The 230,686-nt window shown below is 46.1% G+C and carries 208 protein-coding genes, 2 tRNA genes, 3 rRNA genes, 1 pseudogene, 1 CRISPR repeat array and 4 riboswitches (1 of these 219 cut by a window edge); of the genes and pseudogenes, 174 read left to right on the forward strand and 40 right to left on the reverse strand.

Annotated features, from left to right (window positions below; translation table 11 throughout):
• From B0H94_RS05140 to nagA, 3 genes are all read left to right on the forward strand, one after another.
• A 23S ribosomal RNA gene (locus tag B0H94_RS05140) occupies window positions 1–199 on the forward strand; the annotation flags it as partial.
• Window positions 200–282: 83 nt separating this feature from the next.
• Window positions 283–399: ribosomal RNA gene (gene rrf / locus B0H94_RS05145) — 5S ribosomal RNA — on the forward strand.
• 93 nt (window positions 400–492) lie between these two features.
• Window positions 493–1,668: an N-acetylglucosamine-6-phosphate deacetylase gene (gene nagA / locus B0H94_RS05150; RefSeq protein ID WP_106588192.1), complete on the forward strand. Its 1,176-nt coding sequence runs from the start codon at window positions 493–495 to the stop codon at window positions 1,666–1,668.
• A 165-nt stretch (window positions 1,669–1,833) separates the two neighbouring features.
• Here the strand turns inward: nagA and B0H94_RS05155 are convergent, their stop codons facing one another.
• Window positions 1,834–2,847, reverse strand: a complete 1,014-nt coding sequence (locus B0H94_RS05155; protein WP_106588193.1) for a zinc-binding alcohol dehydrogenase family protein — start codon at window positions 2,845–2,847, stop codon at window positions 1,834–1,836.
• A gap of 199 nt (window positions 2,848–3,046) precedes the next feature.
• On the opposite strand from B0H94_RS05155, the gene B0H94_RS05160 reads away from it, so the two are divergent.
• The 3 genes from B0H94_RS05160 (at window position 3,047) to B0H94_RS05170 (ending at window position 7,231) form a co-directional block, all read left to right on the forward strand.
• On the forward strand, window positions 3,047–4,813 hold the full coding sequence (locus B0H94_RS05160) for a methyl-accepting chemotaxis protein (RefSeq protein WP_181315273.1): 1,767 nt from the start codon (window positions 3,047–3,049) through the stop codon (window positions 4,811–4,813).
• A 170-nt stretch (window positions 4,814–4,983) separates the two neighbouring features.
• The gene (locus B0H94_RS05165; protein WP_106588195.1) at window positions 4,984–5,514 is read left to right on the forward strand and encodes a hypothetical protein; all 531 of its coding nucleotides are present in this window, start codon (window positions 4,984–4,986) and stop codon (window positions 5,512–5,514) included.
• 79 nt (window positions 5,515–5,593) lie between these two features.
• Window positions 5,594–7,231, forward strand: coding sequence for a diguanylate cyclase (locus B0H94_RS05170; RefSeq protein ID WP_106588196.1), 1,638 nt, complete (start codon window positions 5,594–5,596; stop codon window positions 7,229–7,231).
• Window positions 7,232–7,296: 65 nt separating this feature from the next.
• Here the strand turns inward: B0H94_RS05170 and B0H94_RS05175 are convergent, their stop codons facing one another.
• The 10 genes from B0H94_RS05175 to B0H94_RS15130 form a co-directional block, all read right to left on the reverse strand.
• A complete protein-coding gene (locus B0H94_RS05175) occupies window positions 7,297–7,605 on the reverse strand; it encodes a phage portal family protein (protein WP_106588197.1) in 309 nt (102 codons plus the stop codon).
• A 60-nt stretch (window positions 7,606–7,665) separates the two neighbouring features.
• On the reverse strand, window positions 7,666–8,454 hold the full coding sequence (locus B0H94_RS05180; protein ID WP_106588198.1) for an energy-coupling factor transporter transmembrane component T family protein: 789 nt from the start codon (window positions 8,452–8,454) through the stop codon (window positions 7,666–7,668).
• The gene (locus B0H94_RS05185; protein ID WP_106588199.1) at window positions 8,439–9,311 is read right to left on the reverse strand and encodes an ATP-binding cassette domain-containing protein; all 873 of its coding nucleotides are present in this window, start codon (window positions 9,309–9,311) and stop codon (window positions 8,439–8,441) included. The genes B0H94_RS05180 and B0H94_RS05185 overlap by 16 nt, the downstream gene beginning before the upstream one ends.
• Window positions 9,287–10,093 (reverse strand): ATP-binding cassette domain-containing protein, encoded by an 807-nt coding sequence (locus B0H94_RS05190; protein WP_181315274.1) that lies wholly within the window; start codon window positions 10,091–10,093, stop codon window positions 9,287–9,289. Before B0H94_RS05190 ends, B0H94_RS05185 begins: the two co-directional genes overlap by 25 nt.
• Window positions 10,086–10,508 (reverse strand): MaoC/PaaZ C-terminal domain-containing protein, encoded by a 423-nt coding sequence (locus B0H94_RS05195; protein WP_181315275.1) that lies wholly within the window; start codon window positions 10,506–10,508, stop codon window positions 10,086–10,088. Before B0H94_RS05195 ends, B0H94_RS05190 begins: the two co-directional genes overlap by 8 nt.
• A gap of 13 nt (window positions 10,509–10,521) precedes the next feature.
• On the reverse strand, window positions 10,522–10,959 hold the full coding sequence (locus B0H94_RS05200) for an FAS1-like dehydratase domain-containing protein (RefSeq protein ID WP_106588202.1): 438 nt from the start codon (window positions 10,957–10,959) through the stop codon (window positions 10,522–10,524).
• Window positions 10,956–12,125, reverse strand: coding sequence for a thiolase family protein (locus tag B0H94_RS05205; RefSeq protein ID WP_106588203.1), 1,170 nt, complete (start codon window positions 12,123–12,125; stop codon window positions 10,956–10,958). Before B0H94_RS05205 ends, B0H94_RS05200 begins: the two co-directional genes overlap by 4 nt.
• A complete protein-coding gene (locus tag B0H94_RS05210) occupies window positions 12,118–13,608 on the reverse strand; it encodes an AMP-binding protein (RefSeq protein WP_181315276.1) in 1,491 nt (496 codons plus the stop codon). The genes B0H94_RS05205 and B0H94_RS05210 overlap by 8 nt, the downstream gene beginning before the upstream one ends.
• Window positions 13,609–13,632: 24 nt before the next feature.
• Window positions 13,633–14,211, reverse strand: coding sequence for a biotin transporter BioY (locus B0H94_RS05215; RefSeq protein ID WP_106588205.1), 579 nt, complete (start codon window positions 14,209–14,211; stop codon window positions 13,633–13,635).
• Between the two features lie 908 nt (window positions 14,212–15,119).
• A complete protein-coding gene (locus B0H94_RS15130; protein WP_181315277.1) occupies window positions 15,120–15,275 on the reverse strand; it encodes a hypothetical protein in 156 nt (51 codons plus the stop codon).
• 193 nt (window positions 15,276–15,468) lie between these two features.
• On the opposite strand from B0H94_RS15130, the gene B0H94_RS05220 reads away from it, so the two are divergent.
• Entirely contained in the window at window positions 15,469–16,446 is a 978-nt protein-coding gene (locus B0H94_RS05220; protein ID WP_106588206.1) for a hypothetical protein, read from the forward strand.
• A gap of 439 nt (window positions 16,447–16,885) precedes the next feature.
• Window positions 16,886–17,842: an L-lactate dehydrogenase gene (locus tag B0H94_RS05225; RefSeq protein ID WP_106588207.1), complete on the forward strand. Its 957-nt coding sequence runs from the start codon at window positions 16,886–16,888 to the stop codon at window positions 17,840–17,842.
• Window positions 17,843–17,925: 83 nt separating this feature from the next.
• Here the strand turns inward: B0H94_RS05225 and B0H94_RS05230 are convergent, their stop codons facing one another.
• Together B0H94_RS05230 and B0H94_RS05235 are read right to left on the reverse strand one after the other, a co-directional pair.
• On the reverse strand, window positions 17,926–18,783 hold the full coding sequence (locus tag B0H94_RS05230) for an STAS domain-containing protein (protein ID WP_106588208.1): 858 nt from the start codon (window positions 18,781–18,783) through the stop codon (window positions 17,926–17,928).
• 363 nt (window positions 18,784–19,146) lie between these two features.
• A complete protein-coding gene (locus B0H94_RS05235) occupies window positions 19,147–19,527 on the reverse strand; it encodes a MauE/DoxX family redox-associated membrane protein (protein ID WP_106588209.1) in 381 nt (126 codons plus the stop codon).
• A 256-nt stretch (window positions 19,528–19,783) separates the two neighbouring features.
• Between B0H94_RS05235 and B0H94_RS05240 the strand changes: the two genes are divergently transcribed.
• From B0H94_RS05240 to B0H94_RS05260, 5 genes are read left to right on the forward strand one after another with little or no spacing between them, the layout of a single operon-like run.
• Window positions 19,784–21,562 carry an L-lactate permease gene (locus tag B0H94_RS05240; RefSeq protein WP_106588210.1) on the forward strand — a complete coding sequence of 593 codons (1,779 nt, stop codon included), beginning with the start codon at window positions 19,784–19,786 and terminating at the stop codon, window positions 21,560–21,562.
• 12 nt (window positions 21,563–21,574) lie between these two features.
• Window positions 21,575–22,318 (forward strand): (Fe-S)-binding protein, encoded by a 744-nt coding sequence (locus tag B0H94_RS05245; RefSeq protein ID WP_106588211.1) that lies wholly within the window; start codon window positions 21,575–21,577, stop codon window positions 22,316–22,318.
• The gene (locus B0H94_RS05250) at window positions 22,308–23,732 is read left to right on the forward strand and encodes a LutB/LldF family L-lactate oxidation iron-sulfur protein (RefSeq protein ID WP_106588212.1); all 1,425 of its coding nucleotides are present in this window, start codon (window positions 22,308–22,310) and stop codon (window positions 23,730–23,732) included. The genes B0H94_RS05245 and B0H94_RS05250 overlap by 11 nt, the downstream gene beginning before the upstream one ends.
• Before the next feature lie 4 nt (window positions 23,733–23,736).
• The gene (locus B0H94_RS05255; protein WP_106588213.1) at window positions 23,737–24,429 is read left to right on the forward strand and encodes a LutC/YkgG family protein; all 693 of its coding nucleotides are present in this window, start codon (window positions 23,737–23,739) and stop codon (window positions 24,427–24,429) included.
• A gap of 45 nt (window positions 24,430–24,474) precedes the next feature.
• Window positions 24,475–25,179 carry a FadR/GntR family transcriptional regulator gene (locus B0H94_RS05260; RefSeq protein WP_106588214.1) on the forward strand — a complete coding sequence of 235 codons (705 nt, stop codon included), beginning with the start codon at window positions 24,475–24,477 and terminating at the stop codon, window positions 25,177–25,179.
• Between the two features lie 52 nt (window positions 25,180–25,231).
• Here the strand turns inward: B0H94_RS05260 and B0H94_RS05265 are convergent, their stop codons facing one another.
• Window positions 25,232–26,275: a YVTN family beta-propeller repeat protein gene (locus tag B0H94_RS05265; protein ID WP_106588215.1), complete on the reverse strand. Its 1,044-nt coding sequence runs from the start codon at window positions 26,273–26,275 to the stop codon at window positions 25,232–25,234.
• Window positions 26,276–26,531: 256 nt separating this feature from the next.
• On the opposite strand from B0H94_RS05265, the gene B0H94_RS05270 reads away from it, so the two are divergent.
• The 30 genes from B0H94_RS05270 to B0H94_RS05415 all read left to right on the forward strand — a co-directional run bounded on the left by B0H94_RS05270 (window position 26,532) and on the right by B0H94_RS05415 (window position 57,916).
• Window positions 26,532–27,545, forward strand: a complete 1,014-nt coding sequence (locus B0H94_RS05270; protein ID WP_106588216.1) for a sulfurtransferase — start codon at window positions 26,532–26,534, stop codon at window positions 27,543–27,545.
• A 15-nt stretch (window positions 27,546–27,560) separates the two neighbouring features.
• Complete coding sequence (locus tag B0H94_RS05275) at window positions 27,561–27,932, forward strand: rhodanese-like domain-containing protein (RefSeq protein WP_106588217.1); 372 nt, start codon at window positions 27,561–27,563, stop codon at window positions 27,930–27,932.
• A 55-nt stretch (window positions 27,933–27,987) separates the two neighbouring features.
• The gene (locus B0H94_RS05280) at window positions 27,988–28,248 is read left to right on the forward strand and encodes a sulfurtransferase TusA family protein (protein WP_106588218.1); all 261 of its coding nucleotides are present in this window, start codon (window positions 27,988–27,990) and stop codon (window positions 28,246–28,248) included.
• Window positions 28,249–28,616: 368 nt separating this feature from the next.
• Entirely contained in the window at window positions 28,617–29,726 is a 1,110-nt protein-coding gene (locus tag B0H94_RS05285) for a YeeE/YedE family protein (protein WP_106588219.1), read from the forward strand.
• A gap of 349 nt (window positions 29,727–30,075) precedes the next feature.
• Window positions 30,076–31,386 (forward strand): ABC transporter substrate-binding protein, encoded by a 1,311-nt coding sequence (locus B0H94_RS05290; RefSeq protein ID WP_106588220.1) that lies wholly within the window; start codon window positions 30,076–30,078, stop codon window positions 31,384–31,386.
• Between the two features lie 92 nt (window positions 31,387–31,478).
• The gene (locus tag B0H94_RS05295) at window positions 31,479–32,354 is read left to right on the forward strand and encodes a carbohydrate ABC transporter permease (RefSeq protein ID WP_106588221.1); all 876 of its coding nucleotides are present in this window, start codon (window positions 31,479–31,481) and stop codon (window positions 32,352–32,354) included.
• A gap of 27 nt (window positions 32,355–32,381) precedes the next feature.
• Window positions 32,382–33,191: a carbohydrate ABC transporter permease gene (locus B0H94_RS05300; protein WP_345789031.1), complete on the forward strand. Its 810-nt coding sequence runs from the start codon at window positions 32,382–32,384 to the stop codon at window positions 33,189–33,191.
• A 93-nt stretch (window positions 33,192–33,284) separates the two neighbouring features.
• Window positions 33,285–33,980 carry a DUF4867 family protein gene (locus B0H94_RS05305; protein ID WP_106588222.1) on the forward strand — a complete coding sequence of 232 codons (696 nt, stop codon included), beginning with the start codon at window positions 33,285–33,287 and terminating at the stop codon, window positions 33,978–33,980.
• Window positions 33,977–36,031, forward strand: a complete 2,055-nt coding sequence (locus B0H94_RS05310) for an alpha-glucosidase (RefSeq protein ID WP_106588223.1) — start codon at window positions 33,977–33,979, stop codon at window positions 36,029–36,031. The genes B0H94_RS05305 and B0H94_RS05310 overlap by 4 nt, the downstream gene beginning before the upstream one ends.
• Window positions 36,032–36,058: 27 nt before the next feature.
• On the forward strand, window positions 36,059–37,402 hold the full coding sequence (gene sftI, locus B0H94_RS05315; protein ID WP_106588224.1) for a sulfoquinovose isomerase: 1,344 nt from the start codon (window positions 36,059–36,061) through the stop codon (window positions 37,400–37,402).
• Between the two features lie 14 nt (window positions 37,403–37,416).
• On the forward strand, window positions 37,417–38,583 hold the full coding sequence (locus B0H94_RS05320) for a diphosphate--fructose-6-phosphate 1-phosphotransferase (protein ID WP_106588225.1): 1,167 nt from the start codon (window positions 37,417–37,419) through the stop codon (window positions 38,581–38,583).
• A complete protein-coding gene (locus B0H94_RS05325) occupies window positions 38,564–39,298 on the forward strand; it encodes a GntR family transcriptional regulator (protein WP_106588226.1) in 735 nt (244 codons plus the stop codon). Before B0H94_RS05320 ends, B0H94_RS05325 begins: the two co-directional genes overlap by 20 nt.
• A gap of 19 nt (window positions 39,299–39,317) precedes the next feature.
• Window positions 39,318–40,226: a class II fructose-bisphosphate aldolase gene (locus tag B0H94_RS05330; RefSeq protein ID WP_106588227.1), complete on the forward strand. Its 909-nt coding sequence runs from the start codon at window positions 39,318–39,320 to the stop codon at window positions 40,224–40,226.
• Window positions 40,227–41,663, forward strand: coding sequence for an aldehyde dehydrogenase family protein (locus B0H94_RS05335; RefSeq protein WP_106588228.1), 1,437 nt, complete (start codon window positions 40,227–40,229; stop codon window positions 41,661–41,663).
• A gap of 751 nt (window positions 41,664–42,414) precedes the next feature.
• Window positions 42,415–43,452, forward strand: a complete 1,038-nt coding sequence (locus B0H94_RS05340) for a tripartite tricarboxylate transporter substrate binding protein (protein WP_106588229.1) — start codon at window positions 42,415–42,417, stop codon at window positions 43,450–43,452.
• A gap of 232 nt (window positions 43,453–43,684) precedes the next feature.
• Window positions 43,685–43,996 carry a UxaA family hydrolase gene (locus tag B0H94_RS05345; RefSeq protein ID WP_106588230.1) on the forward strand — a complete coding sequence of 104 codons (312 nt, stop codon included), beginning with the start codon at window positions 43,685–43,687 and terminating at the stop codon, window positions 43,994–43,996.
• Entirely contained in the window at window positions 43,996–45,165 is a 1,170-nt protein-coding gene (locus B0H94_RS05350; RefSeq protein ID WP_106588231.1) for a UxaA family hydrolase, read from the forward strand. Before B0H94_RS05345 ends, B0H94_RS05350 begins: the two co-directional genes overlap by 1 nt.
• 140 nt (window positions 45,166–45,305) lie before the next feature.
• Entirely contained in the window at window positions 45,306–46,250 is a 945-nt protein-coding gene (locus tag B0H94_RS05355; RefSeq protein ID WP_106588408.1) for a hydroxyacid dehydrogenase, read from the forward strand.
• 37 nt (window positions 46,251–46,287) lie between these two features.
• Window positions 46,288–47,007 (forward strand): succinate dehydrogenase/fumarate reductase iron-sulfur subunit, encoded by a 720-nt coding sequence (locus B0H94_RS05360; RefSeq protein ID WP_106588232.1) that lies wholly within the window; start codon window positions 46,288–46,290, stop codon window positions 47,005–47,007.
• A 16-nt stretch (window positions 47,008–47,023) separates the two neighbouring features.
• The gene (locus B0H94_RS05365) at window positions 47,024–47,386 is read left to right on the forward strand and encodes a succinate dehydrogenase/fumarate reductase transmembrane subunit (RefSeq protein WP_106588233.1); all 363 of its coding nucleotides are present in this window, start codon (window positions 47,024–47,026) and stop codon (window positions 47,384–47,386) included.
• A 21-nt stretch (window positions 47,387–47,407) separates the two neighbouring features.
• Window positions 47,408–49,135, forward strand: a complete 1,728-nt coding sequence (locus tag B0H94_RS05370; protein WP_106588234.1) for an FAD-binding protein — start codon at window positions 47,408–47,410, stop codon at window positions 49,133–49,135.
• Between the two features lie 81 nt (window positions 49,136–49,216).
• Complete coding sequence (locus tag B0H94_RS05375; protein ID WP_106588235.1) at window positions 49,217–50,131, forward strand: fumarate hydratase; 915 nt, start codon at window positions 49,217–49,219, stop codon at window positions 50,129–50,131.
• Window positions 50,132–50,143: 12 nt separating this feature from the next.
• Window positions 50,144–50,743 (forward strand): fumarate hydratase C-terminal domain-containing protein, encoded by a 600-nt coding sequence (locus tag B0H94_RS05380; RefSeq protein WP_245893910.1) that lies wholly within the window; start codon window positions 50,144–50,146, stop codon window positions 50,741–50,743.
• Between the two features lie 43 nt (window positions 50,744–50,786).
• Entirely contained in the window at window positions 50,787–51,551 is a 765-nt protein-coding gene (locus B0H94_RS05385) for a sulfite exporter TauE/SafE family protein (RefSeq protein WP_106588237.1), read from the forward strand.
• Between the two features lie 131 nt (window positions 51,552–51,682).
• Window positions 51,683–52,405, forward strand: a complete 723-nt coding sequence (locus B0H94_RS05390) for a FadR/GntR family transcriptional regulator (protein ID WP_181315278.1) — start codon at window positions 51,683–51,685, stop codon at window positions 52,403–52,405.
• Window positions 52,406–52,419: 14 nt separating this feature from the next.
• Window positions 52,420–53,454 carry an Ldh family oxidoreductase gene (locus B0H94_RS05395; protein ID WP_106588239.1) on the forward strand — a complete coding sequence of 345 codons (1,035 nt, stop codon included), beginning with the start codon at window positions 52,420–52,422 and terminating at the stop codon, window positions 53,452–53,454.
• Between the two features lie 31 nt (window positions 53,455–53,485).
• A complete protein-coding gene (locus tag B0H94_RS05400; RefSeq protein ID WP_106588240.1) occupies window positions 53,486–54,991 on the forward strand; it encodes a tripartite tricarboxylate transporter permease in 1,506 nt (501 codons plus the stop codon).
• Between the two features lie 34 nt (window positions 54,992–55,025).
• The gene (locus B0H94_RS05405; protein ID WP_106588241.1) at window positions 55,026–55,526 is read left to right on the forward strand and encodes a tripartite tricarboxylate transporter TctB family protein; all 501 of its coding nucleotides are present in this window, start codon (window positions 55,026–55,028) and stop codon (window positions 55,524–55,526) included.
• A gap of 216 nt (window positions 55,527–55,742) precedes the next feature.
• Window positions 55,743–56,882: a YeiH family protein gene (locus tag B0H94_RS05410; RefSeq protein ID WP_245893911.1), complete on the forward strand. Its 1,140-nt coding sequence runs from the start codon at window positions 55,743–55,745 to the stop codon at window positions 56,880–56,882.
• Window positions 56,883–57,016: 134 nt separating this feature from the next.
• Window positions 57,017–57,916, forward strand: a complete 900-nt coding sequence (locus B0H94_RS05415) for a selenium metabolism-associated LysR family transcriptional regulator (protein WP_106588242.1) — start codon at window positions 57,017–57,019, stop codon at window positions 57,914–57,916.
• A gap of 26 nt (window positions 57,917–57,942) precedes the next feature.
• Here the strand turns inward: B0H94_RS05415 and B0H94_RS05420 are convergent, their stop codons facing one another.
• On the reverse strand, window positions 57,943–58,182 hold the full coding sequence (locus tag B0H94_RS05420; RefSeq protein WP_106588243.1) for a hypothetical protein: 240 nt from the start codon (window positions 58,180–58,182) through the stop codon (window positions 57,943–57,945).
• A 133-nt stretch (window positions 58,183–58,315) separates the two neighbouring features.
• Here B0H94_RS05420 and B0H94_RS05425 point away from each other — a divergent pair, with 133 nt between their 5' ends.
• From B0H94_RS05425 to tsaD, 25 genes are all read left to right on the forward strand, one after another.
• On the forward strand, window positions 58,316–58,858 hold the full coding sequence (locus B0H94_RS05425; protein WP_106588244.1) for a cob(I)yrinic acid a,c-diamide adenosyltransferase: 543 nt from the start codon (window positions 58,316–58,318) through the stop codon (window positions 58,856–58,858).
• Window positions 58,859–60,229, forward strand: a complete 1,371-nt coding sequence (locus B0H94_RS05430; protein WP_106588245.1) for a cobyrinic acid a,c-diamide synthase CobB — start codon at window positions 58,859–58,861, stop codon at window positions 60,227–60,229.
• Entirely contained in the window at window positions 60,216–61,709 is a 1,494-nt protein-coding gene (locus B0H94_RS05435) for a cobyric acid synthase (RefSeq protein WP_106588246.1), read from the forward strand. Before B0H94_RS05430 ends, B0H94_RS05435 begins: the two co-directional genes overlap by 14 nt.
• Window positions 61,710–61,723: 14 nt before the next feature.
• The gene (gene cobT, locus B0H94_RS05440) at window positions 61,724–62,761 is read left to right on the forward strand and encodes a nicotinate-nucleotide--dimethylbenzimidazole phosphoribosyltransferase (RefSeq protein WP_106588247.1); all 1,038 of its coding nucleotides are present in this window, start codon (window positions 61,724–61,726) and stop codon (window positions 62,759–62,761) included.
• 49 nt (window positions 62,762–62,810) lie between these two features.
• Window positions 62,811–63,005, forward strand: a riboswitch (cobalamin riboswitch).
• 152 nt (window positions 63,006–63,157) lie between these two features.
• Window positions 63,158–64,216: an ABC transporter substrate-binding protein gene (locus B0H94_RS05445; RefSeq protein WP_106588248.1), complete on the forward strand. Its 1,059-nt coding sequence runs from the start codon at window positions 63,158–63,160 to the stop codon at window positions 64,214–64,216.
• Window positions 64,179–65,249: a FecCD family ABC transporter permease gene (locus B0H94_RS05450; protein WP_427909929.1), complete on the forward strand. Its 1,071-nt coding sequence runs from the start codon at window positions 64,179–64,181 to the stop codon at window positions 65,247–65,249. The genes B0H94_RS05445 and B0H94_RS05450 overlap by 38 nt, the downstream gene beginning before the upstream one ends.
• Window positions 65,246–66,721 (forward strand): adenosylcobinamide amidohydrolase, encoded by a 1,476-nt coding sequence (locus B0H94_RS05455; RefSeq protein WP_106588249.1) that lies wholly within the window; start codon window positions 65,246–65,248, stop codon window positions 66,719–66,721. The genes B0H94_RS05450 and B0H94_RS05455 overlap by 4 nt, the downstream gene beginning before the upstream one ends.
• On the forward strand, window positions 66,721–67,686 hold the full coding sequence (gene cbiB, locus B0H94_RS05460) for an adenosylcobinamide-phosphate synthase CbiB (RefSeq protein ID WP_106588250.1): 966 nt from the start codon (window positions 66,721–66,723) through the stop codon (window positions 67,684–67,686). The genes B0H94_RS05455 and cbiB overlap by 1 nt, the downstream gene beginning before the upstream one ends.
• Window positions 67,687–67,699: 13 nt before the next feature.
• Window positions 67,700–68,782: a threonine-phosphate decarboxylase CobD gene (cobD, locus tag B0H94_RS05465; protein ID WP_106588251.1), complete on the forward strand. Its 1,083-nt coding sequence runs from the start codon at window positions 67,700–67,702 to the stop codon at window positions 68,780–68,782.
• Window positions 68,776–69,300 (forward strand): bifunctional adenosylcobinamide kinase/adenosylcobinamide-phosphate guanylyltransferase, encoded by a 525-nt coding sequence (locus B0H94_RS05470; protein ID WP_106588252.1) that lies wholly within the window; start codon window positions 68,776–68,778, stop codon window positions 69,298–69,300. Before cobD ends, B0H94_RS05470 begins: the two co-directional genes overlap by 7 nt.
• A 13-nt stretch (window positions 69,301–69,313) precedes the next feature.
• Entirely contained in the window at window positions 69,314–70,075 is a 762-nt protein-coding gene (gene cobS / locus B0H94_RS05475) for an adenosylcobinamide-GDP ribazoletransferase (RefSeq protein WP_106588253.1), read from the forward strand.
• The gene (locus B0H94_RS05480) at window positions 70,027–70,653 is read left to right on the forward strand and encodes a histidine phosphatase family protein (RefSeq protein ID WP_106588254.1); all 627 of its coding nucleotides are present in this window, start codon (window positions 70,027–70,029) and stop codon (window positions 70,651–70,653) included. The genes cobS and B0H94_RS05480 overlap by 49 nt, the downstream gene beginning before the upstream one ends.
• On the forward strand, window positions 70,596–71,000 hold the full coding sequence (locus tag B0H94_RS05485) for a bifunctional adenosylcobinamide kinase/adenosylcobinamide-phosphate guanylyltransferase (protein WP_181315279.1): 405 nt from the start codon (window positions 70,596–70,598) through the stop codon (window positions 70,998–71,000). The genes B0H94_RS05480 and B0H94_RS05485 overlap by 58 nt, the downstream gene beginning before the upstream one ends.
• A 172-nt stretch (window positions 71,001–71,172) precedes the next feature.
• Window positions 71,173–72,906: a carbon starvation CstA family protein gene (locus tag B0H94_RS05490; RefSeq protein ID WP_106588256.1), complete on the forward strand. Its 1,734-nt coding sequence runs from the start codon at window positions 71,173–71,175 to the stop codon at window positions 72,904–72,906.
• Between the two features lie 21 nt (window positions 72,907–72,927).
• Window positions 72,928–73,197, forward strand: a complete 270-nt coding sequence (locus tag B0H94_RS05495; RefSeq protein WP_245893912.1) for a cory-CC-star protein — start codon at window positions 72,928–72,930, stop codon at window positions 73,195–73,197.
• 13 nt (window positions 73,198–73,210) lie between these two features.
• Entirely contained in the window at window positions 73,211–74,143 is a 933-nt protein-coding gene (locus tag B0H94_RS05500) for an ArsA family ATPase (RefSeq protein WP_245893913.1), read from the forward strand.
• Between the two features lie 1,109 nt (window positions 74,144–75,252).
• Entirely contained in the window at window positions 75,253–75,585 is a 333-nt protein-coding gene (locus B0H94_RS05505; protein WP_106588257.1) for a hypothetical protein, read from the forward strand.
• 90 nt (window positions 75,586–75,675) lie between these two features.
• On the forward strand, window positions 75,676–76,812 hold the full coding sequence (locus B0H94_RS05510) for a trans-sulfuration enzyme family protein (RefSeq protein ID WP_106588258.1): 1,137 nt from the start codon (window positions 75,676–75,678) through the stop codon (window positions 76,810–76,812).
• 120 nt (window positions 76,813–76,932) lie between these two features.
• A 5S ribosomal RNA gene (gene rrf, locus B0H94_RS05515) occupies window positions 76,933–77,049 on the forward strand.
• An 11-nt stretch (window positions 77,050–77,060) separates the two neighbouring features.
• A tRNA-Met gene (locus B0H94_RS05520) sits at window positions 77,061–77,137 on the forward strand.
• Window positions 77,138–77,264: 127 nt separating this feature from the next.
• Window positions 77,265–78,278 carry a thiamine-phosphate kinase gene (gene thiL, locus B0H94_RS05525; protein ID WP_106588259.1) on the forward strand — a complete coding sequence of 338 codons (1,014 nt, stop codon included), beginning with the start codon at window positions 77,265–77,267 and terminating at the stop codon, window positions 78,276–78,278.
• Window positions 78,279–78,755, forward strand: coding sequence for a tRNA (adenosine(37)-N6)-threonylcarbamoyltransferase complex ATPase subunit type 1 TsaE (tsaE, locus tag B0H94_RS05530; protein ID WP_106588260.1), 477 nt, complete (start codon window positions 78,279–78,281; stop codon window positions 78,753–78,755).
• Complete coding sequence (gene tsaB / locus B0H94_RS05535; protein WP_106588261.1) at window positions 78,736–79,446, forward strand: tRNA (adenosine(37)-N6)-threonylcarbamoyltransferase complex dimerization subunit type 1 TsaB; 711 nt, start codon at window positions 78,736–78,738, stop codon at window positions 79,444–79,446. The genes tsaE and tsaB overlap by 20 nt, the downstream gene beginning before the upstream one ends.
• Window positions 79,439–79,906 (forward strand): ribosomal protein S18-alanine N-acetyltransferase, encoded by a 468-nt coding sequence (rimI, locus tag B0H94_RS05540; RefSeq protein WP_106588262.1) that lies wholly within the window; start codon window positions 79,439–79,441, stop codon window positions 79,904–79,906. The genes tsaB and rimI overlap by 8 nt, the downstream gene beginning before the upstream one ends.
• A gap of 2 nt (window positions 79,907–79,908) precedes the next feature.
• Window positions 79,909–80,922, forward strand: a complete 1,014-nt coding sequence (gene tsaD / locus B0H94_RS05545) for a tRNA (adenosine(37)-N6)-threonylcarbamoyltransferase complex transferase subunit TsaD (RefSeq protein WP_106588263.1) — start codon at window positions 79,909–79,911, stop codon at window positions 80,920–80,922.
• 910 nt (window positions 80,923–81,832) lie between these two features.
• Here tsaD and B0H94_RS05550 read toward each other — a convergent pair.
• Complete coding sequence (locus tag B0H94_RS05550; RefSeq protein ID WP_106588264.1) at window positions 81,833–83,770, reverse strand: ABC-F family ATP-binding cassette domain-containing protein; 1,938 nt, start codon at window positions 83,768–83,770, stop codon at window positions 81,833–81,835.
• 238 nt (window positions 83,771–84,008) lie between these two features.
• Between B0H94_RS05550 and B0H94_RS05555 the strand changes: the two genes are divergently transcribed.
• The 6 genes from B0H94_RS05555 (at window position 84,009) to B0H94_RS05580 (ending at window position 89,099) form a co-directional block, all read left to right on the forward strand.
• Window positions 84,009–84,644 (forward strand): redox-sensing transcriptional repressor Rex, encoded by a 636-nt coding sequence (locus B0H94_RS05555; RefSeq protein ID WP_106588413.1) that lies wholly within the window; start codon window positions 84,009–84,011, stop codon window positions 84,642–84,644.
• Between the two features lie 46 nt (window positions 84,645–84,690).
• Window positions 84,691–84,885, forward strand: coding sequence for a twin-arginine translocase TatA/TatE family subunit (gene tatA, locus B0H94_RS05560; protein ID WP_181315280.1), 195 nt, complete (start codon window positions 84,691–84,693; stop codon window positions 84,883–84,885).
• Between the two features lie 19 nt (window positions 84,886–84,904).
• On the forward strand, window positions 84,905–85,687 hold the full coding sequence (tatC, locus tag B0H94_RS05565) for a twin-arginine translocase subunit TatC (RefSeq protein WP_106588266.1): 783 nt from the start codon (window positions 84,905–84,907) through the stop codon (window positions 85,685–85,687).
• Window positions 85,688–85,818: 131 nt separating this feature from the next.
• Window positions 85,819–87,252: an MDR family MFS transporter gene (locus B0H94_RS05570; protein ID WP_106588267.1), complete on the forward strand. Its 1,434-nt coding sequence runs from the start codon at window positions 85,819–85,821 to the stop codon at window positions 87,250–87,252.
• A 143-nt stretch (window positions 87,253–87,395) separates the two neighbouring features.
• Complete coding sequence (locus B0H94_RS05575) at window positions 87,396–88,853, forward strand: catalase (protein WP_106588268.1); 1,458 nt, start codon at window positions 87,396–87,398, stop codon at window positions 88,851–88,853.
• 75 nt (window positions 88,854–88,928) lie between these two features.
• A complete protein-coding gene (locus B0H94_RS05580) occupies window positions 88,929–89,099 on the forward strand; it encodes a hypothetical protein (protein WP_106588269.1) in 171 nt (56 codons plus the stop codon).
• Here the strand turns inward: B0H94_RS05580 and B0H94_RS05585 are convergent.
• A complete protein-coding gene (locus tag B0H94_RS05585; RefSeq protein WP_106588270.1) occupies window positions 89,087–89,287 on the reverse strand; it encodes a YdiK family protein in 201 nt (66 codons plus the stop codon). The two genes, B0H94_RS05580 and B0H94_RS05585, sit on opposite strands and share 13 nt — an antisense overlap.
• Window positions 89,284–89,985 (reverse strand): CPBP family intramembrane glutamic endopeptidase, encoded by a 702-nt coding sequence (locus B0H94_RS05590; RefSeq protein WP_106588271.1) that lies wholly within the window; start codon window positions 89,983–89,985, stop codon window positions 89,284–89,286. The genes B0H94_RS05585 and B0H94_RS05590 overlap by 4 nt, the downstream gene beginning before the upstream one ends.
• Window positions 89,986–90,328: 343 nt before the next feature.
• Between B0H94_RS05590 and groES the strand changes: the two genes are divergently transcribed.
• The 6 genes from groES to B0H94_RS05620 all read left to right on the forward strand — a co-directional run bounded on the left by groES (window position 90,329) and on the right by B0H94_RS05620 (window position 97,249).
• Window positions 90,329–90,613, forward strand: coding sequence for a co-chaperone GroES (gene groES, locus B0H94_RS05595; RefSeq protein WP_106588272.1), 285 nt, complete (start codon window positions 90,329–90,331; stop codon window positions 90,611–90,613).
• A 52-nt stretch (window positions 90,614–90,665) separates the two neighbouring features.
• Window positions 90,666–92,312, forward strand: coding sequence for a chaperonin GroEL (gene groL / locus B0H94_RS05600; RefSeq protein ID WP_106588273.1), 1,647 nt, complete (start codon window positions 90,666–90,668; stop codon window positions 92,310–92,312).
• 311 nt (window positions 92,313–92,623) lie between these two features.
• Window positions 92,624–92,890, forward strand: coding sequence for a transposase (locus B0H94_RS15510; protein WP_146139926.1), 267 nt, complete (start codon window positions 92,624–92,626; stop codon window positions 92,888–92,890).
• 393 nt (window positions 92,891–93,283) lie between these two features.
• On the forward strand, window positions 93,284–94,318 hold the full coding sequence (locus B0H94_RS15360; RefSeq protein ID WP_245893914.1) for an Ltp family lipoprotein: 1,035 nt from the start codon (window positions 93,284–93,286) through the stop codon (window positions 94,316–94,318).
• A 661-nt stretch (window positions 94,319–94,979) separates the two neighbouring features.
• A complete protein-coding gene (locus B0H94_RS05615; RefSeq protein ID WP_427909930.1) occupies window positions 94,980–96,266 on the forward strand; it encodes an NRAMP family divalent metal transporter in 1,287 nt (428 codons plus the stop codon).
• Between the two features lie 29 nt (window positions 96,267–96,295).
• On the forward strand, window positions 96,296–97,249 hold the full coding sequence (locus B0H94_RS05620; RefSeq protein ID WP_106588275.1) for a flavin monoamine oxidase family protein: 954 nt from the start codon (window positions 96,296–96,298) through the stop codon (window positions 97,247–97,249).
• A gap of 192 nt (window positions 97,250–97,441) precedes the next feature.
• On the opposite strand, the gene B0H94_RS05625 is transcribed toward B0H94_RS05620, so the two are convergent.
• From B0H94_RS05625 to B0H94_RS05650, 5 genes are all read right to left on the reverse strand, one after another.
• Window positions 97,442–98,173 carry a MurR/RpiR family transcriptional regulator gene (locus B0H94_RS05625; protein WP_181315281.1) on the reverse strand — a complete coding sequence of 244 codons (732 nt, stop codon included), beginning with the start codon at window positions 98,171–98,173 and terminating at the stop codon, window positions 97,442–97,444.
• 43 nt (window positions 98,174–98,216) lie between these two features.
• A complete protein-coding gene (locus tag B0H94_RS05630; protein ID WP_106588277.1) occupies window positions 98,217–99,665 on the reverse strand; it encodes an FGGY-family carbohydrate kinase in 1,449 nt (482 codons plus the stop codon).
• Between the two features lie 106 nt (window positions 99,666–99,771).
• Window positions 99,772–101,247 carry an FAD-binding oxidoreductase gene (locus B0H94_RS05635; protein ID WP_106588278.1) on the reverse strand — a complete coding sequence of 492 codons (1,476 nt, stop codon included), beginning with the start codon at window positions 101,245–101,247 and terminating at the stop codon, window positions 99,772–99,774.
• Between the two features lie 150 nt (window positions 101,248–101,397).
• Window positions 101,398–102,192 (reverse strand): SDR family NAD(P)-dependent oxidoreductase, encoded by a 795-nt coding sequence (locus B0H94_RS05640; RefSeq protein WP_106588279.1) that lies wholly within the window; start codon window positions 102,190–102,192, stop codon window positions 101,398–101,400.
• Window positions 102,193–102,364: 172 nt separating this feature from the next.
• Complete coding sequence (locus B0H94_RS05650) at window positions 102,365–102,934, reverse strand: glycerol-3-phosphate responsive antiterminator (RefSeq protein ID WP_106588281.1); 570 nt, start codon at window positions 102,932–102,934, stop codon at window positions 102,365–102,367.
• 313 nt (window positions 102,935–103,247) lie between these two features.
• Here B0H94_RS05650 and B0H94_RS05655 point away from each other — a divergent pair, with 313 nt between their 5' ends.
• From B0H94_RS05655 to B0H94_RS05690, 8 genes are all read left to right on the forward strand, one after another.
• Window positions 103,248–103,898: an ABC transporter permease gene (locus B0H94_RS05655; protein ID WP_245893915.1), complete on the forward strand. Its 651-nt coding sequence runs from the start codon at window positions 103,248–103,250 to the stop codon at window positions 103,896–103,898.
• 15 nt (window positions 103,899–103,913) lie between these two features.
• Window positions 103,914–104,876, forward strand: a complete 963-nt coding sequence (locus B0H94_RS05660) for an ABC transporter ATP-binding protein (protein WP_106588282.1) — start codon at window positions 103,914–103,916, stop codon at window positions 104,874–104,876.
• Between the two features lie 13 nt (window positions 104,877–104,889).
• The gene (locus tag B0H94_RS05665; RefSeq protein WP_106588283.1) at window positions 104,890–105,639 is read left to right on the forward strand and encodes an ABC transporter permease; all 750 of its coding nucleotides are present in this window, start codon (window positions 104,890–104,892) and stop codon (window positions 105,637–105,639) included.
• 26 nt (window positions 105,640–105,665) lie between these two features.
• Window positions 105,666–106,565 carry an ABC transporter substrate-binding protein gene (locus B0H94_RS05670; protein WP_245893916.1) on the forward strand — a complete coding sequence of 300 codons (900 nt, stop codon included), beginning with the start codon at window positions 105,666–105,668 and terminating at the stop codon, window positions 106,563–106,565.
• 249 nt (window positions 106,566–106,814) lie between these two features.
• Window positions 106,815–107,525: a GntR family transcriptional regulator gene (locus tag B0H94_RS05675; RefSeq protein WP_181315282.1), complete on the forward strand. Its 711-nt coding sequence runs from the start codon at window positions 106,815–106,817 to the stop codon at window positions 107,523–107,525.
• 104 nt (window positions 107,526–107,629) lie between these two features.
• Window positions 107,630–108,844, forward strand: a complete 1,215-nt coding sequence (locus B0H94_RS05680; protein WP_245893917.1) for a M24 family metallopeptidase — start codon at window positions 107,630–107,632, stop codon at window positions 108,842–108,844.
• 187 nt (window positions 108,845–109,031) lie between these two features.
• Window positions 109,032–109,937, forward strand: coding sequence for a glycine betaine ABC transporter substrate-binding protein (locus tag B0H94_RS05685; protein WP_106588285.1), 906 nt, complete (start codon window positions 109,032–109,034; stop codon window positions 109,935–109,937).
• A 179-nt stretch (window positions 109,938–110,116) separates the two neighbouring features.
• Window positions 110,117–110,884, forward strand: a complete 768-nt coding sequence (locus B0H94_RS05690) for a YheC/YheD family protein (protein ID WP_181315283.1) — start codon at window positions 110,117–110,119, stop codon at window positions 110,882–110,884.
• A gap of 123 nt (window positions 110,885–111,007) precedes the next feature.
• Here the strand turns inward: B0H94_RS05690 and B0H94_RS05695 are convergent, their stop codons facing one another.
• The 3 genes and pseudogenes from B0H94_RS05695 to B0H94_RS05705 form a co-directional block, all read right to left on the reverse strand.
• A complete protein-coding gene (locus tag B0H94_RS05695) occupies window positions 111,008–111,379 on the reverse strand; it encodes a hypothetical protein (protein ID WP_106588287.1) in 372 nt (123 codons plus the stop codon).
• Window positions 111,380–111,552: 173 nt separating this feature from the next.
• Complete coding sequence (locus tag B0H94_RS05700; RefSeq protein WP_106588288.1) at window positions 111,553–113,211, reverse strand: GGDEF domain-containing protein; 1,659 nt, start codon at window positions 113,209–113,211, stop codon at window positions 111,553–111,555.
• A gap of 224 nt (window positions 113,212–113,435) precedes the next feature.
• Window positions 113,436–113,837: pseudogene (locus tag B0H94_RS05705) on the reverse strand (DUF4352 domain-containing protein); the annotation flags it as partial.
• Between the two features lie 440 nt (window positions 113,838–114,277).
• On the opposite strand from B0H94_RS05705, the gene B0H94_RS05710 reads away from it, so the two are divergent.
• The 14 genes from B0H94_RS05710 (at window position 114,278) to B0H94_RS05775 (ending at window position 129,259) form a co-directional block, all read left to right on the forward strand.
• On the forward strand, window positions 114,278–114,655 hold the full coding sequence (locus B0H94_RS05710; RefSeq protein WP_106588290.1) for a GntR family transcriptional regulator: 378 nt from the start codon (window positions 114,278–114,280) through the stop codon (window positions 114,653–114,655).
• Window positions 114,652–115,533: an ATP-binding cassette domain-containing protein gene (locus B0H94_RS05715; protein ID WP_106588291.1), complete on the forward strand. Its 882-nt coding sequence runs from the start codon at window positions 114,652–114,654 to the stop codon at window positions 115,531–115,533. The genes B0H94_RS05710 and B0H94_RS05715 overlap by 4 nt, the downstream gene beginning before the upstream one ends.
• Complete coding sequence (locus tag B0H94_RS05720) at window positions 115,526–116,266, forward strand: hypothetical protein (RefSeq protein ID WP_106588292.1); 741 nt, start codon at window positions 115,526–115,528, stop codon at window positions 116,264–116,266. Before B0H94_RS05715 ends, B0H94_RS05720 begins: the two co-directional genes overlap by 8 nt.
• A gap of 965 nt (window positions 116,267–117,231) precedes the next feature.
• A complete protein-coding gene (cas9, locus tag B0H94_RS05725) occupies window positions 117,232–120,345 on the forward strand; it encodes a type II CRISPR RNA-guided endonuclease Cas9 (protein WP_106588293.1) in 3,114 nt (1,037 codons plus the stop codon).
• Window positions 120,346–120,358: 13 nt separating this feature from the next.
• Window positions 120,359–121,267: a type II CRISPR-associated endonuclease Cas1 gene (gene cas1 / locus B0H94_RS05730; RefSeq protein ID WP_106588294.1), complete on the forward strand. Its 909-nt coding sequence runs from the start codon at window positions 120,359–120,361 to the stop codon at window positions 121,265–121,267.
• Between the two features lie 4 nt (window positions 121,268–121,271).
• A complete protein-coding gene (gene cas2, locus B0H94_RS05735; RefSeq protein WP_106588295.1) occupies window positions 121,272–121,580 on the forward strand; it encodes a CRISPR-associated endonuclease Cas2 in 309 nt (102 codons plus the stop codon).
• 118 nt (window positions 121,581–121,698) lie between these two features.
• A complete protein-coding gene (locus B0H94_RS05740) occupies window positions 121,699–122,610 on the forward strand; it encodes a hypothetical protein (RefSeq protein WP_106588296.1) in 912 nt (303 codons plus the stop codon).
• Window positions 122,611–122,613: 3 nt separating this feature from the next.
• Window positions 122,614–124,231: direct repeats of the CRISPR family, unit length 36 nt; unit sequence GCATTGGTACTCTGCATTTTTAAGTGGATATGAGAT.
• A gap of 133 nt (window positions 124,232–124,364) precedes the next feature.
• Window positions 124,365–124,997: a hypothetical protein gene (locus B0H94_RS05745; RefSeq protein ID WP_181315284.1), complete on the forward strand. Its 633-nt coding sequence runs from the start codon at window positions 124,365–124,367 to the stop codon at window positions 124,995–124,997.
• 257 nt (window positions 124,998–125,254) lie between these two features.
• Window positions 125,255–125,506, forward strand: coding sequence for a hypothetical protein (locus B0H94_RS05750; RefSeq protein WP_146139928.1), 252 nt, complete (start codon window positions 125,255–125,257; stop codon window positions 125,504–125,506).
• A gap of 170 nt (window positions 125,507–125,676) precedes the next feature.
• Window positions 125,677–126,141: an NUDIX hydrolase gene (locus B0H94_RS05755; protein WP_106588299.1), complete on the forward strand. Its 465-nt coding sequence runs from the start codon at window positions 125,677–125,679 to the stop codon at window positions 126,139–126,141.
• 16 nt (window positions 126,142–126,157) lie between these two features.
• The gene (gene rapZ / locus B0H94_RS05760; protein WP_282432530.1) at window positions 126,158–127,060 is read left to right on the forward strand and encodes an RNase adapter RapZ; all 903 of its coding nucleotides are present in this window, start codon (window positions 126,158–126,160) and stop codon (window positions 127,058–127,060) included.
• The gene (locus B0H94_RS05765; RefSeq protein WP_106588301.1) at window positions 127,047–127,994 is read left to right on the forward strand and encodes a gluconeogenesis factor YvcK family protein; all 948 of its coding nucleotides are present in this window, start codon (window positions 127,047–127,049) and stop codon (window positions 127,992–127,994) included. The genes rapZ and B0H94_RS05765 overlap by 14 nt, the downstream gene beginning before the upstream one ends.
• 32 nt (window positions 127,995–128,026) lie before the next feature.
• Complete coding sequence (gene whiA / locus B0H94_RS05770) at window positions 128,027–128,980, forward strand: DNA-binding protein WhiA (RefSeq protein WP_106588302.1); 954 nt, start codon at window positions 128,027–128,029, stop codon at window positions 128,978–128,980.
• A gap of 21 nt (window positions 128,981–129,001) precedes the next feature.
• Window positions 129,002–129,259, forward strand: a complete 258-nt coding sequence (locus tag B0H94_RS05775) for an HPr family phosphocarrier protein (protein ID WP_106588303.1) — start codon at window positions 129,002–129,004, stop codon at window positions 129,257–129,259.
• Between the two features lie 222 nt (window positions 129,260–129,481).
• On the opposite strand, the gene clpP is transcribed toward B0H94_RS05775, so the two are convergent.
• Window positions 129,482–130,060: an ATP-dependent Clp endopeptidase proteolytic subunit ClpP gene (gene clpP, locus B0H94_RS05780; RefSeq protein ID WP_106588419.1), complete on the reverse strand. Its 579-nt coding sequence runs from the start codon at window positions 130,058–130,060 to the stop codon at window positions 129,482–129,484.
• A gap of 478 nt (window positions 130,061–130,538) precedes the next feature.
• Between clpP and rpoN the strand changes: the two genes are divergently transcribed.
• The 24 genes from rpoN to B0H94_RS05910 all read left to right on the forward strand — a co-directional run bounded on the left by rpoN (window position 130,539) and on the right by B0H94_RS05910 (window position 162,931).
• Window positions 130,539–131,897 (forward strand): RNA polymerase factor sigma-54, encoded by a 1,359-nt coding sequence (gene rpoN / locus B0H94_RS05785; RefSeq protein ID WP_245893918.1) that lies wholly within the window; start codon window positions 130,539–130,541, stop codon window positions 131,895–131,897.
• Between the two features lie 689 nt (window positions 131,898–132,586).
• On the forward strand, window positions 132,587–133,624 hold the full coding sequence (locus B0H94_RS05795; RefSeq protein ID WP_106588421.1) for a sugar-binding transcriptional regulator: 1,038 nt from the start codon (window positions 132,587–132,589) through the stop codon (window positions 133,622–133,624).
• Between the two features lie 71 nt (window positions 133,625–133,695).
• Window positions 133,696–134,703, forward strand: coding sequence for a type I glyceraldehyde-3-phosphate dehydrogenase (gene gap / locus B0H94_RS05800; protein WP_106588305.1), 1,008 nt, complete (start codon window positions 133,696–133,698; stop codon window positions 134,701–134,703).
• Between the two features lie 110 nt (window positions 134,704–134,813).
• Window positions 134,814–136,001 (forward strand): phosphoglycerate kinase, encoded by a 1,188-nt coding sequence (locus B0H94_RS05805; RefSeq protein ID WP_106588306.1) that lies wholly within the window; start codon window positions 134,814–134,816, stop codon window positions 135,999–136,001.
• 26 nt (window positions 136,002–136,027) lie between these two features.
• Window positions 136,028–136,786, forward strand: a complete 759-nt coding sequence (tpiA, locus tag B0H94_RS05810; protein WP_106588307.1) for a triose-phosphate isomerase — start codon at window positions 136,028–136,030, stop codon at window positions 136,784–136,786.
• Window positions 136,783–138,318, forward strand: a complete 1,536-nt coding sequence (gene gpmI / locus B0H94_RS05815) for a 2,3-bisphosphoglycerate-independent phosphoglycerate mutase (protein ID WP_106588308.1) — start codon at window positions 136,783–136,785, stop codon at window positions 138,316–138,318. Before tpiA ends, gpmI begins: the two co-directional genes overlap by 4 nt.
• Window positions 138,319–138,336: 18 nt before the next feature.
• Window positions 138,337–139,620, forward strand: coding sequence for a phosphopyruvate hydratase (gene eno / locus B0H94_RS05820; protein WP_106588309.1), 1,284 nt, complete (start codon window positions 138,337–138,339; stop codon window positions 139,618–139,620).
• Window positions 139,621–140,248: 628 nt separating this feature from the next.
• Window positions 140,249–140,923 carry a GntR family transcriptional regulator gene (locus B0H94_RS05825; RefSeq protein WP_181315285.1) on the forward strand — a complete coding sequence of 225 codons (675 nt, stop codon included), beginning with the start codon at window positions 140,249–140,251 and terminating at the stop codon, window positions 140,921–140,923.
• A gap of 2 nt (window positions 140,924–140,925) precedes the next feature.
• Entirely contained in the window at window positions 140,926–141,954 is a 1,029-nt protein-coding gene (locus tag B0H94_RS05830; protein ID WP_106588311.1) for a DctP family TRAP transporter solute-binding subunit, read from the forward strand.
• 84 nt (window positions 141,955–142,038) lie between these two features.
• Window positions 142,039–142,524 (forward strand): TRAP transporter small permease, encoded by a 486-nt coding sequence (locus tag B0H94_RS05835; protein ID WP_106588312.1) that lies wholly within the window; start codon window positions 142,039–142,041, stop codon window positions 142,522–142,524.
• An 11-nt stretch (window positions 142,525–142,535) separates the two neighbouring features.
• Window positions 142,536–143,816 (forward strand): TRAP transporter large permease, encoded by a 1,281-nt coding sequence (locus B0H94_RS05840; protein WP_106588313.1) that lies wholly within the window; start codon window positions 142,536–142,538, stop codon window positions 143,814–143,816.
• 12 nt (window positions 143,817–143,828) lie between these two features.
• Window positions 143,829–144,785, forward strand: a complete 957-nt coding sequence (locus B0H94_RS05845) for a D-2-hydroxyacid dehydrogenase (RefSeq protein ID WP_106588314.1) — start codon at window positions 143,829–143,831, stop codon at window positions 144,783–144,785.
• Between the two features lie 28 nt (window positions 144,786–144,813).
• Window positions 144,814–146,499, forward strand: coding sequence for a M20/M25/M40 family metallo-hydrolase (locus B0H94_RS05850; RefSeq protein ID WP_106588422.1), 1,686 nt, complete (start codon window positions 144,814–144,816; stop codon window positions 146,497–146,499).
• Between the two features lie 12 nt (window positions 146,500–146,511).
• Window positions 146,512–147,792, forward strand: coding sequence for an aspartate aminotransferase family protein (locus tag B0H94_RS05855; RefSeq protein WP_106588315.1), 1,281 nt, complete (start codon window positions 146,512–146,514; stop codon window positions 147,790–147,792).
• A 17-nt stretch (window positions 147,793–147,809) separates the two neighbouring features.
• The gene (locus B0H94_RS05860; RefSeq protein ID WP_106588316.1) at window positions 147,810–149,237 is read left to right on the forward strand and encodes an NAD-dependent succinate-semialdehyde dehydrogenase; all 1,428 of its coding nucleotides are present in this window, start codon (window positions 147,810–147,812) and stop codon (window positions 149,235–149,237) included.
• Window positions 149,238–149,622: 385 nt separating this feature from the next.
• On the forward strand, window positions 149,623–149,973 hold the full coding sequence (locus B0H94_RS05865) for a hypothetical protein (RefSeq protein ID WP_106588317.1): 351 nt from the start codon (window positions 149,623–149,625) through the stop codon (window positions 149,971–149,973).
• Between the two features lie 308 nt (window positions 149,974–150,281).
• Window positions 150,282–150,671, forward strand: a complete 390-nt coding sequence (locus B0H94_RS05870) for a (deoxy)nucleoside triphosphate pyrophosphohydrolase (protein WP_106588318.1) — start codon at window positions 150,282–150,284, stop codon at window positions 150,669–150,671.
• 12 nt (window positions 150,672–150,683) lie between these two features.
• Entirely contained in the window at window positions 150,684–153,569 is a 2,886-nt protein-coding gene (locus B0H94_RS05875) for a DEAD/DEAH box helicase (RefSeq protein WP_106588319.1), read from the forward strand.
• 23 nt (window positions 153,570–153,592) lie between these two features.
• Window positions 153,593–154,303, forward strand: coding sequence for a YqjF family protein (locus tag B0H94_RS05880; RefSeq protein ID WP_106588320.1), 711 nt, complete (start codon window positions 153,593–153,595; stop codon window positions 154,301–154,303).
• A gap of 735 nt (window positions 154,304–155,038) precedes the next feature.
• Window positions 155,039–155,998 carry an AAA family ATPase gene (locus B0H94_RS05890; RefSeq protein WP_106588322.1) on the forward strand — a complete coding sequence of 320 codons (960 nt, stop codon included), beginning with the start codon at window positions 155,039–155,041 and terminating at the stop codon, window positions 155,996–155,998.
• A gap of 2 nt (window positions 155,999–156,000) precedes the next feature.
• Window positions 156,001–157,185, forward strand: coding sequence for a DUF58 domain-containing protein (locus B0H94_RS05895; protein ID WP_106588323.1), 1,185 nt, complete (start codon window positions 156,001–156,003; stop codon window positions 157,183–157,185).
• A gap of 19 nt (window positions 157,186–157,204) precedes the next feature.
• Window positions 157,205–159,334: a DUF4129 domain-containing transglutaminase family protein gene (locus B0H94_RS05900; protein WP_181315286.1), complete on the forward strand. Its 2,130-nt coding sequence runs from the start codon at window positions 157,205–157,207 to the stop codon at window positions 159,332–159,334.
• 34 nt (window positions 159,335–159,368) lie between these two features.
• Window positions 159,369–159,468, forward strand: a riboswitch (purine riboswitch).
• A gap of 284 nt (window positions 159,469–159,752) precedes the next feature.
• A complete protein-coding gene (guaA, locus tag B0H94_RS05905) occupies window positions 159,753–161,291 on the forward strand; it encodes a glutamine-hydrolyzing GMP synthase (RefSeq protein ID WP_106588325.1) in 1,539 nt (512 codons plus the stop codon).
• Between the two features lie 106 nt (window positions 161,292–161,397).
• Window positions 161,398–161,496: riboswitch (purine riboswitch) on the forward strand.
• A gap of 121 nt (window positions 161,497–161,617) precedes the next feature.
• A complete protein-coding gene (locus tag B0H94_RS05910; protein WP_106588326.1) occupies window positions 161,618–162,931 on the forward strand; it encodes an NCS2 family permease in 1,314 nt (437 codons plus the stop codon).
• A 109-nt stretch (window positions 162,932–163,040) separates the two neighbouring features.
• Here B0H94_RS05910 and B0H94_RS05915 read toward each other — a convergent pair whose 3' ends face one another.
• Window positions 163,041–164,843: a methyl-accepting chemotaxis protein gene (locus B0H94_RS05915; protein WP_106588327.1), complete on the reverse strand. Its 1,803-nt coding sequence runs from the start codon at window positions 164,841–164,843 to the stop codon at window positions 163,041–163,043.
• Window positions 164,844–165,626: 783 nt separating this feature from the next.
• Here B0H94_RS05915 and B0H94_RS05920 point away from each other — a divergent pair.
• From B0H94_RS05920 to B0H94_RS05990, 15 genes are all read left to right on the forward strand, one after another.
• Window positions 165,627–165,702, forward strand: a tRNA-Ala gene (locus B0H94_RS05920).
• Between the two features lie 149 nt (window positions 165,703–165,851).
• Window positions 165,852–166,262 carry an aspartate 1-decarboxylase gene (gene panD, locus B0H94_RS05925; RefSeq protein ID WP_106588328.1) on the forward strand — a complete coding sequence of 137 codons (411 nt, stop codon included), beginning with the start codon at window positions 165,852–165,854 and terminating at the stop codon, window positions 166,260–166,262.
• A 112-nt stretch (window positions 166,263–166,374) separates the two neighbouring features.
• Window positions 166,375–166,575, forward strand: coding sequence for a YqaE/Pmp3 family membrane protein (locus B0H94_RS05930; RefSeq protein WP_146139929.1), 201 nt, complete (start codon window positions 166,375–166,377; stop codon window positions 166,573–166,575).
• An 82-nt stretch (window positions 166,576–166,657) separates the two neighbouring features.
• The gene (locus B0H94_RS05935; RefSeq protein ID WP_106588329.1) at window positions 166,658–167,857 is read left to right on the forward strand and encodes an MFS transporter; all 1,200 of its coding nucleotides are present in this window, start codon (window positions 166,658–166,660) and stop codon (window positions 167,855–167,857) included.
• Window positions 167,858–167,998: 141 nt separating this feature from the next.
• Window positions 167,999–169,621, forward strand: coding sequence for an ATP-binding protein (locus tag B0H94_RS05940; protein WP_106588424.1), 1,623 nt, complete (start codon window positions 167,999–168,001; stop codon window positions 169,619–169,621).
• Window positions 169,599–170,333 carry a response regulator gene (locus B0H94_RS05945; RefSeq protein WP_106588330.1) on the forward strand — a complete coding sequence of 245 codons (735 nt, stop codon included), beginning with the start codon at window positions 169,599–169,601 and terminating at the stop codon, window positions 170,331–170,333. The genes B0H94_RS05940 and B0H94_RS05945 overlap by 23 nt, the downstream gene beginning before the upstream one ends.
• Window positions 170,330–171,388, forward strand: a complete 1,059-nt coding sequence (locus tag B0H94_RS05950; RefSeq protein ID WP_106588331.1) for a DctP family TRAP transporter solute-binding subunit — start codon at window positions 170,330–170,332, stop codon at window positions 171,386–171,388. The genes B0H94_RS05945 and B0H94_RS05950 overlap by 4 nt, the downstream gene beginning before the upstream one ends.
• A 379-nt stretch (window positions 171,389–171,767) precedes the next feature.
• Window positions 171,768–172,847, forward strand: a complete 1,080-nt coding sequence (locus tag B0H94_RS05955; protein WP_106588332.1) for a TAXI family TRAP transporter solute-binding subunit — start codon at window positions 171,768–171,770, stop codon at window positions 172,845–172,847.
• A 148-nt stretch (window positions 172,848–172,995) separates the two neighbouring features.
• Window positions 172,996–174,978, forward strand: coding sequence for a TRAP transporter permease (locus B0H94_RS05960; protein WP_245893919.1), 1,983 nt, complete (start codon window positions 172,996–172,998; stop codon window positions 174,976–174,978).
• Between the two features lie 289 nt (window positions 174,979–175,267).
• Complete coding sequence (queC, locus tag B0H94_RS05965) at window positions 175,268–175,930, forward strand: 7-cyano-7-deazaguanine synthase QueC (RefSeq protein WP_106588334.1); 663 nt, start codon at window positions 175,268–175,270, stop codon at window positions 175,928–175,930.
• Window positions 175,930–176,367, forward strand: a complete 438-nt coding sequence (queD, locus tag B0H94_RS05970; protein WP_106588335.1) for a 6-carboxytetrahydropterin synthase QueD — start codon at window positions 175,930–175,932, stop codon at window positions 176,365–176,367. The genes queC and queD overlap by 1 nt, the downstream gene beginning before the upstream one ends.
• The gene (gene queE / locus B0H94_RS05975) at window positions 176,367–177,086 is read left to right on the forward strand and encodes a 7-carboxy-7-deazaguanine synthase QueE (protein WP_106588336.1); all 720 of its coding nucleotides are present in this window, start codon (window positions 176,367–176,369) and stop codon (window positions 177,084–177,086) included. The genes queD and queE overlap by 1 nt, the downstream gene beginning before the upstream one ends.
• A 17-nt stretch (window positions 177,087–177,103) precedes the next feature.
• Window positions 177,104–177,601 (forward strand): preQ(1) synthase, encoded by a 498-nt coding sequence (queF, locus tag B0H94_RS05980; RefSeq protein WP_106588337.1) that lies wholly within the window; start codon window positions 177,104–177,106, stop codon window positions 177,599–177,601.
• A gap of 1,004 nt (window positions 177,602–178,605) precedes the next feature.
• Complete coding sequence (gene brnQ, locus B0H94_RS05985) at window positions 178,606–179,928, forward strand: branched-chain amino acid transport system II carrier protein (protein ID WP_106588338.1); 1,323 nt, start codon at window positions 178,606–178,608, stop codon at window positions 179,926–179,928.
• Between the two features lie 289 nt (window positions 179,929–180,217).
• Window positions 180,218–180,766, forward strand: a complete 549-nt coding sequence (locus B0H94_RS05990; RefSeq protein WP_106588339.1) for a 3-dehydroquinate synthase II domain-containing protein — start codon at window positions 180,218–180,220, stop codon at window positions 180,764–180,766.
• A 387-nt stretch (window positions 180,767–181,153) separates the two neighbouring features.
• On the opposite strand, the gene B0H94_RS05995 is transcribed toward B0H94_RS05990, so the two are convergent.
• A complete protein-coding gene (locus B0H94_RS05995; protein ID WP_106588340.1) occupies window positions 181,154–182,050 on the reverse strand; it encodes a YitT family protein in 897 nt (298 codons plus the stop codon).
• A 203-nt stretch (window positions 182,051–182,253) separates the two neighbouring features.
• Here B0H94_RS05995 and B0H94_RS06000 point away from each other — a divergent pair, with 203 nt between their 5' ends.
• The 4 genes from B0H94_RS06000 to B0H94_RS06015 all read left to right on the forward strand — a co-directional run bounded on the left by B0H94_RS06000 (window position 182,254) and on the right by B0H94_RS06015 (window position 185,544).
• Window positions 182,254–183,246, forward strand: a complete 993-nt coding sequence (locus B0H94_RS06000; protein ID WP_106588341.1) for an NADPH:quinone oxidoreductase family protein — start codon at window positions 182,254–182,256, stop codon at window positions 183,244–183,246.
• Between the two features lie 166 nt (window positions 183,247–183,412).
• Window positions 183,413–183,856, forward strand: coding sequence for an ATP-binding protein (locus B0H94_RS06005; RefSeq protein WP_106588342.1), 444 nt, complete (start codon window positions 183,413–183,415; stop codon window positions 183,854–183,856).
• Window positions 183,857–183,875: 19 nt separating this feature from the next.
• Window positions 183,876–185,207: a methyl-accepting chemotaxis protein gene (locus B0H94_RS06010; protein ID WP_181315287.1), complete on the forward strand. Its 1,332-nt coding sequence runs from the start codon at window positions 183,876–183,878 to the stop codon at window positions 185,205–185,207.
• 25 nt (window positions 185,208–185,232) lie between these two features.
• Window positions 185,233–185,544 (forward strand): STAS domain-containing protein, encoded by a 312-nt coding sequence (locus tag B0H94_RS06015; RefSeq protein ID WP_106588344.1) that lies wholly within the window; start codon window positions 185,233–185,235, stop codon window positions 185,542–185,544.
• 40 nt (window positions 185,545–185,584) lie between these two features.
• Here the strand turns inward: B0H94_RS06015 and B0H94_RS06020 are convergent, their stop codons facing one another.
• The 3 genes from B0H94_RS06020 to B0H94_RS06030 form a co-directional block, all read right to left on the reverse strand.
• Window positions 185,585–186,313, reverse strand: coding sequence for a DUF3270 family protein (locus B0H94_RS06020; protein ID WP_106588345.1), 729 nt, complete (start codon window positions 186,311–186,313; stop codon window positions 185,585–185,587).
• 715 nt (window positions 186,314–187,028) lie between these two features.
• Window positions 187,029–188,612 (reverse strand): S-layer homology domain-containing protein, encoded by a 1,584-nt coding sequence (locus tag B0H94_RS06025; protein WP_181315288.1) that lies wholly within the window; start codon window positions 188,610–188,612, stop codon window positions 187,029–187,031.
• An 85-nt stretch (window positions 188,613–188,697) separates the two neighbouring features.
• Window positions 188,698–189,564 carry a patatin-like phospholipase family protein gene (locus B0H94_RS06030; protein WP_106588347.1) on the reverse strand — a complete coding sequence of 289 codons (867 nt, stop codon included), beginning with the start codon at window positions 189,562–189,564 and terminating at the stop codon, window positions 188,698–188,700.
• Window positions 189,565–189,796: 232 nt separating this feature from the next.
• Between B0H94_RS06030 and B0H94_RS06035 the strand changes: the two genes are divergently transcribed.
• Complete coding sequence (locus B0H94_RS06035) at window positions 189,797–190,855, forward strand: type III polyketide synthase (RefSeq protein WP_106588348.1); 1,059 nt, start codon at window positions 189,797–189,799, stop codon at window positions 190,853–190,855.
• Window positions 190,856–190,861: 6 nt separating this feature from the next.
• Entirely contained in the window at window positions 190,862–191,386 is a 525-nt protein-coding gene (locus B0H94_RS06040) for an isoprenylcysteine carboxyl methyltransferase family protein (RefSeq protein ID WP_106588349.1), read from the forward strand.
• Here the strand turns inward: B0H94_RS06040 and B0H94_RS06045 are convergent.
• On the reverse strand, window positions 191,376–192,269 hold the full coding sequence (locus tag B0H94_RS06045; RefSeq protein ID WP_106588350.1) for an ABC transporter substrate-binding protein: 894 nt from the start codon (window positions 192,267–192,269) through the stop codon (window positions 191,376–191,378). The two genes, B0H94_RS06040 and B0H94_RS06045, sit on opposite strands and share 11 nt — an antisense overlap.
• A gap of 308 nt (window positions 192,270–192,577) precedes the next feature.
• Here B0H94_RS06045 and B0H94_RS06050 point away from each other — a divergent pair, with 308 nt between their 5' ends.
• From B0H94_RS06050 to purD, 14 genes are all read left to right on the forward strand, one after another.
• Window positions 192,578–193,117, forward strand: coding sequence for a DUF2179 domain-containing protein (locus B0H94_RS06050; RefSeq protein WP_106588351.1), 540 nt, complete (start codon window positions 192,578–192,580; stop codon window positions 193,115–193,117).
• Complete coding sequence (locus B0H94_RS06055; protein ID WP_106588352.1) at window positions 193,117–193,347, forward strand: NETI motif-containing protein; 231 nt, start codon at window positions 193,117–193,119, stop codon at window positions 193,345–193,347. Before B0H94_RS06050 ends, B0H94_RS06055 begins: the two co-directional genes overlap by 1 nt.
• Window positions 193,348–193,436: 89 nt before the next feature.
• Window positions 193,437–193,538, forward strand: a riboswitch (purine riboswitch).
• A 140-nt stretch (window positions 193,539–193,678) separates the two neighbouring features.
• On the forward strand, window positions 193,679–194,167 hold the full coding sequence (purE, locus tag B0H94_RS06060; protein ID WP_106588425.1) for a 5-(carboxyamino)imidazole ribonucleotide mutase: 489 nt from the start codon (window positions 193,679–193,681) through the stop codon (window positions 194,165–194,167).
• On the forward strand, window positions 194,164–195,270 hold the full coding sequence (purK, locus tag B0H94_RS06065) for a 5-(carboxyamino)imidazole ribonucleotide synthase (protein ID WP_106588353.1): 1,107 nt from the start codon (window positions 194,164–194,166) through the stop codon (window positions 195,268–195,270). The genes purE and purK overlap by 4 nt, the downstream gene beginning before the upstream one ends.
• A 15-nt stretch (window positions 195,271–195,285) precedes the next feature.
• The gene (gene purB / locus B0H94_RS06070) at window positions 195,286–196,581 is read left to right on the forward strand and encodes an adenylosuccinate lyase (RefSeq protein ID WP_106588354.1); all 1,296 of its coding nucleotides are present in this window, start codon (window positions 195,286–195,288) and stop codon (window positions 196,579–196,581) included.
• Between the two features lie 102 nt (window positions 196,582–196,683).
• The gene (gene purC, locus B0H94_RS06075) at window positions 196,684–197,388 is read left to right on the forward strand and encodes a phosphoribosylaminoimidazolesuccinocarboxamide synthase (protein ID WP_106588355.1); all 705 of its coding nucleotides are present in this window, start codon (window positions 196,684–196,686) and stop codon (window positions 197,386–197,388) included.
• Between the two features lie 3 nt (window positions 197,389–197,391).
• On the forward strand, window positions 197,392–197,643 hold the full coding sequence (gene purS / locus B0H94_RS06080; protein WP_106588356.1) for a phosphoribosylformylglycinamidine synthase subunit PurS: 252 nt from the start codon (window positions 197,392–197,394) through the stop codon (window positions 197,641–197,643).
• On the forward strand, window positions 197,640–198,320 hold the full coding sequence (gene purQ / locus B0H94_RS06085; protein WP_106588357.1) for a phosphoribosylformylglycinamidine synthase subunit PurQ: 681 nt from the start codon (window positions 197,640–197,642) through the stop codon (window positions 198,318–198,320). The genes purS and purQ overlap by 4 nt, the downstream gene beginning before the upstream one ends.
• Window positions 198,304–200,526: a phosphoribosylformylglycinamidine synthase subunit PurL gene (gene purL / locus B0H94_RS06090; protein ID WP_106588358.1), complete on the forward strand. Its 2,223-nt coding sequence runs from the start codon at window positions 198,304–198,306 to the stop codon at window positions 200,524–200,526. Before purQ ends, purL begins: the two co-directional genes overlap by 17 nt.
• Entirely contained in the window at window positions 200,502–201,920 is a 1,419-nt protein-coding gene (gene purF / locus B0H94_RS06095; RefSeq protein WP_106588426.1) for an amidophosphoribosyltransferase, read from the forward strand. The genes purL and purF overlap by 25 nt, the downstream gene beginning before the upstream one ends.
• Before the next feature lie 462 nt (window positions 201,921–202,382).
• Window positions 202,383–203,423, forward strand: coding sequence for a phosphoribosylformylglycinamidine cyclo-ligase (purM, locus tag B0H94_RS06105; RefSeq protein WP_106588360.1), 1,041 nt, complete (start codon window positions 202,383–202,385; stop codon window positions 203,421–203,423).
• Complete coding sequence (purN, locus tag B0H94_RS06110) at window positions 203,420–204,007, forward strand: phosphoribosylglycinamide formyltransferase (protein WP_106588361.1); 588 nt, start codon at window positions 203,420–203,422, stop codon at window positions 204,005–204,007. Before purM ends, purN begins: the two co-directional genes overlap by 4 nt.
• Entirely contained in the window at window positions 204,004–205,542 is a 1,539-nt protein-coding gene (purH, locus tag B0H94_RS06115; protein ID WP_106588362.1) for a bifunctional phosphoribosylaminoimidazolecarboxamide formyltransferase/IMP cyclohydrolase, read from the forward strand. Before purN ends, purH begins: the two co-directional genes overlap by 4 nt.
• 14 nt (window positions 205,543–205,556) lie before the next feature.
• Window positions 205,557–206,834: a phosphoribosylamine--glycine ligase gene (gene purD, locus B0H94_RS06120; RefSeq protein WP_106588363.1), complete on the forward strand. Its 1,278-nt coding sequence runs from the start codon at window positions 205,557–205,559 to the stop codon at window positions 206,832–206,834.
• On the opposite strand, the gene B0H94_RS15450 is transcribed toward purD, so the two are convergent.
• Window positions 206,794–206,904: an EYxxD motif small membrane protein gene (locus B0H94_RS15450; RefSeq protein ID WP_345789033.1), complete on the reverse strand. Its 111-nt coding sequence runs from the start codon at window positions 206,902–206,904 to the stop codon at window positions 206,794–206,796. The two genes, purD and B0H94_RS15450, sit on opposite strands and share 41 nt — an antisense overlap.
• A gap of 163 nt (window positions 206,905–207,067) precedes the next feature.
• Complete coding sequence (locus B0H94_RS06125; RefSeq protein ID WP_106588364.1) at window positions 207,068–207,325, reverse strand: YgaP family membrane protein; 258 nt, start codon at window positions 207,323–207,325, stop codon at window positions 207,068–207,070.
• 160 nt (window positions 207,326–207,485) lie between these two features.
• On the opposite strand from B0H94_RS06125, the gene B0H94_RS06130 reads away from it, so the two are divergent.
• From B0H94_RS06130 to B0H94_RS06140, 3 genes are read left to right on the forward strand one after another with little or no spacing between them, the layout of a single operon-like run.
• Window positions 207,486–209,228 (forward strand): adenine deaminase C-terminal domain-containing protein, encoded by a 1,743-nt coding sequence (locus tag B0H94_RS06130; protein WP_106588365.1) that lies wholly within the window; start codon window positions 207,486–207,488, stop codon window positions 209,226–209,228.
• Between the two features lie 40 nt (window positions 209,229–209,268).
• Window positions 209,269–210,345 carry a DUF3048 domain-containing protein gene (locus B0H94_RS06135; RefSeq protein WP_106588366.1) on the forward strand — a complete coding sequence of 359 codons (1,077 nt, stop codon included), beginning with the start codon at window positions 209,269–209,271 and terminating at the stop codon, window positions 210,343–210,345.
• A gap of 32 nt (window positions 210,346–210,377) precedes the next feature.
• Window positions 210,378–210,689 carry a YerC/YecD family TrpR-related protein gene (locus B0H94_RS06140; protein WP_106588367.1) on the forward strand — a complete coding sequence of 104 codons (312 nt, stop codon included), beginning with the start codon at window positions 210,378–210,380 and terminating at the stop codon, window positions 210,687–210,689.
• Window positions 210,690–210,736: 47 nt separating this feature from the next.
• Here B0H94_RS06140 and B0H94_RS06145 read toward each other — a convergent pair whose 3' ends face one another.
• Both B0H94_RS06145 and ade read right to left on the reverse strand, forming a co-directional pair.
• Window positions 210,737–211,228 carry a hypothetical protein gene (locus B0H94_RS06145; protein WP_106588368.1) on the reverse strand — a complete coding sequence of 164 codons (492 nt, stop codon included), beginning with the start codon at window positions 211,226–211,228 and terminating at the stop codon, window positions 210,737–210,739.
• Window positions 211,229–211,384: 156 nt separating this feature from the next.
• Window positions 211,385–213,142 carry an adenine deaminase gene (gene ade / locus B0H94_RS06150; RefSeq protein WP_106588369.1) on the reverse strand — a complete coding sequence of 586 codons (1,758 nt, stop codon included), beginning with the start codon at window positions 213,140–213,142 and terminating at the stop codon, window positions 211,385–211,387.
• A 222-nt stretch (window positions 213,143–213,364) separates the two neighbouring features.
• On the opposite strand from ade, the gene pcrB reads away from it, so the two are divergent.
• The 7 genes from pcrB (at window position 213,365) to gatB (ending at window position 222,933) form a co-directional block, all read left to right on the forward strand.
• Window positions 213,365–214,057 carry a heptaprenylglyceryl phosphate synthase gene (pcrB, locus tag B0H94_RS06155; protein ID WP_106588427.1) on the forward strand — a complete coding sequence of 231 codons (693 nt, stop codon included), beginning with the start codon at window positions 213,365–213,367 and terminating at the stop codon, window positions 214,055–214,057.
• Window positions 214,058–214,177: 120 nt separating this feature from the next.
• Entirely contained in the window at window positions 214,178–216,373 is a 2,196-nt protein-coding gene (gene pcrA / locus B0H94_RS06160; RefSeq protein ID WP_106588428.1) for a DNA helicase PcrA, read from the forward strand.
• Between the two features lie 18 nt (window positions 216,374–216,391).
• Complete coding sequence (ligA, locus tag B0H94_RS06165) at window positions 216,392–218,389, forward strand: NAD-dependent DNA ligase LigA (RefSeq protein WP_106588370.1); 1,998 nt, start codon at window positions 216,392–216,394, stop codon at window positions 218,387–218,389.
• A gap of 37 nt (window positions 218,390–218,426) precedes the next feature.
• Complete coding sequence (locus B0H94_RS06170) at window positions 218,427–219,626, forward strand: CamS family sex pheromone protein (RefSeq protein ID WP_106588371.1); 1,200 nt, start codon at window positions 218,427–218,429, stop codon at window positions 219,624–219,626.
• Between the two features lie 102 nt (window positions 219,627–219,728).
• Window positions 219,729–220,013 (forward strand): Asp-tRNA(Asn)/Glu-tRNA(Gln) amidotransferase subunit GatC, encoded by a 285-nt coding sequence (gene gatC / locus B0H94_RS06175; RefSeq protein WP_106588372.1) that lies wholly within the window; start codon window positions 219,729–219,731, stop codon window positions 220,011–220,013.
• A 13-nt stretch (window positions 220,014–220,026) separates the two neighbouring features.
• Window positions 220,027–221,484 (forward strand): Asp-tRNA(Asn)/Glu-tRNA(Gln) amidotransferase subunit GatA, encoded by a 1,458-nt coding sequence (gatA, locus tag B0H94_RS06180; RefSeq protein ID WP_106588373.1) that lies wholly within the window; start codon window positions 220,027–220,029, stop codon window positions 221,482–221,484.
• A gap of 15 nt (window positions 221,485–221,499) precedes the next feature.
• Window positions 221,500–222,933, forward strand: coding sequence for an Asp-tRNA(Asn)/Glu-tRNA(Gln) amidotransferase subunit GatB (gatB, locus tag B0H94_RS06185; RefSeq protein WP_106588374.1), 1,434 nt, complete (start codon window positions 221,500–221,502; stop codon window positions 222,931–222,933).
• 633 nt (window positions 222,934–223,566) lie between these two features.
• On the opposite strand, the gene pepF is transcribed toward gatB, so the two are convergent.
• Entirely contained in the window at window positions 223,567–225,384 is a 1,818-nt protein-coding gene (gene pepF, locus B0H94_RS06190) for an oligoendopeptidase F (RefSeq protein ID WP_106588375.1), read from the reverse strand.
• A gap of 266 nt (window positions 225,385–225,650) precedes the next feature.
• Between pepF and B0H94_RS06195 the strand changes: the two genes are divergently transcribed.
• Together B0H94_RS06195 and B0H94_RS06200 are read left to right on the forward strand one after the other, a co-directional pair.
• Window positions 225,651–227,093 carry an MDR family MFS transporter gene (locus B0H94_RS06195; RefSeq protein ID WP_106588376.1) on the forward strand — a complete coding sequence of 481 codons (1,443 nt, stop codon included), beginning with the start codon at window positions 225,651–225,653 and terminating at the stop codon, window positions 227,091–227,093.
• A 55-nt stretch (window positions 227,094–227,148) separates the two neighbouring features.
• Window positions 227,149–228,696 (forward strand): FAD-dependent oxidoreductase, encoded by a 1,548-nt coding sequence (locus tag B0H94_RS06200; protein WP_106588377.1) that lies wholly within the window; start codon window positions 227,149–227,151, stop codon window positions 228,694–228,696.
• On the opposite strand, the gene B0H94_RS06205 is transcribed toward B0H94_RS06200, so the two are convergent.
• Both B0H94_RS06205 and B0H94_RS06210 read right to left on the reverse strand, forming a co-directional pair.
• A complete protein-coding gene (locus B0H94_RS06205; protein WP_106588378.1) occupies window positions 228,679–229,755 on the reverse strand; it encodes an NAD(P)H-dependent flavin oxidoreductase in 1,077 nt (358 codons plus the stop codon). The two genes, B0H94_RS06200 and B0H94_RS06205, sit on opposite strands and share 18 nt — an antisense overlap.
• 86 nt (window positions 229,756–229,841) lie before the next feature.
• Window positions 229,842–230,195, reverse strand: a complete 354-nt coding sequence (locus B0H94_RS06210) for a YuzC family spore coat inner layer protein (RefSeq protein ID WP_106588379.1) — start codon at window positions 230,193–230,195, stop codon at window positions 229,842–229,844.
• Between the two features lie 140 nt (window positions 230,196–230,335).
• On the opposite strand from B0H94_RS06210, the gene B0H94_RS06215 reads away from it, so the two are divergent.
• Window positions 230,336–230,686: the beginning of a class I SAM-dependent rRNA methyltransferase gene (locus B0H94_RS06215; RefSeq protein ID WP_427909932.1), read on the forward strand. Its footprint extends 852 nt past the window's final position; the window shows 351 of its 1,203 coding nt (coding positions 1–351); its start codon is at window positions 230,336–230,338; the stop codon falls past the right edge of the window.

Genomic DNA, 230,686 nt, shown 5'->3' on the forward strand with positions numbered 1-230,686 from the left:
GCCAGGAGCATCGCTGGGTAGCTACGTGCGGCCGGGATAAGTGCTGAAAGCATCTAAGCATGAAGCCCCCCTCGAGATGAAATTTCCCATCACGTTAAGTGAGTAAGATCCCTCGAAGATGACGAGGTTGATAGGTCGGAAGTGGACGTGTGGTGACACATGGAGCTGACCGATACTAATCGATCGAGGGCTTATCCTATAGACACATTTATGAACCAAGACGCAGATCATTGTGGAAGCAGTTGTCGGTTATCCAGTTTTGAGCGAACGACGCTCAATCAGCTTGGTGATGACGGCGAAGAGGTCACACCCGTTCCCATGCCGAACACGGAAGTTAAGTTCTTCAGCGCCGATGGTAATGAAGGGGCAACCCTTTGTGAGCGTAGGACGTCGCCAAGCAGACCAGCCCTCCGGCTATACAGCCGGAGGGCTTTTTTATATTGTGCTATAGTAGTGAGTAAATGTTGTTTGATCAGCAGAAGGAGGCTTTTCATGGGTCGGTTAATACTTCGAGGTGGACGGATTGTTACAGGTGACGAAGATATCAGTCATGGATATGTTGTGGTAAAAGATGAAAAAATTTCTGCTGTTTATTCAGGCTCTCCTTCTTCAGAGGCTGATGAGATGATTAATCTTACGCCTGGATCAATCGTCATCCCCGGCATGATTGATACACATCTTCACGGAAGCGACGGCTTCGATGTGATGGATGGCACAATTGCAGCTGTACGCAGCATAGCTCGTTCACTTCCGAAAGAAGGAACAACCTCGTTTTTACCGACAACATTAACCGGATCAACTGAATCGTTAGTGCAAGCACTTCATGCCTCAGCAAATGTTTGTGAAGCGCCAGAAAACGGGGAAGCAGAAGCGCTTGGTATTCATTTAGAAGGGCCGTTTATCGAGCCTTTAAAACGGGGGGCACAACCTGAATCAGCAATACAGAAGCCTGATGTTGAATTGTATCAACGATTGAGCGACGCATCAAAACAGTGGATAAAAATAATGACATTAGCTCCTGAGTTGGACAAGGACCAGCAACTATTAAAAGCACTAAATCACGCTGGCGTAACAGTTTCAGCGGGGCATACAAATGCAAACTATCGTGAAATGGCATCACTTTTATCAACATATGTTCATCAAGTAACGCATATGTACAATGCGATGAGCGGTTTGGAACACCGAACACCAGGAGCTGCCGCTGCTGTACTTGCGCATGGAAAAGCTGCTATGGAGATCATACCAGATGGGGTTCATGTTCATTCGGACATGCTTCATTTTACTTGGAAATTGGCAGGTGCAGATCGCTTAATTGCCGTAACAGATGCGATTCGTTTGAAAGGGGTCAATCAAACTTTTGGTGAGCTTGGCGGACAACCTGTGACGCTGGATGGTGGCGGTTGTTATTTAAGTGATGGAACACTTGCCGGTAGTGTGTTGACGATGGACCGAGCATTAAATAATCTTTTAGCGTTTACAGGATGTAGTTTACTTGAAGCAGTAAAGATGACGGCCGTAAATCCGGCTGTGGCAGCTAAAGCAACAAATCGAAAAGGTACAATCACACCTGGAAAAGATGCGGATATTGTAGTTTTAACACAAGACTTAGAAGTTGCGGCTACGTTTGTTCGGGGGGAGCTTGTGTACGAAAAAACACCGTTAAAGTAAAGAAAACAGCAAACAAAGAAGACGCCTGCGGTACCTTACCTGCAGGCGTCTTCGTTTTTAATAAAAAGGTGTGAAAATCAAGGTGCCTTTGATTAAATATCTGGTCCGTGTTTGGTTTCACGCGTATAGATCCCTAAGCTGCCAATCCTGGTAAGTCAGGCGCTCTTAAGTTTTTTGCGAAATGACAAGCTTTCCAATCATGCCTCCACCTTCTAGCTTGGCGTGTGCTTGTTTCAATGTCTCTGCATCCAATGGTGCCCAGTTTTCGGTCATGCTTGTCGTCAGTTTACCTTCATCAACGAATTGAGCAGCCTTTTTAAGAATCTCATGTTGCCTGCTCATTGTCTCGGTTTGAAAGGCTGGGCGGGTGAACATAAACTCCCATGCAAATGTGGCGCTTTTTGCCATCAAGTCTGTTAAGTTTAAAGGTTGTTCCACACCAACGACCGAACAGATTGCGCCTTCCGGAGCGATACAGTTTACAAGGTTATCCCAATGTTCAGCTGTGTCGCTCAAACAGAATATATAAGGGACATCGCTAAAACCGAGTTCTTCAAGTTGAGGCTGAAGCGGATGTTTATGATTAATGATATGGTCGGCCCCGCGCTGAATGCACCAGTCATTCGTCTCTTCACGTGAAGCAGTAGCAATGACAGTGAGCCCTGTCTGCTTCGCTAGCGGGATCGCAACAGAGCCAACCCCCCCGGCGCCGCCAATAATTAAAATGGCTTTACCGGCATCTTTGTCTTCGTGAATACCGAGACGCTCATACATAGCTTCCCAGGCAGTTAATGTTGTTAATGGGAGAGCGGCACTTTCTTCATGGGTTAAAGTATTTGGCTTTTTTGCTACAATGCGTTCGTCTACGAGTTGATACGGTGCATTTGATCCCTGTCTAGTGAAATCGCCGGCATAATAAACTTTATCCCCAGGAGAGAACATGGTTACATCACTACCGACAGATTCAACGACGCCGGAAGCGTCATATCCTAAAATCGCAAATTCGCCGTTGTCTTCTTTACGGTGACCGCGCATTTTTGTATCGACAGGGTTGACTGATACGGCTTCAACACGAACTAGAATATCCCGTCCCTCTGCGTTAGGTTGATCTACGACTTCCTCTACGAGGCTGTTAACCGCTTCAATCGGCTGGCTGCGATAAGTACCAACTGCTTTCATATTATGCTCCTCCTTTAATGATTAATGACATAAATTTGCTATACCCTTCGTTTCCCCTTATGAAAACAAAGGATACTAACTTTAGTTAGGTATATTGTTTTATTTTAATCTAAAACCTAAGAATTACCCTTATTCTTACATTATTAAACATGTTATGATACACCCAATTAAAGTAACAACAAATGGAGGAGGATATTCGTTGGAACAGCGCAGACTCACACGTATGACAATTGGTAAAAAAGTTGCGCTATTTGCATTATGTCTTTTAGTGATCCCGAGTGCAATCATCGGGTGGGCTGGTTATCAAACAGCTTCAAGTGAATTAGATGAATCAGGCGAAGTTATGCTTGAAAACAGTGTGAATCAAGTTCTTCAAATGATTGAATCTTTAGATGAACAAGTTGAAGAAGGAAACATATCACAGGAAGAGGCAGAAGAAGAGGTTAAAGAACATATTCTTGGTGAAATGCGAGAGGATGGCACACGTCCAATTACTGATGAAGTAGATTTAGGTGAGCACGGCTATTTTATTGTTTATGATGAGGAAGGTTTAGAAGTGGCTCACCCTGAGCTTGAAGGTGAAAATGTCTGGGATGTGCAGGATGAAGATGGCCGGTATTTTGTGCAGGATCAAATAGAAATGGCGCAGGCGGGTGGTGGATTTGACTACTACGACTGGGCGCTGCCAGGATATGAAGACGAAGAAAATCCTCCAACAGAAACAAAAATCGCTTATGCAGATTATGATGAAAACTGGGGGTGGATTGTGACCGCAAGTTCGTATATGTCGGATTATAATAGTGGCGCAAATACGTTGTTAACCATTATGGCAGCGACAATTGGAGTGGCACTGCTTTTTGGCGGCGTAGCTGTTTACTTCTTTGCCCGCCATTTATCACGTCCGGTTCGCCAGCTTGAAGCTCACATGGAGCAGGTAGCGACAGGCGATTTAGCAACAGATGGACCGGAAATTAAAAATAAAGATGAGCTGCAGTCTTTCACACAGTCCTTTGATCAAATGACCGATCAATTAAGGGCGCTTGTGGACCGTGTCAAAAGTTACGGTGAACAGCTGGCATCTTCATCAGAAGAGTTGTCTGCAAGTGCAGAAGAAAGTACAAGTGCGATGGAAGAACTCGCTAAAAACTCTGAGCAGTTTGCTGATAAAACGAAAGAAAACGCAGAAGGCATTGAGCAGGTGGCAGGGAAAGTTCATGCGCAAGCGGAAGCTGTAACCACTTCAGCTGAAGAAACAGAAAAAGCACGTGAACTTGCAAAGGAAACACAAGCCCATTCAGAATCAGGGACGGCCAAGCTTCAAGAGGCACAAAGTCAAATGAAGGATTTAACAGACTCCGTCGCTTCAACAGAACAAAAGATTCATCGTTTAAAAGATCGTTCAGGTGAAGTGAGTCAAATTACCGGTTTGATCACAGATATATCGGAGCAGACGAATTTACTCGCTTTAAACGCAGCTATCGAAGCTGCTCGTGCAGGTGAATCAGGTAAAGGTTTTGCAGTCGTTGCGGCTGAAGTGAGAAAGTTGGCCGAGCAGTCTGGTCAGTCTGCGCAAAAAATTCAAGACTTAGTTACAGCCATGCATCGTGATGTTGAAGAGGCTGCAACGGCGATGCAGGCATCAGCTGCAAAAGTAAAAGAAAGCACTGAGCAAAATACGGAAGTGACTGAAAGCTTTGCGACGATTCATAATTATGGCCGCGATGTTCGCGAGGCACTTGATGGAATCTCAAACACGTTACAGAACCTTAGCAGCGATGCAGAAGAAATCACAAACTCTCTGCACACGTTCCAGCAGTCGGTACGGCAGGGCACGGAGCTAAGTGATCAATACTCTGCGACAAGTGAAGAACAGACTGCCTCGATGGAGGATATCTCCAATGCGTCAGAATCTTTAGCAGAGCTTGCGGAAGATATGCAGGAGACATTGAAGCGGTTTAAAACGTGACATCACATAAAAAGCAGCGGAGCATAGAGCTTCGCTGCTTTTTATGGATACGTGTCATAATAAGTGGGTGAAAATTCAATAAAATGTTAAATTTATATAACGAATAATATGGATAATGTTGTAAAATAGAAAGGTAGGTTATTAAATTGCATTTATGAAGGTGGTTAAACATGTTACAACATCGATCACTATTGCTTATGATCAGCTCAATTGCATTACTTTACATACTTGCTTCATGCCAGTCACGGAATGAATTGATTGAGTCGGTTAGCTCTTCTCATTTAGCTGAAGAACATTTGCATGGTGTCACACCTGGTATGGTTATCGAAGAGGTACAAGAGATTAGTAGTCTGGCTGATTTCCGGCCAGGTCCTGATGTGAGTGAGCAACCATCATCGGACGGAAAAGTTTATATTAATGAGCGTTTAACGCTTCACACCCAAGCAGACGATCAACGAATTAAGGAGGTCGTAACGCAAGCGGAGCGCTCAAACCCGGTAGCAAGTAGTGAAGGCATTCATATCGGTGATACTTTTAATGACGTGCGGAAAGTTTATGGTGAAAGTTGCTTTACATATATGCATGATGAGACCAACAGGCGTGAAATCGGATATATCGACAGGGAGCATAAACTTCAACTCTCGTTTTTCGCAACAGATGGTGAGCTTGTTGATAAGATTCGATTGAGAAAATATTCGTAGGACTTTGTTTTCGTCATTTGTACAAGTTCGTTATAATAAAGTAGGATATGTACAAATTTGAAGCAAAGGAGTGGCCGGGATGAATGAGATACAAAGCCAGCGCGTTATAGATTATATCCATCATAAACTCCGAGAGTGGAACGGCCGCTCTGCAATTCGAGCTTGCGAATTACAGGATTTTTTAAATAAAGTTGCAAACGAAGCGGAAGAAATAGACGATGCTGAGTTGCTGCAACGTGTACATGATTACTCAAACACGCTATCAAAACAAGGTGCATCGATATACCCAAGCGAGCAGTGGCGTTCTATAATCAAAGAGCTGCTGCCGCTTGTAGAGGGAGAAACGTTAACGAATATTCCAGCAGAACCTTTGACAGGGGATGCCTTAGAAGCGATCAAACCGGCGAGCGAGACATCATTTATTTTAATTATTAATCACGATGTAGATTACTTAACAGAGAAAAAAGCAATCTTTGAACAAGAAGGCTACCAAGTGGTTGCAGCGGCAACGGCTGAACAAGGTCGAACCTTATTTGATAATGTTCAGCCCTCGCTTGTATTTATAGATCAAGACCTGCCTGGAGAAGATGGATTTCAAGTTTTGCGTTCCCTGCGTTTAGCTGCTGAAAAATTAAACGTTCCTTTAATTATGGTCGCAAATACGTTAACTGAAGAGAATCAAATTGCGGCTTACGAAGCTGGGGCATTTGATATTTTAGCGAAGCGAATATCCTCAAAGCTGCTTCGAACAATCGCTGCAAATCGCCTTGCGCATAAAGAAGCCACTGATCGTGAAGTGCTCGTGGATAGTTTAACCGGTGCGTATAACCGGCGTCACCTTGAAGCTGTGCTTGAGGAACGAGGAAGACTTTTTGCAAGTGACGGCATCCCGTTTACCCTTGCTCTTTTGGATGTTGACCATTTTAAGCCGGTAAATGACCAGTATGGCCACCACATCGGTGATGAAGTGCTGCGCGAACTCGTTCGTATGCTGCGGCAGAAATTCAGGGCGGCTGATGAGGTGTTTCGTTACGGTGGCGAAGAGTTTGCCGTTGTGTTCCCAGGCTTAGCAACCGAGAAAGCTCGCCAGTTCGTTGAAGAAGTTCGTGAAGCGTTTGCAGCTAAAGCTTTTTACGCAAGAGACGGACAAGCGTTTCAAGTCACATTTTCTGCCGGGATTAAAGGTACGTCCGCAGCGCATGATTACCCGGCGTTGCTGCTGGAAAAAGCCGATAAAGCTCTGTATGAAGCAAAAAGGTGTGGTCGGAACAATGTGCGGGTGTATGATCCGGCATCAAATTTTCAACCGCCGGCAACGGTTTTAAATATCCTTGTTGTTGATGATGACCGCTTTATGCGCCGGCTGCTTACCCGCTATTTTGAAACATGGGAGCCGGGGGGTTCGTTTGATGTTAAGTTTCAAACATATGAAAGTGGTGTCGAGCTTTTAAATACATCTTGGTATGAAGCCGGGGAAAAATACGTTATTTTACTTGATGGTGTCATGCCGGTGATCGATGGTTTTCAAGTGCTTGAGGAAGTTCGGTCAAGTCATCCATCAGAAGATATCATTATTATGATGCTGACCGGCCGGCAGCGTGAAGAAGATATTGTACATGCGCTGAAAAGCGGAGCAGATGATTATATGGTGAAGCCTTTCCGTGTAGAAGAAGTGGCTGCCCGTGTGTTCCGTTTGGCAGAGCGTGTATTTGGTTAAGTGAATATAGCGACGCTCTTTGTTTCCTCATGGAATAACAAAGAGCGTTTTTGTTATATCAACAATCACTTTAAAGCATCATTTTCTGCTTTCTTGTCCTTTTTTTGCGGTTTAACGCCACGTACTTGTAAGTGCTCGAACGGTCCAAATCCGGTGGTATGAAAGTGAATCGTCTCTTTTGGGATTAGGTCTTTTTGAATATAACAGGTGATACCATCCTGCTCGAATGCCCGGTAAAAGGTGAAGTCAGGTGGAGGAGAACAAGAGATTGTTACATCCCAGGGTGTATAAGGATCAAGTGTTACGATCCCTCCATTATTCATAATGAAGCTTTTGGCATGGCGGTCAACCTTTAGTGTGCATTTATCAGTCATACAATGCCTCCTTAAAGTAGGTTGCAAGCATTGTATGACGCGGATTGTCCGCTCATGTATTTAAAGTAGCACAAGCATTGCAGATACAGCCCCGAAAATGGTGAAGGCACCGTAATCCAGCTGCTTGTATACGAACTGGCGGCTACGCGTTCGCTTTGCACCAGGCTGATAACCGCGGGCTTCCAACGCATCAGTTAATCGCCCCGCACGCTGCACAGCAGAAGTTAAAAGCGGCAGCATAATCGGGATGTAGCTTTTTAAACGTTTCCAAGGATTTTTTTGTTGAAACGAAACACCTCTTGCTTTTTGAGCCTCCATAATTTTTTCAGCTTCGAGCAGTAAAGTTGGAATAAACCGGAGCGTAAGCGAAGCCATAAATGCGAACTGTTCAATGGGCAGCTTGAACCGCTGCAACGGACTCAGCAGTTGTTCCAAGCCTTGTGTAACTTCAAGAGGCTTGGTTGTTAACGTTAAAATCGAAGCAATTGTAACAAGTAATATGATCCGAACAACCATTTCAACAGCATTTATGATGCCTTCAGGATAAACAGAAAGCCATCCAAAACTGAATAGTGGCGTTGTCCCTGGTGTTACGATGGCGTGTGCAAGCGCGAGAAAGCTTAAGATAATAATCATTGGACGCAGACTGCGCAAAAACGTCTTAAATGGGATCCGTGCAATGTAGAGCATTGCTGCAGTTACGACAGCAGCAGCAGCGTAGCCAAGGGCAGTATCAATCCAGAGGATCGCAAACATTAAAACGAAAATACTAATAAGCTTCGCCCTTGGGTCAAGAAGGTGAATGACAGAGCTTCCTCGGATGTATTGGCCGATTAAAACACTTCCCATACAGCTTCCTCCCTTACCACTTTGCCAATAGCTGCTGCGACGGCTGTTTCACTCAGTCCATCTGCCTCAATGTTTTGCTCGAAATGTTTTTCAAGCTGATGTAAAAGTTGAGCTGTACGCGGCAGATTTAAGTTAGATGCTGCTGCGATGTGGGCTTCATTCATAAATAATTGGTACGGGGTTGTATGCGCAAGCATGTGCCCCTCTTTTAACACAACCATTTCTTCAGCGTACGCTGCAGCTTGGTTCATATCATGTGTAATCCAAATGATCGTAGCTCCGGTTTCTTTCCTCCACGATTCAAGCATATCTAAAAGCTCTATTTGCCCCAATGGATCCAGGCCGGCTGTTGGCTCGTCAAGAATAAGCATCCTCGGCTGGAGCATAAGTACCCCTGCAATCGCAGCTCGTCTTTTTTCGCCGCCGCTTAATTGAAACGGGGCCCTGGAGAGGATTTCCGGGGTCAGACCAACTTGAGTAAGAACTTCGCTTTGTCTTTCTTCGATCCATGTTTTAGAAAAACCGAAAAGTTTCGGGCCAAAGGCAAGGTCTTTTGCTATAGTTGCTTCGAAAAGTTGGTGCTCTGGTTGTTGAAATACAAAGCCAATATCTTGCCGAATCGCTGTCCCCCGGTTGTCTCCCAGCGTCTCACCGCCCCATGTGATGACACCGGTATTTGGTGTTAGCAGCCCTTTTAAAAGCCGGACAAGGGTGGATTTACCTGACCCTGTATGGCCGCATACCGCAAGCCACTTACCATCTTGAATATGCAGATCCAGCGGTGCGAGTGCTTGAGCTGCGGGATCTTCATGTAGTGATTTAAATTGGTAGCTTAAGTTCTCGGTCGTAAGTGGCACAACGCATCTACCAACCTTTCTTCTGAAAAGTAAGTTTCTTGTAACGGGACTTCTTCTGCTTTCAAAGCTTCAAGCATTCGAACATGGAAAGGCGGGACAAGTTCAAGCTCTTGAAGAAATGCTGTGTTGTGCAGCAAGGGAGCAGGTGCCCCATCGTAAGCAAGCTCACCGTGTTGAAACGCAAGCAGCCGCTCCGCGTGCAAAGCCTCTTCCATATCATGTGTCACATTCAACACCGTCGTCCCTTGGTGATGCAGTTGATGCATAAGGGCTTGTACTTCTTCGCGTCCAGTCGGATCGAGCATGGATGTGGCTTCATCAAAAATGAACAAATCCGGTTTCATTGCAAGAACTGAAGCAATCGCCGCTCGTTGCTTCTGCCCGCCGGAGAGTTCAAACGGCTCCTTCATTTCAAAACCTTCGAGGCGCACTGCTTGAAGCACATCTTCTACAATGGCAGGCATGTCCGCCGGGGCGGTCCGCTGATTTTCGAGACTGAATAAAATTTCATCTTCTACGGTTGAAGCGACCATTTGATCTTCTGGATTTTGAAAAACTAGGCCAACCCCGCTTTTACCTGCTTTCACAGGGTTGCCAAAGAGTTGTACAGAACCAGCGTCTGGCTGCAACAGACCGGATAATAGCTTTGTTATAGTTGATTTTCCGCTGCCGTTTCCGCCGACAATGGCAGTAAACTCGCCAGGTTGAATAGAGAAGGTGACATCACGGATTGCCGTCATGCCACCAGGATATTGAAAGCTGACTTGTTGGACGTTAAGCATGCCAATCATCTCCTTGGCTGAGTCTAATCGAACCGGCGGGTGTTTGTAAGTCAACCTTGCCACGTATAACTGTTTCGCCTTCCACCTCGTTGAGCACATAAGTGCAGGTGACACCTTGAGTAGTCTGCTGGATCTTAATAGAAAGCTCTAGATCGCAACCGGTGTATACTGGGGATTGAAAGCTGCAGGAGGATGCCGTCACAAATGGCGGAGGCGTAAATAAGCCGCTAATCTCATTTTCTACAGTTGCGGCAGCGAACATCCCGTGGACGACCACACCTTGAAAACCGGCATCTAGCGCAGCGGCATGATCTGTATGGATGAGGCTGTGATCTCCAGAGATATGTGCATAAGTTTGGACATCCTCCTGTGTAAAGGCTGGTATTATTTTTATAAGTTCAGTTCGGCTGCTCACAACGAAAATTCTCCTAACGATTATAAGGTGCATCATGATAATGTAGAAACGTACTGTAAATCGTAAGCAGCAGCGCCTGAGTCTTTTGGCAGTGTGCCGTTGTGCGTTGCGTAATCCAGGTTTGACCGCGGCGCTCTCTTACTTTATTAAGTTCAACACTGCACGAAAGCTTGAGACCGGCAGTAATTGGTGTATTTACTGTAACTTCTTCTTTTAAATGCAGGATCGTACCACTCATCCCGTTGAACCAAGGCAGGTCAGCCTGCTGCCATATTTTCGAATGAAACCCGGGCGGTGCTAAAATATTATGATACCCGGCGGCCCGGGCTTTTACCACATCTGTATGTACACCGATGTGCCTTGCAGTCACAGCGGCCATTTCAGTAATAACTTTTTGGTTGACATCAAATGTGAATGTTGGAGAAGTCATGCCTTCTTTTAACTTTGTCATTCAGCATCACCGTTTGTCTCAAATGTAAATAAGCCTGCGGTGCCCAGCCCGCCGCCAATGCCAAGTGCAGCAAGCACCTTGTCTCCTGTTTTTCCGCCGCGCTGTAAATCTGCAAGCAGTCGTGTAATTAAAACAGCACCGGAAGCTCCGTACGGATGCCCAAAAGCAATCGCGCCCCCGTGTTGATTGACGACTGCTACAGGAATCTCAAGTTCCTGCAAAGAGGCGAGTACTTGCGATGCAAATGCTTCGTTAAATTCGACACGTGCTAAGTCCTCGGGGTGCCATCCGTTTTGCGCAAACAACTTTTGAACTGCAGGCACAGGTCCAACGCCAAGGAGTTTAGGATCAACGCCGGCTGAAGCAGCGTCCACAAAGGTAAGCCAGGATGTGAATCCCCGTTTTTCAGCTTCTGCTTTGGACATGACCAATGCAGCAGCAGCGCCGTCATTGATCGCGCATGCGTTGCCAGCAGTAACCGTTCCGCCTTCCCGAAAGGCTGGTGGCATGCGTTGAAGCAGCCGCCGGCTTATATTTGGGCGCGGTCCTTCGTCAGTTTCAGCTGAAGTGCCTGGAATTAAAACAAGTTCACTTTCAAACACGCCGTTTTCTTGAGCGGCTGCTGCGCGGTGGTGACTTCTTACCGACCAGCTATCCTGAGCTTCTCGTGAAATTTGGTAAGCTTCGGCGACATTTTCAGCAGCCACGCCCATCTCTGGATCCCCCGTAGATTCTGGTGCAAAAGCTGCCCGACTGTAAAAGTTCGGCGGGGTGTCGTATAAAGAGCCAGGCTTTTCAATCCGCCACGGGGCACGACTTGTACTTTCAAGCCCGCCGGCAAGATAAATTGAGCCGGCACCTGCTTGTACATGCCGCAGCGCTGTAATGACCGCTTCCAGCCCTGAGCCGCACTGCCGGTCAACTGTTACGCCAGGAACATGAGCTGGAAGGCCAGCGGTGAGCACCGTTTTGCGTGCAATGTTACCACCGGGACCGACGGCATTACCTAGCATGACTTCATCAATTTCTTCACCATTGACGCCGGCTTCACGGCAGAGCTTTTGCAGTACTGGTGCGGCCAGATGTTCGGGCTCAATGTGTTTGTATATTCCGCCGGCAAGCCCAATCGGCGTTCGTTTGGCAAGGACGATGACGGCTTCATTCATGAAGAGGCGCCTCCTTAGGTTGAAGTTCGCTTCGTGCGACTTTGCCGCTTGGTGTATAAGGAAGTTCAGTGACTGATTCAAGCTGATGCGGTACTTTGTAGTCGGAAAGGTAGGTGCGGCAGTGCGTTTTTAGCTGCTGCAAGGTTAACGGTTCATCGTGCCACATAACATAAGCGCAAATCCGTTCCCCGCGAAATGAATCTTCAAAGTGTGTAACAACAGCTTCAGTGACTTCCGGTAGAAGTTTAAGTACCGTCTCAACTTCCTCCGGATACACATTTAAACCGCCGCTGACAATCATGTTTTCCGCCCGTCCGGCAATGGTTAAAAACCCTTCATGATTAAGTCGTGCATACTCTGACATTTTCACCCAGCCATCTAAGCACACTTGATTTGTCGCTTCATCATCTCCGTAATATCCGGAAAAAACGAGCGGACTTTTTACATGAAGCCTTCCGGTTTGACCGACAGACAGTTCACTCCCATCATCATCTCTTATTGAGATATGAACGCGTTCAAACGGCCGGCCGACAGTTTCAGGATGTGCTTGGCGACCAGCAGGTGTTAAAAGTGAAACAAAACTTGCTTCTGAAGATCCGTAAAACTCAAAAATATCGGTTTCTGGAAATAGGTGTTCTGCTTGTTGCTTAGAAGCTTCAGTCCATTTTGCTCCGGAGCAGATGATGGCTTTAGGAGCCCGGATGTTTTCACGAGTCCGATCCGCCTTATTCAGAACAGACTGCGTTAAAGTAGGGACGAGAAAAAGGACTGTACTTGCATGTCTTTTTAAAGCGTTAAGAACATTGCCGGGCTGAAACTTTGGCAAAAGCTCCACTGTAGCTCCGAGAATCAAGGCATGAACGAGCGCGTATAAATTCAACGAATGAGAGAGCGGGCCCGGAACAATGATGGTATCTTCACCAGTTAAGCCGAGTTCGGGGTTGGAAACAAAGAAGCTCTCAATCCAAGAACGGTGCGTCCGCATATAACCTTTCGGGTGTCCAGTGGTGCCAGAGGTGAAGCCGATCAGCAATGTTTGGTGCTGATTCGAGAGTAATATCGGGTTGGTTGACTGTTCCGAGATCCAGGTTTGAAAGCTTGCATGATCACCCGTTGTTAAAATTTGTGGGCTTACAGCTGATGTCTCCGGCAATGTGATGTGCCCGGGTTGATCAGTAAGAATAACCGCCGGTTGCGTACGCTGCAGGACATCTTCGGTTTCATGAGGACGCCAAGCAGGGTCCATAATTACAGGGATGCTACCGGCCCGGAGAGCACCAAAAAACATTTGAATCCAGGCGGAGTGATTAGCAGCGTGCAAGGCCGTATGTTGACCAGCTGCTCCGGCAGCAGCTAAGCCGCGGGCTGACTGATTGGCACTGTCATTCAGCTCGGCATATGTGAGCTTCGTTGAGCCTATCACCACTGCCGTTTTATTCGGAGATGTTTGCGCATGGACAGCAAGTTGGTCAGCGATGTTCATCTTCATATCTCCTTGAAGCAACAGTTAGGCCGCCTCTGCTGTTTGATTTTTTGGTTCGTGTTTACGTTCGTTAATCGGGCTTAGGCTTTTTACCTGCATGATAAGAATAGCAGCTGCGGCCGCTTTTAAGGAATCACCGATCAAGAAGCTAGTAGTTCCCAATAAGGTAACTGTCAATGGAACACCGGTAATCCAGGATTGATAAGTAGCACCGATCAGATAAATGAGCAGCATGCCAATAACAACATTAATGAAAAACAATTTAAGTGTCGTTAAGGAATTCCACATACGTTCCACCGCCCATCCGATGAACATTGCGATAATCGGCCAGCTTAAAAAGAATCCGCCGGTCGGTGAAGCGATGACGCCAAGCCCACCACGGCCGCCTGCAAGAAGCGGGGCGCCAGCGGCAACGAGGAGAACGAAGAGACCCATACTGATACCGCCTAATTTCATGCCAAGAAAACCACCGGCAAGCATAACACCGAGGGTTTGTGCGGTGATTGGCACCGGTGTAATTGGTGTAGGAATTGGTGGCATTAAGCCGAGTACAGCAACGAGGGCTGCAAATAAAGCTGCGAGAACCATACCTTTTGTGTTCATATGTAGACCCCTTTCCCTGATTGTAAACTTTTATTTTTTAAGTGTTTACATTGTTAAGATAGAGAATATAAGAGAAAGAGAAAATTGTCAATTTAATTTTGTGAAACCATAAGCTTAACCAATAATAAAGCTCCCACCTATAGGATAGATGGGAGCTTTGCGGCGGACGCTTACACCCCGAGGGCACAAGGGCGACATCGGTTTGACCTACGCTGAGGCTTGATCTCACTGTGTCTTCTTAGCCCCAGGCACGACCTCAACTTTCTCGGCAGAAAGTCACTGCCTGCGGGATTTTCGGCTTGCGCTGTTCCTGGTGGCGTCGCCGCCAATGCTTGGCAGCCTTTCCTTATTTAGATGGCCATGAATTGTAGAAATGTTTTTTTATCAACCGATATCTACATGAATGCATTTCAACACTTGTCATAAGAGGATAAAAACTGAACAATGAACGTAACCAACCCTACCGACGGACGCTTTCCCGAGGTCTTAGCTTCAGCTAGCTTGTTCGATTTAATTTCCAATCGAACAAGTGGATCTTCAACCTGCGCTTTATCCTCTGGGAGTCACCGTCTTTCGTTTCGGTTACTTTTCAATTTACAAATCACAATCATTTCCAATGGATGTGGTTCGTTTTGATCACTCATGAAGCGTCATTATGAAATTCATTCAGGTAAAATTCGAAAATCGTAAGTTCATGCTTTTAAAAAAGGGAAAGTGTTGTTAACCCATCAAGGCGACTGTAACACGGTCATCTTAAAAAGAGAGACCCCTAGCGGATGAATCGTCCCACATTATAACGATTCGTCTTTGTATTTTGTTTTTACGCACAGTTCTCTTAGATACCACTGGGAAGTGCAGCAGTCGAAGACCTCGCAATAAAGCTCCCACCTATAGGATAGATGGGAGCTTTATTGTGAGGTTTCTTGTTCTAAATATGCTAAGATCTCGCGCAAGGCTAATCGCTCGCCCAAGTAAACATATTCTCCTGTTGTATCGATGCTTTCCATGGCTTCGAGAAATTCAAGGCGTGCACTGATATATTCAAGCAGGTCTTGTTGATTCATGGGGCATCGCTCCTTTATATAATCTGTCATGGGCGAAGAATAGGTGCGAGATACTGGTCTATTGAGGGAGACACTCCTACCATTCCCGCAAGTAATCTTTCCTAATCATTTGATTTACAAGGATTTCACTATAGACATAAAGGGTATATGTTGTAAGGTTGCCGCTGTAACTTAGCTGAAAGGTGGGATATAAGTGCCTTATTTTCGTTTTATTATCATCGTATCTTCAAAAACATTAAGTAAAATTTTTCAAATGGCGACAGCGACCTTTTTTGGGCGGATGCCTTCAAAAGATGATTCAAAAATCAGCATGGCCGGACTTTTATCGCTTTATTGGGTGTTTATCGGTGGTTCTGTCATCTTTCCAGAAGCTGCCGATATTTTTATACCATTTCTTCCTGAAGATGAAACCATTATTTTCATCGCGTCTTTATCATTGTTCTTACTCCTTCCGCTAGTCGTTGGTTACATTACGAGCCGGGTAGAAAATCAAAGGCATCGATCGACGTTTGTGCAGATGATGAAAGGCTACCCTTATACGTTTTTAGTCGGATTTCTTGTTATTGGGTTAGTCATCATTGTTCCGATTATTAAATTTCCGCAAATCATAAAGTTAAGATCTTTAAAGCATATGGCTGTGATGGTAAAGAAGGGACAGTATGACGAAGCGCTTAAGGCGGTTAAAGCTACGTTGAATGAATACAATATTGACTTTCATGTGCAAGACCCGCCCGGATATCTTTGGTGGCCATTTGTCATTTTAACGTGGGTGCAGGCAAGTATTTTCAACCGGCAAATGGCGAAACGGATGAAGATATTAAAAGGCGAATTGAACGGAGAGACAGTGGAAATTATTTTACATGCTACTGATTTATCAATTATTGGATCGGAAAAAGAAGTTATGCAGGTGATGGGCATGCTTGCTGAAGGGATTGATGAACATTACTTATATTTCTCTTGGGATGACTCTTCACAAAAAGTTGAGGATCAAATTTATCATTGGCAGCAGCAGCTTGCCGATGGTGAAACGATTCCTGTTGAAGATATAGAGTCTGTGCTGCAGGAGCTAAGAACCCTTCCGCTTTCGATGGACGAATGGAATGCGATCCGCCGGCAGTTGTACAGAGTAGAACGGGATAATTATAAAAACAAATGTGTTGAACCGCTTTAAAGTTAGGTGCGATTGTATTTCATCTAAGCATACCTTGTAAGGTTATTGAGAAATTTGTAACAGAATCACACCAACAATAATAACAAAGATTGAACTTATTTTGCGCTTGGGATCCTGTTTCATTAAAAAAATAGGATCCTAAGCGTTGTTGTTGCAGAAAGAGATGCACCAGAGCAGGTTGCATGAACTACCAAAACCTCAATATATATTCAACGCTGGAGGTTAAAAAGTGGCCGCGGTGAATACCCAAATACCCGGTAGCATGTACTGATATCCTCGGGAAAACTTCGCCAGGATGTTTTCGATTTATAACATTTAAGCATGCCCATGCATTTCAGATAATTGTGTTTGAATGTTCAAAAATTCAATGTTTGTAACGAGCTTATTAAGGTTATAATATTTTGTGAATAATTTCACAAAAACAGAGGGGGATTTTAACATGGATTGGAACAAGACGACACGAGTGGTAGTGATTGGTGCAGGCTTTGTCGGCTCAAGTTACGCTTTTGCGATGCTTAATCAAGGCGTGGCAGATGAAATTGTCTTAATTGATCTTGATCGTGAGCGTGCTGAAGGTGATGCAATGGATTTAAACCATGGTTTACCGTTTACGGAAACGGCGCGCATCTGGCAGGGAGATTATGCAGATTGTGAAAGTGCCGATATTGTTGTAATTACAGCTGGTGCAAATCAAGAGCCTGGCGAAACACGTATGGATCTGGCTGGGAAAAACGCAAAAGTATTTCAATCGATTGTTCAACAGGTGACAGATCATAATTTCGGTGGCTTATTTCTTGTTGCAACGAATCCAGTGGATGTACTTACATATGCTACTTGGAAGTATTCAGGATTTCCGAGTCACCGGGTCATCGGGTCAGGAACAATCTTGGATACAGCACGTTTTCGTTATTTACTTGGCGAGTATTTTAACGTTGATGCACGTAACGTTCATGCTCACATTATGGGAGAACACGGAGATACAGAACTACCTGTCTGGAGCCATGCAGATATTGGTGGTCGTCCGGTCCGGGATTATGTGAACGATAGAGAAAATGCCGACGTGTCTGATTTAGATGATATTTTTGTGAATGTCCGTGATGCAGCGTATCATGTTATTCAACGTAAAGGCGCGACGTATTACGGTATTGCCATGAGCCTTGTCAGGTTGACCCGGGCAATGCTGCGGGATGAAAATGCCGTGTTGACGATTTCAGCTTACCTTGATGGTGAATACGGAGAGCAAGATATTTATACAGGGGTTCCGGCAGTGGTAAATGCAAGCGGTGTACGTGAAGTGATTGAGTTAGACTTAGATGAGACAGAAAAAGAACAGTTCCGGGCTTCAAATGAAGTGATCCGCACGGCCAACCAAACCATCTTTCCTGATGAAGAGTGATTTAAGGGAGCAGATACAGCTAGCATGTGAAATGAAGATGGAGCTGCCGATTAACTGGCAGCTCCATTTGTTTTTACAAAAGGTTAGTGTGATGTAGATAAAGTAAGGCCGATATGTTTTAAGGCTGCTTCCAAGTCACTTTTTATCGGGATGTTCAAGTTCAGGAGTTCTTCGTTTTGCACCTGCTGTTTTGCAACATCAGGCCGCAGTCCAGTAAGAATTGGGTGCACACCCATAACCTGCAACGCGCGAAACAAGTTGAAAATATCGGTCGGGAAAGTTTCATCAAGCAGCATAAGTCCGGATAAATCGACGATAAAATAGCTTGTTTTATATTCTGAACTATAATGCAGCACATTTTGAATAATTTTATCTGTACGTTCTTCATCGACAATCCCTTGAATTGTTAGTGCGGCAACGCCGGAAGTAATCGGGATAATTGGAACGTTTAAAAAGTTCATATTGTATTTCGTTCGATCGAGTTCGATAAGGTAACTTAAAACATCGGCCATGGTCTGCATAAAGCTGATGTCTTCGTCTGTAAAATGTTTTTCTTCTTGGTCGATTGCGGATAACGTACCAAATTGGCTGCCGTCCGTCTCTCGTAATGTTACCCCGAGAAACCCTTTAGGGAGAAGCTCCTTTGTGATATCCAAATGTTTTGCTTGATGATGTTCACTTAAATTCATTGTGCTAAGAAAGTGATTGTCACTGTTGTGAATTAACCTGCAGTAAGACGCATCATATGTACGTTGATATCCGTTCGTGAAAATAGGAACTCCTGGGCTGTATGTGCTTAAAATGGTCATATCTTTAGGCGTGCATTGCGTTACATAAACCGTCTGTACACCTAAGCGTTCAATTAACGAAGAAAAAATACGTTCAGCAGCACTCCGCAAGGTAGAGAACGCTGCAGAGTCAATAAAAGATGTATGTGACAAAATGGATCAGCTCCTTTAACTAAGAGGGGAAATCTACTTAAAAAATCCCTCGTGACTTTATTGTAAGATTTTAAGGTGGTTATGTACAACGAAGAAGTACTTAAGCTTTGTCTTTTTAGCAAATTAGGTATAAAAAAACACGTGAGTTAAATTTAGTATTAAGAGAGTCAAATCCATAATGACTTTTTATGAATGATAAAACGAACAATATACATTGGAAATGATTGCAGCACGCTGGATTCAGATTCAACTTTGAAGCTGTGCTGTGGCCGAACAGTTTTTACATACGAAACCCCTGGATGAGGATTTTTAATTTTTCCACGAACCAGGGGCATTTTTTAGTGTCATTTGTAAGTAGAAAGCTTACTGTAGCTTCACTTGGTATGCTAATCGGTGGTGCTTTTTAAGAGCAAGCATACAAGAGACAATCGCTAAAATCCATGGCAGTCCTTCCACGTTGGTAAAAACGCTATCTGTTAACGGTAAAATAAAAACGTTTAAAATTGCAAGAAGCGCGCTGATGATAGCTGCAGTGCGTACAAAGACGCCGAAAAGCATGACGAGCGCGACAAGCATCTCGGCAATCGGTGTGGCAAACGCAATAGGTTCAGGGAAAGCTGAAGCTGCTAAACTATCGCGGAAACTTGTGATATCGAGCAGTTTTTCCATACTAATCGCAAATAAGAGCACCCCTGCACCAAAGCGCAGCAAAATAAAGAAAATATCTCCAAGCAGTTTAAACATGCTGAATTAACTCCTTTCAACTTATATATGATTACGAACATCTTCTTCATTATAGGTAGAAAGATATAAAAGGCGCAATTAGAAAAGTTTTAAGATTTTTCGACATATACAGGCCTGTGTGGAAAACTGTCATACAATGTAATATTTTTCTTAGTATTATTGAAAACGTTAACAAACATTGCTATGATGTAACCACTTACATAGTCATCAGATGACCTAATGAGTTCAGTGTGATAGGTTTAAAGGAGTGGAATGAATGAGTACGGGTTTGTTGTCTTTGTTAGCGATTGTGCCGATCTTAACTGTGTTATTTTTTCTCGTGCTGTTACGATGGCCGGCGAAAAAAGCGATGCCGGTTGCTTTCCTAGTCACGGTAGGTATTGCGTATTTTGCATGGGGCGTCCCGGTGAATCAGATTGCTGGAGCAAGTATGGAAGGGGTAGCGACAGCGCTTGAGGTTTTATTTATCGTGTTTGGTGCCATTTTATTGTTAAACACTTTGAAAGAAAGTGGCGCGATACATACAATTCGCCAAGGCTTTATGGACATTTCCCCGGACCGGCGTATCCAAGTTATTATTATTTGCTGGTTATTTGGTGCTTTTATCGAAGGGGCTTCAGGCTGGGGAACGCCGGCTGCAATTATCGCCCCACTGCTTGTGGCGATTGGTTTCCCGGCAATGGGTGCAGTAATGACAGCGTTAATCATTCAGTCTGCACCGGTATCATATGGAGCGGTCGGTACACCGATTTTAATTGGGGTTGAGTCCGGGCTTGGAGGATCAGCCGCTGTAGAGCAAGTCGCAGCTTCTCTTGGGATGACAATTGATCAGTACGTTCGTATGATTGGCGGTGAAGTTGCAATTTTCAACGGAATCATAGGACTTTTAATGCCACTGTTTATGGTTACGATGTTAACTTTTTTCTTTGGACCGAACCGTTCAATGAAAGAAGGTCTGGCAGTTTGGAAGTTTGCTTTATTTGCCGGCGTATCCTTTGCGGTGCCGTTCGCGCTTGTAGCGAATCTGCTTGGTCCAGAGTTTCCGGCGATGTTTGGAGGTTTGATTGGTCTTGCTATTGTCGTGCCGGCCGCGAAAAAGGGCTTTCTTGTGCCGAAAAAGACTTGGGATTTCGCACCATCATCTTCATGGGATCCAGCTTGGACTGGCACATTAAATGTCGAGCCTAAACGTAACTTAGCTCCAATGGCACCATTAAAAGCATGGATGCCTTATATTGTCGTTGCCGTACTTTTAGTGCTTACGCGATTACAGACGCTGCCGTTTGGTACCTGGCTGGAATCAGTTGTTATTGAGGTTGAAAACATTTTTGGAAGCGCGATTACTATCGAGAGCACACCGCTCTTTTTACCTGGGTTTATTCTACTGGTTGTTTCTGTCTTGTCATTTCTATTTTATAAAATGGCAGGCGAAGCTTACATGAATGCGTGGAAGGAGTCCGGCCGGACGATTTTAGCAGCGTCTCCGGCGCTTATGTTTGCAGTGCCAATGGTGCAGGTATTTATTAACTCAGATATTAACAGTACCGGATTTGAAAGCATGCCGCTTGTGCTGGCAGAAACAGCATCGAGTGCAGCAGGTGAGCACTGGCCGGCTGTTGCTCCGGTGATTGGTGCGCTTGGTGCATTTGTGGCCGGGAGTAATACCATTAGTAATATGATGTTTTCATTGTTTCAATTTGGCACAGCACAAAATGTTGGAATCACGCCATCAACGACAGTTGCGCTGCAGGCGGCAGGTGGCGCTGCCGGTAATATGATATGTGTGCACAATGTAGTGGCAGCTTCAGCAGCGGCAGGACTGGTCGGCAGAGAAGGTGAGTTAATCCGGAAGCTATTGATCCCAACGGTTTATTATTTAATATTTGCTGGCGGCTTAGGTTATATATTTATTCACGGTTTCGGCATGAATATCGGTGTTGCGATGGTTGGTTTGATTGTTGGTTTGTACTTGTTTGCTGTGTATCACGGACAGCAGCAGCTGAAAGCAGAACAGCAGCTACCCCGTTCTGCATAAGGAGGAAATTGAATGAAAGTATCATTATTTATCACATGTTTAGGTGACACGTTTTTCCCTGAGGTCGGTAAAGATGTTGTGGAGCTGCTTGAGCGGCACGGTTGTGAAATTGATTTTCCTAAAAAGCAGACGTGCTGCGGACAGCCGGCGTTTAACAGCGGGTATCATACAGAGACAAAAAAAGCAGCGAAGCATATGATTGAGACATTTGCGCACGCATCTTACGTCGTAGCCCCGTCTGGTTCTTGTGCGGCGATGTTAAAAGAGTATCCGCACCTGCTGAAAGACGAGCCGAAGTGGCTCGAGCGCGCTGAAGCGCTGGCACATAAAACGTATGAGCTGACACAGTTTTTATACCGCGTGCTAGGTGTCACAAATACAGGTGCTGTTTTAACAAAAAAAGCGACGTATCATATGTCTTGCCACATGACGCGGCTGCTCGGCGAGACTGAAGCACCGTATAAACTGCTTGAAAGTGTGGAGGGTCTTGAACTGAAAGAGCTGCCGAACAAACAAGACTGCTGCGGCTTTGGCGGTACGTTTGCGGTGAAGATGACGTCGATTTCTGAGCAGATGGTTGATGAAAAAGTAGCGCATGTTGAGTCAACAGAAGCTGAAGTGTTGATCGGTGCAGACAGTGGCTGTTTAATGAATATCGGCGGGCGGATTGACCGAACCGGAAAGCCGGTCGAAGTGATGCACATTGCCCAGGTGTTAAACGCAGGTGCTGGAGGTGAAGAGCGTCATGTCGATTAAAATTGGAGCGGAATCATTTGATGAGAGGGTGCAGGAAGGTTTAAGCGATACGCACATGCGCGAAACGGTCCGTGGTGCCCAGGAGCGCCTTCATACGAACAAAGCGAAAGCTGAAGAAGAGCTTGGCGATTGGGAGGACTGGCGTACGCTTTCAGAGGAGATCCGGGCACATACATTGGAAAATCTTGATTATTATTTAGAGCAGCTCGCTGAAAACGTTGTGAAAAACGGTGGTCACGTTTATTTTGCAGAAACACCGGAAGAAGCGAATGCTTATGTGCAAAAGGTTGCTGCAGATAAAGAAGCAAAAAAAGTGATTAAATCAAAATCAATGGTGACAGAAGAGGTCGGTATGAACGAAGCGCTTGAATCCCAAGGGTGTGAAGTGATTGAGTCCGACTTAGGTGAATATATTCTGCAGATTGATGATCACGACCCGCCGTCACACATTGTAGCGCCAGCGCTGCACAAAAATAAAGAACAGATCCGAGAGACGTTTGCTGAACGAAAAGGATACGAAAATTCGGCAGATCCAAATGAACTCACCCAGTTTGCCCGTGAACAGCTGCGCGAAGAGTTTTTAGAAGCAGATATCGGGGTTACAGGTGTAAACTTTGCCGTGGCTGAATCCGGCTCCATGTCCCTTGTAACGAATGAAGGTAACGCCCGGCTTGCAACAACGATTCCAAATACGCAGATTTCTGTGATGGGCATGGAAAGGGTTGTACCGACGTGGGAAGAGCTCGATGTGATGGTGAACATGCTCTGCCGCAGCGCAGTCGGACAGCGGTTGACAAGTTATATTACAGGGCTGACCGGTCCGCGCGAAGCTGAAGATTTAGATGGTCCGGAAGAGTTTCACTTAGTCATTGTAGATAACGGTCGTTCTAACATTTTAGGGACGGCGTTTCAGTCAGCACTGCACTGTATCCGCTGTGCGGCCTGCATTAATGTTTGTCCAGTATACCGGCATGTCGGCGGTCATTCGTATGGCTCAATTTATCCCGGCCCGATCGGGGCGGTACTTACCCCCCTTTTAGAAGGCTATGATGATCATAAAGACTTGCCGTACGCATCAAGCTTGTGCGCTGCCTGCACAGATGCATGTCCGGTGAAGATTCCGCTGCATGGACACTTAATTGAGCACCGTAAAATTATAGCTGAAGAAGAAAAGAAAACATCGATCGGTGAAACGTATGCAATGAAGGGTTTCGGTTTGGCGGCGAGCTCGCCGGGGTTATTTCATATGGCAACGAAAACAGCGCCTTTCATGCTTGCGCCGTTCACAAAAGACGGAGCAATTAACGGCGGTCCCGGACCGATGAGCGGATGGACAGAAATTCGAAGTATGCCTTCGCCTGCAAAAGAACGGTTCCGCGATTGGTTTCAAGCCCGCAAGAAAGGGGACAGCTGAATACATGATGCAAAATAAAGAGAAGTTTTTAAATAACATTGCCTCGAATCTGGGGCGCGAGCGCCGCACAAACGGGGTGGAGCGGCCGAAGTATTCAAAACAGCCACAGTGGGATGTGCTAGCTGATGCTTCGACCGATGATCTAGTCGAAGTGTTAAAGAAGCAGTGCTTAAAGATTCACACAGATGTGAAAGAGACAACCCTAGAAGAACTGCCGGAGGTCCTTGATGAGGTGCTTGCCATGTATGAGGCTGAAAAAGCATCAGTATGGGACGATGATCGGTTTGAACGATTCGGTTTATCATCGTTTATCGCTCGCCCCGGCGTGTCGATCTGGGGAGAGTCCCCGGCAGACGAAGACATCCGCATTAGCGAGCAGGCGGATGTGGGGATTACGTTTGCCGATTACACATTAGCTGAGTCCGGCACCGTTGTTTTGTTAAACGGTGGCGGCAAAGGGCAGTCGGTCAGCCTGTTACCGACATATTATATCGGGTTAATCCCTTTAAGTACGATTGTGCCTCGTATGACACAGGTCACAACGAAAATTCATGAAATGGCACAGGCCGGTGAACGGGTGCCAAGTTGTATTAACTTTATCTCTGGCCCGAGCAATAGTGCCGACATTGAATTGAATCTAGTTGTAGGCGTACACGGGCCGGTACGGGCTTGTTATATTTTGATTGATGATCGTTGATTCGTGGTATAATGCTGGGGAATGATACAAGAAGGAGCCCGAGTTATGACCTTTGAACAGGTGGAATCGCGCAAGATATCTGAAATTGTGCGTGAACGAATTGAACATATGATTCAGCAAGGGGACTTGCAACCAGGGGAGAAGCTGGATTCAGTCGCAAAGCTTGCCGAACAATTTCAAGTAAGTCGTTCTGCGGTACGTGAGGCATTAAGCGCCATGCGGGCGGTTGGCCTTGTGACGATTAAGCAGGGGGAAGGAACTTTCGTTAATCAATACGATTTTTCGCAAATGTTTGATCCGGTCAAAGCAGAGCGAATCATTTCCAAGAAAGAAATGCTTGAGTTGTTTGAGATCCGAAAAATTATGGAAGTCGGAGCTGCTGAACTTGCCGCCGAGAAACGAACTAGTGACCATTTAACGATGTTAAAATCAGCATTAGATGACATGAAAAGAGCCTCGCCTAAAGATAATATCGGCGAGGCTGCAGATGTAGCTTTTCACTTAGCAATTGCTAACGCGGCAGGTAATCAAATCATGATTGATATGATGGATCAACTTTCTGATACACTACGGAAAACAATGTTCGAGTCCCGGCGCATCTGGTTGTTTTCAGAAGAACAGACGCTTGAAAGGCTGTATCAAGAACATTTTAATTTATATGAAGCTATAAAAGCAGGCGAGGCAGACGAAGCGCGCAACGCGATGCTTGAGCACTTATCCAATGTTGAAGCGGCACTTGTAAAAGCATGATGAAAAAAGCCCGTTACGACCTCACCGTAACGGGCTTTTTAAAAAGTTGAATTTAGCAGCTGCCGCCGGCGCCGGGCAGCGCTTTAATATCGATGCCGTGCGGTTCTTCACCGACTTCAATCCGTTCCTCTTCCTCTAAGTCGTCAAGGTTAATGACGCTTACTTCTCCGCTGTCACGCAGGGTGACATAAGCGCGGAACTCTTCGCGGTTGAAAGCAACGTGACGGGCACCAGCCTGGTCTTCAATCGTTTCAATCACTTCGCCGCTTTCCGGGTCAAAGATGTGTACTGTGTCGCTTTCCATACTCGTTACAACACCAGCTTCCCCATCTTCAGTTACAGCGATATCAGTTGCACCTTCATCCACCTCAATCTCTTCAAGAAGCTCGCCGCTTTCGCTGTCAAACTGCTGTACGAGCCCTGCATCGCTTGCAGCGACGAAAACGGTATCTTCAAATGGCTCAACGACCCGCGGTGTTCCTCCGGTTTCAGCTGTTTCCTCAACTTCATTACTTTCAGCGTCTACAATGTGCAGCTCGTCATTTTCGTGATCAGTAACATAAAGCAGGTCACCTTCGAGTGCAACATAATTTGCGCTTGCCCCTTCACCTAAATCAATCTGCTCTGTGACTTCCTCTTCGTTAGCATCAATGATGTCTACGTACCGGTCATTGACAGTAGCAACATAAAGTGTGCTGTTATCTTCAGCAAGGGCCAGTCCGTGCGGGGATGGACCTACTTCAATTTCAGCGGTGGCTTCTAATCCTTGGGTATCAAGAATCACGATCGTGCTGTCGTCTTGATTAGCTACAAATGCTTCACGCATCGTACTTGAGAAAGCAACATTGGTCGGAGTATTTCCTGTTTCAATTGACCCAACAACTTCGCTTGTAGGGATATCAATAATGGAGATTTCATTATCAGCTTCGCTAGGTACATAAAATTGGACGGCGTCTAGTGCACCTGCATCTGTTTCGTTTTCTGAAGCTTCTTCACTTGGGGCTTCGTCTACATCTTGTTCTTCAGACTCTCCGCTCTCCATCGCGCAAGCGTTTAAAAAAACGAAAGAAGAGATGAGTAACATATACTTTTTCATCGGTGGTCCTCCTGTTAGTTTAATTTTGATGTAACAAAAACATAGTGAACGAATAGGATTTATAAACGAATCATCTTATATAATGATTATATGCTTCAAAAAGCGGTTTGAATCCCTTGTTTTCAGTCTTTAATTACATCGTAATTTCTTGATACAACTATACAATAAAAAAAACTCTTTTTAAACCCTTGTATATTCATAGGGATTATAATATTATAGGGTTACACATTCAGAGAGCAGAGGAGAGGACGCACCGATGAAATCATTTAAAAGAACAGCGATGATCATGGCAGCAGGAGCTTTGTTTTTAAGTGCTTGCGGTGAAGAAGAAGTAGATGAAGCCCAGGGAGAAGAGGCGGCAGATGCTGACACAGCAGAGGAAAATGATGATGAAGAAGCAGACGGCGGCGAGTCGGAAGTTTCATCTTATCCAAATGAAGATCTTTTAGTAGATACAGATTGGGTTGAAGATCATCTTGAAGATGACGATGTCGTTTTTGTCGATATGCGTGATGAAGGCTTTGAAGGCGGCCATATCCCAGGCGCTGTAAATATCACATGGCAGGAATTAAATGATATGGATCACGGCGTTGATGGATTTATTCTAGGACCTGATGAATATGAAGAAAAAATTGAGGAACTCGGAATCAGCGATGATACAACCGTTATAGCTTACGGCGACGGAACCGGGACCGGGCCGGCACGTTTATTTTACGGCCTTGATTATTACGGTCACGACGATGTTCGCATCTTAAACGGTGGGTTTAACGCGTGGAACAGCGAAGGCAGAGAGCTTTCAAGCGAACCGGCGGAACCAGAAGCAGGCAGCTTTACAGCTGAGGCCGATGAAAGTACAACGGTAGATCTGGATTATGTTGAAGCGTCAATTGATGATGAAGACTCTGTGCTGCTAGATGTTCGCTCAGAAGAAGAATACGCAGGTGAAGATGTACGGACGGAGCGCGGCGGCCATATTCCAGGTGCTGTTAACCTGCCTTGGGGTGAAACGCTCGAGGACGGGGATATTGAATATTTGAAAGAAGCGGAAGAACTTAAAGCATTATTTGAAGATCACGGCGTAACGCCGGAAGAAGAGGAAATTATCGTTTACTGCCAGACAAATGTGCGCGCAGCTCACACGTATTATGTACTAAACTTGTTAGGGTTTGACAATGTTGTAGCGTATGAAGGCTCTTGGTCTGAATGGGGCAATAACCCTGATGTACCGATTGACAATCCTTCTGGTGACGATGAAGAAGACGAGGAGTAAAGGAGTTATTTAAAAATGTCATTTGAACTTGAGGGTGTTGAACAACTATCGAACGAAGAAGTTCATAGCTTATATGAAGAAAGTGACCGCGGTACCATCTTTATCGATGTTCGCGAACTTGAAGAATATACTGAAGCTCATATTCCTGGTATTCCGCTCATTCCCATGGGTGAGATGATCGACATTGCCGGTGAGTTAAAGTCAGATGAGCGCTATGTTCTCGTTTGTCGGAGTGGCCGGCGTAGTCACGAGGTTGCGAAGTTTTTAAAAGGCCAGGGCATTAAAAATGTAGCGAACTACGAAGGCGGCATGCTTGAGTGGCCGGGTCCGAGAGCGCAAGGTGAAGAATTTATTGTAGAGAATGTCAGCGAATTATATAAATCGTAAAATGCGATCAGCTTGATGCAAGAAATAAAACCAATGATATAAGGAGGCGGCTTTCATGGCTTTAAAAGAAGAAGAACTACAAGCTTTAGAACCTGATCACGTGGTGGACGGTATCGGAGAAGTCTGCCCGCATACGTTAAACCTGGCGCTTGAAGCTTTGAAAAAAGCAAAAGCTGGGGAGATTGTCGTGGAAGTAACAGACCACTCGATTGCGACAAAAACAATTCCGGCAGCTGTGAAAATGCGAAAGAATGCTGAACACCTTGGTACGATCAACGAAGGAAACGAATACAGAGTGTATTTGAAAAAGTTGTAATACCAATCTGGAGTAACGGGCCGCCGTGAATAAACGTGAATCATCGCGTTGCTGCACGGCGGCTTTTGATTTAAATAGGTGAGAAACCCATGAATCAAGGAGTAGAAGGGCGCAGCCTAATGCATAAGCGGGGGGATAAACCGCCTTCGGGTAAGAGTTGATTTTATTCAATCAAGTCAATTTCATTATGACGCTTCTTAAGCGAACAAACGAACAATATATATTGGAAGTGATTGATGATCCGTAAATTTTGAAGTGACCGTCTGAAATGAAGGTTATGCTCATTGTTCGGTTTTTATCCTCTTATGACGAATTATGAAATTCATTTAATCAACAAGAAAGCACACAAAAGAAGCAGGTGAATCAGGATGTTTACACTGGAAATGTTTATACTGGCTGCGGCCTTTGGTTTAACTTATGGATTTTTATTACAAAAAGCCGATTTCTGTTTCGTTGCTTCTGTACGAGATTTTATCAGTGTAGGAGACAGTCGAACCGGAAAAGGTGTGCTCGTCTTAATGGCCACAGCGCTAATTGGCTGGGGGTTCGTTTTAACGTTTGGATTTGCATCGATCGATGAACTATGGACCGTACCGTTTGGGTTGTCGAATTTAATTGGCGGATTATTATTTGGTATTGGTATGACCATTGCCGGCAGCTGTGCTTCAGGTGCGCTTTATCGCTCCGGGATGGGCTATGTTCATTTTTGGATTGTGATTGCCTGCATGATTGCAGGGAATCTATTATTCTCCTTTATTTACGACCCTTGGGCGATCGATTACTATTTTGAACCTTTAACAATGGGGGATGGATACAGTCTCTTTGAAACAAATCTGCCGTTTCTTGTCCTCCCGCTAATTCTCGTTGGCATTATGTTGCTTATTACAATTCGCCGCTTCGGTGTGAAAGGCTTCTTTGCTGGCGTCAAAGATTCATTAACGGATTGGAGTAAAAATCCATTTACGCAGCAGCATTGGGATGTGCGTTTTTGCGCGTTTCTTATGGGAATTACAGCGACTGTGCAGTTTGCGGTGTTTTCGAACATCAGCATTACCGGACCAGAAACGCGAATCGGCGGGGTATTATACGGTGCATTGTTCGGCGAGGATGCAGTATACAATAACATGTATCTAAACGAGATGTTTGCTGGTTATCCGGCGCTCGGTCTAGGTCCGGAGGAGACGTTAGTCATCTTCGTCTTAGTCGGAGCGACAATTTCATCACTTCTAAGCAAGAGCTTTAAAATCCGTTTTCCAAAAGCAAAGCGTCTTCCTTATGCGGTCGGTGGCGGTCTCCTGATGGGAATCTCCTCCCGGATGGCCCCAGGTTGTAACATCGCAAACGTTGTGGCTGGCGTCGGCGGCTTATCTGTAGCAAGCTTTATCGTTATTATTGGTATGGCGCTTGGCGTATTTATCGCAACGGCTTATATTTTCAAAATGCCGCTGCTTTTATTCCACAAATTTGATGATGAATAAGAGGAGCTGAAGGTGTGCATGCGTTTTGGTGCACACCTTTTTTATTGTAGGTGGAGGAACTTAATACCAGTGGTTTGACACGGCACAAAAACCTTCGTAAATATGGAGGGCGGAATTTGTCGAAATCCGATAAAAGAATTTTCTAAAAAATATTGCTTTTCAGATTCGTGTGTATTATAGTACATACAAAGGTTGTTATCTATAAATAAACGTAATGATGTTTATTTTTTTCGAGGAAAATGAAAGCGCTTTTTTGTTAAAAAGTGTAGGACCGGACACGAACTCTCTTTTCTCTTTAAAGGTACCTACCTTTTTATAAAAGTAATTATCTATTTAAGGGGGAAGTTGTATGAAAAAGTTCCGTTGGGGCCGCTGGGTGATTGGGGGATCTCTTATTGTCGGTTTGACAGCTTGTGCAGGCGATGATCCGCCGGCCGAGCAAGCTTCAGGTGATGATGGTGGTAATGGCGATGAGGCGTCAGAGGAAGCAGAAAATGGTGGAGAGTCAACAGAAATCAGCTTCATTCACTGGCGGGGTGAAGATGCAGACGTATTTGATGACATTATTGATCAGTTCGAAGACGAGAACCCTGACATATCTGTGAACATGAATATTTACCCGTCAGAAGAATACCAATCCAACGCACAGCAGATGCTTCGCGACGGATCAATCGGTGATGTGTTTACGTCATTCCCAGGATCGCAGTTTGAAGCCATTCAAGGTGCAGGATTTTTTGAGGACATATCAGATGAAGATTTTGTAGACAACTTTGACGAGGGATCAGTTGATGTCGGTCAAGGTGAAGATGGTACACAGTATGCCTTGCCTTATCAGTTAGTTTTTAACATGCCGGTTTATAACAAAGGGATGTTTGAAGACCTCGACATTGATGTTCCGCAGAGCTGGGATGAGTTTCATGAAATGGGTGAAACCCTTTTAGAAAATGATATTACTCCAATTGCATTTCCAGGTGGGGACATTGGACCAAACCAGTTCATGAACTCTATGATGATGAACAATGCCCCGGACGAAGACGTTTTTGGTCAAGTTGAAGCTGGTGAAGAAACTCTCCCTGGCGGCTGGTGGGAAGAGACCTTGGAGCATTTCCAAGAGCTTCAGGAAAATAACTTCTTCCAGGACAATGCTTTAGGTACACAGGAAGAAGCAGCAATTTCGATGGTGGCAAATGAAGAGGCAGCCATGCTTGCGACAGGTTCTTATCACATGGCTTCACTTAAAGGGTATAACGAGGACCTTGATCTTGATTTGATGGCACCAATTACTGTTGATGAAGACGAAGCACAGTTTGAAGGCATCCATACAGCAACGTTTATGCTGGCAGTAAACGCCAACTCTGAAGTGCAGGAAGAAGCAAAAACCTTTATTGATTTCTTAAGTCAACCGGATGTGGCAAGCCAGTATGCGAATGAAACGGGGCAGCATTTAACGGTAGATGGAGTGGATTATGAATCTGAAGAACTGCAAGAAACATCTTACTGGATTGATGAAATGAACACGCGTTTTCAGCCACGCTTTTTAATCACAAACTCTCAAGTTGAAAATGCGGTACTCGCTTCAATTGAAAACGTACTTGATGGTGAATCGCCGGAGGCAGCAGCTGAACAAGCACAAACAATCATTGACGAGAACATCGATTAAATTAATGGAAAGCGGGAGGGATGACCTCCCGTTCCCTCCATTGTTTTTGAAGCGGCAGGCCGTCGTAATCACTACCGCAAAGGACTGATCTTATGAAAGTCTCAAAATCTATCTACTTATTTTTTATACCGGGCCTGATTCTATACTCGATCTTCTTTTTATACCCGACTTTAAGTGCGTTTTTCTACTCTTTCACAAACTGGGATGGAATTAGCGACGCCTTTAACTTTATAGGTTTTGATAACTACGTACGTGCATTCACAGGCGATACAATCTTTTTAACAGCGGTTGAGAATAACTTGAAATTCATGTTGTTTGTCGTTATTTTCCAAACGTTGTTCGCGCTTGTATTTGCGATCTTTTTAGTGAAAAACACAAAACTGAATGTCTTTTGGCGGGCCTTGTTTTTCTTTCCGACTATTTTATCTTCAGTTTCCGTTGCGTTTATCTGGATGTTTATGTACGACGCAAATATCGGGTTAATTAATACAGTGTTTGGCGCTGTCGGCCTCGGATTCTTGCAGCAGAACTGGATCGGAGACACGAGTATTGCAATTTACTCACTTGCGTTCACCCAAGTATGGTTCCACGCTGGACAAATGCTTATCATTTTCGTTGCCGGTCTTCATTCCATTCCGGAAGACTTGTACGAAGTAGCAAAAATCGAAGGTGCAACAAAGTGGCAGACATTCCGAAAAGTCACCTGGCCGCTTTTGGCACCGTCGGCAACGATCGTTATTGCTTATACAACAATTCAGTCCTTTAAAGCATTCGATCTTGTTTTTGCTATGACGCGCGGAGGCCCGAACTATTCAACAGAGATTATTGCAACTTACATTTACGAAATCGCGTTTCGAAACTACAACTTTGGTTATGCATCAGCCATTTCAGTCATTTTCATGTTCATCATTGCGCTGATTACATTTCTTCAGTTTAAAGCGCTTCGGTCCAATCGCGTATCGTATTAAACGGAACTGGAAAAGGAGGACGAACTTGTGGGACGCCGGATTGCAATCGGAATTTACGCTGTACTCATTTTACTGCCGTTGACGATGGTTCTTTTAACATCCGTCAAAACATTAGAGCAAACGTTTAATAATCCGCTCGGTATACCAATCGATGAAGGACTGACCTTTGCAAACTACGTAAATATTTTTAGAGAAGAAACGATGTTTGGCTACTTCATTAACAGTTCAGTCGTTACATTGAGCTCGGTATCATTAACGCTGCTGCTATCCTGCATGATTGCCTACGGCATTGTCCGGCTTGGTAATTGGCTGGGGAACATCCTGTTTGTCTTATTTACACTCGGGATGATGGTGCCGGCGCAGGTGAGCATGGTGCCACTGTACGACTTGATATTAACTTTAGGACTTACAAACAGTCTGCTCGGTTTAATCCTCGTTAATATCGCGGTTACGATGCCGGTGGCAGTATTCATATTAACCGGTTTTATGAAGACTCTGCCTAAAGAGTTGTTTGAAGCTTCAACAATAGATGGTGCGACGAACTGGACGACATTTGTCCGCATCGTCATCCCATTGTCGCTCCCGTCCATATCAGCAACAGCCATCTTTTTGTTCGTTATGCACTGGAACGATTTGTTGTACCCGCTCCTGTTTGTTACGGACAACGCTTATAAAACACTGCCGCTGGCGCTTCTTGATTTCCAAGGGCAGTATGAAACAAATTATCCGATGCTTTTTACAGGCGTTATTATTGCCTCCCTCCCGATGGTGCTTGCCTACGTCCTGTTGCAGCGATACTTCGTTGCCGGTATGACCGCAGGTTCTGTCAAAGGGTAAATCAGTTTTTGCGGCCCGGCCTGCCGCTTAAATACCGGTACTTTTTTGAAAGTGCCGGTCTACATAATTAAAAAGAGGAAGGGCGGACAAAAGATGTATGATTTCGTTCAACAACAAAATCCGCATTTAAATATTCGTCATGTACATGACGAGGCCTTTCAGACATACGGCGTTGTACGAGAGACATCACTTTTACACAACCTTCCGGAGGTTGCGATGGAAATGCCGATTCCGGAAAGCGGGAATCATTACGAAGCTTCAGTAGCAAGCTTGGAAGGTGGTCCGTGGCTTGAAGAAATGAAATACGCGCACTTCGGAGGTATGCCGATCCAAATCGGTTACTGTAATGGCTGGAATGATCGGTTAAACGGTCTTGAGTATCATAAAGGCAGCGAGCTCAATTATATGCTTACAGATGCTGTGTTGTTTTTAAGCGACCTTCGAAACAAAACTGAAGAAGGCGTTTCTGTGGAGCACATCACGCCTTTTTTCATACCGCAGGGGACTTTCATTGAGCTTTATCAAACGACGCTGCATTTAGCGCCGTGCCGGGTGACCGCCGAACCGTTTCGTACTATTGTAATACTTCCGCTTGGGACGAACACACCGCTTCCAAATTCATTTAGTAAAGAAGGGGAAAGCAAGTGGCTGCTTGAGGTGAACAAATGGGTGCTTGCTCATCCTGATAATGAGCGTATGCTAAGTCGCGGCGCCCGCCCAGGCATTAGCGGACCTAACTTACAAGTAGATCCAGTCAACATATCACCTGAAAAGGGGAGGATCCAATGACATCCGCATGGAAAAATCGTGTGCAGTTCAATGAAAGTAGTGGAGGGGAGCTTGAACTTTGGTTTGATGAACGTCTTATCCTCAAACATGAGTCGTCTTCGCCAATGATCTATCTCGGCGTGGGGCACGAGTCGGTCGAGATGTACCGGGGCAACTTTGATATTGAAGATTACCTTGAAGAACGTGTTGCGCTGCGACACATTGAATGGGAGGAAACTGCAGAAAGTGTAAATCTCCATTTAAAACCTTACGCTGGATCTTCATTTACTTTACAAGCTTCAATTCAATTGTATAACGACCAACTTCGTATCGATTTCACCCCGTCTGAACCTGTATACAATCGGTTTTGGCTGCGTGTTTCAGCATCGGAAGAAGAAGCGGTTTATGGATGCGGGGAACAGCTTTCCTACTTTAATATGCGTGGTCAGAACTTTCCACTTTGGACGTCAGAGCCTGGTGTAGGTCGTAATAAATCTACTTATACCACCTTTTTAGCTGACGTAAAGGACCGCGCGGGAGGAGATTACTATAATACAAACTATCCTCAACCGACATTTATCTCTACCGAAAAATATATTTGTCATGTGGCGACAACAGCTTATGCCGAATTCAACTTTAAAAATCAAGCATGGCATGAGCTGCAAGCTTGGGAGATTCCTGAAGCAGTATGGTTTGAAACAGGTGAATCCTATAAAGATTTAACAGAACGGGTAACAGAGCACTTCGGCAGGCCGCCGGAGCTGCCGGACTGGACTTACGAAGGCATCTGGCTCGGTGTGCAAGGTGGAACAGATCAAGTGCAGCACAAGTTGGACCGGGCCCGTCAAAAAGGACTAAAGGTAGGGGCGCTCTGGTGTCAAGATTGGCAGGGGAAACGTGTAACATCTTTTGGCAAGCGGTTGATGTGGAATTGGAAGTGGAATCCAGAAATGTATCCGGGGCTTGATGAGAAAGTTAAGGAATGGAAAAGCGAAGGTGTTCGGTTTTTAGGCTATATTAATCCGTACGTCGCAATTGATGGTGATTTGTATGAAGAAGCAAGCCAAAAAGGTTATGTAGCTTTAACAGCAGATGGCCATGATTATATCGTTGATTTTGGTGAGTTTTACTGCGGCGTTGTTGATTTCACAAATCCAGCGGCTTATGAATGGTACAAATCCGTTATTAAAGACGAAATGATCGATTTCGGAATGGACGGCTGGATGGCTGACTTTGGAGAGTATCTGCCGAGTGATGTCCATCTTTATAACGGCGAATCTGCGATGATTATGCATAATGCCTGGCCGGCGATCTGGGCGAAGGTGAATCACGATGCCGTTAAGGAAGCGGGGCGCTGGGGAGATATTGTGTACTTTATGCGCGCAGGGTTCACCGGCATTCAAGGGACTTGCCCGCTGCTCTGGGCAGGGGATCAAAGCGTTAACTGGAGCATGGATGACGGCTTAGCTTCAGTCATTCCAGGGGCCCTTTCAGCTGGTATGAGTGGCTGCGGGCTGCACCATAGCGATATTGGTGGGTATACGAGCCTGCACGGAAATAAACGTCCAAAGGAACTGCTTTTACGCTGGTTGGACATGGCGGTGTTTACGCCGGTCATTCGTACGCATGAAGGCAACCGTCCGGATGATTGTTTTCAGTTTGACGATGATGAAGAAAGCCTTGAGCACTTTGTTGATATGACCAACATTTACACAGCGCTTGCCCCTTATACAAAAGCCGTTGTTCAAGAAACAGCTGAGCGGGGGATCCCGGCACAGCGCCCGTTATTTATGGAGTATGAAGCTGATGAAGTTGCTTATCAATTACAGTATGAATATATGTATGGCCCGGATTTACTCGTCGCACCGGTCCATGATGAAAACGTGCAGGACTGGACGGTTTATCTTCCAGAAGACAAATGGGTGCACTTATGGACAGGTAAAGCATATGAAGGGGCCGGCGAAGTCACTGTCGAAGCCCCGATAGGCCAGCCGCCTGTTTTTTACCGGGCGGAGTCGGCATATGCTTCACTGTTTGCATCCTTACCTAAACAAAAAGTCTATTCGTCATAATTATTTTAATGAAAGGTTGTTGCTGTCATGAAAGAACCTGCCGTACTATACATTCCTGTCGGTCGTAAAACTTTTGATATGGAGGCGGCTGAAGCTTACTGGGAGGAGACGAAAGTGTTGTTACAAGAAGAGTGTCCACGGCTGGTGCAGCCAGAGGGCATTCTGACTTCTCCAGAAGAACTTGAAACATTCCTGAAGTCGGTCGCCGAAGAAATTGGGCTGATCATTTATCAAAGTGTCACGTTTGCTGATGGAGAGTTTATTTATACAATCACCCAGCATTCACAAGCACCTGTGCTCGTTTGGTCTGTACGCGAGCCGAGTATTAATGGCCGGCTCCGCTTGAATTCATTAACAGGAGGTAACAGCACAAGTCATGTCCTGCAAACAGCGCGGCACCCTTACAGCTTCGTTTTCGGTAATCCTGAAGAAGCTCACGTCCGTAAAACGATTCGAAAAACAGCCGGGGTACAAAACGTTATTGCTAAGCTTAAGCAGTTAAATGTCGGTGTGATCGGGGAGCATCAACCAGGGTTTTATTTCTCAGGTACAGATGAGGCTTATCTTCAAGAGGAGCTTGGCGTAAATGTAGAGCATATTGATTTACAGGCGGCATTTGATGCGAGTAAAGAGTTGACTGAGCCGGAGTATGCGCCATTGATTGAAGAAGCTGATCAGCATGTCATCGGGTTAAAGAGGGATGATCATACGGTGCAGCGTTTTGCGCAGTTCTCCTCTCACGTGCGCAGTCTTGTGCAAGATAAAGATATTCATGCGCTTGCGATCCGCTGTTGGCCGGAGTTTTTCAACGAACTTGGCGCTGCTGCCTGCTCAACGCTTTCGCACTTTACAGAACAAGGCACCGTATCTGCTTGTGAATCGGATATTCACGGCTCGGTATCTATGTTTATTCTGCAGGAAATCAGTGGCGGAAGCGCACCGTATTTAGGGGATATGGTTCATGTGAATGAAGCAAGCAATTCAGTTGTGTTTTGGCACTGCGGGGCAGGCGCCTATTCACTTGCCCACCCTTCACAAGGTGCAGTTCCTGGTGTGCACCCGAACCGCAAGCTCGGTTTTGCGATGGATTTTGGCCTGAAGCCTGGTAAAGTGACCATGTTCCGCCTCGGCTACACCCCGGACGGGTTCCGGTTGTTAATTATGCGCGGCGAAGCGCTTGATACCCCGAAACGTTTTCAAGGAACATCAGTTGAAGTTGCACTTGAAACAGACGTCACAGATACCGTACAGACATTAATGGAAGCAGGGTATGAACCGCACTACGGCCTTGTGTATGAAGATGTTGTCGATGAACTCATCGAGCTTGGACGCCAGCTGGATCTACCGACGGATGTGTTGACGCACGGATAGGGGGGAGCGCGCGTATGGGAAAGATTGCAATAGGGCAGGCCGGCGGGCCGACTGCCGTATTTAACAGCAGCCTTGCCGGTTTTATCGAAGACGTCGAGGAAGAAGTCTACTTCGTTTTCGGTGGCTATGAAGGTTTAGTGATGAATCATATAAAAAAAGCTTCCCCTGATGATTTAGCGCGTGTGCAAGCCGCCCGGGGCGTACCGGGGGCAATGCTCGGTTCGGGCAGGTATCCGTTTGATGAAAATGGGATAAACGAGGCATTAAAGCATTTAAAGCAGCATGGTATCGATACGCTCGTATTTGCCGGAGGCGATGGTACGATGGCGGCGTTGCAAAGGTTAGAAGAAACGGCGGCTGATGAAGGAGCGCCTTTAAACGTCATCGGTATTCCAAAAACCGTCGATAACGATCTTGGCGCAACGGACCATGCACCTGGATTTGGGAGTGCTGCACGGTTTGTAGCAAGTACAGTTCGGGACGTGAGCCGGGACTTGCAGGCGATGAAAAACTTTGAGCAGGTGCGTGTACTTGAAACGATGGGCAGAAATGCCGGCTGGCTGGCTCAAGCAAGCCTGCATGCCGGCAGGTGGCCGCAAGATGGTCCGCAGTACATCGGTGTTCCGGAACGAGCAATGCATTTAGGTGATGTACTTGCAGCTGTGGAACGCGGACTGCAGTCGTTTGGAACGGCTACAGTTGTTGTTAGTGAAGGGGCGGCATTTCAAAGTGGAGAGCAGGTAGAGCGGTCACATGTGAACGGGCGGGTCGTTCTTGGAGGGATCTCTTCACTGGTGAAAGAGAAGATTGAACAGCACCTTGGTGTTACTGCGCGGGCAGAGCTTCTTGGGATGCAGCAAAGAAGTGCATCAAGTTTGATTTCACAACAAGATGAGCGGGAAGCTTACGACGCCGGACGCTTGGCAGCGCAGTGGGCACAAGAAGGTTTGAGCGGACAGATGGTAGCATTAGAGCGCCGGGAATCGGGAACATACCATGTAGATTTGGTTCCGAAAGCGCTTACGGATGTTGTGAACGCCGGCGAACGGAAACTTCCTGAAGCTTTCATTGAGGAACCTGAACAATACCGGCGCTGGCTGACGCCAATCATTGGCGGTCCTCTGTCGGATTATCCAGCGCCGCTCAAAAGGAGCGAGGGGAATGTTATCCACAAAAATTGATCCAAACCGTGGCCCGGCACTGTATTTACAGGTGAAAGACGTACTTATTGAAAACATCCAGCAAGGTGACTGGGAAGAAAATGAATTGATTCCGACAGAGCAGGAACTTATTAAAACGTTTGACGTTAGCCGCACAACCATTCGTCAAGCGATTAATATTCTTGTACAGGAAGGCATGCTTGAAAAGCGGCAGGGGCATGGCACTGTTGTAAAACCGAAAAAGTTAATTGGCAGCCTGGGTCGGTTAAAAGGCTTTGCAGAAGAAGTTGTTGAAAAAGGTAAGACACCGCGGTCAAAGCTGCTGAGGGCTGAGTTTAAATACGACCTTTATTATGAAAAAGATGCATTAAATACAGGTGAAGATGAACCGATTCTCCTGCTTGAACGGATCCGTTTTGCAGATGATACGCCGGTGGCGCTTGAACGTACGTGCTGGCCACAGGAGGTAGGAGAAGTTTTGATGGCCCACGACTTAAATGAAGCACGCTATTATGAACTGCTTGAAGATGCAAATATCTTATTGAAAAATGCTTCAGAAAAAATCCGAGCCATCAATGCCACGATTGATGAGGCAGATGCTCTAGGGATCCGTCCCGGGGAAGCACTGTTAGAAATGACAAGATTAAGCTTTGGCATGAACGGGGCGCCAATTGAATTCACAAAAACAAAATACCGCAGTGATCAATACCATTATGATATTGAACTGCACCGGTAAAGCTTAAGGAGGACAACTGATGCCATTTGTAAGCGGAAAAGATTTACTTAATCACGCATTTGAAAACGGATATGGTGTAGGCGCTTTTAGTGCGCATAATGCAGAAACCGTCCAAGGAATTATCCAAGCAGCAGAGGAAGAACAAGCGCCGATTATGATTCAAGTCGGTCAGAAGGTAATTAACACTTTAGGCATGAAACCTATGAAACAATTAATAGAATACTATGCACGTGAAGCGACCATCCCAATTGCCATTCATTTAGATCACAGCCGCCAGTTCGAGCAGACGATGGAGGCTGTCCAGCTTGGTTTTCAGTCAGTGATGTATGATGGATCCGCGAAATCATTTGAAGAGAATGCCGGTACGACAGCGGATGTGGTGAAAATCGCTAAGGCACTTGGCATTGGTGCTGAAGGTGAGATTGGAAAGATTGGTGGTACTGAAGATGACATTACAGTTGATGAAAAAGACGCGATGATTACATCAACCGAAGAAGCTGTTGCTTTTGTTGAAGCAACCGGCATCGATTATATTGCCGTATCAATCGGCACAGCCCATGGCATTTATCAAAAGCCGCCTGAGCTCCAGTTTGACCGGATTGAAGAAATCGCAAAAGCAGTAAAGCGTCCTGTTGTGATGCATGGAGGTTCTGATGTTCCGGATGAAGATGTTCGCCGGGCCATCTCACTCGGGATTGCAAAAATTAATGTAGATACAGAACTGCGGGCGGCTTTTACTCAAGGAGTACAAGCGTTTTATGAAGCATCACCTGATAATTACGTGCTCGCGGATTCGCTCGGCCGCGGACGTGAGGAAATGGTAAAGAAAGTGAAAGAAAAGATTCACGTGTTTTATAGCAATGGAAAGGCGCCATTAGTGTTAAATGATTTAAACCGAGACCTTGAAACTGTGAAAGGAGAGGTATAAATGAGCGTTACTGAACAAACGACATATGGCTTGTTTATTAATGGAGCATGGGACCATTCAGGAGAGAAGAAAGAAGTGTTAAACAAATACACGCAAAAGCCGATTGGAGAAGTCGTCAGTGGAAACGGTGAGGCAGTCTCAAAAGCTGTCGCAGCAGCGAAGTCAGCGCAGCAGGAGAAGGTGTCTCCATACGAAAGGTACGAAGTTTTGATGAAAGCAGCAGCAGAACTCCGGAGTCGCACTGAAGAGCTTGCTGTTGTGCTTGCTGAAGAAGTCGGAAAGCCGATCAACGAATCCCGCGGTGAAGTAGGGCGTGCCGCTTTAACGCTTGAAGTATCTGCTGAAGAAGCAAAGCGGATCGAAGGTGAAACGGTTGCAGTAGAAGCAGCTCCTGGGTCTGAAGACCGCCGGGCATACACAAAGCGTGTTCCAGTTGGTGTAATTGCAGCGATCACACCGTTTAATGTGCCGTTGAACCTTGTGTGTCATAAAGTAGGACCGGCTCTTGCTGCAGGAAACAGTGTAGTACTTAAACCGGCAGAAGCAACGCCGATCAGTGCGCTTAAGCTTGCAGAAATCTTTCAAAACGCAGGGCTTCCAGCCGGTAGACTAAATGTTGTAACCGGCCGGGGCAGTGTTCTTGGAGATGCACTTCTTGCAGAAAAAGATATTCATTTGTTTACTTTTACCGGAAGTCCAAATGTCGGGCGCTACTTAAAGCAGAATGCCGGGTTGCGTGATGTGGCTTTAGAGCTGGGTAACAACTCAGCAACGATGATACATCACGACACAGATGTAGCCAAAGCAGCAGCTGCCACAGCTCAAAAAAGCTTTAACAACGCCGGGCAGGTATGCATCTCAGTTCAGCGTGTTTATGTACACGAATCGATTTATGATACATTTTTACAAGAAATGAAGCGGACGACAGAGCAATTAAATGTAGGTGATCCAAAGGATGAAGCCACATCCGTTGGTCCAATGATTGCTGAGACTGAAGCAAAGCGGATTGAAAGCTGGGTTGAAGAAGCAAAAGAAGCAGGCGCTGTTGTACAGACAGGTGGGTGGCGTGATGGGGCGGTTTACGCACCAACAATTTTAACGAATGTGCACGATGACATGAAAGTCTGCAGGGAAGAAACCTTTGGCCCGGTCGTTGCAGTCGATACGTATCAAACCGCAGATGAAGCGATTGCGCGGATCAATGATTCAGATTACGGATTACAAGCGGGTGTATTTACGAATGACTTTGCACTCATCCATCAAGCCACAGAAGAAATTGAGGTGGGTGGGGTCATCATTAATGACACACCAGGATACCGGGTGGATCACATGCCGTACGGCGGTGTAAAAGAAAGCGGCACAGGCAAAGAGGGTCCGAAATATGCCATTCGTGAAATGACAGAAGAGCGCCTGATTGTTATGAAGCCTCAACCTTAAAATAAAAAAGCACCTCCAATGTGCGAAAAGCGCACTGGAGGTGCTTTTATAAAACGTTTACGTTAACGGACCAAGGACTATTCAACAGTGTAGAAGTTCTTATCGTAGGATTTCTTTTGTTGAAGTGCTTTGTTTACAGAACGCACAATGCCTAAGATAAAACGCATCAATTATACCCTTCTTTCCGCTTCTCTCCGAATTTTATCTGCAAAAGCTATTATGACTGTCTGAAAAAGGTTTCGCAAAGTGCGCTGCAAAGGAACAAACGCCACATATGCGCAGGAAAGCGCATACAACATGGGGTACATAGCTACAGACGTAAAATTGCTTGAAGTTCTTCCGCCTTAAATGATTCAGAATATTGATTTAATAAGGTTTGTAGCTCGCTGAATACGACGTCTTTCGGTGAAAGAATCCTTTGCGAAAGGAACAAGTTTGACGTTGGTCCTTGTATATGCGTATTAACCTTCTCGAACGTCTTTTCTTATCGTGTTTCACAAATTCCTTCATTCTGCAATATTTCATTATGCGAAAGCGAAAGTTCTTAATAGCAATAAGGTAAAATTTTGTAAAATCCGCAAACAGCTGTTGTATCAGTCGGAATATTATTCATTAGAAATTGCTATAATCGTTATCAAAACTATTAATAACCTAATATTCTAAAAATTATTGAAATTCAATTGACTAGCGTGAGCGACAAACGTAAGATGTAAACAAGCAAGAAAAACATATCTTTTGAGGGGGGAAGAGGATGTCGAAATTTTTGAAAACGGTTACTTTTGTAGGTGCGATGTCACTTATAGCTGCTTGTGGAGATGATACCGGAGGAGAAAGTGCTGATGGTGAGGAAAACGGAGAAGACGCTGCAGCTAATTATCCGGAAGAAAACGTTACGATGATTGTACCATTCTCCGCAGGTGGAACAACGGATGTCAACGCTCGATTAATTGAAGATCACTGGTCTAATCATTTTGATACGAATTTAGTCATTGAATACCGAGAAGGTGCCGGCGGTGAAGTCGGTTTTACAGCCTTAGGGGATGCTGATGCTGACGGTTACACCATTGGTAATATTAACGTCCCGCACATTTATTTGCAGCCGGAAGGACGAGATACTGACTTCGATCTCGATAGTTTTGCGTATACATCTCGCCTGGTATCCGATCCACAACTACTTGCAGTTCACGAAGACAGTGAATTTGAAACCTTGGATGACTTTATGGATGCGCTTGAAGAAGACCCTGGCAGTCAAACGGTAGGGATTGTAGGTACATTAACCGGCGACCATATTACAACACTTCAATTTATGGATGAAACAGGGCTTGAAGTGAATGAAAGTCCGTTCCCGGGGGCATCGGATGTGGTGTCAAACTTACTTGGCGGACATATCGATGCGATGATGGGTAATTTAGGTGACGTTATTACAGAGCAGGATTCGATCAGGGTGCTTGGTATTGCCACAGAAGAACGACACGACTGGCTGCCGGATGCGCCAACATTTGAGGAGCAGGGGGTTGATCTTGTTGCAGCCATCGACCGTGGCGTAGCTTTCCCAGAGGGCACACCTGATGAAATTGTAGAAACGGTACAAGATGCCATTGAGGAAATTTCGAATGACCCGGATTATGAACAGTCGATGGAGGATGCAGGACTGCCAAATGAATTCCTTCCTGGTGATGAGTGGGAAGAGCAGATCCGTGATGAAGCCGATGATGCAAGAGACCTGCTTGAACGCTTTGAAGACGAAGTCGAAGAAGCTGAAGAAGCTGAAGAAGAACTTGCTGACTAGAGAGTATTCGTAAAGGTTTCATTGTAAGGTGAAACCTTTACGCGAACTCTTCATAATAAGGCTGATCATTAAAACGAATAAGACAAATTAAAAAATTCCGAAAAATCAGTTGACTTTGTTCTGCTGACAGTGGAATAATAGGTTTAAGACGTAAGAGGTATTACCTCTTACGTCACACCACAAACCATTGATGCTGAGTCTTGATGAACATTAACAAGGGAGGTTTAATTGTATGAGTAAAGATGTATATGTAATTAATCCTGATGATAACACCGGCACAGTGATTAAAGCTGATGTAACGAAAGGAACAGAGCTCGAAATCGGCGGCGGGGAAAAGGTCAAGGTGCTGCAGGACATTCCTTACGGTCATAAGATCGCTGTAAAAGACATTTCCACTGGAGATACAATTTTAAAGTATGGCTTAAGTATAGGTTCGGCTATCGAAGATATACCGGTCGGCGACCATATTCATGTTCATAATATTGAAAGTAACCGCGGCCGTGGCGATCGATTTGCAGAAGAACAAGAAGGAGGCAATGCGTAATGGATCAATTTCAAGGTTATGTACGCCCGGATGGCAGTGTAGGGATTCGAAATACTTTACTTATTCTTTCTGGAACCATTTATGCCAACTCCACCGCAGAACGAATTGCAGATAGTATTGAAGGTGCTGTAGCCATCAGCCACCCGCTTGGCCGCTGCCAGGTGCGACCGGATTTACGTACAACATTTAACACACTTGTAGGCACAGGCCGCAACCCAAACGTCGGCGGAGTAATTGTAATCGATCATTTCCGAGAAGAAGGTTGTACAGCTGAAGATATCGCTCATGAAATTGAAAAAACCGGAAAGCCGGTTGAAATTGTAAATATCCGCTTCTCAAACGGTGCGATTGAAGCTACAGCAGAAGGCTTGCGCAAAGCGATGAACATGAAGCGCAAACTGTCTAAACAAACGCGTGAGCCTGTAGATGTATCCAAACTTTTATTCGGATTAAACTGTGGAACATCGGATACGACTTCCGGTCTTGGCTCAAACCCGGCCTTAGGGCATTGCTCAGACCGTATCGTTGATCAAGGCGGGCGCTCGATTCTTGCTGAGGTAACAGAGCTGATGGGAGCTGAAGAACACATTCTGGATCGCGCCGTAACAAAAGAAGCCGGAGAAGAAATTGTTGCTGCTATTGATGAATTTGAACAGCGTGCACTTTCCAGCGGTGAAGATATTCGTGGGTCACAACCGACTGGCGACAATATTATGGGCGGTTTGAGCAGTATTGAAGAAAAGTCGCTCGGTGCCTATCAAAAGAGCGGTTCTGCTCCGATTAATGGTTTAATTGATTACAGTGAAGAGCCGGCTGAAGATTCTGGGTTGTATATTATGTACACACCAGGACACGGAAGCGAATCGATTACAGGCATTGCTGCAGCAGGTGCACAACTACTTGTATTCAGCACCGGCGGAGGTCACGTTATTAACCACCCAATTATGCCGACGATCCGCATTACAAGTAATACGAATTCTTTTCAAGCGATGCAGGATACGATGGAGCTTGACCTTAGTGAGATCTTCACGAATGACCTCAGCTTAAAGGACGCAGGCGATCAGATTTATAATGAAGTGTTGGAAACATGTAACGGGAAGCAGACAAAGTCTGAAATTTTAAAAGAACATACAGGCTTTGCGATTCACCGTACAGGTGTCAGCATTTAATTAAATAACAACGTCATAATATGAGATTGCTTTTGTCGACATACTCCGCATTTTTCTAAAGACATTCAAACGTTGAGTGTAAAATATGAAAAGTGGTCTGAAGTATGTTGGCAAAAGCAGTTTTTATGGAGGAGCTACGTATGAAAATCGTCATTACTGAATTAAATTGGCCTCAAGGTATCGAAAATTTAAAGTCGTTCGCGGAAGTGACTTACGATCCGGAATTGTGGAAAAATCGCGACGATCTGCTCTCCAAAGTAGCGGATGCTGACGCTGTCATTGTTAGAAACCAAACGAAAGTTGATCAAGAGCTGCTCGCTCATGCCCCGCGGTTAAAAGTGATCGGACGTTTAGGGGTGGGACTGGATAATATCGATCTTGAAGCTGCGAGAAATGCAGAAATTCCTGTAATTACAGCCAAAAATGCAAATGCAATCTCTGTTGCAGAATATGTATTAAGTACGATGCTTATCAAATCAAGGAACTTTTTTGACGTGACAGCTTCAGTAAAGCAGGGAGAATGGAAGCGCCGGGACTACACCGGAGAAGAGATTTACGGGAAAACGCTCGGGTTTATCGGCATGGGAGAGATAGGTGCCCGGCTTGCTACACGCGCAAAAGCATTGGGCATGAATCTGCTTGGTTATGATCCTTTTGTTGCTCCTTTTGATTATCCATTTCAAGAGATTGGTATTCAAGAAAGCAATTTTGAAAGCGTTTTATCGAATAGCGACTTTATTACGATTCATGTGCCGTTCAACAAGCATACAAAAGATTTAATAAGTGCTGAACAGCTGACGAAAATGAAGCCTGGATCCGTACTCATCAACACATCGCGTGGCGGTATTGTAAATGAGGAAGATTTATACACGCATTTAAAAACCAACAGTGACTGCTTTGCAGTATTAGATGTATTTGCTGAAGAGCCGCCGCCGCAGAACCATTCTTTATTTGAACTTGATAATGTCTTTTTAACCCCTCATGTTTCTGGTTTAACTGAACAGTCTCAAGAACGAACTTCGGTCATGGTGAGTGAAGAAGTACAAAAAGAGCTTGAAGGGATAAGGTCCTTGTGCAGGGTGTAAGGGTTGCTGCTTAGGTAAATAGAAAGGAGCGTTCTTTATGGAGAAGGTTCAAGTCTCTGTAATGAGGTATGAGCCGGAAACAGATGAATCCCCTTATTACGAGACTTTTGAAATACAACCGAAGAAGAACATGACGGTACTCGATACTCTCTTTCTGATCGTTGAAGACCAGGATGCTTCGCTATCGTTTCGGTGCGCCTGCCGTTTAGGAATGTGTGGCACGTGCGGAATGATGATTAATGGCCGGGGGAGACTTTCCTGCCGTACGAAAGTCGAAGCATTAGGAAGTGAAATTAAAGTAGAACCAATGCGAAACTTTCCTGTAATTAAAGACATAGCTGTAGATATGGAACCATTTTTTGATAGCTGGCAGAAGGTTCAACCTTATTTCGTACCTAAAGAAGATACAGATGAATTCAGCATCATTCCACATGATGACAAAGCACGACAGGTAATTGATAAAAACACGGACTGTATCACTTGTGGCCTTTGTTACCAATCATGTGATGTCGTTTCGATGCGAGATGGCGAGTTTCTTGGTCCGGCAGCTTTAACACGTGCACATAATTTAATTGCTGATGAACGAGACGGTGCAACACATGAACGTCTTGAAAAAGTGACTGGGTCAGAAGGAGCTTTTGAATGTCACTCATTCGGTGCTTGTATGGAAGTTTGTCCAAAAGGCATTAATCCTATGGAAAGTATTCAAAAAATTAAAACAAAAAAATTGAAAAAGACATTAGGATTAAAAATATGAAGTGAGGGGACGTCGGATGGAGAATGTTTCTTATCAAGAAGCCGAGCCGGAAGTGAAGCAGCGTCCATTTGTAGGTTATATCGCATGGCTTATCCAGCGGATCACAGCAGTAATATTACTTGTACTTATTCCTTTAAAAATTTACAGCGGCTACGCGCTTGTCGGTGATCTTCCCGGTGGACAGATGATTACGGGTTTGCACGTCAATGTATTTTTAGATTCGCTATTACTCTTCGCGGTGATTTTTCATGCTTTATACGGCCTGCGGGTGATTTTAATTGATTTTGGGATTGTGAAAGACAACCGAAGCGTGTTTACGGTGCTTACGATTCTTGGGTCATTGTTATTTGTCGCTAGTTTTGTTGTCGTTGTCACCTAAAGTGAAGGGGAGGGTGGGACGTTGGAAGAAATCCAAACAGATATATTAATTTTAGGTAGCGGCGGTGCCGGTTTGTTTGCTGCTCACCATGCGATCGACACTAAACCAGATTTGGATATTATCGTTGCTGCTAAAGGTATGATTGGTAAAAGTGGATGTACGCGCATGGTGCAGGGTGGCTACAATGTTGTGTTGCACCCGGACGACTCTGTTGAAAAACATTTTTATGACACGATTAAAGGCGGCGGAGCCATTAATAACCAGAAGATGGCCTGGACCCTTGTTAACGATGCGCCGGACCGGATTCGTGAGCTTGAAACAAAGATGGGTGTTTTCTTCGACCGCAATAAAGACGGTACCGTTCACCAAAAGCCATTTGCCGGTCAGTCATTCGATCGGACGGTGCATAAAGGTGACTTAACTGGGATTGAAATCATTTCTCGGATGCGCGATCAACTGTATGCAAAGCCGAATGTCAAAGCATGGGATGAAGTGCGGGCGGTCGAATTACTGCTTGATGAAACAGGCCGGACAGCCGGCTGTCTAATGCTTTGCATGGGTACAGGTGAGTTTATCGTCGTTCGGGCGCAGGCGGTCATTGTCGGTACTGGTGGTGCAGCAACGATGTATAAAATTGCCACTCCGAGCCTTGAAAAAGCAGGAGACGGCATGGCGATGTGTTACCGGGCTGGAACAGCGTTTCTTGATATGGAAATGATGCAGTTTCACCCGACAGGTCTTTTGGCAGAAAACTCACGTTTGAACGGCGGTGTTTTAGAAGAAGGACTTCGCGGGGCCGGGGGTTATCTCATGAATGCTGATGGGGAGCGTTTTATGGAGAAATATGACCCAGAAAGGCTGGAGCGTTCAACAAGGGACCGGGTCTCAAGAGCGGCATACATGGAAATTATGGAAGGCCGGGGTACAACGCTTGAAGGCGTTTATGTTGATGTCTCCCACCTGGGTAAAGAAAACGTACGCGCACAGTTTCCGGGTATGGTTGAACGTTGCCAAGATGTCGGGAAAGACTTAAGTGTGGAACCGGTTGAAATTTCACCAGCGGCACATTTTCAAATGGGTGGTGTGCATGTAGATGAAAATAACCGCTCAAGCATTGAGGGTCTCTTTGTAGCCGGAGAAGATGCCGGCGGGGTGCACGGAGCTAATCGCTTAGGCGGAAACGGGGTTTGTGATTCTACCGTCTTCGGCGCAAGAGCTGGGCGTGCGGCTGCGGAAGTGGTTACCCCGGGCGGGGAACCTGCAGCGTATTCTTTAAGTGAGGTGCATGCACACATTGAAGCTGCTACTGCGCCACTTGAACGTGAGGAAGGTGAAAATCCTTTTTATATCCGCAATGATTTAAAGCAGTTAATGTGGGAGAAGGTAGGTCTTGTTCGGAATGAAAAAGCGCTAACTGAAGCTGTTGAAGAACTTCAAACCTTGGAGGATCGTGTCAATCGTGTGAAAGTTGGCGGTGGTCGAAAATATAATGTGTCGTGGCAGGAATATTTAAATGTAAGAAACTTAGTGTCCGTTGCAAAAATGGTTGCAGAGAGTGCGTTGCTTCGAACAGAGAGCCGGGGATCTCATTACCGTGAGGACTTTCCGGCAAGTGATGATGAACGCTGGCTGCAGAATGTCTTTGTTCAACAAGGTAAAGAAGCTTGGGCAGAGCCGGTTGAGCCTACACATATCAGTTTCGAAGATGTGTCAGGTCATAAAATTGAACGTCCGGCCGGGGTGAAATAACAGCTGCTCTATGGTTTATGAATAAGCGTGCTTCAAGAGAGATGATGCTAAAACAGTGTTTAAAAGAAAGGAGTTTAATTTATGGAAGCCTCTTTAAATTCGGCTGAGGTGTGGGAAGCAGATGAACAGTTTTATAAGCATGTAGAGGAAGCTTGTAAAACTTTATACATTGAATCATTAAAGGACCTGCCACCTGATGTACGTGAAGCACTGGAAAAAGCTTATGAAAATGAAGAGCTCGAAAGCGGAAAAGACATCCTTTCAACGTTAATTAAAACTGTATCTACAGCAGATGATGAAAGTCTCTTAATCTGTCAGGATACAGGGATTCCGGTGTACTTTGTAAAGATCGGGAGCAACGTACGCTTCAACGGTGTTGCTCTTGAAGAAGCCATTAGAAGCGGCACAAAACGGGCAACGCTGGAGCATCCACTACGGAGCAGCATCGTAAATACATTAAGCAGAGAAAATCATGGTACATCTACAGGAAAGCAAGTGCCTGTGATCCATTACGAGTTTGTCCCGGGGAACGAAGTAGAGCTTTTGATCGTGCCAAAAGGGTCCGGTTCAGAAAATATGAGCTATATGAAAATGTTAACGCCGGCAGAAGGGCTTAAAGGCATTAAAAAGTACGTTCTTGAATGCGTTTTTGAATCAGGCGCTAATCCGTGCCCGCCAACAATTGTAGGTATCGGCCTCGGTGGTTCGGCGGATAAATGTGCTGCGCTCGCTAAAAAAGCAGCGGCTCGTGAGGTTGCTTCACCCAGTCCAGATCCAGAAGTGCGGAAACTTGAAGAAGAGCTTTATGAAAAAATTAATGAATTAGGCATCGGCGCCCATGGTTTAGGAGGAAATACAACAGCACTTGCTGTACAGATTGAGACAGCAGATACCCATATGACGATGAACCCGGTTGCGGTTAACTTAATGTGCTGGCCGGCGCGCCGGATGCGGGCCGTGTTTCAGTGTAATGAAGCGCCGGAAATTAAGTATTAAAAAGGGGGGATGATGTTGGCGCATTACCGATTGAAAGCACCGCTTACAAATGAAGACATTGACCAGCTCCGAGCCGGTGACACAGTCGTTTTAGATGGTGTAATCTTTGGCGTACGGGATGCAAATCTCATCCGGCTGTTTGATAAAGGGGTGGAGCTCCCGGAAGATTTAATCCCACAGCTTGAAGGGGGGATTGCCCTGCATACGGCACCGGGGGTGAAACAGCTAGAAGACGGAAGTTATGAAAAGGTGAGTATCGGTACAACGACAAGTTACCGGATGGATCGTTTCACGCGTGGTTTAATGAACCAGTACGGGGTAAAAGCAATCGTCGGTAAGGGTGGACTGCTTGAGGAAGGTTGTCAGGCACTATTAGACGAAAACGGGTGTTACTTTACGATTCTAGGAGGATCTGCAGCCCTTGAGACGACCCAGGTGAAAGAGATTGAAGGTGTTTGGTGGGAAGATTTAATGCCTGAAGCGATCTGGAAGTTTCAAGTCGAAGATTTTGGGCCTTTAATCGTCTCGATTGATGCGCACGGCGGCAACAAATATAAAGATGTGAAAGATGAGGCAAAGAAAAACTTAGATGCAATGATTGAGAATCTGTAACTGCTGGTTACGCACTACGGTTACGGTAAATGAGGCGTTTATGATGGCCGTGGTTATGTTTTTAATCGGTCTTGCCAGTGGTGTGATTACAGGGATGCTTTCTGTTGGTGGTGGTGTAATTCTCGTATTTTTCTTAATGATGATTCCACCGCTGATCATTCAAACGGAGTTTCCTATGCAGACCATTGCCGGTTATTCGATTATGCAGGCGTTTTTTGCCACTTTGTCAGGCGCTGTATTTTACTTTAAAGAGAGGCTGATCGACCGGACGATGGTGATTTTTCTCGGGATCCCTTCATTTTTCGGGGGAATGGGCGGGGTCGCTGTCGCACATAACTTAAGTGATGAGTTTCTTCGATGGTTTTTCGCCTTTATGGCGTTAAGTGCAGCGTTAATGATGTTGATTCCTCAAAAAGATAAAGAAGAGGCAGTTTATAAAAATAGAAAATTGGTACTGGCATTCAGTACACTCATAGGAGTTTTTATAGGTGTTGCCGGCGGCATGCTCGGAATCGCCGCAGGATTTCTGTTTGTGCCGGCAATGATATATTTGTTTAAGATACCGATTAAAAAAGCGATAGGAACAAGTTTAGTGGCCTGCTTTCTGCTGGCAGCCGGGAGCTTTTTAATGAAGCTGACGACAGATGCAATCTCACTACAGTTAGGTATTATGCTTGTCGCCGGCGGTATCTTAGGGGCACAGGTTGGGGGCCGCGTTAACAGAGCATTTTCTCCGTTGTTATTAAAACGTGTTACCGCAGCTGCGATTTTAATCATTAGTTTAACGGTGGTATACGATTTGTTTTAATTATTTTCTGCCTTGTGTTGTCTGAATTTTCTTTGTTTTATCTCTTAAGCTTTGAGAGGGGGGGAACATTGTGAAAATGTTATCCTTAAGGTTCACCACGTTTGATTACGGTTTTTGAGGAGGATATCCTTTTGTTTAAACAAGTAAACGAAACGAAAAGCAGTCACTCACATAAAGTTGTAGAACATATCCAGGATTTAATCATTAATGACATTTTAAAACCGAACGAAAAACTGCCGGCAGAGCGCGATCTTGCGATGAAAATGAATGTCAGTCGCCCGACAATTCGCGAAGCGTATAAAATTTTATCGGCTCTTGGATTTATAAAAATAAAGCACGGACAAGGGGTATACGTACAAGAGCAGGAAAGCCGTATGGAGGTTTTTGCTGGCACATTATTTAAAAGCGACAACCAAATGACCGAACTTTTTGAGATTCGACGTACGATTGAACCAGAAGCTGCGGCTTGGGCTACAGAGCGTGCATCTGATGGAGAATTAACAAAGTTGTATCAACAGATGGAAGGCTACTACAGTGAAGTGAATCACATAAGTGGAACAGAAAGCATCTCAGTTTATGAACAAGCGGATCACGAATTTCATACTTTTATAGCTGAATGTGCCCGAAATACTGTTTATCGAAGCATCTTGAGCAACTTGATTCTTCTGCTTAAAAAAGGTCGGACAAAAGCACTGCTCATTCCGGGACGGCCGCTGCAATCTATGGAGGAGCACTTAAAGATTGCCCGTGCCATGTTAAACCGCGACCCGGACATGGCGAGACAATACATGCTCGAACATCTGGATAGTGTTGAAAACACGATTTTGACAGAAACAGATTACGAGGAGAACTAGGAGTTGATGAACAAATGTATTTACCACTAGAAGAAGCAAAGTCGATCACAAAGGATGTATTGCAGGCGGCAGGCTGTCCGGAGCGTGATGCGGATATTGCTGCAGACGTGTTAATCGATGCCAACCTCCACGGTGTCAATACGCATGGAATCTCACGGCTTGCCATTTATACGAAACGATTACTTGAAGGACGTATTAATCCGAATCCGCAAATTCAAGTTGAGCAAAAAGGCGGTGTTCTCCTGGTTGATGGCGACAATGGCCTCGGTCAAGTTGTAACTTATAAAGCTATGGAAGAGGCGATCGCTCGTGTGAAAGAACAGGGGATTGTTTCTGTAGGTATTAAAAACAGCAACCACTTCGGTCATGCATTTTATTATTGTAACCACGTGGCAGCGCACGATGCCTTTTGCATGATGACAACGAACTCTCCGAAAGGCATTCCGCCGTGGGGTGGCAAAGAGGCGTATTTCGGGACAAACCCGATCGGCTTTGGTTTTCCGGCAAGCCGCCTTCCGGTCGTTGTGGATATGTCTTCAAGTTTAGTCGCACGGGGCAACATCATTTTAGCTGCGAAAAATAATGAAAGTATTCCGGAAGACTGGGCAATTGATTCGGACGGAAAGGCCACGACCGATCCTAACGAGGCTCTAAAGGGATCAGTCCTTCCATTTGGCGGCGCGAAAGGGTATGCCCTTGCGCTCTCGCTCGAAGTCATGGCCGGGGTTTTATCAGGGGCTGCCTTTGGACCGCATGTAAATAACATTTATGCTGATGATGCGGACAAAGCAAATGTTGGTCATTTTATGATCGTTTCAGACATTGCCCATTATATGAACAAAGAGTCATATTACGAACGCATTGATCAAATGATTGAAGAAGTAAAAAATGTAGCCACAGCGGATGGGTATGATGAAATCAGCATCCCAGGAGAGCGTAAAAAGGTGAAAGCAGAACAGACAGAAAGCCAAGGCGTGTATGTGTCGCCAGAAGTTCAACAAGAATTAAATGAGCTTACAACGGAGCTTCTAGGCGAAGCGAGAGTATAAGCATCGATTCATCCTGAAAGGAGGGGCGGCTATGGGAGAGGATATCCTCACAGGTTTACTTACAAGTTTACAGCCGGGAAACCTGATTATTATGGCACTAGCGGTCATTGGGGGCATTATTGTCGGTTCACTACCAGGTTTGTCAGCTACAATGGGCGTTGCTCTTTTAGTTCCGCTGACGTTTGGAATGGATCCAGCGACCGGTCTTTTAATGCTCGGGGCATTGTATACCGCAGCGATGTTTGGCGGGGCGAACTCTGCAATCCTGTTGAACACACCAGGGACACCTGCAAACGTTGCGACGACATTTGACGGCTATCCGATGACCCAGAAAGGCCAGGCAATTAAGGCTTTAGTTACAGCTTTGACAGCATCGGTTGTCGGCGGGATCATTGGAACATTGTTTCTTTTGTTCTTATCACAAGGCTTAGCGGAGTTTGCTTTAAGATTTGGTCCGCCGGAAAACTTCTGGTTAGCAGTATTTGGCTTAACCATCATCGGAAGCTTGGCGGGAAATTCAATTTTAAAAGGGATGATCGGCGGAACAATTGGTTTGCTTCTCGCACTCGTCGGTATTGACCCAGTATCTGGGCAGGAGCGCTTTACTTTTGGGGTCGGTGATTTAAACCAAGGGATTGAGTTGATCCCGGCGATGATCGGATTCTTTACAATTCCACAGATGATCCATTTAATTGAGTCCAATAATAAATACGTATCAAAAGTTGATGATAAAAAAGGGATGTACAAAGAAGCCTTTATTGGTGTCTTTAAACGGCCGATTACATTGACGCGCAGCTCTTTGATCGGCACATTTGTCGGTATGCTGCCAGGTGCAGGCGGTAATGTAGCGTCATTTGTTGCTTACAATGAAACAAAGCGCTTTTCCAAAAACCCGAAAGAACTTGGACAAGGCAGTGAGTACGGGGTTGTAACAAGTGAATCAGCAAACAATGCAACTGTAAGCTCATCGTTAATACCGCTTTTAACGCTAGGGATTCCAGGTAGTCCGGTAGCGGCTGTGCTTTTAGGGGGACTGTTAATTCACGGCCTCCGTCCTGGTGCAGAGTTGTTCCAGGCTTCAGGTGACATTGCTTATACGTTTATTGTCGGCTTAATTGTTGCTAATATTCTGCTTCTTATTATTGGTCTTGTCGGCACCCGCTTTTTTGTAAAGGCTTTGAATGTACCGATCAGTTACTTGGTTCCGGTGATTACAGTGTTTGCAGTTATGGGTTCTTACGCAATCCGCAACAGCTTCGTTGATGTATATATTATGCTTGCCTGCGGGATTGTCGGTTACTTTTTGATTAAGGGAGGGATCCATGTAGCACCTATCGTTCTTGGTTTAATTCTAGGGGTGATTGCCGAGCAGGGATTTGTGTCCTCTGTTATTCAATCCCAAGCTGAAGGGAACCTTGCTTCACTCTTTTTCACGAGACCAATTACGCTTACATTGATTGTGCTCACGGTCCTCTCAATATTTACTCCAATCTGGGTGGCACGTCAGCAGCGCAAAGCTGAAGGCAAGGACGACTGAAGAAACTTTATGTTGAATTAAGGGGGGACAGCTGATGCTCATGCGGGAACAGTGGCGTGATGTCATGATTTCTATTACTTTGCTTGTGGTTGCAGGCTTGTTTTATATATGGAGCCTGGACTTAACAAGCCCATCAGATATTTTTCCAAGGCTTGTGATCGCCCTGCTGCTCACTTTCTCTATCAGTCTATTATTTAAAAGTATTTTCGTCCGAAGAGCTTATGTGAAAGAAAGAGCTTTTGAAGGTAAAGAAGAAGAAACGGAAGAAATTGAGGGTGAAGGTGAAAAGGTTACGATTCGCAAGTGGGCAGGGATTATTGCGTTGATTGCTTTTGTATATTTGATTCCTGTCATCGGCTTTTACACCGTAAGCTTTATCTTTATGGGTGTGTTTATTTGGTACCTTGATGGGTTGAAAACAGGGATATTTAACGTGCTGCGTCCGCTAATTACTGCCGGAGGTGCCTTGATTTTTATCTACTTTGTCTTTGATGACTTTCTCAACATCCCAGTGCCAGAAGGTATTCTCTTTTAACGGGGATGGCAAGTTACCGATTTCGCTCGTTTACGAAAGTCTAAGCTGTAATCGGTTGATTCATTAAGCACCTCTCCAATGTGGAGGGGTGTTTTTTGTTTCGTGCGTTCATAGAAAATCGTGATAAGGCCTTAAGAACATCTCAATCACCACGCTTGTGCCTCTTCCTTTAAAATAAAAGATAGATCGTTAACGTTAACGGAGGGAGGAAGTGGCGTGAAAACTTATATAAATAAATTAGGTGAGATTCTCCCTGGCGTCATTCTTTGTACAGTTGTTATGGTCGGATCGATGTTTATTGCTGATTGGCTTGGGGCTTTTGTTAATCAGCTCCAGGGACTGCCTCCGGAAAGCAGCAGCCCGATTTCATCCATATTTATTGCGATTATCGCCGGGTTGATGATCAGAAACTTAATTGGTTTAAGCGGTTCGTTTATGGCTGGTGTGTCATTTTCGGTGAAAGTTATCTTAAAAATCGGAATTATCTTACTTGGGGTTCGTTTAAGTTTCATTGACGTTGTCACATTAGGTGCCTGGGGCATTCCAATTATCCTCATTTGTGTCGTTACCGGGATCTTCGCCACGCTATGGGTTACCGCCCGGCTGCAGCAGTCTTACCGGCTGGGGACTTTAACTGCCGTTGGTACTGGCATTTGCGGCGTAACAGCGATTGTTGGTACAGCACCAGGAATTAAAGCCAATGATGAAGAAATTGCTTACGCCGTTGGCAACATCACCATTTTCGGTATCCTGGCTATGTTTTTATATCCGTATATGGCACATTTAATCTTTCAAGATGACCCTGTACGTGCTGGCTTGTTTTTAGGGACTTCTATTCATGAAACAGCACAGGTGGCCGGGGGCGCATTGATTTATGAACAAATGTTTCAATCAACAGAAGTTGTCGATGTCGCAACGATTTCAAAGCTTACACGAAATACGTTATTAGTGGCCGTTGTGCCGATCATGTCTTACTTGTACTTAAAGAAAGGTCAAGCAAGCAATGAAGGAAACTTGCAAGTGAAAAAGTGGTATCAATTGATTCCTTTGTTTGTTGTTGGATTTTTGCTGATGGCAGGTGTTCGTACCATTGGTGATGCAGGCGTAACAGAGCAGGGACAAGCGCTCGGCTTATTTTCACCGGAAAACTGGGAGGCGCTTACAAGCAGCTTGAACACCCTCGGGTCCACATATTTACTTGGGATTGCGATGGCCGCGGTAGGCCTTTCAACCAATTTAAAAATGTTTAAAGATTTAGGTGCTAAGCCATTTTATATCGGTATGGTTGCGGCTGTCACGGTCACAATTGTCAGTATCGCTATGGTTATGCTTTTAGGTGGATTAATTGAATATTAGAATATGTTAAGCCCGGAAGCGCTTACATTTATGATACAAAGTGCTCCCGGGTATTTTTGTTTTAAAAAGCTTTAAGTAAACTAGCCGTTTTTCGTGGCTTGGTGGTAAGATAAAAATAAAAGGCAGGTGTCATCATGAACAATGACCAGCTCCAAGCGTTCACCCAAGTAGCACGGACGAAAAGTTTTTCAGAGGCGGGCCGGGCGTTGTTTGTCTCTCAGCCTACGATCACTTCGCAAATTAAATCGTTGGAAGAAGAGCTGGGGGCGCCTTTATTTCATCGGACAAAAAAATTTGTGCAGATCACACCAGCCGGGGAGAAATTTCTTACATATGCCCAGCAGATGCTGGATTTACAGATGCAGGCGAAAAATGAAATCGGGGCTTTAAATGGTGAGCTGCAAGGTACACTTGCAGTTGCAAGCAGTTTAACAATCGGTGAGAGCATTCTGCCTGCACTCCTTCACGATTTTAAAAAGGCTCATCCTTACATTAACTTAAAAACCGAAATTACAAACAGTCAGCATATTGTTGAGATGATCCAACGTGGTGAATTTGAAATTGGTTTGATAGAGGCTGATTTACAAGTGCCGGATTTACAATCAGAAGCTTTTATGTCTGATGAACTTGTTTTATTTGCAGCACCTCATGTTTTAAAAGACTCAGAAGCAGAGCTTGATTTAGAAACATTAAAGGAAATTCCACTTGTTATGCGCGAAGAAGGTTCGGGGACCCGCTCTGTGTTTGAATCCCGGCTTGAAGCGCACGGGTGGACGAAGCAGGATTTAAATATTGAGTTGGAGCTTGGCAGCACAGAATCGGTCAAAGCAGCTGTCGAAGCAGGCATGGGGGCGGCCATTTTATCTAAGAGTGCCGTTCGTAAAGAGCTTGAGCTGGGGTTAATTCAAACGTACCGGATCAAAGATTTGAATTTGAAACGAAACTTTTATATTGTACGCAAAAAAGATCGGGCGCTGCAGCTCGTATCTGAAATGTTTTATAAAACAATAATGGCTGGAAAGTTTAGTGAGTGATGCTAAACCTTCCAGCCTACATGTAATTAAATATCGTAATGATGATGTTCGTATTTATCAGCTATTGAGGGATCTGGGTTTGTTGCGGCAAACAACCAGCCGGCGAAAAGTCCGAAAGACCCGCCGATCAAAATCGATACAATCAAGCCGTTAATGATTGTTGAGGCAGGGGCAGATAACCACATTAAGAGGGGTAAAGTTAATGTCATCATAATCAGCGTAAAGCTGCCACTAAACCAAAACGCATATTTTAACTGTTTCTCCATTCAAGCATCGTCCTTTCGAGTGAAGTTAAGTCTCAGGCGTCAGGACAAAAATTCAACACTGTTCAATCATTACCCGCTTTGATATTATTTAAAACAATTTCACATATTTCAAAAGTTTAAAGGAGGTATTAAGGTGAAAAAAGGAACGCGCGGATTAACACTTGTCTACACAGGTGATGGTAAAGGGAAAACAACAGCGGCAGTTGGTCTGGCGATGCGGGCTGTAGGTCAGGAAATGAATGTATGTATGCTTCAGTTTATTAAGTCACCTACAAGAAATTACGGGGAGCAGCGATCACTAGAAACACTTGGTGTTAAAGTTGAGCAGCTCGGGATTGGTTTTACTTGGACAAAAACACCTGAAGAACACCGGGAAGCTTTACACGCGGCCTGGCCGAAGGCAAAAGAAGCAGTCATGAGCGGGGTATACGATGTTGTGATTTTAGATGAACTGAACAATGCGCTTGCCATTCAGAAATTTCCGATAGACGATGTACTACCGCTTGCTGAAGTGAAAGAGATGATTCGAAACAAGCCGTCACATGTGCATCTTGTGATTACCGGGCGCTCGGCTCATTCAGAAATCAAAGAGCTCGCAGACTTAGTTTCCATTATTGAACCGGAAAAGCATTATTACGATGAAGGCATTCCCGCTGTTCAAGGGGTTGAATACTAAATGTGGGCTCGTTTAGTTATTGCCGGCACTGGAAGCGGGGCAGGTAAGACGACAGCGGCAGTCGGGCTCATGGCTGCCTTTAAGCAGGCAGGTTTTAAAGTCCAAGGGTTTAAGTGTGGTCCTGACTATATTGATCCATCTTATTATCAAGCAGTCACAGAACGGCCGGCGCGCAATTTAGACAGTTGGATGATGACAACGGATGTAATGAATGAAGTTCTTAGGCGCGGAAGTCGTGGCGCCGATATATCAATTATCGAAGGTGTTATGGGCTTTTTTGATGGCAAAAGCCCAACTTCAGATGAAGGAAGTACCGCAGATATTAGCCGCAAAACAAAAAGCCCGGTGCTTTTAGTCATTGATGCCGGCGGTGTTGCAAGAAGTGCAGCGGCAATGGTGAAAGGATTTCAAGCGATGGCACCGGATATCAATATTTGCGGGGTGGTTGCAAATCAAGTAGGAAGTACCCGTCACTTTGAGTTAATCCAAGAAGCTGTGAGTCAGGAGTGCGGGATTCCGGTTGTTGGCTACTTAACGAAAAATGAAGAGTTGAAGATGCCGGAGCGCCATTTAGGGCTCGTGCCGTCAGTAGAGCGTGGTGATTTGAATTCATTTTTCGCTAAGCTCGGAGACCAGGCAGCTGAAGGACTAGAACTTGAGCACATTCAGAAGTTGGCAGAAGCTCCACCGGTGCCAGGCGAATGTCCAAGCATCTTTAAGCCTGCCCCGCCGCGAAATTTGCGGATCGCAGTTGCTCGCGATGCGGCGTTCAACTTTTATTACGAAGAAAATTTCGAATTACTCGAGGCTTTCGGTGCGGAAGTTGTAACGTTCTCGCCGCTTGCAGATGAAGCTGTGCCTCCGGAGACGGACGGACTTTACTTCGGCGGGGGCTTTCCAGAAGTGTTTGCCGAAACGTTATCAGAAAATGACGTCAGCCGTGCGTCCATCCAGACCTCGATTCAATACGGTATGCCGGTCCTTGCCGAATGCGGCGGGTTTATGTATTTATGCCGAAGTTTAACAACCCTTGAGGGGCAGACGTATCCGATGCTTGACGTTATTCCGGGACATACGCGGATGCATGACCGGCTCCAAGCGATTGGTTATCGGAACGTCACCTTCAATCATCCGTTTTTTTCAGATGAGATAGAGGCTAAAGGACATGAATTTCATTATTCCTCGTTCACGCCTGCAAGAGAGATAGAGCCTGCTTTTTATACCTCGGGAATGAGCGGAGAACAGGCAGAAGGGTGTGCCCGTGGCAGTGTTACGGCAGGCTATACGCACCTTCATTTTGCTTCATCCCCAGCGTTTGTGGAATCTTGGCTGAACGCATGTGAAAGGGTGAAACTGAATGCGGAAAGCTAGGCCGCTCATGATTCAAGGCACTCACTCCGATGCCGGCAAAAGTGTCATTGTTACAGCGCTCTGCCGCATTTTCGCTGAAGATGGCTGGCATACGGCGCCGTTTAAATCACAAAATATGGCGCTCAACTCATATGTGACAGCTGCAGGCGAGGAGATCGGCCGGGCGCAGGGGGTTCAGGCAGAAGCGGCAGGCATTGAGCCGACGACGGACATGAATCCTATTTTACTCAAGCCAACCGGCGGCACAGGCGCACAAGTTGTGCTGCACGGCAAACCTTATGAAAATATGAGTGCCGGCAGCTACCGGAAGGATTTTTTTGAAACAGGGCTTGAAGTCATCCACAATGCTTATAATCGCCTTGCAGAAAGCTATGATGCTGTCGTCATAGAAGGTGCCGGCAGCCCGGCAGAAATTAATTTAAACGATCGTGAGCTCGTCAACATGCGCGTCGCAAATATTGCCCGTGCCCCGGTAATTTTAGTCGGTGATATTGAAAAAGGCGGCGTGTTTGCCAGTCTTGTTGGAACGCTTCAACTACTTGAGGCACAAGACCGCGCTAAAGTTAAAGGTGTAATGATAAATAAATTCCGTGGTGATGTTTCACTCCTTGAGCCTGGCATTGATTGGTTTGAAGCATATACAGGTATACCGGTGCTTGGCATCATCCCTTATGAAGATTTGACGGTTGAAGCCGAAGACTCTGTGGCGCTTGACCGTTATACAAGTGCGGCTAACGAAACGAAAGAACTTGATATTGCCGTGATCCGCCATCCGCATCTTGCAAATTTCACTGATATTGATCCTTTTTTTGAAGAACCGGATTGTCATGTGCGTATGGTCCAGCACCCTGAAGAGCTAGGGATACCTGATATGTTGTTGATCCCTGGGAGTAAAAGCACTTTGCATGATTTAGCTGTTATGAAAGAAGCCGGCTTATTTGCTGCGATTGGTCGTTTGAAAGCATGCGGCACCCGGATTGTTGGTATTTGCGGCGGTTATCAAATGCTTGGGCTTGAGCTTTTAGATGAACAACAGCTTGAGTCAAAGGTTGCAACCTCTGCGGGGCTTGGTCTGCTCCCGATCTCAACTACGATTGCCGAAGATAAAACAACCATTCGTACGACGGGAAACTTAACGTTTAAAGGCAGTGAGCATGAAGTTTCAGGCTATGAGATTCATATGGGTGTGACAAAACATACAAGCGAGACTGATGCACTGTTGGAGACAACTTCAGGACAAGATGGCGCCAAAGATCAGGCAGAGCAGGTGATTGGTACGTATTTACACGGTTTATTTCATAATGATGCTTTTCGTGAGTACTTCTTAAATGACATTCGCGAAACAAAGGGGTTAGCCCCCATTTATGGTCGCTCGTCATATCAAGCCAGACGCGAATCCGGGTTTGATCAAGCAGCAGACCTTGTGCGCCGCAACTGCCGGATGGATGCGATATATGCACTCATGGATGAAGAAAAATGAAGGAGGTGCGCTGAATGGTTGATTCAATCCGTTCGATCCCTTCGCGCAATACGGAAGCTGGTGAACAAACACGCAGGCGGCTTGATGAGTTAACGAAACCACCGGGGAGTCTCGGGGAACTGGAAAACATCGCGATTGAACTTGCAGAGATGACCGGAGAGCCAAGTTATCAGCCCGGTCCGCCGGCGATTCTTGTGTTTGCAGCGGATCACGGTCTAGCCGCTGCCGGAGTGTCTGCCTATCCGCAAGTTGTCACGAAGCAGATGGTTCAAAATTTTGCAGCCGGCGGTGCTGCGATTAATATACTAGCAAAGCAAATTGGCGCCCAGTTGACGATTACAGATGTCGGTTTAACTGAACCGGTAGACAATCATCAAGTGTCAAACCAGCGTGTCGCTTTCGGCACAAAAAACCCGCTTGAATCACCGGCAATGAGTGAAGCAGAAGCTTCAGCTGCAATTCAATCCGGCCTAACAGCGGTTGATGACGCAGTTCAAGCAGGTGCAAAAAGTATTATTCCTGGAGAAATGGGAATCGGAAACACGGCCAGCGCTAGTTTAATGCTTGCAGCCTTATCTGAACTTCCGGTTGCGCAGCTTGTTGGTCCGGGAACAGGTTTGGATCATTCAGGCGTGAAGAAAAAGCGGGAAGTACTTGAAGAAGTCATGCGTGTTCGCAGGCCGCAAGCATATGCACCATTTCAAGCCCTACAGGAAGTGGGAGGGTTTGAAATCGCAGCGATGAGCGGTGCAGTTATTGCAGCTGCTTCGCACCGGGTTCCTATTCTGCTTGACGGGTTTATTAGCACTGTTGCAGCATTAACCGCTGTGCGACTGCAACCGGAAGTTCGCGAATATTTGATTGCTGGTCACCGTTCGTGTGAGCCTGGCCATGAAGCAGCGCTAGAAGCTCTAAGGCTTACGCCGCTTCTCGATCTTCGCCTTCGATTAGGTGAAGGGACTGGGGCTGCGCTTGCCTACCCGGTGATCGCTTCAGCTGCTGAGCTCTGCCGGGGTATGGCCACGTTTACAGAAGCTGGTGTGGAAAAATAGATTTACACACTGTGCACAGTTAACTATAATTGGTTTAGATAACATCGAACATAGCGTCAAGCAAACAGGTCACTTGGGAGTCAGCTTTCAAGGTTAAAAGGGAAGTCCGGTGAAAATCCGGCGCGGTCCCGCCACTGTAAGCGTTCAAGCTAACAGCATAATACCACTGCCTTTGAAAAGGTGGGAAGGTGCTGTCAGCTGTAAAAGCGTAAGTCAGGAGACCTGCCTGTTTGTTCTATTAAACATCTTCGAGGAAAAGCATGTTTAATGCAGCGGACTGCTACGTATGTACTTAAGAGACTGAAGAGTACAACGGAGGATGATCGTGCATTAAGCGCTTCTCATACGAGGGATGGCGCTTTTTTTGTGTTCGAAAAACATAGGGGGAAGATCGATATGAAACGAATGAACAAACGACAAGGTATGATTTTATCTACAGGGCTCGCTTGTGCTGTCGCGCTCACAGCTTGCGGTGGAGCGGAAGAAAACGATGTGGCACAGGATGTAGAAGAAGGCGGGGAAGCGGCTGACGAAGATATCGATGAGGAAGAAGCCGGTGATGAAGGCGACGAGGATGAAGCAGCCGAAGACGATGAAGCCGAGGACGAGGTTGAAGATGGGGAATTTCCGGTAACGGTAGAAGATTACACAGGTGAAGAGGTCACCATCGATGAAGCGCCGGAAGAGATTGTTTCCTTACAGGCAAGTTTCACAGAAACATTATTTGAAATCGGCGCGGGTGACAATATTGTTGGTGTAACCGATTTCTGCGACTACCCGGAAGAAGCCGAAGATATTGATACTGTCGGAGGACAGGAAATTGATGAAGAGTTAATCATGTCAAAGAGCCCGGATGTATTGTTTGCAACGAGCTACCATTATGAAAGCCATGAAGGGACGCTGGAGCAGTTTGAAGAAGCGGGTACAGATGTTGTTGTGATTGACGATGAAACTTCGTTTGATGGTGTGTATGACAAAATTGAACTGATGGGTACAGCTGCAGGTGAACTAGAAAATGCTGAAGCAACGATTGAAGATATGCAAGCGCAGTTCGAGGCGATCAGTGAGCAGGCTGAAGAAGTAGAAGAGGAGAAAAAGGTATGGGTGGAAGTCGCCCCGGCCCCTGAGATCTTCACGACCGGAACAAACACGTTCATGCATGAAATGCTTGAGACGATCAACGCTGAAAATGCAGCTGAAGATTTAGAAGGCTGGGCTTCTGTGACAGAAGAAGAAGCGGTTGAGCGTCAACCGGATGTTATTATTACAACTTATCATGCCGATGACCTCTTTGGAGAAGTGGCAGATCGTGAAGGGTGGGAGAATGTTCCTGCGATTGAAAATGAACGGGTACATCAAGTAGAGGAAAATACGGTCGTCCGCCCAGGGCCCCGCTTAGCTGAAGGAGTGGAAACACTTGCTGAGCAAGTTTATCCGGATGTCTTCGCGGACTAAAATACTTTCTTTTTACGCAGCAGCTCTGCTTTTTACCATCGGCGCTGCTTTAACAGGGTTAATGATCAGCAGTGTCGTCATCCCGATACCGACCATTGTGCATATTCTTTTTGAAAAATCACTAGGGCTCGGTTGGCTTCAGAATGTGGAAGACAACACGTTTTCAATCATTTGGGGTATCCGCCTCCCACGGGTGCTGCTTGCCCTTTGTGTCGGCGCTTCGCTCGCACTCGCCGGGGCTGCTTTTCAAGGCCTGTTACGAAACCCGCTTGCGGATCCTTATACGCTTGGGGTTTCCTCCGGCGCTGCACTTGGTGCAGTCATAGTGATCTTTTTCAATTTTACGATTGTAGGACTAGGTGATTTCACACTACCGGTTGTCGCAATTGCTGCAGGGATGGGGACGCTGTTACTCGTGTTTGGTCTTGTGCAGCTGAGCAGCCGGAGCCTTGCAATTGAAACCATTATTCTTGCCGGCATTATTGTGAGTGCATTTATCGGTGCAATCATTTCATTGATTATCGCTTTAAGTGATCAAAATTCAATGACACAAATTATTTATTGGCTGTACGGCAGTGTCGGAATGCGGGGCTGGAGCTATGTGCAGTTAATGCTGCCGTTTATGGCAGTTGGTGCATTGTTATTAATTACGCATTACAGAGAATTGAATGCCCTTGCCTTAGGTGAAGATGCCGCAGATCATATCGGTGTTAATGTGAAGCGAGGTAAAGTTTTCATTTTAGTAGGCGCCTCGCTCTTAACCGGTGCGGCTGTAGCTGCTGCCGGGTCAATTGGTTTTGTCGGGCTTGTGATTCCACATCTTGTCCGGTTATTAACCGGACCGGATCACCGCCACGTATTACCGGTATCAATGGTCGTTGGCGGAGGATTTCTCGTCCTTGCCGATGTATTGTCACGTACGATTATTGCGCCACAGGAGCTTCCGATCGGCGTTGTCACTGCATTAATTGGTGCACCGGTATTTGCGCTTCTGCTCGTGCGGGAGCGGTTAGGAAGGAGCGTACGTCCATGATCGAAGTACAACAGCTTTCCGGTGGTTACCCGGATACGCCTGTCATTCAAAACTTTAATGTGTCCTTGGAGCGCGGCGAATTTTTTGCGATGCTCGGACCTAACGGCAGCGGAAAAACCACATTATTCCACTTGTTAAGCGGACGTCTCTCGAAAACTTCAGGTGAGGTATTGATTGCTGGTACGCCTTTAGAAAAGATGCGTAAACTCGATAAAGCAAAGAAAATGGCGGTCTTATCCCAGGAAGTACAGGTTTCGTTTGACTACACTGTGGAAGAAGTCGTCCGGCTTGGACGTTACCCGCATCAAAACGGTTTTTTGAAATTGTTATCAGCTGAGGATCAACGGGTGATTGATGAGGTGCTGAATTTAACGCGCACCGAACAGTTCCGTAACACCCGCTTTCGTATGATCAGCGGTGGTGAAAAGCAGCGGGTGCTTTTAGCTAAAGCGCTCGCTCAGGAACCGGAAATTTTACTGCTTGATGAGCCGACAAATCATTTAGATATTAAGCATACATTTGAACTGCTCGATTTGCTGAAAACGTGGCAGGTTGAACGGGGCGTTACAGTGTTTGCGATTCTACATGATTTAAACGTAGCCTCACTTTATGCCGACCGGGTTGCACTGCTTCATGAAGGTCGTTTTCAAGATGTGGGCTCTGTCGACGTTCTTCGTGATGAAGAGCAGCTGCAGCATGTTTATGAAGTAAACGTGCGCACCCAGCCCCATCCGGATGTAGCAAAACCCCAGCTGTTAATGGTGCCAAAGCCTGAGGATGCACCTCTTGAACCGGATGACTTCCGCCGGCAATATAGCATTGAACAAACCACTGGACACGTCCATGTTACTTTTAATGCCCCGGTAAGGGCAGCGAGCAGCAGTGTGACCGGTGCCGGGATTGATTGGCTGAAGCATTTTTGCAACTTCCATGTTGAAAAGCATTACAACAGTGAATCTCCGGCGGAAGATGTGGAAATGTGGATGAATGAGCTTGATATACCTCCTGCGCAAGCAGCAGGTATGATGACAGCGGTGCGGACAGAAGATGCTGTGTTTGTAGAAGATGAGCGTCATGGCATTCGTCTTTTGGCGGCTGTGACCGCCGGTGTTGGAAACGCTGTGGATATTACCGCCCAGGATACGAACGTGGAGAACTTTGAGGTGGGTACTATCAACATGATGCTGTTTCTTGATGCGCATTTAACCGATGGAGCGCTCATCAACGGGATCGCTTCCATGACAGAAGCGAAGACAAAGGCGCTTCACGACCAAGGTGTAAAAGACGGCGCGACCCAAACCACGGCAACGGGCACTTCGACAGACAGCGTACTGCTTGCGGCCACCCAGCGCGGTGAAGCGACACCGTATGCTGGATCTGGCACAGCGGTAGGCCGTGCGATTGGTGAGGTTGTGTATGAAGCCGTTTGTGAAGCACTGAAGAAATATGATGAACGGGAAGGCCGCGCCTAATGCTTGAGCACGCGTGGTTTTCCCTTATTTTTTATACCATTATTGGAGCTGTCGCACTTGAGCTGATATTAGGTGATCCAAAGCGGATTCCACACCCTGTTATTATGATGGGTAAAGTTATTCAACGATTGGAACGCAGCTTGAACAGCGGGCGCCGACGGTGTTTGAAAGGTTGTGCGCTCGCGCTCATTGTACCTTTAGGGGCAGCGGTTGTTGCCATTATCGTTTTACTCGCAGCTTATTGGGTTCATCCGCTGTTGTTTCTATTCTGTCATATGTACTTTGTTTGGACGACAATCGCGATTCGTGGTTTGCAAACGGCAGCGCTTCACGTATATGCACCGCTTCGTGAAGGAGATTTGTTAACAGCGAGGGAGCGGCTTAGCTGGATTGTCGGTCGTGACACGGACGGCTTAAATGAAGGAGAGATTGCACGCGGGACCGTTGAGACGGTAGCAGAAAACACATCGGATGGGATTACAGCGCCGTTATTTTGGGCTGCGGTAGGTGGAGCGCCGCTTGCATTTGCTTATCGGGCGGTTAATACGCTTGATTCGATGGTCGGTTATCCGAATGAACGGTATCAAGCGTTCGGCTGGGCCTCTGCCCGGCTTGATGACGCTGTGAACTGGCTGCCGGCCCGGCTGACAGCTTTTACGATGTGGATCTCCTCGTGGGTCATACCAGGAAGCAGGCGGATCCTGGCGTTACGAATTACGCTGCGGGATGCACCGAAGCACCCGAGCCCAAATGGCGGCTGGGGTGAAGCGATGGTTGCGGGACTCCTTGGTGTTCAGCTTGGCGGAGTGAACATGTATGAAGGTGAAGTTTCCCACCGGGCTCTTCTTGGAGAAGCGTCGCGGCCGCTTGCAGCTGCAGACATCCGGCGAACAGTTTGGTATATGCACGGCGGCTGGGTTGTTTTTACGGCAGTTGTGCTCGTTATATTTATTTGGCTAAGTTAAAGGAGGAACTGCGATGGAATGGCCGGAACATGGAGGACAGCCGGAAAGTGTCCGGCAGCAGCTTGCCCCGGCGGCGGAGACGGTGTATGATTTTAGCGCTAATTTAAACCCACTTGGACCCCCGGCCTGGCTTCATAGTGCGGTGCATGCCGAATTAAGCAGTATTAACGTTTACCCAGAGCCGTCGTACGAAGCGGCGCGTCAGGCGTTAGCCGAAATGATGGGCGTCAAGCTCGAGGAAGTGCTGCTTACAAATGGCGGGGCAGAAGCGATTTTTCTTGCTGCTCGCTTGTTTGCCGGTGGGAGCGCTCTTATCGTGCAGCCTACGTTTTCAGAGTATGAACAGGCGTGCCGGCATTACGGTGTTGGCGTCAGACACATTAATATGAAAGAATTCGACAGCTGGAGCCTGCCGCTAACGGAAATCCGTGCTCACATCATAGAGACAGATGTTGTTTTTCTCTGCCGGCCGAATAATCCGACGGGAACACTCGCAGCTCAAAGCGAGATGATGGAGTTACTCATCGCTGCAGAAGCGTCGGAAACGACTGTTGTTGTAGACGAAGCGTTTATCGATTTTTTATCTGAATCAGATTCGCTTGTTTCTTGGATCTATACACATCCATCGCTTATTGTTCTACGTTCGCTCACGAAAGTGTTTACTGTTCCCGGCCTACGTATTGGCGGAGTGGCAGCTGCCCCGGTAATGATTGAAAAATTAGCCGCAGGGCAGATGCCTTGGAGTGTAAATGCATTGGCAAGCAAGATCACCCCGGCATTGTGTGCAGATGAAGCATTTCTTGGACGTACCAAGGCATGGTTACAAGCTGAGCTCCCGCGCATGAAAAGGGAACTTGAGGCGCTTCATTTCAATGTTTCTCCGTCTGTGGTGAACTTTTATCTCCTCCAAGATAAACTTGCACCTCAAGGGACAGATGAGCTGCTCACATTTTTATTTCAATCCGGCATTGCTGCAAGGCATACGCATACATTTCCAGGGCTGAACGGCTCTCACATCCGTTTTGCGCTACGTTCGCTGGAAGAAAATGATGAACTACTCCGTGTGCTGCACGCGTGGAGGAGAAAACAATGCTGATTTTTGTTTCCGGCGGGGCGAGATCAGGTAAAAATCGTTACGCAGAAGATTTGGCCGCGCAGCTTGCACAAAAAAAGTGTGTCTATTATTATGCGGCGTCAATCGCGTATGATGATGAGATGGATGAACGAATCGCCCGTCATCAAGCAGAGCGGCCGGCATCATGGCAGACGCGTGAAGCGCCGTTTGAGCCGGAGGCCGTATTACATGAGGCGGAACCTGGAGATGTCGTTTTGTTTGATTGTTTAACGACGTGGCTTGCGCGCATGATGTTTATGTGCAACCGCATGCCGGATGAACTAGAACATGAACTTAACGAGTGGCTTAAGGTGACTGAAGCAAGAGGCTTAACGTTGATCATTATTTCTAATGACGTAAATGAAGAGGTGCCCCCGCATGACCGACGGACGAAGCAGTACATACATACGTTACAGCTTCTGCACCGCAAGCTAACAAGTGAAGCTGATCGTGCTGTTCAAATGATTGCAGGGCTTCCACTCGAATGGAAAGCACAATGAAGGAGGGGGTTTTGTGAAACAAGCCGTTTACGGTGGGGTGCTCGCCTTTCAATTTTTATCGCGGCTTCCGATCCCTATTCAAGTTCCATGGAACGAAAAAACGATGCGTTGGGCGCTGCGCAGTTATGCTTTTGTCGGCATCGTTTTCGGGTTGATACTGAGCGGTCTTGCGCTCCTTTTACTCCCGGTACTGCCTTTGCCGCTGTTAGCACTGCTTCTATTAACGGTGTGGGTTTGGTTGAGTGGTGGTCTTCATTTAGACGGCTTAGCGGATGTGGCGGATGCCGCCGGTTCAAATGGTAGCTTTGAAACGAAACAACGCATTTTAAAAGATCCAAATACCGGGGCTTACGGTGTGATTGTGCTGTTGTTCCTATTTGCTTGGAAAGGCGGCCTTCTCTATGCACTACTCTTAGAAGGAAGTGCCGGCCTATTGGCGTTAACGTTGCTGCCGGCGCTCGCCCGGTGGCAGGCAGTCATCTTACTGCATGCGATGCCGCCGCTTTCCTCATCAGGGCTTGCGCATATGTGGCAGTCTCATACAACGCGCGGAGATGCGTTTATCGCCGGTTGGCCGGTGGTTTTAGCATTCATATTGATGTTTGAATACGTTTGGCTTGTGGCCGCAGGTGCCCTCTTCCTTCTATTGTTAGGGCGCTGGGCTTTGAAAAAGTTTGGCGGTGTAAATGGCGATATCACAGGAGCAGCAATTGAAGGAGGCGAATTATGGGGACTCGCAATTGTGTGGATCTATATCTCATTCGTCACGGTGTAACTGCATGGAACTTAGAAAAGCGGTATCTCGGCTGGTCCGATCAGCCGCTTGATCCGGCGGCTGATCAAGCACTAACGCGTTTAGCGGATGAGCTTGTTTTCACCTCGTTTACCGAAGTGTACACAAGTGGGATGAAGCGTACGAATGAAACGCTTCGTAAAGTGGCACCGCAGCCGTTTATAGAAGACTTGAGACTGCGTGAACTGCACTTCGGCGGCTTTGAAGGTTTTACATACGATGAATTAAAAGAAGACAATCGCTACCGTCGGTGGGTTGATGATCCATGCGAGGAGACACCGCCGGCTGGGGAGTCATGGATAGATTTTGTACGTCGTGTGGATGAGTTTGTGGATGAGCGGCTTGTTCAGGCAGGTGGAGAAAAACTGTTAATTGTTGCACACGGCGGGGTTATCCGGAGAGTTGTAAGCCGTTTTTCAGAGGATCATGGTTTTTGGGACACCAAGATCCCGGCCGGCGAAGGTTTAGCGATGAGGTTAGAAGCAGAGGAAGGAGGATGGCGATGCAGCTCGTTGTGGGCGGTGCCTGGTCAGGAAAACGTAACATCGCCGCATCTTTAGCGGAAGCTGACGGCATCTGGCTTCATGCTGAAGAAGATCAGTTGAACGCAAAAGAACAAAAGACAATGATTGTGGATGGCTGGGACGTGTGGGTTCAAGCAAGAATTGCCTGCGGTAGCACGCCAGAACAGGTGCGCCTGCAATTTCGAGAAAAACTGAAGGAATTGAAAGCAATTAAGAGCCGGCAGGTGATTTTAATCATGGAAGAGGCCGGCCGGGGCATCGTGCCGCTTGAACAAGCGGACCGGTTTTTTCGTGATGCAAACGGATGGATGGCTCAAGATGCCGCGCATGAGGCAGAAGAAGTCCATCACGTATGGCACGGGCTGTGTCGGCAGCTGAAATAGTCAACCTTTTACTCCAAATTGAAAGCGCTTTAGTACATTCCTCCTAATTTTGGAATGGCAATACTGAATTGCTCGAAAATTCCATAACTTATGTATATAATGGATTGGAAACGATTAGGGAGTAAGTCTCAATCGTGATTATTTACATACATAGTGGAGGAGGCAATCGCTTATGAACGGCTTAGTTTTGGCATTAGTAGGGATGCTTGTTTTCTTTTTAGGCTACCGTTATTACTCAAAACTTGTGGCTGAACGGATCTACCGCTTAGATCCAGACGCTGTAACGCCTGCGCATCAATTTCGTGACGGCGTTGATTTTGTACCGACGAATAAGTTTGTGCTTTGGGGCCACCATTTCACATCGGTGGCAGGAGCAGCGCCGATTGTCGGGCCGGCAATGGCAGTCTATTGGGGCTGGCTCCCGGCCTTTTTATGGGTTGTTTTAGGTACAGTGTTTGCAGCCGGGGTTCACGACTTCGGGGCTTTAGTTTTGTCGGCTAGAAATAAAGGTCAGTCGATTGGTACGTTAGCCAACCGGTTAATTGGTCGGCGGGCAAAACTTTTGTTTTTATTTATTATTTTAATTTTAGTGTTGATGGTTAATGCAGTATTTGCCTGGGTGATTTCCAACTTATTTATCACTTTCCCATCAAGTGTTGTCGCCGTATTTATGCAGATTCCGCTTGCGATCTGGATCGGGTATAAGGTGCACCGGCGGAGTAAGAATATGCTTTTACCGTCGCTTGCTGCACTACTTGTGATGTATGCCAGTGCAGTGCTTGCCAGTAACATCCCGGCGCTGCAGATTGATTTAGTCAGCTATTACGGCGGTGAAGGCAATGTTACACCACTTGGTTTAGATGCGACATCACTTGCCTTTTTAACGTGGATTGTCGTTTTAATGATTTATGTATATATCGCTTCAACGCTGCCGGTATGGAAGCTTTTGCAGCCGCGGGATTATATTAACTCGCACCAACTTGTTGTTGGTTTAGCGATATTGTATCTCGGTCTATTGTTTACAACACCGGAAGTTACTGCTCCGGCGACCCGTGATGTCAGCGATGTCTCCTGGTTTCCAATCTTGTTTATTACCATTGCGTGCGGAGCGATTTCCGGGTTCCACGGTTTAGTGGCTTCCGGTACGACCTCCAAACAATTAAACAATGAAAAGGATGCGCGTTTTGTAGGGTATTTTGGTGCTGTAGGTGAAGGGACACTTGCCTTAATTACAATCATTGCGGTTGTCACAGCTTTCTCGACACAGGACGAATTTTTAACAGCTTACTCTGATTATGCCGTTGCGAATGCTGACGGTTTAACCCACTTTGTTGGAGGCGCTGCTGAGCTTGCCGGCGGCTTAATGATTCCGCCTGGGGTAGCGGAAACAATTGTTGCTGTCATCGTCGTCAGCTTTGCAGCAACGACCCTTGATACAGCAGTACGGCTCATGCGTTATATCATCTCTGAAATCGGTCAGGAATATAAGTTTCCAAGCTTAACGAAAAAGCATGTAGCTACAGGTATTGCTGTCGGTTCGAGTACAGCACTTGTATTAATGCCAGGGGACGACCGGGGACTTGGAGCAGGTGGTTATCTCTTATGGCCGTTGTTCGGCACAAGTAATCAGCTTTTAGCCGGTATCACTCTCTTATTAATTACAATTTATTTGCGGGCGAAGGGACGTAATTTCCTCGTTTCCTTTATCCCTATGGTATTCTTGCTTTGTATGACGCTTTGGGCGATGGTCACCCAAGTCGTGTTTGAATGGTCAATGTTTGGTGAAAATCCAGATATCCTCTTGTTTGCGCTTGGTTCAATCATTATGGTATTTGCCGTCTGGATTTTACTTGAAGCGGTAGCTGTATTCCGTAAAGACCGGCACGGCATTGATGTTGATGAATAAATCTGCAAAGGAGAAGCGTAAATGACACCTCCGATGAAAGATCACCTGATGAAGTTAATCGACTATTACGACCGGGTGATCCGGCTCCAGCATGATGCTGAAATTAAACGTGAGCTCCGGGATGAAGAAGATGTATTTCTGCTGCTCTGCTTTTCGGAACTTCTCGGCGTACCGAACCCAGTCTCGTATTACACACTGGAGCTGTATCCGGAGATGATCGAACGTTTCCATGAATGGCATTTGCGGATGGGGATGGAGAAATCCCCCCTTGATGGAATTCGTTGTTGTTGAAATGAGGGTTAATGTGAAGTCGATAAAGGAACGTATTGTATTTTTTGGCGGTAAAGGTGGTGTGGGGAAATCCTCCACCGCCTCCGCCTACGCATTAAAACAAGCGGCAGATGGACGTCGGACACTGCTCGTTTCCACAGATCCTGCTCATAACTTGGGCGACTTATTCGAGCGAAAGTTAAGCGGCGGTGCTGCTAAGTTAACCGACAACTTATGGGGGATGGAGATTGATCCGGAAGAAGAGTCAAAACGCTATATTGAGAAAGTAAAGTCGAACTTATCCGGATTGGTAAAGTCTCACTTAACCGATGAAGTTAACCGGCAGATGGAGATGGCACGGGTTTCGCCAGGGGCTGATGAAGCAGCGCTTTTTGACCGGATTGTTGAGCTCGTATTAGAAGAAGGCAAGGATTATGACTTACTTGTGTTTGATACGGCTCCGACCGGTCACACGTTACGCTTATTGTCGCTGCCGGAAATGATGGAAGCGTGGGTGGATGGCATGCTGCAGAAGCGGCAGAGTATTAACGATTCCCACGCTCGTTGGTTAAATGATGGTGAACCGGTGGAAGATCCAATTTACCGGGTGTTAATGGAACGTAAAGATAAGTTTTCTGCTGCACGAAAAGAGTTGCTCGACCCTGAAATCACCCGGTATCATTACGTACTTGTGCCAGAAAAACTCCCAATCGCAGAAACTGAACGGGCTGTAGCGTTGTTAAAGCAGACGAATTTGACGGTTGATAAAATTGTGGTAAACAAATGTCTGCCAGAAGCCGCTGATGATAGCAGTTTCTTTCAAAACCGCCGCAGCCAGGAAAAAGAATATCTTGATATCATTCAAAACCGTTTCTTATCCCAAACCTTGGTCTATTTACCGATGTTAGATCAAGACGTTCGATCGATTGGTGACTTAGAAAAGCTGTCAAAAGCATTTTCAAATTAAAGCAGACATGACAGGTTCTCCGATGAACTCGGAGAACCTGTCATGTTGTCGACAACGTAAACAACCTATCATTCACGCGCAGCTTACTGCTACGAGCCGCGGCTGCCCTACAAAACCGAAAAATCATGAACGTGACCAACACTACCGACGGACGCTTTCCCGTGAAAAAAACACTCATTGCAAGGGCTTCGACTGCTGCTTTTCCTAGTGGGTTTAAGAAAGCTGTGCGTAAATACAATATGGGAACGTTTCGTGCGCAAAGGCAATCTTACTTGAAGGTGCCTGCGTTACTGTCGTATTGAGGTTTAACAACGCCCTATCTTCGTAAAAAGACTGAACTTAAGACTTTCAAGTTTTCATATATGTGAGTCAATTTCATCATGACGTTTCATGAGCAATAAAACGAACAATATCCATTCGAAATGATTGATGATCCACAAAATTTAAAAGTAACCAAAACGAAAGACGGCGACTCCCAGAGGATCAAGCGCAGCCTGAAGATCCACTTGTTCGAAAGGTTTTTATTCGAACAAGTTAGCTGAAGGCAAGCCCTCGGGAAAGCGTCCGTCTGAAGTAAAGGTTACGTTCATTGTTCGATTTTATCCTCTTATGACAAGTGTTGAGATTTATTCATGTAGATATTGCTTCATCAAAAAATCTCTACCATTTATGACCATTAAATTACGCAAGGTTTACGAGCACCAGCAGCGACGCCTGCGCAGAACAACGAGAGAGAAAATCCTGCAGGTAGTGATCTACTGCCGAGGAAATGGAGGAGGTAAAAGAGGCTAAGAAGACACGGTGAGGTCAAGCGTCAGCGCAGATCAAACCGGTGTCGCCTTTGTGACCTCCGGGTGCAAACGTCCGCCGAAGTGCGCAGTCAACGAAAGTTTGTCTGCACGCTGAAAGCAGGTTCTCCGAGTTCAATGGAGAACCTGCTTTTTGTATTTCAAAGCTGAAAAACATCCCGACTCCTGCAGGTTATCTATAACTTAGTTGCACAAATCACTTATTTTTTGACAATTATCCCATTTTTATTCCACGTTCCTTCTTTATTCGTCTAGTGTTAAAATAAAAGTAAAACACGCACGGCGAAGGAGGAAACTTTTTTGCAAAAAGAGAAAAGAGAGCTGTTGGAGCAGATTCAAATATTTGAGGATTTATTGGCAGAGGTTCCGGATGACCCATCCCGTTTAAATGATTTCGTCAAGCAGTATAGGATTTTACTGCGTCTGCAGCCGAAAAACTATACCGTTCCGTTAATTGAACTCACGTCTTTATTGAAAGAAGAGAAACCGCTGATCTTTCGGGCGATGCGTTCGTACAGCCGCAGTGTTATGGCGGTGCAGGCTCCGTTAGAAACAACCATTTCAAAAGAGCGGGCAGAAGCCCGGCTTGAAAAATTCAAGGCTGAACTTTCCCCAAAAGAACCGGGCGTATAAGCGAGTGTGACTTCATTTCATAACCTTCGTTTGTTCGTGATACAATAAGAGGGCTGATGATCGATGAGATGAGGAGAGGAGAGAAAAGACGTGACACCATCTTTTGATACAAGTATTATTCATGGAAGAGAACCTAAAGCTAAGCAGGGGAGTAAATCACAACCGATTTATCAAACCTCGGCTTACAGTTTTACAAGCCTTGAAGATATGGAAGGTTTTTTTCAACAGGAACACGACTACTTATATACACGGTACGGTAATCCAAATACAGACGAATTGGGCGAATTAACAGCCGCAGCTGAGGGTATGCCGGCTGGGGCATCTGCTTCTTCCGGCATGTCTGCAATTTTAGCGGGCGTACTTGCAACCGTTTCGCCGGGAGAGCATTTGGTTGCGCCTGAAGATGTCTACGGCGGTACGTTTCAAATGTTAGAAAATCACCTTCAGGCGTGGGGCATCGAAGTTACTTTCGTTTCTTTTGATACGCCAGGGGCACTTGAGGCTGCAATTCAGCCAAATACAGCAATGGTTTATGCAGAATCGGTTACAAATCCGCTTTTACGTGTCGAGGATTTGTCGTACTTAAATGAAATTAAACAAAAGCACAACTTATATTTGTTCGTTGATAACACATTTGCAACACCTTACTTTTTAAAGCCGGCTGAAGCAGGGGCGGATCTTGTTGTACATAGTGCTACGAAATACTTGGGTGGTCACAGCGATGTTACTGCAGGTGTGCTCGCTGGGACAGCACCATTAATTGCCGAGGCGAAGGCGAAGATTATTCAGCTTGGTTTGAACTTAAGCCCATTTGAAGCTTGGCTTGCAGTGCGCGGTGTGAAAACGCTAAGTGTACGGATGGCACGGCAGGCTGAAAACGCTGCGAGGCTGACAGAGGCGCTCAATAAGACAGACATTAACGCAGTGTATTATCCACAGGAGCTCTCGTCGCACGGTAACGGGGCTGTCGTTACGATTGATCTTGGCGCAAATTATGATGTGTCCCGCTTTTTCAGTTCGCTCGACTGGGTGAAAATTGTTGCAACCCTGGCCGGTGTTGAAACGACGGTTTCTTATCCGCTTGGAACATCGCACCGGAGTGTTCCGGAAGATCTCCGCAGCCGTTTAGGCATTAATGCGCAGGTTGTGCGGATCTCTGTTGGTTTAGAAGATGCGGAAGATATCATCGCAGTTTTTCAACAAGCGCTTAAAGCCAGCACAATTTAACGAAGGCTTTCTGAAAAAAACTTTAAAGAATTTTTAGCAGGGGGGGTTGCGTTTTATGCCACCTCCTGATATTATAATTGATGTGACGTTAAGGCACTTCACAAAACAAACTTAATACAGCTTGGTGGTGATGGCGAAGAGGCCACACCCGTTCCCATGCCGAACACGGAAGTTAAGCTCTTCAGCGCCGATGGTAATGAAGGGGCAACCCTTTGTGAGCGTAGGACGCCGCCAAGCTGTACCCATACCGCGGGGTGGAGCAGTCAGGAAGCTCGTCGGGCTCATAACCCGGAGGTCGAAGGTTCGAATCCTTCCCCCGCAACCAATGTACATAAAGGAATTTCCACCGACGAAACAATGCCTTAATTGTTTCGTCTTTTTCGTGTCTAAAAGACCGTGTTTCGTTTGACATAAAATCAATAAGCGAACATATAAAAGAGAGGTTTTGTCTTGTGGAAGATGAATTTGCATGGCTCGACCGAGTCTCACCTCGTCGATTTTTCCAGCCGAATGTCACAGAAGGAATCGGCGATGATGCGGCGATCTATCAAACGTCACCTAAATTTGAAGATATTTTATGTGTCGATACACTCGTTGAAGGCATTCATTTTGCCAGGGAAACGATGTTACCGACTGATATCGGTTACAAGGCACTTGCGGTTAACATTAGTGACGTAGCAGCGATGGGTGGTTCTCCGTTATATTACATCGTTTCGGCAGCGGTACCGGCAACTTGGACAGAAGATGATTTAATTATGATTTACCGCGGGATGCGGGAGCTTGGCGATTCGTATGAAATGGATCTGCTTGGCGGCGATACGGTTTCTACGGACGGCCCGCTCGTTTTGAGTGTGACCGTTGTCGGCCGGACAGAAAAGGGGAAGTATTTAACGCGTCGTGACGCTGAAGCAGGGGATGTGCTTGTCATTACCGGCCCGCTTGGCGGCTCTGCAGCCGGCTTACATTTGTTGTGGAATCAAGGTGAGCTTGACTTTGAAGATGAAGCAAATCGTACGTTATTACAATATCATCAGCGTCCTGATCCACAAGTCATTGCAGGTCGCATGTTTGCTCACGAAACGAGCCGGGCGGCGGTCAATGATATTAGCGACGGCCTTGCAAGTGAAGCTTGGGAAATTGCTGAAGCAAGCGAAGTTTCACTTCACATTGACCAGGATGTGCTCCCGCTCGCAGCGAAATGGCATCCGCAGTTTTCTGATGAACAAGCACTTCAGCATGCGCTGTTTGGCGGTGAAGATTTTCAGCTTTTAGCAGCACTCCCTGCTGATGAATGGCCGGCGCTTGAGAAACAGCTGCAGACTGAAGGCATTCCGGCTTTAAAAATCGGCACGGTACAAGCAGGCGATCCTGCTGTGACACTTCACGCAGAAGGTGAACAAGTTCCGCTGTTAAAGAAAGGTTACAACCACTTTTCGGCCGAAAATCAACGGAAGGGGTCGGAGTAAATGGCATCGTTTGTAACGGCAACGGCTTCAGAAACAGAAACGATTAACTTCGGTGAAATTCTCGCCTCTTATGTGGGCCCTGGCATGGTATTTACACTTTCAGGTGATTTAGGTGCAGGTAAAACCCATTTTACAAAAGGGATCGGCCGCGGACTTGGTGTAAAACAAACGGTAAACAGCCCGACGTTTACGATTATTAAAGAATATGAAGGCACACTGCCGTTGCATCATATGGATGTTTACCGGCTTGAAGAGGATAGCGCCGAAGAACTCGGTCTTGATGAGTACTTTTTCGGCGAAGGGCTAGTTGTTATTGAATGGGCCGAGCGTGTGCAAGATCAGCTGCCAAAAGAATATCTTGCCATTGATATTGAACGGATCAATGAAGTTGAACGCCGGATCACGCTGACGCCAAAAGGACAGCGCTACACTGAATTATGCGAGGAGCTGCATCAAGATGAACGTACTAGCAATTGATACAGCAACGTATGCTTCCGGAGCGGCTTTGCTCCAGGATGGGATCGTGCGGAGCGAAAAAGTAACATTTTTAAAGAAAAATCATTCGATCCGGGTGATGCCGGCAGTAGATCATGTCCTTTCAGAAGCAGATGTGACGCCGGCAGATCTCGATCACATTATTGTAGGAGAAGGTCCTGGTTCTTATACCGGGGTGCGGATCGGTGTAACAACGGCGAAGTCGCTCGCCTGGGCGTTGGACATTCCGGCAACAGGCGTGTCGAGTTTAGAAGTGCTTGCTGAACGCGGTGGCATGTTCCACGGTCGGATTTTTAGTTTTTTTGATGCCCGGCGCGGCCAGGTGTACGGTGGCGTCTATGAACGGGATGCTGCCGGCGGCTTAAAGCAAGTGCAGCCCGATGCATTAAAACTGATGACCGACTTTACAGCTGAACTTGCTGAAGCAGAAGGAGAGATCCTCTGTTTAAGTCCCGACCTTGCCCAGCATGAAGATGTACTTAAAGAAACCCTCGCGCACCGGGCTGTATTTGGCCGACTTCAGGACATGTATCCGCATCCGGCGGATGTTCTTGCCGTCGGGATGAGAAAAGAAGCTGCTCAAAGTGTTCACGCACTGGCGCCAAATTACGGCCAGCTCGCTGAGGCTGAGAAAAAACGGGTGGAAGCTGAAAAAGGCGGCCGGCATGGCTGAGCTACAGGTGAATATCCGGCCGATGGAGGAAACGGACCTTGATGCGGTGCTTAAAGTTGAGCGTGATGCTTTTCAATCACCGTGGCAGCGCGAAACTTTTCAAAAAGAACTGAACGAAAATCACTTTGCTCATTATTTAGTTGCAGAAACAAACGAAGAGGTGATCGGCTACTGTGGGGTGTGGGTCGTTTTAGATGATGCCCATATTACCAACATTGCAATCTTATCATCGATGCGCGGCGCAAAGGTCGGAGCCGCACTGCTTGCAAAGAGCTTAACGATGGCAAAAACGTACGGTGCACGCCAGCTTAGTCTGGAGTGCCGCGTTTCTAATCAAGCGGCCCAGGCACTGTACAAGAAGTTCGGCTTTGTTGAAGGTGGTCTGCGTAAAAATTACTACCGGGATAATCATGAAGATGCGCTCGTCATGTGGCGCAAACTTGACGATTGGGATGAATAAAGATGAGTGAAACATCAACTTTAATTTTAGCAATTGAAACAAGCTGTGATGAAACAGCCGCCGCTGTTATTGAAAACGGCCGGTATGTTCGCGCCAATGCAGTAGCCTCACAAATCGAGACCCATAAACTGTATGGAGGTGTCGTCCCGGAAATCGCCTCGCGTCAGCACGTTGAACAGATGACGATCGTGATGGAGAAAGCGATGCGTGAAGCCGGCGTCACTTTTCAAGATTTAACAGCCGTCGCTGTAACAGAAGGCCCGGGTCTTGTTGGGGCACTGCTTGTTGGGGTAAACGCGGCAAAAGCCGTTGCCTATGCGCACAGCCTCCCGCTCGTACCGGTGCATCATCTTGCCGGTCACATTTATGCGAACCGTCTCGTGCATGACGTAAAATATCCACTCCTTTCCTTAATCGTCTCTGGCGGACACACAGAGCTTGTGTATATGCCGGAAGAAGGTGTGTATGAATTAATTGGCGAGACGCGCGATGATGCAGTTGGAGAAGCGTACGATAAAGTGGCGCGCACCCTTGGTCTTCCTTATCCAGGCGGACCAGCTGTTGATCAGCTGGCACAAACAGGAGAGGCGTCGCTTGAGTTCCCGCGTGCCTGGTTGGAAGAGGGGAGTTATGACTTCAGTTTCAGCGGTTTAAAGTCTTCGGTGTTAAATACGCTGCACAACGCAACGCAGCGCAATGTAGAACTGGCTCGTGAGGATGTGGCATGCAGTTTTCAAGCAAGCGTCGTTGATGTACTCGTTACAAAAACCGCAGCAGCTGCAAAAGCTTACGATGTGGAACAAGTACTTCTTGCCGGTGGTGTTGCTGCGAATCAAACATTGCGCGAAGCCATGGAAACGAAAATGGCTGCTGAAGGCCGGCAACTGCTTGTACCGCCGCTCTGGCTCTGTACAGATAACGCAGCGATGATCGGGGCTGCGGCAGATGTGGCTTACCGCAGCGGTGCACGCGCCGACCTTGATTTAAACGCCAAGCCGGGCCTTGCTTTGAAGTAGTTTAGTTAAGGTACAGAACATAACTTTTAAAAAGCCGCTGTAAGGCGGCTTTTTTCGGCTTATAGACAGACTTTTTCAACTTCCTCGGCAGACAACCAGTGCCTACGGGATTTTCTCACTCGCTGTCCTGCTTAGGCATCGCCGCCGGTGCTCGTCAGCCTTGCATGATTTGAAGGACATGAATGGTACAAGCAATATCTACATGAATCAGCTTCATTATGATGCTTTATGAACGATCAAGCGAACCATATACATTGGAAATAAGCGATGATTCTTAAATTAAAACGTGACCGAAACGTAAGACGGCGACTCCCAGAGGATTAAGCGCAGGCTGAAGATCCACTTGTTCGAATCGTTCTCATTCGAACAAGTTAGCTGAAGCCAAGCCCTCGGGAAAGCGCCTGTCTGAAGTGAAGGTTACGTTCATGATTCGGTTTTTATTATCTTAAGTTAGCCCGCGGAGCTCGGAGCAGTAAGTTGTGCGTGTATCTTAGGTGTTATACTTTATCGACATTCTCTGAGCTGCTGTGAGGCGGCTCTTTTTTCGTCGAATTATCCCCATAAAAAGTTATACACATGATTGTGAACAATGTGAGTAAGTGATGAAATAGCTGAAATTACAGCAGCAATATTGTTAACAGATAATCTGTGCATAAGTCATTGTTTTTGTGAACAAATCTGCTTTTCCCTTGTAAACAGGCATTATAACTGTGGATAAACCTGTGGATTGTGTGTATAAATGAAGACGTTTCCACAAATGGTAATGTTGGAGCTATGTTGATCTACGCTTAAGCTGTAGCTCATTTAATTTATATTGCTAAAAAGTGCAATCCGTTTACCACCGTCATACAAAAAAGCTAACAAGCATCGACATCGATACTTGTCAGCCTTCATTTGCCTCGCTCTATTTTTACGTCTGTAACGCTTCCCACGTCTCCATCGTTTCTTCAAGCTTCGCGCGTTTTTGATCAATGTCATCCTGGATTTTTTGTGCTTCTTCGTAATCTTCATAAACGGCTGGATCATACAAAGATGCTTCAAGCGTTTCGATTTCTTGTTCAAGCTTTTCGATATCTGCCTCTGATTGTTCAATTTGTCGGAGTCGTTTGCGTTCTTCACGCTTTGCTTCTTTATCATCAAGAAAAGCCTGCTTATTCGCAGATGGGTGATCCTCACTCACACCGCCGGATGCAGCTTGTTCCTCCGCCTGCAGGGCAGCGATTTCTGCTTCTTCTTCTTTTTTCATCCGATAATAATCATAGTCGCCGATGTATTCTTTCAACCCTTCTTCAGGGGTGAGCTCAAGGATCCGTGTCGCCATGCGGTTTAAAAAGTACCGGTCGTGAGAGACAAACAACATTGTTCCAGGAAACTCGGAAAGTGCTGCTTCAAGCACTTCTTTACTATCAAGGTCCAAATGGTTCGTCGGCTCATCAAAAATTAACAGGTTCGCTTTTTGCATCATTAATTTTGCAAGCGACAACCGGGCCCGCTCACCGCCGCTTAAATCAGCCACCTGCTTTAACACGTCCTCACCGCTGAATAAAAAATTGCCGAGGACGGTGCGGATGTCTTTTTCAAGGGTGGTCGGATGATCCTGCCACAACTCTTCTAAGACGGTGTTTTTTTCGTTAAGCTCGGACTGCTGCTGTTCGTAATATCCGGGCGTTACTTTACTGCCGTAGGTGACACTGCCTTGTTCAGGCGTAAGCCGCTGCATCAACAGCTTTAACAACGTCGTCTTCCCGGCACCGTTTGGCCCGAGCAGGGCAACACGCTCCTGCCGCTTCATATGCACCTCGACATTATCAAACAACGGTGTTTGTTCGTATCCGAACGTGAGATTTTCAGCTTTTAAAACTTCGCGTCCGCTTTCTCTTTCAATATGAAATGAGAACTTCGCAGATTTTTCATCACCATCCGGGCGGTCGATTTTATCCATTTTCTCAAGTTGTTTGCGGCGGGATTGGGCGCGTTTGGAGGTTGAATCACGGACGATATTTTTTTGAATGAAATCTTCAAGTTTGGCAATCTCTCCTTGCTGCTTTTCAAAAGCTTTCATCTCCTGCTCGTAGCGCCGGGCTTTTTCTTCAAGGTAAAACGAGTAGTTTCCTTTATACTCGTGGATTTGTGAGCGGGTCACTTCGTACGTTTTATTTACAATCTTGTCGAGGAAATAGCGGTCGTGCGAAACGATTAAAAGGGCGCCGTCATAACCCGATAAGTATTGTTCGAGCCATGTGAGGGTTTCAATGTCCAAATGGTTTGTTGGCTCGTCTAAAATGAGCAGGTCCGGCCGGGCAAGAAGAAGCTTAGCAAGAGCGAGCCGGGTTTTCTGACCGCCGCTCAATGTAGAGACGAGCGTGTCTTCGCTGAAGTTTGCGAAATTCAAGCCGTTTAAGATGCTTCTAATATTGGCTTCGTATTGATAGCCGCCCTGCTTTTCAAAGTCGTGCTGTTTTTCATCGTAGAGCTGCATCACTTTCTCATAAGCTGTTTTATCGTCATAGACTGCAGGGTCAGCCATTTTCATTTCCAGGTCCCGGATTTCTTGCTCCATCGTCCGTAAGTGTTCAACAACTGCAAGCATTTCATCAAAGATGGTCCGCTTTGAGGTTAAGTCTGTTTCCTGGGCGAGGTAGCCGAGCTTTTTTTCTTTCGGCATTGTAATTTGTCCGCTGTCTTGCTGCAGTTCACCGGCAATAATTTTAAGTAACGTTGATTTGCCGGCACCGTTACGACCGACGAGGGCGACCCGTTCGTTTTCTTTAATTTCAAGCTTGGCATCTTGAAGAATGGTTTCAACGCCAAATGATTTTGTTATATTAACGCATTGTAGCGCGATCATGAGAATCATCCTTATGAATAAAGTATCGTTCGTTTCTTTCTAGTGTATCGTATTTTTTGCAGGGGGTAAAAGTCATGATCCAGGCAGTACGGGCTGTGTAATGAAGTATTTCATTGTATTGTGAACGAATGAACAACTTTTTGCATATCTCTATCTTTTGCGCCGTTCATTCATGTAAAATAAGGGAGGCGGTTTTAAGTTACGCCCATCTGAATGATGGAGGAGGCATGTTATGAAAATTGAGCAGCAACAAATACCGCATGCCACTGCAAAACGTCTCCCGATGTATTATCGGTTTCTTGAAAATCTATATGCCTCAGGTAAAGAACGCGTATCATCAACAGAGTTGAGTGAAGCAGTGAAAGTAGACTCGGCAACGATCCGCCGCGATTTTTCCTACTTTGGGGCGCTTGGGAAAAAAGGGTATGGTTACAATGTCTTGTATCTACTCTCATTTTTCCGTAAAGCCTTAGATCAGGATGAACTTACGAAAGTGGTACTGATTGGTGTCGGGAACTTAGGTACAGCTTTATTAAAATACAACTTCACAAAAAACAACAACATTATGATTACAAGCGCGTTTGATACAGATGAAGCTATGGTCGGTGAAGAAATCGGTGGTGTGGAAGTCTTTCACCTTGATGAATTAAAAGAGCGGCTCGATGACTCGGTAAGTGCAGCGATTCTTGCCGTGCCGGTACAGGCAGCACAGTCCGTGGCAGATCTGTTAGCTGAAACGAATACACGGGGGATTTTAAATTTCACCCCGGAGCGGCTTGATGTACCAGACGATATGCGGGTGCACCATATTGATTTATCGGTGGAGCTTCAATCGCTGATTTACTTTTTAAAGCATGACCATGAAACGAACTAAAGCTTCAACCATATAGCTTACCGATTCCTGAATGGGGGTGAGATCGATGTCCTTCGGTGCAGGGAGCATTGCGTTAATTTTAATTGCGGCGCTTCTATTGTTTGGTCCGAAAAAGCTGCCGGAACTCGGCCGTGCTGCTGGTAATACGCTGCGCGAATTCCGGAGTGCAACAAAAGGGCTTGCTGATGACGACGATAACGATCGTGACAAGAAAAATGAGAAACAGGATCGAGATCAATAACGAATAGGATGAACAAATGATGCAGCAAAAGAACATGTCTTTTGTGGAGCATTTCGGAGAACTGCGCAAGCGGCTCATGATTATTGCGTTCTTTTTAGTGGCTGGTATGGGGCTTGGCTTTTTTATCGCGCCCAACGTAATCAGCTACTTGCAGAACATTCCGCCGGCGCAGGATTTTCCGATGAACGCTTTCCATTTAACAGATCCTTTGAAAGTGTATATGAACTTTGCCTTCTTTACCGGTGTGGTTATCACGTTTCCGGTAATTATGTATCAACTCTGGGGTTTTATCAGCCCGGGGTTAATGGAGAAAGAACGTAAAGTCACCTTATCGTATATTCCAGTGTCTGTCGTGCTCTTTCTCGGAGGTCTTGCTTTTTCCTTTTATATTTTATTTCCTTATGTCATTGAATTTCTCGGCAACCTGGCTGACCGTTTAAATATTACCGAGCAGTACGGGATTAATGAGTACTTTGCGTTTTTGTTCCAGTTGACGATTCCGTTTGGTTTCTTATTCCAGCTCCCGGTTGTTGTCATGTTTTTGACGCGGCTTGGGATCGTTACGCCGACGTTTTTATCACAAATTCGAAAGTACGCGTATTTTGTTCTACTCATTATTGCCGGTTTCATTACCCCGCCGGAAATTGTGTCGCACTTAATGGTGACACTTCCGATGTTTTTGTTATATGAACTAAGTATTACCGTGTCACGTTTTGCTCACAAGCGGATGCTCAAAGCTGAAGCAGAGCGGCAGCGTGAACTTGTAGAACAAGAGCAGTCCAACCGCCGCGATGACAAATAGCAGCCTGCGTAAAGCGCTCCGCGTTTTACGCAGGCTTTTTCAATGTAAAAATGTAACGGACAAACGAAATGAAGACGTGATATAGTTAAATGAAGAAATATCGTTAAAGATTGATTTAAAGAGGCGGAATTATGAAAAGAATACCAGGAAAGTGGTTAGTTGTCGTCTCTTTGTTATTAGGGACGTTTACTTTAATTTTAAATAACAGCATGTTAAATCCGGCCGTGCCGCATTTAATGGAGGTCTTTGATGCAGATGCTGTTGCAACCGGCTGGGTTATCACCATTTTTATGGTGAGTATGGGTATGACGATGCCTGTGACCGGCTTTTTAGGTGATAAATTCGGCAAAAAGCGGCTTTACTTAATCGGTTTAAGCTTATTTGTACTCGGTTCGCTGCTTGGGAGTTTCGCATGGGATTTAAGCTCGCTCATTATGTTCCGAGCCTTGCAGGGAATTGGCGGCGGGATCATGATGCCACTGTCGATGGCGTTAATTTTTGCAGCTTTCCCTCGGAATGAGCGGGGCCTTGCAACAGGGACGTGGGGGGTCGCCGCTATGGTCGCTCCGACAATCGGCCCTACGCTCGGCGGCACCATTATTGAATTGGCGAGCTGGCCGTGGCTCTTTTTAATTAATGTGCCGTTCGGATTGGTGGCGCTTTTTGTCGCCTGGTATTACTTAAAAGAAGTAGAAACTGACCGGTCGCTGCAGTTTGACCGTTACGGCTTTATCTTTGTAACCCTCGGTGTCGGAGCGATTTTGTTTGCGCTCGGTAACATTTCAGAATTTGAACATTTAACAGATATGACAAACTTAGGTTTAATTGCTTTCGGGGTAGTCGCACTTTATGTATTTGTCCGGATTGAAAACCAAGTTGCGCACCCGCTTCTTGATTTATCGATTTTAAAGATTGGCGCTTACGCACTAAGCATTTGGGTGACTGCCTTATCATCGATCGGGTTGTTTGCCGGCATCTTTTTAGTGCCGCTCCTCGTGCAGAATGTTTACGGTTATGATGCGATTATGACCGGTCTCGTGTTTGTACCGTCTGCGTTGTTGACCGGTGTATTTATGTCCATCGGCGGCCGCCTCCTTGATGCTGGTTACGCACCGCAGCTGCTTGCTGCCGGGATGACAGTCGCGGCCGGAGGCACGATAGCGATGGGCTTTTTCACCATTGAGACTGCTATTTACTGGGTGTTTATCTTAATGGGGATCCGCGGCATGGGGATGGGCTGCTTTAGTATGCCGGCAACGACTGCCGGGATGAATGCGATTCCCGAGGCGGTCATTTCGCGAGGGTCGGCGATGAACAATGTGTTCCGTCAAATGTTTTCAGCACTAGGCATTGTGTTTGTCTCGATTTATTTTGAAGTGCGCCGTGCGCAGTTGTTTGCCGGTAATGGCGGTGAGATGCAGGAAGCAAGCCTGCAGGCGATTAACGAAGCATTTATCATTATCGGATTGTTGACGCTGTTTTCAGTGCCGACAGGTTTTATGCTGGGCCGGAAAGCGAAACAGAGCGAGCAGGAGAAACAACAGGAAGAGGAAGCAGAAAATTAACGATGCAAAAGCAGCTTGAGCCGGGTGCGCTCGGCTGTTTTTTTGTCGCAGGTTTGAATTGGAAGTCGAAACGGGTACAACACTTTAGACTACTTTTTGGCGTTTCTTGAATAGAGCGGTAACGCCGGGCGAGGAGGAAATATATGCGACGTTTAACGTCAAATCAAGGTGTACCTGTCGGGGATAATCAAAATTCACGTTCTGCTGGCTCTGATGGCCCGCTTTTACTTGAGGATTATCACCTGCTTGAAAAGCTGGCTCACTTTGACCGGGAGCGGATCCCGGAGCGGGTTGTACACGCCCGCGGCGCTGGAGCACATGGTGTATTTAAAGTGAAAAACTCGATGAAGCGTTATACATCTGCTGCATTTTTAGGAGAAGAAGGAAAAGAAACGCCGGTTTTCACGCGTTTTTCTACAGTGATTCATGGTGCACATTCACCGGAGACATTGCGCGATCCACGCGGGTTTTCCGTAAAATTTTATACAGAAGAAGGTAACTACGATTTTGTCGGTAACAACCTGCCTGTCTTCTTTATCCGCGACACGATTAAGTTTCCGGATGTGATCCACTCCTTAAAACCGGATCCACGTACAAATGTGCAGGATCCAAACCGTTACTGGGACTTTATGGCGAACTCCCCGGAGTCGACGAACATGCTGCTGCACTTGTTTACCGATGAAGGGATCCCAGCTTCTTACCGTCATATGCGGGGCTCAAGCGTTCACGCGTTCCGCTGGGTGAATGAGCACGGCAATTCCGTTTATGTGAAAAAGCGCTGGGTACCAAAAGAAGGTATGAAAAACTTATCGGTTGAAGACGCGGCAGAAATTCAAGGGAAAGATTTCAACCATGCAACGGTTGATCTTTATCAAGCGATTGAAGAGGGTAATTATCCGGAATGGGATCTTTACGTGCAGATTCTTGACCCGGCAGACATGGATAACTTTGATTTCCACCCGCTTGACGCGACAAAAGACTGGCTTGAAGAGGATATCCCATACACTTTTGTTGGAACAATGACGTTAAATAAAAATCCTGATGATGTGTTTGCAGAGACGGAGCAGGTCAGCTTTAACCCTGGCGTTACTGTTCCGGGCATTCACCCGTCGGAAGATAAGCTGCTGCAGGGTCGTATCTTCTCTTACTCAGATACGCAGCGTTACCGCGTCGGCACGAACTATTTGCAGCTTCCGATCAACTGTCCATTTGCTAAAGTGGAAACGAACCAGCGTAACGGCTACATGACTTACAATCAAGATACAAATCCGGTCAACTATGAGCCAAACGGCTACAGTCCGGAAGACGAACCAAAAGAAGATCCAAATTATAAAGAAGTGTTTTATCCCGTTTCCGGACAAGCCGGCCAGCAGGCGATTGAAAAGAAAGATGAATTCGGACAAGCTGGCCGGATCTGGCGCACGTATGATCAAGAAACGAAAGATCAAGTGATTAAAAACATCGGAAGCGATTTACAAGGTATCGATCAGTACACGGCAATGCTTGCCATCTGTAACTTCTACCGGGCGGATGAAAACCTCGGGCAGCAGCTTGCAGAAAAAGCAGGCATTGATATCAGCCCGTATGTCGGCCAGATGTAAACTGTTTCGGTTACAAAATGCAAGGGCCCTCACATCGAGTGGGGGTCTTTTTAACGATAAACATAGGCGGGCGAAGTGCGCGAAGACTGTGATGAAGTGCGCGAAGACTGTGACGAGGTGCGCGAAGACTGTGACGAGGTGCGCGAAGACTGTGATGAAGTGCGAGAAACCAATAGCGGAAGTACGAAAAAGATCCGATCATCATATTACGATGACCGGATCTGTTCTTTTGTTTACTGGTTTTGATTCTGTTTCTCTGCTTTTTTCGCTTGAAACGCGCGAAAAACAATGGCAAAGTCAATCGCTGCAACAGCTGCAAACATGATACTCCATACGTCCCAGCCGCCTGCGCTCACACTTTCAATCGCTAGAAACAAAAACAGCATGCCAAGTGCCGTATAAATCCATATGGTCGCCGTGTGCGACATTTTCATCGTAAAACGCCTCCTATCAAGTGAACAATGAACTGAAGTTCTTCTTCAAAGTCTGCAAACTGCGGTCCAAGCGCCGCAAACAAATTCATAATTACGTGGGCAATGATCGGAACGAGAATCCGGTTTGTTTTCACATACAAATACGCAAAAACGAAGCCGACCGCTAAGTAAACGAGCAGGTTTTCAAGATCCACGTGCACAATCGAGAAGATGAACGAGCTGATTAACGCCGCCCAGAAAAAGTTCATCCGCTTATACAATGAGCCGAACAGCACTTTCCGAAAGACGATTTCTTCAAGGATCGGACCGATCACGACCACAACCATAATAAAGATCGGGAAAGATTCAATAAACTGCAGAATCTGCTCTGTATTTTCAGAGCCAGGTTCGATTCCTAAAAGTGAAGATTGAATGAAAACGGCGGTGGCTTGGGCGAACATTGCTAAGAAAAAACCTGCAATGATCCAAAAAGTCACCGGACCTGGGCCGGCCTTTTCAATTCTCGGTTGTTCGTGGCGCTCGGGTAGTAAAAGCACCCCAATAATGATGAGCGCGATGATAAAGCTGATGATGTTCCACCAAACAACAGCTTGACTTAAATCAAATCCGAGAATAGCAACAAGCGCCGGCATTCCAATAAAACCGGATAAATGCATCGCAATATACGTAATTAAAATGATCCAGTATCGACGAACCAAAAGTGTGCGGCCCCCTCTTAATTGCATATAGGACATCAGTTGATAAACCATTGGCATTGTACCACAATATGCACATTCCGGTCTGTTATCAGCTTTTTTTCAATTTTTGTTCAAATATTTTCAGGTTAAATTTAAGCTCCATAGGGAATAGACTTCCTTGTGCGGTGAAAATTGAAAATAAAATGAGTTAAGGGCTTGCAAAACGAAGCTGAACCTTTTATTATTATAATTGGCGTTAGCACTCGTTGAACTTAAGTGCTAACAATCGACAAAACCGCTAATGGCTTGTCGGCTCGTAAAATGCACAGCTGGCAGCCGCAATACTTAAAGGAGGGTGTTTTAGATGATTAAGCCTCTAGGAGATCGCGTAGTGATCGAACAAGTAGAGCAGGAAGAAAAAACGGCAAGCGGGATTGTGCTGCCGGACTCTGCCAAGGAGAAGCCGCAGGAAGGCAGCGTAGTAGCTGTAGGAACCGGCCGCCTGACAGACAACGGTGAGCGTGTTGCGCTTGAAGTTAGCGAAGGCGACAAAGTGGTTTACTCTAAGTTTGCCGGCACAGAGATTGAGTACGACGGGAAGCAGTATCTCATTCTCCGCGAAAGCGACCTGCTTGCAGTTATTGGCTAATCCAATCACCTGAACGCATAAAAATGAATCGATTCTTTAGGAGGTTGAAAGCATGGCAAAAGATATTAAGTTTAGTGAAGAAGCACGCCGTTCCCTCATGCGCGGTGTTGATGAACTTGCAAACGCGGTAAAAGTAACGCTTGGACCAAAGGGACGTAACGTTGTTCTTGAGAAGAAGTTCGGTTCTCCGCTGATCACAAACGATGGTGTGACGATTGCAAAAGAAATCGAACTTGAAGACAACTACGAGAACATGGGTGCACAGCTCGTTTCCGAAGTTGCAAGCAAAACGAATGACATTGCTGGTGACGGTACAACGACGGCAACTGTTCTTGCACAAGCAATGATTCAAGAAGGCTTGAAAAACGTAACATCCGGCGCGAACCCAATGGGCATCCGCAGAGGTATTGAGCAAGCAACGGAACTTGCCGTTGATGAGCTTGCGAAAATCTCCAAGCCGATCGAAGGTCGCGAGTCGATTACACAAGTTGCTTCAATCTCTGCTGCTGATAACGAAGTTGGTCAGATCATTGCTGAAGCGATGGAGCGTGTAGGTAACGACGGTGTTATCACGGTTGAAGAGTCCAAAGGCTTTAACACTGAGCTTGAAGTCGTTGAAGGTATGCAGTTTGACCGCGGCTATGCTTCTCCTTACATGGTGACAGACTCTGACAAGATGGAAGCGGAACTTGATAACCCGTACATCTTGATCACAGATAAGAAGATCACCAACATTCAAGAAGTTCTGCCGCTCTTGGAGCAGGTTGTCCAGCAGAACCGCCCAATCTTGATCGTTGCAGAAGACGTTGAAGGTGAAGCACTTGCAACGCTCGTTGTGAACAAACTGCGCGGTACATTTAACGCGGTTGCTGTAAAAGCACCAGGCTTTGGCGATCGTCGTAAAGCGATGCTTGAAGATCTTGCTATCCTTACCGGCGGCCAGGTGATCACAGAAGATCTCGGTCACGACTTGAAGACGGCAACGATTGATATGCTTGGCCATGCCAACAAGATTGTTGTAACGAAAGACAACACAACTGTTGTTGAAGGCTCCGGCGACCCGGCGCAGATCTCCAACCGTGTAAATCAGTTGAAAGCACAAATCGAAGAAAGCACATCCGACTTTGACCGCGAAAAGCTGCAGGAGCGCCTTGCGAAGCTTGCCGGCGGCGTTGCAGTTGTGAAAGTAGGTGCAGCGTCTGAAACAGAAATGAAGGAGAAGAAACTCCGCATTGAAGACGCACTTAACTCCACACGTGCAGCTGTAGAAGAAGGCATTGTTGCCGGTGGCGGTACGTCGCTTCTTAACATTTACAAAGCGGTGAAAGACCTAGAAGAACAAGTTGAAGGTGACGAAGCAACAGGTATAAGCATTCTCCTTCGTTCCCTTGAAGAGCCAGTACGTCAAATCGCGCACAACGCAGGCCTTGAAGGTTCCGTTATTGTTGAGCGCTTGAAAGGCGAACCTGCTGGCCGTGGCTTTGACGCAGCAACAGGCGACTGGACCGACATGATGGATGCAGGTATCGTTGACCCAACGAAGGTAACGCGCTCTGCACTGCAGCACGCTGCATCTGTATCTGCAATGTTCCTCACAACCGAAGCTGTAATCGCCGACCTGCCGGAAGAAAACGACGGCGGCGGTGCGCCTGACATGGGCGGCATGGGCGGTATGGGAGGCATGGGAGGCATGATGTAATCATGCGCCCGGCTTCCTGAATCGAGCAGCAACTGCTTGATTCCCCGCTGGTGCTTTAAAAAACTTCCCTCATTACGATGGGGGAAGTTTTTTTGTATGTAAGGGGATTTTTTAAGGCGACGCTTTTGTTTCAAAGAAGAGTGTGTGGAGTTAAATAAAATAAGAATAGATCAAGAGGAGAAGGGGGATGAGCAATATAAGTTCGATTTTACCATTAAGTTAAACTTAAGGGATAAAACAAATTTTCACAACAATAATGACAAAAATGGTGAAAGTTGCTAAATTATAAGAAGAAATTTTTTAAGGAAATCATGATAAGTTTTTATCTCTTGTACGGTGGAAGCCTATACCTTCAACCCAGGAGTGTTCCTTTCGCCGCTATCGATGACTTTTCCCTGCGCCGGCGCTTTTCTTACAGAACGATCTTGATTGATCTTGAAACCCGCGTGTCTTTTGATCTATTCGAAGGAAGAACAGAAGATGTGGTGCGCCGTCGTCTTGAGAAGCTCCCGAACCTCAAAGTGATTTCCCTGGACGGGGCAAAAGCTTATGCTTCAGCGGCTTCAAACCTTCCATGACACGTTGTGCAGGTCATGGTAAACGTGAGGCATACTTTAACTGCCATCACTGCGGCAAGCACTATACATCATACGTAGCAGATAAACGGGGAAGGAAGTGGCAACGGTAACTGGGGGCTGAAAAGAGCGTGTCACAGCAGCTGACACTAAGTCCAAGATTATCGGCACGTATGCAAAAACTGAAGACCAGTCTGTATGATGTAACTCCACACTTTTGAAGACCGGTACGTTAGATCCGTTGTAAAGTCATGAAGCACGTTGTTGAAAAAGAAGCGGGGAGTTCAACTTACTGAGAGTATTAACATGGAAGCTAAGGTTACATTCACTGCCTTTTGTTTGTATAATACTAAGGGAATCTATGATAATCTATAAATTTATGGGGGGGATAATTTCATGGAGAAACTAAAAGAAATGTCACAGAAAGCCTGGGCGCCATTTGTACTGGTACTACTCATCGCGCCACTGTTCGCTTTTAATATAACGCCGTTTGCAGGAGTGGTTATTGCAGGGTTCGGTCTTTATCTACTATGGAAGCATGAGCACTTTGCAAAGGCAGGGAGAATTGCTACTACTGGAGCGTTATCCTTTATCGCACTGATCGGGTTCGTCGCCGCCGCAGAATCAGGCGGCGATGAGGTAGCCGAGGAAGAAGCGGAAGAAGAATCTGCTACTGAAGCTGATGAAGAAGAAGCTTCTGAAGAAGACGCGACCGAGGAAGAAGCTACGGAGGTAGAAGAATCGGAAGCTGAAGAACCGGAGTCGAAAGAATACAGGGTTGATCCTTCTGTTGAGTTTGGGGATGACTCCGTGGTAATTACGATTGAGACGGACGTTCCTGACGGGATTGAGTTTGCCTACGAAGTTGAGCATGTGGAAGACTTTGACCACTGGGAAGAAGGCGAATTGGTAATCGAAGACAGCCAGACTTCTGTTGAAGTGGATATCACTGATTATCCGGGCGGAGAAATCCTGGTATGGATCGGCCTGTCCGGTGCTACAAGCGATGAGGACTTGGTTAAGGAAGCGTTTGGTGACTGGCAGGGATCGGAAGTGTCCGGAGACCTGTCAGAGGATGAATCCGGGATGCTTTACACGTATGAAGAAACTTTCCAAAGGGAAGTGGAAGCTGAAGAAGAAATGACGCTTTCACAGGAAAACGCAATAGGATCAGCAGAAGACTATCTTGCCTTTTCCGCTTTTTCTAAAGAAGGGCTTATAGATCAACTAGAATATGAAGGATTCAGTAATGAGGACGCAACATTCGCCGTTGAATATATTGACGTGGACTGGTACGAACAGGCAGTTAAGAGCGGCGAGGCTTATCTGGATTACTCGAATTTCTCCAGAAGCGGCTTAATAGACCAACTGGAATATGAGGGTTTTACAAACAGTCAGGCAACACACGCAGTAGATGAAATCGGACTATAAAAAACACACGAGGAAGTAAATTTATCGTAATGCTGAACAACTCGGGTCTGCTGGTTAATGAAATCGGCTCCTATGAGGCAAGTGGCACGCAACAGTTCGACACTGGTGGTATTTTTTGTTCAATGTTGAAGCTGACGGTGATTGGACTATTGAAGTGAAAGATTATAATAAATATGCAATAAAGACGACACCAGCAAGTTTGTGGTGTCGTCTTTTTGAGTAATTTGTGTCCATAAAGGTGACCGAACCACTTATAACTTGTTTGCAACGATTATAATATTAATATTAAGAAAACCTAATTCAACACGGTTTTAAAATTTATTTAAAGCCATTGTAGTGAGTTAGGCATGGGTGGCATGATGTAATCATGCCACGACCCTGCCCTTGATATCAACGCATTTTCGGAGCGTTAGCCTTCCGATTGCGAACATGTTAAATGTAAAAGTAGAGGTCCCTCATAAGTGGATTGAACTTATGGGGGATCTCTTTATTTATCTATTGGTAACGTTTTGGGCTTTTCTGAAGGTTAGGATCTGTGCGAACAAGAATCTTTGACTTCGCAGAATGGAAAGACATTAATATAGATGCGGTATCCAAGTGTTTTGCACAACTTATGACATAAAGTCGTTTTTTTGTTTATGATCCCAGGTGTTGTGCTAAAATGTTTGACGTGCGTTTCATTACATCATCTAACCATAAACATGGTTTTAAAGATCGGGGGAGGTTGAACGTGGCAGAAAATGATTTACAAACGAAAACGTATACGTCAAAGCAGCGACTAAGTGTTCTGATGGGAGCAGCATTTTTAATGGCTACTTCCGCAATTGGACCGGGTTTTCTCACCCAAACTGCAGTTTTCACTGAAGAACTGCTCGCAAGCTTTGCTTTTGTCATTTTAGTTTCAATTATTTTAGATATTGGCGCCCAATTAAACATTTGGCGGATTATTGCCGTAGCCCGTATGAAAGGACAAGATATTGCCAATCAAGTCTTTCCCGGCCTCGGTTACGTCGTGGCTTTTTTCATTGTACTCGGCGGATTGGCATTTAATATTGGTAATGTTGCCGGCGGCGGTCTTGGTGTAAATGCGTTATTTGGATTTGATACTCGAATTGGCGCAGTTTTAACTGGTATCATTTGCATTGGAATATTTATGTCGAAAGAAGCAGGCGTGGCGATGGATAAAATTGTCCGCTATCTCGGTGCAATGATGATTTTATTAACGGCTTATGTGATGGTGGTTAGTAACCCTCCTTATGCACAGGCAGCTATAGAGACAGTGGCACCAATCGAGCTCGACCTTTATGCTATTATAACTGTCGTTGGCGGAACGGTCGGCGGTTATATTACCTTTGCAGGCGGTCATCGTTTACTTGATGCAGGCATTACCGGTAAGGAAAACCTGCGCTATGTTACGAACACATCCATCATGGGGATTATTGTAGCTTCGATTATGCGTGCGATTCTTTTCCTGGCCATTTTAGGTGTGGTTTATGCCGGTTTTAATTTGAATCCAGATAACCCGACGGCTTCTGTCTTTTACTTCGCTGCAGGGGATGTTGGTCTTCGGTTATTTGGTTTAGTGCTCTGGGCAGCTGGTATTACGTCAGTGGTTGGGGCTGCTTATACTTCCGTGACATTCTTGTCGACATTTCATCACAGCATTGAGCGCAACCGGCGTTATTGGACGATAGGTTTTATTATCTTTTCGACTGGGGTATTTGCCTTAATTGGTGAACCAGTTCTTCTTCTCGTCTTAGCAGGTGCTTTTAACGGTCTGATTTTACCGTTAACGCTGGGATCAATTTTACTAGCCGCGCACAAAACGAAGATTGTAGGAGATTACAAACATCCGATCTGGCTCACGATTTTTGGTGCCATCGTTGTTTTACTAATGGCGTATTTTGGCGTTTATACATTAATCACAAGCATTCCGGATTTAATTTAAGAAAACAGAAAAAGTGGCTGTGGTATTTTATGACCGCAGCCGCTTTAACATTTAGAGAATTGATTAATGTAGAGCCTGATCTTGTCAGCGCTGCAGGCATTCAGTCAATTGATGAACGCTATCCATCTGAAAAAGATGATACCCCCCACCAAATCAACGGTCCTTTAAAAGAGCTGGCCCGGTTGATGGAGCATTCTCTTCCGGAGCGCATCCACTACGGCGAGCCGGTTCATAAGATTGATACAGATCAAGATAAGGTGAAGGTTGTGACGAGTGAAAGAACGTGGACAGCAGATGGTGTAATTGCAGCAATTCCTCCGGCTGTGGCAGCAAACATCACTTTGTCGAAAGACTTGGATGCACACTTTCGCGAAGCGCTTGAAAGTTATATCAATGGTGCAATCATAAAGATCACTTGGGACTATACTGCACCCTTTTGGGAAAAGGCCATAGGTAATGAAAAAACGCAGGCGGTTCGTGAAGTCATTTACACAGATCCAGAAGGGGTTACTGTGACGGATGCTTCAGCCCGTGGGAACAACAACCGGCTCACAATGTTTATCGGTGCAGGTAAAGCTGTGGAACTTAATCGCCATTCGGAAGAAGAAATCATGGAACAAGCAGCGTCCTGGTTGACTGAAGCGTTCGGGCGAGAGGCAGCGCAATATAAAAGTTGCAATCTGACAAGGTGGGTGGAAGAGCCTTGGTGCGGCGGTGGTTATGGTGCTGCGATCCGATACGGAGGTAACATTCATTCTCCTGCACATCTTCACGAGCCATACAACAGGGTGATGTTTAGCTCAAGTGAACTATCGGAAACATTTCCCCATTTTATGGAGGGAGCGCTCCGAGCTGGGAGAAGTGCAGCAGGAAAAATGATTGCCCACCTGACTGGGTTTAAGATCTTTCTCTTTCAAAGTACAAACCGTCCCGGTGCTTGCCCTAATCCAACGTGGAGAACCGTTCCATCATTTATTTTTTGATGATTCTCACGACACCAGTTTCCAAACACCAATTCCACACTTTTAAGCGAAGGTCCCCCGATAACATTCAGGCAGCTCAAACCACCTCTGTGTATTACGACCGCACAGCGGTTTAAATGTTCCGGTGACAGAAATAGGGGGATGGTTAAAAACAAGCTGAAATTCAGTTAGGCTTCGAAGATCAGCGTGGTTTTAACCCGTTACCGTTGTATCATGATTCTTCTGCTGCTGAAGTCGGGAGATAACCTCCTCCATAAAGATAAAGAAGATGGTACGTGTTTTTTCGAATGCCTGCAGGTCTGGGTCCTGAGGAAAGGACGAAAGCTGAAAAATGTAGTCTGCACTGCTGTCTCGTGTATTGAGTGGCTCCTCTAACACAAGCGTAACTTGCCCACCACGATCCTGCACTTTTTTGATCAGCGGTTCAAAAGAGGTAAAGGTGCCGGTGACAGAAAAAATAACCAAAAGCGTATCTGCTCCTACAAGCTGGTTGGCGTAGTCTTCGTGATGGGTGACGAGAATATTTTTTTCCGTCACCGTCTGAAGTTTATAGCTGAAGTATTCCGCTGCAATATGAGAAGGGCCGAGCCCGAAAAGGATCACCTTTGGAAATTGGTGAAAGATGGATACAAAGTCAGCTGCAGGTGCAGGGTCGTAATGTTCTAAAAACTGAAGAAGACGTCTAATTTCGCTGGAAGGCTGCTTTTTTGGCACCTCTTCCTGTCCGCTGAAATAACGCTTGTACTGTTTAAAGCTTTCAAAGCCGAGTTTACGTACGAGCTTGGATATCTTCGAAGGAGAGACCCCGCATACTTCTGCTGCTTTCACGATCGTCAGCGCTTCCTGCTCCCGTACGATGGCGGTCAGCGTCTCGTGCGTTGTTTTTTCCAACTCGGTTAAATGGTCTGTTCGTAAAGTTAGCATAGCATCGGGCCTCACTTTCGTATAATTATGTGCCGCCACACTGTTATTGCGGCGGTGTTTCATGGAAAAGTCTATGAGAGCGCTTTAAGATCTCATCTGTATGAGAGCGCACGTGTTTGACCACTGTCTCATTTAAGTCTGTGTAAAACTTATGATGCCCGCTATTTGGGGAGAAAACGGCATCATCACGGATCATAGACTGCTGAGCCTCAGTAAATGAGTTGTAAAAACCGAGCTGTACGCAGGCACTAACGGCGGCACCAAGGCAGGCACTGCTGCTCCCTTTACGGCGTCTCGCCGGGAGCCCGAATACATCAGAAAGAATTTGCATCATCACATCGCTTTTCGCTCCGCCACCGGTAATGATAAGTTGCTCCAGGGTTCCATCGATTTCATTAAGCATTATATCAATATTATTTTTCATGTCGAAGGCAATGGCCTCGAGAATTGAGCGATACATATGATAGGCTGTATGCCGTTCGTCAAAGCCAATGATTAAGCCTTTTCGGTACGGCTGTTCAGGGCTTGAAAGCCAGTCGAGAATGGTGATTAACCCTTCGCTTCCGGCCGGAATTTCCGCTGCTTGGTCGTTTAGGAAGTCTTCTTCTGTCTTGTCAAAGGCAGCTGCTTGTGTGGTCAGTTCCTTTCCGATCAGCTTTTTAAACCAGCTCACCGTCCACATGCCGCGACGTATGCCGGTTGATTCGTAAACATAGCGGTAAGGTACCGCAGCAAGCGTTGGAAAGAAGTGAGCTGCGCTTTCCCAGTCCTTGGTTTGATACAACATGGCAGAAATAAATGTGCCAAGAGAAATCATTGCGGTTGTTTCGCTGTCTACACCGCTGCCGAGTACTTCCACCGCTTTATCATTGGCAGTTGCCACGACAGGAATGTTTTCATTAAGGCCGAATTCTTTGGCGAGTTCGTCCTTTATACTGCCAAGTGCCTCACCTGGTTTCACCAAATCAAACAACATCTCGCGTGTCACACCGTTTGCTTTAAGTACCTCATCATCTGTGCTCCAGTCAAGTGTAGTGCGGTCAAGGGGCCAGAACACTTCATAGTTCGCAGCAGTATCCTTTTTTTCTCCAGTAAGTTTCCATCCGAGATAGCCGGAGGTGCTTGTCACGTAGGCTACGCTGTCATCTTCATGCTGATAGGGAGCAGCGAGGCGTTCGTCCATCCAACTGATCACAGGCTGCGCGAGCGAACCATCTTTACGCAGGAGTACACGGCAGCTGCGGATTGTACATAAACCGATGGCTTTAATGGCATCTCTGTCGCCGGAAAAATCATCGAGACACCGGTGGACGGCTTGTTTCAAACTGTCCCACAGATCGTCGTCCGGATGTATGACAGTACCGGGAGCCGGTGTATGTGGCTCTCTTAGCGGACATGAACCGAAAGCCGCTTCATTCCCCTCTGTATCAAAGATTACCACTTTTGTGCTCTGTGAACCGCTGTCGATCCCCAACACATATGCTGCACTCATCATTATCCATCCTTTCTTGCCAGTGAAACAAGCCGGTCATTGGCAGGTTGCCATCATGACCGGCTTGTTTTATAGAGAGCTGTCTCTGCAGGGGGGGGGGCGCTCTTTAATCACGGATATATTTTTTGATCTCCATTTCCTGTGGAAAGATTGTACCGTGGTTCATGATCCCCTTCGGGTCAAATACTTGTTTGAGGCCCTCGAGCATATAGTAGGCAGATCCGTGCTCTTCCTTTGTCCACTCGGAGCGGTACTTGCCGATACCGTGGTGGTGGCACATCGAACCCCCGCACTTGAGCGTTTCCTCAATAATAATTTCATGGATCGGATGGTGGTACGTGAGCATTTCTTCTTCCGGACGGCAGTTAATTTCGTAATTGTAAACGAAGTACATATTGGTACCATTCAGGTAGCTGTGGGAAGAGTGACCGCCGAGCATGGTCAAGTCCTCGTAGTGTTCAAATTCATTTTGAATGCGTTCCATTACGTTATGGTAGATTTTAATAATGTTTTCCCAGTCTGCAGATACTTCTGTCGTAAAGCCGTCGTGGGTGTTACGTTCTGCCATATCACGGAATTCTTTTTCAATACGGCTCTGATCCCAGTTTAGGTTGTTAAACCACGTTTCGATCAAGTTGGAGTCTACCTGTTCAACAATACTGGATTCAAACTTGTTTACAGCTTCCCCCACAGCGTGGTTGGTGGCTTCGACGAGCCCTTTTGGCCCTTCGTTCATGAAAATCAGCACGCATTGGTTTTTATAAAAATGGCTGAAATGCTGCTTTGCATCATCTGGAGAGTACAGGCGGGCAACCGACGGCTTGTAGCCGTTGACCATCACCTCACGCAGTACTTTGATACCTGCATCCATATCTTCGATGAGGTATCCGTAAAAGGCGTGATTTTCCGGGTGAAATTTGAAGATTTTCACTGTAACTTCTGTGATGTAGCAGAGAGCCCCTTCGTTGCCGATGGCGATATGACGAATATCCGGACCACCGGAACGTCGTGGTACGTTTTTGATGCGGGAAATATGTCCGTCTGGAAACGCGCATTCCAAACCAATAACCATATCTTCAATAGCGCCGTAGAGTGTAGAAAACTGGCCGATGCTGCGTGTAGAGACGAGGCCGCCCATTTGCGCAACCGGCTTAGACTGCGGCGAATGTCCGGTGGTATAACCAAGTTCGCGAAGCTTATCCTCAAGTTGCTGCAGTGGCACTCCGGCCTGAACGGTGGCCTGCATGTTGTACGTGTCAATTTTAATGATATCGTCCATTCGTGAGCCGTCAATGACGAGTGTTTTATCTTTCCAGTTTTCCAACCCACCTTCTGTAGCTGTTTTTCCGCTGCGGGGAATTACATTGATGCCATGCTCATTGCAGTAGGAAAGTAGTGAAGAGACCTCCTGTGAAGAAGACGGATAGACGATGGCTATCGGTGCCGGCACGTCCAGGACATTCTTTACTTTCGCATATTTTTTATAACGGTCTGCTGAGGCATCATAGAGCTCTTCGTGGTCTGTTGTAATGCACTCTTCACTTACAATGGTTTTCAAATCCTGTATGGTATCAATGTGCATCGAGAAAATCTCTCCTTTTTTATGTTTTGAATATATTCATCAGCCGGTTATGAATGCTGCTACAAATAAATTTGCCCGTACTAGAAAACTTGTGTCTTCCCGGATTTTTTCAGCGGAAGAAATACCGTTTATTAGTTAGGTGATAATTGGCTAACGTACTAAGTATCCGCCATCGACGGTGATCAATGTACCGTTAACGTAGTTGGACGCATCAGACGCTAAGTAAACTACAGTACCCATCAAGTCAATAATCTGTCCCCAGCGACCGGCCGGAACATGATCAAGTATGCGCGAATTAGATGCTTCGTCTTCCCGCGTGGCTTTTGTAACATCCGTTGCGAAATAGCCGGGAGCAATGCCGTTAACTTGAATATTAAACTGGGCCAGCTCATCGCAGTATGCCTTTGTAAATCCGGCGAGTCCATGCTTTGTGGCGGCATAGGCCGGTGACCACCGTCCACCGAGAAAAGAAAAGAGGGAACATGTGTTAATAATTTTCCCGCTTCGTTTTTCGATCATATGTTTAGCAGCTTCGCTTGCGAGCTCAAACGGCGCAGTTAAATTGATGGAGACCATTTTATCCCACTGCAGCCGTGTATATTTGGTGACATCCTTTTCATTGATGCCGATACCTGCGTTATTCATCAAAATATCGAGTTGGCCGAAAGTGGCGAGGCACTCATCAACGACCTCCCGGCAGACACCATCTTGAGTGATATCTGCTGTCTTCACGTGACAGCGCACACCTTCTGCTTCGATCAGTTCCTTTGTCCCCCCTGCATCATCTTCTAAGGTGACGATGAAAATATCGGCGCCCGCTTTAGCGAGTGCTAACGCAAATCCTTGTCCAAGTCCGGAATTCCCCCCCGTGACGATGGCAGTTTTACCGTCTAACCGGAAAAACTGCATATTGAAACTCGTAATTTCTTGTTCGAACTCGTTCATTTAGCTCCTCCTCTCCGGCGTTTGTTTAGCAACATCTTAATATGGACCTGCAAGGAAAACAAGTCTTTTTCGGAAATTTTTCTTCTTAATCGTAATTTGAATAAACTCAAAAGAAAATTTTCCTTCATGATTATAAAAAAAGCAAATGTTTTTCTATTACGTTTTAAGCGACTTACAACTCCCATACTTCGGTGTTGGTTGACGAGACGCCAAGTGCTCCTTTACTAAGGGCTGCCACAACGTCTTCTTTGTCACAAACAAGACCACTTGCGAGTATCGGGGTATCAACTTTCTCTTTTACCCAGCCGATCGTTTTCGTCATACCACCAGGGCAGATTTCAATAAAGTCAGGTTCTGAATGAGCAATTTGCTTATCGATGTTGTGATAAGACATGGAGTCCATCAGGAAAAAGCGGTGAATTGTGATGAATCCATACTTTCTTGCTAGTTTGACCATTTGTGCTTTTGTGCTGATGATTCCGTCCGCCTGCGTCATTTTCTGAAGGTATTCCAGCACGGTTTCTTTTGAAGATGCCCCTTCCATCAAATCAACATGAACAAAAGCTTTTTTTCCTGCAGCTTTGATCCGGTCGACATAATCCGTTACGTTCATCAAGGTTGATTTTAAAATAAATACGGCTGCACAATCGGATTTTAGCGCTTGCTTTAGTGCCTCTTCGTCTTTAATGCCGGCAATCACAGGATTAAATTCGAGATTATTAATAAATGTAGTAGAACCCATATGTTTTTCGCCACCTTTAACATCCATTTTATCTCATTTTAGACGTGTCGAGGCGATAACTCAAGGTAGAGGGTTCTCAGCAAAGGCTGAGGCGCAAAAAATCGTCAATTTATGCGTAGAGGCGTCATAGAGCGATTTTACTTCAAGACACGAATGAATTATGATGAAAAATGTTACTAGAGTAGAGAGGAAAGTAACACTAACATAGGTTTAGTGTGTGTCTTTCCTCTCTTTTTTTGTACCCAAACAAGTCACGCCGCCGAACTGGCGACGCTGGCGGTGTAGAAAATCTATTTAGAAAGGAGTGAGTAGGTTGGGGGATTTTTTGTCGTATCTCGGTCGTAACTATGCAGATATTTTCTCTTATACGATTGAACACATACAGCTTCTCGGTGTTAGCTTGACGCTCGCGATTCTTATCGGGGTCCCGCTTGGCATTTATTTAACTACAAATGAACAGTTGGCTGCGACAGTGCTGCAGGCAGCATCTATCATTTTAACCATCCCGAGCATTGCACTGTTCGGTGTGATGATTCCTATTTTGTCGTTAGTCGGCCAAGGAATCGGGTTCCTTCCAGCGGTGATCGCTCTAATTCTTTATTCGCAGCTGCCGATCATCCGCAATACTTATACAGCCATCAATAATGTGGATCCAAACATCCGTGACGCAGCAAATGGGCTTGGCATGACAACGATGCAGCGGCTTTTAAAAGTAGAAATACCAAACGGCATGCCGCTAATTATGGCAGGCATCCGGACAGCAACAGTATTAAGCATTGGTATCGGGGCAATCGCGGCTTTTATTGGCTCCGGAGGCCTAGGGGTCCTGATTGATATGGGGATTTCCAGAGGGAATCAAAATATGATTATTGCTGGTGCATTGGCGATTTCAATTCTTGCTATTGCCGCTGATTTTGGACTTAAGAAAATACAAATGAAGTTTTCACCAAAAGAAATTCAATAAAACAGGAGGAGTGCCATGATTGAGTTTACGAACGTGTCGAAAACCTACCCAGGTGGTGTGAAGGCAATTGACGATATCAGTCTCTCAATCGGACACGGAGAATTCGTCGTTCTTCTAGGTCCTTCCGGTTGCGGTAAAACCACCTTGCTCCGTATGGTTAACCAACTTGAGGAACTGACCGAGGGTGAGATCGCTGTTGAAGGCAGCAGTATTCATGACCTGAACAAAATTGATATGAGACGTAACATCGGATACGTCATACAAAGCAACGGCTTGTTCCCGAATATGACGATTGAGGACAACGTTATGGTTGTACCAGCAATGCTTGGCTGGTCTAAAGAAAAAAAGAAAGAGCGATTTGAGTATTTGATGAATCTAATCGGAATGCCGCCAGAAACCTATCGTAAGAACTTCCCGCACGAATTATCAGGTGGACAGCAGCAGCGGATTGGTGTGGCCCGAGCGCTTGCGGCAGATCCACCGGTTATGCTGATGGATGAACCCTTCGGTGCGCTCGATCCGATTATCCGTGCCCGGATCCAAGAAGAGTTTCTAGATATTCAGCGCACGTTGAAAAAAACGATTCTATTTGTCAGCCACGACATCGATGAGGCGATAAAATTAGCGGATAGAATCGTGCTTCTTAAAGACGGAAAGTTGCAGCAGTTTGACCGTCCGGAAGAACTTTTAAATCGACCGGCCAACGAGTTCGTTTCCGAGTTTGTAGGAGAGGACAGTGTATTGAAAAGTCTAAGCTTATACCAAGTGCAAGACATGAAGGCAAAGCTTACATTGCCGGAAGCATCAGATGGGCTGGATGGGACCGTATTCAAGCATGGGGACTCTCTTCGTTACGTTCTTTCCCACTTGCTCCATCCCACACCTAAGCCGGTTTACTTTGAGCGGCAAGAAGGCGGTCTCGCCGGTCCGATAAGTGTCGCTCACATTGAAGCTTTCGTCCGTGAGATGACGGCATGAAGGAGGGATGGTAATGAATTCGAAAGCAGTGATCGCTTGGATCGTAAAAATCGCTTTCTGGGTGGTCATCATCGCCTTTTTCTGGTGGACGATCTCCAACAATATGTATGCGCAGATTTTAGAAAACCCAGAACAGTTCGCCGGTTTACTAGGACGCCACCTGCAGATCGTGTTAATCTCATCTTCTCTTGCGCTGCTTACAGCGGTACCGGCGGGAATTTTGTTAACCCGGCCAAAGTTCAAAAAATATGAGTGGATTTTTGTTAATACAGCAAACCTTGGTCAAACCATCCCAAGCATTGCAATATTGGCGTTAGCGATGGGTTTTCTTGGTATAGGTATACAGGCAGCTATTTTAGCGCTTTATGTTTACTCACTTTTGCCAATTTTGCAAAATACAATAGCCGGGTTGAAATCAGTTGACCCCGCTGCCAAAGATGCAGCGGCAGGCATGGGAATGACACCGACTCAGATACTATTTAAAATCGAACTTCCGATGGCGGCAAGCTCGATGATTGCAGGAATCCGCACAGCTATTGTTTTAAATATTGGAACAACAGCACTTGCCTATCTCATCGGCGGAGGGGGCTTGGGCGTTTGGATTTTCACTGGCATTCAACTGTTTGATAATACGTACCTTATATCCGGCGCAGTACCGGTGACGATTCTTGCGATTACAGTAGACCAATTATTCAGGGTAATGCAGCTTTTCCTCGTGCCTAAAGGTATTCGAAAAGCACAAAAAGCAGCTGCGGCTACTTAAAACTATAACTTAGGAGGATTATACTTATGAAAAAGAAAATGATTGGATTAACTGCAGCACTTGGAGGTGCCGTTATGCTTTCTGCATGCGGTGGAGAAGAGAAAGAAGTGACAGTAGGTGCCAAAAACTTTACCGAGCAGTTTATACTCGCGAAAATGGCAGAAATCATGTTGGAAGATAACGACTTTCAAGTGGATATGGTCGACAATATGGGCTCCACTGCGCTGCGACAGGCTTTGGAATCAGGAGAAGTTGAACTAACGTGGGAATACACAGGAACTGGCTTGATTACTTATAACGGTGAAGATCCGATCGCAGATGGTGAGGAAGCATTTGAAGCGATCAGCGACATCGATGCCGATCAAGGTATCACGTGGGCAAACATGTCTGACATTGATAATGCATATACCATCATGATGCGTGAAGCTGACGGCGAGGAAAAGGGTATTTCATCTATCTCTGATCTAGCGGAATATATCAATGATAATCCTGGGGAGATGACGTTTGCTACTGATGCAGAATTCGGTAACCGTGGTGATGGACTGCCAGGGGTTGAAGAAACTTATGGGTTTGAATTTGGAAGTGATCAAGTTAACGAAATGAGCTATGGATTGAACTACGAAGCGCTTGCTAACGAAGAAGTTAGTTCAGCAATGGGACATGCGACCGACAGCCGGATTGAAGAATATGATCTATTTAATCTCGAAGACGATCAACAATTCTTTCCTTCCTATCACGCAGCACTTTCTATGAGAACCGAAGTGTATGAAGAGTACCCTGAGATCGAAGAGATTTTACAGCCACTCTCTGAAGAACTTGATACAGAGACAATGATGGGGTTGAACTATCAAGTGGATATTGAAGACGAAAGCGTTGATGAAGTAGCGAGAACGTATCTGGAGGAGAACGGATTTTTAAGTGAATAGTAAGGAGGTTTCCTATAATAAAGGATTAGTCGAGAGCATTTCACAAGTTTTTCTAACCTTGTGAAATGCTTTTTTTACTTCGCGCAGGTGAATGTATCGCTCACAAAAAATTGCAGGCGATGTTAGTTGTATATTAAGGCAGGCTAGGGGCTCAAGGTTGATTCATCTACTGCCGGCTGCTGGTAAGTCATCGATACCTTCTTTAGAATGAAGAAAGGAAGCGTGCGTAAAAACAAAGGAGGGTCCAAGGTGTCGGACGAACAAAGAAAGTTACCGTTGTATCTTCAAATCAAAAATAAAATGGTGAACAACATTAAAGAAGGGGCATGGAAGCCGGGAGAGGCGATCCCTTCTGAAAATCGATTAATTGAGCAATACAACGTAAGCCGCACAACCATCCGGCAGTCGATCCGAGAGCTGGTGCAGGATGGTGTTTTAGAAACAAGGCGCGGAACGCCGACGCGTGTGCGCCAAACCCCCAAGGAGGAGGAAGGAAACCCCGGCGTGGTCCATCACGAACTTGGCGAAGAGCTGTCAGTTCAAGTGTTGCGCTCGGATCAATGCGCGGATCGTTATTACGCCAAGGGTGAGTTAATGCTTGATGACATAGATGAAGTGTTCTTTTTCGAACGTGTACGGATGGCAGATGCCAGACCGATTGCGTATCAACAATTATTTCTGCCGAAGCCGGTGGGTGAAAAAGTAAAAGATGACGCAGCAAAGATGTTCGATATCTTCCCAGCGCTTGGGATGCATGATGTGCATTATAAAAATATAAAAGAGACCGTTTCTGCTTCAAATGCGACGCAGTATGAAGCAGATATATTAGGTTTAATTCCAGGAGAGGCGTTAGTGGATATTGAGAGAACGACGTTAGGAATTGATGGAATCCCGATCGAATACAGCCGGACAAAGTATATAACAAGCGCATTTAACTACCGGATTGAAATCGGAAGATAAACTTTTGTGGCGAATCTTGTTGCGATAACTGATTAACTTGTTGTAACATGTAAACAAGTTAAATATAACTGAATGCAGACATATGCAAACAGGAGGAAGAAAACGTGAGTAAATTAACAAGTATTCGTCACGACAAAACGCAAATTGACCTTGTACGTATGCGTCAATACCGGTTGAGCCGTGTGCGTGAACAGCTAAAAGCAAAAGGGTATGGAGGTATTGTCATCTTTGATCCTGTCAACTTGCGCTATGCAACAGGCAGTCGAAACATGCAGGTGTTTATGCTGCGTAATCCAGGCCGTTATGTTTTTATTCCTACAGAAGGACCGATCACGTTATTTGATTTTCCAAACTGTGAACACTTATCTGAAGGAATTGAAACCATTGATGAGGTAAGAGAAGCAACGACCCTGTCTTATGTTGCCTCTGGTGACAACCTTTATGATAATGCCAAAGCTTGGGCCGAAGAGATTGCTGACTTATTCAAACAGCATGGCGGTGACAGCAATAAACTAGCCATTGATTATGTGCCATCGGTAGGTGCTATTGAGCTTTCCAAATTAGGCGTAGAGATTGTAGATGGGCAAGAACCGATCGAGCACGCCCGCAGTATTAAAAATGATCAAGAAATCGAAGCGATGAAAATCTCAGTTCGGACAGCAGAAGAAGGTATGATCCGTATGCAGCAGGCGTTAGAACCTGGGATTACAGAAAATGAGCTATGGTCCCATCTGCATCAAACGAATATTGCACAAGGCGGAGATTACGTTGAAACGAGACTGCTCAGTTCCGGCCACCGGACGAATCCTTGGTTTCAAGAATGCAGCGACAAAGTGATCAACGAGGGAGAACTTGTTGCCTTTGATACCGATATGAACGGTCCGTTCGGCTACTTTACTGACATCAGCCGTACCTTTTATTGCGGGGAAAGTGAGCCGACAGATGAACAAAAACGTCTATATCAAACTGCGTATGAGCAGATTCAATACAACATTGAGCTGCTGAAACCAGGGATGACTTTCCGAGAATATGCAATGAAGAGTTGGCAGATCCCGGATGAATTCTTTCCAAACCGTTACTTCACAGTTGCACACGGGACAGGCTTAAGCGGTGAGTATCCTTACATTGTTTATCCACAGGACTTTGAAGAAAAAGGGTATGACGGTGTGATCCAACCGAACATGGTGCTGTCAGTGGAGAGTTATATCGGTTCGCCAGGCGGCAAAGAAGGCGTGAAGCTTGAAGAACAGCTGCTTGTTACTGAAGATGGCGTTGACAACTTCTCGGACTTTCCGTTTGAAAGAAAGCTGATGAAATAAAAACAACCAACAAGGAAATAAAAGTGAGACATTTATAGAGAAGTACAAGAATGATCATAGGCAGACAGGGCAAAATATTGCGTATGTACAGATTGAGCCGGTGTCACCTTGTATCATGATCATAACGTACGCCTTCTCAACAGCCCCAGTAAAAATATTATTGATTCATTCATACGGAGGTTAAAGCATGAAAGCATGGAAAAAAACAACCGCAACATCAGTATTGGTAGGCACGTTAATTTTAGCCGGATGCGGGGATGCAGACGGTGATGAGTCAAATGGTGACAATGGCGGGACTGAAGATGCTGCTGAAAGTGGCGGCTCAGTAGAAATTGGCTATAACAACTGGGCCGAAAATATTGCTGTAACGAACATGTGGGCCATTCTTTTGGAAGAAGAAGGCTATGATGTTGAGATGAGCAATATGGAGAAAGCACCTTTGTTTGCCGGCGTTGCTTCAGGAGATATTGATATTGGCATGGAAGTGTGGCTTCCGACAACGGACCAGCACCACGTTGATGAGTACGGTGATGATTTTGATGTACAGGGTGAATGGTATGAAGGAACAGTGCTTGGCTTAGCGGTACCTGAGTACATGGAAGATGTTAATTCCATTGAGGATTTAAATGATTATGCTGAAGAATTTGATGAAACGATTATGGGCATTGAGCCAGGCTCCTCACTTGTTGAAACGACCGAAGAAGTGCAGGAAGCTTACGATTTAGATTTAGAATTACAAACTTCGTCTGAACAAGCGATGATTTCAGAGCTCGACAGTGCGTACAGCAGCGAAGAGCCGATTGTTGTCACGATGTGGAGCCCGCACTGGGTGCTTTCGGAATACGATATTAAATATTTAGAAGACCCGGAAAATGTGTACGGCGATGGCGATGATATCGTTTATATTTCCCGTGATGGCTTTGAAGAAGAATATGAAGAAGTGGTCCAGTATTTGAACAATATGCATTTTGACGACGAGACGCTTGGTGCATTAATGGCTGAAATTAATGAAACTGATGATGCCCAGGAAGGTGCCCAGGCCTGGATTGATGACAACCGGGAGCTTGTTGATGAATGGCTGGAGATTGAGTAATTTTTGCAAGCTTAAATTGAATGAAACGAACAACGCCATCAACCCGATAAAAAGGGTGATACGGAGGGGCTGTCCAAAAAGGGCAGTCTTTTTTATTTAGGTTTCTTTTTCAGGGCAGTAACCTACGCATGATCGTTCGGTCAAAATATAATAGTTAAGAGGTGAAAGGGGGAGGTGTCTTGGCGAATATATCATCAAGTAAATGGGATAAGTATCTTGCATTTCAAACTGACGTTCACTTTCACTCGTACTTGCCGGAGACGAAGTTGTGTACACAAGTTAATTTCAATAAAATGATGAAAGAATATAACTCCGTCGTGATCAAACCTTCGAAAGGAAGGTTGGGTAAAGGTGTTATGAAAGTCACCCTGGTAGGTGAGGACGATTTCCATATCGAGTACTTAAACCATACAGTGAAAAAAACAGGGGTTGAAGCAGCCTACCGTTATATTGCCGAGCACCAGGAGAAGCCTTGTATTGTTCAAGAGTGGATCCCCCTGGCTAAAATCGATAACGCCATGTTTGATTTAAGGGTTATGGTGCAAAGGAAGAAAAAATCAAACAAGTGGAAAGTGACTGGTGTAGCTGCAAGGGTAACATATCCGCAATCGATCATTACAAATGCAGCTGTAAAAATCATTCCTTTACAGGAGGCTTTAAATCAAGCGGAATTTTCTGCCGAAGTGAACCGCTCTGCGATAATAAACGAAGTTTACACACTTGGGTTAAAAGCTGCAGCACACTTACAGGATTTTTACCCAAAAAAGAGAGCCTTTGGCTTGGATGTCGCAATTGATCACTCCGGAAGCGTCTGGATCATTGAAGCGAATCTGAAACCGATGATAAATATTTTTGAAAGAATGGGAGATAAGCAAGTTAACGCAGTTATTAAGGAATATAAGAATAGCGGCAGGAAAAGAAGATTTAAGGGTGATGATTTTAAATAGGATGGGTCTTAGCTTGATGATGTATCGTCGAGTAATCGGTTATAGGCTGAAAAAGCAGCAAGTTGACTTTAACGATCTGTCAACTTGCTGCTTTTAGTAATAACTATAGTCCTTGAGAGAGTTTTAAGAAAGTGGGCATCCTAAAGTGTTCAGCTGATCAAACAGCTCACCTTGTGCTGTTCTTGTTGCTTGACCGCCATCCCAAGCAACTTGAAATTGAGTTATAACTTCTTGTGGGGTGAGTTGAAAGTTAATATCAGGGTGAGATGCGTTTAAAAGTGCAGCGACCGACTGGCGGATTAAATTATTTGTGTTTGGAGGCGTTCCACCACCAGGAAGGTTGACTGATACAAATAACGTACTGCTTGGTTCAGAGGCAATTCGACCAAAGATTGTATTAAACAAATCATCGGGATCGTAGTCTGTTTCTTCCCAGTGCGATAGGTTGTCAATTCCTCCCCAAAATCCTATAGAACATCCTTGAAGTGCACCCATACTTTCCCTCCTTTCTGCGTTCGATGTGATATTTTATTCTTGAAGCGTAAGTGAACTATAAGCAGACATCACAAAATTCATAAAAACAGGCGCTCGATTCATTAGAGGGAACTTGCACAGCGTTATAAAAAAGCTTTCCCTACCGATTTTGATAGAGAAAGCTCTTATTTGTTTTACGCTTCAGCCTTGTGCTTGCGTTTCGCTTTATCGGTATACATCGCTTGGTCAGCGCGGTGCATCCAATCCCCTGGTTGTGTACCGGTTTCTCGGTTAAGGACAGCGGTGCCGATGGATACTTCGAGCTTGTAAGGAAGGTTGGTTCCTGCGGCGTCAAGCTGCGATTCAAATTGTTCGACGAGCTGGTGATACAACGTTTCGTCATCTGTTGTAAGCAGCACCGCAAATTCATCCCCTCCAAGACGGTAACAGCGGCCGTAAACACCAAAAACGGCTTGGATGTTCGAGAATGTCAGCTGAATGATTTCGTCTCCATTGCAGTGTCCATAAATATCGTTAATCTTTTTTAAATCGTTTAAGTCAAAGTAGATTAAACGCCGGTAAGGAGGCAACTGATCTGGGGCAAAGCACCGGTTGGTATCCCGATCAAAGGCCAGTCGGTTCCAGCCTTGAACAAGCGGATCTTTGAATGCAAGCTCTTTATAAATCCCGGCTTCGTAACTATGGCGTATGCGGGTAAGCAGGTTTTTCAGTCCAATCCCGGCGAGCAGGGTGATCATCATAAAGAAGCCAACACGTACATAACTGGTCGCAAACAACGGATCTTCTGCAAAAAACATAAAAATTTCAATCCAGGAAAAAAAGGTTAAAACACCAATTGCAGCTAAAAAGAACTTTGCGGCTTGACTTTTCTTTTGGAAGACTTCTTTTACAACATAATAAAGTATGATGACGCTTGCAGTAATAACAAAAAACAAGGTGAGCGTTACAGATTGAAAAAAGTCTCTGATTCCAAAAAGCTGCAAAAGTAAAACGAAGAAAAATTGGGCTAGAAATAAATAAGATAAAAAAGTCATGAAAGCTTTTCTTTGCGTTAAAACGATGTCGCGGGCATAAAGGATCATTGGTATAGGAATTAAAGGAACCATCAAGTAACCAAGTCCGCCGATAAGAAACTGGCTGTCGGTAAAAAACTGAAGCATCCGTGATTCAGCTATAAACCAAAGAGATAAAATAATAGATAACAGGCCGAGATAAAGCAGTTCTGCCGGCTGTAACTTTCGGAATACAAAATAAACAGCGGTAAAAATGAAACCAAGCAGTAAAACACTTACAGCATAAAGAAAATTGAAAAGATAAGATTGGATCACGTGCATCTGCAGGCTGCCAGATGATCCGGTATAAATTGGATTCACCGTACCCGACATTTCTGGATAAGGTGATGAAAAATGCAGTTCGAGCAATTGACCGTCCGACCCTGCCGGGAGTTCAACGAGCCCCCAGCGGCTTGCAAGCGGCAGGTTTAACCCGTGCGCATCATCACCTTCGTGCCCTTGATAAATCAACTCGCCATCGAGGAAAACGTTGCCTTCTTGTAAAGACGAGCGGAACAAAATGGAACGCGGCTGTTCAAAATCAGATGAAAGACTTCTCGATAATGTCATCGTCTCATTCGGTTGAACCGGAAGTTTTGTTGGCATTTCAGTTAAGTTTCCTGTCGTATCAGGCGTTGAATAAGACCAACCTTCATCAAACAACGTTGCGTTGGGTGTAGAAAACTTCATGCCGGCTCCAGAAAGAAAGATTGTGCCGAAGATGAGAACGAGAATAATAATGAAAGATATACTTAGCGTACGAAAAAGTGAACCTTGCATGAAGCAACTCTCCCGCTTATGAGAATATATGTCTAGTACATATAACCTAAAAAAGATTTTTCAAACGCTTAATTGCAAATGTTGTCGAATTTGTTGTAAATAACGTATGCTTTTTAAAGCGCTTGAAGAAAAGAATCCAAAAATCTTCGGCGGCATTTTCCGAGCCTGACATATAAAAGCCCTCCCGCCAATTTTAAATAAGTCTAGGCGGAAGGGTTTTTTACTTAGTTCAAGTTAATTCTTACTTCGTCTGCTGACCAAAAGGATGGTTCAAAAATGAGTTCAAGCTCGGGGTCATCAACGGGGGCTTCAAAAGGAATCGTTCCAGTAACTGTACCTCCAGGGGCCAATTCACCGCTGCTTAACGACGTATCAGAGTCAACCGTTGTAAAGGTTTGATCTGTAATGTTGCCTTGACTGTTTTGTATGCTGAAGTGAAAAGGGTTATAAGATATTGTGTCTTCACCTTCATTGTTCATTGTCACTTCAACAATGACAAACTCATCACCTTCGCTTGGGTTGTCGAAATCATTGCCTTGAGAAAACTCCACATTCTCAACAATCAAGCTGTAGTCGTTATGCTCAACAACATCACCGACCGTAAAAGTTTCTTCTTCAAGTGAGTCTTCACTAGATGCTTCTTGGCTGTCGGCTTCAGCTTCATCGGCTTCTTCATTTTCCTCGTTATCATTTTCGTTTGTGCCTTCTTCGGCGTTGTTCGTGCTTTCCGATTCTTCAGCTTAAGTATCGCTGGCGACGTCGTCTTCTCCACCACCTGTAAATAATGCAACAATCACACCCAAGGCAATAAAAGCGACAAAAACCGTCAAGCAGCCTTTAAAAAACTTTCCCATCTTCGTCTACCTCCTTAAATATGATAAATACTACTAATAATTTACTACAATATAGTTCTTAAATCTACAAACTAATGGACTTATTTAGCTAGTTCTTAGGACCTTTATATATGAAGTTGAAGAACACGAATTCACTTGACGAAAATAAAGCACCCCTATATACTTATATACATAACTATATAGGTATATAGCAGAAGGTGGTGTGAAACTGCGTGGATGCATCCTTTGATGACCAAAAGCCGATTTTTATTCAAATCAAAGAGAAAATTGAAGATCAAATTGTTAATGGATATTTGCAGGAAGATGAAAAGATCCCGTCAACAACGCAGATGGTCGACTTTTATAAAGTGAATCATTTAACGATCTCAAAAGGGATGAACTTACTTGCAGATGAAGGCGTGATTTATAAGAAGCGGGGTGTGGGGATGTTTGTTGCCGAAGGTGCGCAAAGGAAGGTGAAGCAGCAAAGAAAAGCTTCATTTGCTGATGATTACGTGCGGCCAATGATGCAGGAAGCCGAAAAGCTGGGGCTTTCAGAAGATGAAGTGAATCACTTAATTCAGCAGGTGAGAAGGGGCGATAGAGGATGAATACAAAAGTTGACGTGCGCGATGTCTCATTAAATTACCGAAAAATGAATGTAATTGATCAAGTCTCATTTACGATGGAGACCGGTAAAACATACGGGCTGATCGGCCGTAACGGAGCAGGCAAAACGACACTATTGTCTCTGCTTACTGGCTTTCGCCTTCCGGATGCCGGAGATATACAAGTTAATGGAGAACCGTTGTTTGAAAACCGAATGATGATGCCAAAAGTGAACTTGATTTATCCTGCTGATTACGCTGATGAAAGTGACAATGCAAAGTCTTACTTTGAAACGGCTGAAAAGTACCGGCCGCACTTTGACCGCGCCTATGCAGAAGAACTGGCAGAGAAGTTTGGGTTTCCGGTGAAAAAGCCGATTAACAAGCTTTCTACAGGTATGCAGTCAGCATTCAACGCTACGCTCGGGCTGGCTGCGCGTACAGAAGTTACACTGTTTGATGAAGTATATAACGGGATGGATGCACCGACGCGGGAAGCGTTTTATCAAGAATTTGTCCGCGAGCAGGAGCGGCACCCGCGAATCATGGTGCTATCTACCCATCTTGTTTCCGAAATGGATTATTTATTTGATCATGTTTTCATGCTCCACAATCAAAAGTTGATTGCTGATGCACCGACAGATGAGCTGCAAAGCCGGGCCTTCACAGTGACCGGTGGGCAGGCGCTTGTCGATGAAGTGACAAAGCAGATGGCCGTCATTCACGAAGAGGAGCTGGGCGGTATGAAAAGAGCCGTGATTTATGATGCAAACAATGATGTAAAACAAAAAGAAGCCGCAGAAGCTGGCCTTGGTATTGGTGCGGTTACGCTTCAAGACTTGTTTATTTATTTAACCGGGGGAGGAAATGGTCATGAGTGACGGCTTTAGCGCTGTGAAAAGTATTACTAGCGACTTATTTAAGATTCAGATGAAATGGACGTTAAGTTTTTTTAGCGTCGTGCTCGTCGTATTTCTACTATTAGATGCTTCTTGGTTTTTCACTCGGCAGGCACCAGATGTAACACTTGCGGCTTTTATCTTTGAGCCAAGTAAAATTTATATGTTGGTCATCGGCATTGTGCCGTGGTTCGCTTACTTCACGTATTTTATTAGTCACGGGGTGACGAGAAAAGATTATTTTGCCGGCACTGCAATTTCAGCAGCCCTGCTTGCTGTTGGATTAATGGGACTTACCTTTGCCGTGTCTGGACTGATTCATATGATAGAACCGATCACCGGGTATGCACCGATCGGTACAGAACAAAGCTTGGCGTTAATCTCTAGCCACCCAGCTGCACAGCTAACGGGAACGATGATCGTATTATTCCTTTATTATCTTGCCGGCTGGATTGTCGCGATTGGATTTTACCGGTTCCATATTTCAGGAGGGTTCGCCTCAATTGCGATAGTGATTATTCTTCTTTCAATCACAGATGCGATCTGGGCGCAGGGCAACGTGATCGTGATCGATTGGTTCCGTCATATCCAGCCGTTGATTGATACAGCGGCTTTGCCGTTTACTGTACTGGTTGGGTTAAGCTTGATTCTTGCCGGCGCCGCGCTCACCGCGCTTTGGCTTAGCACCCGGCGTACACCAGTGAAAATGGGGTAGGGAAAATGTGCCTGGATATGAGCTTATAGTAAGTAAGGGGCTGACTATGGATAGGGTGTACTTGTATAGCGGAAGTCTTACAAAGCTGCAGTTAAGACTTAACAAAAATTATAATACGAATTTCTGAAAGTTGATGATTTATAGGTGCTTCTGATAAGTGCAATCCTATATCTTGAGATGATGCTTCAATATTCTCTCATCGCGATATTGATATTTATATAACGAATATTTATCATAAAATTTCAGATTGTAAACAAACCTTTTAAAAAACAAAGTCTGACATCGCTTTTCGGCGGACGCTTGCCTCGGGTACGGCCTCAACTTCCTCGGCAGTAAATCGTTGCCTGCGGGATTTTCGACTCGTACTGTTCCCGTAGGCGTCGCCGCCGATGCTTGTCAGCTTTGCACTAATTTATGGTCACGAATTGTAGAGATACTTTTTATCAATTGATATCTACATATTAACGAAGATATGGTGTTGTTAACCCGTCAAGACAATTACAAGTGGTCATCTTTAAAAGTTAGTCTTTTCGCGCATAATGATTCCTATTTGTGGTTTTGTTTCGACGCACAGCTCTTTTAGTCACCACTGGAAGAGCAGCAGTTAAAGACCGCGCAATCAGTGGTTTTCTCACTAGGGGCATTAAACTAGGTATGCGAGCAATAAAGTTGTGCGTGAATTTTAGGTTGGGTATTTTGTCGATAGTTTTAAAGTTTATCAGAAAAATTTCCTGTTTTCATTGACAAAAGAAAGTGTTTTTGTATAAAATAAGGGTATCTCATCGCAACCGACGGGTTGTGTATCCACTAAAAACTGCAGGATCTACCAAAGCAAGGGCTTTGTCCCGGATTTGATCTTGTAGGATCTAAAGAGAGGTCACTTTTGTGGCCTCTTTTTTTTACACAAACAAGGAAATTTCATACATAAAAAAGAGTTATCTTACCTACATGGAGGAGGCGCGAATATGACGCAATATACGTTCGGTTTAGATGTAGGAATCGCTTCGGTTGGCTTTGGTGTCATTGATGAAAATATGAATGTAGTAGAAGCAGGCGTAAGGTTGTTTCCAGAAGCTGATGCTAATGAGAATGAAGGCCGCAGAATTAAGCGCGGAGCTCGTAGGTTACAGCGCAGGAGAAAGCACCGGCAAGAAAGACTGAATTACTTACTAAAAAACTACAACTTTCCAGTAGATAATCCATCAGAGAAAAACCCTTATGAATTACGTGTGAAAGGTTTGTCTGAGCAGTTAACAGAAAGTGAGCTCATTGCTGCGCTGCAACATTTAATTAAGCGCCGTGGCGTGCATAATGTGGATGCAGATGACGGCAAGGAAGATCATGATGAGTCTTCACTTTCAACAAAAGATCAAATTAAACAAAACGAACGGTTGTTAGAAGACAAGCATGTATGTGAAGTACAGCTTGAACGTCTTCAAGCGAATGGGGAGGTGCGCGGGCACCGGAATCGTTTCCATACGAAGGATTATGTACGTGAAGCAGAACAACTTATGCAGACACAGCAGAATTATCACCAAAAAATTGATCATTCGTTCATACAAACATTGATTCAACTGTTAGAGCAGCGCCGGGCATACTATGAAGGTCCTGGGTTTGGGAGTGAGTACGGTTGGAATCAAGATACAGAGCTGTGGTTTGAAAAAATGATGGGTACATGCACATATTTTCCGGAAGAAACGCGCGCGGTGAAAAATTCATACTCAGCAGAACTATTTAACGTGTTGAATGACTTAAACAACTTAACATTAACACGTAGTGAGGAAACTAGGGTTACTGAAGATGAGAAAGAAGATCTTATTCAGTATGTTTTTCTCGCAAGTGGAAAACCTACGTTAAAAAAAATAGCGAAACGCTTGGGGATCCGTGAAGAAGACATTAGAGGATACCGTGTTGACCGAAGTGGTAAGCCAGAGTTTAACATGATGGAGTTTTCTCAAAGAATCCAAAAAGTCGAACCGTATTTGTTAAAAGAGTCGGTGGAATGTTTGGATCAAATTGCAGAGATTCTTACAGTCTGGCAAGACTATGATAATAAATTAGCAAAGCTACAAGCGCTAGAATTGAAATACCCAGAAACTGTTCTTAACAAGTTAGCAGAATTAAACTTTACCGGAACTCACGCATTAAGCTTGAAAGCAATACATTACCTGCTTCCAGATTTATGGGGGACGAACAAAAATCAGATGGAGTTATTTTCAGATTATGGGCTTCAGCCGAAAAAAGTCCAACTGCACGGAATGAAACAGATTCCGCATGAATATATTCATGATTTAATCATTTCACCGGTGGTTAAGCGATCGTTCATTCAATCCATCCGTATAATAAATGCATTGCGTAAAAAGTATGGAGAGCCGGAGGAAATTGTAATTGAGCTTGCGCGTGAAAAAAATAGTGACGACCAAAAGCAGTTTTTGCGTAAACTGCAAAAAGAAAATGAAGCAGTGAACAAACAAGTCCGCGAAAAACTTGATGAAATGGGAGTTGAAGCTAAGAAAGGCATGTTTGAAAAGCTTCGCCTCTGGCATTATCAAGATGGTCACTGCATGTATTCACTTAAAGAAATTCCAATTGAAGACTTAGTGAATAATCATACTCGATACGAAGTAGATCATATTATTCCCAGGTCCGTATCCTTCGATGATTCCCAAGCCAATAAAGTGTTAGTACACACAGGTGAGAATCAGAAAAAAGGTAACCAAACTCCTTTTCAATATATGAAGTCAGGGCGGAGTGCGATCACTTATGAAGCGTTCAAAACGCATGTACTTCAACTTGCGAAATCAAAAGAGAAAGTGTCGAAAAAGAAAAAGGAATATTTGTTAGAAGAGCGTGATATTACAAAATATGACGTGCAAAAGGAATTTATTAATCGTAATTTAGTCGATACGCGTTATGCGACACGTGAAATCATGAATTTACTTCAAGCTTATTTTAAAGAAAATGAAACGGATGTCAAAGTGAAATCTATTAATGGCTCGGTCACAAACTACTTGCGGAAGTTGTGGAGTTTAAATAAAGACCGTGATATAGATTATAAACATCATGCTGAAGATGCGCTAGTCGCGGCTATGGCAGGTTATTTACTTGAAAACCATAATAACTTTCAAGAGCAGGCGGCGATGATGAAAGAAGAGAAAAAAGTAGATATGGAAACGGGCGAGGTATTAAATGAAGGTGAATTTGCAGCTTCATTTACGGAGAAGATGGAAAAAGTAAAGCAGATTAGAGAGTTTCCTAACTATAAATATTCCCATCGTATTGATCAGAAGCCAAATCGGCAGTTGATGAATGATACGCTTTATTCTACGCGCAAAGTTGAGGGTGAAGAATACGTGATCGGAAAGGTTGCCGATTTATACAATCCCGATAATGAGAAGGTTAAGAAACAGTTTGATAAAAACCCGGAATCGTTTTTAATGTACACACATGATCCTAAGACTTTTGAAAAGCTGAAAGTGGTCATGGAACAGTATAAAGAGTTCAAAAACCCGCTTGCTGCGTACCACCAGGAAAAGGAAACTATGCTTACAAAGTACAGCAAGAAAGGAAACGGCCCGCCGGTTAAATCTCTCAAGTATTATCAAAAAAAATTAGGTGACTATAAAGATTTATCACACAAATTTGACTCTAAAGACAAGCGGATTGTTGCGTTATCAATAAAACCCTTTCGCTTAGATATGTATTACGAAGGTGGAAGGTATAAATTTATTACTATTCGTTACGATGACTTACAGGAAACAGAAGATGGTTATGTAATTGATAGGACAGATTATAGTGAAAAGTTAAATGCGAAACAAATTGAGAGTGATTCAAACTTCTTGTTCAGCTTATATAAAAACGACATCTTTCAAATGGATGGACAATGGTACAGATTTATAGGCGTAAATAATGATGGAACCAACCGAATTGAGGTTGACCTTATACAGAAAAAGTCTGAAAAACGGCTGCTTCCAACGATAGGGAAGAAAATCAATTTAATCGAAAAGTATCATCGAAATGTACTAGGTGATCAGTTCGGAGCATCTAACGAAAAGTTGAAATTTAAGTACGACAAATAACTGGGAGGTTTGTATGTCCTGGAGGGTGGTTCATGTTACGAATATTGACCAATTGTCATTGCACTTGGATAACTTACAAGTAAAACGAGGGGACGAGGAATTGAAAATTCCTTTAAGTGATATTTTTTCTTTAATTATTGAGGATTTAACATGTAAGTTGACAAGCCGGTTAATCGTTGAGCTTTCTAAGCATAATATTCTTGTGATTTTATGCGGTCAAGACCACCTTCCGGAGGCACAGATTATCCCTGTCTCTGGCCACTTTGGGCAGCATAAGCGAATGTTACAGCAGTTAAACTGGTCTGAAGATAACCAGCAGGTTTTGTGGCAAAAAATTATTAGGCAGAAAATCTATAACCAATCACGTGTGATGGAGCGAAGCCACATTGAACAAGCCCGGGTGAACCGATTGTTTAATTTGATGACTGAAGTAGAAGACTGGGACATTCACAATGCCGAAGCGCAAGCGGCTAAAATTTACTTTAATTCATTTTTTGATGAAACATATCATCGAGGGGACCGTGACCGCATTGAAAACGCAGCGTTGAATTATGGCTATGCTGTACTGCACGCGGCGATCGGACGAACAATTGTTGCAAAAGGTTTGTTACCAAATGTTGGGGTGTTTCATCGTGGTGAGAGAAATCCGTTTAACTTAGCTTCGGATTTAATTGAACCGCTGCGGCCAGTGATTGACGCTTATGTATTAGAAAGCCCACCTGAGGATTATTTGACGAAAGAATATCGAGTGAAATTGATTAACTTGCTGCATGCGACGGTATTAATTGGCGGAAAAAAGCAGACGGTGATTAGAGCTATTGATATGTTTATTAGTTCACTAATCAACTACTTTGATGCGAATGGAGATGAGAATTTGTTAAAACTGCCAAGCGCAGAAAAAATGGTTGTTCATGAGTTATAGGTTTATGCGGGTATTTATTATGTTTGATTTACCAGTAGAAACGAAGGAACAAGTCCGAACGTATACAAAGTTTCGTAAAAGATTAATTCAAGATGGCTTTTTAATGATGCAGTACTCCATTTATATTAAATCTTGTATAAACCAAGACGCTGCTAACCAAACGGTTGCCAAAGTGAAAGGATATTTGCCGAAGCATGGACATGTACGTGCGATGGTAATTACAGAAAAGCAGTATGAAAAGATGATGATTCTTGTGGGTGAGGAAGATAAAAATATTGAGCTTCTTGGTGATAATCGCACTATTGAGTTTTGATAGCCTTAAGGAGGTGATGAACATGGCATGAAAAATTAATTACTATGATAAGGAAATTGACCTCAACATTCAAAGTTATACTTCGATATTAGATAACTACACATTTAATGAAGTACAGATGCTTAATATACTGTCTGACTACTTTCAGCCTCGATCAAAAATTAAAGATGAGGTTCGTGTCATTGATACGCTCAACAACGATGATACAGTAGATTATCACGATTTTCATTTTTTTCAATTTTCAAATGTGAAGTTATTAGAGGAAATTAATCTTGGTGCGAAGTCTTTATTGAAACAAAGCTTAAAAGAAGATTTGTTAAATGGACTTGAGTTTAATGGTTATGTTCAGACGATGAACAGTTTATTAAATGATATGGTCCAGATCATTGATTCAGAGCTCCCACTATATGCAAAGCAGCTGGATGCAGATGCTATTATTAAATTGTTGGGTGTGGATTTTGAACTATCGGAAGATAATAGCTATGACTTCGTATCAAAACAGTTATTAGCTATTTTCCCTGTTTTAAAAACCGCGATAAAAAAACAGGCTAAGAAAACACCGGTCCTTGTGTATCATTACCCTGAAAACTTGCTAAGTCCCCGCGAGCAGGTAGCCTTTAAAGCTGAGCTTGACGCATGTGCTGCAGAAATGAAAATCATTGTATTGACTAAATCTCGGTATTTTTTAGCGGACGAGGTTCATGGAAATAATGTAATCGCAAACGGAAAGCAAGTAATTACCCATAGTTTTCTTGAAAGTCTGAGGTGGCATGCACCTTTAGATTATGGAAAAGACGAATTAGAGGAGGCGTTAACAAAGTTACTCAAGGCTTATGCGATGAACTTAGAAACTGTGCCTGTTATATCCAACTATGAAATCGCTGATATTCATGTTTTTCGTGATGTGGATATATATGTATTGGTATATTTACTAGCAGAATTGCAGTTTAAGTTTAAGCTCGACCTTGACTATGACAGGATTTCTGCACCAATATCAAAGTATGTACAACGTTATGAAAAGTTTTCATAGCAGGCATTGGTACTCTGCATTTTTAAGTGGATATGAGATACGTCGGTGTCGATAGTTTCGTCTTCTTCTGCATTGGTACTCTGCATTTTTAAGTGGATATGAGATAAAGGCAGGCGGTTATATGACGAATAATTAGCATTGGTACTCTGCATTTTTAAGTGGATATGAGATTTACTGTTTTTCATTGCCTGCTCGTGCTGTGCATTGGTACTCTGCATTTTTAAGTGGATATGAGATGTCGAAGGCAAGCACGTCAAACGCCGAGATGCATTGGTACTCTGCATTTTTAAGTGGATATGAGATTGCGACGCAGAAAACGCGGTAGATGAGCCGGCATTGGTACTCTGCATTTTTAAGTGGATATGAGATTCTTACTATATTTTTAGTGAGATTGTTTTCGCATTGGTACTCTGCATTTTTAAGTGGATATGAGATGATACAGGAGTGGTAATATGATGGTTTTTAGCATTGGTACTCTGCATTTTTAAGTGGATATGAGATTAGAGTAGTCTTCACCTGCATCTAGCTGTTGCATTGGTACTCTGCATTTTTAAGTGGATATGAGATCTCGATTTCCGGCGTGCGCCAGTAAGGGTTGCATTGGTACTCTGCATTTTTAAGTGGATATGAGATCACTGTAGGCCGTAACAGGACACAAACTCGCATTGGTACTCTGCATTTTTAAGTGGATATGAGATGTCAGCGGCCGGAGACTTCGTTGTTCGGTGGCATTGGTACTCTGCATTTTTAAGTGGATATGAGATCATCCACTTGCAAGCCGTGATCTTCCTGCAGCATTGGTACTCTGCATTTTTAAGTGGATATGAGATAAGGTGATAGTATGATTCGAATAACATTACGCATTGGTACTCTGCATTTTTAAGTGGATATGAGATTGAACGCTCAATTCATCATCCCAGCTTGATGCATTGGTACTCTGCATTTTTAAGTGGATATGAGATGCCGGCATGAAGGTGCAACAGATGAATGGCGCATTGGTACTCTGCATTTTTAAGTGGATATGAGATCTCGCCTGCGCTCGGGCTTCCGCCCGAATGGCATTGGTACTCTGCATTTTTAAGTGGATATGAGATAAAACGCGGAGAATTTGCGGAGAAAACGCGGCATTGGTACTCTGCATTTTTAAGTGGATATGAGATTCGTACTCCGCAGCAGACGTTAACGAAAGCGCATTGGTACTCTGCATTTTTAAGTGGATATGAGATCCGCGGTTGATAAGCCGCTCGAATTGTACTGCATTGGTACTCTGCATTTTTAAGTGGATATGAGATCGAATACGTTGCTGACCTATCGCAAAATACGCATTGGTACTCTGCATTTTTAAGTGGATATGAGATCAACTTAGAGTTTAGACGCATCACGGATGGCATTGGTACTCTGCATTTTTAAGTGGATATGAGATTAAAACCATTACGCAACGCCGTACCTGCCCGCATTGGTACTCTGCATTTTTAAGTGGATATGAGATATGATTGAGTGTGCCGGGTAAACGTAGCACGCATTGGTACTCTGCATTTTTAAGTGGATATGAGATGTTACTACGCACGTAAAGCCGGTATCAATCGCATTGGTACTCTGCATTTTTAAGTGGATATGAGATGAGATGCCTCTGGCTGGAAATTTGTTTTAAGTGAACATGAGATTTTCCGTGAAGAATTGTTACACTTAATTTGATAAACTGTTTCATAATTAAATGATTAGCTTGAGGTTATTGCTGTTAGAGGTGAGAAAGGTTGAACAGGTATATAAAAGTGGGTTTATGGATGTTAAGTTCTATGGTGATGGCTTGCATATTTTTCGTAGCATTTCTTTTTATAAACGGTGATTTGAAAATTGTGAGTCCGGACTCTGGCGATGAAACTTCCTCCGCTAACGCAGAAGTGGTAGAAACCAATGTAACTGAAAAAGATTTAAGTACACCACTAGAGGATGAAGTCTCTACAAATGACGAGACTAGTTTGCTTGAAGAACCCGGAACAACGCAAATGACTGAAAAAGGTGAAGTTGATCAAGAAGCAAATCAAAATTTCATAGATGTAGTCGTGAGGCTAACACCTGAAATTAGAGAGGCTTACGAAAATGTTAACCAAGCAATTGAAAACAATAATGAAGTCGTAGCCTCTTTAGAAAAGTTGGAGCGGTCTGCAAATCAATTCAAAAATAAAGTAGAATCTAATCCACCATCTTATCAAAACGAGCAATATGCTGAAGATGTATGGGGAGATGCTGAGCGTATTCGTTCTAAATCAAATATGTTAAAAATGCAATATAACTATATTGAAGATGACATTGACATGTATAACAATCTCCACATTGAAGTCGACAATTTGGAGTTTGCGGCTGAAGAACTGGAGAGTATCTATTAGAGAAATCAGTACCTTTTGAATGTTGCTCTGCTTTTTTCGTTTGAGCGTAAACCTTCTTTTTATTCTAGCTTTATTAAAAGTACGCAGATAAATTTACATATTTTCGTTTCAAGTATTTCTACTATTGTAAGTGACAGCTGTTAACAAAAACATCCCCTTATATGCTTTATCACGAAACGGTGTAAGACGACTTTTCGGAAATGACATTCGAGTTAATTTGTGGCAAAATTAAAATAAGTCGAATCGTGGGGATTGGGGTGGATAGCATCAGCCGGATCAAGTGTCATCTTTTAGCGACAGTTGGACGTATGGCGTGGGTGGTTATGCTCGTGATGCTGTTTTACCAAACGGTGCAGGATGGTCGGATTATGGATATTACCCGCTACATTAAGCCGGTGGATGGGCTGCTGTTGTTTACGATTGCTGCCGGCCTTTGGATGGATGTCTTTTTCACGAAGAAAGAGCGGCGGCTGAAAGATGAAGAGATGTTTGGGGTTTCGCGCCGGTAATGCGCCGGCGCTTAGATTTGTTACAATCACCAGCCCGGCGGGTGTCCCCCCGGGCGCTGTCGCCTTACCCTGGCGCTTTTGCCGGGGCCTTTTAATTTCAGCGCTTGATGCATTGTTCCATGGGTATGTTCGGTGTATACTTGAGTGGTGAATGTAATGAGGTGATGGAGATGCAGCGAGTGACAAATTGTATCCTGGTGCCGGGGGATGAGGCGCTTGTGTTACAGAAGCCGAGGCGCGGCTGGTTTGTGGCGCCTGGTGGTAAGATGGAGCCTGGGGAGTCGGTACGCGATAGTGTTGTGCGCGAGTACCGGGAGGAAACGGGGTTTCATGTGCATGATCCGAGGCTTCGGGGTGTGTTTACGGTTGTGATTCAAGAGCAGGGTGAGACGGTTTCGGAGTGGATGATGTTTACGTTTGTGGCATCTCAATATACAGGGACGCAGCTGGCTGAGTCGCCGGAGGGTGAGCTCGCATGGAAGCCGACTGCAGAGATCGAGACGCTCCCGATGGCGCCAGGGGATCGTTTTATTTTTGAGCATATGTTTCACCGCCCGGGGCAGTTGTTTGGTACATTTTACTACACACCGGATTTTCAGCTCATTGACTACCATTTAACGGCTGAAGTGGAGTGAGCCGTATCAAAGGAGGGTGCTTATGGCGCCGAATGATCATATTCATTTAGTGATTATCACCGGGATGTCGGGCGCTGGTAAGACGGTGGCGATGCAGAGTTTTGAGGATTTAGGGTATTTTTGTGTCGACAATCTGCCGCCGGCGTTAATTCCGAAGTTTATTGAGCTTGTGGATAATTCAGGCGGGGGTATGGATAAAATTGCGCTCGTGATGGATTTGCGCGGCCGGGAGTTTTTTGACCAGCTGCTTGATGCGACGGCGCTTGCGGATGCGCATAAGCATGTGAGTACGCACGTGTTGTTTTTGGATGCGGCTGATGAGAAACTGGTACAGCGTTATAAAGAAACGCGTCGCTCGCACCCGCTTGCTTCGGGAGGGCTGCCGCTTGAAGGGATTAAACAAGAGCGGGAGATGCTTGAGGAGCTGAAAGGGAAAGCGCGTACCCAGATTGATACGACGGATCTTGCCCCGCGTGAGCTTCGTGAAGAGATTATTGCGGAGTTTTCGGCACCGAAAGAGGAGATTTTCACGGTAAATGTTTTGTCCTTCGGCTTTAAACACGGGATGCCGATTGATGCAGATCTCGTGTTTGATGTGAGATTTCTGCCGAATCCGCACTATATTGATGCGATGCGTCCGAAAACGGGTCTTGATGAAGAGGTTTCTACGTATGTGATGAAGTGGCCGGAGACGAAAGAGTTTTACAGTAAGTTGACGGATATGCTCGAGTTTATGCTGCCGCAATACCGCCGTGAAGGGAAGTCGCAGCTTATAATTGCGATCGGCTGCACTGGTGGCAAGCACCGGTCGGTCACGTTGACGGAGAAGCTTGCGGCGCATTTTCAGCAGGAATATAATGTGCAGACGACCCACCGGGATCTGCCGGCGGAAATGAGGAAAAACGGTGAGCGGACCTAAGATTGTTGTGATTGGCGGCGGTACCGGGTTATCGGTGCTTTTGCGGGGGATGAAAACATTTCCGGTCGATTTGACTGCGATTGTCACCGTGGCAGATGACGGTGGAAGCTCCGGCCGGCTGCGTAAAGAGCTGCAGATCCCGCCGCCAGGTGATGTGCGCAACGTGCTGGTGGCGCTTGCGGAAGTGGAGCCGCTCGTTGAACGGATGTTTCAGCACCGGTTTGAGGCAGGGACGGGATTAAACGGTCACAGCCTCGGCAATTTGCTGCTCGCAGGGATGACGTCCATTACTGGTGATTTTGCCCGGGGGATCAGCGAGTTGAGTGCTGTGCTGAACGTGCGCGGGCAGGTGCTTCCTTCGGCGAATCAAAGCGTCGATTTAGTAGCGACTTTTACAGATGGTACGAAAGTGTACGGGGAGTCCAACATTCCAAAGGCAGGCGGTAAAATTCAGCATGTTGCGCTGGATACGACTGAAGTGACAGCGCTGCCGGATACGTTAAAGGCGATTCGTGAGGCAGATATTATTCTGCTTGGGCCCGGCAGTTTGTATACGAGTGTGCTGCCAAACCTGCTTGTACCGGGGATTGCTGAAGAAATTGCTGCGGCTGAAGCGAAGAAAGTTTACATCTGCAATGTGATGACCCAGCAGGGAGAGACCGATGACTATACAGCGTTTCAGCATTATGAAGGGTTGAAACGTCATATTGGTGAAAAGCTTGTGGATACAGTGCTTGTAAATAACGCACCGATCCAGACTGAGCTTGTTAAAAAGTATGCAGAAGAGGCGGCAGCGCCGGTGGCATGCGATTTGGAGCCTTTCGCCCGGGCAGGGGTGGAAGTCATCCAGGATCGGTTTATTACAGAAGAAGGCGGGGTCGTGCGCCACGATGCGGAGAAAGTGACGCGGACGCTTTTAAATATGCAAGGTTAGAATTTTGAACGTGAAGAAAGCGGTGAAGGCGAATGTCCTCATTTGCGGCGATGACAAAAAAAGAACTGACACAAATTGAGCCTGAAGATTGCTGTGCCCGTGCCGAACTTGCTGCCCTCATCCGGATGAATGGCAGTCTGGCACTTGGGAGCGGCGGTATGGCTCTTGATGTAAGCACGGAGAATGCGGCGATCGCCCGGCGCATTTATACGTTGATTAAACGGTGCTTCGAAGGTGTTGGTGTTGAATTAATTGTGCGTAAGAAAATGCGCTTGAAAAAAAATAATGTATATATTGTTCGGATTGCGCAGGAAGGAAAGCGTTTACTGTCGAACTTAGGCATTATGGATGATACGTATTTGTTCACCCGGACGATCGGTAAAGATATTGTGCCTGAAACGTGCTGCAAACGGGCGTATTTACGGGGGGCTTTTCTTGCCGGCGGTTCGATTAATCACCCAGAGACGTCCTCGTATCATTTAGAAGTGTTCTCGCTGTATGAGGAGCACAACAAGTCGCTCGTTGATCTTGTGCAGGAGTTTGAGATTGAACCGAAAGTACTGGAGCGCAAAAAAGGGTTTATCATTTATATTAAAGAGAGTGAACGTATCTCTGAGTTTTTAAATGTGATCGGCGCGCATCAAGCCCTTCTCTATTTTGAGGATGTTCGGATTAAAAAAGATATGCGCAATTCGGTGAATCGGTTAGTGAATTGTGAAACAGCCAACTTAAACAAAACGGTCGGGGCAGCGATCCGTCAGGTGGAAAATATTCAGCTTGTGGATAACATGATCGGGTTGGATCAGCTCCCGGACCGGGTGAGAGAAGTGGCAGAACTCAGGGTGAAACATCAAGATGTGACGCTCAAGGAGCTTGGTGAAATGGTGCCAAGTGGTAAAGTGAGTAAATCCGGAGTCAACCACCGACTGCGCAAAGTAAATGAACTCGCAGAAAAGCTTCGTAACGGTGATCCGGTAGAAACATAATCCAGCAGGAGGTGGCGGGCGATGGAAGAAGTAACAGCAGAAGTTAAACTAAAGACCGGATTGCAGGCGCGTCCGGCCGCGCTATTCGTGCAGGAAGCAAATAAGTTTCACGCAGATGTCCACATCGAAAAAGATGGCAGCCGGGCTAACGCAAAAAGCATCATGGGTATCATGAGCCTTGCGATCCGCACCGGCACATCAGTCAAAATTCTGACTGAAGGCAGCGACGAAACCGAAGCCGCACAAGCGCTGAAAAACTTCGTCGAAACAGAAGATTAATTGAAAAAAGCTGTCCGCCGCGGGCAGCTTTTTTATGTGCAGCTTCCTTGAGTGGCTGCACGACCGCTCGCTGGCGGAGTTGGACTGCACGCTGGAGGCGATGGACCGCTCGCTCACGTAAAAACCATAAGGATGAGCCGGCATCCGCCGGCTTCCGTCCACAAAAAACCCCGCTGTGGCGTAGTGTGCGCCGCAGCGGGGTTTCATTCATCAATATAAAGCTTACGTTTCGAGCACGTGGTCGACGAGGCCGTATTCTTTAGCTTCGCTTGCGCTCATGAAGTGGTCGCGGTCTGTGTCGCGCTCAATCACTTCATACGGCTGACCCGTACGCTCAGAGAGGATGCGGTTTAGCTTCTCGCGCATTTCAATGATGCGTTTTGCATGAATTTCAATATCAGAAGCTTGACCCTGCGTACCCCCAAGCGGCTGGTGGATCATCACTTCACTGTTTGGCAGCGCATAACGCTTACCATCTGCACCCGCAGAAAGCAGGAAAGCACCCATGGATGCGGCCATGCCAACACAAATTGTGGATACTTTTGGAGAGATGTGCTGCATCGTATCATAAATCGCCATGCCGGCTGTAATCGAGCCGCCCGGGCTGTTAATGTATAACGATATGTCTTTTTCCGGATCTTCTGCCGCCAAAAACAGCAGCTGCGCAACAACGGTATTCGCCACGTTATCATCAATACCGGAGCCGAGCATGATAATGCGATCCTTCAACAAACGCGAGTAAATGTCATACGCGCGCTCCCCGCGGTTCGTCTGTTCAATAACTGTAGGAATTAATTGCATAAGTATGTCTCCTCCTTTAATCTCGAAAGCTTCAATTTCAAAGCTCAGCACAAACGTGCCGCCTAGAATTGCTGACATCATCATAACTTAAAAGGTCAATGATGGTCAAATAAAAAGGCTGTCGCTCTTAAGCTTCCCATCGCAAATTACTTTCTACATATTAACCGTAAAACCCTTTCGTCAAACATAACGAAGGTAGCGGCATGTTTTTTGATCATGTATAATAAACCAAACAACACTTCTGCTGAAAATGAAAGCCGCCTACTTCAGACTTTTTGCGTGTCGTCCGGATCAAAATTATCAAGGCGCCAGTCTCAAAGCAGACGACATCAAAGGGGCCGGCAGCGCTGTAACCAACAAAAGCTCCAAAAAAACGGCTGAATTTATTTAAAAATTCAATTTAGATAGATGTAAGACGTGCCTATTTTGCGTATAACATAAAAAGAAACCGCTTTCACTACTGGAGGTGACTGTACAGATGATGCATATGGATATGTCCCTTGTGCAGCAGCAGACGATGAAGCTCGTCATGACCCAGGAGCTTCGGCAGGCAATTTCATTACTGCAATATTCAACACTCGAATTGAATGAATATATTGAAGAGCTCGCCCTGGAGAATCCGCTGCTTGATGTTGAGCGCGGCACAGGGGAAGAAACGGTGACCGCGTTTCATTCGCCGGTCATGTGGCAGGATGGAGACACATATCAAGAGCAGGAAGATCAAGAAGAATCCTCTCCGTTTGACCGGGTGCGGGCACGCGGTTTATGCATTGCAGAAGATGTAGTGGATCAAATCCGGATGCAGCACAGCGATCCACACACCCGGACGGTTCTCATCTATCTTGCGCGTCACCTTGGCGATGATGGCTACTTGTATATTGATCTAGAAGAGGCAAAAGCCGCTTTAGCGCTCACAGACGAAACCCTCGAGCAGTTCATTTTAGAGCTGCAGGCGTGCGAGCCGGCAGGTGTCGGTGCCCGCTCCTTAAGTGAATGCCTTGCCCGCCAGCTGGAGCGGCAGGAAAGCCCGCACCCGCTTGCGCTGCAGCTTGTGCGCCATTATTTAAACGATGTCGCTGAACGCCGTTACAAGCAGCTTGCGAAAAAGCTGGATGTGCGGGTGCAGGATATTCAAGAAGCCCATGATGTGATTAAGCAGCTCGAGCCGCGCCCGGGCGTGAATTTTGATGACGGCGCGGCAGCGTATGTGCTTCCGGATGTGCATGTCGAAAAAGCGAAAGGGGAGTACCATGTCACCCTTCATGACGGGACCCTCCCTAAAATTCGGATGAACCGCCAGTACCGTCACTTGCTTGAAGGCAGCACAGAAGGCAGCAGTGAAGCTTATGAGTATGCGAAAAAGAAGTATCAACAACTGACATGGTTGTTAAAGAGCATCGATCAGCGCCAGCAGACGCTTTACAATGTAACGTGTGCGATTGTTGAGGCGCAAAAAGATTTCTTTGAACACGGCCCTGGTTATTTAAAACCGTTAACTTTAAAGCAGATTGCTGAAGAGGCTGAAGTTCATGAATCCACCGTGTCACGGGCGACAACGCAGAAATACGTCCAGACGCCGCGCGGCTTGTTTGAATTGAAGGACTTTTTCACCTCAAAAGTTGATACAGCCGGCGCAGAAACTTCAGCCAACGCTGTGAAATCTCATATTCAAACGATTGTGGATAACGAGAATAAACAAAAACCTTTGTCTGACCAAAAAATTGTGGATATGTTGAAAAGTGAGCATGAAATCGAAGTCTCCCGCCGCGCGATCGCCAAGTACCGCGACGAACTTTTCATCCCATCCTCATCGAAGCGAAAACGTTACGAAGCATAATCAATGAGCGCGCTGCAGCCTTTGCCGGCTGCGGCGCGCTCATTTTTTGTGCGAGAGAGAGGGGAGCGCTCCGAGTTTGGTAGATCGCGCTCCATTTTTGGGGTTGCGAGCTCCATATTCGGAGGTGCGAGCTCCATATTCGGGTGATCGGGTTCCAACTCGGTTGGCCGCGCTCCATTTTTGGGGGTGCGAGCTCCATATTCGGGTGATCGGGTTCCAACTCGGTTGGCCGCGCTCCATATTGGGGGATGCGAGCTCCATATTCGGTTGATCAGGTTCCAACTCGGTTGATCCAGCTCCATATTTGGAGGTGCGAGCTCCATATTCGGGTGATCGGGTTCCAACTCGGCTGGCCGCGCTCCATATTTGGAGGTGCGAGCTCCATATTCGGTTGACCGGATTCCAACTCGGTTGGCCGCGCTCCATATTTGGAGGTGCGAGCTCTGAGGACGGCCGACTCCCTTTCACTTCTTTCTCGATTTTTAAATAGGCGTATGTAAACAAGCTCTCGGGAAAAGATAGAACAGTGGTGGGTGAAGGTGAGTGTGCAGCTGAAATATTTTGTGTAGAAATTTGTTGAGAAGTTTTCGGTTTATTGTTAGGATATGAATGTACGATATTTACTTACAACGTTACCGGGACGGAAAAAGTCTATGCGGGACAAAAACGTTCCCGGAAAAGGTGATAACATGCGCGAATGGGTGGAATGGCAGAAAAAGCTTGTGCCTGAAGCGCTTGATACAATGGGGCGGCGCTACCGCATTCTGCAGTACGTCCGGGTGATGCAGCCGATTGGCCGGCGCACTTTGGCGCAGCACTTGCAGTTTACTGAACGCGTGCTCCGCAATGAAGTTTCGTTCCTTAAAAATCAAGGGCTGCTTCACATCAGCACTTCCGGTATGGAGTTAACGGATGAAGCTTATGACTTGCTCGATGAACTTGAAGAGAGTATGAAAGCAGCCTTTGGATTGTCTGCTTTAGAGCAGAAGCTGGCTGATAAACTGCAGATTCCGGAAGTGATTGTGCTCGCTGATGACAGTGATGAACAAAGCTGGGTGAAGCGTGAGCTCGGCCGGGCCTGCATTGATATTATGGGCAGCCGGCTTGCACCGGGTGATGTAGTCGCGGTTGCTGGTGGAACGACGCTCGCTTCTATTGCTGAAATGATGGTGCCTAACGATGTGTTCAGTTCGATCACCTTCGTTCCGGCACGCGGCGGTCTCGGCGAGGATGTTGAGATTCAGTCGAACACAATCGTTTCGCAAATGGCCAAGCGGGCGCGGGCGAACTACCGGCTGCTGCACGTACCGGATCAATTGAGTGAGGAAACCCGCGATTCTCTGCAGCTAGAGCCCGGCATTAAAGAGCTGCTCGAGTTGATCCGCCGGCCGCGCATGGTTGTGCACGGCATCGGTGAGGCAGAGACGATGGCGCTTCGCCGGCGGACAGAGGAAACAGCGGTTGATGAGCTGAAAAAACAGGAAGCTGTAGCTGAAGCCTTTGGTTACTACTTTGATAAAGACGGGCGGATTGTTCATAAAGAACAGACCACCGGACTGCAGCTTGATGATTTAACGGAAGAACAAACGGTGATTACCGTTGCCGGCGGGGCTTCGAAAGCTGAAGCGATCGCAGCTTACATGAGATACCGGCCGAGTGATTTATTGATTACTGATGAAGGTGCGGCGCAGGCGGTATTAAACTACGCGTCGGCTGGAAGTTTTTAAGCTCGGTGGACTTGCTTCTTTTTAGAAGCAGACTATAGATGATTGATTACCTTAAAGGAGGATGTTGTGAAATGGCAACAAAAGTAGGAATTAACGGTTTTGGACGTATTGGACGCCTTGTATTTCGCGCAGCACTTGAAAACGAAAATGTAGAAGTAGTAGCAGTCAACGATTTGACTGACGCAGAGATGCTCGCTCACCTGCTCCGTTATGACACGGTACATGGCGGCTTGGATCAGTCTGTTGAAGTAAACGGTGAAAACCTTGTTGTCGGCGGTAAAGAGATCCGTGTTACTGCTGAAAAAGACCCGGCACAAATCGGCTGGAATGATGTAGATGTAGATATCGTTGTTGAAGCAACAGGCCGCTTTGCAAACCGTGCAGACGCAGCACAGCACATCGAAGGCGGTGCGAAGAAAGTTGTCATTTCCGCACCGGCGAAAAATGTTGACGCAACGTTCGTTATGGGCGTTAACGACAGTGACTACGACCCGGCAGCCCACGATGTTGTTTCCAACGCATCCTGCACAACAAACTGCTTGGCACCACTTGTTAAAGCGCTCCACGACAACTTCGGCTTGAAGCGTGGCTTTATGACAACGGTTCACTCTTACACGAACGACCAGCAGATTCTTGACCTGCCGCACAAAGACTACCGTCGTGCACGTGCAGCTGCTGAAAACATCATCCCGACAACAACAGGTGCGGCTGAAGCTGTAGCTCTTGTACTTCCTGAACTTGAAGGCAAGCTTAACGGTGGCGCAATGCGTGTTCCAACGCCAAACGTATCCTTGGTTGACCTCGTTGCTGAACTCGACAAAGACGTTACAGTAGAAGAAGTTAACGCAGCGCTTAAAGAAGCATCTGAAGGCGAGCTTAACGGTGTACTCGGCTACACTGAAGAAGAGCTTGTATCCACAGACTACAATGGTGATACGCACTCCTCCACAGTAGACGCTGCTTCTACAATGGTCATGGAAGGTAACATGGTTAAAGCAATCTCCTGGTACGATAACGAGTACGGTTATTCCAACCGCGTTGTTGACCTTGTTGAGCACATTGCAAACCAAGGCGTATAAAATTTTATAAAACGAAAGAGAGGGAGGAGAGAAAAAGTGTTTTCTTCCTCCCTTTTTCACGGGTAATATGTTGTTGGAGGATATGATTTAACGCGAAGGAGGCGCTCCGAATGAATAAACAAACGGTGCACGATCTTGACTTAAAAGGAAAAACGGTATTTTGCCGTGTGGACTTTAACGTGCCGATGTCAGAAGGTACAGTGAATGATGACACGCGTATCCGCGCTGCTGTACCGACAATCCGCCACTTAACAGATGCAGGCGCAAAGGTGATTCTTGCAAGCCATCTCGGCCGTCCAAAAGGTGAGGCGCATGATGAGCTTCGTCTCGGTCCTGTAGGTGTCCGTCTCGGCGAAATCATGGGCAAAGACGTAAAAAAAGTGGATGAAGTTGTCGGTGATCAAGTAACGCAGGCGGCGAACAGCCTAATTGAAGGCGAGATTCTCCTGCTTGAAAATGTCCGCTTTGAAGCAGGCGAAGAGAAAAATGATGCTTCTCTTGCAAGAGCTTTCGCTGAACTTGCTGACGTTTATGTGAATGACGCATTCGGCGCGGCGCACCGGGCGCACGCATCCACTGAAGGCATCGCGCATCACTTGCCGTCTGCTGCTGGTTTGTTGATGGAAAAAGAATTAGATGTGCTCGGCCAGGCGCTTGCAGATCCGGAGCGTCCGTTTACCGCAATTATTGGTGGTGCGAAAGTAAAAGACAAGATCGGTGTAATCGATCACCTGCTTGATAAAGTAGATCACCTTATCATCGGCGGCGGTCTCGCTTACACGTTCGTGAAAGCACAAGGTTATGAAATCGGTCAATCGCTGCTTGAAGAAGATAAAATTGAGGTTGCAAAAGAATACATGGAAAAAGCAAAAGCAAACGGCGTTTCCTTCCACATGCCGCAGGACGTCATTGTAGCTGATGACTTCGGTCGCGATGTAAACACGAAAACTGTGGATATCGACAGCATTCCGGCAGATTGGGAAGCGATGGATATTGGTCCAAAAACCCGTGAAGCTTACGAAAAAATCATTAATGACTCCAAGCTTGTGATTTGGAACGGGCCGATGGGTGTCTTTGAATTTGAACTGTTTGCCGGCGGCACCCGCCACGTTGCTGAATCCCTCGGCAGCGCATCTGAGACGTACTCTGTGATTGGCGGCGGCGATTCTGCAGCAGCAGTTGAAAAGTTCGGTCTGGCTGAAAAAATGAGCCACGTTTCCACCGGTGGCGGTGCTTCCCTTGAGTTTATGGAAGGCCGTGAGCTTCCAGGTGTCAGCATTTTAAGCGAAAAGCAGTAAAAAATATTTTGACGAGGTGAAAACCGATGCGCAAACCATTTATCGCAGGAAACTGGAAAATGAACAAAACGCATGAAGAAGCGCTTGCTTTTGTTAAGGAAGTGAACGGCCAGCTCCCTTCACACGACCAAGTTGAAACAGCTGTATGTGCGCCGGCATTGTTTCTTAAAGATATGATTGATGCAGCTGAAGGTTCCGACCTTCAAATCGGTGCACAAACCATGCACTTTGAAGAGAACGGCGCTTTTACTGGCGAGATCAGCCCGCTTGCGCTTGCGGATCTCGGCGTGAGTGCAGCGGTCATTGGGCACTCCGAGCGCCGTGACATGTTTAACGAAACAGACGAAACAGTAAATCATAAAAACCACGCGGCGTTCACACATGGCATCACCCCGATTGTCTGCGTTGGCGAAACGCTTGAAGAGCGCGACAAAAACGAAACAGAAACGGTGGTTAGCCGCCAAGTGGAAGAAGGCTTAAAAGAGCTGTCCGAAGAGCAGGCAAAGCAGGTTGTTATTGCGTATGAGCCGGTATGGGCGATCGGTACAGGCAAATCTTCAACAGCAGCAGATGCAAACGAAACTTGCGGTTTCATCCGCAGCGTGCTTGCAAAACAGTTCTCTGAAGAAGCAGCTGAAGCTGTGCGCATCCAGTACGGCGGCAGTGTTAAGCCGGAAAACATTGCTGAATATATGGCGCAGCCACACATCGACGGGGCTCTTGTTGGTGGTGCAAGCTTGAAGCCGGATGACTTTGTGAAACTTGCGGAGGCGGGTAAGCAATGAGTCGTTCCCCGGTAGCGCTTATGATTTTAGACGGCTGGGCGATGCGTGAAGAAACGTTCGGTAACGCAGTCGCTCAAGCCGAGACCCCGAATTTTGACCGCCTGCTTAAGACATTTCCAAACACGCAGTTAACCGCGTGCGGGAACGCGGTCGGTCTTCCGGAAGGGCAGATGGGCAATTCCGAAGTCGGCCACTTAAACATCGGTGCCGGCCGGATTGTATATCAAAACTTAAGTTTAATTAACAAAGGTATTGAAGAAGAAACATTTTTTGCGAACGAAGCATTTTTACAGGCTTTACAGCACGCTGAAACGCACGGCAGCGCCCTGCACATTTACGGCTTGTTGAGCGATGGCGGGGTGCACAGCCATATTCAACACTTGTTTGGTCTATTAGAGCTTGCCCGCCGCAAAAATATTGAAGATGTGTACGTACATGGTTTCCTTGACGGCCGCGATGTCGGTCCGGTGACGGCGAAAACGTATATTAAGCAGCTGCAGGATAAAATGGTTGAGTTAAACACGGGCCAGATTGCAACTTTACACGGGCGTTATTATGCGATGGACCGGGATAACCGCTGGGAGCGGGTCGAGAAATCGTACCGCGCGCTTGTGTACGGTGAAGGCAATAACTTTCAAGATGCGATCGAAGCGGTGGATGCTTCTTATCAGCAGGAAGTTTATGATGAATTCGTCGAGCCTTGTGTGCTGACAGATGAGCACCAGGCGCCGGTAGCTACTGTAAGCGACAACGATGCTGTCATCTTCTTTAACTTCCGGCCGGACCGGGCGATTCAGCTTTCCCGCGTGTTTACCGACAATAACTTTGATGGTTTTGACCGGGGAGAAGCGTTTCCGTCAAACTTGATGTATGTCACGATGACCAATTATAGTGAAACTGTTAACGGTGAGGTTGCATATCCGCCGATGGATCTGCCAAATACGATGGGCGAAGTCGTCGCAAACGCTGGTAAAACCCAGCTGCGCATTGCAGAAACAGAAAAGTTCCCACACGTGACATTCTTTTTCAACGGTGGCCGGGAACAAGAGTACAGCGGTGAGAACCGGATCTTAATCGACTCGCCAAAGGTGCCGACGTATGATCAGCAGCCGGAGATGAGTGCTTACAAAGTGACAGAAGCCCTCTTAAAGGAAATTGCTGAAGATAAGCATGACGCGATTGTGCTTAACTTTGCCAATCCTGATATGGTGGGGCACTCCGGCGATCTAGAGGCGACGAAGAAAGCCGTTGAAGTTGTTGATGAATGTCTCGGCCGCATTTTAGATGCGCTGCACGAAAAAGGCGGCTATGCGGTAGTTACAGCGGATCACGGTAACGCTGATGAAGTGACAGATGAAAACAATGAGCCGATGACGGCACATACGACGTATCCGGTGCCGGCGATTGTTACGAAGCCGGGTGTAACTTTGCGTGAAGGCGGTATGCTTGCAGATTTAGCCCCGACGGTGCTTGATTTAATGCAGGTGGACCAGCCGGCGGAGATGACCGGTCGTTCGTTAATTCAAAACTAGAAAAAGGAGCGATTTTTCATGAGCATGATTGCAGAAGTTTATGCCCGCGAAGTCCTGGACTCCCGCGGTAATCCGACAGTTGAAGTTGAAGTTATTACAGAAGAGGGCGTCATGGGCCGCGCGCTTGTACCAAGCGGCGCTTCCACAGGTGAACACGAAGCTGTAGAACTGCGCGATGGCGGCGACCGTTACAAAGGTAAAGGCGTATTGCAAGCTGTAGATAACGTCAACGAAGAAATCGCAGCTGAAATTGTAGGTGTCGAAGTGTCTGATCAGACAGGTATCGACCAAATGCTGATTGACCTTGATGGCACGCCGAACAAAGCTAGCCTCGGCGCGAATGCGATCCTCGGTGTCTCTATGGCAGCGGCGTACGCAGCAGCAGAAGAGCAGGGTAAAGAGCTTTACGAATATCTCGGCGGCTTTAACGCAAAAACATTGCCTGTACCGATGATGAACATCTTAAACGGCGGCGAGCACGCAGACAACAGTGTTGACCTGCAGGAGTTTATGATCATGCCGGTCGGTGCAGAAAGCTTTAAAGAAGGCCTTCGCACAGGCGCAGAAATCTTCCACACATTGAAGAAGGTGCTCGGTGAAAAAGGCTATGCTACAGGTGTAGGTGACGAAGGTGGATTCGCACCGGACTTGAAGTCTAACGAAGAAGCGCTCACAACTATTATCGAAGCGATTGAAAAAGCAGGCTACAAGCCGGGTGAAGAAGTTGTACTCGCTATGGATGCTGCAGCTTCTGAAGTTTACGAAGACGGCAAGTACAACTTGAAAGGCGAAGGCGTTGTTAAAACAGCAGACGAAATGATCGAATTCTACACGAACCTTGTAGAAAAGTATCCGATCGTTTCCATTGAAGACGGCCTTGATGAAAACGACTGGGAAGGTTGGCGCAAGCTGACTGAAGCCATCGGCGACAAAGTTCAGCTCGTCGGTGACGACTTGTTCGTAACCAACACTGAAAAGCTTAGCCGCGGCATTGAAGAAGGTGTAGGTAACTCGATCCTCATCAAAGTGAACCAGATCGGTACACTCACTGAAACCTTTGATGCCATTGAAATGGCGAAGCGCGCCGGCTACACAGCTGTCATCTCCCACCGTTCCGGTGAAACAGAAGACGCGACCATTGCAGACATTGCCGTTGCAACGAACGCAGGTCAAATCAAAACCGGTGCACCATCCCGCACCGATCGTGTTGCGAAGTACAACCAGCTGCTCCGCATCGAAGACCAAGTGCAGGGCACCGGCGTCTACGAAGGCCGCAACGCATTTTACAACTTGAACAAGTAAGCCAAAAAAACCGCTCCCGCATAGGGGGCGGTTTTTTGTGTCTTTGGTAGGGGTCTGACCCCTGCCAATTTAATAAATTCGAAATCTTCATCTCCTCCTTCTTGATCGAATCGTTCAACAAGCAGCTGAAATTATATCTACCGGAAGGAGGAGATCTCGTCTAAAAGCTCGGTTAAACGCATTCTTTTCATCCAGTTTGAGTCATATAATGAGTAGGTGTCCATGCGGTTTCACCAAAGTTTTGATTTATTACTAAAATTTCTTTGTGAAGTTTACTAACATTTTTATCGTGCAAAAATTTTAAGACAGGTAATATTAAGACATCGAAATAATGATTGAAGTCAAAACAAAAAGTTCAGATTAATTTGACAACACGAAGGAAAGCGATTACAATTAACGTCAACATCGATTTAACGTATCGATTATTTTTTAAGACAAATCAGTATACTGTATACAATTGATGTGAAGACTTGTTACTCAGTCCGAACACGAAAAACTTCACACTTAATTTGCTGAAATTTCATTATATTACAAACTGTATACAGTATTCAATTATTGTGGTTTAGCGACTTTCTTTTACGAGCGTTCACCTAAATAACTGTCACACAAATATAAAGGGGGGTTGATGGTGCGAAAAATTTATCGAGCGGAATCATTAACAGAACAAGCCTATCGTTTGATTAAAGATTCGATTATTAATACAGAAGTAGAACCGATGGAAGAATTAGCTGAAGAGAAAATAGCAGGTGAACTAGGGATCAGCCGTACACCAATACGTGAAGCATTAAAGCAACTTGCCTTTGAGGGTTTGGTGGAGCTGAGAAAAGGTACAAAAGCGCGTGTCAGCTCAGTTTCACCGGAAGAAGCGTTAGATTATCAATTACTTCGTGAGCAGTTAGAGGCGATGGCTGCAAAGTACGCAGCAAAGCATGCCACAGAAAACGATGTAGCTCACTTGAAAGATGTCACTAATAAACAACATGATTCTATTAAGGATGGTGATTTTCATCGGTTTATTGACTTAGATTACGAGTTTCATCACTACATCGCTGTTTTATCTCAAAACAAAAAGCTTCAGGAATTCACAGAGAACTTAAATAGTCAGGTGCAAAGGTTTCTTATCTTGACGCAAACATTGACAGAAAGTGTGACACAAGCAGTTAACGAACATTTAGCGATCATTGAAGCTATTGAAAGCCATGATGGAAGTTTAGCGGAGGTACAAATGAAAACTCATATAGAGCGTGTAACAAAACGAATTTTTGGGAGCGTACATTTTGAAGACAACGAGGAGGAGAAATGACTATGAAAAAACTAGCATTTGGTGCAATGACGATGGCGGTAATGGGGACCCTAGCGGCTTGCGGCGATAATGGAGCTGAAAACGAGGCATCAGGAAGCGCAGAAGATACAGGTGAAACCCATGAGATTCGTGTAGCTCATCTTGTGAACGAAGATCAATCGACCCATGTGGCTTTAGAAGAGTTTATTGAAAATGTTGAAGCACGATCTGACGGACAACTTCAAGTAGAAGCTTATCCAAACGGTTCTTTATATGTGTCTGACCGGGAAGCAATAGAAGCCGTACAAACGGGGAATCTTGAAATGACGATACCAGCTGTGGCGCCGTTATCTGGATTTAATAGTAGCTTCATGGTGTTTGATCTTCCGTTCCTTTTTGAAACAAAAGATGCAGCATATAGTGCACTAGATGGGGATCTTGGAAATACGCTCCTTGATGAGTTAGAAGAAGACAACCTGAAGGGTCTTGCATTCGCTGAGAACGGTTTTCGTCATATCACAAATAACAATGGTCCGATTGAAGATCCAGACGACCTTGAGGGCATGAGCTTACGGACAATGGAAAACCCTGTTCATACCGACACCTTTCAAGCTTTAGGTGCCAATGCTTCTCCATTTGCTTTTGGTGAGTTGTATACAGCCCTTCAACAAGGAACATATGACGCGATGGAAAGTCCAGTTTCCCTTGTGTATACAAACAATTTCTACGAAGTTCAAGACTATCTAACGGTTAGTGAACATTTTTATGCGGCTACAATTCTACTAACGAACCCGGACTTCTTTGATGATCTACCGGAAGATTTGCAAGAAATTATTCAAGAAGAAGCGGATAACTACCGCGAAGAGCAGCGCCAGATTGCCTCAGAACAAGATGAAGAATGGATGGAAGAGTTAGAAGATGAGATGGAAATCAATGAATTGTCCGAGGAGCAAAAAGAGCAGTTTATTGAGCAGACGTCTTCTGTTTATGAGGACTATGAAGAGGAAATTGGCAGTGACTTAATAGAGATGGCGCGAGAAGCAAACGAGTAATTTGTTGCTCATCAACAACATTAATCTAATAAAAACCTCGGTGAGCGCCCGGCTGAGCCGGGTGCTGCTGTGGAGGTGAGAGGCATGTCGATATATAAATTGTTGGACCGTCGTTTGGAAGAAATTATTCTCGTTATAACGATGGTGGTAATGGTTGTCTTAATATTTTACCAAGTGCTCTCACGTTACGTCTTAAGTAACTCGCTGAGCTGGACAGAAGAAATGGCAAGATATGTACATGTATGGCAAGTGTGGATCGGAGCAAGTTTTGCAGTTCGAATGGATAAACATATTAAAGTAGAAATGGTGAAAGATCTTCTACCCCCTATGTACCGGCGGATAGTGGAATTAATAGCTTTACTTCTTTGGTTTTTCTTGGCGGTAGTTCTCGCTTATATTGGTACAGTCGTTGTTCTCGATATGATAGGTTCTGGGCAAACCTCCCCAGCGATGCGGATTCCGATGTGGATTGGTTATGCAGCCGTACCCGTAGGCGGTATCTTAATGTCACTTAGACTTGTTCAGCAAATTGTGAAGCACTTTAAAAAACCAGCAGAAGAAGCTTCGTAAGGCGGGGTACTATGACAATACTCGTTCTCTTTGGAACACTATTCTTATTAATACTTATTAATGTTCCGATTGCTATGGCGCTCGGTTTAAGCTCGATCTTTACAATAATTTTCACAACAAATATGGATTTAAGTATTGTTGCACAGCGGGCGTTTGCATCACTGGATTCGTTTCCAATCATGGCGATTCCCTTCTTTATGTTAGCAGGCATACTGATGGGAAAAGGCGGTGTGTCCAAGCGGTTGCTAAACTTTGCAGCTGCGCTTGTTGGATGGATAACTGGTGGATTAGCGATGGTAACCGTCGTTGCCTGCATGTTCTTTTCAGCAATTTCAGGCTCAGGACCAGCGACGGTCGCAGCGATTGGTTCCTTTATGATTCCAGAAATGAAAAAGCGTAACTACGGAGAAGGTTTTGCATCAGCGATCACGGCCGCTTCAGGATCGATTGGGGTTATTATCCCGCCGAGCATTCCGTTTGTTTTATACGGTGTCGTCGCAAGCGTCTCTGTCGGAGGTATGTTTTTGGCCGGGATAATCCCTGGCATACTCATTGGTTTCTCGCTATTACTGATCTCCTATGTAATCGGAAAGAAGAATAACTTTACGAGCGACGGCCAGGTGTTTTCTTTTAAATACTTGATGAAAACGTTCTGGGAAGCGAAATGGGCGCTGCTTATTCCCGTTATTATTCTCGGTGGCATCTATGGAAGCGTCTTTTCTCCGACTGAAGCAGCGGCTGTCGCAGTAGTTTATGCACTTGTAATTGGCGTGTTTGTCTATCGTGAACTTAATATGAAGAACATTTACGAATGTTTTGTAGAAGCAGGGATTATAAACGGGGCGACAATGATTATTATCGGCTTATCAATTTCGTTCTCGTTTCTTATGACCTCCGAACGCGTACCTGTCACGATTGCAGAATATTTAACTGACTTATCTAGTAATCCGATTTTTATATTACTGCTGATTAACCTGTTTTTATTAATTGTAGGTGCGTTTATCGATACGATCTCAGCGCTCGTTGTTTTAGCGCCGATTCTTTTACCGGTCGTTACCGAGTTAGGAGTGGATCCAATGCACTTTGGTGTCATTTTAATTACGAACCTTGCGATTGGATTTATTACGCCGCCGGTAGGCGTTAACTTGTTTGTTGCCTCAAATATCGGTGGTACACGGATTGAGGCGATTTCAAAAGCCGTTTTACCGATTCTGTTTATGCTGATCTTTTCCCTTTTAGTTATTACATTCGTACCAGAGCTTTCTACATTTTTACCTGAAACATTTTTATAGGAGAGATGGCTTATGATTGTAAGCACAACAGATGAATGGACAAAAGCGCAGATTCGCACCTTTGCAGAAGTGACCGATGAGCCTATGCACATTTATACCAACATCGAGCAAATACCTGATGAAGTTAAGGCTGAAACAACCATTCTGATTACATTTGGCAATGATTTAACATCCGAAAATGTACCACTATTTAAAAAACTGAAGTGGATTCAACTTTTAAGCGCAGGACTTGAAGATTTACCATTTAATGAGCTTCGTACCTTGAATCCAATCATAACGAACGCTCGCGGCATTCATACACGTCCAATGGCTGAGTATACGTTGGGTGCCATGCTGTATTTTGAAAAGCACTTTGACCGCTTTCTTTCGTTGAAAAAGAAAAAAACGTGGGATCGAGATCGGCTTGTCGGTGAATTAATTGAACAAAAGGCTATTGTGTTTGGCACAGGGGCCATCGGTCAGTCGGTTGCAGCATCTGCTTCTTACTTTGATATGGTCGTGCACGGAGTGAACACTTCCGGGAAAGCGCAAGATCCGTTTGATGAAGTATTTACGCTTGAGGACGGATTAGCACGTATCAATGATTATGCGTACGTAATTCTAGTTCTTCCATTGACGCCGGACACTCATGGGTTGTTTTCCGAAGAGGTATTAAAGCGTTTAAATGATGATGCGGTGCTGATTAATGTGGGGCGTGGCGGCCTTGTAGATGAGGATGCGCTCGTTGACATGCTTACTAAGCGGAAAATCAAAGGGGCGGCGCTGGATGTGTTTATTGAAGAGCCACTGCCAAAGGAGCACCCGTTTTGGGAACTTGAAAATGTCTTACTGACACACCATATGTCGGCGAAATCCGCTCATTATTTAACGCGCTGTATGGATATTCTTACAAAGAATCTAACGGCTGTAAGGCGAGGTGCTTCCGATTTGGAGCTGATCAATTACGTAAATTTGACCAATCGTTACTAACAGGAATGGAGGAGACGATGTGAAGGTTATGGAAAAAACTCGTTTACAACCAAATGAACTCTATCACCGCATCAAAGGTCTTGATACGCCCGAACAAATCGAAGTGATAACTTCGCAGCTCGTACGTATCGAAAGTGTAAATTCAACAGCGGGAGAGACAGAGATTGCTGATTATATAGCAGCCTTTATCAAAGAGATTCCATACTTTAAAAAGCATCCAGGCAAAGTGTGGGAACAAGCGCTGGAAGATGACCCTCTTAAGCGAAAAAACGTGTTTGCGTTCGTTGAAGGTCAAGGGTCTTCAACTGAGACGGTAGTGTATCACGCTCATCTGGATACGGTTGGTGTGGACGACTTTGGGGCGCTTAAGGACGTTGCGGTTCACCCGGAAGCATTGAAGGAGCATTTCGCCCACCATGCTGAGGATCCTGAGGTGAAAGCAGCCGCTACGAGTGGGGATTGGATGTTCGGCCGCGGATCTGTCGATATGAAAAGTGGAATTGCCGTCCACCTAACGAACATTATTCACTTCTCAGAGTATGTTGAAGATGTTTCAGGAAATATTCTTGTCATGATTAACCCAGTCGAGGAAAACGAACATACGGGTGTGATGGCGTCGGTAGCTGAGTTGTTAAAGCTTAAGGATGAACTTGGGCTTAGTTATCAAGCTGCGATTAACAATGATTTTGTAACGGAACTGTATAAGGGAGATATGAACCGATACGTATACACTGGTGCGGTCGGCAAGCTCCTGCCGTGTTTTTACATGTACGGACGTGCCGCACATGTCGGTGAAACTCTGACAGGGGTCGATCCAACGTTAATATCATCAGAAATTAATCGTGAGATGAATAACAACATGGCGCTTGCCGAAGAGCTCGAAGGTGAACTTGTCCTGCCGCCCTCATGCCTATATCAGCGCGATAACAAAGACTTTTATAATGTGCAGACGACAGTAAGTAGTAGATTATATTTTAATTACTTCATTTATGAACGTACACCAAAGCAAGTCATGGATCAGTTAAAAGAAACAGCGGCTCAGGCCTGTGCGAAAGTCAAAACGCATATGCATGCGCAGTACGAAGCGTTTCGCACCCTCACCGGTCACCCGGACTCAAGATTTGAGTGGAAGGTGGATGTTTATTCTTATGAAGAATATATCGAAGCGCTTGTGCAGGACGGTGTGGACGTTGAGGCCGTAACGGCAAGCGTTCTTAAAAAAAGTGAAACAACCGACAAACGAGAACTGTGTTTTGAAATGCTCGAGGCCTTGCAAGAGGCGGATCCGAGCAGTCAGCCGAAAGTGGTTATCTTCTTCGCTCCGCCGTTTTGTCCACATAATTATTTGCGAGAATCCATAGGCGCTGAAAAGGAACTGATTGATGTTTTACAGGGTGTGCTTAGTGACCAGCAGGAAAAGACCGGGGAGCAGTTTGCGTTGAAAAAGTTTTTTCCTTTCTTATCAGATAGCAGCTATTTATCGAGCCACGATACGGATGAGGAACTCAAAGCACTCATTCACAATTTTCCTGAATGGGAACAGATCTATCCGGTCCCAATGGATCACATTCGTGAATTAAACATTCCGTCCATTACGATCGGCGTGTACGGCAAAGATGCCCATAAACATACAGAACGCGTATATAAGCCGTATACCTTTGGCGTGTTACCGCACGTCATTCGTGATTTTACGAAACAAGTACTTAATCCTTAAGGAGGTATTCAGATGACACAGACAAAAAATTCCCTATTTGACCGAGCCGCAAAGGTAACCCCGCCAACTGCTCAGCGTGCTACACAGCTGGGTGTAACGAAAGCAAAAGGAAGCTACCTCTACACAGAAGAGGATGAAGCGTATTTAGACTTTGCCAGCGGTGTTGCCGTCATGAACGTAGGGCACAATCATCCGAGAGTAGTGGAGGCTGCCAAGGCCCAGCTTGAAGAGATGATTCATGGTGGTCATAATGTTGTCTACTATCCATCATATGTCAAGCTCGCTGAAAAGTTAAATGAGCTTAATGGCGGTGACCATATGGTTTACTTTTCGAATAGCGGGGCTGAAGTCAATGACGGAGCAATTAAATTAGCTAAAAAAATCACAAAACGGCCGGCGGTTATCTCATTTAAGCGCGGTTTCCACGGGCGGACCATTGGGGCGACCGCACTGACAGCATCAAGTGCAGCATACAGAAAAGATTACGAAGGTTTGCTTCCAAGCGTGTACTACAGTGAATATCCGTACCCGTACCGCAGTGACTTAACTGAAGAAGAAGAAGTCGAGCGCTGCATACAACGATTAGAAGACGTGTTTCAATTCCAAGTCACTCCCGATAGCGTCGCGGCGATGATCATGGAGCCGATTCAAGGTGAAGGCGGCTACATTGTGCCACCTGCGTCCTTTTTAAAGCGTATCCGTGAGATTTGTGACAAGCATGGCATTCTGCTTATCTTTGACGAAGTGCAAACAGCGTTTGGCCGGACAGGAACAATGTTTGCGTATGAACATTTCGATGTGAAACCTGATATTTTAACACTTGCTAAAGGGATCGCGTCCGGTTTTCCGTTAAGTGCAATTGTTGCTCCGCGTGAAATCATGGAGCATTGGCCGGCAGGAACACACGGAGGTACGTATGGGGGTAATCCAATTGCCTGCGCCGCGGCATTAGCATCGATTGACGTGTTAGAAACCGAAAGTTTAGCTAATGCAAAAGCGATGGGTGAGTATTTCAAATCGGAGCTTACAAAACTACAAGAACAAGAGAGAGGGATTGGTGATGTACGCGGCTTAGGTTTAATGCTTGCGATGGAACTTGTGGGGGACGATGGTTCCCCGGATCCTGACAGGATGGCAAAACTACGTACGCATGCCCTTGAAAATAATATCATTTTGCTCGGCTGTGGAACGGAAAAGAATGTTATTCGGTTTATCCCGCCAACGACTGTGAAGAAAGAAGAAATTGACCGCGTCATTGCTGTTGTTAAAGAAGCGTTGCACCAATCCAACTAACTTGAGGTGAATCCAGCATGTTGTATATTAACGGAAATTGGCAGTCATCTGCAGAGAATGAAACGTTTGCAGTAACGAATCCTGCAACGGTTGAAACGATGGAATATGTCGCAAAAGGAAATGAAGTAGATGCCAATCAGGCAATTGAAGCCGCTAGTGAAGCGTTTCCGGCCTGGAAGCATACCCCGGCCAAAGAACGGGGGCGCTATCTCGTTTTAGCGGCGGCTTATCTACGTGAGCGAATCGATGATTTAGCCCATACTATTACAGCTGAAATGGGTAAGCCATTAGCTGAATCAAAAGGTGAAATTAATTTGGCGCTTGATTATATGGAGTGGTTTGCTGAAGAGGCAAAGCGTGTATATGGTGAATCCATTCCAGCGTCTGTTCCAAATAAACAACTTATGGTCAAGAAATCACCCATTGGTGTAGTTGGTGCAGTGACACCATGGAATTTTCCTGTCGCTATGATAACGAGGAAACTTGCACCTGCACTTGCAGCGGGTTGTCCAGTCGTTATTAAGCCTGCGTCTGCAACACCGCTATCGGCCATGAAAGTGTTTGAAGCACTTGATCAAGTCGGGTTGCCAGCGGGGGTAGCTAACCTTGTCAGCGGATCAGCTTCTAAGGTTGTTGGTGAAATGACACGTCACCCTGATGTAAAGAAGCTTACATTTACTGGTTCAACCGATGTCGGTAAAAAGTTGATTCGCGACTCTGCCGATACTGTTAAACAAGTATCAATGGAACTTGGAGGTCATGCACCGTTTATCGTGTTTGATGACGCTGATATCGATAAAGCAGTAGATGGCGCTGTCGCGAGTAAGTTTCGCAATGCCGGCCAAACGTGCATCTGCACGAATCGTTTATACGTGCAGGAAGGCGTAGCAGATGAATTTGCCAAGAAATTTGCCAAGAAAGTAAGCGAGCTTAAGGTGGGTGCCGGAATCGAAACAGGGGTAGCGATCGGACCGCTCATTGATGAAGGAGCACTTGAGAAAGTAGAAGAGCATATCGAAGACGCAAAAGCAAAAGGCGGTCAAACACTTACTGGCGGCACGCGCCAGCAGCCGAACGGATTGGGAGGGTACTTTTATGAACCAACAGTCATCCATAATGCAACGGATGATATGTTGATTGCCTCTGAAGAAACGTTTGGTCCTGTCGCGCCGATTTTTACATTTGAAACGAAAGAGGAAGCGGTAAAGCGGGCAAATCATCCAGAATATGGACTTGCCTCTTACTGCTATACCAATGATTTGAGCCAGGCGTTTTACGTCGCAGAGGAACTAGAGTATGGTATTGTCGGTATAAATGACCCGATACCAACTACAGCACAAGCACCATTCGGTGGTGTGAAAGAAAGTGGAGTTGGTCGTGAAGGCGGTCATCAAGGAATAGAAGAATATGTAGAAGATAAATTTGTTTCTTTTCAATTGAATTAACGATTAGTTTTCCGCATAGAGCAACTATTGAAGACTGAAGCAACCCTTTAACACAAGAAACGTAGTTTAATTGCTGAATTTCTGTATTTTGTATATTTTTGGTGGTTCAACTATTAAAAAGGATTGTGGTTTTCATGCCTCCTCTCTCGCTGCGCTGACTACCGATGAATGGTTGTTAAGGTTGAACCTACTGGAAATCATGTGCGCAGCGAACCATCTAGTGTTAACTTGTAAGGTTTTTATATCATTGATTGAGAAAAATGCTCGATTTTACAATCATTACCAGATAATGAAATCTAGCAAAAAAACAGGTTTTACTGAAACAGATAACCCCTTAACCAACGAATCGTGGTTAAGGGGTTTTGCATAGCTAGGAGGTGTTGGAGTGAATGTGGAAATCGACCTGTCTATAGTTATCTTCCTTAGTTTGGTCGCCTGGGGGTTGATTACGTTTGTGTACCGCCGGCGGGCGGAAGATGAACCGTATTTCGTTTTGAAGCACGTCGTGTATTTTGTGCTCAGTTTACTTTCAGTGACTTTGGATGGTTTGGTGCTGCCGGTTGGTTATGCGGTAGTTGCAGTGCGTTTATGGGTGATGCAGCCGGCGAATCGTTCAGGCAAATGGCTGGTTGCGAATACGGGGCTGGTCATCATATGGCTCCTGCCGATCTTTTGGGAGATGCTAAAACACTTCCTTTTTGAGTTTACGCCGATCTTTGATATGGTGATGCTCTAAATCGTCCACCTCATTACGACGAGGCACGTTCTTGGGTGTATGAAGCACGTTCTTGGGTATGTGAGGCACGTTCTCGAGCCAGCGAGGCACGTTCTTCTCGGGTGTGCGAGGCACGTTCTTGGGTATGTGAGGCACGTTCTTGGGCATGTGAGGCACGTTCTCGGGTGTGCGAAGCACGTTCTCGGGTATGCGAAGCACGTTCTCGGTATTTCGCATATCGCTCATAAGTGATCATTGCTTTGGTTAGCTCAGGAAAATTGCTACACTAGTTGTAGAGAGAAACCATGTAGGAAATGAAGGTGACGTTGATGAAAAAGGAAGTTCATGTCGTTGGTGCGGTAATTATGGAGGGAGACAACATTTTATGTGCCCAGCGCGGGGCGACGAAGACGCTTGCGCATAAATGGGAGTTTCCCGGGGGCAAGATTGAAGCAGGTGAGACGCCGGAGGCAGCGCTGCATCGTGAGATTGAAGAAGAGCTTGGCGCTGAAATTGCGATTGATCATCATATTGCGGACTGTACATATGAATATGATTTTGCCGTCGTACATTTAGCGACATATGCGTGCCGGCTTCTTTCCGGTGAGCCGGTATCCGAAGAACATATTCGTCTAGCGTGGCGCAAGCGTTCGGAGCTGCCGGAGCTTGACTGGGCAGCGGCGGACTGGCCGACGATTGATGCGTTAACGAGCGGCTAAGGAGGCACAATCATGGAAGAGCTGACAGCGCAGCTGCGGGCGTCACTTGAGCACGGTTTTATTGATCAACAACATATGCCGGTCGAGCGGATGCGGCCGCAGCTCGTCTTAAATGAAGCGGATCATCATATGCTGCATACACTTTTAGAGGAGCTCGAAGTATGCAGCGGCTTTTTATTTTCAGTTGCATTTATTACGGAAAGTGGTTTATCAGCGTTAAAAGCAAAGCTGCTCGACCTACACTTTCGCGGGGTGAACGGCAAGATTTTAACGTCGACGTACTTAGCGTTTAATCAGCCGAAAGTGTTTCGTGAACTGCGGAAACTGCACAATGTTGAGGTGCGCACAACTGCTCGTGAAGGGTTTCACGCCAAAGGGTACATTTTTCAGCATCAAGAGCACACGTCACTCATTGTCGGCAGTTCAAATTTAACAGCTTCGGCGTTAAAGACGAACTATGAGTGGAATATTAAGCTCACTTCCCGGGATGAAGGGGATATTGTGCATCACTTTCATGACCAGTTTCTCCGCGTTTGGGAGGAAGCAGCGCCGTTGACGGATGAATGGATTGAAGCTTATGAAAAGCTGTATAAAGCTGAAGTCCGCCGGCGTCCGGCTGAAGCGGTGGCAGAACTTACGGCCGGCTACGAAACGAATGCGCTGCGCGAGGCTGTGCAGCTTGAGCCGAATGCGATGCAGCAAAAAGCGCTTGCGGGCATCGCCGGCTTGCGCAGTGAACAAGCCCGGCGCGGGTTGGTCGTTTCAGCTACCGGTACAGGCAAAACGATGCTGGCCGCGTTTGATGTCCGGCGGATGCAGCCGGCACGTTTTTTATTTATCGCACATCGTGAGCAGATTTTGCACAAGGCAAAAGAAACGTTTCAGACGGTGCTTGGTTTAAATGAAGAAGATGTCGGCATTTTAAGCGGCGGGCGCGACGAGTCTCATAAACGTTACGTATTTGCGACGATTCAAACGCTGTCGCAGTCAGAGCGGTTATATCAAGAAGCAGCGGATGCATTTGATTACATTTTAATTGATGAAGTGCATAAAGCAGGCGCTGCAACGTATCAGCGGGTCATGGATCACTTTACGCCGTCATGGCTCATGGGGATGACAGCAACGCCGGAGCGGACAGACGGATTTAATATTTTCGAGATGTTTGATTACAACATTGCCTGCGAGATCCGGCTGCAGGAAGCGCTTGAAGAAGATATGCTTTGTCCGTTTCATTATTTTGGTGTGACAGATGCATCCATTGCTGAAGGTGCCAAGGACGTAACCGCTAAACTTCACCAAGTTCCGGTGGAAGATCGGTTTACGCATATCTTAGATAAAATCAAGTATTACGGATATGCCGGCGAACGGGTGCAGGGCCTCATTTTTTGCGGGGATAAGCGTGAGGCTCATAAGTTGAGTGAACTGATGAATAACGCCGGATACCGCACTGCGGCACTGACGGGTGAGGACGCGCAAGAAGCGAGGATGCAGCGGGTAACGGATTTAGAGCATAACCGTTTGGATTATATCTTGACCGTTGATATTTTTAATGAAGGAATTGATATCCCAACGGTCAATCAAGTTGTGATGCTGCGCCGCACAGAATCGAGCATTATTTTTGTACAACAGCTTGGGCGCGGCTTGCGTAAAGCTGAAGGTAAGCCATTTGTGACCGTCATTGATTTTATCGGTAACTATCAAAATAACTACTTAATTCCGGTTGCGCTTGCCGGGGATCAGTCGATGAATAAAGACAATTTACGGCGCTACTTACAAAACACTGATTTTGTGCAGGGGCTGTCGGTCGTTAATTTTGAAGCAGTCGCGAAAGAGCAGGTGTACCGGGCGGTGGATCAAACCCAAATTGCCGGGCTCCGCATGATGAAGTCAGCGTATGAAAAGTTAAAGTTCCGGCTGGGACGTAAGCCAATGCTCCATGACTTTATAACCCATAATGCCCTTGATCCTGAAGTGATTGTTCATTATCAACGCACAAATTATTACGACTTTTTGCAGCGTGTGGATCCGGAGGCATACGTGCTGAATGAATGTAAGCGCTCCGTGCTCACGCAAGTGTCGCAGGAGTTTTTGTCAGGTAAGCGCAAGCATGAGCTGGTGCTGTTGGACATGCTGCTGCAAGGTGGCGTAGTGACAGATGAAGCTTACGCCGCCCGGCTTGCCGAACTGAACTGTTACTGGGATCAAGATGTTTCTCATTCTGTCGCCGGAATGTTTGACCTTACGTTTTACAAGCAGCAGGAGTTGAAAAAGTACGGCGAGGTTCAATTTGTTGAGCGTTTTAATGCAGGTTATCAGTGGACAAAAGCGACGAGCGAAGCGCTTCAACGTGATGAAAATTTTCTTGCCTTTTTAAAGGATGCAGTCGCTGCTGGTTTGGAAAAGAGCAAAGCGTACCGGCCGGATGTACGCCTCACCCGGTTTCAAAAGTATACGCGCCGGGAGGTTGTAAAACTTTTAAACTGGGAAAAGGATGAAAGTAGTGCAGTGTTTGGCTACCGGACGAGACAACAGACAACACCGATTTTCATCACGTATGATAAGCAGGATGACGTGAGTGCAAGTGTTGCTTACAAAGATGAATTGCTTTCACCTGAGCGGCTGCAGTGGTTTACGAGAAACCGGAAAACCCTTGCATCTGAAGAGGTGCGCGATGTTGTGGAGAGCCGTGAGCGGGGCAATACGTCGTATATTTTTGTGAAAAAAAGTGATGATGAAGGCACAGGCTTTTATTACCTTGGTACAGCTGAGACGGTGGCGGGCACCCCTGAAGAAACAACGATTACAGATGATAAGGGGCAGGTGCTGTCCATTGTGAAGATGCAGCTTGCACTTGAAGCCCCGGTGGATGCAAGATTGTATCAATATTTGCTTGAGTAACATGAAAGGGAGGGGGATGAAGCATGGCAGCAAAGCATAACAATACCGGCCTTTTGCGAATGACGTGGGAACATGTGCTGTTTATGCACTGGCCGGTACCATACGAAGAGATTCGTCCTTACGTCCCTGAATCACTTGAGCTTGATACGTTTCAAGGGCAGGCTTATATTGCGGTTGTACCGTTTGTGATGCGCTCGCTTACATTGACGCGTCTCCCGGTGCTTGGGCGTCTGCAGTTTCCGGAGCTGAATTTACGGACGTACGTCACGTATAACGGAAAGCCGGGTGTGTATTTTCTTCACTTAGATTCTGGCAGCCGGGTTGCAAATCGCATCGCCCGCCGGCTGTTTCACTTAAATTATCAAGATGCTTCTTTTCAGCTGCACCCTGGCCTGGATACATTCGCCCTTGATATGCGGCACCGCCGCCGCAACAGTGAAGCGGAGTTTGCCGCGCAGTACGGCCCGGCTTCGCCGATGTTTTCCGCCTTAAAAGGTTCGTTTAATGAATGGTGCACAGAACGGTACCGCTTCTTTTCTGTCTCGAACCGTGGTCACGTTTACGAAGGTGCCTTGTCCCATCCGGTTTGGCGCCTGCAGGAAGGAAGCGTGAATGTGCGGCGGAATACGCTATTTGAAGCGTTCGGCTTAACGCCGCCAATCGAGGATCCGCATGTTTTATACAGCCGCGGCGTTGTAGTCAGTGCAAAGCGGATCCGCCGCATCGATACATGAAGTGATCCTAGACCTCTCGAGTGGGGGGCAGAATGTAAACAAAGTATCAAACCTAAGATTCGCGCACAGCTTACTACTCCGAGCACCGCGAGCTGCCGAATTAAGAGGGTAATCACTGAATCATGAACGTAACCTTCACGCCAGACGGACGCTTTCCCGAGGGCTTGGCTTCAGCTAACTTGTTCGATTAAAAACCAATCGAACAAGTGGATCTTCAGCCTGCGCTTGATCCTCCGGGAGTCGACGTCTTTCGTTTCGATCACTTTTTATTTTTAGTATCATATGTCTATAGTTCGTTTAATTGTTAATAAAGTGTCGTTTTGAAACTGATTCATCATGATGCTCCTTGATCAAAATGATCTCTATCATTCATGACGATCAAATGACGCAAGGCTGACAAGCATCTGCGGCGACGCCACCAGGAACAACGCGAGCCGAAAATCCCGCAGGCAGCGGTTGTATGCCGAGGAAGTTGAGGAGGTACAAGCGGCTAAGAAGATACGGTGCGATCAAACGGTAGTGCAGATCAAACCGATGTCGCACTTGTGCCCTCCGGGTGCAAGCGTCCGCCGAAATGCAAAGTCATCCATAGGTAGTATTAATTTGAGACCTCCCGAGCGGGGGTCTTTTTGTATAGGAGAAAAGAGGAAGCGGCAAAATTGCGCATCATTCGAGCGCGGGTTAGAGCTGGATGTTATGATAGAGAAGGAAGACTGATAGAATGGAGTGAACCGCTTGAGTGAATATATTGCGCGCATTCAAAAGCTGAAACAAAACATTCAACAAGTCGTCGTAGGTAAAGACCAAGAAATCGAACTAAGCCTTGCAGCCCTTCTAGCCGGAGGTCATGTGCTGCTTGAAGACGTACCTGGTGTCGGGAAAACGATGATGGTGCGTGCCGTCGCGCAGTCAATCGGTGCTGAATTTAAACGAATTCAGTTCACACCTGATCTGCTCCCCTCTGACGTTACCGGGGTATCTGTATTTAATCAGAGAACGCAGATGTTTGAATACCGCGAAGGCCCGGTCATGGCAAACGTCGTCCTGGCCGATGAAATCAACCGGACGTCACCAAAAACCCAATCGGCGCTGCTAGAAGCTTTAGAGGAGCAAAGTGTTACAGTAGATGGGGAGACGAAGCGCTTGAAAGATCCGTTCTTTCTTATGGCGACCCAAAATCCGATCGAATACGGGGGGACTTATCCGCTTCCGGAAGCGCAGCTTGACCGGTTTTTATTTAAAATTAAGCTCGGTTATCCAAACCGTGAAGAAGAGCTTGAAGTTCTGAGCCGGACCGAAACGTCGCATCCGATTGAAACGTTAGAGCCGGTCGTATCGCTTGAAGACATTGCAGCGATGCGTGCAGAAGTCGAAAACGTTTATGTAGATGAAGCCGTAAAGTCTTATTTACTTTCCATTGTACGTGCCACGCGCACCAGCGATAAAGTCGAGCTCGGGGTGAGTCCGCGAGGGTCGATCGCTTTAATGAAAGCTGCACAGGCGTACGCTTATTTACAACACCGCGATTATGTCATTCCTGATGATATTAAGCAGCTGGTGCCTTATGTCCTGCCGCACCGGATGATGATGCGTAATGATTTATATGCGGGCAGCTTTTCCGAAGAAGAAGTGCTTCAAGCCATTTTAGCTGAAACGGCCGTGCCAGCCTCAAGCCGGCAGAAAGCAGCCTGGTAACGATGTGGCTGCGGTTAAGTTCGTATGTGCGCTGGGGCTTGCGCGCTGTAATTGCACTGCTTATTTTGGTGAGCTTATTTGCTTACGCCATGTTTCAAGGCGGTTTTGTAAGCTGGTTTTTATTTTACACCGTCTTGATCGTTTTTAGTGCGAGTCTCGTTTATATTAGCTATCCATTACGCGCAGTAACAGTAGAGCGTACGGTAGAGCGACCTTGGCTCATGAAGGGTGGGTCAGCTGATGTGACGATTCATATTTATAAACGATGGCTTTTGCCGCTGCCGTTTTTGATTATTGAAGATGCGATACCGGAAAACATGGAAATTGTTGAAGGCAGCCGCCGGCATATGACATTTTTAACGTTCCGCCGCCGTGCTTCTTATACGTACCGGGTGCAGAGCCTGAAGCGTGGCGAGGCAAAGTTTCAGCACGTACGTCTGCAGACGACGGACATGTTCGGCATTTGGCAGAAAGAACATTTTAAGCCGGTCGAAACAGAGATGATTGTGTATCCCAAGATCTATGAGCTTACAGGGGAGCTCGCCTGGACGCGGGAAGAAAACGAAACTCCGGTTTCCTCGCCGGAAGCGGCAGAGCGGACAATGTCAGTAGCTTCGGTACGTGATTATGAACCAGGTGACCGGATGACAAGCATTGATTGGAAAGTAACCGCACGTTCAAACAAACTTGTCACGAAAGAATTTGATGTGCAGGAAGGACAGCGGTACAGTATTTTAGTGCAGCCGAGGGGCCGGGAGCCAGAAGCGGTGGAAGCTACTGCTGCTGCGGCAGCTTCACTTGTACACAAGTTGTCAACACAGCGCAGTAATTTTACGTTATTTCCACTTAGTGATCTTGCAGAACATGTGATGCCTTCAGGCCGTGCGCCGCTTCTTCATGCAGCACTGCGTGAGCTTGCACGCCTGGACCAGGAGCTCACTTCATCGCCGCTCCCTGCTGGAAAAAGCTGGGCTGCTGGTGCGTGGGTATATTGCACCCCGTTGCTTGATGAAAAAATCATGCAGGATTTGCAGCAGCTTTTAAAGACGAAACAACCTGTTGTACTGTTGTATGCTTCAGGTCGTGAAGCATTGGCTCGAGAAGATCAAAGCCAGCTGGAAGCGTTCCGCCGGCAGGGCGGCCAAGTATGTCTGCCGGAATGGAAAGCCCCTGTGGCAGGACCTTAATGGAGGTGGCAAAAGCTACATGTCAACCCGGACGCCGAAACAGGCCGTCGTTTTTATGCTTGCATTTTTACTGTTAATGGAATGGCTCGTTCCACTGCCGGCAGTGACCGACACAGGGTTTATTCACATTTTTATGATCGTCGCTGCTATTTATTTTCTCATTATGTTTTTGCAGCTGCCAAACTGGCTTACCCTCTTATTAATGAGCGGTGTAACTTTATATGGCCTGCATCATATCTTTTTTCATGAACCGTTTTTAGGCGCAGCGTGGTGGCAGGTCGTTGCTGATGAATTTGTAGTCAACTATCAGCTCCTCATGAACGGTGCATTTATTGAAGTAACCGATTTTTTCCGCAGCTTAATGCTTCTTATTTTGCTTGCAATCATGAGTTACTTAATGTATTTTTGGGTGATTTATGTTCAACGCATTTTTTTCTTTCTTGCTTTAACTGTTGTTTATGTTGCGGTGATGGACACATTTACCGCTTATGATGCAACAGGTGCAATGGTGAGAATTGTGCTGCTTGGCTTTACCCTCCTTGCGCTGCTAAAAGCTTACCGCCTGACAGCGTCTGCAGCCCCGGGAGAGCGGGGGGCGCTGTTATTTCGATGGTCGCTTGGGGCGTTTGTTATCGTAGCAGCAGCCGTGCTTGCTGGTACGGCTGCACCTAAAGCTGAGCCGCAGTGGCCGGATCCTGTGCCATTTATTGAGAGTGCAGCTGGTATTGAGGGAGGCGGTGGTGGTCCTGGTGTACAGCGGATTGGCTACAGTACAGAGGACAGCCGCCTCGGTGGTGGTTTTGAAATGGATGACTCCCCGGTGTTTCAAGCAGAAGTCGAGCATACGGAATACTGGCGCGGAGAATCGTTAAATCATTACACAGGTCACGGCTGGGAGGAAAACCGCACCGTTGAAGAGCAGCCGGATTACACCTTGTATGAAGATGAAGTGGATACAGAAGCAGGGACGGCTGAAGTACAGTTTGCCGAGAACGTTTCCTATGATCCATGGTTTTATCCAGGTGAGTTTCAGCAGGTACTCAATTCTTCCGGGGAACAGGCTGAAGCGGATGGGTTCACCGGTGAGTTGAGAACCCAAGGAGGCGGCAGCGCACCTCCATCTTATACGTTAGGTTACGAAACGGCCTCGTTCCCGATCGAACGAATGCAGGAAGTTACGACAAATGAATCTGATCCGGCGCATGTAACAGAGCAGTTCACACAGGTGCCGGATACACTGCCGGATCGGGTGGCAGACTTAGCTGAAGAACTGACCGAAGACTATGATAACCGTTATGATCAAGCAAGGGCGGTTGAAGATTATTTAACAGGGCAAGAATTTGTGTATGACACAGAGAACATCCCGGTTCCAGGAGAAAATGAAGATTACGTTGATCAATTTTTATTTGAATCGCAGCGCGGGTATTGTGACAATTTCTCTACCTCTATGGCTGTTCTCCTTCGTACACTTGATATTCCAACGCGCTGGGTGAAAGGTTTTACACCCGGAGAAGAGGTTGATTACACGACAGAAACGACCACCCGTGAAGTTCGTAACGATAACGCCCACTCCTGGGTTGAAGTGTATTTTCCAGAAGTAGGCTGGGTTCCGTTTGAGCCGACCCCTGGGTTTTCTGATTCGTTCAGTTATGTGTACGAAGAAAGCGGCGAAAGTGAAGAAGAATGGGAGCCGTCTGAACCAGAGACACCAGAGTTCCCAGAAGAAGACGAAGAAGAGGAAGAAACTGAAGAGGAAGACACCGCAGAAGCAGCAGGAGAGAGCGGCGGCTTTAACTGGTGGCAGCCGGCACTGGCGGCGCTTATACTTGCAGGAGGGCTCATATACTTCCGCCGAAATCTCGTGAAGCTGTGGATGCGCCGGCGTTATCAATCACCGGGGAGAGGTGCCGGTTTTGTACGCTCATATGAAAGTTTACTCCGTCTATTACACCTCCTTGGCTGGAAGCGTGGACCGCACGAGACGCTTCGCGAGTACGCTGTGCGGATGGATGAAATCTTGGAAACAGACAGCTTGCGGACATTAACGGAGCATTACGAGCGCCAGTTTTACGGCAGGAAAGCAGACGAAGGAATGCCGGATCATATTGCTGAAGCATGGCGTGATGTAGTCGGCCGTGCCGGTGCTTGACCTTGGTCAAGCCAGGTGGTAGAATGTCGCGCATGTGGAGAAAATAAGAATCCTTCGTATATGCATAAGGATACGGCTTGTGCGTTTCTACCATTCACCGTAAATGAATGTCTACGAAGGCAGTAACGTCTGCGCAGGAAGGTGTCCTGCGACCGGCCGGGGTCTGCCTTCAATAGGTGGGACGCCGGCGTTTTTTGCCTTATTTTGAAATTCTGAAAAAAGGTGATCCCGGTTGCTTTTTACACATTCAAGCCGGTATGATGATTGAAATGCCTCTGACCACGCTTTGTTTGAGGTGGGACATTGAGAGAACAATTCTGTTGTGTTCTTGAGGCGCTTCTGCAGAAAGCAGTGTACTTATGGAACAATAGATTAAATCCGCCGGAATAAAACCCGGTGCTGTGAAGGTGGTAATGAGATGGAAAATGTAAATGAAACCATTGTTGTGCTAGACTTCGGCGGCCAATATAATCAATTGATCGCCCGCCGCGTACGTGACCTCGGCGTATACAGCGAGTTGTATCCAAATACGGTCAGCGCAGAAAAGTTAAAAGAGATTCAGCCGAAAGGGATTATCTTCTCCGGCGGTCCAAACAGCGCATACGTTGAAGGTGCGCCTTCGTGCGACCCGGAAATTTTTGAGCTTGGGATTCCGATTTTAGGTATCTGCTATGGTATGCAGCTCCTCGCTCACCAATACGGTGGCAAAGTGGAAGCAGCAGAGCAGCGGGAGTACGGGAAAGCTTTGATCAGTGTAGAAAATGAATCTGCCCTTTACGAAGGTATGCCGCATGAGCAGAGTGTGTGGATGAGCCACGGTGATAAAATTATTGAACCGCCGGAAGGGTTTCAAGTGGATGCGACCAACCCGAACTGTCCGGTCGCCGGCATGAGTGACGCAGCGCGTGGTTTGTACGGTGTGCAATTCCACCCGGAAGTACAGCATACCGATCACGGCGATACATTCTTGAAAAACTTTGCGTTTAATGTTTGCGGCTGTGACGGCGAATGGACGATGGAAAACTTTATTGATATTGAAGTCGCAAACATTCGCGAAATGGTCGGTGACCGAAATGTACTTTGTGCTTTAAGCGGCGGCGTGGACTCATCTGTTGCTGCTGCCCTTGTACACCGGGCAATTGGCGATCAGTTAACATGTATGTTTATTGATCATGGTTTGCTGCGTAAGGGTGAAGCAGACAGTGTCATGGAGACGTTTGGCGAAGATTTCAACATGAACTTAATCAAAATTGACGCGAAAGACCGCTTCTTAAACAAACTAGACGGTGTATCCGATCCGGAAGAAAAGCGGAAAATTATTGGTAATGAATTCATCTACTTGTTTGAAGAAGAAGCACAAAAATTAACGAACATGGACTTTCTTGCGCAGGGGACGCTTTACACCGACATCATTGAAAGTGGAACAGATACAGCACAAACCATTAAATCCCACCATAATGTCGGCGGTCTCCCGGAAGATATGCACTTCAAGTTAATTGAGCCGCTGAATACGCTGTTTAAGGATGAAGTGCGTAAACTTGGTACCGAGTTAGGTGTGCCTGATGAAATCGTTTGGCGTCAGCCGTTTCCAGGGCCTGGCCTTGGCATCCGGGTGCTCGGTGAGATTACTGATGAAAAGCTTGAGATTGTTCGCGAGTCTGATTGGATCCTTCGCGATGAGATTCATAAAGCAGGCCTTGACCGCGAGATTTGGCAGTACTTCACGGCCTTGCCGGATATGCGCAGTGTCGGTGTGATGGGTGATGCCCGTACGTACGATTATACCGTCGGAATTAGAGCGGTAACGTCAGTCGATGGTATGACTTCTGACTGGGCACGGATTCCGTACGATGTGCTTGAAAAAATTTCGACGCGGATTGTGAACGAAGTTAAGCACGTGAACCGCGTTGTGTACGATGTGACGAGCAAGCCGCCTTCGACCATTGAGTGGGAGTAGTTTGCGCTTCGGGTGTAAAAGCGAATAAAAAATATATTTTTTGATAATAATGTTCGGTTTTAGTTGACGCAGTCTTTCGAATTCTGCTAGAATCGCACTAGTTCGACATCAAAACATTCGAAAGCGTATAATCGCGATAATAAGGTTCGCGAGTCTCTACCAAGCCGCCGTAAATGGCTTGACTACCTGGCGCTGCGTTACATTAAGAAATTATTAGGCGCAGTATGACTTTTCATTAACGAAAAGGCTTCAGGTAGCATTTGACCTGAAGCCTTTTTTAGGTAGCAGAGAGCTTTCGTTGTACAGCAGAAAGAGAGGGGCTTACAATGAAGCAGTATTTTCAGTTTAGAGAGCATGAAACGTCGACAAAGCAGGAATTTATGGCCGGGCTGACCACGTTTTTATCCATGGCTTATATTTTATTTGTGAACCCGACCATTTTAGCTGACGCAGGTATGGACGAAGGTGCCGTTTTTACCGCAACCGCGTTGGCTGCAGCACTTGGAACTTTGATTATGGGTGTGCTTGCCCGTTATCCGATCGCGTTAGCACCAGGCATGGGCTTGAATGCGTTTTTCACATACACCGTCGTTATTAATATGGGTGTTCCTTGGGAGATCGCATTATTCGGTGTGTTTTTATCTGGTATCATCTTTATTGTGATTACGTTATTAAAAATTCGTGAGCTCATTATTAATGCAATCCCGGCAGAATTAAAATATGCAGCTGCCGCAGGTATTGGTTTGTTTATTGCTTTTATTGGTTTGCAGGATGCAGGATTGGTTGTTCCTTATGAAAGTACAGCGGTAACGTTAGGTGAAATGACAAATCCTACAACTTTATTGGCTGTGTTTGGCTTATTAGTGACTGCAATTTTAATTGTACGCGGCTATCAAGGTGGTATTTTTTACGGCATCTTATTAACTTCAATCGCTGGAATTATCGTTGGTTTAATTGATATGCCGGATCAGGTCGTAGGTGCGGTACCGAGCTTAGCACCAACCTTCGGCGCGGCGTTTACAGAGGTTGCTTCAGTTGAATGGTCAACGGCCCTCATTCTACAGCTGCTCGTCGTTGTATTAACATTTTTATTCGTCGACTTTTTTGATACAGCAGGAACATTGTATGCAGTAGCCAATCAGGCCGGTTTTGTCAAAGATAATAAGCTCCCGCGGGCCGGGCGTGCATTGATGGCTGATTCGACAGCATCTTCGCTCGGGGCTGTACTTGGTACGTCAACAACAACAGCTTATGTTGAATCGACAGCTGGCGTTGCTGCCGGCGGTCGGACTGGGTTCACATCGGTAGTGACTGCAGGTTTCTTCCTCCTCGCGCTCTTTTTCTCTCCGCTACTTACGGTTGTCACAGCTGAAGTGACAGCGGCTGCGTTAATTATCGTTGGTGTGTTCATGGCTTCATCTTTGCGTTTCATTGATTGGAAGAGTTTCGAAGTTGCGCTGCCGTGCTTCCTAACAGTAGTCGCAATGCCGCTTACCTTTAGTATTGCAAACGGAATTGCGCTAGGGTTTATCTTTTATCCAATTTTAATGGTACTCAAAGGTCGTGGCAGAGAGCTGCATCCGATCATGTATGTACTCGTGATTATATTTGCGGCATACCTTGGCTTTTTGAGCGAGTAATAAAGAAGCGAAAACAGGCTGCGATGCATTTGCATTGCAGCCTGTTTCGTTCGTTTTAGGGAGGAGACGCTCTATTTTAGGGTGTGCGAGCTCCAACTTGGGCGAGGGATTAGCTTGCTTGTTTGTGTGTGTATGCTTGTTTTGCAACTTCAGCTGGTGTTTCAGTGTTTTCGGTGTCATCGCTGGTTTCGGTATCAAGTTGTTGGGTGTTCTTCTGCAGATCGTTAGCTGTAGATGTAAGTGTTTCAACAGCTGAAGCTACCTGATCCATGGCTGCATTTTGTTCTTCGGTTGCAGCTGCGGCATTTTGCGCGGTTGCTGCAGTTTTAGACGCGATGGCAGCCGTTTCTTGAATGGCTTCTTGTAAAGGTGTGCAACGATTGGACATTTGCTGAATATAGCGTTCAACGCTTGAAGCTTGGTCGTTAATTTGATATACCGTTGAAGATAGTTGTTCAAACTCACCGCCGGCATTTTCAACGTGTTGAATCCCAGTGCCGACAGCTTCGTGTCCATCGTTCATTGCAGCTTTTGAATGCTTGACGCCTGCTTGAATCTCTTGAGCCAAACGGGTGACATCTTCGGCAGAGTGATTTGACTGATCGGCAAGTTTTTGTACTTCACCGGCGACAACAGCAAATCCTTTTCCATGTTCACCGGCGCGGGCTGCTTCAATAGACGCATTTAGTGCGAGTAAGCTTGTCTGTTCTGCAATGGTTGTAATCTGAGTAATGATTTCTTCAATTTCTTGTGACTTATTGCCAAGGTTATCAATGGTATGTTCGATATTTTTCGTTCGGTCTTGGATGGTCTGCATTTGTTCAACAGCTGCTTGAATGACTGAGCGACCATGGCCTGCTGTATGGCTGGCAGATGCTGTTGCCGCTTGGACGTCGGCCATTTTCTCTGTCGTTTCATTCATCCCATTTGTAAAGGTTTCCGTTGTCTTCGCTGCATCCTGCAGGCGTTCGTTTTGGATCTCTGCCCCTTCAGCAATGTCTTGGACCGATGCTGAAATTTGCGTTGAGGCTTCGGTGGTTTCGTATGCACGCTCGGCGAGCACCTCACTTGTCGTGGCAACATGTGAGGTGCTTGTTTGAATGTCGTCCACCATTTGTTTCATGTTATCGGTCATTTGGGCAAAAGCATCGCGCAACTCGCCAATTTCATCCCGGCTGTGATGTTGAGTGATTGTAACATTCAAGTTTCCGCCAGCAATGTCACTTGCAGCAGTTGCAAGGCGGCGCAGCGGTGCGGTCGTGCGCCGTGCTGTAACGATCCCGGTTGTAAGTGCAGCTAGAAATGTGACAGCTGCAACGATGAGGGCTGTCGTTTGGCCGCGGCTTACTTGGGTCTCGATCGCTGCTTGTTCTTCAGCCGCGTAAGTATCCAACCATGATTGAAATTCATCAAGCAGTTCGTTCATTTCATTGTCCAGTGGAAATACAGCAGCATTGGCCAGACCAAGCGCTCGATCACGATCTTCAGCAAGTGCTGATTCCATAGCGAGCCAATACTGTTCATTTAAGTCTTCAATATCAAGCAGTAACGCTTCAGCTTCATTCGCTGTGTTTAAATTTTGGGCGTTTTGAATTGCCGTTTGGATGTCGGATTGAGCGTCTTCCACTTCTTGAATGTGCTCGTTGTCACCGGTCATTAAGTAGCTTCGGAGATGACTACTCTGGGTAATATGACTCGTTGCCATTTCAGCTTCATAATGGTTGAGGCTGTTAATTTCATTGTGCAGATAATCATGGGCATCGTTTGTTTCATAAATCGTATAAAAAGCAATAACTAAGGCCGTGCCGAAGCCGAGCGCTGTAGCAGTGAAAGCGATGGTAAGCTTCTTTTGTAGTGACAGTCCCCGCATGAAATTCGCTGCTTGTCCGGTTAAACATGCAAGCAGCGTCACACCTCCTTAAAATCGTATTTGAAATTCAATTTATTTAAAACTTTAGAACTAAACATAGCAACCTAGATTATACAAAGAGGGGTCAGTTATAATCAAATAGGGTTTATCCTTGTAAAATCAGGATATAGCAAAGCTTCAGCATCACAGCTTATTGTTACGCCATTTCACGGCTCTTCAGCCGGGCTGAATCGACTTATTCCGCGGTGGAGATGTTACAAATTTTCCCGGATTGGTTGTTGTGGGGTCCAAATTACGTAAACCGCGTAGACTGTAGACATCTAAACTTCACGCACAGCTTACTGCTTTGAGCCGCCGCATAAAGAGGATAAAAACCGAATCATGAACGTAACCGAAACGAAAGATGGACGTACTCCCAAGTAGGCTCCAGCTAACGATACACTTCCACAAAGGATCAATATTTTTCGGTGTCAGGCACAAAAAAGCGTGCGAGACACCTAGCCCAAGTAATAAATAAAGAGCGGGTGACAAGCATCGGCGGTGACGCCACTAGAAATAGCGCGAGTCAAAATCCCGCTGGCAGCGGTTGGTCTGCCGAGGAAGTTGAGGCCGTGATGGGGGCTAAGAAGACACGGTGACTTCAAGCGTAAGCGTAGATCAAACCGATGTCGCACTTGTGTCCTCCGGGTGTAACTGTCCGCCGAAAAGCAAAGTCAGCTTTTGTTTGTCTACACGCTGCCGCGTTTCTTTGATAATTTTTACTGCAGCTTATTGACGAATAACATCAGCTTTGATAAATTTATAAATGTCGCTAACATTTTGTATGGGGCCATAGCTCAGTTGGGAGAGCGTCGCGCTGGCAGCGCGAAGGTCAGGGGTTCGAGCCCCCTTGGCTCCACCATAATCATTTAATTTCATACAAGTAATTCTACAACGACACGGTTCCGGCATTTAGCTTGCGGCTGTGTCGTTTTTTGTAGCTTTAAATAAAAGCATTGACAGCAAGGGCTGTGCAGGATAAAATACACTCGATTTCGAGGAGGGCTTGCGGTGTACGTAACGATGATGAAAAGTAAAATTCACTGTGCAAAAGTGACTGAGGCTAACTTGAACTATGTTGGCAGTATTACAATCGATACAGACATTTTAGATAAGGTCGATCTTCTTCCAAATGAGATGGTGCAGGTCGTCAACAATACAAATGGTGAGCGTTTAGAAACGTATGTGATTGCAGGAGAGCGTGGGGGACGTGATTTCTGCTTGAACGGAGCAGCAGCCCGCCGCTGTCAGGTTGGTGATGAAATTATTATTATTGCTTACGGGCAGATGGAGCGCGGCGAAGCTTCAGAACATGAGCCGAAAGTCATCTATATGTTTGATCACAACACAAATTATGAGATGCTTTCAGGGACGGAAAACGAGCCGTTTCGAACAAAAGAAGAGATGACAAGGTTAAGCTGAATGTGATAAACACCGCCGTGCAGTTGAGCGCGAGCGGTGTTTTTTACGTTGTTTCTGCAGGCGCATAGGCGGGTAAAATAAGTAAATAAGAAGATCAAGGAGGCGTTTTACTGTGATGTATTTACTTGCTATTCTCTTGCCACCTGTAGCTGTGCTAATTGCAGGCAAACCTTTTCAAGCTGTGTTAAACTTAATATTAACATTAATTGTATGGATTCCGGGGGCTGTGCATGCGGTTCTCGTTGTTAAAGACCAAAAAGATGAGGAACGGATGAAGCGCCAGGCAAAGTATATGTCAGATTCCCGGCATTAGTTAAAAATATCCGGGCTGAGGTGTGAGGTAAAGCTGCCGTTTTGAGGCGGCTTTTTTACGTACAATGAAGGTGGTGGCTTACATGATTGAAAGGCAGACGAAGGCGTTTTGGCGCGCAGCAGTGGCACTTGCTTGTTCCAGCATATTTATTTTTGCAACTGTATATTACCCCCAGCCCTTGCTGCCGTACTTTACCGAAGAGTTTTCAATTTCTTCGGTGGAAGCAGGGTTATTAATTTCTTTGCCGTTGATTGTATTGGGGCTTTCTTTTTTTATGTACAGCGGCTTAACAGACGCTTTCGGAAGGAAAAATGTCCTCATGGCTTCGGTGATTGCCGGCTTGCTTGCGACGGTACTCATTGCTTTTAGCCCCGGGTTTTGGACGATGTTGATTTTACGGATGGTGCAGGCGGCGGCCTTAGCTGCTATTCCAGTAACGGGGATGGCTTATATTAGTGAGGAGTTTACACCGCGGGCATTAGCAGTTGTTGTAGGGATTTACATAAGTGCAAACAGTATCGGTGGTATGGGTGGCAGGTTCTTAAGCGGCGTGACGGTAGACGCCCTCGGGTGGCGCGGGTCATTTCTTTTGCTTGCAGCTGTAAGCATTGTCCTGCTCTTTGTCATTTGGCGGCTGTTGCCATCTGCGCAAGAGTTTCAAGCAAAACCGTTTCGTTTTAAGCGTTTGACGGCCGATCATTTGGAGCATTTAAAGAATAAGCAGCTGCGCGCAGCTTATATGGTTGGCGGCCTGCATTTCTTTTTGTTTATCGGGATTTATAACTATATTACGTTTTACTTAAGTGCACCCCCGTTTTATGCAAGTGCAGCACTGCTTGGGCTGCTGTTTTTAACATATGCTGCAGGAACTGTATCTTCCACGATGGCCGGCAAAGCTGCGCAATGGATTGAAAAACCCTCTGTTATGGCGATCGGTATGGTCTTTATGGCAGCAGCGCTTTTATTAACGCTCATACCAAATCTTGGTGTCGTCGTGATTGCTTTATTGTTATTAAGTTTCGGATTCTTTTTAGCGCATTCAAGTGCTACAGCATTTGTGGCAGAACATGCGAAAGGGAAAACGTCGAGTGCTTCCGGCATTTATTTGTCGAGTTATTATTTAGGTGGCGGTCTTGGCAACTTTTATTACGGTGGTTTATGGGAGTGGTTTCTTTGGCCGGGAGTCATTGCAGGATCGTTTATTGTTTTAGCTGTAACGAGCGGTTATGTGTTGCGACTGCACCGTTCAGTGCAACCGGAGGACCTGCGTAAAGGAGCTTAGAAAGCTGTTAAACATGTACGTTAAATCCCTTCGTGCAAGTTGTCATCTTTTCGTATAAAATGATGGTAACGTTTGCATTGTACAAACCTTTTGAATCATTGAAAATCTCATCAAAAAAGAAGAACGTAAGTGGTGAACATGTTGAGTTTTATACAAAAACTTCCGATTAAATGGAAGATTACTGCCTTATCATTTGGTATCGTAGCGTTTTCTTTAGTGATGCTTGGCATCGTACTGCTCGGTTACGCTTCGGATATGAAAGAGGATGAGCTCCGGCAGCAGGCGATTGTGAGCGGTCAGACGGTAGCACAGGATGCTGATGTTCAACAAGCACTAAGTACAGGGGCTGACCGGGATGTTGTGCAGAGGATTGCAGAACAGACCCGCATGATTAATGATAATGACTATATTGTTGTATTAAATATGAACCGTGTGCGCCTGTCGCATCCGATAACGCAGCGCATTGGTACGTTGTATGTAGAGGATGACGCAGACGCTGCTTTTTCAGAACATTTGTACACAAATAAAGCATCTCATGAATCCGGGGTAACTGTACGTTCCTTCGTCCCGGTGATCGATGATGATCGAGAACAAGTCGGCGTCGTTGTGGCTGGCAATGTCCTGCCGACACTTTGGGAGTTAATGTATGATTTTAGACATGCGGCTTACCTTGTGGCGTTAATGATCGCCGTGTTTGGCGCATGGGGTTCTTGGATGCTTGCTCACCATATTAAAAAGCAGACGTTTGATATGGAGCCGGAGGAGCTTGCGCGGGTTTTAATGGAGCGTAAGGCAACGTTTAATGCGATTCATGAAGGTGTCATTGCAATTGATGGTGCGGAGCGGATTACTGTAGCCAATGAAGTGGCAAGAGAAATGTTAAATATTCAAGGGAATCCGGAAGGGAAAAAAGTGCATCATGTACTTCCGGATACACGTCTGCCGGAAATTGTTCAGCATGAAGAAGCCGTTTATCAAAAAGAAATATATATCCAAAACCGGCTTGTGTTAAGCAACCGTATCCCGATTAAAATGAATGGAAAAACTGCTGGAGCAGTTGCGATATTTCAAGATAAATCGGAGGTTGATCATCTCGCCCGGGAGCTGACAGGTGTACAGTCATTTGTAGATGCACTCCGGGTACAAAACCACGAGTATTCCAACAAGATGCATACGATTGCCGGTTTAATTCAAATGGATGAAAGTAAAAAGGCGCTTGATTATATCTTTGAAGTAACGAGCGAAGAAAATGAGCGTACGCACTTGTTAAAACAACGCATCCATGATGACAGTATTACCGGCCTTCTGCTTGGGAAAATGAATCGTGGAAAAGAGCTTGGTTATGAAGTGGTACTCGACAGCCGCTGTTTTTTTGAGCAGTGCCCGGAAGGCATGACCACACATGATGTGGCCGTTATACTCGGCAATTTGATTGACAATAGTTTTGATGCCCTCGAATCGGTTGAGCGTGATGATCAACGCGTAAATGTTCTGTTGTTTCAAGATGAATATGAGCTTGTGATTGAAGTTAGCGATACAGGAAGCGGTATACCTGAAAAAGTCCGGAATTGTTTGTTTGAGCGGGGTGTGACGACCAAAGGCTCCGAAAAAGAACGGGGGATCGGCATGTTTTTGATCCAATCAATTGTTGAGCGGATAGATGGTCATGTTGAGGTGCATTCAGAGCTATATGAAGGTACTGAAATTACAGTTGTACTTCCAATGGGGCGGGGTGGCTATCATGAGCAAAGCAGTATATCCTGATCAGCGTCTGCAAGTGCTTTTAATCGAAGATGATCCAATGGTGCGCGAAGTAAATAAAATGTTTGTCGATAAGCTTAATACTTTTGAAGTAGCAGCTACTGCAGAAAATGGTGAAGAAGGACGGGAAATGCTAGAGGTTTACGAACCTGATCTCGTGTTGCTGGATGTATATATGGCGCATGAAGATGGCTTGCAATGTTTAGAAAAGCTGCGAGCAAGTGCGTATGATGTAGATGTCATTGCGGTAACAGCGGCTAATGATACAAATACTGTTAAGAAACTGCTCCGATTTGGAGTGGTGGATTATGTAGTTAAGCCATTTACGTTCGAGCGGTTAAAACAGGCATTGGATCAATACGTAGAGCGAAGACAGCAATTAAGTGATGAGAAAGTGACCCAGAAAAAAATTGATGATTTAATTTATGAAAGTGTAAGGCCTGATAGCGCCGAGCGTATAAACACGCTTGAACTGCCAAAAGGCATTCAACGCAAGACATTAAATCAAGTCGTACAATATATGAATACACTAGAAAACGCGTTATCAGCAGAAGAAGTTGGAGAGGCGGTAGGGTTAGCACGTGTAACGGTTCGCCGTTATTTAAGCTACCTTGAAGCGCAGGGAGACGTAGAAATGGATATGCATTACGGGCAGGTCGGCCGGCCGATTCAGTTATACCATTTAACAAAGCAAGGCATACGGTGGTTATCATGAAAAATTTGATCGCAATTGTGTCGTTTGTCTGTCTCGGAATTATCGCATCCATTTATGTTGGTTTTGGTCAGCTCACCCCGGCGGCTGTTGATTCGAATGATCGGGAGCTCGATGGTTTAAATGAAAAGTACGTACTCGACTTCACCCATATTGTTGCGGAAAATACACCAAAAGGAAGGGCGGCTGTCCGCTTTGCACAAAAGGTGGAAGAGAAAACAGACGGTTGGGTGGAAGTGAATGTTCATCCGAACGGCCTTCGGTATGAAGCTCAAGAAGAATTTGATGCACTGCAAAACAATCAAGTTGACTTTATAGCTCCTGCTTTTTCGGAAATTGCTGTTCGGGATGAATCTTGGATGATTATGGACTTGCCATACGCCTTTACAGATTATGATGAAGTTTCAAAAGCTTACGAAGGAAAGATTGGGGAAAAGCTGTTTGAGTCTATCGAAGCCAGAGGGTATAAACCGCTTGATTTTTGGGATAATGGCTTTAAACAGTTGACGAATGATGTTCATCCAATTGAAGACCCTCAAGATATGAGTAATTTAAGTTTTCGCGTCATGCCGAGCGAAGTGTTAAACGATACAATGAATCAGCTGGGGGCAGCGCCTGAAAACGCGCCGTTTAATGAAGTGTATTCCATGTTAAATGAAGGTATCGTTGATGGCACAGAAAACACCCTTTCTAATATTTATTCGAAAGGCTTTTATACAGAGCAAAAGTATTTAACGAAATCGAATCATAACTATTTAGGCTATGCTGTACTTATGAATCCAACAACGTGGCGAACGCTGCCGTCTGATTATCAAAGTTCAATCCAAGAGGCAATGGATGAAACCACGGAGTGGCTCGAAGGCTACGCTCAAACGATGAATGAAGAGATGAGTACACGGGTGACAAACGCTTCAATTAAAGTGACGAGATTGACTGATTCAGATATCGAAAAGTGGCGGCAAGAGCTGCAGCCTGTTTATAACCGTTATCGTAATGAAATTGGCCATGAATTAATGTTTGAATTAGAGAAAATGCATGAAGATGAGTTGGGATATTGAACGTAACCAACACTATCGACGAACGCTTTCCCGAGGGCTTGGCTCCATTCTCTGGGAGTCGCCGTCTTTTGTTTCGGTCACTTTTAGTTTGTTGGATCACTTATAAAGCATTATCATGAAACGGATTCATGTAGCAATTGTCTTGATCAAAAAGGTCCTAATAATTCATGTACAGCAAATAACACAAGGCCGAAAAGCAACGTCGGCCTCCGTTTTTCTTGAAAGTTTGTCTACACACAGCATCGCCGATTTGTTCGGTGATGTTTTTTTGTGACCAAAAAGAACAAAAAGACCATTACGTACAAATAAAGACAGGCACATGTAAACGCTTTAAAATCTGAATTGTTAGAAAAACACACAAAGCAAGGGAGAGACAAAGATGAAAAAATTTCTAAGATACGGCATGTTAACGGCAGCGACAAGTGCATTAATTTTTACAACAGCATGTGGGGATGAAGAAGCAGGAGGAGACGAAGCATCCGGCGCAGATGAAGGTAGTGAGGAATCTGCCGGAGAAGATGGTGGAAGTGCAGATGTTGATTATCAAGATTATCCAGATAACGTTGTGCTTGGTACAGCCTCACAAGGTGGTACGTACTACATTTACGGTGGTGGTCTAGGTTCACTGCTTGAAAGCCAATTGGATGTTACCGCTAACGTAGAAGTTACAGGTGGTCCGGTACACAATATGCAGCTCACAGAAGCAGGTGACCAAGATCTTGGAATGATTACTTATGGCCCAGGATATGAAGGTGTTACAGGTACAGGTGAATGGACCGGTGGTGAAGCGCATGAAGATGTACGCGTCACGTTCCCAATGTATGATACACCTTTCCACTGGTGGTCGTTGGAAGGCAGCGGTATTGAGTCAGTCGATGACCTTGATGGGGAGCGTGCAGGTGTAGGACCTGCCGGCGGTACTTCCGGCACGTATCTTCCGCTCATTCACGATGCTCTTGGGCTCGATGTTGATAACGTGGAAGCTGGCGCCAGTGATATGGCAAGTCAGCAGATGGACGGTCAGTTGGATGCGATCGGATTTGCAGCCGGAATCCCAATTTCTGCGGTAACTGAGGTTGAAAGTCAAGAAGATATCACTTTCTTCGGAGTTGACGGAGAACAACGGGATCAAATCATTGAGGAATATCCATTCTTTGATGAATTTACAATCCCTGCTGATACGTACGACCAACTTGATGAAGATTTAGAAACGGTCGCGATGTTTAACTTCGGGGTCGTGCATAAAGAAGCGAATGAAGAGTTCGTTTACGATATGGTCAAAGCGTATCACGAGAATCAAGACACAATGATTGATACACACGCAGCTGCTGAAGAAGCTGACATTGAAGCTATTACAGAAAACGAAGATCTTCCAATGCACCCAGGGGCGCTTCGTTACTATGAAGAAGAAGGGGTAGAATTGCCGGATGAAGTTTATCCGGAAGAGTGGGAAGGTTAAGCAACGTCTCATGGTTAGAAGCTGTGCTGGTGATACCACTGGCACAGCCCCTGCTAATAAAAGCGGCGTTGGACATTGAAAAAGAATGGCACGGGTTCTTTTTGAATGCCTGACGAGAAAGTGGATAGGAGCATAAAGGAGGAAAATGATGAAGAATGGGACCAAGACAACGAAGACGAGTGAAGAAGAAGGCCTCCTTTCGGAAGAAGATTTAAAAAAAGCTGAAGAGGGCGGCGGAGATGATTCGAGTACGAGGTTTTTGTCAGGATGGATAAAATACGCATTTACAATTATTGCTGTGATCGGTGCATTGTATCACCTTTATATTTTAAACTTTAACCCGATTGAACCTTGGGTATTTCGGACAATGCACTTAGCGTTTGGTGCAATCCTCGGATTTCTTTTGTTTAAAGGTGTGAAATCAGGATCTAATAAAGTAACAATTATGGATTGGCTTCTAATAGCTGCAACGATCTGGGTGACTTATTACATTGTTTCAAACGTTTCGGAGCTATTGTTCCGCTTTGGTGTCAGTCCGCAGCCGATGGATACGATCACTGCTGCGATCGGGGTGTTCATTGTTCTTGAGTTAACGCGTCGCACAAGTGGCTGGACGCTTCCGATTTTAGCAGGCGTGTTTATTTTGTACGTTTTTGCAGGTCCTTGGATGCCGGGGATTTTCAATCACGGAGGTTATTCATTTGAGCGCTTTGTAACTTACATTTTCGGTGTAGATGGTATCTTTGGTGTAACTTTAGATGTATCTTCAAAGTATATTTTATTATTCATTATTTTCGGTGCTTTTCTGCAGATGTCAGGGGTCGGACGGTATTTTATCGACTTTTCCTTTTCACTTGCTGGAGGCATGCGCGGAGGTCCGGCAAAAGTTTCGGTTCTTTCAAGTGGGTTAATGGGTATGATGAATGGAACATCAGCCGGTAATGCTGTAGCGACAGGGTCATTAACGATTCCTCTTATGAAGCGGGTTGGCTATCAAGGCCGGTTTGCAGCGGCTACTGAGGCAACAGCTTCTGCCGGAGGACAGGTTATGATTCCAATTATGGGTGCTGGCGCTTTCATTATGGCGGAAGTTACACAGATTGCTTATGCCGAAATTATTGTTGCGGCAACAATCCCTGCTTTACTCTACTTTTTATCCGTTTTCTTTATGGTGGATTTTCAAGCACAAAAAAGCGGAATGCGCGGGTTATCACGTAAAGAGCTTCCTTCATTAAAAGGTGTGTTTAAGCAAGCTTACTTATTTGTGCCGGTCATTTTGTTAATTTATTTACTGCTCTCCGGATTTTCGGTCATTTATTCCGGTTCGGTAGCTATTGTTGCTTGTATGGTGATCAGCTGGTTTACAAAAGAGCACAAGATGGGACCAAAACGGGTGATCGAAGCTTTAGAAACCGGTATGAGAAATACGATCCAGCTTTTGGCTGTTTGTGCTTGTGCCGGCATTATTGTTGGTGTACTCGCTCTTACTGGTGTCGCACAGCGCTTCAGCTCTTTAATACTCGGCATTGCTGATACGAATATGCTGCTTGCCCTCATTTTTGCTATGGGGATCTCAATCCTTCTTGGTATGGGTATGCCGACGACAGCAGCTTATGCAGTTGCAGCTTCGGTTGTAGCTCCAGGCTTAATCAGTATCGGTGTTGAAACATTATTTGCTCACATGTTCGTCTTTTACTTTGCGGTAATGTCGGCGATTACGCCACCGGTGGCTTTGGCAGCTTATGCAGCTGCAGGTGTCGCTGGCGAAGACGCCTTTAAGACCGGGGTACAAGCCTTTAAGCTCGGAATTGCCGCCTTCATTGTGCCGTATATGTTTATTTACAGTCCGGAGTTGATGCTGTTTGGTTCAACTGGAAGCATTGTTCTAGCTGTAGTAACCGCGGCTATCGGCATATACTTTCTTTCTTCCGCTGTTCAAGGCTGGTTTGCCGGCAAGTTATCAAGCGCTCTCGTGCGCGTGCTTCTTATTGCCGCTGCGATCAGCATGATTACAGCTGATTGGATGTTTGATGTGATTGCGCTTGCTATTGCGGCTGCGGCCTTTATGATCCAAAAAGTTAAGAAGCCGACAACATTAGACAAAGACAAAGTTGAACAAGAAGCTTCGTAATTAGGCGTCAGGGGCAGCATTTATCTGTCGAAAAAGTTTATTGAAAGCTTCCGCCGGCAGGAAAACTTAACTCGCTTTTAAAACGAACTTTATCTATACGCACAGACTGCTTCATAATTGGAGCAGTCTCCTTTTTTGTGCACACCTCCTTTCGTTTTTGACGCACAATGATTATAATAGATAAGATGCAGAGATGCGGAAAGAATACAAAATAAAGCAAGGTATATAAAGAATGGCATGCAGAAAGGAGGCAGGACGCTCGCCTGAGAAGGAAGAGCGGACGCGAATCATGAAGAACGAAAAAGCTGTTGTTGTGTTCAGCGGCGGGCAGGATAGTACAACTTGCCTCTTTTGGGCGATTGAAAACTTTCAGGAAGTATATGCAGTTACTTTCTCATATGGACAGCGTCACGATACAGAAATCGAAGTTGCAAAAGAGATCACAAAGGATCTCGGTGTGACGCATGATGTACTAGATATGTCACTGTTGAATCAACTCGCACCAAATGCGCTGACGCGTTCGGATATCGATGTAGCTGAGGGTGAAGAAGGAGAGCTGCCGACAACATTTGTGGACGGGCGGAATATGCTGTTTTTCACGTTTGCCTCGATTTACGGCCGGCAGCGTGGCGCAAAGCATATTGTAACTGGTGTGTGTGAAACGGACTACAGCGGGTATCCAGACTGCCGCGATGTGTTTACAAAGTCCTTAAATGTGACGTTGAACTTGGCAATGGATGATAACTTCGTTGTGCACACCCCATTAATGTGGCTCGATAAAGCAGCAACTTGGAAGCTTGCAGATGAGCTAGGCCGGCTTGATTATGTGAAAAATGAGACCCTTACATGCTATCACGGGATCCGTGGTGATGGCTGCGGGGAGTGTCCGGCATGTGAACTGCGCCGGCAAGGTTACGAACAGTATATGGAAGAGAAAAGGGCGGATGCTTAATGCTGCAGCAATTTTATCCGCAAGTATTTCACGATTATCGTTACGAATTAAATAAAGATATGAACTTAGCGGCTGCTCACTTTATTCCAGATGCAGAGGCCGGCGTATGCCAGCAGATGCACGGGCACACGTACTTTATCAATGTAACAATTGTCGGTGATGAGCTGGATCGCACAGGTTTTCTTGTGAATTTTAAAACGCTAAAAGAAGAAATTCATAAGCGGTATGATCATTCACTCCTTAACGATCACGAAGCGTTTGCCGGAGATCAACCGGATACAATTCCAACAACTGAAGTTGTAGCAGCGCAAATTTGGCAGCAGGTGGATGCATTGCTTGCAGAACGACCAAATCGTCCGTACTGCCTGCAGGTGCTTGTGCGTGAAACGCCGACAAGCTATGTAACGTACCGGCCGAAAAAGGAGGACCACCGCTGATGAAAAAGATTCCGGTGCTTGAAGTTTTCGGACCGACGATTCAAGGTGAGGGAATGGTCGCTGGACAGAAAACGATGTTTGTACGGACAGCAGGTTGTGATTACCGCTGTTCGTGGTGCGATTCTGCGTTTACGTGGGACGGGTCTCAAAAGCCGCGCATGCTTACAGCTGAAGATGTAGCTGAAGAACTTGATGAACTCGCGCCGAACAATTATGGTCATATTACCATTTCCGGCGGAAATCCGGCGCTTCATGCCGGCATAGGCGGGCTTGTTGCGCTTATGGCTGAACGAGGGGTCGGAACGGCTGTAGAAACCCAAGGGTCGGTATGGCAGGATTGGATGCTTGAGGTGGATGAAGTGACCGTTTCACCGAAGCCGCCAAGTTCAAATATGACGACCGACTGGGAGCAGCTTGATCATTATATGAATGCGCTCGGGGCAAGGGAAACCAAGCGGCACAGCTTAAAAGTTGTCATTTTCAACGAAACGGATCTTGCGTATGCAAAGACGGTTCACTTCCGTTATCCTAACGTACCGTTTTATTTACAGGTTGGAAATGATGACTTAAGTACAGCTGATGATTTAAAGCTTCGGGACAGGCTGCTTGCTTCCTATGAGTGGCTGGTTGAACAGGCCGCAAGTGATCCGGATTGGAATCAAGCCCGGGTGCTGCCGCAGATTCATGCGTTACTGTGGGGAAATAAGCAGGGCGTTTAAGAAAGGATGAACGAGCAATGAGCGGAAGAAAAGATGATGAACTACCAAGTGTTTCTCACCTAGGGAGTGAGCAGACGACGTACACTTTTGATTACGATCCGTCTTTACTGGAGACGTTTGAAAATAATCACCCAAATCGGGATTATGTCGTAAAATTTAATTGTCCGGAGTTCACGACCTTGTGCCCGAAAACCGGTCAGCCTGACTTTGCGACGATTTATATCCGCTATATTCCTGAAGTGAATATGGTAGAAAGCAAGTCGCTGAAGTTGTATTTATTCAGCTTCCGCAATCACGGTGGTTTTCATGAAGATGCGATTAATACAATTATGAATGATTTAATTGATTTGATGGATCCGCGTTTTATCGAAGTGTGGGGTAAATTTACCCCGCGCGGCGGCATTTCCATTGATCCTTACGCTAATTATGGCCGACCTGAGACAAAATATGAACAAATGGCAGAGCAGCGCTTGTTGTATCATGACTTGTATCCTGAAGCTGTCGATAACCGTTAAAGAAAAAGAAAGCTCGTTATGCTGTAGGAAGGCATAACGAGCTTTCTTTGTGGTGTGCTTCACATCTATTGAAAATCCAGGGATTGCGGCGGATTTGTAATTCGGAAATAAGTGGAATTCTTATCTGAATCTTTGTTGTTTACAAACGTTTTGAAAAGTTTTAGAATATTGGAGTCTGTGCAAGAGCCTCCGCCAAATGCGGGTGCCTCGGGCTGTAGAAAAACTTTCAAGAAAAGCGGAGGCTGACGTCGCTTTTCGGCGGACGCTTGCACCCGGAGGGCACAAGTGCGACATCGGTTTGATCTGCGCTAACGCTTGGTCGCACCGTGTCTTCTTAGCCCCCGTCACGGCCTCAACTTCCTCGGCAGAAAGTCACTGCCTGCGGGATTTTCGGCTCGCGCTGTTCCTGGTGGCGTCGCCGCCGGTGCTCGTCAGCCTTGCGTCATTTGATGGTCATGAATTGTAGAGAGCCTTTTGGTCAAGTGATATTTAGATGAATCAATTTCATAATGACGCTTCATGAGCGATCAAGCGAACCATATCCAATGGAAATCCTTAATGATCAGTTAACTAACAAGTAACCGAAACAAAAGACGGCGACTCCCAGAGGATCAAGCGCAGGCTGAAGATCCACTTTTTCGAATGGAAATCAATCGAAAAAGTTAGCTGAAGCCAAGCCCTCGGGAAAGCGTCCGTCTGGCGTGAAGGTTACGTTCATGATCCGGTTTTGCCTCTTAATAGGGAAGCCCGCGGCGGTTGGATCCGTAAGTTGTGAGTTAATGTTAAGTTGTGTAGCTTGTCTACACGCTGAGAACACCCGCCAAATGCGGGTGCCTTTTATTTGTATACGCGATATTAACAGAATTTTTCACACATTTTAGGTTTCCATCTGTAATGAGATGAATATTGTGTCGTCATTGATCTAAAATAGGCAAGAACCCCCCACTTCAAACAGCTCGCAAAAGCATTAAATGGTGGGGAGTTCAAAAAGGAGAGAGAAAACGATGAACCATGTATCAAATAAAGATACGTTTTTTATTGGGTTAATGTTGTTTGCGCTTTTTTTTGGTGCAGGCAACTTAATCTTTCCACCCTTTCTCGGGCAGGAAGCTGGCAGTAACTACGGACTTGCAATTATTGGTTTTGTTGTAACCGGGGTAGGCCTGCCTGTGCTTGCAATTATCGCGATCGCCATGACGGGTAAGGGCTTCGAGAATATTGCCAAACGGGTGAATCTGCCGTTTGCTATTGCATTTACAATGGTTCTTTACTTAGCTATTGGACCTTTCTTTGGCATTCCGCGAGCCATGAATGTCGCTTATGAAATAGGAGCCATGCCGTTTTTACCTGAAACAAATGAATGGGTTTATTTACTGACTTATTCCTTTGTGTTCTTTGCCATTGTATATTGGTTAAGTTTAAATCCATCCAAGCTTGTCAAACGTGTAGGGTACATTTTAACCCCTGCGCTTTTACTTGCAATTTTCTTTATGTTTATTGGCACTTTGGGACAAGGTGAGCAAAGTTCGACGCTTTCGCCTTCGGAGGAGTATGCAGCTCATCCTTTTTTCCGTGGCGTTATTGAAGGCTACTTAACGATGGATACAATTGCAGCTCTTGCCTTTGGTTTAGTAATCATTATGATGATTCGCGACCGGGGCGTTATGGATCAGCGTTTAATTGCCCGTACAGCTGGGAAGGCCGGCATTGTTGCTGGTATTAGTCTAGCTGTTGTGTATATGGCTATTGGTTGGTTTGGTGTGAAAAGTGGACCAATCGCGACGTTTGAAAATGGTGGGGAAATCTTAACCTTTACTGCGGAACAAGGATATGGCCTGTTCGGTGTTATTATTCTCGCTATGATTGTAACGCTTGCGTGTCTCACAACGTGTGTAGGGCTTGTTACTGCATGCGGTGAATACTTTGAAAGAACTGTTCCGAAGGCTTCATACAAATCAGTGGCACTTATCGTAACGAGCGTAAGTTTAGTTATAGCTAATGCTGGATTAAATGCAATTATTGCGTTTTCCGTTCCAGTACTGGTAGCCATTTATCCAATTTCGATTGTACTCATTGCATTAACGTTTATTCATGCAGTTAAGCCGCTTTATAAAGGCCATTATGCAGGTGTTGTTATTGGTACATCCATCATTAGTCTGCATGACGGTTTAGCCGCAGCAGAGCTTGTACCAGCTGTGTACACGGAACTTGTCCATGTGCTGCCATTTGCAGCGGTGGATTTTGCATGGGTAGTTCCTGCAATCTTGGGCGGTGTGATTGGTCACTTTATCAGCCGCCAGCCAGCAGATTGTAAAGAAGAAGTATAAGTACCTAATGAAGAATATGAAATAATTAGTCACCGCAATGGTCAATGTTTGAATCTAATGTGATCAATGATACCTCAGCGTTATTTCAGACTTGTTGCAAGGTGACGGAAATACCGGCGCCACATCCAAAACACCCGTGCACGTCTAGGCTCTTTATCTTTCACTTGCGTTTTTACAGCAAATTGCATATGTTCAAGGAAGAACAATCAATGGTGGGTGAAGCGGCGCAGCCGGGCGTCATGCGTGACCAGATCGCTTACCATTTTTACATACGGGGGGGATTAAAGATATGGAACGGACATTGATCACGGTGAAAGATGTTCAATCGATTGGTGAGGGCAAGCGGGTGTGTGTGGATGTTGTGGATGCGCTTGAGCCGGTGGAAGGTATGTTCGCTGGGAGTACGGGCGCCGGAGGTTTTCTTGTTCTGTCGGAGCACCGGGCGACGGCGACGTACCCGCCGCGGACGTTTCGGGTGAATGTCGGAGCGCTCCACCAGTATGTGTGGGTTGGTGAGCAGACGAGTTACGCAGCTGAGCTTCGAGGTGGAGACACTGTAATGGTTGGTTCAGCGGTGTCTCAAGCGTTGCGCGAGGTGGCAGTTGGTCGGATAAAGATGGAGACACGTCCCCTTCTCCGGGTTACAGGTGTGACGTCTGAAGGTGTGCTGGTCTGGGCGGTAATCCAAAATGCAGATAGTGTACATTTGGCAACACCTGAAGGTAAACCGCTGCCTATTGAGCAGTTGACGGCTGGGTGTGAAGTTCAGGGTTCTGCTGATGAGCCAGGGCGCCATTTAGGGGAGCGGACCAGAGGTGTTACTAAGGAGTTTGGCTAAACAGGCGGCGAGGTCGTCGCTGTTTAGTTGAATCTTTAAGGTATATGTAATGCGTAGAAGAGTATTTACCTAAACGTATGATAAGTTAAGAGGTCGGGGACGCCTAGTCCCCGACCTCAATGTATAGACAAACTTTTAAGAAAAGCGAAGGCTGACGTCGCTTTTCGGCATCGGTTTGATCTGCACTAACATTTGATCTCACCGTGTCTATTTTGCCTCTTGCATCTCCTTAACTTCCTTGGCAGACTACCTGCTGCCTGCGGGATTTTCGGCTCGCGCTCTGGCTCGACAGCTGCTCTTTATTTTATCCATGGGTTAGGTGACAGGCACACTTTTTTGTGCCTGTCACCTAAAAATAACGTTCATGATTCGGTTTTTTCCTCTTAATTAGCGTGACATTCCAATTGGATTTTTATTTTTATCAAAGGTAAAGCCTTCACCGCTAACCTCTTTTACATCGTTAACAGAAACGAAAGCATAAGGATCAACGTCGTTTACTACGGTTCGAAGATGAATCAATTGATTTTTGTGAATGACACAGTATAAAATTTTGCGGTCGCCCTGGGTGTAGCTGCCATAACCGGTAATGACGGTAGAACCGCGGGACATGCGTTTTATGATTGACTGTCCAATTTCTTCTGCATGGTCGGAGACAATCATCGCAGACTTGCCAGCGTTTGCCCCCTCAATAATGAAATCAACCACCCGTGCAGCGACAAAGACAGTAACAAGGGTATACATTGCCTGCGTGAGCGTTAAGTTCATAAGTGACAAGCTTATGACCCCGAAGTCGAACATAAACATAAAGGTACCGAGGCTTGTGCCAAAATACTTTTCCGCAAGCCGTGCGAGAATATCAACGCCGCCGGTGGTGCCGCCGGCGCGGAATATAATGCCGAGTCCGGTACCGGCGAAGACGCCTGCAAACAGCGCAACAAGGGTCATGTCTTCTTCAAGCGGCACATTAAATTGCCAGTAAGTTTCAAACATATGAAGCCAAAAGGATAAGCTGAAAATCCCGAATACGCTGTAGATAAATACTTTACGACCTAATAATTTGTAGCCAATAAAAAATAACGGTACATTTAATATGAGATTGGAAATAGATGGTTCTAAGCTGAATAAATAATAAACCAGCAGGGTTATTCCGGTGAATCCACCGTGAGCGAGCCCGTTCTGCAAGTTAAAATGGATGATACCAAAGGCAAAAATGATCGTACCGAGTGTAATAACAGCAATGTTGAGCAGTCGAATGCCCGAAAACCAACGTTTCAAAGTTGTCATGCGAGCGATCCCCTTTCTACATACCGACTCATATAAATTTCAAAAGCCAACGAAGTATAACACAATAATAACCATTCCCCAACAGGTGTACACCGTTCTAAGAAATGCAAAAAAATTCATGTAATTTTGTATATGAAATGCTTTCAAGCATCTCTTTCGTTATAATTAAAATAGTAAGGCATTAAATTTTGGAGGTGAGCGTTTTGGCAACATTTCAAGCACTTGTTGTAAACGAAGATGGAGAAAGTGTAACGAGCAGTATTCAATCATTAACGACTGATGATCTGCCAGAAGGTGAAGTTTTAATCCGGGTTCACTATTCAAGTGTCAACTATAAAGACGGGCTGGCTTCTATTCGAGAAGGTAATATTGTCTCGTCTTATCCTTTTGTGCCGGGGATCGATCTCGCTGGTGTCGTTGAGTCATCAAGTCGCGCAGACGTTGCAGAAGGATCCGAAGTTATTGTGACAAGCTATGAGCTCGGGGTGTCTCACTATGGTGGTTTCAGTGAATATGCCAGGGTACCTGCAGATTGGGTTGTGCCGCTGCCAGAGGGGATGAGCCTTAGGGAAGCAATGATTTACGGTACAGCCGGGTTTACAGCTGGACTGTCTATTTTGCAGCTTGAAGAAGCCGGTGTCACTCCGGATAGCGGTCGAATTGTCGTCACCGGAGCAACTGGAGGTGTCGGCAGTATGGCAGTGGCAATGTTAGCGGCCCGCGGTTATAGTGTCGCAGCAAGTACCGGTAAAGCTGAAGAGCATGATTACTTACGCCGCCTTGGAGCTGAAGAGATTCTTGGGCGTGAGGATGTTTTACCAGAAAAGATCCGCCCGCTTGATAAGGAACGCTGGGCCGGTGCTGTGGATCCGGTTGGGGGCGAGACACTGGCATACTTATTAAGTGCAACGAAGCGTGCAGGTGCGGTTGCAGTTAGCGGTTTAACCGGTGGGACGAAAGTGCCAACAACGGTATTCCCGTTCATCCTCCGTGGTGTCAGTCTGCTCGGTGTAGATTCTGCGTATTGTGAAATGACGCGGCGCAAAAAAGTGTGGGAGCACCTTGCTTCTGATTATAAACCAACAGACGTGTTAGCAGAGATTGGTGAAGATATTGACCTTCACAGTTTACCGTCTGCATTAGAAGATATATTAAATGGAGAAGTACGAGGACGCAAAATTGTAAAGCTTGTATAAATCCTGTATTTATGATTAGCGCAGTAAGCCCGGACAATTGTTCGGGCTTTCATCTTGGGTGTCTTCAGTCCTTGTATATCCAGCAATTTGCGATGGTTATAGGTCTAAGGTTTGTGTTATACTGGCGACATGTTGAAAGAAGTCGAATAATAGAGGGGAGAGGTACATGCCAAGTGCACAAAAAGTCATTAAAGTGACTGGACAAAAAGAGTACGAAGATGCACGCAAAAGCGCACGTACTTGGTTGCTGGATCATTTAGCTGAAGCCCCTCAATTTGAAATGGCAGTAAATGAAGCGATGAATAATGCCGTTGTGCACGGCATGGGGCATGGAGCGGATATCGTAATGATTGAGCTGACTGCTCTTCAAAGTGAAGTTAAGGTAACTGTGTCCGATAATGGTATTGGTTTTGAGCCACCAGCTTCATTGTTTGAAGAGGGGCATGATCAAGCAGGTGACATGCTTCAATGCGCTGCCAATGAAATGTGGGAACGTGGGCGTGGCTTATGGATGATGAAAGCGATGAGCGATCACTTACATATTCACGGTAGGGGAAATAAGGTGACGCTAATTAAATATAAAAATTCATCGTTTACAAATGATAGCTAAGGGAAGGTGTAAAACAGAAATGGAAGCCGAGCGCAAAAGAAATTGGAGGTCATGGCTGTTCCGTTTAACGCTGAAGCGTAAAATGTTTGTAGCAATTTTGATCAGTCTTGTTTTAAGCACACCGATTGCAAATATTGTGAACCAAACATTGCAGGAATTTGACTGGGTTGCAGGTTTATTGATTGAGCACAATTTAATGGTTTATATTAACCAGCTCATTAATCTTCTTGTCACGACAGCAATTATTCTTGTTGGGCTGCAGCTCGTTATTCTTCGTCCATTAAAGCGGGTGCGTGAAGCGACGGCAAAAGTGGCCCAAGGTGAACTTAATGTAGAAGTTAAAGCGGATTCACGTGATGAAGTAGGTGAGCTGTCAGCTTCGGTAAACAAAATGATTGAAAACCTCGGGCAGCTCATTGATCAAGTGAATGAAAGTGTTTACGCGTCGGCAAATGAGGTAGCTGCAACGTCGAATCACGTGTCTGATGAATTAACAAAAGTTCATAACTCTGCCGAGGAGGCTTCGAGCCACACAAAAAATGTTGTCACAGATGCTAAAAGTGGTAATGAAGCGGTTTTAGAAGCTTCTCAGGCGCTGATGGAATTGTCATCACTTATTCAAATTGCAAAAGAGAAAGCACAGTCAGCAGAGAACAACTCCAACGAGACACTGCGGGCGACCGAAGATGGAAACACATCGGTTCAAGAAACCGCTGATAGAATGGCGCAGATTAAAGCGCAAACAACAGAGTCAGAACGGTGGATGGAATCCTTATCGAGTTACTCAGAACAAATTAAAAGTGTAGCTTCAACGATCACAAATATTGCTGAACAGACGAACCTGCTGGCCTTAAATGCGGCGATTGAAGCTGCGAGGGCAGGGGAATCTGGTAAAGGGTTCGCCGTTGTTGCTGAAGAAGTCCGCAAACTTGCAGACCAATCCAACCGTGAGGCGAGTCAAGTTACAGAACTCGTCGGTCATATGGCTTCTGATACAGAACGTGCAGTGGATGCGGCCAAGAAAAGCCGCGAAGAAGCAGAGGTAGGCGTGCAGTTTGTCCACCGCTCCGGTGAGTCATTAAATGAAATTGTGCAGGCAGTTGAAAGCACAGTTCATGACATACGTGAGATTGCTTCGACTGCGAATGAAGAAGTGGCAAGTTCTGAACAAATCATTTCTTTAATAGACTCAGTAGCAACGACGATTGAAAACACAGCTCAAAATGCAGAACAATTGAGTGAACATACAGACCAAACATCTGAAGCGATGGCTGAAGTTCAAAACCGTGTTGAGACGCTTCAAAAAATGGCAGGTGATTTAAAAGCTACAGTGGCGCAATTTAGTACTTAACTTCAATGGAAGCGGGGGTGGCTTGATGGCTTTACAATGGAAAAACCAAACAAAAGGGCAAGTTGAAGCTGTAATCACTGGGGATGTTGATGTAGATCAGGCTTCTAAGATTAAGGAAATGCTGTTACCTTATGTGGAAGACCCTGAGAACACAGTTTATATTCACTTGGATCGGGTCAACTATATTGATAGTACCGGTGTTGGTGTGTTTGTCAGTTTACTCAAGCATGCCCAGGAGAAAAGCAGTCGCCTCATTTTAAAAGGGGTTCATGGAAATGTAGAAGAGATTCTTCAGATGACCCGCCTTGACCGTGTATTTACGATTGAAAATGATTAATAAAAAGGGCTGTCCAACTTGGGCAGCCCTTTTTAGCAGTTTACCACTCAAAAAAGTATTTTAATGCCATGACGATGGCGGTGTAGCCGACAGCAGCCATCGCAAATGTAGGGAAGTGGGCATCTTCTTCAGATGGAAGCTCGACTTTTAAGACGTTTAAAATCATCGCTCCAGAGATAAATGCAAAAATGATAGAGAGCATGAAAGAAGACAATTCAATAAACATACCTGATAACCAGCCAACGACAATGCCACCAGCCATAATAAAGCGGCCGAGACGGTTGTATCTGCGGGCATCTTCGCGCCATAAATCATGGGCCACAGCGATAAAGTGGGTGCCGATCGCGATTGAATAAAACGCAGCCTGGACGCCTTCAACATCCGCTGCAATTACAATATAAGAAATCAACATATTATATACGGTGAAAAAAGCGATTTGAATCCAGAAAAATGGACCTTCCAGCTTAACGCCCTCTTCATCACGTGAGATATGGTCTGCAAGTTTTTGGACACCGTAAAACACGAGCAGTCCAAGCAAGCCGATAAAATAGAGTTCTGACTCCATAACGAACTCTTCTCTTTGTTCGCCAAAGTCAGCCTGTTCTTCATGCAGAGAAGGGAGTACATAAACAAATACATAAGAAACAGCAATGCCGGCAGAAAAAGAAAGCCAACGTAAGCGCTGCAGACGGGATGCCGGCATAAGGTGATTGGTAAGAAGATGTATAATGATGAAAACAAGTCCGGTAATAAATGCATCCAAGGACACAGCAGCGGCCTCCTCTATGACATATGAAAATAGGGTGCTTGTTCATTTTACAGGCTGATCCGCATAAAAAACAGTCCAACGTATTAGAAACTCAAACCATCAGAAGAAAACCCTCGCATTCACGAGGGTTTCAGTGTGTAGACAAACTTTCAAGAAAAGCGGAGGCTGACGTCGCTTTTCGGCGGACGCTTGCCCCAGGCACGGCCTCAACTTCCTCGGCAGAAAGTCACTGCCTGCGGGATTTTCGGCTCGCGCTGTTCCTGGTGGCGTCGCCGCCGGTGCTCGTCAGCATTGCGTCATTTGATGGTCATGAATTGTAGAGAGCCTTTTGATCAAGCAATATTTACATGAATCAATTTCATAATGACGCTTCATGAGCGATCAAGCGAACCATATACAATGGAAATTCTTAATGATCCGTTAACTAACAAGTGACCGAAAGAAAAGACGGCGACTCCCAGAGGATGAAGCGCAGGCTGAAGATCCACTTGTTCGATTTCATTGCTAATCGAACAAGTTAGCTGAAGCCAAGCCCTCGGGACAGCGTCCGTCTGGCGTGAAGGTTACGTTCATGATCCGGTTTTGCCTCTTAATAGGGAAGTCCGCGGCGGTTGGAGCCGTAAGTTGTGAGTCAATGTTAAGTTGTGTAGTGTATCTACACGCTGAAACCCTCGCATTCACGAGGGTTTCAGTACAATTTGAGAAGTGTTAATCATCACTCGTTATTTTCTAGAAACTCATCTTCGTCAAAGTCAGGCATTTCGTTTTCAAACTGTTCCTCCTGCCATTCGAGTAACTCTTCCATTGTAATAATATTCTCTTCTGACGGGATGCCGTAAGTGAATGCTACTTCTTCATTAAAGTTTTCCATGTTGACCGCGTAGTCAATCGCGAATTCAACCTGGTCGCCTTCAATATCAAAAGCGAGGGAGATGCTGCCAGTATCATAAGTGATGTAGCCGTCTTCATCAATCGCTTGATAAAATTCCATGGTTTCAATGTCGAGGCTGTCGAGCATAAGCTCAAGCGCTTCATCAAAATCGGCCGGCTGTTCGGTTTGAATGTCTTCCATTTCTTGATTCATTGCAGCAAGTTCAGGTGTTTCAAGCAGTTCTTCAAACTCGGGTAAAATGTCTTCCTCAACGGCATCGAACAACGCAACAAGGTCATCTTCTGTTAATTCATAATGAAGCGCGTAATCATGGTCCACATGGGCTAGTGCTTCCACTTCCCCGGCAGGCAGGACGTCAATGGCCTCACTCCCAAGCGCTTCGATCATAGGCTCATAAAGGGCTAGAGACGCTTCTTGGATTTGGTCATAGTTAAAGTCAAAGCCGCTGTCTTCAGGAACGGTTTGTTCAATAAACTTTCCGGTCCATTCCTCAGGATACGTTTGAAGCTCATCATCTGAAACCTTTGTGTAAACAGCGTCTTCTGTAACAACGCTTGCTTCTTGGATTGGTTCCATCATGTCATCGTTCATGTCGAGTGTCTGCACGGTTTCAACAATGAGAGGCTCGGCTTGGAATGCACCTTCTAGATCACTGTTGATTTCAGTGTTTGTGTCAAATTCATTGTTTTCGTCATCAGGAAGGTCGACGTGAAAGTCCATTGTCCCATCAAAGGTGTAGCTTTCAACATTAAGATTTTGCTTCATGACGTCATGAATTAATGCTTCAGTATCGTCTGTCTTATCCTCTTCATGATTTAACGACCGGCTGATAATTGTAGCTGCTTCTGCTCGAGTAATCGAGCGGTCCGGGGAGAATGCAGCGGCAGATGTCCCTTCGATGACCCCGGTTTCATGGAGGGAAGCAACAGCCTCAAATCCCCAGTGATTTTCGTCGATATCCTCAAAGTTTACCGGTGTGGAGGCAGGAGGGAGGTCATAAGCGTTAGCGATAAGCTGACTCATTTCAGCACGCGTTACGTTGTCATCCGGCCGGAAGTACCCATCGGCACCTTGCATAATACCTGCAGCAGCAACCGCACCGATCGCTTCGGCTGCTTCATGATCTTCACCTGCATCTCTAAAATCGGCACCTTCTAAGTGATTTTCCAAGTTTAAAAGGTTCTGTACAAAATAAGCAGCTTCAGCACGAGTCATATGTGTATCCGGTTGGAATGAACCATCGGGATAACCGTGAATAATACCGGCATCATAAACATCGTGGATGTAGGCGTCCGCCCAGTGATCTTTACTAACATCATCAAAAAGTTCTCCTGCGTGAATTGTCCCTGCAGCTAAGAAAGATCCTGTCAATAAAGCGCCTGCCGCTGGTAAAGTCCATCTTTTCATAAAAAGTTCCCCTTTCAAGTGTGTGAAATTGCATCTCCCTATACATACGTAAAAGCACGCGATACGTTTCGCGTGCTTAAACATTTTATAAAGACCCTGCGGACTCGGCTGCAATTTCAAGCTGGAGGCTCTGCATTAAGCGCCTGGCATCGTGATAACCGCGGCGGTATAAATGCAGGAGATTGTAAGGGTTACGTTCGGTGCGTTTGACATTTAAATCAAGCGGTGGACGAAGCACAGTAATTTCACCATGGTCTTCGAGCTCTTCAATCCAGCGGATCGTTTCATTATACTGTTCAGCCCGGGTAGCGATGGTTTCTACAAATTCAGGATATTCCCGGTACATCCTTTCCGTAAGCGCAGACATATAAAATGAACCTTTCCGATAGCCGCGCTCGCGGGTTAGAATTACAATGTTGTTTTTAAAGCCATCTGTCCGTGCCTTTGCCAGCGGCACGGGATCTGCCACACCGCCATCCATTAACGATAACCCGTCGATATCGACCGGTTGAGAAAGCAAGGGAAGACTGCTTGAAGCTTTAACGGCTTCTAAAATATCGCAGGCGTCCCGATTGCGGAAGTAGTGGGGTTCACCAGTTTCCATGTTTGTGGTGGCAACGACAAACTCCTGTGGGCTATTAATCACTTTATTAACATCAAGCGGAACGATGCGCTTTGGAACTTCATCAAACAAAAAATTCATGCCGAATAAGCTTTTCTCGCGCAGGAAATTGCGCCAGCTAATAAAGCGCGGGTCCCTTACAAGGCCGATATTCACTTTTTTGTTACGACCTTTTTGTCCGGAAATGTAGGAGCAGGCAACCGAAGCGCCGGCAGAAGAACCGATCACATATGGAAACTGTATATTGTGATCGAGAAAGTACTCAAGAATGCCGGCGCTGTACGTGCAGCGCATACCGCCGCCTTCGAGTACAAGACCGGTTTGATCCATTGTTTACCCTCTCCTTTTAAAAAGTTAGTTTTGTTGTTGGTGAAAAATAAACAGCATTTTGTAATTAAGTTTAATATTGAACTTGTATGAATGGTTGATGCATGTCTGAAAATGGTCGTGCCTGCATATAAGCGTATTCCTCATGCCGGCGTATATCAAACGTGAAATCTGCATGTATGGATGGAAGAATTTTGGGCAATTTAAGCGTACGTTGAGAAGAGGAGGCGGACGGATGCCAAAAATTCAAGCAGCAGCCAGGGCACTGCCGGCACATCATATTGATCAAACGGAAGTTTCTGAGCTTGTACGAATGTTGTTTGCAGAGGCTTATCCAGATATTGACCGGCTGTTGTCGGTTTTTGCTTCCGGTGGGATTGAAGAGCGGCAGTTTGCAGAACCGCTTGAATGGCACCGACGCCAGCACTCGTTTGCTGAACGAAATGATGCTTATATCCGACATGCCGTCGACCTTGGCGTTCGTGCTGTTGAAGATTGTTTATCATACGCAGAAGGTGTAGATAAACATGATATAGACGCTGTTATATTTGTATCAAGCACTGGCATTGCAACTCCGACAGTGGATGCAAAATTGATTAATGCCCTCGATTTTCCGAAAACGTGCAGCCGGCTTCCACTTTGGGGTCTTGGTTGTGCCGGCGGAGCTGCCGGACTCCGACGGGCGCACGATTACTGTTTAGCATATCCATCCGCTCATGTGCTCGTTGTTTGTGTGGAGTTGTGCAGTTTAACTTTTCAAGCCAAGGACCACTCAAAAAGCAACTTAATTGGCACGTCTTTATTTGGCGACGGCGCGGCATGCGTGCTTGTCAGTGGAGAAGACACGGCTGAAGGGAGCGGTTGGTATACGAAAGCAGGCGGCGGGGAGATGCTGCATGATGCTGAAGATGTGATGGGCTGGGACGTTGTTGATGATGGTTTAAAGGTTATCTTTTCAAGAGATATCCCAAGCCTTGTGAAATCCTGGTTTCAACCGGCACTGACTTCTTTTTTAAACGATATCGAAGCCGAAATAACAACTGAGACCGCTTTAGTGCTTCATCCAGGTGGGAGAAAAGTAATCGAAGCGTATGAAAAAGCACTCGGAACCGGTCCAGAAGCGACAAGTTACAGCCGGGAAGTACTGCGCAGGCATGGCAATATGTCGTCGCCAACCGTATTATACGTGCTTGAAGATGTCATGAACGATGATGCACTAACGGCAGATACAGCATTAATTGCCGCACTTGGCCCCGGTTTCAGTGCAGACTTTTTATGGGCGGAAAGGAGATAGCCTCATATGTTTTGGTTCGTTTTCAGTTTCGTCGTTGTGCAGCGCGTTTTCGAATGCTTGATCGCTAAACAAAATGAACGGTGGGCGAAGCGCCGCGGCGCGGTGGAGGCCGGCAAAGCGCATTATCCGGCGATTGTAGCGATGCATATCGCTTTTTTTCTCGCGCTTTTCGTTGAAGTGATCTTGTTAAACACTTCGCCTCCGGCCTTTTGGCTGCTTCCGCTTTTATTGTTTATTGCTGCTCAAGTTTTGCGGGTTTGGGCACTAACCTCACTTGGCCGCTTTTGGAATACGAAAATTTTTGTAATCCCCGGTGCTGTCCCTGTGAAACGCGGTCCGTACCGGTTGATGCGTCATCCGAATTACTGGGTGGTCGCGTTGGAAATTTTAGCGCTCCCGCTTTTGTTTGGTGCCTATACGACAGCCGTCGTTTTCACGCTGCTAAATGCTTATATCCTTTTAGTGCATCGAATTCCGGCAGAAGAAGCAGCTTGGCGTGAAGCAGGCGGTAATGACTTAACTAAAGCTTAGCTCGAACATTCCGGCTTGTCATTGCCGGTAATAGAAGATTTGGGTGAAGAAGACGGGCAAGTGTATAAATCCCCTCGATTAAGTCGATCCCCGGCTGGGTAAACAAATCAGCGTTTATTGTGTACACTTCGTTATTTTTAACAGCCCGAAGCGCTTGCCATTCAGGGCGGACAAGCTGCGTTTGAACTTCAGTTTCAGCCTCAGACGGAGATAAGCCGCAAGGTGCTGCGATCATGACCTCTGGATCAGTTTCGGCAATGTCAGCGACATTCACAACACCGGATTTGCCGCCGGGACGGCCAAGTGGGTCAAAACCACCGGCTGCTTCAATCATTTCCGGAATCCAGTGTCCGGCGTGAAATACTGGATCCGGCCATTCCATAAAGAAAATGCGGCGCTTCGGTTCGTTTTCTAAACAACGGCGGAGCGCTTGAATATCTTGGGTAATGGCTTGACGCATCTCCTCGCCTTTTTCAGGCGCACCGACAGCGTGAGCAACAGTTTCAATATCACTCCATACATCATTTAACGTTTTCGGAGAAAGTGGAATCACTTCCGGCGTCGGTGTTAATGACTGCACCGCTTCACGCGTCTCGTCTTCGCCGATCTGACAAACATTACATACTTGCTGGGTGAACACGACATCCGGCGCGGCTTTTGATAGTTCGTCTTGATTCACGCTATACACCGATTCCCCTGTTGCTGCAGCGTGTTGAATTTTTTCATGAATCTCACTGCTTGAAAGCGATTCATCCTCTAACGCCGAATGCACAATGACTGGCGCATCCCCTGGACATTCGAATGTTTGACCGTATAAATGTTCGCTTAGTCCAAGCTGCTGAAGCATCGTCGTAGCTGCTGGTAGAAAAGAAACAGCCCGCATCTTGATTCCTCCCTGCGTATTTTCCGTCGATTATATCATAAGAGAAGGAAGTGAACGCTGGAGGAGCTCGGTGAGGATTAGCCGTGGCCCACTTATCGTGAAGTGCGTTCCATTTTCGGTAATGCGCAGCTCATACCGAATGAGACCGTCCCATTTATATAGGATCCGCGTTCCTAGTGCTATCAGCCCCGTGCTGAATTTGTAAAAGCAAAACGAATTTCAAAGGTTAAAAGGGTTTCTTCAAGTGAGGTAGAACGAATACAATAGATGGACAGCAGTTGCTGCTGCATAGAAAGGGGGCGCCGCCGGTGATTGATTTCCTCATTGATAATGCCGTTACGCTTGTTTTATTAATTTTGAGTATTAATGTTGTTTATGTCAGTTTGTTTACGATCCGGATGATTTTTACGTTAAAGGGGCAGCAGTATTTTGCCGCAATGGTTGGTATGGGAGAAATTGTGGTGTACGTGCTTGGGCTTGGTATCGTACTCGATAATCTGGATTCATTTATTTATGTGGCGGCGTACGCCTTAGGGTTTGGCGGCGGTGTTCTTGCCGGAATGAAGATTGAAGAAAAGCTCGCACTCGGGTATATTACAGTGAACGTGATCACAAAAGAGTATGAACCGGATATACCAAACCGGCTGCGTGACCGGGGTTATGGTGTCACGAACTGGGTGGCTTACGGCCGTGAAGGCGAGCGCTTAATGATGCAAATTTTAACGTCGCGCAAATCTGAGCGCGATTTATATGATACGGTACGTGCGCTTGATCCAAACGCATTTATCATTTCCCATGAGCCGAAAGCGTTCTTCGGTGGGTTCTGGGTGAAAGGAGTTCGAAAGTAGTGGCAAAAAAAAATCGTAAAAATGAGAAGCCGAAAAAGCAGAAGTATGAAGTGAAGGAAAATGAGTCAATTACAGACTGTCTTGATCGGATTGCAGCAGACGGTTACCGGGCGGTGCGCCGGATGGAAGAGCCGGTGTTTGAAGAAGTAACTGGAGAAAACGGGACCGATTATGTTCCTGTCCGGCAGGCAATTGTGTTCGAAGCAAAGTTAAATGAGGACACAAATTAAGCAAAAACCGAACGTTATAAATTGAAATGATAATTTCATTCGATTATTTGTTGACAGATCATTTGACAAACCGGTAAGATGAACATAGACAAATTGATCGCAAGACCCCTCGTATAATCTTGGGAATATGGCCCATAAGTCTCTACCCGGCGACCGTAAATTGCTGGACTATGAGGGAAAGCAGAAACATAAAGAGTGTGGTCTCTTTATGATTTCCGCCCGAGCTTTGACATGGTGACATGACCCCGGGTGTTTATGCTTTCTCTTCGAGACGAGGGAAGCATAAATGTCCGGGGTTTTTTACGGGCTGCGGATTAAAGGTGGTGAAGTGATGAGTGTTCAAGTTGGCGTGATAATGGGGAGCGCTTCGGACTGGGAAACTATGAAAGAAGCGTGTGTAATGCTTGAAGAACTTGGTGTTTCTTATGAGAAAAAAGTGATCAGTGCACATCGGATGCCGGATGCGATGTTTACGTACGCTGAACAAGCTAAGGAACGCGGCTTAAAAGTCATTATCGCCGGCGCAGGCGGCGCTGCCCACTTGCCGGGCATGGTTGCGGCAAAGACGACGCTCCCGGTCATTGGTGTGCCGGTGGAATCAAAGGCACTGCAAGGCATGGATTCGCTGCTCTCGATTGCGCAGATGCCCGCAGGGGTTCCGGTTGCCACTGTTGCGATCGGTACAGCAGGAGCCAAAAATGCTGGTATTCTTGCAGCGCAGATGATCGGCGCATTTCAACCGGTAGTTAATGCGCAAGTTGAAGCGATGCGTGAAGCACGGGCTGAAAAAGCGGTAGAGGATGGTGAGAAGCTGACATGATCCAGGCAGGGAGTACTATTGGGATTTTAGGCGGTGGACAACTCGGCCGGATGATGGCGTTAGCTGCCCGGCACATGGGATTTCGCATTGCTGTGCTTGAGCCGAAGGAAAATTCAAGTGCAGGACAAGTTGCCGATCACGAAATCATCGCCGCCTACGATGATCCGGACGGTTTGCGACAGCTTAATGAAGTAAGTGATGTGATCACCTTTGAATTTGAAAATGTTGATGCTAAAGCAGCTGCACCGCTTATCAAAGCCGGGAAGCTGCCGCAGGGAACAGACGTGTTGAAAGCTTCTCAGCACCGGCTTGAGGAGAAAAGCACGGTTCAAAAAGCAGGTGTTAAGGTCGCGGCATACGCTGCAGTCCATGAAAAAGCAGATCTCGCTGAAGCGTTGAAAACAACTGGATTTCCGGCGGTATTGAAAACGTGTCGCGGTGGTTATGACGGGAAAGGGCAGGCGGTTGTCCATACGCTAGAAGAAGCTGAACAGGCGGTGGACGAACTTACAGGTGAGCTGGTGCTTGAAGCACTCGTTCATTTTGACCAGGAAATTTCAGTGATCATTGTTCGTAATGAAGCGGGTGAAACGATCTGCTTTCCGCCTGCAGAAAACATTCATCAAAACGGGATTCTGCATCAATCCATCGTTCCGGCACGCACGCCGGCTGCAGTATTGGATAAAGCTGAAGCGGCTGCCCTGAAAATTGCTGATCACCTCGGACTTGTCGGTACGCTTGCGATTGAGATGTTTGTGCAAGGTGACGACGTCTTTGTGAATGAAATGGCGCCGCGTCCGCACAATTCCGGACATTACACGATGAACGGTACATCAATTTCGCAGTTTGAAGCGCACATCCAAGCAGTGGCAGGTTGGCCGCTTCGCCAGCCTGAGCTCTACACCCCAACCGTCATGGTGAACATTTTAGGGGAGCATGTATCAGCAGCAAAGAGAGAAGTACCACAGCTGAAAGAAGCTGCACTGCATTTGTATGATAAAGGAGATCCGCGCGCTGGTCGGAAAATGGGCCATGTGAATGTGAATGCAGCAACAACAGCTGAAGCGCTCGCCCGGATCGAGGAAACACGGATTTGGACATAACAGGGAGGCAGCAATATGATTGAACGTTATACCCGGGAAGAAATGGGTGCGATCTGGACAGAGGAGAATCGGTTTCAAGCGTGGCTTGAGGTTGAAATTGCCGCGTGTGAAGCGTGGGCGGCTGAAGGTGACATTCCGGAAGAAGATGTGAGAAAAATCCGGGAGCGTGCATCATTTGATGTAGAACGCATTCATGAAATTGAAGCAGAAACGCGGCATGACGTCGTTGCGTTTACCCGGGCGGTGTCAGAAACCCTCGGTGAAGAAAAAAAGTGGGTGCACTACGGTTTAACTTCGACAGATGTGGTAGATACAGCACTCTCGTACTTATTGAAGCAGGCGAACGAGTTGATTTTAAACGACTTGGAAAACTTCCTTGCTGTTTTAAAAGAGAAAGCAAACGAACATAAATATACGATTATGATGGGCCGCACCCACGGCGTACACGCCGAACCGACGACTTTCGGCTTGAAACTAGCTCTCTGGCACGATGAAATGAAGCGTAACATTGAACGTTTCAAAGCAGCGGCTGAAACGGTCCGGGTCGGTAAAATGTCCGGAGCGGTTGGTACCTTTGCCAATATCCCACCGTCAATTGAAGCGCATGTCTGCAAACAGCTTGGCCTTGAGGCCGCACCACTTTCCACACAGACGCTGCAGCGCGACCGCCACGCCCATTACGTGAGCACCCTTGCGTTAATTGCAACATCCATTGAAAAGATGGCTGTCGAGATCCGCCATCTGCAGAAAACAGAGATGCGTGAGGCTGAAGAGTTTTTCGCCAAAGGTCAAAAAGGTTCTTCAGCTATGCCGCATAAGCGCAACCCTGTCAGCTCGGAAAATATGACCGGCCTTGCCCGGGTCGTAAGAGGTCATGTGCAGACAGCTTATGAAAATATTCCGCTTTGGCATGAACGCGATATTTCGCACTCGTCGGCAGAGCGCATCATTCTTCCGGATAGCACAATTTTATTAAACTATATGCTCAACCGCTTCAGCGGGGTCGTTAAAAACTTAACGGTTTATCCGGAAAATATGAAAGAGAACATGGACAAAACGTACGGTTTAATTTATTCGCAGCGGGTGATGCTGACATTGATTGATGCCGGTTTCTCTCGTGAAGCGGCGTACGACCTTGTACAGCCAAAAGCGATGCAGGCGTGGGAAGAAGGTACTTCGTTCCGCCAATTGATTGAAACAGAACCGCAAATTACCGATTATCTCTCTGATGAAACGTTGGACGCCTGCTTTGACTATCGTCACCATATGGCGCAAGTCGATCACTTATTTGAGCGTGCCGGTCTTTCGTAAAAGGTCAACGGTACTGTAGCAGCTTGAAAGTTTCAGATTTTCAAGGCTGGCAGTGCTTTTCATAAAAAGACCCAATATTCTGACTTGAAAAGGGGTGTCGACGTGAGAGCGCCGTTGTATGAAGGGAAAGCGAAGCGATTGTTTGAAACCGAAGATCCAAATGTTCTCCGTGTCGAATATAAAGATGAAGCCACTGCGTTTAACGGAGAAAAGCACGATGTGATGGAAGGAAAAGCAAAGCTGAACAATGAATTGTCCGCTCTCTTTTTCCGCGAAATAGAAGAATCCGGCATCCCGGTTCATTTTCAGGAAAAGATTTCAGAGACGGAACAGCTCGTGACTAAAACAGAGATCATCCCACTTGAAGTCGTTGTGCGCAACCGGGTAACTGGAAGCCTTGAGAAACGCACCGGCCTTGAAGAAGGCACGATCATCAATCCTGCAATTGTTGAGTTTTACTACAAAGATGATGCGCTTGGAGATCCGTTATTGAATGAGGATCATATTCGCCTGCTTGGCGCAGCGACTACGGAAGAGCTTGTTGAGATGAAGCGTTTGGCGCTTTTAGTCAACAACGTGCTGACATCGCACCTTGAAGCTGCCGGCCTGCTCTTGATTGACTTTAAGCTTGAATTTGGCCGGCTTGGTAACGACGGGGAAGTGATCGTTGCCGATGAGATCTCACCGGATACGTGCCGGTTTTGGGACGCGCAAACGCACGAGAAGCTTGATAAAGATGTGTACCGCTTAGGCACCGGAAAACTACAGGATGCGTACGAGCAAGTGCGTGCGCGGATCGGAGGCTAACCTATGAAAACAGTTCATGTGTATGTCACGTTAAAAGAAGGTGTGCTTAACCCGGAAGGAAGTGCGATTGAGCGTTCGCTTCATGCGTTAGGATACGAGGAAGTACAAAAGGTGCAGACCGGTAAGTGGGTATCGCTTCAAGTAGAAGACGGTCCAGAACTAGCGCAGCGCGTCGAGCGGATGTGCGAGCAGCTGCTAGCCAACCCGGTCATTGAGGATTACGAGATTCAACTTTCGGATGAGGTGACAACATGAAAGCGGCAGTGATTGTATTTCCAGGCTCGAACTGTGACATGGATATGCAGCATGCCCTTCAACTGGCTGGCATGGAGGTGGAATTTGTCCGCCATACAGAAACGAGCGTGGCGGGCTTCGATTTAATCGCACTGCCCGGCGGTTTTTCTTACGGGGATTATCTTCGTTCCGGGGCGATCGCACGGTTTGCACCGGTGATGGAAAGTGTGAAAGAACAGGCAGACAAGGGGACGTTAGTGCTTGGTGTGTGCAATGGCTTTCAAGTATTGACTGAAGCAGGGATGCTGCCAGGAGCATTGAAGCGAAATGATGGACTGAAGTTTATTTGCCGGCCGGTTGCTTTAACGGTTGAAAATGAACAAACGCCGTTCACCTCTGCGTATGAACAAGGCGAAACGGCTGTAATACCAGTAGCGCACGGAGATGGCTGCTACTTTGCTGATGATGAAACGATTGCGGCGTTAAAAGCGAACAGACAAATTGTGTTTACGTATCAATCAGAACTTAACGGCTCTAAGGAAGCGATCGCCGGCATAACAAATGAACGGGGCAATGTGCTCGGCATGATGCCGCATCCGGAGCGGGCGGTTGAAGCGCTCTTAGGCTCAAGTGACGGTGCACCGCTGTTTGACGCAATGATTAAGCATTGGAGGGAAGCACATGCTCCTGCAACATGAACCAGCGCCGGAAACAATTGAAACAAAAGAAGTTTACAAAGAGATGGGTTTAACAGATGATGAGTTTCTAACTGTGAAAGAAATTTTAGGACGACGGCCCAATTATACAGAAACCGGCCTGTTTTCAGTGATGTGGTCGGAACACTGCAGTTATAAGCATTCCAAAAATGTGTTGAAAAAGTTTCCGACCCAAGGTGAGCAGGTTGTGCAGGGGCCGGGAGAAGGGGCCGGCGCTGTTGATATTGGCGACGGGCAGGCGGCGGTCTTTAAAATGGAGAGTCATAACCATCCTTCTGCTGTTGAACCGTATGAAGGTGCAGCAACCGGTGTCGGCGGGATTTTACGCGATGTGTTCTCCATGGGGGCGCGTCCGGTGGCCCTGTTGAACTCGCTTCGGTTTGGCCCATTAAAAACGGCGCGGGATCGGTATTTGTTTGAAGAAGTTGTTGCCGGCATTGCAGGCTACGGAAACTGTGTTGGTGTGCCAACCGTTGGCGGGGAGATTCAGTTTGATCCATGCTACGAGGAAAAACCGCTGATGAACGCCATGTGCGTTGGCTTGATTGATACGAAGGATTTGCAAAAAGGGCTTGCGGCCGGAACGGGCAACACGGTCATGTATATCGGCGCAGGAACCGGGCGCGACGGGATTCACGGTGCTACATTTGCTTCAGAAGAGTTAAGTGAAGAGTCGGAAAGCAAGCGGCCGTCGGTGCAGGTCGGCGATCCTTTTGCGGAAAAGCGCGTGCTTGAAGCATGTATGGAAATTGTGCAGGAAGATGCGTTAATTGGGATTCAAGATATGGGTGCCGCCGGACTTACTTCTTCTTCAGCAGAAATGGCAAGTAAAGCAGGTTACGGCATTGAGATGAATTTAGATCACGTGCCGCAGCGGGAAAAAGATATGACCGCTTATGAAATGATGCTTTCAGAATCGCAGGAGCGGATGCTCATTGTCGTTAAACAAGGTGAAGAAAAGACATTTAAAGATATTTGTGCGTACTGGAATCTTCATGCCGAAATTATTGGGACGGTGATTGAAGAACCGCGGCTTCGTTTAACGCACCATGGGGATGTTGTCGCCGATGTACCGGTAGACAGCCTGGCTGAAGACGGCCCGGTTTACAGCCCGGAGAAGCAGGTGCCGGCTTACTATGAAACGTTTCAATCCCAGCCAACATGGAACCCGGAAGGTGAAGTGACAGAAGACTGGCTCACATCACTTTTACAGCAGCCGACGCTTGCGAGTAAAGAGTGGGTGTATGACCAATACGATTATATGGTACAGACAAATACGGTCGTCGCGCCAGGCGCAGATGCGGTTGTGCTCCGTTTAAAAGGTTACGACAAAGGGATTGCACTCACGACAGATGGAAACAGCCGCTATATTTATATGGATCCAGAAACCGGTGGGAAAATTGCCGTAGCAGAAGCGGCGCGCAACATCGTTGTCTCTGGTGGCGTACCACTTGGGATCACCGACTGTTTAAATTACGGCAGCCCGGAAAAGCCGGAGATTTTCTGGCAGCTAGATACATCGATTACCGGGATGAGCGAGGCAGCAGCAGTATTAAATACACCGGTTGTCGGCGGTAACGTATCGCTTTATAACGAAACAGCTGCAGGGGCAGTGTATCCGACACCTGTGATTGGTATGGTCGGTAAAGTTGAAAAACTTGCTCATATTACCCCTTCAGCATTTACAGCCGCAGGGGACCGGATTTATGTGCTTGGTGAAACGCAGGCTGAATTTGAAGGCAGCGAGCTTCAGCAAATGCAGATGGGTGCAGTAAGCGGCCGGCCGCCGGCGCTTGATTTGGAAAAGGAAGCAAATCGGCAGCATCAGCTGACAGCAGCCATTCAAGCCGGGATGGTTGCATCTGCTCACGATGTAAGCGAAGGCGGTCTTGCGGCAGCACTTGCTGAAAGTGTGATGACAACAGAAGGCCTCGGGGCTGATGTAAGCTTGGATATGCACGCTGAACTGCTCTTTAGTGAAACGCAGTCCCGTTTTATTGTCAGTGTAAAAGCTGAAGACGCAGAAACATTTGAAAGCATTGTACCGGAAGCAGTGAACGCCGGCATCGTTACAGCAGATGAGCAGCTCTATATCAACACAACTGATAAAGCTCTCTCGTGGCGCGTCCAACAATTGCGCGAAGTTTGGAAAGGAGCTATTCCATGTATGGTGAAATCAAAGGGCTGAACGAAGAATGCGGCATCTTTGGGGTATGGGGACATCCAGAAGCGGCCCAGATTACGTACTACGGCTTGCACAGCTTACAGCACCGCGGCCAGGAAGGCGCCGGTATCATTACGAGTGACCAGGAGCGGATGTATGCGCATAAAGGTCTCGGGCTTGTAACTGAAGCTTTTCAAGAAGGAGATTTGGAGAAGCTCGGTGGTGAGGCGGCGATCGGACACGTTCGGTACGCTACAGCCGGCGGCGGCGGGCTCGTCAACTGCCAGCCGCTTCATTTTCAATCACATAGCGGCGGCCTTGCTGTGGCTCATAACGGAAACCTTGTGAACGCTGAAAGTTTAAAGCAGCAGCTGGAACAGCAGGGGAGCATTTTTCAGTCCACTTCAGACACGGAAGTGCTTGCCCACTTGATTAAGCGCAGCATGTATCCACAGTTGAAAGAGCAGTTAAAACAGGCGCTTTCGATGATTAAAGGAGCTTACTGCTTCGGGGTGATGACTGAAAAAGAGTTGATTTTTGCAATGGATCCAAACGGGCTGCGCCCGCTCTCGATTGGTCGGATTGGTGAAGGTTATGCGATTGCGTCAGAAACATGTGCTTTTGATGTGATCGGTGCTGAACATATTCACGATGTGCAGCCAGGCGAGATGGTGATTTTTAACGAACACGGCATGCATATTGAAGGCTTTGCCCAAACCTCCGCTCGCTCGATCTGCAGCATGGAATATGTCTACTTTTCCCGGCCCGATTCCAACGTGGACGATATTAATGTGCATAGCGCACGCAAGCGTCTCGGTAAAGAACTGGCAGATGAAGCTTTTGTGGAGGCAGATGTCGTAACCGGTGTGCCGGACTCCTCAATTTCAGCGGCGATTGGTTACGCTGAGCAGGCGCAGCTGCCGTATGAGCTTGGTTTAATTAAAAACCGCTACGTCGGCCGGACGTTTATTCAGCCGTCACAGGAGCTGCGTGAGCAAGGTGTGAAAATGAAGCTGTCAGCTGTGCGCGGCGTTGTCGAAGGCAAACGCGTCGTCATGGTCGATGACTCAATTGTACGCGGTACGACGAGCCGGCGCATTGTGCGCATGTTAAAAGAGGCAGGAGCGCTTGAAGTGCATGTCCGGATCAGCGCGCCACCGATTATCAGCCCATGCTATTACGGGATCGATACGTCAAATAAAGCTGAACTCGTTGCGGCGAGTCACAGCGTAGAGGAAATGCGCGAGATGATGGAGGCTGATTCGCTGTCATTTATCAGCATTGACGGGTTAAAACGCGGAATCAGCCGGCCGGATGCAGATCCAAACTGCGGGCAGTGCCTCGCCTGCTTCACCGGCAATTATCCGACCGAAATCTTTGAAGATACGCTGCATCCGTACGAAAAAGTTGAAGTGTAAACGCACGTAAGGCGGAGGCCGCGCACAAAACGGCGTGAGCCGCGCCTAAACGAGCGAGAGCCGCGCGTAAACCAGCGTGGGCCGCGCACAAAACGGCGTGAGCCGCGCGTAAAGCAGCGTGGGCCGCGCACAAAACGGCGTGAGCCGCGCGTAAACCGGCGTGGGCCGCGCGTAAAGCAGCGTGCGCCGCGCACAAAACGGCGAGAGCCGAGCGTAAAGCAGCGTGGGCCGCGCCTAAACGAGCGTGGGCTGCGCCTAAACGAGCGAGAGCCGCGCACAAAACGGCGAGAGCCGCGCACAAACCGGCGAGAGCCGCGCACAAACCGGCGTGGGCCGCGCGTAAACCAGCGTGGGCCGCGCACAAAACGGCGAGATCCGCGCACAAAACGGCGTGGGCCGCGCATAAAGCAGCGAGAGCCGCGCGTAAATCAGCGCGCTAAATTGAAAAAAGGAGCGTCTTGAATGAGTGATGCGTATCAAGCGGCCGGGGTGGATGTCGCTTCAGGGTATGAAGCAGTACGCCGGATGGCGGCACATGTGAAACGGACAGAGCGCCCGGAAGTGCTCAGCGGCTTAGGAGGATTTGGCGGATTGTTTGATATTTCCGAGCTCCCATATGACGCGCCGGTCCTTGTCTCTGGCACAGACGGCGTCGGTACAAAGCTGAAACTCGCTTTTCAGATGGACAAACATGATACAATCGGCAAAGATGCAGTCGCGATGTGTGTAAATGATATCGCCGTTCAGGGAGCAGAGCCGCTCTTTTTCCTCGATTACATTGCCTGCGGTGAGCTATCGCCGGAAAAAGTTTCCTCCATTGTCCACGGCATCGCTGACGGTTGTGTTGAAGCCGGCTGTGCCCTTGTCGGTGGAGAGACGGCGGAAATGCCAGGCATGTACGCACCAGCAGAATATGATATTGCAGGGTTTTCAGTCGGTGCAGCAGAAAAGCATGTCGTGCAGACCCCACCTGCAGCTGAACAAGGGGATGCAGTGATCGGCGTGGCGTCATCCGGCCTGCATAGTAATGGATTTTCGCTTGTGCGCAAGTGTCTCCTTGAAGAGCAGGGGCTGAAGCTTGATGAAGTGTATGCGCCGCTTGAGCGTCCGTTAGGTGAAGAATTGCTGGAGCCGACTAAAATTTATGCCGCCTCGTTGCAAAGGCTCCGACAAGCTGTCGATATCCGCGGCATGGCGCATATTACCGGCGGCGGCTTGTATGAAAATGTGCCGCGTATGCTGCCGGAGGACGTAGGTGCTTCACTGGATCTGGCGCGTTGGGAAGCGCCGGCGGTGTATCAGCTCCTGCGCGAGACAGGCGGCCTCACCGAGCAGGATATGTATCACGCGTTTAATATGGGCATCGGCGCAGCTGTCATTGTTAAGGAAGATGACGCAGCAGCAGCCATTCAGGCACTAACAGATGCCGGGGAAACTGCAGCCGTAATCGGGACTGTGACGAATGAGCCGGGAGTTCGTATTCAAGGAGTGGATCACGTATGACACGCTTTGCCATACTAGCCTCAGGCAGCGGCTCTAACGCTGAAGCGCTCATGAAAGCAGCAGAAGCAGGTATCATACCGGCTGAAGCGGCGCTCGTTGTCACAGACAAGCCAAATGCCGGCGTGTGCGAGCGAGCGGCGCGTTACGGGGTGCCGGTCGCAGCATTTCAGCCGAAAACGTATGAAACGAAAGCGGCCTTTGAAGAAGCGGTAGTGCACGAGTTGAAACAAAGGGACGTCGACTGGCTCTTTTTGGCCGGATATATGCGGATCGCAGGTGAGGTACTGCTCACGGCATACCCCGGCCGGATGGTCAATATCCATCCGTCCTTGCTGCCGGCGTTTCCCGGCAAAGATGCGATTGGACAGGCCGTCGCTCACGGTGTGAAAGTGAGCGGTGCGACAGTTCATTTTGTTGATGCAGGCATTGATACAGGTCCGATTATTGCACAAACCCCTGTTCCTATTGATGAAGGTGATACGTTAACGGATGTTACAGCACGCATTCAACAGGCGGAACATGAACTCTACCCAAAGACTGCAGCACAACTTATTCAAGAAGAGAGAAAGCGAGTGGGAGTATGACGATTCGTCGAGCATTGCTTAGTGTATCTGATAAAACCGGGTTAGTACCGTTTGCCAAAGCATTATATGAACAAGGGGTCGAGCTTATTTCAACGGGTGGTACAAAGCGCGCCCTTGAAGCAGAAGGGTTGAGTGTGACAGGCGTTGATGAAGTGACCGGGTTTCCGGAAATTTTAGAAGGGCGTGTCAAAACCCTTCACCCAAACATTCACGGCGGCCTGCTTGCAAAGCGTGAGGAAGCGGCACATGAAGCTGCGCTAAGCGAGGCAGGTATCAACTACATAGACTTGGTCGTTGTGAATTTGTATCCGTTTCGAGCAACGATTGAAAATCCAGAGAGCAGCTACAGCGACGCCATCGAAAACATTGATATTGGCGGCCCGTCCATGCTGCGCGCAGCGGCCAAAAACCATGCAGACGTTACAGTAGTGACTGATCCGGCAGATTATGAGGTTGTTGCTGCTGAATTGAAAGAAAACGGTGCAACGTCAGCAGCAACGCGGCAGAAGCTTGCGGCAAAAGTATTTCGTCATACAGCAGGTTATGATGCATTAATTAGTCAATACATGACCGAACAAGCTGAAGAAACGGCCCCTGAATCTTACACGGCAACGTTTGAGAAAGTGCAAGGTTTACGCTACGGCGAAAACCCGCACCAGCAGGCGGCATTTTACCGGAAGCCGGGAGCAGGCGCTTCCTCTATTGCAAATGCAAAGCAGCTGCACGGTAAAGAGCTTTCCTACAACAACATTAACGATGCAGAAGCAGCGCTTGCGGTCATTAAAGAATTTACGAAGCCGTCCGCTGTTGCAGTTAAGCATATGAACCCGTGCGGGATTGCTTCAGGTGAAAACGTATATGAAGCGTTTGATAAAACATATCAAGCCGATCCAGTCTCCATTTTCGGCGGAATCACTGCATTTAATGAAGAAGTTGATGAGACGCTTGCGGTGCAGCTGAAAGATATCTTTTTAGAAGTGATCATTGCACCAGGCTTTACTGAAGAGGCGGTGCAAGTGTTAACAACGAAAAAGAATTTACGCCTGCTTGAAGTACCTGTGCAAGCATCAGCACAAACAGAAAAGCGTTTAACTTCCATCCACGGCGGTCTGCTCGTGCAGGATGAAGATACAGGCAGCTTAAGTGATGTGGAACTCTCCGTCGCGACCGAACGCGAGCCTGATGAAGAAGAGTGGCGCGACCTTGAACTCGCTTGGAAAGCGGTGAAACACGTAAAATCAAACGCCATCGTCCTTGCGAAAAACGAACAGACAACAGGTGTTGGAGCCGGGCAGATGAACCGGGTCGGCTCGGCCGGTATTGCTATTGAAGCTGCCGGCACTGAAGCCCGCAACAGCGTGATGGCCTCTGATGCTTTCTTTCCGATGAAAGATACAGTAGAAACCGCAGCAGGGGCCGGCGTTCGTGCCATCATCCAGCCAGGTGGATCGATCCGTGATGAGGAGTCGATTCAGGCAGCAAATGAGCACGGTATCGCCATGGTCTTTACCGGCATGCGCCACTTTAAGCATTAAAGGAGGAAGCGGCGATGAATATTCTCGTTATTGGCGCCGGCGGCCGCGAGCATGCGGTGGCAGCAGCCTGCGCAAAACATCATCACCACGTGTTTGTCTCCCCGGGAAATCCAGGCATGACGGATGTGGCGGTCGTTTTAGGGATTGACACAAAGGACCGGGAGGCACTGCTTGCCGCAGCAGAAGCCCGTTCGGTTGATTTAGTCATTATCGGTCCTGAAGATGAGTTAACTGCAGGATTAAGTGATCAGTTCAGTGCACGTGGCTTCAGTGTGTTTGCACCATCTGAGGCAGCGGCTCAAATTGAAGGTAGTAAATCGTATGCCAAAGAGCTCATGTTCCGCTACGACATTCCGACTGGATATTATGACGTATTTGATAACTATGATGAAGCCGTTGCGTATGTAAAACAGCAAGGTGCGCCGATTGTCGTTAAAGCAGATGGAATAGCTGCCGGCAAAGGGGTGACAGTTGCAATGACTGAAGCCGAGGCAGAAAGTGCGTTAGCTGATGTGCTTTTAGAAGGGAAGTTTGGCGCCTCTGGTACGCAGGTTGTGCTTGAAGAGTATTTAGAAGGTGAGGAATTGTCGGTGATGGCGCTTGTGAACGGCCAAACCGTGGTTCCGCTTGCTGAAGCACAGGACCATAAACGTGCTTATGATGGGGACGTTGGACCAAACACCGGCGGTATGGGCGCGTACTCTCCAGTACCGCAGTTTGATGAAGCGGACCTGGCTGCGGTGAAAAAGGATGTACTGCAGCCGGCAGCAGATGCGCTTGCTTCTGAAGGCCGTCCGTTTACTGGCGTGTTGTATGCAGGCTTAATGATGACCGCTGACGGGCCGAAAGTGATTGAATTTAATGCTCGTTTTGGTGATCCGGAAACACAAGTTGTCCTCCCGCGGCTTGCATCAGATCTCGCGCAAGCGGTGATGGAGCTCCTAAACGGCGAAACACCAAAGCTCACTTGGCACGAGCGGGCGGTGCTTGGGGTGGTGCTTGCGTCAGTCGGTTATCCAGGGACGTATGATAAAGGAGTTGTGCTAACAGGAATCAATTTTCCTGAAGACATTCATGCCTTCTGGGCTGGTGTAGCTGAAGAAGATGGTATGTTTTATACAGCCGGCGGACGGGTGCTTTTAGCGGCTGCTGAAGCAGAAAACCTACAGGCGGCGCAAACAAAAGTGTATGAAGCTTTAACGCCGCTTCAAACGCCGGGGCTTTTTTACCGAGAGGACATTGGTTATAAAGCTATCGCTGCCGCTTCAGCCAAACGAGAAGCAGAACAATAACAACACCGATGATCATGGCGTAAACAAACCCTAAATCTGTGCCCCGTTCTAAAATCCATGCAGATGACATATTAACGCCTCCTTTATGTAGAATCAGCCGGCGGGATAATGCCGCCGGCTTTTGGTTTCATAATGACGCTTTGTGCGCAATCAAACGAAGATAATCCATCGAACGAGCAAATGTTTGTCTCAAAATAATTTTCAGGTTGCCACCGGACATGAATCCGGTGGTTTTAAATTTCTTCAAGTGATAGCGTTGTATCTTCAACTGGAGGAGAAGATGCTGAATTTTGTTTAGACTGCTTGAAAACAGCTGTCAATGGGCAGTATCTATGAAAACCACTGGCCATTTTAACGCCAGCCAAAAAAGCAATCAGCACGTGAATTAAGTTCCAACGATGGCGCACCAAGCCGGCAGAACTTAAAGCAAGCATAGCTACACCACAGCCGGTACGCATTAAAGCATTCATGATTCCGATGTTAGGTTTCATAACAAGTCTCCTTTCTTGAGGGTTGGATAAATGTTAAGATGTTCTCAACGCTTTCGCATTGTAAAGACCTACAGTGCGAATTGTGATAAAATAACAATTGCCTTCATTGACGACACTTCAATGAAGAAGCTTGATCATGAAAATAAAGCAGGTGAGCCGAATGGCAAGTCGTAAAGATCGATGGACAAAAAAAGAAGTACGCAGGCAGTTAGACGTTGTGCGCAGTGAGGTTGCACCAACCAAAGTTTTAAAAAACGCCGTATATTTAAATAGCGCCCGCAAAGTGTGGAGTGAAGCTCATATTTGGATCAGCGGGGACCGGATCGCTTATGTCGGCAGTGAACTTCCTAAGAACATGGATGAAACTGAAGTAATCGACTGCAGCGGTAAAGTCGTCGTTCCCGGCTATATGGAGCATCACGTCCACCCGTTTCAGTTATATAATCCCCTGTCGTTTGCGGAATATGCATCTGCACGTGGCACGACAACATTATTGAGTGATAATTTATTCTATTTTTTAAATTTAGAAAAAAAGAAAGCGCTTACGTTAATTGAAGAACTTGACCGCTTTCCAGCATCGATGTATTGGTGGGCGCGGCTCGATCCACAGACAGAGTTAAAGCATGAAAATTATTTATTTGCGCCATCGCAGATGAAGGCGTGGCTTGAGCACCCGCTCGTTTTACAAGCCGGGGAAATGACGGCTTGGCCGAAAATGCTGACAGGTGATGATACACTGCTGCACTGGATGCTCGAAGCGCGACGGGAGTATAAACCAATTGAAGGGCACTTGCCTGGTGCATCAGAAAAAACATTGGCGCAGATGGTGTTAACAGGCGTCACAGCTGATCATGAAGCTATGACAGGTGAGGAAGTGATCCGCAGGCTCGATGCCGGTTTAGTCACTTCGCTGCGTCATTCTTCCATCCGACCGGACTTACGCCGGCTGCTTCGTGAAATTCAAGAAGCTGAGATTAACGATTACAGTCGTCTTCTTTTAAATACGGATGGATCGACACCGGCGTTTTATGAAGACGGGGTCATGGATGCGCTAATCAAGATCGCGTTAGAAGAAGGTGTACCGCCGATTGCAGCGTATGAAATGGCAAGCTACAACCCGGCGCGCTATTACGGCATTGATGATACCCATGGTTTAATTGCACCTGGACGGATCGCTCATTTGAACATCCTTTCTTCTGTAGAAGAACCACAACCGGAAGCGGTTCTCGCAAAAGGGGCGTGGGTGCATGGTCCGGCAGCAAATAACTCGTTTCCGGCTGCTTTTCCTTGGGAGGATTTTGGGGTGCAGCCTTCCCGTTTTGACTGGGATGTGCAAGATGAGGACTTTCACTTTTCGATGCCGCTCGGGATTGAACTTGTGAACTCCGTCATTTTAAAGCCATATCAAGTAGCAACAGATGTAACACAGGATCGGATGCCTGCTGGTAGAAATGAAAGCTTTTTTGTCATGATTGATAAGCATGGCCATTGGCGGATTAATACGTTAATTAAAGGCTTCGATACCGATATTGAAGGGTTTGCGACAACCTTTTCAAACACAGGAGATGTTGTGTTAATCGGAAAGTGTAAAGAAGAAATGAAACGAGCTTTTCAGCGGCTCAAAGAACTTGGCGGAGGTATGGTGCTCGCTGAACAAAGCGATGTGGTGTATGAGCTGCCGCTTCCGTTGTTTGGCATTATGGCTGATCAGTTTATGGAAGACGTGATTGCAAAACACAAAGCTTTAAACGAACTGCTGAAAGAACGTGGATATCCGCACGACGATCCGGTGTACAGCTTGTTGTTCTTTGCTTCTACACATCTTCCTTACATTCGGGTGACGCAGGAAGGAATTTATGATGTGCATAAAAAAACAGTACTCTTTCCTTCAATAATGCGTTAAAATAGTAACGTGAGAAAGTAAAGTAAAGGTGGCACGAAGGATGAAGCGATTTTTTATAATACCTGCTGCTTTCGCGCTTTTGCTGACGGCATGTAGTGAAGATGAGGATCAAACTGAAGCGGAAGAGGCAGCTTCTGGTGCGTCAAACTTGGAAGTTCGCGATGACCCTTCTGAAATCACAGAAGACACAGTTGAAGATGATTCATCTGAGTATGAGTATCCACTCACAGGCTTACCGGCAGATAACGAAGAGGCTGCAGCTGAACGTCCAGTGGCTGTTACGATTAACAATCATCCAGATGCCCGCCCGCAGAGTGGTTTAAATCAAGCGGATGTCGTATATGAAATGCTCGCTGAAGGAGAAGTAACGAGGATGGTCGCTTTGTATCAAAGCGAATGGCCGGAAGTTTTTGGACCGGTTCGCAGTGCCCGCGATTATCATATTGATGTAGCCCGCGGCTTTGACAGCGTCTTTGTAACTCATGGCGGGAGTCCAAGTGCTTTAAGCCGGCTTGGAGCAGGCGAGATCCCTTCTTTAAACGGCCTTCATTATGAAGGAACGTTATTTGAGCGTGAAGCCCACCGTCAGGCGCCGCATAACTCCTACATCTCTGCTGACCATTTAGAAGAAGGAATTAGAGAAGAAGGTATTGAGCAGGAGCGTGCCATTAACTCGCTATCGTTTTCTGAAGATGAGCCGGATGTAAGCAGTTCAGAGGCTTTTGAAGCAGAGATCACATACCCACAAGGGCAATACAATGTGACTTATACGTTTGATGAAACAGAAGAGGCGTATATGCGTTCAAGTGATGGGGATGAAACGGTGGATGAACGGACATCTGAACGAATCGGTGCAGAGAATATTTTTATTATGAGTGCGTCTCATAACGTTATTGATGATGAAGGACGCAGAGACATCTCTTTACAAGAAGGCGGTCGCGGTTATTTACTGCGCGGTGGTGAAATGTACGATGTGGACTGGATCAATCAAGACGGTCGGCTGGTCCCAGCTGTTGAAGGTGAAGAAGTGCCGCTTGCGCCAGGTCAAACATGGGTTAACGTTTTAAATGCGCCGCTTGGAGAAGTTGTGGAAATTACAGACGAAGAATCACTATAATATTGGATTTATAAAGAGAAGAGGTGAGCGCCGTGCAAATTGATAAGCTTCGCGGACCAGAGCTTGATCAGCTGTTTCATGCGGTTTTATCGCTTGAAGATATTGAAGAATGTTATCGTTTTTTTGAAGACTTGTGCACAATCAATGAAATTCAGTCCCTCGCCCAGCGGTTGGAAGTAGCTCGTATGTTGAAAGAAGGCAGTACGTATCATAAGATTGAAACGGAAACTGGAGCCAGTACGGCTACAATTTCACGTGTAAAGCGCTCGTTAAATTACGGCAATGAAAGTTATGATATGGCTTTATCCCGTGCAGCCGAACGTCGAAAAAGTGAAGGTTCATAATATATAAAACGCCTGTGAAGTGATATCCAACTTCACAGGCGTTTTTTTCATAAACATAAGACAATGACTTCAAACGGTGTGGTTTGGGCGGGAATGCTTTTTGTAGATGGGCCGTAAATAACAACTAGATCCCGATTCGCAGGCGATTTTGTAAATGCCAGCCCGTTCGTTAATGAGCGTTTTGTGCAGGGTGCAAGATGTAATTTTAAGCTTTTGTCTTGGCTGACGAGATGTGAATCAAAAGCGTCAACTTTCACGTTTCGAACAGGGCTTTCTCTCACGATAACTAAAGCGCGGTACTGCGGTGGGTAAATTAACGGTACAGGTGCATTCGCATCGTAATAACCTGTAATCCAATCACCGACAGAGATCCTGTCACGTTCGACAATGTAAGTGGACGGGGAAACAACAAAATTTACAATTGAATTCGCACCGTCTTGAACGGATAGAAGTTGATAACAACCTGTCTGATCATCAGGGGTGATCAAAAAATCATGAATTCCTGTAACAACCCCGCTGAATGAATGAAAATTGATCATTTATAAACCCTCCCCAGCTTAAGGAATCAAGCGTACTTTAAGCCTTCATCTCTTTTAAGCTTACGTGGGAGAAATAAAAAAGTGACAGCTGATGCGGGGTAAATAAACTTTCCTCAGACTGATGACATAGTAAAAAACTTGAAGTTCATGTACAGCTTACTGCTCCGAGTTCCGGTAAGGATCTACAGAAACAAGTTGCTGTGCGGTAACGTCGTATAGTCCTTGCACCGTCAATTTTAATTCAGGAATCACAGGCAGCGACAAAAATGATAGTGCAATGATTGGGTCAAAATTGCCGGTAAAACCTATATCTGCGAGCGGCTGCTGCATCGCTTCGAGCTTATGCGCAACTTCTTCACTAGAGCGATCGGAGAGCAAACCGCTGATCGGCAGCGGCAGTGTAAAAAGAACAGTGCCATCTTGTGTAATAGCGATACCGCCTTGCAGTTCGTTAAGTGTTTCAACAGCTAAAGCAATATCGGTATCATTTGAGCCGCAGGCGATGACGTTATGCGCATCGTGTGCGATTGTAGAGGCGACAGCGCCGTCAATCGTGCCCAACCCTTTCACAATACCAGCAGCGGTTTTATTGTCCGAACGGTGACGGGCGGTGCTGATTAATTTGTTAAAGCCATTACCTGGGGTGAAAAGCTCGTTCTCTACGGGTACGGACTCAATCGAATGACTTGTCATAATTGATCCAGGGCTAACGCCCATCACCCTTGCCTTTGCTTCGTTGTTCCGAATGGGAATGTCAAGATGATCTTGATTTAAGTTGCAGCTGTGTACACTCCCCGCAAGAGATTTAGGCGGTGCTGGCGGCTGGAAAGCAGGGCCGGTATACGTGTGATCAGCTGCGACCTCTTTTCCTTTCACCCATGTTTTTGCCGGGCTGAAGCTCTCAAGGTCAGTCAGCCAAACAAAGTCTGCATCTCTTCCTGGTGCAATCGCTCCTTTATGGTGCATTTGAAAGCATTCAGCTGCGTGCAGGCTTGCCATAGCAAGCGCCGTGATGGGAGCGACACCTTCTGCCACCGCAATTCGAATATTTTCACCAATACTCCCTTTTTGTAAAATTTCATCCATATGTTTGTCATCTGTCACAAATAAACAACGGTGGGCATTCCCTTCATGCACAAGTGGCAAAAGCGCTCGGACGTCTTTAGCGCCGGAGCCTTCACGCAGCATTAAATACATCCCGCGAAGCAAGCGTGCCCGTCCTTCTTCATAGGTGACAGCTTCATGATCGCTCCGGATACCCGCGGCTGCATAAACGTTTAAATGCTCATCTGAAAGGCCGGCAGCATGCCCGTCAATCGGACGGTTTCTCCTGCTTGCGTCATCAAGTTTTTTCATCATATCCGGGTTTGTCTGCGCGACAGCCGGGTAATCCATCACTTCAGCAAGGCCGAGCACTTCGTCTGTATCATAATACGGCATGAGGTCGACAGCATCGAGGCGGCTGCCGTTATCTTCAAGCGGTGCAGCCGGGACGCTTGATGGAAGCATAAACTTAATATCAAGCGGAACTTTGCGGCTTTCGTTGATCATAAAATCAATACCTTCGGTGCCGCTCACATTGGCGATTTCGTGTGGGTCGGTAATGACTGTAGTAACCCCTTGTGGCAGTACAGCTTTCGCAAATTCAGCCGGTGTCACCATTGAGGATTCAATATGTACGTGGCCGTCAATCCACCCCGGGGCTAAGAGGTAGCCTTTGGCATCGACTTCGTGACGACCGCTAAAAGTTCCGATGCCGGCTATATTGCCATCCTGAATGGCAATATCCCCGCGTTCCCACGTTCGGTTAAAGACATCGGCAAAGACAGCGTTTTTAATAACACAGTCTGCTGGGATTTCTCCGCTCGCTGCTTTGATCTGCCGCTCCAGGTGTGAATCATGTGCGTGCGTCATGCCGTTTACCCCCGATCTTATAATTTCGTATATCTTAGCACGTTTTTGCAGGTTTATGAAAATATACGCTGTTAAATTCAAAACAGGGCTAACATCGATGAATGGGGGTTTATCTGCTATAATTAATGGTTGAAGTTTGCAGATGAACCGTAGAAAACGAAACAGACGAAGCACCGGTCTTCACGGGACACAGTGGTGGTTTGTCTTATGGAGGAAAAGACGATGATTGATATGTCAACGTGGCGGCATGTGTTTAAATTAGATCCTGCAAAAACATTAAATGAAGCTGAACTTGAAGCCGTATGCGAATCAGGTACAGACGCCGTCATAATCGGCGGTAGTGACAATGTCACCCTCGATGATACACTCCGTCTCCTTGCATCGGTGCGCCGTTATGCAGTGCCGTGTGTGTGTGAAGTATCAAATCCAGAAGCAGTCACACCGGGGTTTGATGCGTACTTTATCCCCTCGGTACTTAACGCAAAAGACCCGATGTGGATCACAGGGATGCATCAGCAGGCATTAAAGGCTTTTGGTCCGCTCATGGATCATGAAGAAGTGGTCGGTGAAGGATACTGTATTTTAAATCCAGAAGCAAAAGCTGCTATGCTGACCGGGGCAAAAACCGATCAAACTGCTGAAGATGTTGAGGCATATGCCCGGTTAGCTGAAAAAGTGTTCCGGCTTCCGCTGTTTTATGTGGAATACAGCGGCATGTACGGTGAAACTGAAGTTGTTCAAGCAGCGAAACGCGGTCTTGAAAAAACCCAGCTTTTTTACGGCGGCGGCATAACAAATGAAGCAGAAGCAAAAGAAATGAGCGGTATTGCAGATACGATTGTTGTCGGTAATGCGCTTTATGACAATTTCCGTGAAGCCATTGCTACAGTTAACGCGGTTAAAGCACAAAGTTAATTTAGCAGTATTTACGTTGAAGTTACATCGGCTTGTTTACAGTAGATTTAAGAAAAATTCTACGCTTCAGCCCAGTGATGAAGCGTAAAACATAGAGGTGGTTGCGTCGTGCAGAAACGAATGGTTGAACAGCTGTTAGCTGGTTTAAATGAAGAACAAAAGGCTGCGGTCATGCATACAGAAGGTCCGCTCTTAATTATGGCAGGCGCTGGTAGTGGAAAAACGCGGGTACTCACGCACCGGATTGCTTATATGATCCGGGAAAAAGGGGTCCCGCCGTACAACATTTTAGCGATTACTTTTACAAATAAAGCCGCGCGTGAAATGCGGGAGCGTGCTGAGCAGCTCATCGGCGGTACTGCCGACAGCCTCTGGGTTTCTACATTTCACTCTATGTGCGTACGGATTCTCCGGCGCGACATTGACCGAATCGGCTATAACCGGAATTTCTCTATTTTAGATGCATCAGACCAGCAGACAGTCATTAAGCAGGTGTTAAAAGAACAGAACATTGACCCTAAAAAGTTCGAGCCCCGCGCGATTCTCGGTGCGATTAGTTCGGCGAAAAACGAGTTGAAAACACCTTCTGATTTTGCGAAGGAAGCCGAGGGCCCATTCCAGGAAGTTGCGGCTGATGTGTATGCAGCTTACCAAAAGCGGTTAAAAGGCAATCACGCCCTCGATTTTGACGATTTAATTATGATTACGATTCAGCTGTTCCGTCAGGTGCCGGAAGTGCTTCATTATTATCAGCGGAAATTTCAATACATTCACGTAGATGAGTATCAAGATACGAACAAAGCTCAATATATTCTTGTGAACCTGCTTGCAGAAGCGCACCGGAACTTGTGTGTTGTTGGTGACTCCGACCAATCGATTTATAAATGGCGCGGCGCAGACATTGCGAACATTTTATCGTTTGAAGAAGACTACAGTGATGCAAAAGCCATTCTGCTTGAGCAGAATTACCGCTCGACCCAGACGATTTTAAATGCAGCCAACGAAGTCATTAAAAATAACCAAGGCCGTAAACCAAAAGAATTGTGGACAGATAACCCGGAAGGAAAAGGGATTCATGTTTATGAAGCAGCTGATGAACGTGAAGAAGCGTTTTATATTATTGATGAGCTAAAACGTGGCGTTCGCGAAGGGGAATTCGGCTATCAAGATGCTGCTGTGCTTTACCGGACGAATGCGCAGTCTCGTGTGATTGAGGAAATGTTCAATAAATCAAACATTGCGTATCAAATGATCGGCGGAACGAAATTCTATGACCGTAAAGAGATTAAAGATATCCTTGCGTACTTGCGGCTTGTAGCCAATCCGGAAGACGACATCAGCCTGCAGCGTATTATTAACGTGCCAAAGCGCGGGGTTGGGGCAACGACAATGGACAAGGTTGCAGCATACGCAGACCAAAATGGGATTTCTCTATTTACCGCAGTGAAAGAAGCAGACCAGACCGGGGTATCAGCCCGTGCGGCGAAACAGATGATTGCTTTTGCAGAACAGCTTGAACAGTGGGTACAGATGCAGGAGTACTTGTCGGTGACCGAAATTTTAGAGCAGTTAATTGACCGGACAGGTTACCGGGACATGCTCCGTGAAGATCAGTCGCTTGAATCTGCGAGCCGGCTTGAAAACATTGAAGAATTCGTCACAGTCGCCCAGGAGTTTGAAAAACGTCAGGATGATAAAACGCTCATCGCTTTTCTTACGGATCTTGCGCTTGTCTCGGATATTAACGAAAGTGATGAAGCAGCAGACGAGGATAAAGTGACAATGATGACGCTCCACGCAGCGAAAGGTTTAGAGTTTCCGGTCGTCTTTCTGCTCGGTGCAGAGGAAGGCATTTTTCCGCACAGCCGTTCGCTTGCTGATGACACGGAAATGGAAGAAGAACGCCGGCTTGCTTATGTCGGTATTACCCGGGCGGAAAAACACCTCCATATCACGCGGGCCAATATGCGCCGGATGTTTGGAAAACTGCAGACGAACCCGCCATCCCGCTTCATTAGTGAGATTCCGGAGGTGTATATTGAAACTGCCGGACGTAACCACGGCGGTCAAACGATTGCACAGGCGCCGAAACAGCGGAATACAAAGCAGCCGCAGGCGGCCGTTAATACAGGTGGTGCAAGCTTCGACTGGCAGGTAGGCGACCGGGCAGTTCATAAAAAGTGGGGAACAGGCACCGTGGTAAGCACAAAAGGTGAAGGCGAAGATTTAGAGCTTGATATCGCCTTCCCAACAGAAGGTGTCAAACGTCTATACGCCAAGTTTGCCCCGATTACAAAAGAAACATCGACAGAGTAAGGAAAGGACGAAACGATCATGAAGCAGAAAGAAGCAGCTGTACGGATTGAAAAACTGCGTGAATTGCTTGAGTCCTATAACTACCATTATCACGTGCTCGATGCACCGAAAGTATCTGATGATGAGTACGATGCGTTGATGCGTGAACTGTTAGAGCTTGAGCAGGCTCATCCACAGCTTCAAACGTCAGATTCACCATCTGTTCGTGTCGGCGGTGCGCCGCTCGAGCAATTTGAAAAAGTGGCGCATGATACGCCGATGCTTAGTTTAGGCAATGCTTTTAATGAGCAGGAGCTCCGCGATTTTGACCGTCGTGTGCAGGGCGGTGTGGAAGGAGAAGTATCCTACAACTGTGAGCTTAAGATTGACGGGCTGGCGGTTTCACTCACGTATGAAGACGGCCGGTTCGTCCGCGGGGCAACCCGGGGTGACGGCCGGGTCGGAGAAGATATTACGAACAACTTAAAAACGGTAGGCTCAATTCCACTGCGTTTAAATGAGCCGGTGGATTTAGAAGTTCGTGGTGAAGTGTTTATGCCGCAGGGTTCCTTTGAAAAACTTAATGAAGAAAAAGAAGCCGCCGGCGAAGCGCCATTTGCCAATCCGCGTAATGCTGCTGCCGGCTCGCTCCGGCAGCTCGACCCGAAAATTGCAGCGCAGCGGAATTTGGATATTTTCTGTTATGCCATTGGTAATGATGAAGCTGCCGGGATTACAAGTCATCATGAGGCGCTCACTTATATGAAAGATCTCGGCTTAAAGACAAACCCAGAAAACAAGCACTGCCCAACGATCGAAGATGTGCTGACGTATGTGAATGCGTGGGTGGAAAAGCGCAGCGGGGTGCAGTACGAAATCGATGGCATCGTTGTTAAAGTTGATAGCATTGCTCAGCAGAAAACGCTCGGCTTTACGGCAAAAAGCCCGCGTTGGGCAATCGCTTATAAATTTCCGGCAGAAGAAGTGGTGACTACACTGACTCATATCGAACTTTCTGTCGGCCGTACAGGGGCTGTCACTCCTACCGCTCATCTTGAACCTGTTCAAGTTGCAGGGACCACTGTAGCGCGAGCATCGCTTCATAATGAAGATTTAATCCGTGAGAAGGATATTCGTATCGGAGATCAAGTTGTGATCAAAAAAGCAGGCGACATTATTCCTGAAGTGGTGCGCGTACTTGATGATTTACGTACAGGTACAGAAACCCTGTTTCATATGCCAAAACATTGTCCGGAGTGCGAAAGTGAACTCGTGCGGATCGAAGGCGAAGTTGTGCTACGCTGTGTGAACCCGGAGTGTCCGGCACAAATGAAAGAAACCTTGATTCACTTCGTTTCCCGGGACGCTATGAATATCGATGGCTTAGGCGAAAAGGTAATTGAACAACTCTTTAAAAATCAGCTTGTAAATGGCATACCGGATGTATATAAGCTTGAACGAGAATCCTTACTGCAGCTCGAGCGTATGGGGGAAAAATCCGTAAGCAACCTTTTACGTGCCATTGAAGCTTCAAAAGATAATCCGCTTGATCGCTTATTATTTGGGCTCGGAATCCGGTTTGTCGGTTCTAAAGGCGCACAGACGTTAGCTGAGCAGTTTGGTACGATGGAACGGCTTGAAAAAGCAACTTATGAAGAGTTGACCGCCATCTACGATATTGGTGATAAAATGGCGGATGCAGTTGTACATTACTTTGCCAATCCGGATGTGCAGATGGTCATTCAAGAACTACGCCGGCTTGGGTTAAACATGACGTATCAGACGGAAACAGAAGGTGAAGCGGACGATACGTTTGCCGGAATGACCGTTGTTATCACCGGAAAGCTTGAAAACTGGTCGCGGCCGGATGTAAAAGCCCGCATTGAAGCAGGTGGGGGAAAAGTCACCGGAAGCGTCAGCAAAAATACGGATTTATTAATCGCAGGAGAAGACGCCGGTTCTAAGTTGGAAAAAGCTGAAGAGCTCGGCATTAAAGTGTGGGGTGAGACAGAGCTTGCAGCCCAGTTTGACCTTTAAGCGTTAAGCTTCAGCCGGCATAGAGAGGAGAAAAAAGATGAAAAAACGTTGGCTGCTGGCGGGGGTACCGCTTTTGTTTTTGAGCGGTTGCCTTGATTTTTTAGAAGAAGATGAAGAAGCGGTAGAGCTTGAAGAAGAGGAAGAAGAAACTGAAGAACAAGATGTGGAGTTAAGTCCGGAAATACCAGCGCTTGACAATGAATATCGTACCGTGCTCCAGGATGGACAGTATATTCACGGTAATGCCCGCGGCTTCAGTACCGCAGTCATGAATAACCGGATGGACCTTGAACGTTTAGAGACCGGGTTGATGGAGGTTGCTTCTGAAGAATACTCGCCGGAAACGTATTATTTTAGAGAAGGTCAATACATTGAGCGCGAAGAATTAAACAGCTGGCTCGTGCGCCAGACGGATGAAGAAGACGACGGCGATCCTTCAACAGATGTTGAGGGGTTAAACCCGGCATTAGGTGAAGGTGAAGACTTTGAAGAACAGCAGCGGAGCAGTCCGCGTGTATTATCGCATATTATGGAGCATAATTACGTCGTAGAAAACGATGAAGGCGCGCTGCAGCTTGGCGGGGTTGTGATTGGCTTATCCATGAATGAGGCGTATTATTTTCGTGAGCAGCTAGACGACGGTACGTTTGGTCCTTGGTATGAAGAAGAGATTCCAGAAGAAGTAAGCATTGAACAAGGGCAGGAAATTGCAGAGGAAGTTCTTGAGCGCCTGCGCAATGAAGCGCGGGAAGAGGGAAAGCTTGATAAGGTCCCGGTAACATTCGCAATATACAGAGAAAGTCCGCGCGATGCAGCCGTACCAGGTTCCTTTTTAGCGACAGCAACTGCGCCGCCAGAAGCTGACATCGGCAGCTGGGAAACAAAAAATGAAGCCTATTATTTGTTCCCCTCAAGTGAAACAGAAGCCGAAAATATTGGTGATTCTGACCGCTTCAGTGAGTTTAAAGATGAAGTGAATGAGTTTTTTGAAGATTACGTTGGTGTAACCGGTGTAGGGCGTTATCAAAACGAAACGCTTCAAGAAATGACAAAGGAGATTCCGATCCGCTTTCATAGCAAAACAGAGGTGATGTCGTTTGCACAATATGTCGTAAACTTACTGGATCGCTATCCACAGGAAGTGGATATTGAAGTAGAGATCACCTCGGATGATGGAACGGAAGCTTTAATTATTAAAGAACCGAACGAAGAAGCAGAAATGCACGTTCTTCGATAACTCTCTTTGCCACAGTGAAGGCTCATTTGGTATCATCGTAGTATTGGAAAATGATACGCGCTTATAAATAAAGTCGCATTATTAAACGATGGAGGTGACGTTATGATTACAAAAGAGCAGGTTGAACACGTAGCTCATCTTGCACGTCTCGAAATTGGTGAAGATGAAATTGATGATTTCACGAATAAACTTGATGCAATTATTGGTTACGCAGAGCAATTAAATGAACTGGATACGACAAATGTTGAACCAACAACACACGTTATTGATATCCGTAATGTACTTCGTGAAGATGAAAATAAACCATCAATCGAGCGTGAACAAGCGCTTGGTAATGCACCAGAGTCCGAAGACGGTCAAGTGAAAGTACCATCCGTCTTAGATTAAAGGAGGGAACCGTATGTCATTAATAAAAGAAAGCTTTGCATCTTTACATACAAAGCTTGAAAACCGTGAAATCAGTGTTTCAGAACTGGTTGATGCTTCCCTGAACCGGATCAATGAAGTTGACGGCCAAGTGCACGCATTTCTTACAGTCAACGAAGATGAAGCCCGGGCACAGGCGAAAAAGCTCGATGAAAAAATCGGTGTTGATGGCGGTAAAGGCGCACTTTTCGGCCTGCCAGCCGGTATTAAAGATAACATCATCACCCGCGGGGTGCGTACAACTTGTGCGAGTAAACTGCTTGAAAACTTTACGCCGGTACATCACGCTACAGTGATGGAAAAACTCGATGCAGCTGAATCTGTATCGGTAGGGAAATTAAACATGGATGAATTTGCGATGGGTTCTTCCAATGAAAACTCCGGCTTCATTGCGGCACGTAACCCATGGCATTTGGATTATGTACCGGGAGGGTCAAGCGGCGGCTCTGCAGCAGCAGTCGCAGCCGGAGAAGTCACATTTGCCCTTGGTTCAGATACTGGCGGCTCGATCCGTGAGCCGGCAGCTTACTGCGGCGTTGTTGGCATGAAACCGACCTACAGTCGCGTATCTCGTTTTGGATTAGTAGCTTTTGCATCCTCGCTCGACCAAATCGGCCCATTAACACGCAGTGTAGAAGATAATGCTCACGTTCTCCAGCAGATTGCAGGTTTTGATAACCGCGATTCCACCTCTGCCAATATGGATGTACCGAACTATGTTGAAGCACTTGGCGGCGACGTGAAAGGCATGAAAATTGCTGTACCAAAAGAATACCTTGGCGAAGGCGTAAATGAAGACGTCCGCGCTCACGTTTCCAATGCTCTGCGCGAACTTGAAAAGCTTGGAGCAACTTGGGAAGAGGTTTCTCTCCCGCATTCACAATATGCGGTGGCTGCGTACTATTTGATCGCTTCTTCTGAAGCATCGGCCAACTTGGCCCGCTTTGACGGTGTCCGCTACGGTGTGCGCCACGATGCCCGTAATGATTTGATTGAGATGTATAAAAAGACGCGGAGCGAAGGCCTCGGAGACGAAGTAAAGCGCCGCATTATGCTAGGTACTTTTGCGCTTAGCTCAGGCTATTATGATGCGTATTATAAAAAAGCACAGCAAGTACGAACCTTGATTAAGGAAGACTTTGACAATGTTCTACAGCAGTATGATGTGATTATCGGGCCTACGGCACCGACAACCGCCTTTAAGATCGGCGAGAACATTGATGATCCTTTAACAATGTATGCCAACGATATCTTAACAATTCCGGTAAACCTTGCCGGTGTACCTGCGATCTCTGTGCCGTGTGGTTTCTCCCATGGCCTGCCAGTCGGTTTGCAGATTATCGGTAAACCGTTTGATGAGCGGACAGTTTACAAAGTCGCGCATGCTTATGAACAAGCCACAGAACATGCAAAAGCACAACCAGTGCTGTAAGGGGGGACATAAAGAATGAAATTTGATACAGTCATTGGCTTAGAAGTCCATGCCGAATTAAAGACGAATACAAAAATCTTCTGCTCCTGCTCCACAGCGTTTGGCGCTCCGCCAAATACGCAGACATGCCCAGTTTGTCTCGGTCATCCAGGTGTATTGCCGGTATTGAACAAACGAGCGGTGGAGTATGCGATCAAAGCAGGTTTAGCTACAAACTGTGACATTGCTGAAGAAACGAAATTTGATCGGAAGAATTACTTTTATCCAGATAACCCGAAAGCTTATCAGATATCGCAATTCGATAAGCCGATTGCAGAAAACGGCTCAATTGAAATTGAAGTGAACGGGAAAAAGAAAAACATCGGTATTACCCGAATTCATATGGAAGAGGATGCCGGTAAGCTAACTCACGATGAAGATGGAGGCCACTCCCTTGTTGACTTCAACCGTGTAGGTACGCCGTTAATTGAAATTGTTTCTGAGCCGGATATTGAAAGTCCTGAAGAAGCGTATGCGTATCTTGAAAAATTGAAAGCTATTTTACAGTACACAGAAGTATCTGACTGTAAGATGGAAGAAGGTTCTCTCCGCTGTGATGCGAACATTTCCTTAAAGCCGGCAGGTCAAGAAGAGTTCGGTGTCAAAACAGAGCTTAAAAACTTAAACTCCTTTGCAAACGTGCAAAAAGGACTTGCTTACGAGGAAAAGCGTCAAGAAGCAGAGCTTCTCTCCGGCGGCGAGATTTTGCAGGAGACGCGGCGCTGGGACGATGCAAAAAAAGAAACGGTCCTGATGCGGGTGAAAGAAGGGTCGGATGATTACCGTTACTTCCCAGAACCGGATCTTGTAACGCTTTATGTCGATGATGAGTGGAAACAAACGATTGGCGAAGATATTCCAGAGCTACCAGATGCCCGCCGGGAGCGCTACATTCACGACTTGAACCTGCCGGCATATGATGCAGGCGTGGTGACACAGGTTAAAGCGATCTCGGACTACTTTGAAGAGATGGTAGCACAAGGCGCAGACGCCAAGCAGGCAGCTAATTGGCTCATGGGTGAAGTGAACGCGCACTTGAACGCAGAGCATCTCGAAATTACCGATGTGCCAATGCAGCCAGGAGAACTTGCCAAGCTGATTCAGTTGATTGAAAAAGGCACAATTTCAAGTAAAATTGCAAAGCAGGTCTTTGCTGATTTAATTGAAAAAGGCGGCGATCCGGAAAAGATCGTTGAAGATAAAGGCCTTGTACAAATTTCAGATGAGGGCGAACTGCAGCAGATTGTTGATAACATTCTTGATAACAATCCTCAGTCCATTGAAGACTTTAAAGGTGGTAAAGACAAAGCCTTTAAGTTCCTCGTCGGCCAGGTGATGAAAGAAACAAAAGGGAAAGCTAACCCACAAGTTGTTAACAAGTTAATCGAATCCGGTATCGAAGCCCGGTAAAAAAACAGAGCCGTCCGCATTACGCGGGCGGCTTTGATCGTTGAAAAAGTACAAAACTTAAAATTCACGCACAGCTCACTACTCCAAGCTCCACGAGCCGCCCTTAAAAACCAAATCATGAACGTAACTTTCACTTTAGACGGGCGCTTTTCCGAGGGCTTGGCTTGATCCTCTGGGAGTCGCTGTATATCGCTTCGGCCACTGTTACATTTACGGATCATCAATCATTTCCAATGTATATGGTTCGTTTTAACATTGATGAAGAGTCATTATGAAATTGATTCATGTAGCTATTGCTTGATCAAAAAGATCTCTACAATTCATGATCATCAAATGATGCAAGGCTGACGAGCATCGGCGGCGACGCTTACACAGAGCAACGAGTGAGAAAATCCCGCAGGCAGCGATAGTCCACCGAGGCAGTGGAGGAGGTACAAGAGGCTAAGAAAACACGGTGAGATCAAGCGATATCGCACTTGTGCCCTCCGGGTGCAAGCGTCCGTCGAAAAGTGACGTCAGCCTTCACTTTTCTTAAAAGTTTGTCTACACACTGAACCGCCCGCATTGCACGGGCGGTTCAGCTTTTTTAAAAGAGTGAATGGCTTCATCCCACTGGGAAGTGATCATTAAGCGTTATTCGTCAGCAAAGCTTGCTTCGAGTTCATCAACAAGAGATCCAACGTAGGCGACAGCTTCTTGAATCGGTTCTTTTGTCGTCATATCGACACCACTAAGCTGCATTAAATCCAGCGGTTTCATTGTACCGCCGGCGCGTAAAGAATTTAGCCACCGTTCTACAGCAGGTTCGCCTTCCTCAATAATGTGACGGCTTGCTGCAGTTGATGCTGTTAGGCCGGCAGAGTACGTATATGGATATAAGCCCATATAGTAGTGGGGCTGCCGCATCCACGTTAAACCAGCCCGTGCATCTACGTTCACTTCATCTCCCCAAAATGTTTGCAGAACATCTTGTTTTTCGTTACATAAAAGTTCAGCTGTTACCGGCGTTCCTCGATCTGCATAGGCGTAAATACGGCGCTGTAGTTCGCCTTCAAGAATATGAGTGACAAAGTTATGGTAATACGTTCCAAGCGATTGCAAAACGACCCACCGGCGCATTCGCGGATCATTCGATTGATCAAGGATGTGGCGGCTTAATAGCATTTCATTCATCGTCGACGGCGCCTCGATAAAGTAACGTGAAGGACGAACATTTGCTAAGCGTTGGTTTTTACCGGCAAGGCGAAAATGAGCTGCATGTCCAAGCTCATGCGCTAGTGTAAAGGTATCACCCATGGAGCCATTCCATGTCATTAAAATGTAAGGATGAACACCGTATGGACTGCTGCAAAAAGCGCCGGAGCGTTTGCCAACGTTGTTCGCTCGATCAACCCAACGGTTATAGAGCCCTTCTTTAATAATACTCATGTACTCTTCGCCCATAATTTCCAAGGCATTTTCAATGTAACTTGCAGCTTCGTCATATGATACTGCCGGTGAAAAATCCGGATCAAGCGGCACTTTTAAATCGGCATAATGCATTTCATCTAATCCGAGGACCCGCTGTTTTAACTTAGCGAGCCGGCGCATGTGCGGAGCAAGCTCGGTTAAAATGGTGTCGAGCTGCCGGTGATACATATCTTCGCTTACTTCTTGATCATACAGTAGAAATGAAGTGACTGAATCATGACCCCGGAGCTTTGCCTCGGTGACTTGTTTTTTTACTTCTGTTGCAAAAGTAGCGGCATACGTATGTTTGTATTGGTTAAGTGTATCGTAAAACGTATTGTAGGCTTTATGGCGCATTTCAGTATCTGCAGAAGCCTCAAACGATTCGAATGTGTTAAAGGTAAGTGGATATTCCGTTTGGTCAGCCGTTTGAAACGATGGAAATGTTAAGTCCGAAGATTTACTCCGTTCGTAAATCATAAATGGTGACTGCTGGAGATCACCAAACGCCGCTAAGACTTCTTCTGTTTCCGGAGCAAGCTTATGTTCACGTGAGGCAAGCAAATCTGTAAGCATCTTTTGAAACTCTTCTAAACGCGGTTCTTCTTTGAAAAACTGAGTTAATTCGTCATGAGATAACTGTAATATTTCCGAGGAAATAAACGAAAGTCTGGCATTAAAGTTTGCTGCAGCAGCACCAGCGCGGGCAGCTTTAGTTTGATGCGCAGGATCGGTTCCGTCACCGGACTGGTTTAAATGCGCATAAGTAGTCATGCACATCAGTCGGGCACGAAACTCATCGTACGCAACAAGACCTTGGTACAATGTAGCTGCACTTTCCACTAGTTGACCGGCAAAACGCGTAACCTTCTCGACTTCGGTTTCAAGCGCTTGAAGCTCTTCCTCCCAAGATTGATCTGTTGCAAATAAATCCGTTAAATCCCAAGTTTCTTCTGTTGGAACGTGCGCACGCGTTAACGTTTCTTTTGTCGTTGTTCCCAAAGTAATTCACCCTTCCATAAGTATGATACAAGTAATGCAGGCAGTGTTTGTCCGTCGAAAAGTGATAAACATCGGTTATCGACACGTTGTAAAATTTCGACTTGCGAAATATACTTATTATTTTATAGAAAAAAATGAAAATTTTAAAGGGTAGATCGCAAGTTTGTGAAATTAACACTTATGTAATTTGTCAGTACAAATCAGCAGGCGTATAATTGGTCTTTAGGTTCACGAAAAAGTATAGGCGATGATTGTGAGGTAAAATCATGGCAGAGACACAAAACTACAGTCGCGTATTAATTGCAAGTCTATTAATTGCCGGCGCGTTTATTGCAATATTAAACCAAACGTTGATGATTACAGCGATTCCACCGATTATGGAAGAGATGAACATCACAGCAAATACAGGGCAGTGGTTAACGACAATTTTTATGTTGATCAATGGAATTATGATTCCGGTATCTGCATTTTTAATTGAGAAATTTACCACCCGGCAGATCTTTTTAACGGCAATGGGTGTTTTCGCCTTTGGTACGCTCGTTTGCGCGCTTGCTCCGAACTTCTCGGTGTTAATCACCGGGCGTGCTGTTCAGTCGGCAGGTGCAGGTGTCATGCTTCCATTAATGCAGACGGTTTTTCTATTAATCTTTCCTGTAGAAAAGCGTGGAGCAGCCATGGGTTATATCGGGCTCGTCATTTCTTTTGCACCTGCGATAGGGCCTGTTCTTTCAGGGTATATCACCTCTAATTTTGATTGGCGGATCATGTTCTGGGGCATTTTGCCGCTTGCTTTAGTTAAGATTGCTATTGCGTATTTTGCGATGCGGAACGTGACAGAATTAAAGCATCCAAAAGTTGATCCGATATCAATTATTTTATCTTCTTTAGGTTTCGGAGGCTTATTGTACGGCTTCACAAGTGCTGGTAACTTCGGTTGGGCAGCACCTACAACTCTAGTGTCACTTGCCCTTGGCAGCGTAATCATTGTTATCTTTATTATGCGGCAATTGCGGATGTCGCATCCGATGTTAGAATTCCGCGTATTAAAGCGCAAAGTTTATACATTATCTGTGATTATTTGTGCAATTAGTTTCATGGGGTTAATCGTACTTGAAACGATTATTCCAATGTATATGCAGAACATGCGTGGTTTTACAGCTGCAGAAGCAGGGCTCGTCTTGCTTCCAGGCGCGCTTATCACAGGGCTTATGGCGCCCATTACAGGAAGAATCTTTGACCGCGTAGGTGCAAAAGCTTTAGCTGTACCGGGGTTAATCATTATGACACTTGCTACAATTAGTCTCTTATTTATTGATACGACAACGTCGCTAGGCTACTTAGCCACGATGTATGCGATCAGAATGTTTGGCTTTTCAATGGTGATGATGCCTGTGAATACAGCTGGCCTTAATCAAATGCCACCTAAATTGATTCCTCATGGTGCAGCGGTAACAAATACGATACGCCAGCTGGGTGCATCGGTTGGGACGGCCGTGCTTGTTACAGTAATGACAACAACTGCCGCAGCTACAGAGGGTTATGAAGCTGTCAGCCGCCCTGATATTTTTGGTGTTGTGGTGGCATTCAGCGTAGTTGCGCTTTTAACATTAGCGGCGTTAATCTTATCGTTCGCATTAACAAAGACCTACCCACCGACAGATGAAGAATGGGATGAAGAAGAAAAACAAGTGAAAAAACATGACGTTTAGAAAGGATAATTTTTCTTAAGAACGGCAAGGCTGTATCCGGAAAGGATGTGGTGATGTGAGTGAAGAATTCCGAGAAACTCCACAGCTTCCGGAGGAGCCGTCCTCGTATTGGCGTGAGCATACGACGCTCACCTCTTATACGAAGCTGAACGAGGATAAACATACGGATGTTGTCATTGCCGGCGGCGGGATCACAGGGATTACGACAGCTTACTTGTGTGCGAAAGCCGGTTTTAACGTAGTTCTACTTGAGGCAGGGCGTATTCTGGACGGTACAACGGGTTATACCACCGCCAAAGTAACGGCCCAGCATCAAATGATTTATGATCAGCTGCGACGCCACTTTGGTGATGAGAATGCTCGCTTGTACTATGAAGCAAACGTTGAAGCAATGGCGTTTATTGAAGACACTGTTGAAACATACGGGATTGACTGCGATTACGAAAAACAGGATGCTTACGTTTATACAACGACCAATCAAGGGCTGGGCAAGTTAAAGCGTGAGCATGAAGCATACGAAGAACTTAACATCCCTGGTTCATACGTTGATCAGATGCCGCTCTCGCTGGAGGTTAAAGGTGCACTGAAGATGCCTGATCAAGGTCAGTTTGATCCGGTGAAATTTGCGTCGGCCCTTTTAGCACAAGCGGTTGAACACGGAGCAGTAGTGTTTGAAGATACTCTTGTTGAAGATGTGAATGTTGAAGACGGTGTTGTTACAGTCACAACCGATGCAGGCTATCGTGTAATGGCTTCGCACGCAGCGGATGCCTCTCATTTTCCATTTCATGACCATGGTGAGTTTTTCTTCGCCCGTCTGCATGCTGAGCAGTCTTATACAGTAGCGGCAGAGGTTGAAGATACGTATCCCGGCGGGATGTATATCAGCCTTGAAAAGCCGGTGCGTTCAATTCGGTCGGTAAATACAAAAAATGAAAAGTTATGGCTATTTGGCGGGGAAGGTCACAAAACAGGACAGGGACAGGATGAATTGCATCATTATGAAGCATTAAAGCAATTTGCTGATGAGAATTTCACAACGAAGAGCTTTCCTTATCGTTGGTCGTCGCACGATATTTTCACGCTCGATAATTTTCCGTTGGTCGGTGAAGCTGACAAAGATCTGCCTAAAGTTTATACAGCAACTGGCTTTCAAAAGTGGGGCATGACCAACGGCACGGTTGCTGCAATGATTATAGCTGGAGAAGTGACCGGTGAGAAAAGTCGATATGCTTCGTTGTTCTCACCGCAGCGTTTCGTTACGGATCCTAGCTTAAAAACACTTTTAAAACAGGGCGCCAATACCGCCGGTGCTTTTATGAAAGGTAAATTTGGTGAAGGTTTACTTGATCCGGAAGAGTTAAACCCTGATGAAGGTTCGCATGTGAAATACGAAGGCAGCCATGCCGGTGCTTATCGGGACAAAGACGGCCGGCTGCACATCGTCGATACGACCTGCACACATATGCAGTGTGAAGTGGAATGGAATGAAGGCGATCGAACGTGGGATTGTCCATGCCACGGTTCTCGGTTTAACTATGATGGTGAAGTTTTGACAGGTCCGGCAAAAAAACCGCTGGAACAGTTAAACGTTTCCGAGTAGCTTATCTGTATCTTTAGTAATGGTTTCAATGATTTCATGCACTGCATGCTTACTACTAAGCCGCGGGCTTTGTCCGGACCATAGGGACATAAGCTCCGGCTTATTTTGATCGGCAGCAGCTTTACGTATCGGTGCTGTAATATGATGTTGGATCGGATAAGTGGGAAAGTCATTCTCAAAATCTACCATATCACGTATAAACTGATTGGCTAGCCCGCGGGCAGGTTTGCCGCTGAATGCTTTAGTGATAACAGTATCGCTTTCTTTACTCTTTAAGATGTGCGCTTTATGAAGGGGATGAGCACTGCTTTCTTCGGCGGTTACAAATGCCGTCCCAAGCTGAACGGCTCGAGCTCCAAGCATCAATGAGGCCGCCGTTGTTCGACCGTCCATAATGCCGCCAGCAGCGACTACCGGAATATGAACGTGATCACACATTTGTGGAACGAGCGACATTGTACCAATCATTCCGGCGCTAAATGAGGTGTTAAAGGTGCCGCGATGGCCGCCTGCTTCACTCCCTTGTGCTACAACCATATCCATCCCGGCAGCTTCGTTCGCGACGCCCTCGTCAACAGTAGTAGCAGTGCCAATAAGTGTGATGCCTGCCGCTTTCAATGCTTGTACCACTTGTGCCGGCGGCAGTCCGAACGTGAAGCTGACCACCGGAACGTTATGCTGTTTAACAATTTCAATTTGCTTTGCGAACAAAGTTTGATCTGGATAAGGTGAAGTTATAGCGTCTACAAGATTCAGTTTTTCTCGATATACAGCTGTTTGATCTTTAGAAAACTGAATAGCTTCACGCTCATTTTCCGGATATTCGGGCACGAACAAGTTCACTGAAAAGGGCTTGTCAGTGGAGCGCTTTACTTTTGTTAAAGCTTCATCTAAAGCATCACCACTCATATAGCCGGCGCCGATGGAACCTAACCCGCCGGCATTAGAAACAGCAGCCACAAGCGCAGGCGAGGTAATCCCACCGGCCATACCTGCTTGAATGATTGGAAGTTCAATGTTTAACATTTTTGTAATTGTCGTGGTTCTCCAGTCGTTCATCTTTTCAAACCTCCATGAAAGTAAATCGTTTTCATTTATTATAACTTACATGGAGGAAACAGCGCTAAGCATGACATCGTGCCAGTTCATTTCCGAGAAAAGCAGCGTCCCCATTGTAAATTCATCGTTAACTTACAGCAGCTTCCAAATGTTTCAGCATCTTCATCCATCTTAAAAGTGACAGAAGTGGGTGTGTAAGAAACCTCAACAGCAGAGTCAATTTGAAGGCTGTTGATGATTCGTTCGACTTCCTCCTTATCGTTAACTTCAGCGGCAGCCATTAACTGCTGCATAAGATCAGGCGAAGAAGTTAATTGGTTGATAAGGGCGGAACCTTTGTTTAATAAGTTTTGATAATGAGCTAAGGATGCTTCAAAATATTGAATATCCGGGTTGCGTCTCTCTGTAGTATCCGAGAAAATAAATGTTCGCTGCAGCATGAGCAACCTCCCTCATGTCTAAGTTAGGTACACTTCATATTATGCAAATATCCGCTCATTTGTGCGGCTTGCAACGGCGGCGTGTGTGAGCTATATTCAAGGCACTTATTGAAATAGGATAAAGAGGAAAGGAAGATTGAATCATGGATGAGTTTCATATATATGTTCAAGAAGAAACAAAAGCAGCTTTAATGTCGGGCAGTCCATTAATTCCTAAAGACGGCCTCATGCCAGGTCAAACACTGCCTGATGAAGGCACCGTCGTTCACGTTAGATCAGCTGATGACGAGCTGATTGGTACTGGTTATATCGGTGAACAAACAAAAGGTGTAGGCTGGCTTGTATCGCGCCGGGCAGATACCGTCATGGATGCGTCATTTTTTGCTGAAAAAATACAACAAGCTTGGCATCACCGGAGAAGTTTGCATCAATCTCAAGAGACGACCGCTTATCGTATTTTTAACGGTGAAGGAGATGGGGTTGGTGGGTTA

This window comes from Salsuginibacillus halophilus, assembly GCF_003014715.1.
Classification (GTDB): Bacteria; Bacillota; Bacilli; order Bacillales; family Marinococcaceae; genus Salsuginibacillus; species Salsuginibacillus halophilus.

What these genes read in the sequence shown, in the direction of transcription:
- nagA (WP_106588192.1), top strand. Translation starts at nt 493, where the DNA reads ATGGGTCGGTTAATACTTCGAGGTGGACGGATTGTTACAGGTGACGAA.
- B0H94_RS05155 (WP_106588193.1), bottom strand. Translation starts at nt 2,847, where the DNA reads ATGAAAGCAGTTGGTACTTATCGCAGCCAGCCGATTGAAGCGGTTAAC.
- B0H94_RS05165 (WP_106588195.1), top strand. Translation starts at nt 4,984, where the DNA reads ATGTTACAACATCGATCACTATTGCTTATGATCAGCTCAATTGCATTA.
- B0H94_RS05170 (WP_106588196.1), top strand. Translation starts at nt 5,594, where the DNA reads ATGAATGAGATACAAAGCCAGCGCGTTATAGATTATATCCATCATAAA.
- B0H94_RS05175 (WP_106588197.1), bottom strand. Translation starts at nt 7,605, where the DNA reads ATGACTGATAAATGCACACTAAAGGTTGACCGCCATGCCAAAAGCTTC.
- B0H94_RS05180 (WP_106588198.1), bottom strand. Translation starts at nt 8,454, where the DNA reads ATGGGAAGTGTTTTAATCGGCCAATACATCCGAGGAAGCTCTGTCATT.
- B0H94_RS05190 (WP_181315274.1), bottom strand. Translation starts at nt 10,093, where the DNA reads ATGCTTAACGTCCAACAAGTCAGCTTTCAATATCCTGGTGGCATGACG.
- B0H94_RS05200 (WP_106588202.1), bottom strand. Translation starts at nt 10,959, where the DNA reads ATGACAAAGTTAAAAGAAGGCATGACTTCTCCAACATTCACATTTGAT.
- B0H94_RS05205 (WP_106588203.1), bottom strand. Translation starts at nt 12,125, where the DNA reads ATGAATGAAGCCGTCATCGTCCTTGCCAAACGAACGCCGATTGGGCTT.
- B0H94_RS05210 (WP_181315276.1), bottom strand. Translation starts at nt 13,608, where the DNA reads ATGAACATCGCTGACCAACTTGCTGTCCATGCGCAAACATCTCCGAAT.
- B0H94_RS05215 (WP_106588205.1), bottom strand. Translation starts at nt 14,211, where the DNA reads ATGAACACAAAAGGTATGGTTCTCGCAGCTTTATTTGCAGCCCTCGTT.
- B0H94_RS15130 (WP_181315277.1), bottom strand. Translation starts at nt 15,275, where the DNA reads ATGAATCAACAAGACCTGCTTGAATATATCAGTGCACGCCTTGAATTT.
- B0H94_RS05225 (WP_106588207.1), top strand. Translation starts at nt 16,886, where the DNA reads ATGGATTGGAACAAGACGACACGAGTGGTAGTGATTGGTGCAGGCTTT.
- B0H94_RS05235 (WP_106588209.1), bottom strand. Translation starts at nt 19,527, where the DNA reads ATGTTTAAACTGCTTGGAGATATTTTCTTTATTTTGCTGCGCTTTGGT.
- B0H94_RS05240 (WP_106588210.1), top strand. Translation starts at nt 19,784, where the DNA reads ATGAGTACGGGTTTGTTGTCTTTGTTAGCGATTGTGCCGATCTTAACT.
- B0H94_RS05245 (WP_106588211.1), top strand. Translation starts at nt 21,575, where the DNA reads ATGAAAGTATCATTATTTATCACATGTTTAGGTGACACGTTTTTCCCT.
- B0H94_RS05250 (WP_106588212.1), top strand. Translation starts at nt 22,308, where the DNA reads ATGTCGATTAAAATTGGAGCGGAATCATTTGATGAGAGGGTGCAGGAA.
- B0H94_RS05255 (WP_106588213.1), top strand. Translation starts at nt 23,737, where the DNA reads ATGATGCAAAATAAAGAGAAGTTTTTAAATAACATTGCCTCGAATCTG.
- B0H94_RS05260 (WP_106588214.1), top strand. Translation starts at nt 24,475, where the DNA reads ATGACCTTTGAACAGGTGGAATCGCGCAAGATATCTGAAATTGTGCGT.
- B0H94_RS05265 (WP_106588215.1), bottom strand. Translation starts at nt 26,275, where the DNA reads ATGAAAAAGTATATGTTACTCATCTCTTCTTTCGTTTTTTTAAACGCT.
- B0H94_RS05270 (WP_106588216.1), top strand. Translation starts at nt 26,532, where the DNA reads ATGAAATCATTTAAAAGAACAGCGATGATCATGGCAGCAGGAGCTTTG.
- B0H94_RS05275 (WP_106588217.1), top strand. Translation starts at nt 27,561, where the DNA reads ATGTCATTTGAACTTGAGGGTGTTGAACAACTATCGAACGAAGAAGTT.
- B0H94_RS05280 (WP_106588218.1), top strand. Translation starts at nt 27,988, where the DNA reads ATGGCTTTAAAAGAAGAAGAACTACAAGCTTTAGAACCTGATCACGTG.
- B0H94_RS05285 (WP_106588219.1), top strand. Translation starts at nt 28,617, where the DNA reads ATGTTTACACTGGAAATGTTTATACTGGCTGCGGCCTTTGGTTTAACT.
- B0H94_RS05290 (WP_106588220.1), top strand. Translation starts at nt 30,076, where the DNA reads ATGAAAAAGTTCCGTTGGGGCCGCTGGGTGATTGGGGGATCTCTTATT.
- B0H94_RS05295 (WP_106588221.1), top strand. Translation starts at nt 31,479, where the DNA reads ATGAAAGTCTCAAAATCTATCTACTTATTTTTTATACCGGGCCTGATT.
- B0H94_RS05305 (WP_106588222.1), top strand. Translation starts at nt 33,285, where the DNA reads ATGTATGATTTCGTTCAACAACAAAATCCGCATTTAAATATTCGTCAT.
- B0H94_RS05310 (WP_106588223.1), top strand. Translation starts at nt 33,977, where the DNA reads ATGACATCCGCATGGAAAAATCGTGTGCAGTTCAATGAAAGTAGTGGA.
- sftI (WP_106588224.1), top strand. Translation starts at nt 36,059, where the DNA reads ATGAAAGAACCTGCCGTACTATACATTCCTGTCGGTCGTAAAACTTTT.
- B0H94_RS05320 (WP_106588225.1), top strand. Translation starts at nt 37,417, where the DNA reads ATGGGAAAGATTGCAATAGGGCAGGCCGGCGGGCCGACTGCCGTATTT.
- B0H94_RS05325 (WP_106588226.1), top strand. Translation starts at nt 38,564, where the DNA reads ATGTTATCCACAAAAATTGATCCAAACCGTGGCCCGGCACTGTATTTA.
- B0H94_RS05330 (WP_106588227.1), top strand. Translation starts at nt 39,318, where the DNA reads ATGCCATTTGTAAGCGGAAAAGATTTACTTAATCACGCATTTGAAAAC.
- B0H94_RS05335 (WP_106588228.1), top strand. Translation starts at nt 40,227, where the DNA reads ATGAGCGTTACTGAACAAACGACATATGGCTTGTTTATTAATGGAGCA.
- B0H94_RS05340 (WP_106588229.1), top strand. Translation starts at nt 42,415, where the DNA reads ATGTCGAAATTTTTGAAAACGGTTACTTTTGTAGGTGCGATGTCACTT.
- B0H94_RS05345 (WP_106588230.1), top strand. Translation starts at nt 43,685, where the DNA reads ATGAGTAAAGATGTATATGTAATTAATCCTGATGATAACACCGGCACA.
- B0H94_RS05350 (WP_106588231.1), top strand. Translation starts at nt 43,996, where the DNA reads ATGGATCAATTTCAAGGTTATGTACGCCCGGATGGCAGTGTAGGGATT.
- B0H94_RS05355 (WP_106588408.1), top strand. Translation starts at nt 45,306, where the DNA reads ATGAAAATCGTCATTACTGAATTAAATTGGCCTCAAGGTATCGAAAAT.
- B0H94_RS05360 (WP_106588232.1), top strand. Translation starts at nt 46,288, where the DNA reads ATGGAGAAGGTTCAAGTCTCTGTAATGAGGTATGAGCCGGAAACAGAT.
- B0H94_RS05365 (WP_106588233.1), top strand. Translation starts at nt 47,024, where the DNA reads ATGGAGAATGTTTCTTATCAAGAAGCCGAGCCGGAAGTGAAGCAGCGT.
- B0H94_RS05375 (WP_106588235.1), top strand. Translation starts at nt 49,217, where the DNA reads ATGGAAGCCTCTTTAAATTCGGCTGAGGTGTGGGAAGCAGATGAACAG.
- B0H94_RS05380 (WP_245893910.1), top strand. Translation starts at nt 50,144, where the DNA reads ATGTTGGCGCATTACCGATTGAAAGCACCGCTTACAAATGAAGACATT.
- B0H94_RS05385 (WP_106588237.1), top strand. Translation starts at nt 50,787, where the DNA reads ATGGCCGTGGTTATGTTTTTAATCGGTCTTGCCAGTGGTGTGATTACA.
- B0H94_RS05395 (WP_106588239.1), top strand. Translation starts at nt 52,420, where the DNA reads ATGTATTTACCACTAGAAGAAGCAAAGTCGATCACAAAGGATGTATTG.
- B0H94_RS05400 (WP_106588240.1), top strand. Translation starts at nt 53,486, where the DNA reads ATGGGAGAGGATATCCTCACAGGTTTACTTACAAGTTTACAGCCGGGA.
- B0H94_RS05405 (WP_106588241.1), top strand. Translation starts at nt 55,026, where the DNA reads ATGCTCATGCGGGAACAGTGGCGTGATGTCATGATTTCTATTACTTTG.
- B0H94_RS05415 (WP_106588242.1), top strand. Translation starts at nt 57,017, where the DNA reads ATGAACAATGACCAGCTCCAAGCGTTCACCCAAGTAGCACGGACGAAA.
- B0H94_RS05420 (WP_106588243.1), bottom strand. Translation starts at nt 58,182, where the DNA reads ATGGAGAAACAGTTAAAATATGCGTTTTGGTTTAGTGGCAGCTTTACG.
- B0H94_RS05430 (WP_106588245.1), top strand. Translation starts at nt 58,859, where the DNA reads ATGTGGGCTCGTTTAGTTATTGCCGGCACTGGAAGCGGGGCAGGTAAG.
- B0H94_RS05435 (WP_106588246.1), top strand. Translation starts at nt 60,216, where the DNA reads ATGCGGAAAGCTAGGCCGCTCATGATTCAAGGCACTCACTCCGATGCC.
- cobT (WP_106588247.1), top strand. Translation starts at nt 61,724, where the DNA reads ATGGTTGATTCAATCCGTTCGATCCCTTCGCGCAATACGGAAGCTGGT.
- B0H94_RS05445 (WP_106588248.1), top strand. Translation starts at nt 63,158, where the DNA reads ATGAAACGAATGAACAAACGACAAGGTATGATTTTATCTACAGGGCTC.
- B0H94_RS05455 (WP_106588249.1), top strand. Translation starts at nt 65,246, where the DNA reads ATGATCGAAGTACAACAGCTTTCCGGTGGTTACCCGGATACGCCTGTC.
- cbiB (WP_106588250.1), top strand. Translation starts at nt 66,721, where the DNA reads ATGCTTGAGCACGCGTGGTTTTCCCTTATTTTTTATACCATTATTGGA.
- cobD (WP_106588251.1), top strand. Translation starts at nt 67,700, where the DNA reads ATGGAATGGCCGGAACATGGAGGACAGCCGGAAAGTGTCCGGCAGCAG.
- B0H94_RS05470 (WP_106588252.1), top strand. Translation starts at nt 68,776, where the DNA reads ATGCTGATTTTTGTTTCCGGCGGGGCGAGATCAGGTAAAAATCGTTAC.
- B0H94_RS05480 (WP_106588254.1), top strand. Translation starts at nt 70,027, where the DNA reads ATGGGGACTCGCAATTGTGTGGATCTATATCTCATTCGTCACGGTGTA.
- B0H94_RS05485 (WP_181315279.1), top strand. Translation starts at nt 70,596, where the DNA reads ATGCAGCTCGTTGTGGGCGGTGCCTGGTCAGGAAAACGTAACATCGCC.
- B0H94_RS05490 (WP_106588256.1), top strand. Translation starts at nt 71,173, where the DNA reads ATGAACGGCTTAGTTTTGGCATTAGTAGGGATGCTTGTTTTCTTTTTA.
- B0H94_RS05495 (WP_245893912.1), top strand. Translation starts at nt 72,928, where the DNA reads ATGACACCTCCGATGAAAGATCACCTGATGAAGTTAATCGACTATTAC.
- tsaE (WP_106588260.1), top strand. Translation starts at nt 78,279, where the DNA reads ATGGCATCGTTTGTAACGGCAACGGCTTCAGAAACAGAAACGATTAAC.
- tsaB (WP_106588261.1), top strand. Translation starts at nt 78,736, where the DNA reads ATGAACGTACTAGCAATTGATACAGCAACGTATGCTTCCGGAGCGGCT.
- rimI (WP_106588262.1), top strand. Translation starts at nt 79,439, where the DNA reads ATGGCTGAGCTACAGGTGAATATCCGGCCGATGGAGGAAACGGACCTT.
- tsaD (WP_106588263.1), top strand. Translation starts at nt 79,909, where the DNA reads ATGAGTGAAACATCAACTTTAATTTTAGCAATTGAAACAAGCTGTGAT.
- B0H94_RS05550 (WP_106588264.1), bottom strand. Translation starts at nt 83,770, where the DNA reads ATGATCGCGCTACAATGCGTTAATATAACAAAATCATTTGGCGTTGAA.
- tatA (WP_181315280.1), top strand. Translation starts at nt 84,691, where the DNA reads ATGTCCTTCGGTGCAGGGAGCATTGCGTTAATTTTAATTGCGGCGCTT.
- tatC (WP_106588266.1), top strand. Translation starts at nt 84,905, where the DNA reads ATGCAGCAAAAGAACATGTCTTTTGTGGAGCATTTCGGAGAACTGCGC.
- B0H94_RS05570 (WP_106588267.1), top strand. Translation starts at nt 85,819, where the DNA reads ATGAAAAGAATACCAGGAAAGTGGTTAGTTGTCGTCTCTTTGTTATTA.
- B0H94_RS05575 (WP_106588268.1), top strand. Translation starts at nt 87,396, where the DNA reads ATGCGACGTTTAACGTCAAATCAAGGTGTACCTGTCGGGGATAATCAA.
- B0H94_RS05585 (WP_106588270.1), bottom strand. Translation starts at nt 89,287, where the DNA reads ATGAAAATGTCGCACACGGCGACCATATGGATTTATACGGCACTTGGC.
- groES (WP_106588272.1), top strand. Translation starts at nt 90,329, where the DNA reads ATGATTAAGCCTCTAGGAGATCGCGTAGTGATCGAACAAGTAGAGCAG.
- groL (WP_106588273.1), top strand. Translation starts at nt 90,666, where the DNA reads ATGGCAAAAGATATTAAGTTTAGTGAAGAAGCACGCCGTTCCCTCATG.
- B0H94_RS15510 (WP_146139926.1), top strand. Translation starts at nt 92,624, where the DNA reads ATGATAAGTTTTTATCTCTTGTACGGTGGAAGCCTATACCTTCAACCC.
- B0H94_RS15360 (WP_245893914.1), top strand. Translation starts at nt 93,284, where the DNA reads ATGGAGAAACTAAAAGAAATGTCACAGAAAGCCTGGGCGCCATTTGTA.
- B0H94_RS05615 (WP_427909930.1), top strand. Translation starts at nt 94,980, where the DNA reads ATGTTTGACGTGCGTTTCATTACATCATCTAACCATAAACATGGTTTT.
- B0H94_RS05620 (WP_106588275.1), top strand. Translation starts at nt 96,296, where the DNA reads ATGACCGCAGCCGCTTTAACATTTAGAGAATTGATTAATGTAGAGCCT.
- B0H94_RS05625 (WP_181315281.1), bottom strand. Translation starts at nt 98,173, where the DNA reads ATGCTAACTTTACGAACAGACCATTTAACCGAGTTGGAAAAAACAACG.
- B0H94_RS05630 (WP_106588277.1), bottom strand. Translation starts at nt 99,665, where the DNA reads ATGAGTGCAGCATATGTGTTGGGGATCGACAGCGGTTCACAGAGCACA.
- B0H94_RS05635 (WP_106588278.1), bottom strand. Translation starts at nt 101,247, where the DNA reads ATGCACATTGATACCATACAGGATTTGAAAACCATTGTAAGTGAAGAG.
- B0H94_RS05640 (WP_106588279.1), bottom strand. Translation starts at nt 102,192, where the DNA reads ATGAACGAGTTCGAACAAGAAATTACGAGTTTCAATATGCAGTTTTTC.
- B0H94_RS05650 (WP_106588281.1), bottom strand. Translation starts at nt 102,934, where the DNA reads ATGGGTTCTACTACATTTATTAATAATCTCGAATTTAATCCTGTGATT.
- B0H94_RS05660 (WP_106588282.1), top strand. Translation starts at nt 103,914, where the DNA reads ATGATTGAGTTTACGAACGTGTCGAAAACCTACCCAGGTGGTGTGAAG.
- B0H94_RS05665 (WP_106588283.1), top strand. Translation starts at nt 104,890, where the DNA reads ATGAATTCGAAAGCAGTGATCGCTTGGATCGTAAAAATCGCTTTCTGG.
- B0H94_RS05670 (WP_245893916.1), top strand. Translation starts at nt 105,666, where the DNA reads ATGAAAAAGAAAATGATTGGATTAACTGCAGCACTTGGAGGTGCCGTT.
- B0H94_RS05685 (WP_106588285.1), top strand. Translation starts at nt 109,032, where the DNA reads ATGAAAGCATGGAAAAAAACAACCGCAACATCAGTATTGGTAGGCACG.
- B0H94_RS05695 (WP_106588287.1), bottom strand. Translation starts at nt 111,379, where the DNA reads ATGGGTGCACTTCAAGGATGTTCTATAGGATTTTGGGGAGGAATTGAC.
- B0H94_RS05700 (WP_106588288.1), bottom strand. Translation starts at nt 113,211, where the DNA reads ATGCAAGGTTCACTTTTTCGTACGCTAAGTATATCTTTCATTATTATT.
- B0H94_RS05715 (WP_106588291.1), top strand. Translation starts at nt 114,652, where the DNA reads ATGAATACAAAAGTTGACGTGCGCGATGTCTCATTAAATTACCGAAAA.
- B0H94_RS05720 (WP_106588292.1), top strand. Translation starts at nt 115,526, where the DNA reads ATGAGTGACGGCTTTAGCGCTGTGAAAAGTATTACTAGCGACTTATTT.
- cas9 (WP_106588293.1), top strand. Translation starts at nt 117,232, where the DNA reads ATGACGCAATATACGTTCGGTTTAGATGTAGGAATCGCTTCGGTTGGC.
- cas1 (WP_106588294.1), top strand. Translation starts at nt 120,359, where the DNA reads ATGTCCTGGAGGGTGGTTCATGTTACGAATATTGACCAATTGTCATTG.
- cas2 (WP_106588295.1), top strand. Translation starts at nt 121,272, where the DNA reads ATGCGGGTATTTATTATGTTTGATTTACCAGTAGAAACGAAGGAACAA.
- B0H94_RS05740 (WP_106588296.1), top strand. Translation starts at nt 121,699, where the DNA reads ATGCTTAATATACTGTCTGACTACTTTCAGCCTCGATCAAAAATTAAA.
- B0H94_RS05755 (WP_106588299.1), top strand. Translation starts at nt 125,677, where the DNA reads ATGCAGCGAGTGACAAATTGTATCCTGGTGCCGGGGGATGAGGCGCTT.
- whiA (WP_106588302.1), top strand. Translation starts at nt 128,027, where the DNA reads ATGTCCTCATTTGCGGCGATGACAAAAAAAGAACTGACACAAATTGAG.
- B0H94_RS05775 (WP_106588303.1), top strand. Translation starts at nt 129,002, where the DNA reads ATGGAAGAAGTAACAGCAGAAGTTAAACTAAAGACCGGATTGCAGGCG.
- clpP (WP_106588419.1), bottom strand. Translation starts at nt 130,060, where the DNA reads ATGCAATTAATTCCTACAGTTATTGAACAGACGAACCGCGGGGAGCGC.
- rpoN (WP_245893918.1), top strand. Translation starts at nt 130,539, where the DNA reads ATGATGCATATGGATATGTCCCTTGTGCAGCAGCAGACGATGAAGCTC.
- B0H94_RS05795 (WP_106588421.1), top strand. Translation starts at nt 132,587, where the DNA reads ATGCGCGAATGGGTGGAATGGCAGAAAAAGCTTGTGCCTGAAGCGCTT.
- gap (WP_106588305.1), top strand. Translation starts at nt 133,696, where the DNA reads ATGGCAACAAAAGTAGGAATTAACGGTTTTGGACGTATTGGACGCCTT.
- B0H94_RS05805 (WP_106588306.1), top strand. Translation starts at nt 134,814, where the DNA reads ATGAATAAACAAACGGTGCACGATCTTGACTTAAAAGGAAAAACGGTA.
- tpiA (WP_106588307.1), top strand. Translation starts at nt 136,028, where the DNA reads ATGCGCAAACCATTTATCGCAGGAAACTGGAAAATGAACAAAACGCAT.
- gpmI (WP_106588308.1), top strand. Translation starts at nt 136,783, where the DNA reads ATGAGTCGTTCCCCGGTAGCGCTTATGATTTTAGACGGCTGGGCGATG.
- eno (WP_106588309.1), top strand. Translation starts at nt 138,337, where the DNA reads ATGAGCATGATTGCAGAAGTTTATGCCCGCGAAGTCCTGGACTCCCGC.
- B0H94_RS05830 (WP_106588311.1), top strand. Translation starts at nt 140,926, where the DNA reads ATGAAAAAACTAGCATTTGGTGCAATGACGATGGCGGTAATGGGGACC.
- B0H94_RS05835 (WP_106588312.1), top strand. Translation starts at nt 142,039, where the DNA reads ATGTCGATATATAAATTGTTGGACCGTCGTTTGGAAGAAATTATTCTC.
- B0H94_RS05840 (WP_106588313.1), top strand. Translation starts at nt 142,536, where the DNA reads ATGACAATACTCGTTCTCTTTGGAACACTATTCTTATTAATACTTATT.
- B0H94_RS05845 (WP_106588314.1), top strand. Translation starts at nt 143,829, where the DNA reads ATGATTGTAAGCACAACAGATGAATGGACAAAAGCGCAGATTCGCACC.
- B0H94_RS05850 (WP_106588422.1), top strand. Translation starts at nt 144,814, where the DNA reads ATGGAAAAAACTCGTTTACAACCAAATGAACTCTATCACCGCATCAAA.
- B0H94_RS05855 (WP_106588315.1), top strand. Translation starts at nt 146,512, where the DNA reads ATGACACAGACAAAAAATTCCCTATTTGACCGAGCCGCAAAGGTAACC.
- B0H94_RS05860 (WP_106588316.1), top strand. Translation starts at nt 147,810, where the DNA reads ATGTTGTATATTAACGGAAATTGGCAGTCATCTGCAGAGAATGAAACG.
- B0H94_RS05870 (WP_106588318.1), top strand. Translation starts at nt 150,282, where the DNA reads ATGAAAAAGGAAGTTCATGTCGTTGGTGCGGTAATTATGGAGGGAGAC.
- B0H94_RS05875 (WP_106588319.1), top strand. Translation starts at nt 150,684, where the DNA reads ATGGAAGAGCTGACAGCGCAGCTGCGGGCGTCACTTGAGCACGGTTTT.
- B0H94_RS05880 (WP_106588320.1), top strand. Translation starts at nt 153,593, where the DNA reads ATGGCAGCAAAGCATAACAATACCGGCCTTTTGCGAATGACGTGGGAA.
- B0H94_RS05895 (WP_106588323.1), top strand. Translation starts at nt 156,001, where the DNA reads ATGTGGCTGCGGTTAAGTTCGTATGTGCGCTGGGGCTTGCGCGCTGTA.
- B0H94_RS05900 (WP_181315286.1), top strand. Translation starts at nt 157,205, where the DNA reads ATGTCAACCCGGACGCCGAAACAGGCCGTCGTTTTTATGCTTGCATTT.
- guaA (WP_106588325.1), top strand. Translation starts at nt 159,753, where the DNA reads ATGGAAAATGTAAATGAAACCATTGTTGTGCTAGACTTCGGCGGCCAA.
- B0H94_RS05910 (WP_106588326.1), top strand. Translation starts at nt 161,618, where the DNA reads ATGAAGCAGTATTTTCAGTTTAGAGAGCATGAAACGTCGACAAAGCAG.
- B0H94_RS05935 (WP_106588329.1), top strand. Translation starts at nt 166,658, where the DNA reads ATGATTGAAAGGCAGACGAAGGCGTTTTGGCGCGCAGCAGTGGCACTT.
- B0H94_RS05945 (WP_106588330.1), top strand. Translation starts at nt 169,599, where the DNA reads ATGAGCAAAGCAGTATATCCTGATCAGCGTCTGCAAGTGCTTTTAATC.
- B0H94_RS05950 (WP_106588331.1), top strand. Translation starts at nt 170,330, where the DNA reads ATGAAAAATTTGATCGCAATTGTGTCGTTTGTCTGTCTCGGAATTATC.
- B0H94_RS05955 (WP_106588332.1), top strand. Translation starts at nt 171,768, where the DNA reads ATGAAAAAATTTCTAAGATACGGCATGTTAACGGCAGCGACAAGTGCA.
- B0H94_RS05960 (WP_245893919.1), top strand. Translation starts at nt 172,996, where the DNA reads ATGAAGAATGGGACCAAGACAACGAAGACGAGTGAAGAAGAAGGCCTC.
- queC (WP_106588334.1), top strand. Translation starts at nt 175,268, where the DNA reads ATGAAGAACGAAAAAGCTGTTGTTGTGTTCAGCGGCGGGCAGGATAGT.
- queD (WP_106588335.1), top strand. Translation starts at nt 175,930, where the DNA reads ATGCTGCAGCAATTTTATCCGCAAGTATTTCACGATTATCGTTACGAA.
- queE (WP_106588336.1), top strand. Translation starts at nt 176,367, where the DNA reads ATGAAAAAGATTCCGGTGCTTGAAGTTTTCGGACCGACGATTCAAGGT.
- queF (WP_106588337.1), top strand. Translation starts at nt 177,104, where the DNA reads ATGAGCGGAAGAAAAGATGATGAACTACCAAGTGTTTCTCACCTAGGG.
- brnQ (WP_106588338.1), top strand. Translation starts at nt 178,606, where the DNA reads ATGAACCATGTATCAAATAAAGATACGTTTTTTATTGGGTTAATGTTG.
- B0H94_RS05990 (WP_106588339.1), top strand. Translation starts at nt 180,218, where the DNA reads ATGGAACGGACATTGATCACGGTGAAAGATGTTCAATCGATTGGTGAG.
- B0H94_RS05995 (WP_106588340.1), bottom strand. Translation starts at nt 182,050, where the DNA reads ATGACAACTTTGAAACGTTGGTTTTCGGGCATTCGACTGCTCAACATT.
- B0H94_RS06005 (WP_106588342.1), top strand. Translation starts at nt 183,413, where the DNA reads ATGCCAAGTGCACAAAAAGTCATTAAAGTGACTGGACAAAAAGAGTAC.
- B0H94_RS06010 (WP_181315287.1), top strand. Translation starts at nt 183,876, where the DNA reads ATGGAAGCCGAGCGCAAAAGAAATTGGAGGTCATGGCTGTTCCGTTTA.
- B0H94_RS06015 (WP_106588344.1), top strand. Translation starts at nt 185,233, where the DNA reads ATGGCTTTACAATGGAAAAACCAAACAAAAGGGCAAGTTGAAGCTGTA.
- B0H94_RS06025 (WP_181315288.1), bottom strand. Translation starts at nt 188,612, where the DNA reads ATGAAAAGATGGACTTTACCAGCGGCAGGCGCTTTATTGACAGGATCT.
- B0H94_RS06030 (WP_106588347.1), bottom strand. Translation starts at nt 189,564, where the DNA reads ATGGATCAAACCGGTCTTGTACTCGAAGGCGGCGGTATGCGCTGCACG.
- B0H94_RS06035 (WP_106588348.1), top strand. Translation starts at nt 189,797, where the DNA reads ATGCCAAAAATTCAAGCAGCAGCCAGGGCACTGCCGGCACATCATATT.
- B0H94_RS06040 (WP_106588349.1), top strand. Translation starts at nt 190,862, where the DNA reads ATGTTTTGGTTCGTTTTCAGTTTCGTCGTTGTGCAGCGCGTTTTCGAA.
- B0H94_RS06045 (WP_106588350.1), bottom strand. Translation starts at nt 192,269, where the DNA reads ATGCGGGCTGTTTCTTTTCTACCAGCAGCTACGACGATGCTTCAGCAG.
- purE (WP_106588425.1), top strand. Translation starts at nt 193,679, where the DNA reads ATGAGTGTTCAAGTTGGCGTGATAATGGGGAGCGCTTCGGACTGGGAA.
- purK (WP_106588353.1), top strand. Translation starts at nt 194,164, where the DNA reads ATGATCCAGGCAGGGAGTACTATTGGGATTTTAGGCGGTGGACAACTC.
- purB (WP_106588354.1), top strand. Translation starts at nt 195,286, where the DNA reads ATGATTGAACGTTATACCCGGGAAGAAATGGGTGCGATCTGGACAGAG.
- purS (WP_106588356.1), top strand. Translation starts at nt 197,392, where the DNA reads ATGAAAACAGTTCATGTGTATGTCACGTTAAAAGAAGGTGTGCTTAAC.
- purQ (WP_106588357.1), top strand. Translation starts at nt 197,640, where the DNA reads ATGAAAGCGGCAGTGATTGTATTTCCAGGCTCGAACTGTGACATGGAT.
- purL (WP_106588358.1), top strand. Translation starts at nt 198,304, where the DNA reads ATGCTCCTGCAACATGAACCAGCGCCGGAAACAATTGAAACAAAAGAA.
- purF (WP_106588426.1), top strand. Translation starts at nt 200,502, where the DNA reads ATGTATGGTGAAATCAAAGGGCTGAACGAAGAATGCGGCATCTTTGGG.
- purM (WP_106588360.1), top strand. Translation starts at nt 202,383, where the DNA reads ATGAGTGATGCGTATCAAGCGGCCGGGGTGGATGTCGCTTCAGGGTAT.
- purN (WP_106588361.1), top strand. Translation starts at nt 203,420, where the DNA reads ATGACACGCTTTGCCATACTAGCCTCAGGCAGCGGCTCTAACGCTGAA.
- purH (WP_106588362.1), top strand. Translation starts at nt 204,004, where the DNA reads ATGACGATTCGTCGAGCATTGCTTAGTGTATCTGATAAAACCGGGTTA.
- purD (WP_106588363.1), top strand. Translation starts at nt 205,557, where the DNA reads ATGAATATTCTCGTTATTGGCGCCGGCGGCCGCGAGCATGCGGTGGCA.
- B0H94_RS15450 (WP_345789033.1), bottom strand. Translation starts at nt 206,904, where the DNA reads ATGTCATCTGCATGGATTTTAGAACGGGGCACAGATTTAGGGTTTGTT.
- B0H94_RS06125 (WP_106588364.1), bottom strand. Translation starts at nt 207,325, where the DNA reads ATGAAACCTAACATCGGAATCATGAATGCTTTAATGCGTACCGGCTGT.
- B0H94_RS06130 (WP_106588365.1), top strand. Translation starts at nt 207,486, where the DNA reads ATGGCAAGTCGTAAAGATCGATGGACAAAAAAAGAAGTACGCAGGCAG.
- B0H94_RS06135 (WP_106588366.1), top strand. Translation starts at nt 209,269, where the DNA reads ATGAAGCGATTTTTTATAATACCTGCTGCTTTCGCGCTTTTGCTGACG.
- B0H94_RS06145 (WP_106588368.1), bottom strand. Translation starts at nt 211,228, where the DNA reads ATGATCAATTTTCATTCATTCAGCGGGGTTGTTACAGGAATTCATGAT.
- ade (WP_106588369.1), bottom strand. Translation starts at nt 213,142, where the DNA reads ATGACGCACGCACATGATTCACACCTGGAGCGGCAGATCAAAGCAGCG.
- pcrB (WP_106588427.1), top strand. Translation starts at nt 213,365, where the DNA reads ATGATTGATATGTCAACGTGGCGGCATGTGTTTAAATTAGATCCTGCA.
- pcrA (WP_106588428.1), top strand. Translation starts at nt 214,178, where the DNA reads ATGGTTGAACAGCTGTTAGCTGGTTTAAATGAAGAACAAAAGGCTGCG.
- ligA (WP_106588370.1), top strand. Translation starts at nt 216,392, where the DNA reads ATGAAGCAGAAAGAAGCAGCTGTACGGATTGAAAAACTGCGTGAATTG.
- B0H94_RS06170 (WP_106588371.1), top strand. Translation starts at nt 218,427, where the DNA reads ATGAAAAAACGTTGGCTGCTGGCGGGGGTACCGCTTTTGTTTTTGAGC.
- gatC (WP_106588372.1), top strand. Translation starts at nt 219,729, where the DNA reads ATGATTACAAAAGAGCAGGTTGAACACGTAGCTCATCTTGCACGTCTC.
- gatA (WP_106588373.1), top strand. Translation starts at nt 220,027, where the DNA reads ATGTCATTAATAAAAGAAAGCTTTGCATCTTTACATACAAAGCTTGAA.
- gatB (WP_106588374.1), top strand. Translation starts at nt 221,500, where the DNA reads ATGAAATTTGATACAGTCATTGGCTTAGAAGTCCATGCCGAATTAAAG.
- B0H94_RS06195 (WP_106588376.1), top strand. Translation starts at nt 225,651, where the DNA reads ATGGCAGAGACACAAAACTACAGTCGCGTATTAATTGCAAGTCTATTA.
- B0H94_RS06205 (WP_106588378.1), bottom strand. Translation starts at nt 229,755, where the DNA reads ATGAACGACTGGAGAACCACGACAATTACAAAAATGTTAAACATTGAA.
- B0H94_RS06210 (WP_106588379.1), bottom strand. Translation starts at nt 230,195, where the DNA reads ATGCTGCAGCGAACATTTATTTTCTCGGATACTACAGAGAGACGCAAC.